General features: G+C 71.2%; 177 protein-coding genes, 3 tRNA genes and 2 pseudogenes. 92 read left to right on the forward strand and 90 right to left on the reverse strand.

Going from position 1 to position 209,916, the window contains the following annotated elements; genetic code table 11:
* Positions 1–413: VOC family protein (locus AB0B50_RS32165; protein WP_362339328.1), on the reverse strand; the 413-nt coding region annotated here is incomplete at its 3' end.
* A gap of 156 nt (positions 414–569) precedes the next feature.
* Here AB0B50_RS32165 and AB0B50_RS32170 point away from each other — a divergent pair.
* Entirely contained in the window at positions 570–1,427 is an 858-nt protein-coding gene (locus tag AB0B50_RS32170) for a hypothetical protein (RefSeq protein WP_362339329.1), read from the forward strand.
* Positions 1,428–1,480: 53 nt separating this feature from the next.
* On the opposite strand, the gene AB0B50_RS32175 is transcribed toward AB0B50_RS32170, so the two are convergent.
* The 3 genes from AB0B50_RS32175 to AB0B50_RS32185 form a co-directional block, all read right to left on the reverse strand.
* On the reverse strand, positions 1,481–1,681 hold the full coding sequence (locus AB0B50_RS32175; protein WP_362339330.1) for a hypothetical protein: 201 nt from the start codon (positions 1,679–1,681) through the stop codon (positions 1,481–1,483).
* Positions 1,682–1,874: 193 nt separating this feature from the next.
* Positions 1,875–2,054, reverse strand: coding sequence for a sigma-like protein (locus AB0B50_RS32180; protein ID WP_362339331.1), 180 nt, complete (start codon positions 2,052–2,054; stop codon positions 1,875–1,877).
* A 206-nt stretch (positions 2,055–2,260) separates the two neighbouring features.
* Complete coding sequence (locus AB0B50_RS32185; RefSeq protein ID WP_362339332.1) at positions 2,261–5,239, reverse strand: BTAD domain-containing putative transcriptional regulator; 2,979 nt, start codon at positions 5,237–5,239, stop codon at positions 2,261–2,263.
* Positions 5,240–5,676: 437 nt separating this feature from the next.
* Between AB0B50_RS32185 and AB0B50_RS32190 the strand changes: the two genes are divergently transcribed.
* The 6 genes from AB0B50_RS32190 (at position 5,677) to AB0B50_RS32215 (ending at position 13,450) form a co-directional block, all read left to right on the forward strand.
* On the forward strand, positions 5,677–6,918 hold the full coding sequence (locus AB0B50_RS32190; protein WP_362339532.1) for an amidohydrolase family protein: 1,242 nt from the start codon (positions 5,677–5,679) through the stop codon (positions 6,916–6,918).
* 134 nt (positions 6,919–7,052) lie between these two features.
* Positions 7,053–8,012, forward strand: a complete 960-nt coding sequence (locus tag AB0B50_RS32195) for a TIGR03619 family F420-dependent LLM class oxidoreductase (protein WP_362339333.1) — start codon at positions 7,053–7,055, stop codon at positions 8,010–8,012.
* Between the two features lie 18 nt (positions 8,013–8,030).
* Positions 8,031–8,816, forward strand: a complete 786-nt coding sequence (locus AB0B50_RS32200; RefSeq protein ID WP_362339334.1) for a glucose 1-dehydrogenase — start codon at positions 8,031–8,033, stop codon at positions 8,814–8,816.
* 166 nt (positions 8,817–8,982) lie between these two features.
* Positions 8,983–10,110 (forward strand): LLM class flavin-dependent oxidoreductase, encoded by a 1,128-nt coding sequence (locus tag AB0B50_RS32205; RefSeq protein WP_362339335.1) that lies wholly within the window; start codon positions 8,983–8,985, stop codon positions 10,108–10,110.
* A gap of 119 nt (positions 10,111–10,229) precedes the next feature.
* Positions 10,230–11,969, forward strand: coding sequence for a D-aminoacylase (locus AB0B50_RS32210; RefSeq protein WP_362339336.1), 1,740 nt, complete (start codon positions 10,230–10,232; stop codon positions 11,967–11,969).
* Complete coding sequence (locus AB0B50_RS32215) at positions 11,966–13,450, forward strand: aldehyde dehydrogenase family protein (RefSeq protein ID WP_362339337.1); 1,485 nt, start codon at positions 11,966–11,968, stop codon at positions 13,448–13,450. Before AB0B50_RS32210 ends, AB0B50_RS32215 begins: the two co-directional genes overlap by 4 nt.
* A gap of 18 nt (positions 13,451–13,468) precedes the next feature.
* On the opposite strand, the gene AB0B50_RS32220 is transcribed toward AB0B50_RS32215, so the two are convergent.
* Positions 13,469–14,347: a helix-turn-helix transcriptional regulator gene (locus AB0B50_RS32220; protein ID WP_362339338.1), complete on the reverse strand. Its 879-nt coding sequence runs from the start codon at positions 14,345–14,347 to the stop codon at positions 13,469–13,471.
* 207 nt (positions 14,348–14,554) lie between these two features.
* Between AB0B50_RS32220 and AB0B50_RS32225 the strand changes: the two genes are divergently transcribed.
* Positions 14,555–14,965: an ATP-binding protein gene (locus tag AB0B50_RS32225; RefSeq protein ID WP_362339339.1), complete on the forward strand. Its 411-nt coding sequence runs from the start codon at positions 14,555–14,557 to the stop codon at positions 14,963–14,965.
* A 58-nt stretch (positions 14,966–15,023) separates the two neighbouring features.
* Here AB0B50_RS32225 and AB0B50_RS32230 read toward each other — a convergent pair whose 3' ends face one another.
* From AB0B50_RS32230 to AB0B50_RS32245, 4 genes are all read right to left on the reverse strand, one after another.
* Complete coding sequence (locus tag AB0B50_RS32230) at positions 15,024–16,580, reverse strand: CehA/McbA family metallohydrolase (protein ID WP_362339340.1); 1,557 nt, start codon at positions 16,578–16,580, stop codon at positions 15,024–15,026.
* A gap of 122 nt (positions 16,581–16,702) precedes the next feature.
* Complete coding sequence (locus tag AB0B50_RS32235) at positions 16,703–16,999, reverse strand: hypothetical protein (protein ID WP_362339341.1); 297 nt, start codon at positions 16,997–16,999, stop codon at positions 16,703–16,705.
* An 80-nt stretch (positions 17,000–17,079) separates the two neighbouring features.
* Complete coding sequence (locus AB0B50_RS32240; protein WP_362339342.1) at positions 17,080–17,433, reverse strand: antibiotic biosynthesis monooxygenase family protein; 354 nt, start codon at positions 17,431–17,433, stop codon at positions 17,080–17,082.
* 57 nt (positions 17,434–17,490) lie between these two features.
* Positions 17,491–17,973 (reverse strand): hypothetical protein, encoded by a 483-nt coding sequence (locus tag AB0B50_RS32245; RefSeq protein WP_362339343.1) that lies wholly within the window; start codon positions 17,971–17,973, stop codon positions 17,491–17,493.
* Positions 17,974–18,231: 258 nt separating this feature from the next.
* Here AB0B50_RS32245 and AB0B50_RS32250 point away from each other — a divergent pair, with 258 nt between their 5' ends.
* The gene (locus tag AB0B50_RS32250; RefSeq protein ID WP_362339344.1) at positions 18,232–18,876 is read left to right on the forward strand and encodes a hypothetical protein; all 645 of its coding nucleotides are present in this window, start codon (positions 18,232–18,234) and stop codon (positions 18,874–18,876) included.
* Here the strand turns inward: AB0B50_RS32250 and AB0B50_RS32255 are convergent.
* Positions 18,873–19,298 carry an ankyrin repeat domain-containing protein gene (locus tag AB0B50_RS32255; RefSeq protein ID WP_362339345.1) on the reverse strand — a complete coding sequence of 142 codons (426 nt, stop codon included), beginning with the start codon at positions 19,296–19,298 and terminating at the stop codon, positions 18,873–18,875. The two genes, AB0B50_RS32250 and AB0B50_RS32255, sit on opposite strands and share 4 nt — an antisense overlap.
* Before the next feature lie 96 nt (positions 19,299–19,394).
* Between AB0B50_RS32255 and AB0B50_RS32260 the strand changes: the two genes are divergently transcribed.
* Both AB0B50_RS32260 and AB0B50_RS32265 read left to right on the forward strand, forming a co-directional pair.
* Entirely contained in the window at positions 19,395–20,288 is an 894-nt protein-coding gene (locus tag AB0B50_RS32260) for a TIGR03619 family F420-dependent LLM class oxidoreductase (protein ID WP_362339346.1), read from the forward strand.
* Positions 20,289–20,370: 82 nt separating this feature from the next.
* Complete coding sequence (locus AB0B50_RS32265; protein WP_362339347.1) at positions 20,371–22,977, forward strand: bifunctional FO biosynthesis protein CofGH; 2,607 nt, start codon at positions 20,371–20,373, stop codon at positions 22,975–22,977.
* A 199-nt stretch (positions 22,978–23,176) separates the two neighbouring features.
* Here AB0B50_RS32265 and AB0B50_RS32270 read toward each other — a convergent pair whose 3' ends face one another.
* On the reverse strand, positions 23,177–24,586 hold the full coding sequence (locus AB0B50_RS32270; RefSeq protein ID WP_362339348.1) for an FG-GAP-like repeat-containing protein: 1,410 nt from the start codon (positions 24,584–24,586) through the stop codon (positions 23,177–23,179).
* A 222-nt stretch (positions 24,587–24,808) separates the two neighbouring features.
* Here AB0B50_RS32270 and AB0B50_RS32275 point away from each other — a divergent pair, with 222 nt between their 5' ends.
* The 4 genes from AB0B50_RS32275 to AB0B50_RS32290 all read left to right on the forward strand — a co-directional run bounded on the left by AB0B50_RS32275 (position 24,809) and on the right by AB0B50_RS32290 (position 32,346).
* Entirely contained in the window at positions 24,809–27,178 is a 2,370-nt protein-coding gene (locus AB0B50_RS32275) for a tetratricopeptide repeat protein (RefSeq protein WP_362339349.1), read from the forward strand.
* 95 nt (positions 27,179–27,273) lie between these two features.
* Positions 27,274–30,612 (forward strand): tetratricopeptide repeat protein, encoded by a 3,339-nt coding sequence (locus tag AB0B50_RS32280; RefSeq protein WP_362339350.1) that lies wholly within the window; start codon positions 27,274–27,276, stop codon positions 30,610–30,612.
* A 168-nt stretch (positions 30,613–30,780) separates the two neighbouring features.
* The gene (locus AB0B50_RS32285) at positions 30,781–31,899 is read left to right on the forward strand and encodes an ADP-ribosylglycohydrolase family protein (protein WP_362339351.1); all 1,119 of its coding nucleotides are present in this window, start codon (positions 30,781–30,783) and stop codon (positions 31,897–31,899) included.
* Positions 31,900–32,022: 123 nt separating this feature from the next.
* The gene (locus AB0B50_RS32290) at positions 32,023–32,346 is read left to right on the forward strand and encodes a hypothetical protein (RefSeq protein WP_362339352.1); all 324 of its coding nucleotides are present in this window, start codon (positions 32,023–32,025) and stop codon (positions 32,344–32,346) included.
* A gap of 36 nt (positions 32,347–32,382) precedes the next feature.
* Here the strand turns inward: AB0B50_RS32290 and AB0B50_RS32295 are convergent, their stop codons facing one another.
* Positions 32,383–33,957 (reverse strand): sodium:solute symporter family protein, encoded by a 1,575-nt coding sequence (locus tag AB0B50_RS32295; RefSeq protein WP_362339353.1) that lies wholly within the window; start codon positions 33,955–33,957, stop codon positions 32,383–32,385.
* Between the two features lie 287 nt (positions 33,958–34,244).
* Positions 34,245–35,039 (reverse strand): SDR family oxidoreductase, encoded by a 795-nt coding sequence (locus tag AB0B50_RS32300; protein ID WP_362339354.1) that lies wholly within the window; start codon positions 35,037–35,039, stop codon positions 34,245–34,247.
* Between the two features lie 90 nt (positions 35,040–35,129).
* Between AB0B50_RS32300 and AB0B50_RS32305 the strand changes: the two genes are divergently transcribed.
* Positions 35,130–35,969, forward strand: a complete 840-nt coding sequence (locus AB0B50_RS32305; protein WP_362339355.1) for a hypothetical protein — start codon at positions 35,130–35,132, stop codon at positions 35,967–35,969.
* A gap of 185 nt (positions 35,970–36,154) precedes the next feature.
* On the opposite strand, the gene AB0B50_RS32310 is transcribed toward AB0B50_RS32305, so the two are convergent.
* The 3 genes from AB0B50_RS32310 to AB0B50_RS32320 form a co-directional block, all read right to left on the reverse strand.
* Entirely contained in the window at positions 36,155–36,364 is a 210-nt protein-coding gene (locus AB0B50_RS32310) for a DUF397 domain-containing protein (RefSeq protein WP_362339356.1), read from the reverse strand.
* Between the two features lie 223 nt (positions 36,365–36,587).
* On the reverse strand, positions 36,588–37,445 hold the full coding sequence (locus AB0B50_RS32315) for a helix-turn-helix transcriptional regulator (protein ID WP_362339357.1): 858 nt from the start codon (positions 37,443–37,445) through the stop codon (positions 36,588–36,590).
* A 506-nt stretch (positions 37,446–37,951) separates the two neighbouring features.
* Positions 37,952–38,713: a GPP34 family phosphoprotein gene (locus tag AB0B50_RS32320; RefSeq protein WP_055696788.1), complete on the reverse strand. Its 762-nt coding sequence runs from the start codon at positions 38,711–38,713 to the stop codon at positions 37,952–37,954.
* Positions 38,714–39,062: 349 nt separating this feature from the next.
* Here AB0B50_RS32320 and AB0B50_RS32325 point away from each other — a divergent pair, with 349 nt between their 5' ends.
* Positions 39,063–41,678: a D-alanyl-D-alanine carboxypeptidase gene (locus AB0B50_RS32325; RefSeq protein ID WP_362339358.1), complete on the forward strand. Its 2,616-nt coding sequence runs from the start codon at positions 39,063–39,065 to the stop codon at positions 41,676–41,678.
* A 101-nt stretch (positions 41,679–41,779) separates the two neighbouring features.
* Here AB0B50_RS32325 and AB0B50_RS32330 read toward each other — a convergent pair whose 3' ends face one another.
* Genes AB0B50_RS32330 through AB0B50_RS32340 form a run of 3 tightly spaced genes read right to left on the reverse strand, consistent with a single transcriptional unit; the run spans position 41,780 to position 45,008 of the window.
* Positions 41,780–43,021, reverse strand: a complete 1,242-nt coding sequence (locus AB0B50_RS32330; protein WP_362339359.1) for an ABC transporter permease — start codon at positions 43,019–43,021, stop codon at positions 41,780–41,782.
* Positions 43,012–43,740, reverse strand: coding sequence for an ABC transporter ATP-binding protein (locus tag AB0B50_RS32335; protein WP_362339533.1), 729 nt, complete (start codon positions 43,738–43,740; stop codon positions 43,012–43,014). The genes AB0B50_RS32330 and AB0B50_RS32335 overlap by 10 nt, the downstream gene beginning before the upstream one ends.
* Before the next feature lie 44 nt (positions 43,741–43,784).
* Positions 43,785–45,008 (reverse strand): efflux RND transporter periplasmic adaptor subunit, encoded by a 1,224-nt coding sequence (locus AB0B50_RS32340; RefSeq protein WP_362339360.1) that lies wholly within the window; start codon positions 45,006–45,008, stop codon positions 43,785–43,787.
* A 222-nt stretch (positions 45,009–45,230) separates the two neighbouring features.
* Between AB0B50_RS32340 and AB0B50_RS32345 the strand changes: the two genes are divergently transcribed.
* Complete coding sequence (locus AB0B50_RS32345; RefSeq protein ID WP_362339361.1) at positions 45,231–45,668, forward strand: hypothetical protein; 438 nt, start codon at positions 45,231–45,233, stop codon at positions 45,666–45,668.
* A 100-nt stretch (positions 45,669–45,768) separates the two neighbouring features.
* Positions 45,769–46,677 carry a hypothetical protein gene (locus AB0B50_RS32350; RefSeq protein ID WP_362339362.1) on the forward strand — a complete coding sequence of 303 codons (909 nt, stop codon included), beginning with the start codon at positions 45,769–45,771 and terminating at the stop codon, positions 46,675–46,677.
* Here the strand turns inward: AB0B50_RS32350 and AB0B50_RS32355 are convergent.
* The 4 genes from AB0B50_RS32355 to AB0B50_RS32370 all read right to left on the reverse strand — a co-directional run bounded on the left by AB0B50_RS32355 (position 46,583) and on the right by AB0B50_RS32370 (position 50,359).
* Positions 46,583–46,933, reverse strand: a complete 351-nt coding sequence (locus AB0B50_RS32355) for a LuxR C-terminal-related transcriptional regulator (protein ID WP_362339363.1) — start codon at positions 46,931–46,933, stop codon at positions 46,583–46,585. The genes AB0B50_RS32350 and AB0B50_RS32355 overlap by 95 nt on opposite strands.
* 99 nt (positions 46,934–47,032) lie before the next feature.
* Positions 47,033–47,740, reverse strand: coding sequence for a twin-arginine translocation signal domain-containing protein (locus AB0B50_RS32360; RefSeq protein WP_362339534.1), 708 nt, complete (start codon positions 47,738–47,740; stop codon positions 47,033–47,035).
* 61 nt (positions 47,741–47,801) lie between these two features.
* On the reverse strand, positions 47,802–48,122 hold the full coding sequence (locus AB0B50_RS32365; protein ID WP_362339364.1) for a hypothetical protein: 321 nt from the start codon (positions 48,120–48,122) through the stop codon (positions 47,802–47,804).
* 29 nt (positions 48,123–48,151) lie between these two features.
* A complete protein-coding gene (locus tag AB0B50_RS32370; protein ID WP_362339365.1) occupies positions 48,152–50,359 on the reverse strand; it encodes a glycoside hydrolase domain-containing protein in 2,208 nt (735 codons plus the stop codon).
* A 534-nt stretch (positions 50,360–50,893) separates the two neighbouring features.
* On the opposite strand from AB0B50_RS32370, the gene AB0B50_RS32375 reads away from it, so the two are divergent.
* Positions 50,894–52,753: an MFS transporter gene (locus AB0B50_RS32375; RefSeq protein ID WP_362339366.1), complete on the forward strand. Its 1,860-nt coding sequence runs from the start codon at positions 50,894–50,896 to the stop codon at positions 52,751–52,753.
* A 37-nt stretch (positions 52,754–52,790) separates the two neighbouring features.
* Here the strand turns inward: AB0B50_RS32375 and AB0B50_RS32380 are convergent, their stop codons facing one another.
* The 9 genes from AB0B50_RS32380 to AB0B50_RS32420 all read right to left on the reverse strand — a co-directional run bounded on the left by AB0B50_RS32380 (position 52,791) and on the right by AB0B50_RS32420 (position 66,329).
* Entirely contained in the window at positions 52,791–54,104 is a 1,314-nt protein-coding gene (locus AB0B50_RS32380) for an extracellular solute-binding protein (protein WP_362339367.1), read from the reverse strand.
* Positions 54,105–54,158: 54 nt separating this feature from the next.
* Complete coding sequence (locus AB0B50_RS32385; RefSeq protein WP_362339368.1) at positions 54,159–55,331, reverse strand: hypothetical protein; 1,173 nt, start codon at positions 55,329–55,331, stop codon at positions 54,159–54,161.
* Between the two features lie 160 nt (positions 55,332–55,491).
* Positions 55,492–57,021, reverse strand: coding sequence for a vWA domain-containing protein (locus AB0B50_RS32390; RefSeq protein WP_362339369.1), 1,530 nt, complete (start codon positions 57,019–57,021; stop codon positions 55,492–55,494).
* Positions 56,970–59,360, reverse strand: coding sequence for a tetratricopeptide repeat protein (locus AB0B50_RS32395; RefSeq protein ID WP_362339370.1), 2,391 nt, complete (start codon positions 59,358–59,360; stop codon positions 56,970–56,972). The genes AB0B50_RS32390 and AB0B50_RS32395 overlap by 52 nt, the downstream gene beginning before the upstream one ends.
* Positions 59,357–61,105: a trypsin-like peptidase domain-containing protein gene (locus AB0B50_RS32400; RefSeq protein WP_362339371.1), complete on the reverse strand. Its 1,749-nt coding sequence runs from the start codon at positions 61,103–61,105 to the stop codon at positions 59,357–59,359. The genes AB0B50_RS32395 and AB0B50_RS32400 overlap by 4 nt, the downstream gene beginning before the upstream one ends.
* Before the next feature lie 151 nt (positions 61,106–61,256).
* A complete protein-coding gene (locus tag AB0B50_RS32405; RefSeq protein ID WP_362339372.1) occupies positions 61,257–62,123 on the reverse strand; it encodes a MerR family transcriptional regulator in 867 nt (288 codons plus the stop codon).
* Between the two features lie 119 nt (positions 62,124–62,242).
* A complete protein-coding gene (locus AB0B50_RS32410) occupies positions 62,243–64,195 on the reverse strand; it encodes a transglycosylase domain-containing protein (RefSeq protein ID WP_362339373.1) in 1,953 nt (650 codons plus the stop codon).
* 86 nt (positions 64,196–64,281) lie between these two features.
* On the reverse strand, positions 64,282–64,968 hold the full coding sequence (gene snpA / locus AB0B50_RS32415) for a snapalysin (protein WP_362339374.1): 687 nt from the start codon (positions 64,966–64,968) through the stop codon (positions 64,282–64,284).
* Between the two features lie 134 nt (positions 64,969–65,102).
* Positions 65,103–66,329: an MFS transporter gene (locus tag AB0B50_RS32420; protein WP_362339375.1), complete on the reverse strand. Its 1,227-nt coding sequence runs from the start codon at positions 66,327–66,329 to the stop codon at positions 65,103–65,105.
* A gap of 295 nt (positions 66,330–66,624) precedes the next feature.
* Between AB0B50_RS32420 and AB0B50_RS32425 the strand changes: the two genes are divergently transcribed.
* From AB0B50_RS32425 to AB0B50_RS32435, 3 genes are all read left to right on the forward strand, one after another.
* Complete coding sequence (locus tag AB0B50_RS32425; RefSeq protein ID WP_362339376.1) at positions 66,625–67,311, forward strand: helix-turn-helix domain-containing protein; 687 nt, start codon at positions 66,625–66,627, stop codon at positions 67,309–67,311.
* 295 nt (positions 67,312–67,606) lie between these two features.
* Complete coding sequence (locus AB0B50_RS32430) at positions 67,607–68,050, forward strand: PPOX class F420-dependent oxidoreductase (RefSeq protein ID WP_362339377.1); 444 nt, start codon at positions 67,607–67,609, stop codon at positions 68,048–68,050.
* Positions 68,051–69,397, forward strand: a complete 1,347-nt coding sequence (locus AB0B50_RS32435) for a DUF2716 domain-containing protein (RefSeq protein WP_362339378.1) — start codon at positions 68,051–68,053, stop codon at positions 69,395–69,397.
* A gap of 24 nt (positions 69,398–69,421) precedes the next feature.
* On the opposite strand, the gene AB0B50_RS32440 is transcribed toward AB0B50_RS32435, so the two are convergent.
* Together AB0B50_RS32440 and AB0B50_RS32445 are read right to left on the reverse strand one after the other, a co-directional pair.
* Positions 69,422–70,729 (reverse strand): cytochrome P450, encoded by a 1,308-nt coding sequence (locus AB0B50_RS32440; RefSeq protein WP_362339379.1) that lies wholly within the window; start codon positions 70,727–70,729, stop codon positions 69,422–69,424.
* Between the two features lie 266 nt (positions 70,730–70,995).
* Complete coding sequence (locus AB0B50_RS32445) at positions 70,996–71,472, reverse strand: hypothetical protein (protein WP_362339380.1); 477 nt, start codon at positions 71,470–71,472, stop codon at positions 70,996–70,998.
* Between the two features lie 408 nt (positions 71,473–71,880).
* Here AB0B50_RS32445 and AB0B50_RS32450 point away from each other — a divergent pair, with 408 nt between their 5' ends.
* Both AB0B50_RS32450 and AB0B50_RS32455 read left to right on the forward strand, forming a co-directional pair.
* Positions 71,881–72,261 (forward strand): STAS domain-containing protein, encoded by a 381-nt coding sequence (locus AB0B50_RS32450; RefSeq protein ID WP_362339381.1) that lies wholly within the window; start codon positions 71,881–71,883, stop codon positions 72,259–72,261.
* Between the two features lie 41 nt (positions 72,262–72,302).
* Positions 72,303–73,064, forward strand: a complete 762-nt coding sequence (locus tag AB0B50_RS32455; protein ID WP_362339382.1) for a GAF and ANTAR domain-containing protein — start codon at positions 72,303–72,305, stop codon at positions 73,062–73,064.
* A gap of 316 nt (positions 73,065–73,380) precedes the next feature.
* On the opposite strand, the gene AB0B50_RS32460 is transcribed toward AB0B50_RS32455, so the two are convergent.
* The 3 genes from AB0B50_RS32460 to AB0B50_RS32470 all read right to left on the reverse strand — a co-directional run bounded on the left by AB0B50_RS32460 (position 73,381) and on the right by AB0B50_RS32470 (position 77,210).
* Positions 73,381–73,725 carry a hypothetical protein gene (locus tag AB0B50_RS32460; protein ID WP_362339383.1) on the reverse strand — a complete coding sequence of 115 codons (345 nt, stop codon included), beginning with the start codon at positions 73,723–73,725 and terminating at the stop codon, positions 73,381–73,383.
* A gap of 987 nt (positions 73,726–74,712) precedes the next feature.
* Positions 74,713–75,837: a serine hydrolase domain-containing protein gene (locus tag AB0B50_RS32465; protein WP_362339384.1), complete on the reverse strand. Its 1,125-nt coding sequence runs from the start codon at positions 75,835–75,837 to the stop codon at positions 74,713–74,715.
* A 182-nt stretch (positions 75,838–76,019) separates the two neighbouring features.
* Positions 76,020–77,210, reverse strand: coding sequence for a serine hydrolase domain-containing protein (locus AB0B50_RS32470; RefSeq protein ID WP_362339385.1), 1,191 nt, complete (start codon positions 77,208–77,210; stop codon positions 76,020–76,022).
* Positions 77,211–77,603: 393 nt separating this feature from the next.
* Here AB0B50_RS32470 and AB0B50_RS32475 point away from each other — a divergent pair, with 393 nt between their 5' ends.
* Entirely contained in the window at positions 77,604–78,698 is a 1,095-nt protein-coding gene (locus AB0B50_RS32475; RefSeq protein WP_362339386.1) for a serine hydrolase domain-containing protein, read from the forward strand.
* A 39-nt stretch (positions 78,699–78,737) separates the two neighbouring features.
* Here AB0B50_RS32475 and AB0B50_RS32480 read toward each other — a convergent pair whose 3' ends face one another.
* The 4 genes from AB0B50_RS32480 to AB0B50_RS32495 form a co-directional block, all read right to left on the reverse strand.
* Complete coding sequence (locus AB0B50_RS32480) at positions 78,738–79,433, reverse strand: response regulator transcription factor (protein ID WP_362339387.1); 696 nt, start codon at positions 79,431–79,433, stop codon at positions 78,738–78,740.
* On the reverse strand, positions 79,430–80,650 hold the full coding sequence (locus AB0B50_RS32485; protein WP_362339388.1) for a histidine kinase: 1,221 nt from the start codon (positions 80,648–80,650) through the stop codon (positions 79,430–79,432). Before AB0B50_RS32485 ends, AB0B50_RS32480 begins: the two co-directional genes overlap by 4 nt.
* Before the next feature lie 750 nt (positions 80,651–81,400).
* Positions 81,401–81,473 (reverse strand) — tRNA-Arg (locus AB0B50_RS32490).
* 88 nt (positions 81,474–81,561) lie between these two features.
* Complete coding sequence (locus AB0B50_RS32495; protein WP_362339389.1) at positions 81,562–81,978, reverse strand: organic hydroperoxide resistance protein; 417 nt, start codon at positions 81,976–81,978, stop codon at positions 81,562–81,564.
* A 97-nt stretch (positions 81,979–82,075) separates the two neighbouring features.
* Here AB0B50_RS32495 and AB0B50_RS32500 point away from each other — a divergent pair, with 97 nt between their 5' ends.
* Entirely contained in the window at positions 82,076–82,582 is a 507-nt protein-coding gene (locus AB0B50_RS32500; RefSeq protein WP_362339390.1) for a MarR family transcriptional regulator, read from the forward strand.
* Between the two features lie 37 nt (positions 82,583–82,619).
* On the opposite strand, the gene AB0B50_RS32505 is transcribed toward AB0B50_RS32500, so the two are convergent.
* The 4 genes from AB0B50_RS32505 to AB0B50_RS32520 form a co-directional block, all read right to left on the reverse strand.
* On the reverse strand, positions 82,620–83,255 hold the full coding sequence (locus AB0B50_RS32505; RefSeq protein WP_362339391.1) for an isochorismatase family protein: 636 nt from the start codon (positions 83,253–83,255) through the stop codon (positions 82,620–82,622).
* A gap of 43 nt (positions 83,256–83,298) precedes the next feature.
* Positions 83,299–84,933 carry a (2,3-dihydroxybenzoyl)adenylate synthase gene (locus AB0B50_RS32510; RefSeq protein WP_362339535.1) on the reverse strand — a complete coding sequence of 545 codons (1,635 nt, stop codon included), beginning with the start codon at positions 84,931–84,933 and terminating at the stop codon, positions 83,299–83,301.
* A gap of 8 nt (positions 84,934–84,941) precedes the next feature.
* A complete protein-coding gene (dhbC, locus tag AB0B50_RS32515; protein WP_362339392.1) occupies positions 84,942–86,147 on the reverse strand; it encodes an isochorismate synthase DhbC in 1,206 nt (401 codons plus the stop codon).
* A gap of 298 nt (positions 86,148–86,445) precedes the next feature.
* A complete protein-coding gene (locus AB0B50_RS32520) occupies positions 86,446–87,261 on the reverse strand; it encodes a 2,3-dihydro-2,3-dihydroxybenzoate dehydrogenase (protein ID WP_362339393.1) in 816 nt (271 codons plus the stop codon).
* 467 nt (positions 87,262–87,728) lie between these two features.
* On the opposite strand from AB0B50_RS32520, the gene rho reads away from it, so the two are divergent.
* Complete coding sequence (gene rho, locus AB0B50_RS32525) at positions 87,729–88,943, forward strand: transcription termination factor Rho (protein ID WP_362339394.1); 1,215 nt, start codon at positions 87,729–87,731, stop codon at positions 88,941–88,943.
* On the opposite strand, the gene AB0B50_RS32530 is transcribed toward rho, so the two are convergent.
* Positions 88,930–90,213 (reverse strand): M6 family metalloprotease domain-containing protein, encoded by a 1,284-nt coding sequence (locus AB0B50_RS32530; RefSeq protein ID WP_362339395.1) that lies wholly within the window; start codon positions 90,211–90,213, stop codon positions 88,930–88,932. The genes rho and AB0B50_RS32530 overlap by 14 nt on opposite strands.
* 301 nt (positions 90,214–90,514) lie before the next feature.
* Between AB0B50_RS32530 and AB0B50_RS32535 the strand changes: the two genes are divergently transcribed.
* Both AB0B50_RS32535 and AB0B50_RS32540 read left to right on the forward strand, forming a co-directional pair.
* Positions 90,515–91,168 carry a helix-turn-helix domain-containing protein gene (locus AB0B50_RS32535; protein WP_362339396.1) on the forward strand — a complete coding sequence of 218 codons (654 nt, stop codon included), beginning with the start codon at positions 90,515–90,517 and terminating at the stop codon, positions 91,166–91,168.
* Positions 91,169–91,233: 65 nt separating this feature from the next.
* Positions 91,234–92,760: an MFS transporter gene (locus tag AB0B50_RS32540; protein ID WP_362339397.1), complete on the forward strand. Its 1,527-nt coding sequence runs from the start codon at positions 91,234–91,236 to the stop codon at positions 92,758–92,760.
* Positions 92,761–92,775: 15 nt separating this feature from the next.
* Here the strand turns inward: AB0B50_RS32540 and AB0B50_RS32545 are convergent, their stop codons facing one another.
* On the reverse strand, positions 92,776–93,291 hold the full coding sequence (locus AB0B50_RS32545) for a MarR family transcriptional regulator (protein ID WP_362339398.1): 516 nt from the start codon (positions 93,289–93,291) through the stop codon (positions 92,776–92,778).
* Positions 93,292–93,443: 152 nt separating this feature from the next.
* Here AB0B50_RS32545 and AB0B50_RS32550 point away from each other — a divergent pair, with 152 nt between their 5' ends.
* On the forward strand, positions 93,444–94,211 hold the full coding sequence (locus AB0B50_RS32550; RefSeq protein ID WP_362339536.1) for a class III extradiol ring-cleavage dioxygenase: 768 nt from the start codon (positions 93,444–93,446) through the stop codon (positions 94,209–94,211).
* A gap of 65 nt (positions 94,212–94,276) precedes the next feature.
* Here the strand turns inward: AB0B50_RS32550 and AB0B50_RS32555 are convergent, their stop codons facing one another.
* A complete protein-coding gene (locus tag AB0B50_RS32555; protein WP_362339399.1) occupies positions 94,277–95,308 on the reverse strand; it encodes a questin oxidase family protein in 1,032 nt (343 codons plus the stop codon).
* A 48-nt stretch (positions 95,309–95,356) separates the two neighbouring features.
* Positions 95,357–95,896 carry an N-acetyltransferase family protein gene (locus AB0B50_RS32560; RefSeq protein ID WP_362339400.1) on the reverse strand — a complete coding sequence of 180 codons (540 nt, stop codon included), beginning with the start codon at positions 95,894–95,896 and terminating at the stop codon, positions 95,357–95,359.
* 221 nt (positions 95,897–96,117) lie between these two features.
* Here AB0B50_RS32560 and AB0B50_RS32565 point away from each other — a divergent pair, with 221 nt between their 5' ends.
* On the forward strand, positions 96,118–97,116 hold the full coding sequence (locus AB0B50_RS32565; RefSeq protein WP_362339401.1) for a sigma-70 family RNA polymerase sigma factor: 999 nt from the start codon (positions 96,118–96,120) through the stop codon (positions 97,114–97,116).
* A 108-nt stretch (positions 97,117–97,224) separates the two neighbouring features.
* Here the strand turns inward: AB0B50_RS32565 and AB0B50_RS32570 are convergent, their stop codons facing one another.
* Positions 97,225–98,199: a YafY family protein gene (locus AB0B50_RS32570; RefSeq protein WP_362339537.1), complete on the reverse strand. Its 975-nt coding sequence runs from the start codon at positions 98,197–98,199 to the stop codon at positions 97,225–97,227.
* A 112-nt stretch (positions 98,200–98,311) separates the two neighbouring features.
* Here AB0B50_RS32570 and AB0B50_RS32575 point away from each other — a divergent pair, with 112 nt between their 5' ends.
* Entirely contained in the window at positions 98,312–99,850 is a 1,539-nt protein-coding gene (locus AB0B50_RS32575; protein ID WP_362339402.1) for an MFS transporter, read from the forward strand.
* A 102-nt stretch (positions 99,851–99,952) separates the two neighbouring features.
* Here AB0B50_RS32575 and AB0B50_RS32580 read toward each other — a convergent pair whose 3' ends face one another.
* Complete coding sequence (locus AB0B50_RS32580) at positions 99,953–101,206, reverse strand: extracellular solute-binding protein (RefSeq protein WP_362339403.1); 1,254 nt, start codon at positions 101,204–101,206, stop codon at positions 99,953–99,955.
* A gap of 133 nt (positions 101,207–101,339) precedes the next feature.
* On the opposite strand from AB0B50_RS32580, the gene AB0B50_RS32585 reads away from it, so the two are divergent.
* The 6 genes from AB0B50_RS32585 (at position 101,340) to AB0B50_RS32610 (ending at position 106,541) form a co-directional block, all read left to right on the forward strand.
* Complete coding sequence (locus AB0B50_RS32585; RefSeq protein WP_362339404.1) at positions 101,340–101,990, forward strand: TetR family transcriptional regulator; 651 nt, start codon at positions 101,340–101,342, stop codon at positions 101,988–101,990.
* Positions 101,991–102,170: 180 nt separating this feature from the next.
* Positions 102,171–102,932 (forward strand): DeoR/GlpR family DNA-binding transcription regulator, encoded by a 762-nt coding sequence (locus tag AB0B50_RS32590; RefSeq protein WP_362339405.1) that lies wholly within the window; start codon positions 102,171–102,173, stop codon positions 102,930–102,932.
* 19 nt (positions 102,933–102,951) lie between these two features.
* Complete coding sequence (locus AB0B50_RS32595; protein WP_362339406.1) at positions 102,952–103,059, forward strand: hypothetical protein; 108 nt, start codon at positions 102,952–102,954, stop codon at positions 103,057–103,059.
* On the forward strand, positions 103,056–104,033 hold the full coding sequence (gene pfkB, locus AB0B50_RS32600) for a 1-phosphofructokinase (protein ID WP_362339407.1): 978 nt from the start codon (positions 103,056–103,058) through the stop codon (positions 104,031–104,033). The genes AB0B50_RS32595 and pfkB overlap by 4 nt, the downstream gene beginning before the upstream one ends.
* A gap of 67 nt (positions 104,034–104,100) precedes the next feature.
* Positions 104,101–106,185, forward strand: coding sequence for a fructose-specific PTS transporter subunit EIIC (locus AB0B50_RS32605; protein WP_362339408.1), 2,085 nt, complete (start codon positions 104,101–104,103; stop codon positions 106,183–106,185).
* 101 nt (positions 106,186–106,286) lie between these two features.
* Positions 106,287–106,541, forward strand: coding sequence for a hypothetical protein (locus AB0B50_RS32610; RefSeq protein WP_362339409.1), 255 nt, complete (start codon positions 106,287–106,289; stop codon positions 106,539–106,541).
* 32 nt (positions 106,542–106,573) lie between these two features.
* Here the strand turns inward: AB0B50_RS32610 and AB0B50_RS32615 are convergent, their stop codons facing one another.
* The 5 genes from AB0B50_RS32615 to AB0B50_RS32635 form a co-directional block, all read right to left on the reverse strand.
* The gene (locus tag AB0B50_RS32615; protein WP_362339410.1) at positions 106,574–107,344 is read right to left on the reverse strand and encodes a DUF6227 family protein; all 771 of its coding nucleotides are present in this window, start codon (positions 107,342–107,344) and stop codon (positions 106,574–106,576) included.
* Positions 107,345–107,523: 179 nt separating this feature from the next.
* On the reverse strand, positions 107,524–108,735 hold the full coding sequence (locus AB0B50_RS32620; RefSeq protein ID WP_362339411.1) for an Ig-like domain-containing protein: 1,212 nt from the start codon (positions 108,733–108,735) through the stop codon (positions 107,524–107,526).
* Between the two features lie 210 nt (positions 108,736–108,945).
* Positions 108,946–109,998 (reverse strand): P1 family peptidase, encoded by a 1,053-nt coding sequence (locus AB0B50_RS32625; RefSeq protein ID WP_362339412.1) that lies wholly within the window; start codon positions 109,996–109,998, stop codon positions 108,946–108,948.
* An 82-nt stretch (positions 109,999–110,080) separates the two neighbouring features.
* Positions 110,081–111,370: a low temperature requirement protein A gene (locus AB0B50_RS32630; protein ID WP_362339413.1), complete on the reverse strand. Its 1,290-nt coding sequence runs from the start codon at positions 111,368–111,370 to the stop codon at positions 110,081–110,083.
* 32 nt (positions 111,371–111,402) lie between these two features.
* Positions 111,403–112,275 (reverse strand): CbiX/SirB N-terminal domain-containing protein, encoded by an 873-nt coding sequence (locus tag AB0B50_RS32635; RefSeq protein WP_362339414.1) that lies wholly within the window; start codon positions 112,273–112,275, stop codon positions 111,403–111,405.
* A 308-nt stretch (positions 112,276–112,583) separates the two neighbouring features.
* On the opposite strand from AB0B50_RS32635, the gene nirB reads away from it, so the two are divergent.
* The 6 genes from nirB to AB0B50_RS32665 all read left to right on the forward strand — a co-directional run bounded on the left by nirB (position 112,584) and on the right by AB0B50_RS32665 (position 121,146).
* Positions 112,584–115,400 carry a nitrite reductase large subunit NirB gene (gene nirB / locus AB0B50_RS32640; RefSeq protein ID WP_362339415.1) on the forward strand — a complete coding sequence of 939 codons (2,817 nt, stop codon included), beginning with the start codon at positions 112,584–112,586 and terminating at the stop codon, positions 115,398–115,400.
* Between the two features lie 135 nt (positions 115,401–115,535).
* Positions 115,536–116,969: a NarK family nitrate/nitrite MFS transporter gene (locus AB0B50_RS32645; protein ID WP_362339416.1), complete on the forward strand. Its 1,434-nt coding sequence runs from the start codon at positions 115,536–115,538 to the stop codon at positions 116,967–116,969.
* 252 nt (positions 116,970–117,221) lie between these two features.
* Positions 117,222–119,492, forward strand: a complete 2,271-nt coding sequence (pflB, locus tag AB0B50_RS32650; protein ID WP_362339417.1) for a formate C-acetyltransferase — start codon at positions 117,222–117,224, stop codon at positions 119,490–119,492.
* Positions 119,493–119,606: 114 nt separating this feature from the next.
* Positions 119,607–120,428, forward strand: a complete 822-nt coding sequence (gene pflA, locus AB0B50_RS32655) for a pyruvate formate-lyase-activating protein (RefSeq protein ID WP_362339418.1) — start codon at positions 119,607–119,609, stop codon at positions 120,426–120,428.
* Between the two features lie 84 nt (positions 120,429–120,512).
* Positions 120,513–120,914 carry a hypothetical protein gene (locus AB0B50_RS32660; protein WP_362339419.1) on the forward strand — a complete coding sequence of 134 codons (402 nt, stop codon included), beginning with the start codon at positions 120,513–120,515 and terminating at the stop codon, positions 120,912–120,914.
* Positions 120,915–120,936: 22 nt separating this feature from the next.
* Positions 120,937–121,146, forward strand: a complete 210-nt coding sequence (locus tag AB0B50_RS32665; RefSeq protein ID WP_362339420.1) for a hypothetical protein — start codon at positions 120,937–120,939, stop codon at positions 121,144–121,146.
* Positions 121,147–121,153: 7 nt separating this feature from the next.
* Here the strand turns inward: AB0B50_RS32665 and mscL are convergent, their stop codons facing one another.
* The 6 genes from mscL to AB0B50_RS32695 form a co-directional block, all read right to left on the reverse strand.
* Entirely contained in the window at positions 121,154–121,630 is a 477-nt protein-coding gene (mscL, locus tag AB0B50_RS32670) for a large conductance mechanosensitive channel protein MscL (protein WP_362339421.1), read from the reverse strand.
* 138 nt (positions 121,631–121,768) lie between these two features.
* Positions 121,769–122,221, reverse strand: coding sequence for an RcpC/CpaB family pilus assembly protein (locus AB0B50_RS32675; protein WP_362339422.1), 453 nt, complete (start codon positions 122,219–122,221; stop codon positions 121,769–121,771).
* Positions 122,222–122,522: 301 nt separating this feature from the next.
* Positions 122,523–123,377, reverse strand: a complete 855-nt coding sequence (locus tag AB0B50_RS32680; protein WP_362339423.1) for an S-methyl-5'-thioadenosine phosphorylase — start codon at positions 123,375–123,377, stop codon at positions 122,523–122,525.
* 75 nt (positions 123,378–123,452) lie between these two features.
* Complete coding sequence (locus AB0B50_RS32685; protein WP_362339424.1) at positions 123,453–123,794, reverse strand: FmdB family zinc ribbon protein; 342 nt, start codon at positions 123,792–123,794, stop codon at positions 123,453–123,455.
* A 67-nt stretch (positions 123,795–123,861) separates the two neighbouring features.
* Entirely contained in the window at positions 123,862–125,133 is a 1,272-nt protein-coding gene (locus AB0B50_RS32690; protein WP_362339425.1) for an MFS transporter, read from the reverse strand.
* A 245-nt stretch (positions 125,134–125,378) separates the two neighbouring features.
* Complete coding sequence (locus tag AB0B50_RS32695) at positions 125,379–126,878, reverse strand: potassium/proton antiporter (RefSeq protein ID WP_362339538.1); 1,500 nt, start codon at positions 126,876–126,878, stop codon at positions 125,379–125,381.
* Positions 126,879–127,117: 239 nt separating this feature from the next.
* Between AB0B50_RS32695 and AB0B50_RS32700 the strand changes: the two genes are divergently transcribed.
* A complete protein-coding gene (locus tag AB0B50_RS32700) occupies positions 127,118–129,880 on the forward strand; it encodes a penicillin acylase family protein (RefSeq protein ID WP_362339426.1) in 2,763 nt (920 codons plus the stop codon).
* Between the two features lie 82 nt (positions 129,881–129,962).
* On the opposite strand, the gene AB0B50_RS32705 is transcribed toward AB0B50_RS32700, so the two are convergent.
* Complete coding sequence (locus AB0B50_RS32705) at positions 129,963–130,577, reverse strand: 5-formyltetrahydrofolate cyclo-ligase (RefSeq protein ID WP_362339427.1); 615 nt, start codon at positions 130,575–130,577, stop codon at positions 129,963–129,965.
* Positions 130,578–130,671: 94 nt separating this feature from the next.
* Here AB0B50_RS32705 and galU point away from each other — a divergent pair, with 94 nt between their 5' ends.
* The 9 genes from galU (at position 130,672) to AB0B50_RS32750 (ending at position 138,188) form a co-directional block, all read left to right on the forward strand.
* Entirely contained in the window at positions 130,672–131,583 is a 912-nt protein-coding gene (galU, locus tag AB0B50_RS32710; RefSeq protein ID WP_362339428.1) for a UTP--glucose-1-phosphate uridylyltransferase GalU, read from the forward strand.
* A gap of 4 nt (positions 131,584–131,587) precedes the next feature.
* Entirely contained in the window at positions 131,588–132,934 is a 1,347-nt protein-coding gene (gene glp, locus AB0B50_RS32715) for a gephyrin-like molybdotransferase Glp (protein WP_362339429.1), read from the forward strand.
* Positions 132,935–133,021: 87 nt separating this feature from the next.
* A complete protein-coding gene (gene moaC, locus AB0B50_RS32720) occupies positions 133,022–133,564 on the forward strand; it encodes a cyclic pyranopterin monophosphate synthase MoaC (protein WP_362339430.1) in 543 nt (180 codons plus the stop codon).
* Positions 133,561–134,163: a MogA/MoaB family molybdenum cofactor biosynthesis protein gene (locus tag AB0B50_RS32725; protein WP_362339431.1), complete on the forward strand. Its 603-nt coding sequence runs from the start codon at positions 133,561–133,563 to the stop codon at positions 134,161–134,163. The genes moaC and AB0B50_RS32725 overlap by 4 nt, the downstream gene beginning before the upstream one ends.
* Positions 134,160–134,783 (forward strand): GNAT family protein, encoded by a 624-nt coding sequence (locus tag AB0B50_RS32730; RefSeq protein ID WP_362339539.1) that lies wholly within the window; start codon positions 134,160–134,162, stop codon positions 134,781–134,783. Before AB0B50_RS32725 ends, AB0B50_RS32730 begins: the two co-directional genes overlap by 4 nt.
* Before the next feature lie 218 nt (positions 134,784–135,001).
* Positions 135,002–136,228 (forward strand): gephyrin-like molybdotransferase receptor GlpR, encoded by a 1,227-nt coding sequence (gene glpR / locus AB0B50_RS32735; RefSeq protein WP_362339432.1) that lies wholly within the window; start codon positions 135,002–135,004, stop codon positions 136,226–136,228.
* A gap of 85 nt (positions 136,229–136,313) precedes the next feature.
* Positions 136,314–136,387, forward strand: a tRNA-Ala gene (locus AB0B50_RS32740).
* Between the two features lie 109 nt (positions 136,388–136,496).
* A complete protein-coding gene (locus AB0B50_RS32745; protein WP_362339433.1) occupies positions 136,497–136,964 on the forward strand; it encodes a hypothetical protein in 468 nt (155 codons plus the stop codon).
* A gap of 15 nt (positions 136,965–136,979) precedes the next feature.
* The gene (locus tag AB0B50_RS32750; protein ID WP_362339434.1) at positions 136,980–138,188 is read left to right on the forward strand and encodes a HAMP domain-containing sensor histidine kinase; all 1,209 of its coding nucleotides are present in this window, start codon (positions 136,980–136,982) and stop codon (positions 138,186–138,188) included.
* A gap of 149 nt (positions 138,189–138,337) precedes the next feature.
* Here AB0B50_RS32750 and AB0B50_RS32755 read toward each other — a convergent pair whose 3' ends face one another.
* Positions 138,338–138,862 (reverse strand): GNAT family N-acetyltransferase, encoded by a 525-nt coding sequence (locus AB0B50_RS32755; RefSeq protein ID WP_362339435.1) that lies wholly within the window; start codon positions 138,860–138,862, stop codon positions 138,338–138,340.
* A 69-nt stretch (positions 138,863–138,931) separates the two neighbouring features.
* On the opposite strand from AB0B50_RS32755, the gene AB0B50_RS32760 reads away from it, so the two are divergent.
* Complete coding sequence (locus tag AB0B50_RS32760; protein WP_362339436.1) at positions 138,932–139,723, forward strand: exodeoxyribonuclease III; 792 nt, start codon at positions 138,932–138,934, stop codon at positions 139,721–139,723.
* Positions 139,724–139,855: 132 nt separating this feature from the next.
* Complete coding sequence (locus tag AB0B50_RS32765) at positions 139,856–140,887, forward strand: DUF6528 family protein (protein WP_362339437.1); 1,032 nt, start codon at positions 139,856–139,858, stop codon at positions 140,885–140,887.
* Here the strand turns inward: AB0B50_RS32765 and AB0B50_RS32770 are convergent.
* Positions 140,862–141,548: a MerR family transcriptional regulator gene (locus AB0B50_RS32770; protein WP_362339540.1), complete on the reverse strand. Its 687-nt coding sequence runs from the start codon at positions 141,546–141,548 to the stop codon at positions 140,862–140,864. The two genes, AB0B50_RS32765 and AB0B50_RS32770, sit on opposite strands and share 26 nt — an antisense overlap.
* Before the next feature lie 184 nt (positions 141,549–141,732).
* Between AB0B50_RS32770 and AB0B50_RS32775 the strand changes: the two genes are divergently transcribed.
* The 3 genes from AB0B50_RS32775 to AB0B50_RS32785 are packed head-to-tail and all read left to right on the forward strand — an operon-like array spanning position 141,733 to position 145,150.
* The gene (locus tag AB0B50_RS32775; protein ID WP_362339438.1) at positions 141,733–143,325 is read left to right on the forward strand and encodes an NAD(P)/FAD-dependent oxidoreductase; all 1,593 of its coding nucleotides are present in this window, start codon (positions 141,733–141,735) and stop codon (positions 143,323–143,325) included.
* A complete protein-coding gene (locus AB0B50_RS32780; protein ID WP_362339439.1) occupies positions 143,322–144,275 on the forward strand; it encodes an alpha/beta hydrolase in 954 nt (317 codons plus the stop codon). The genes AB0B50_RS32775 and AB0B50_RS32780 overlap by 4 nt, the downstream gene beginning before the upstream one ends.
* Positions 144,272–145,150, forward strand: coding sequence for an SDR family oxidoreductase (locus tag AB0B50_RS32785; RefSeq protein WP_362339440.1), 879 nt, complete (start codon positions 144,272–144,274; stop codon positions 145,148–145,150). The genes AB0B50_RS32780 and AB0B50_RS32785 overlap by 4 nt, the downstream gene beginning before the upstream one ends.
* 120 nt (positions 145,151–145,270) lie before the next feature.
* On the opposite strand, the gene AB0B50_RS32790 is transcribed toward AB0B50_RS32785, so the two are convergent.
* Together AB0B50_RS32790 and AB0B50_RS32795 are read right to left on the reverse strand one after the other, a co-directional pair.
* A complete protein-coding gene (locus tag AB0B50_RS32790; protein ID WP_362339441.1) occupies positions 145,271–145,477 on the reverse strand; it encodes a hypothetical protein in 207 nt (68 codons plus the stop codon).
* 102 nt (positions 145,478–145,579) lie between these two features.
* A complete protein-coding gene (locus AB0B50_RS32795) occupies positions 145,580–148,918 on the reverse strand; it encodes a S41 family peptidase (protein WP_362339442.1) in 3,339 nt (1,112 codons plus the stop codon).
* A gap of 150 nt (positions 148,919–149,068) precedes the next feature.
* On the opposite strand from AB0B50_RS32795, the gene AB0B50_RS32800 reads away from it, so the two are divergent.
* From AB0B50_RS32800 to AB0B50_RS32810, 3 genes and pseudogenes are all read left to right on the forward strand, one after another.
* Complete coding sequence (locus tag AB0B50_RS32800; RefSeq protein ID WP_362339443.1) at positions 149,069–149,659, forward strand: TetR/AcrR family transcriptional regulator; 591 nt, start codon at positions 149,069–149,071, stop codon at positions 149,657–149,659.
* 157 nt (positions 149,660–149,816) lie between these two features.
* Positions 149,817–152,066 carry an MMPL family transporter gene (locus tag AB0B50_RS32805; RefSeq protein WP_362339444.1) on the forward strand — a complete coding sequence of 750 codons (2,250 nt, stop codon included), beginning with the start codon at positions 149,817–149,819 and terminating at the stop codon, positions 152,064–152,066.
* A gap of 116 nt (positions 152,067–152,182) precedes the next feature.
* Positions 152,183–152,560, forward strand: a pseudogene (locus AB0B50_RS32810) (hypothetical protein); the annotation flags it as partial.
* A gap of 15 nt (positions 152,561–152,575) precedes the next feature.
* On the opposite strand, the gene AB0B50_RS32815 reads toward AB0B50_RS32810, so the two are convergent.
* The gene (locus tag AB0B50_RS32815) at positions 152,576–152,920 is read right to left on the reverse strand and encodes an SsgA family sporulation/cell division regulator (protein ID WP_362339445.1); all 345 of its coding nucleotides are present in this window, start codon (positions 152,918–152,920) and stop codon (positions 152,576–152,578) included.
* 200 nt (positions 152,921–153,120) lie between these two features.
* Here AB0B50_RS32815 and AB0B50_RS32820 point away from each other — a divergent pair, with 200 nt between their 5' ends.
* From AB0B50_RS32820 to AB0B50_RS32840, 5 genes are all read left to right on the forward strand, one after another.
* Positions 153,121–154,212, forward strand: coding sequence for an energy-coupling factor ABC transporter permease (locus AB0B50_RS32820; RefSeq protein ID WP_362339446.1), 1,092 nt, complete (start codon positions 153,121–153,123; stop codon positions 154,210–154,212).
* Position 154,213: 1 nt separating this feature from the next.
* Positions 154,214–154,975, forward strand: a complete 762-nt coding sequence (gene cbiQ, locus AB0B50_RS32825) for a cobalt ECF transporter T component CbiQ (protein WP_362339447.1) — start codon at positions 154,214–154,216, stop codon at positions 154,973–154,975.
* Complete coding sequence (locus AB0B50_RS32830; RefSeq protein ID WP_362339448.1) at positions 154,963–155,748, forward strand: ABC transporter ATP-binding protein; 786 nt, start codon at positions 154,963–154,965, stop codon at positions 155,746–155,748. The genes cbiQ and AB0B50_RS32830 overlap by 13 nt, the downstream gene beginning before the upstream one ends.
* An 83-nt stretch (positions 155,749–155,831) precedes the next feature.
* Positions 155,832–157,052, forward strand: coding sequence for a serine hydrolase domain-containing protein (locus tag AB0B50_RS32835; protein WP_362339449.1), 1,221 nt, complete (start codon positions 155,832–155,834; stop codon positions 157,050–157,052).
* Positions 157,053–157,594: 542 nt separating this feature from the next.
* Positions 157,595–157,912 carry a hypothetical protein gene (locus AB0B50_RS32840; protein ID WP_362339450.1) on the forward strand — a complete coding sequence of 106 codons (318 nt, stop codon included), beginning with the start codon at positions 157,595–157,597 and terminating at the stop codon, positions 157,910–157,912.
* A 292-nt stretch (positions 157,913–158,204) separates the two neighbouring features.
* Here the strand turns inward: AB0B50_RS32840 and AB0B50_RS32845 are convergent, their stop codons facing one another.
* The 3 genes from AB0B50_RS32845 to AB0B50_RS32855 all read right to left on the reverse strand — a co-directional run bounded on the left by AB0B50_RS32845 (position 158,205) and on the right by AB0B50_RS32855 (position 160,103).
* The gene (locus AB0B50_RS32845; protein WP_362339451.1) at positions 158,205–158,942 is read right to left on the reverse strand and encodes a hypothetical protein; all 738 of its coding nucleotides are present in this window, start codon (positions 158,940–158,942) and stop codon (positions 158,205–158,207) included.
* Between the two features lie 166 nt (positions 158,943–159,108).
* Positions 159,109–159,444 carry a hypothetical protein gene (locus AB0B50_RS32850; RefSeq protein WP_362339452.1) on the reverse strand — a complete coding sequence of 112 codons (336 nt, stop codon included), beginning with the start codon at positions 159,442–159,444 and terminating at the stop codon, positions 159,109–159,111.
* Positions 159,441–160,103 carry a hypothetical protein gene (locus AB0B50_RS32855; RefSeq protein ID WP_362339453.1) on the reverse strand — a complete coding sequence of 221 codons (663 nt, stop codon included), beginning with the start codon at positions 160,101–160,103 and terminating at the stop codon, positions 159,441–159,443. The genes AB0B50_RS32850 and AB0B50_RS32855 overlap by 4 nt, the downstream gene beginning before the upstream one ends.
* Positions 160,104–160,203: 100 nt before the next feature.
* On the opposite strand from AB0B50_RS32855, the gene AB0B50_RS32860 reads away from it, so the two are divergent.
* Both AB0B50_RS32860 and AB0B50_RS32865 read left to right on the forward strand, forming a co-directional pair.
* Positions 160,204–160,548 carry a PadR family transcriptional regulator gene (locus AB0B50_RS32860; protein WP_362339454.1) on the forward strand — a complete coding sequence of 115 codons (345 nt, stop codon included), beginning with the start codon at positions 160,204–160,206 and terminating at the stop codon, positions 160,546–160,548.
* Positions 160,545–161,225, forward strand: a complete 681-nt coding sequence (locus AB0B50_RS32865) for a permease prefix domain 1-containing protein (RefSeq protein WP_362339455.1) — start codon at positions 160,545–160,547, stop codon at positions 161,223–161,225. Before AB0B50_RS32860 ends, AB0B50_RS32865 begins: the two co-directional genes overlap by 4 nt.
* A gap of 23 nt (positions 161,226–161,248) precedes the next feature.
* Here the strand turns inward: AB0B50_RS32865 and AB0B50_RS32870 are convergent, their stop codons facing one another.
* From AB0B50_RS32870 to AB0B50_RS32890, 5 genes are all read right to left on the reverse strand, one after another.
* Positions 161,249–162,100, reverse strand: a complete 852-nt coding sequence (locus AB0B50_RS32870) for a DMT family transporter (protein WP_362339456.1) — start codon at positions 162,098–162,100, stop codon at positions 161,249–161,251.
* The gene (locus tag AB0B50_RS32875; RefSeq protein ID WP_362339457.1) at positions 162,097–162,597 is read right to left on the reverse strand and encodes a YbaK/EbsC family protein; all 501 of its coding nucleotides are present in this window, start codon (positions 162,595–162,597) and stop codon (positions 162,097–162,099) included. Before AB0B50_RS32875 ends, AB0B50_RS32870 begins: the two co-directional genes overlap by 4 nt.
* 118 nt (positions 162,598–162,715) lie before the next feature.
* Positions 162,716–164,437: a penicillin-binding transpeptidase domain-containing protein gene (locus AB0B50_RS32880; protein WP_362339458.1), complete on the reverse strand. Its 1,722-nt coding sequence runs from the start codon at positions 164,435–164,437 to the stop codon at positions 162,716–162,718.
* Positions 164,438–164,554: 117 nt separating this feature from the next.
* On the reverse strand, positions 164,555–166,195 hold the full coding sequence (locus AB0B50_RS32885; protein ID WP_362339459.1) for a penicillin-binding transpeptidase domain-containing protein: 1,641 nt from the start codon (positions 166,193–166,195) through the stop codon (positions 164,555–164,557).
* Positions 166,196–166,328: 133 nt separating this feature from the next.
* Positions 166,329–168,068 (reverse strand): phospholipid carrier-dependent glycosyltransferase, encoded by a 1,740-nt coding sequence (locus tag AB0B50_RS32890; RefSeq protein ID WP_362339460.1) that lies wholly within the window; start codon positions 168,066–168,068, stop codon positions 166,329–166,331.
* Positions 168,069–168,130: 62 nt separating this feature from the next.
* Here AB0B50_RS32890 and rsmI point away from each other — a divergent pair, with 62 nt between their 5' ends.
* The 11 genes from rsmI to AB0B50_RS32945 all read left to right on the forward strand — a co-directional run bounded on the left by rsmI (position 168,131) and on the right by AB0B50_RS32945 (position 182,464).
* A complete protein-coding gene (gene rsmI, locus AB0B50_RS32895; RefSeq protein ID WP_362339461.1) occupies positions 168,131–169,027 on the forward strand; it encodes a 16S rRNA (cytidine(1402)-2'-O)-methyltransferase in 897 nt (298 codons plus the stop codon).
* A gap of 199 nt (positions 169,028–169,226) precedes the next feature.
* A complete protein-coding gene (locus tag AB0B50_RS32900) occupies positions 169,227–169,652 on the forward strand; it encodes a hypothetical protein (RefSeq protein WP_362339462.1) in 426 nt (141 codons plus the stop codon).
* A gap of 33 nt (positions 169,653–169,685) precedes the next feature.
* Positions 169,686–170,555 carry a TatD family hydrolase gene (locus AB0B50_RS32905; RefSeq protein WP_362339463.1) on the forward strand — a complete coding sequence of 290 codons (870 nt, stop codon included), beginning with the start codon at positions 169,686–169,688 and terminating at the stop codon, positions 170,553–170,555.
* A gap of 135 nt (positions 170,556–170,690) precedes the next feature.
* Positions 170,691–172,220: a ubiquitin-like domain-containing protein gene (locus tag AB0B50_RS32910; protein ID WP_362339464.1), complete on the forward strand. Its 1,530-nt coding sequence runs from the start codon at positions 170,691–170,693 to the stop codon at positions 172,218–172,220.
* Positions 172,221–172,565: 345 nt separating this feature from the next.
* On the forward strand, positions 172,566–173,432 hold the full coding sequence (gene rsmA / locus AB0B50_RS32915; protein WP_362339465.1) for a 16S rRNA (adenine(1518)-N(6)/adenine(1519)-N(6))-dimethyltransferase RsmA: 867 nt from the start codon (positions 172,566–172,568) through the stop codon (positions 173,430–173,432).
* Positions 173,429–174,322: a 4-(cytidine 5'-diphospho)-2-C-methyl-D-erythritol kinase gene (locus AB0B50_RS32920; RefSeq protein WP_362339466.1), complete on the forward strand. Its 894-nt coding sequence runs from the start codon at positions 173,429–173,431 to the stop codon at positions 174,320–174,322. Before rsmA ends, AB0B50_RS32920 begins: the two co-directional genes overlap by 4 nt.
* 68 nt (positions 174,323–174,390) lie before the next feature.
* Entirely contained in the window at positions 174,391–175,767 is a 1,377-nt protein-coding gene (locus AB0B50_RS32925) for an acyltransferase (protein WP_362339467.1), read from the forward strand.
* A gap of 31 nt (positions 175,768–175,798) precedes the next feature.
* Positions 175,799–177,616 carry an ABC-F family ATP-binding cassette domain-containing protein gene (locus AB0B50_RS32930; RefSeq protein ID WP_362339468.1) on the forward strand — a complete coding sequence of 606 codons (1,818 nt, stop codon included), beginning with the start codon at positions 175,799–175,801 and terminating at the stop codon, positions 177,614–177,616.
* A gap of 158 nt (positions 177,617–177,774) precedes the next feature.
* On the forward strand, positions 177,775–179,556 hold the full coding sequence (locus AB0B50_RS32935; protein WP_362339469.1) for a PQQ-binding-like beta-propeller repeat protein: 1,782 nt from the start codon (positions 177,775–177,777) through the stop codon (positions 179,554–179,556).
* Positions 179,557–179,618: 62 nt separating this feature from the next.
* Positions 179,619–181,517 carry a PQQ-binding-like beta-propeller repeat protein gene (locus AB0B50_RS32940; protein WP_362339470.1) on the forward strand — a complete coding sequence of 633 codons (1,899 nt, stop codon included), beginning with the start codon at positions 179,619–179,621 and terminating at the stop codon, positions 181,515–181,517.
* A 221-nt stretch (positions 181,518–181,738) separates the two neighbouring features.
* A complete protein-coding gene (locus tag AB0B50_RS32945) occupies positions 181,739–182,464 on the forward strand; it encodes a LuxR C-terminal-related transcriptional regulator (protein WP_362339471.1) in 726 nt (241 codons plus the stop codon).
* Between the two features lie 37 nt (positions 182,465–182,501).
* Here the strand turns inward: AB0B50_RS32945 and AB0B50_RS32950 are convergent, their stop codons facing one another.
* Both AB0B50_RS32950 and AB0B50_RS32955 read right to left on the reverse strand, forming a co-directional pair.
* On the reverse strand, positions 182,502–182,783 hold the full coding sequence (locus tag AB0B50_RS32950; RefSeq protein WP_362339472.1) for a hypothetical protein: 282 nt from the start codon (positions 182,781–182,783) through the stop codon (positions 182,502–182,504).
* A 22-nt stretch (positions 182,784–182,805) separates the two neighbouring features.
* Positions 182,806–184,500, reverse strand: a complete 1,695-nt coding sequence (locus tag AB0B50_RS32955; protein ID WP_362339473.1) for a sodium:solute symporter family protein — start codon at positions 184,498–184,500, stop codon at positions 182,806–182,808.
* Positions 184,501–184,725: 225 nt separating this feature from the next.
* Here AB0B50_RS32955 and galT point away from each other — a divergent pair, with 225 nt between their 5' ends.
* Genes galT through galK form a run of 3 tightly spaced genes read left to right on the forward strand, consistent with a single transcriptional unit; the run spans position 184,726 to position 187,979 of the window.
* Positions 184,726–185,808, forward strand: a complete 1,083-nt coding sequence (gene galT / locus AB0B50_RS32960) for a galactose-1-phosphate uridylyltransferase (RefSeq protein ID WP_362339474.1) — start codon at positions 184,726–184,728, stop codon at positions 185,806–185,808.
* Positions 185,805–186,764 (forward strand): UDP-glucose 4-epimerase GalE, encoded by a 960-nt coding sequence (gene galE / locus AB0B50_RS32965; RefSeq protein WP_362339475.1) that lies wholly within the window; start codon positions 185,805–185,807, stop codon positions 186,762–186,764. The genes galT and galE overlap by 4 nt, the downstream gene beginning before the upstream one ends.
* Before the next feature lie 60 nt (positions 186,765–186,824).
* Complete coding sequence (gene galK, locus AB0B50_RS32970) at positions 186,825–187,979, forward strand: galactokinase (protein ID WP_362339541.1); 1,155 nt, start codon at positions 186,825–186,827, stop codon at positions 187,977–187,979.
* A gap of 68 nt (positions 187,980–188,047) precedes the next feature.
* Here galK and AB0B50_RS32975 read toward each other — a convergent pair whose 3' ends face one another.
* On the reverse strand, positions 188,048–188,503 hold the full coding sequence (locus tag AB0B50_RS32975; protein WP_362339476.1) for a GNAT family N-acetyltransferase: 456 nt from the start codon (positions 188,501–188,503) through the stop codon (positions 188,048–188,050).
* A 273-nt stretch (positions 188,504–188,776) separates the two neighbouring features.
* On the opposite strand from AB0B50_RS32975, the gene AB0B50_RS32980 reads away from it, so the two are divergent.
* Positions 188,777–189,553 (forward strand): response regulator transcription factor, encoded by a 777-nt coding sequence (locus AB0B50_RS32980; RefSeq protein WP_362339477.1) that lies wholly within the window; start codon positions 188,777–188,779, stop codon positions 189,551–189,553.
* Here the strand turns inward: AB0B50_RS32980 and tamR are convergent.
* Positions 189,512–190,009: a MarR family transcriptional regulator TamR gene (tamR, locus tag AB0B50_RS32985; RefSeq protein ID WP_362339478.1), complete on the reverse strand. Its 498-nt coding sequence runs from the start codon at positions 190,007–190,009 to the stop codon at positions 189,512–189,514. The two genes, AB0B50_RS32980 and tamR, sit on opposite strands and share 42 nt — an antisense overlap.
* Positions 190,010–190,110: 101 nt before the next feature.
* On the opposite strand from tamR, the gene AB0B50_RS32990 reads away from it, so the two are divergent.
* Positions 190,111–190,938, forward strand: a complete 828-nt coding sequence (locus AB0B50_RS32990; RefSeq protein WP_362339479.1) for a trans-aconitate 2-methyltransferase — start codon at positions 190,111–190,113, stop codon at positions 190,936–190,938.
* Positions 190,938–191,306 carry a VOC family protein gene (locus tag AB0B50_RS32995; RefSeq protein WP_362339480.1) on the forward strand — a complete coding sequence of 123 codons (369 nt, stop codon included), beginning with the start codon at positions 190,938–190,940 and terminating at the stop codon, positions 191,304–191,306. The genes AB0B50_RS32990 and AB0B50_RS32995 overlap by 1 nt, the downstream gene beginning before the upstream one ends.
* 15 nt (positions 191,307–191,321) lie before the next feature.
* On the opposite strand, the gene AB0B50_RS33000 is transcribed toward AB0B50_RS32995, so the two are convergent.
* Both AB0B50_RS33000 and AB0B50_RS33005 read right to left on the reverse strand, forming a co-directional pair.
* Entirely contained in the window at positions 191,322–192,005 is a 684-nt protein-coding gene (locus tag AB0B50_RS33000; protein WP_362339481.1) for a TetR/AcrR family transcriptional regulator, read from the reverse strand.
* On the reverse strand, positions 192,002–193,042 hold the full coding sequence (locus tag AB0B50_RS33005) for a fatty acid desaturase (RefSeq protein ID WP_362339482.1): 1,041 nt from the start codon (positions 193,040–193,042) through the stop codon (positions 192,002–192,004). Before AB0B50_RS33005 ends, AB0B50_RS33000 begins: the two co-directional genes overlap by 4 nt.
* Positions 193,043–193,305: 263 nt before the next feature.
* Here AB0B50_RS33005 and ppc point away from each other — a divergent pair, with 263 nt between their 5' ends.
* Positions 193,306–196,050, forward strand: coding sequence for a phosphoenolpyruvate carboxylase (ppc, locus tag AB0B50_RS33010; protein WP_362339483.1), 2,745 nt, complete (start codon positions 193,306–193,308; stop codon positions 196,048–196,050).
* A 174-nt stretch (positions 196,051–196,224) separates the two neighbouring features.
* Positions 196,225–199,149: a hypothetical protein gene (locus AB0B50_RS33015; RefSeq protein WP_362339484.1), complete on the forward strand. Its 2,925-nt coding sequence runs from the start codon at positions 196,225–196,227 to the stop codon at positions 199,147–199,149.
* Between the two features lie 129 nt (positions 199,150–199,278).
* Here AB0B50_RS33015 and AB0B50_RS33020 read toward each other — a convergent pair whose 3' ends face one another.
* The 6 genes from AB0B50_RS33020 to AB0B50_RS33045 form a co-directional block, all read right to left on the reverse strand.
* On the reverse strand, positions 199,279–199,740 hold the full coding sequence (locus AB0B50_RS33020; protein ID WP_362339485.1) for a hypothetical protein: 462 nt from the start codon (positions 199,738–199,740) through the stop codon (positions 199,279–199,281).
* A gap of 41 nt (positions 199,741–199,781) precedes the next feature.
* Positions 199,782–200,384, reverse strand: a complete 603-nt coding sequence (gene pth / locus AB0B50_RS33025; protein WP_362339486.1) for an aminoacyl-tRNA hydrolase — start codon at positions 200,382–200,384, stop codon at positions 199,782–199,784.
* A 72-nt stretch (positions 200,385–200,456) separates the two neighbouring features.
* Positions 200,457–201,050, reverse strand: coding sequence for a 50S ribosomal protein L25/general stress protein Ctc (locus tag AB0B50_RS33030; RefSeq protein ID WP_362339487.1), 594 nt, complete (start codon positions 201,048–201,050; stop codon positions 200,457–200,459).
* A gap of 173 nt (positions 201,051–201,223) precedes the next feature.
* On the reverse strand, positions 201,224–202,198 hold the full coding sequence (locus AB0B50_RS33035) for a ribose-phosphate diphosphokinase (protein WP_362339488.1): 975 nt from the start codon (positions 202,196–202,198) through the stop codon (positions 201,224–201,226).
* Positions 202,199–202,313: 115 nt separating this feature from the next.
* Complete coding sequence (glmU, locus tag AB0B50_RS33040) at positions 202,314–203,762, reverse strand: bifunctional UDP-N-acetylglucosamine diphosphorylase/glucosamine-1-phosphate N-acetyltransferase GlmU (RefSeq protein ID WP_362339489.1); 1,449 nt, start codon at positions 203,760–203,762, stop codon at positions 202,314–202,316.
* A gap of 117 nt (positions 203,763–203,879) precedes the next feature.
* Positions 203,880–203,951: transfer RNA gene (locus tag AB0B50_RS33045), tRNA-Gln, on the reverse strand.
* A 313-nt stretch (positions 203,952–204,264) separates the two neighbouring features.
* Between AB0B50_RS33045 and AB0B50_RS33050 the strand changes: the two genes are divergently transcribed.
* Positions 204,265–205,578, forward strand: a complete 1,314-nt coding sequence (locus AB0B50_RS33050; RefSeq protein WP_362339490.1) for a histidine kinase — start codon at positions 204,265–204,267, stop codon at positions 205,576–205,578.
* A 97-nt stretch (positions 205,579–205,675) separates the two neighbouring features.
* On the opposite strand, the gene AB0B50_RS33055 is transcribed toward AB0B50_RS33050, so the two are convergent.
* Together AB0B50_RS33055 and AB0B50_RS33060 are read right to left on the reverse strand one after the other, a co-directional pair.
* A complete protein-coding gene (locus AB0B50_RS33055; RefSeq protein WP_362339491.1) occupies positions 205,676–206,197 on the reverse strand; it encodes an SUKH-3 domain-containing protein in 522 nt (173 codons plus the stop codon).
* 89 nt (positions 206,198–206,286) lie between these two features.
* A complete protein-coding gene (locus AB0B50_RS33060) occupies positions 206,287–206,868 on the reverse strand; it encodes a YwqJ-related putative deaminase (protein ID WP_362339492.1) in 582 nt (193 codons plus the stop codon).
* A gap of 263 nt (positions 206,869–207,131) precedes the next feature.
* Between AB0B50_RS33060 and AB0B50_RS33065 the strand changes: the two genes are divergently transcribed.
* Positions 207,132–208,127, forward strand: coding sequence for an SMI1/KNR4 family protein (locus tag AB0B50_RS33065; protein WP_362339493.1), 996 nt, complete (start codon positions 207,132–207,134; stop codon positions 208,125–208,127).
* Between the two features lie 7 nt (positions 208,128–208,134).
* Positions 208,135–209,916, forward strand: a pseudogene (locus tag AB0B50_RS33070) (hypothetical protein); the annotation flags it as partial.

Here is a 209,916-nt window from a genome sequence, read left to right on the forward strand (position 1 = left end):
AAAGAAGCCCCGTCCGCGAGTTGGACGGGGCTTTCTGCTGTTCCGGGGACTGGTGGGGCGGTACCGTAGAACTGGTAGTCAGGAGTGTTGGGGTCGGTGAGGGTGACCCAGCCGCGGCCGTTCGGCCTGCGGTGGTCCTCGAACAGGGTCGCGCCGAGCGCGAGGATCCGCTCGACCTCCTCGTCGCGGGTGCGGTCCTGCGGCTGGAGGTCGACGTGCACGCGGTTCTTGACGGTCTTGGCGTCCGGCACGGTCACGAAGAGCAGCGTGATGCCGTCGGCCTCCACCAGGGCCTCGGGGTCGCCGGGGAAGTCGTCGTCGGCGAGTTTCCCGCCGAGTACCTCGGCCCAGAACGTGCCCTGGCGGTAGGCGTCGTGGCAGTCGAACGTGAGGTGGCGCACGAGAGAAGTCATGGGCGGCACTATGAACGTTCGGGCGGTGGGCTGTCGACGGGATTTCGCCCCGGGCCGCTGGGGCGCCGGGCAACTGGGCCGCCGGGCCGTTGGGCCCCGGGCTTCGACGTGGGGGCGAGCCGGGGGTGGGCGTCCGGTGGCTGACACGATGGGGCGATGAACACCGCACCACCGCACCGGCCCCGCATCCTCTTCGTCACGGACCTCGCCTACCAGGCCAAAGGCCGCCGCTACTGCGACGAGGACATCCACCTCACCGCACGCCTCCGCGAGGATTTCGACGTCGCCCTGTGCCACCCGCTGGACGCCGCGCCCCTGATGGAGACCGGTGCCTTCGACACGGTCGTGGTCCGCAACAGCGGCCCGGTCATCGGCTACCAGGAGCAGTGGGACGACTTCACGCGACGCGCGGCGGCGTGCGGGGCGCGGGTCTACAACCAGCTGACCGGCCGTGCGGACCAGGTCGGCAAGCGGTATCTGCTCGATCTGACGGCCGCGGGGTATCCGGTGATCCCGACCGTGGACGACCCGCGTGACGTGGATCGTCTTCCGGAGACGGAGACGTACGTGGTCAAGCCGCAGCTGGGCGCGGACTCGATAGGCCTGGAGTTCGTGGACGCCGAGGGTCTGTCGGCGCTGACCCCTGACGCCGACTCGTCCGGGATCCTGATCCAGCCGTGCGTCGACTTCACGTACGAGGTGTCGTTCTATTTCGTGGACCGCAGCTTCCAGTACGCCCTGCACGCCCCGGACCCCGCCGAGCGGTGGCGCCTGGAGCGGTACGTCCCCACGGCCGCCGACCTGTCCTTCGCCCAGCGCTTCGTCGACTGGAACACGATCGAGCACGGAATCCAGCGGGTCGACGCGTGTCGGACGCGGGGTGGTGAGCTGCTCCTTGTGGAACTGGAGGATCTGAACCCGTATCTGTCCCTGGACCTGCTGGACGAGGAGACGCGGGAATCGTTCGTGACGGCGATGAAGACTTCGCTGCGGCGCCGGCTCGCGGGACGCTGACGGAACAGGCGGGGCCGAGCGGTGAGCTCGGCCCCGTTCGGTTCGGGTGCGGGTCAGCCCTGCGGGGGAGCGGGGATGTGGCTGTCGCCCTGCGGTGCCACGGGGATGTGGCTGTCGCCCAGCGGCGCGACCGGCGTCTGTCCGTCTCGCGGCGGGGTCGGGATGTGGCTGTCGGCGAATGCCGGGGACGCCGCTATGCCGGTGGCGGCGGCAGCGATGGCGAAAGAGACGAGCATCTTCTTCGTGCGGATCATTCCAACTCCTACAAAGCGGGGGGAACTTCCTACGCCCTGTGACCCTAGTTAAATCCGGGAATATGTTCGAGCATTTCCTGAAAAGTGACTACAGAGCGGCAGGTTGGCCCCAGCGTCCCGGACATGCGTCGGCCGCGGCGGCTCCCCCTCCGCGCCGCCGCGGCCGAACGGTCCCCCGTCGGGAATGCAGTCTTTAGGCGTCCTTAGCCGGCGGGGCGGGCATGTGGCTGTCGCCCTGAGTGCTCACGCCGTCCTTCGGCGGAGCCGGCATGTGGCTGTCGCCCTTGGTGCTCACCTTGCCGTCCTTCGGCGGGGCGGGCATGTGGCTGTCACCCATGGTCGTGATGTCTTCGTTCCTCTTTGCGTCGCTCATGGTCAAGAACTCCCTTGGGTTCGACGGTTCGCTGGGGCAGAACGCCCGCTCGGCAACTCCCCCGAGGGTCGCCGAACGGGCGTTCCAGGGCCGCTCACCCTATCTGTGGGGCCCAAGGCGACCCGTCTGCCCCCCGACGCGACGGATCGATACGTAGAGAGTGGCAGTCACTCATAAACGTTCGATGAACGTGCTCAGCGGCTCCGTCAGGCCGCCGCGATCGGGTAGAGGAGTTCGCGTACTTCGCCGGTTTCGGGCGCACCCGCCCTTTCGTGAATGGACAGGGCTTCGCGCCAGCAGGCTCGCGCACGATCGAGCTGACTCAGGGCGTCGAGGGACTTCCCCAGCAGTGTCAGCACATTGGCCCGCATCCAGTCACCGCCGATGAATCCGGTGGTGAGCGCCTGCTCCGCGTGCTGCGCGGCCTGGGCGGGGCGGCCGGCCTTCAGGTGAACCTGCGCGATGCGGTAGTGAGTTGTGCCCTCCCACAACCGCTGACGATTCTCCACGAACACGTGCAAGGCCTCGGCCAGCTGGTCCAGGGCCTCGGAATGGCGGCCCGTGTGGCTGAGGACGATTCCGAGTGCGTACCTGGCGTTGGCCATACGGAAGGTGAGGCCGAGGTCGTCGTACAGGGCGATCCCTTGTCGTACGAGATCGATCGCCGTAGAAGTGCGCCCGAGGGTGACCAGGACACGGGACAGATTGCAAAGGGCGCTGGCTTCGCCCGGGCGGTTGTCGTCCGCGCGGAACGCGTCGATCGCCTGGAGCAGGTAGACCTCGCTCGCGGCGGGCCTGTTCAGGCAGTTGGCGACGATTCCCAGCTCATTGGGCGCGTTGCTGCTGGTCCAGGGATCGCTGAGAGTCTGCTCGAGAGCCGTGGCCTGCTCGGCCTCGCGCTTGGCCTCCTCGAAACGCCCCGCGTTGTTGTGGACCTGGGCCAGCGTGACCCTCGCCCTCCCCTCCGCATGAGCATCCCCCAGCGCCGCCGCCGCGTCCCGCGCGGCCGACGTCGCCAGTTCGTACCGGAGCGAACTCGCCCCCGACTCCGCCAAGTCCTTCGACGCAAGCAGCAGATCCACCGCTCGCCGCAGCGTCCGCGGGCCCAGGGACTGCTGGACGCACGCCAAGATGCAGGCCGCCTCCGAGTGGAGCCAGTCCAAGGCCTTCGTGTCGTCGCTGAAGTCCTGGCCCATGTGGGCGGTGACCTCCAGGTGGTCCACCGTCCGGTCACCGGGCCGCTCGATCGCATACACCCGCGCCGCCGACGCCAAGTAGAAGTCCAGGAGGCGCGACATCGCCGCCTCCCGTTCGCTCGGCGGCTGTTCGTCGCGTTCGGCGCATGCACGCGCGTAGAGACGTACGAGGTCGTGGTAGCGGTAGCGGCCGGGGGCCGCGGACTCCACCAGGGACGTGTCCACCAGGGATTCCAGGATGTCCTCGGTCTCCTCCAACGGGAGGTCCAGGACCGCGGCCGCCGCCGCGAGGGACAGGTCCGGGCCGTCCGCCAGGCCCAGCAGGCGGAAGGCGCGGGCCTGGGCCGGCTCCAGCTGGCCGTAGCCCAGTTCGAAGGTGGCCTTGACCGCGAGGTCGCCCGCCTGGAGTTCGTCAAGGCGCCGCCGCTCGTCCGCCAGCTTCGCCGCGAGGGTGGAGACCGTCCAGGTGCGGCGGGCCGCCAGGCGGGACGCCGCGATGCGGATCGCCAGGGGCAGGAAGCCGCACGCCGCCACCACGTCCAGCGCCGCCTCCCGTTCGGAGGTGACCCGTTCCTCGCCGACGATGCGCGTGAACAGGAGCAGCGCCTCCTCCGGAGACATCACGTCCAGGTCCACCAGGTGCGCGCCCGCCAGGTCCACCATCCGCACCCGCGAGGTGACCAGCGCCGCGCAGCCTTCCATGCCGGGCAGCAGCGGACGGACCTGTGCCGCGTCCCGCGCGTTGTCCAGGAGGACCAGGACCCGCCTGCCGTCCAGGACCGAGCGGTAGAGGGCCGCCCGCTCCTCCAGGGAGTCCGGGATCGCCGAGTCCGCCGTGCCGAGGGCTCGCAGGAACGCGCCCAGGACGGTTTCCGGTTCCGCCGCCCTCGCTCCGGCGCCCTGCAGGTCCACGTACAGCTGGCCGTCGGGGAAGTGGGTGCGGGCCACGTGCGCCACGTGGACCGCGAGCGTCGTCTTGCCCACGCCGCCGATGCCCGCGAGCGCCGAGACCGCCATCACCCGGCCCTCGGCGGTGGAGAGGATCTCGCTCAGTTCGTCCACGAACGAGGCGCGGCCCGTGAAGTCGGGGACCGTCGCGGGGAGCTGTGCCGGGCGGACCACCGTCGTCGCCGGTTCCGGGGCCGCCGCCGAGGGTTCCGCGAGCGCCGGGTCCGCCTGGAGGATGCGCTGCTGGAGTTCCTTGAGGCCGGGGCGCGGGTCGACGCCCAGTTCGTCGGCGAGCAGGCGGCGCGTGTCCGCGTAGACCGCGAGGGCCTCGGCCTGGCGGCCCGAGCGGTACAGCGCCAGCATCAGGAGTTCCCTCAACCGCTCCCGCAGGGGGTGCGCGGCCGTCAGGGCGGTCAGTTCCGAGACCGCCTCCGCGTGGCAGCCCTGCTCCAGGTCCATGTCCAGGCGGGACTCGATGAGCTGGAGGCGCCATTCGTCGAGGCGGGTGCGCTGCGTCTCGGCGTAGGGTCCGGGGACGCCGGCGAGCGGCTCGCCGTCCCACAGGCCCAGGGACTTGTTGACCAGCGTGCGCGCCTGGCACAGGTCGCCGATGCTCCGGGCCTTCTCGGCCGCCGACCAGAGGTCTTCGGCCACCGCGAGGTCCAGCCCGCCGTCCGCGACCTGGACGGAGTAGCCACCGGACTCGCTGACGAGGACTCCGGGAGGCAGCACCTTGCGCAGCCGGGACGCGTACGTACGTACCGCAGCCAGTGCCTGCGACGGCGGTTCCTCGCCCCAGAGGGCGTCGATCAGCTCCGCGGCCGTGGCCGTGCGCCCGTCCCGCAGCAGGAGGGCCGCGAGGAGGGCCCGCTGTTGTGGAGAGCCGGTGTTGAGCTGTTCCGTGCCGTGCCATGCGCGCACCGGTCCGAGCACGCTGAAGCGCGACGCCTGGACCTCGGGGGGATGCCCCTCGGTCCGCTCCTCGGGGGTGTTCCCCGAGGCCGGACGCCGCTGCTCCGGTACTCGCGGTACATCGACCATCGCTCCCCCTGCCGCCCTGCCGTTCCCAGTCATGCCGGCCGCGGAACTGCACTTCCCGCGGTCTTGCCGTAGTCGGTCGTGCCCGGGGCGCGGGGTCTTGGCCCCTGTCCCGGTCGTGCCGGAACCGGGTCCCGCACGGGCTTCGGTCACCGCCCGGTCGAGCCCTGGTTCTTGCACCCCGCCAGTTTGCCTTGTTCATGGCGGATGCGTCAGCCGTGCGAGACGGCTCTCACAGGGTCCTCGCACGAGGTTCCACTTGGCTTCTCTGCCCCCAGGTGCCCCAGGAGATGCCCTGCGGCTGTCCCGGGAGATGCCCTCCGTCGTCCCGGGAGGTGCCCTCCGGCCGCCCCAGGAGATGCCCCTGGCCGCCACAGGAGTCCGCGTACGAGTAGCTGACGGGTCGTCAGATCGGCGCTACCGTGGGCCGTATGGAGACCATGGAGAGCCCGGAGACCTTCCCGAAGATCATCTCGGTGGACGACCACACGGTCGAGCCTCCCCACGTCTGGCGGGACCGGCTCCCGTCGAAGTACCAGGACAGCGGCCCTCGGATCGTGCGCGCCCCCCTGAAGGAAATGTCCTTTCTGGGCGGCAAGTTCGCCCCCGTGATGGGGCGGAAAGGGGATGAAGGGCCCATCGGGGACTGGTGGATCTACGAGGACCTGCACCGCCCGCTCACCCGCCTCGACACCGCCGTCGGGTACGACAGGGACGAGATCAAGCTCGAAGTCATCACGTACGAGCAGATGAGGCCCGGCTCGTTCAGCGTGCCGGACCGGCTCGCCGACATGGACGTCAACCACGTCCAGTCCGCCCTCTGCTTCCCCACCTTTCCGCGTTTTTGCGGTCAGACGTTCACCGAGGCCAAGGACCGGGAGCTGGGGCTCCTCGGGGTCCGCGCGTACAACGACTGGATGGTGGAGGAGTGGTGCGGGCCCGAGGCCCACGGGCGCCTCATACCGCTCACCCTCATCCCGCTGTGGGACCCGGAGCTGGCCGCCGCCGAGGTGCGGCGCAACGCGGCGCGCGGGGTGCGGGCGGTCGCCTTCTCCGAGATTCCGCCGCATCTGGGGCTGCCGTCCATCCACACGGACGCGTGGGACCCCTTCCTCGCGGCGTGCGACGAGACGGGGACGGTCGTGGCCATGCACATCGGGTCGAGCAGCAGGATGCCGTCGACGTCCGCAGACGCGCCGCCCGCCGTCGGCTCCACCATCACCTTCGCCAACTGCTGCTTCTCGATGGTCGACTGGCTGATGAGCGGCAAGTTCGAGCGCTTCCCGAACCTGAAGGTCATGTACGCGGAGGGGCAGATCGGCTGGATCCCGTACATCCTGGAGCGCGCCGACGTGGTCTGGGAGGAGAACCGCGGGTGGGGCGGCGTCGCCGACAAGGTCACGCGGCCGCCGTCGGAGCTCTTCACCGACCACGTGTACGGCTGCTTCTTCGACGACGCCTTCGGCCTGAAGAACCTCGACTCCATCGGGATCGGGAACGTCCTGTACGAAACCGACTACCCCCACTCCGACTCCACTTGGCCCAAGTCGCGCGAGGTCGGCGAGGCGCAGATGGGGCACCTCGACCCGGATGTCGTGGACCGGATCGTGCGGCGCAACGCCATCGACCTCCTGGGGCTCACGGACGACGGGTTGTGGCCCGGTCCCGGCAGTCGGGCCTGACGCGGCATTCCCCGTCCCGCCTTGTCCGACGCGGGCGTCCCCCACCCCTTGTCTGATGGACCGTCAGCTACCACGATGTGTGCCGTCGACGTATATGACATACCGTCAGATCGAGCTGAGGGGTGGGGTTTCCCATGAGCGGTGCCGAGGGCTGGTCCTTTCCTGCGGGGCGCCTCGTCCATGGAATGCAGCTCCCGATCCAGTCCCAGAGCTCGCTCTACGCGGAGCCGTGGGAGGCGGCAGCGGGCGTCGAGGACCTCGCCGAGATCGCCCGCACCGCCGACCGCACCGGCTTCGCGTACCTGGCGAGCTGCGACCACGTCGCCATCCCGCGCCGTCTCGCCGAGGCGATGAGCACCGTCTGGTACGACCCCGTGGCGACCCTCTCCTTCCTCGCCGCCGTCACCGAGAACGTCCGCCTGATGAGCCACGTCGCGATCGTGGGCCTGCGCCATCCGCTGGTCTCCGCCAAGCAGTACGCGACCTTGGACCGGCTCAGCGGCGGCCGGCTGATCCTCGGGGTCGGCGCCGGGCACGTACGGGAGGAGTTCGACGCGATCGGCGCCGACTTCGAGGGGCGTGGGCCCGTGCTGAACGAGGCCATCGATGCCCTGAAGGCGGCCCTCGGGCCCGAGGAGTACCCCGAACACCACGGCGAGCGCTTCGAGTTCAGCGGGCTCGGCCAGCAGCCGCGCCCCGCGCAGACGCGGGTGCCGATCTGGGTCGGCGGCTCCTCGCCCGCCGCCGTGCGCAGGGCCGCGACGAGGGCCGACGGCTGGCTTCCGCAGGGCGACCCGCGCGACAAACTGCCCGCGCAGATCGCCCGGCTCAAGCGGCTGCGGGAGGAGGCGGGCGTCGCGGAGTCGATCACGGTCGGCGCCATCACCGAGGCGCTGTACGTCGGCGAGCCCGGCTGGTCCGTGGGCCGCCGCACGCTCACCGGGAAGCCGGAAGCCCTCGCCGAGTCCCTGCGGGCGTACGGGGCGATGGGCGTCGACCAGATCCAGGTGCGGTTCCGCAGCCGGAGCCGTGCCGAACTCACCGATCAGATGGCGGCGTTCGCCGCCGACGTTGCTCCGCACCTCAATGACTAGCGATCAGGGAGTGACCTCATGGGCAAGCTGGACGGCCGCGTCGTCATCGTGACCGGCGCGGCACGCGGACAGGGCGAGCAGGAGGCGCGTCTCTTCGCCGAGGAGGGCGCCAGGGTCGTCATCGCCGACGTCCTGGACGAGCAGGGCAAGGCGCTCGCGGAGGAGTTGGGGGAGAAGTCCGCCCTCTACGTCCACCTGGACGTCGGTGCGGAGTCCGAGTGGCAGGCCGCCGTGGCAGCCGCCAAGGACGCCTTCGGGAAGGTCGACGGCCTGGTGAACAACGCCGGCATCCTGCGCTTCAACGAGCTGGTCAGCACCCCGCTGGAGGAGTTCCAGCAGGTCATCCAGGTCAACCAGATCGGCTGCTTCCTGGGGATGCGCACCGTGGCCCCCGAGATCGGGGACGCGGGCGGCGGCACGATCGTCAACACCGCCTCCTACACCGGCCTGACGGGCATGGCGTACGTCGGCGCGTACGCCGCGACCAAGCACGCGGTGCTCGGGCTGACCCGGGTCGCCGCCCTGGAGCTCGCGCCGCGGAACATCCGGGTGAACGCCGTGTGCCCGGGGGCGGTCGACACCCCCATGACCAACCCCGCGCAGCTGGACCCGGAGGCGGACCCCGTGGCCGCGGGCGAGGCGGTCGCGGAGCTGTACAAGAAGCTCGTGCCGCTCGGGCGGATCGGCAGGCCCCAGGAGGTGGCCGCGCTCGCGCTCTTCCTGACCGGGGACGACTCGGCGTACATCACAGGGCAGCCGTTCGTCATCGACGGCGGCTGGCTGGCGGGCGTCAGCGTCATCTGAGCCCTCCGAGCCCTCCGAGCCCGGAGACGCGCACGAGGTCCCCATCGGCCACTGGCTGACGATGCGTCAGCTATTGACGCTCCGGCGGGCCGGTGAAACAGTCGACGCATCACGATCTGACGGGTCGTCAGAAACCGTCAGAACCTCACGAGGACGGTGAACCTCCTTGGAATTCGGTCTCTTTGTACAGGGATACGTGCCCGCCGAGCGGGCCAAGGTCGACCCCGAAGCGGAGCACAAGGCGCTCATCGAGGAGACCGAGTACGTCATCCAGGCGGACAAGTCGGGGTTCAAGTACGCCTGGGCCTCCGAGCACCACTTCCTGGAGGAGTACTCGCACCTCTCCGCCAACGACGTCTACCTCGGTTACCTCGCGCACGCGACCGACCGCATCCACCTGGGCTCGGGCATCTTCAACCCGCTGGCGCCGGTCAACCATCCGGTGAAGGTCGCCGAGAAGGTCGCCATGCTCGACCATCTCTCCGAAGGGCGCTTCGAGTTCGGCTCGGGGCGCGGAGCCGGTTCGCACGAGATCCTCGGCTTCATGCCGGGCATCACCGACATGAACCACACCAAGGAGATATGGGAAGAGACCATCTCCGAGTTCCCCAAGATGTGGCTCCAGGACGAGTACGTCGGCTTCCAGGGCAAACACTGGTCGCTGCCGCCGCGCAAGGTCCTGCCCAAGCCGTACGGGAAGTCGCACCCCGCGATGTGGTACGCCGCCGGGTCCCCCTCCTCGTACGCGATGGCGGGGAAGAAGGGCCTCGGGGTCCTCGGTTTCAGCGTGCAGAAGGTCTCCGACATGGAGTGGGTCGTCGACTCCTACAAGTCGGCGGTCAAGGAGGCAGAGGCGATCGGCGACTTCGTCAACGACAACGTCATGGTGACGTCGACCGCGATCTGCGCCGAGACGCACAAGAAGGCCGTGGAGATCGCTGTCGGCGGCGGCCTCAACTACCTCCAGTCGCTGCTCTTCCGCTACCACGACACCTTCCCGCGGCCCGAGGGCATCCCCGAGTGGCCCGAGCTGCTCCCCGAGTACAGCGAGGAGATCATCGAGCTGCTCATCGCCGAGGAGCTGATGATCTGCGGCGACCCGGACGAGGTCTTCCAGCAGTGCAAGCGGTGGGAGCAGGCGGGTGCCGACCAGCTCAGCTTCGGCCTTCCGATCGGGATCTCGCCCGAGGACACGATGAACACGATCAAGCTGATCGGTGAGCACGTGATCCCGAAGATCGACACGGATCCGGTGCACCGCACCACGCGCTTCCGGCAGGCCGCGGGTTCCTGACCCCTTGAGCCACCCCGGCTTCCCCTCCCGGACGGAAGCCGGGGTTCCGGCACGCCCGCACCCGCACCCGCACCCGCACCCCGGCAACACAGAGCAGCAGTACAGGGAGGGACAACGTCATGCTCGACCACCTCATCAAGGGCGCGACCGTCGTCGACGGGACCGGCGCCCCCGCGCGCGTCGCCGACGTCGGCATACGGGACGGGCGGATCGCGATCGTCGCCGAACCCGGGGCCGTCGCCGAGGAGGCCAGGACCAGTGAGGACGCCCGGGGGCGGGTGCTCGCGCCCGGGTTCGTCGATCCGCACACCCACTACGACGCGCAGCTGTTCTGGGATCCGTACGCGACTCCCTCGCTCAACCACGGCGTGACGACCGTCGCGGGCGGCAACTGCGGCTTCACGCTCGCCCCGTTGAACCCCGCGCGGCCCGAGGACGCCGACTACACGCGGCGGATGATGTCCAAGGTCGAGGGCATGTCGCTGGTCGCGCTCGAAGAGGGCGCGCCCTGGTCGTGGAGTTCGTTCGGGGAGTACCTGGACGCACTGGACGGCCGCATCGCCGTCAACGCCGGTTTCATGGTGGGACATTGCGCGCTGCGGCGGTACGTGATGGGCGCCGACGCGGTCGGCGGGCAGCCCTCGCCCGAGCAGCTGGAGGAGATGCTGAGCCTCTTCCACGAGGCGATGGAAGCCGGCGCCTGGGGCCTTTCCACCACCCAGTCCTCCACGCACTCCGACGGCGACGGAGAGCCGGTCGCCTCGCGGCACGCCACGCCCGAAGAGCTGCTCGCGCTCTCCCGCGCCGTCGCCGAGCACGAGGGCACCCAGCTCGAGGCCATCGTCGCGGGCTGTCTCGACCAGTTCAGCGACGACGAGATCGACCTCTTCGTGGAGATGAGCGCGGCGGCCGGACGGCCCCTGAACTGGAACGTCCTCACCATCGACTCCGCCGTCCCCGAACGCGTGCCGCGCCAGCTCGTCCCGAGCGAGCGCGCCCGCAAGGCCGGCGGCCGCATCGTCGCCCTCACCATGCCGATCCTCACGCCCATGAACATGTCGCTCGGCACCTTCTGCGCCCTCAACCTGATCCCCGGCTGGGGCGAGATCCTCGGCCTGCCCGTCCCGGAGCGCATCGCGAAGCTGCGGGAGCCCGACGTGCGCGCCGAGATGCTGCGCCGCGCGGCGAGCAAGGAAGCGGGCGTCTTCCGGCGCCTCACGGACTTCGGGCGGTACGTCATCGGAGACACGTACTCGGCGGCGAACAAGGGCCTGACCGGGCGCGTGGTGCGCGACATCGCCGTCGAGCGCGGCCAGGAGCCCTTCGAGTGCCTCGTCGAGATCTGCGCCAACGACGAGATGCGTACGGTGCTCTGGCCGATGCCGACCGACAACGACCCGGAGTCCTGGGCGCTGCGGCAGGAGGCCTGGCAGCACGAGGACGTCATGCTGGGCGGCTCCGACGCGGGCGCGCATCTGGACCGCATGTGCGGAGCCCCGTACACGACCCGCTTCATCGGGGACTGTCTGCGCGGCCGCAAGCTGGTGAGCCTCGAACAGGCCGTGAAAATGCTCACCGACGACCCCGCGCAACTCTTCGGGCTGCGCGAGCGCGGCAGGATCGCCGAGGGCTACCACGCCGACCTCGTCCTCTTCGACCCGGAGCGCATCGACGCGGGCAAGGCCACCCTCGTCCACGACCTGCCGGGCGACAGCCCTCGCCTGGACTCCAAGGCGATCGGCGTCAACGCGGTCTGGGTCAACGGCGTCGAGGCGATCCGCGAGGACGTGGTGACGGGAGCGGTGCCGGGGAAGGTGCTGCGGTCCGGGCGCGACACCAGGACGGTGAGCACCAAGTGAGCGAGCGACAGCGGCTGTTCATCGGCGGCGAGTGGACCGAGCCGGACGCCGGGCACTACGAGGTGGTGAACCCCGCGACCGAGGAGGTCGTCGGCCTCGCGCCCGAGGCGAGCAGGGCGCAGGTGCACGCGGCGGCCTCGGCGGCGCGGGAGGCCTTCGGGAGCTGGTCACGGACGGAGCCGGAGGAGCGGGCGGCGATCCTGGACCGCGCGGCGGCCGTGCTGCGCAGGGACTTCGAGCAGCACGCCGACCTGGCCTGTGCCGAGAGTGGGGCCACGGCGGGGACGGCGCGGGGCATGCAGGTGGCGGTGGCGGTGGCCCGCTTCCACCGGTATGCGAAGGGGGCCCTGGAACCGGTCGAGGCGGGGCTGCCGCCGCAGATCAACGAGGCCGGGCCGATGGGGAGGGCGGGCGTCGTGGGGGCGCTCGCGCTGCGCCGTCCTGTCGGTGTCGTCACCTGCATCACCTCGTACAACAACCCGTGGGCGAACCCCGCGGGCAAGGTCGCCCCCGCGCTGGCCATGGGCAACACCGTCGTGGTGAAGCCCGCGCCGCAGGATCCGCTGTCGGTGTACGGGATGGCCGCCGCGCTGGAGGAGGCGGGGGTGCCGCCGGGCGTGGTCAACGTCGTCTCGGGGCGGGACGTGGCCGTGGGCGAGGCGGCGGTCGAATCGCCGGACGTCGACATGGTGAGTTTCACCGGGTCGACGGCGGTGGGGCAGCGGATCGGCGAGGTCTGCGGGCGCGGGATGAAGCGGCAGCTGATGGAGCTGGGCGGCAAGGGAGCGGCGATCGTCTTCGACGACGCGGATCTGGACGCGGCGGTGGCGGGGATCGGCACGACCTTCTCCTTCTACAGCGGGCAGATCTGTACGGCGCCGACGCGCGTGATCGTCCAACGTGGCGTGTACGAGCGGTTGTTGGAGAAGCTGACGGCGTACATCGGCTACCTGAAGATCGGTGACCCGAGGGAGAAGGGCACGATCGTCGGCCCTGTCATCTCGGCGGCGCACCGGGACCGGATCGAGTCGTACGTGGAGCTGGGCCGCAAGGAGGGGGCGCGAGTGGTCGCGGGCGGCGAACGCCCGACGGGGCCCGGTCTGGACAAGGGCTTCTACGTCGCGCCGACGCTCCTTGCCGACTGCACGAACGACATGCGGGTGGTGCGGGAGGAGATCTTCGGGCCGGTGGTGGTCGTCGTCCCCTTCGACGCGGCGAGCCCCGAGGAGGCGGAGGAGAAGGCGCTGGCCCTCGCGGACGACAGCGACTTCGGCCTCATCGACTACGTCTGGTCGGGGGACGTGGCCCGCGGGTTCCGTGTGGCGCGGCGCTTGCGGGCGGGGGGCGTGGGCGTCAACACGATCGCCCGCAACATGGAGGCGCCGTTCGGCGGCTTCAAGAAGAGCGGGGTGGGCCGCGACGTCGGCTCCTACGCCTTGCACGCGTACAGCGAACTGCAGTCGATCGTGTGGCCGGGCTGAGGGGGTTTTTGGGGGCCCTCACTCCGCTTCTCTCTCCGCCTGCGTGATGTCCCGCAGCGTCCGGTGCAAGAAGGCCAGCGTCTGGTCCGGGGTGAGGGCGGCGAACCTGAGCGCCTCGAAGATCTGAGTGTGCTCGGCCATGTCCTCCGGGTCATCGAGGAGGACCGTGCTCGTCGTGGTGTCGAAGGCGACGATCCCGGGCGTCGGCTCCGGGCCGAACGTGAACTGGACGAAGTGCGACGCCATGTGTGCGCCCCGCCATTCGGTGGCCGGGAGGACCTGGACGCTGACGTTCTCGCGTTGGGCCACGTCCAGGATGTGGAGAAGTTGCTCGTGGTGCACTGTGCGGGAAGGCATCGGGGAGGTGAGGGCGGGCTCCCAGATCACCGCCGCGAACCGGGCGCCGTTCTCTTCGATGACGTGCCTGCGCTTCCGCCGGATGGCCGTCATCTCGTCCATCGCCTCGATCGAGTGGACGGTGAGGCCGGATTCCATCAGCGTGCGCACATAGCCGTCGGTCTGCAGCAGGGCGGGGACGAAGAGCGGTTGCCAGGTGCGGATGCATGTGGCGTCCGCTTCGAGGGCGATGATGTCCGCGTACTCGGGTTCGGCGGCCAAGGGGTAGTCCATCCACCATCCGCGCCGGCTGGAGTCCCTGGCCAGCTGCTCTAACCGGGCATGCACGTCCCGGTCCTTGACCCCGTACAGCTCCAGCATGAGCCGCACGTCTCCGGGGCGCGCGGACACCAGCCCGGCTTCGATGCGGCTGACCTTGGTCTTGGAGCCCACGATGTGGTCCGCCGCGTGCTGCTGATCGAGCTTCGCGGCCTCCCGGTACTTCCTGAGGGCGGCTCCGAGACGCCGACCGCGGACCGTCGGCCGTCCACCTGCTGGCATGAAACCTCCTCCACTGCGTGTAGCCAGTCTGCTGCCAACTGAAGCTATCTGCCAGACAGTTGGGACGCGGCGCTACTCGCAACTTTGCGTTCTAAGTTCGATTGCGCGCCGGTTGAGTCGCCCTCTACCGTGAGGTGCGTCACCTGGCGTGATGCCTGATCGGCGCATGGTGATCACGACCCCGCCTGCCTGTCCCCTGGAGGACGCATGTCCGGACGTACGCGTACCCAGAGGTTCCGCCTCCGCAGGGACTCCGTCGCCGCCGCTCGGCGGTACGTCGAGGTGACGCTCGGGGAGTGGATGTTGAGGGGGCTCGTCGAGACCGTCGCACTCGTCGTGAGCGAGCTGGCGACCAACGCCGTCGTCCACGCCAAGGGCATCGGGGAGTTCTTCGAACTGACCCTGCGCCGCAGGGACGCCGTGCTCGTGGTCGAGGTCTCGGACTCCTGCCGGTGGCGGATGCCGGAGTTGGTGAAGCCGGAGCCGGACGACGCGGCGGGGCGTGGTCTGCTGGTCGTCGACGCCGTCGCGCAGACCTGGGGCGTGCGCCCGCGCGCCGAGGGCAAGACGGTCTGGGCGCACCTGTCCCTTCGGGGGGACGGCGGTGGGTCCGTGTGAGGGCGCCGGCGGCGGGCCCGTGCGAGGGCGCCGGCGGTGACCCGGCGCCCTCAGGAGGTCACCGCCCCAGGAAGATCGGGTTCGTGAACGCGGCCAGCGGACCCGGCAGGCCCGTCACGACCGGCGCGTGCCGTACCTCCGCCCGTACGTACGCCGCGTACGAAGCCGTCGTACGCCACTCCACCGTCCCCGTGCCGGACTCCGGCAGCGCGGCGCTCGTGAACAGGACGCCCTGGTCGGTGACGAAGCGGACCGTGCGGCCCGGGGCGCCCTTCACCTCCAGGCGGACCGTGACCGGGGCGTCGCGGTCGACGGCGAGGCGCTCGCCGATGCCCGCGTGGGCGCCGTTGCCGCCCGCGGCCGTGAAGGTCAGCGCCACGTCCTTCGACTCGGCGATGTAGGAGCGGCCCGAGCGGATGCCCGCCTGGATGGCCTCGCGGGTCAGGTCGTCGGCGAGCACCACCGTCTGCGGGCCGCCGATGCGGTCCGGGTCGCGGTGCGCGTCGCTGTTGCCCATCGCCGGGATCCACGGCTTCCCGCCCCGCACCGAAGCGACCAGCATGCTGTCCCAGTCGGCGAGCGACACCTCGTCGTCCGGGGTGTAGGGGCCGTTCCAGACCTCGACCGCGTCGGCCTCGCCGAAGCCGAACTTCCAGTTGCAGCCGACGCAGGTGGCGTGCGGATGGGCGGGGACGACCAGGCCGCCCGCCTCGCGGATCCTCCGCGCGTACTTGCCGAAGCGGTTGTCGCGCGCGCGGTAGCGCCAGTCGATGAACGTGCCGGGGTCCATGCCGAGGGCGACCACGTGGCCGTTGCGGGTCGTGACCTCCTCGCCGAGCATGATCAGCAGGTCGTCGCCCGCGAGGCCGGCCCAATGGGCGTGCGCGGAGTGGGTGTTGTGCTCCGAGCTGTTGATGAAGTCGAGGCCCGCCGCACGCGCGAGCGCCGCGATCTCGGCGAGGGTGCGCCTGCCGTCCGAGTACACCGAGTGCAGATGGCAGTCGCCCCGGTACCAGGCGCGCCCGCGGCCCTTCGCGCGCTCGGGCGGATAGGACGGCTTCGGCACCTTGCCGGGCTCTCCGTAGGTGAGCGTGATCGTCACCTCGTACGGAAGGCCATCGGGGGCGACGGTGTAGGGGCCGAGGACGATGTTCCACTCGCCGGATCTCACCGGGCCCGGGATGTAGCCGGGCGTGGCCTCGTCCGCGCGGATGAAGAACTCGGTGCGCGCGCCGCCGGACCAGCCGCGGAAGCCCTTGCCGCCGAGCTCCGTGCCGCGCTCGTCGAAGATGCCGATGTCCAGGGCGTTGCCCGCGGTGCCTGCCGGGACGGTCGGCTTCTCGTAGGTGTACGCGACGTGTATCTCCCGTACGCCGCGCGGCACTTCGACCGGCAGGTACACGTAGTCCGGCGACCCGGTGGGCAGGGTGCCGCGGACCGTCCTCTTCTCCTTGGTCCCCGGGGAGGGGGCGTCGCGCCGCTCGGCGCCGCTGGCGAAGCTCACGCTGTTCAACGTAAGCGCGGCGGCGGCTCCCGTCACGAACAGTCCGCGCCGGTTCATTCCCTTGCGCACGGGGCGTACGGGGTCTTGGGCGTGTACGGCGTCCTCACACATGCTGCGGCTCCCCAGGGTGTCGTCGGTGACGTGGGTGGTGCGGGGCAACCCTGGTATTGAGCCGTGAACTGTGCGTCAAGGGAAGGTGATTGACGGACCTACGTCCGGCGGCGGCGCATCGCCTAGCTCTTGCGGCGGCGCTTCGCGAGCAGGGCGATGAGGAGGAGCAGCACGAGCACGACGACGATGATCCCGATGATCAGCCCGAAGGACGTGCCCTTCTTCTTCTTTTTCTTGCTCGGCTTCGGCTTCTGCTTGCCGGTCTGTGCGGCGGCCGCGGTGGTGTCCGACGCGGCGTGCGCGCTGTACGTCGCCGGGGCGGCGTACGACGTGGTGGGTGCCGCGTACGCCGTGACGGGCGCGGCGCCGCCGAGCAGCACGCCGGTCAGCAGCAGAGCGGTGGTGAAGCGCAGTCGCATGACGGAACCCCGACTTCCTTGGCGTACCCCCGACGTGGCGCATGCTAGGGCAGCCGGGGCGCTCCGTCACCGGCGTACGACTAGGGCGCGGTGACCGCCACGGCGACGTCGTACAGCGCCGGGTTCGGGGCGACCGTCCCCTTGGCGTCGTCGCGCGCGGCCTGCGTACGGGAGGAGAAGGCGGGGTCGGCGGTGGCGGCCTGGTACGCCTCCTCGCTCTCCCAGTGGGAGACGTTGACGAGCTGGAAGCGGGAGTCCGCCGAGCGGGCCCTGTGGAGCCGGGAGTCGATGAATCCCGGCTTTCCCGCCATGAGTTGGACCCGCTTCTCCCATCCGGTGATGAACCCGTCGATCTCGGATTCGTCGATCTCGAAGACGTTGATGAAGGTGACGGGCGGGCCCGAAGCGGTGGTCGCTTGGCTGTCATTTGTCATGTAGGCAGCCTACTGGTCGCTTCCCAACAGGCGGTCGGCCGGGGGAGGTTGACTGGATCAGTCGCCGTCGCGTTCAAAGGTGTGGAAGTCGCAGACGTCCGGGTCGCCGACGATGTCGTAGATCCGCGGGTCGTCCTTCGAGCCCGCGATGTCGTACGACGGGCTGTTGTACCCCGAATGGCTGTCTCCGTCGTCGAAGGTGAACGTGATGTCGCGCTCGACGTCGTCGCGCTTCGGTGCGAGCCGCCAAGTGCCCTTCCTCGAGAGCAGCTTGATTTCCGGGTCCGGCCAGTCGGCGAGCCTGTTCCGGGACGCGAAGTCCGGCCAGTCGGTGACGGTGAAGGTGCCGTCGCCCTTGAGGGTCAGGGAGCCCATGGGGTGGCCGCGGTAGGTGCCGGTGAGGTCCTCGGCGGTGAGGCCGGCGGGGCGGTCGCCCTCGGGGCCGCACGGCATGTACCGCGCGAAGCATCCGGTCGTCGTCACCGTGCTCGCCATGACCAGCGCCAGAGCTCCGGCCCACGTCGCGGTCCGTATCCGCATAGTGCCTCCCCACCCCAAAGGCGACGTAATGTAGCGCATATGAACGAAGTATCCCAAGAGGCCTTCGAGGGTGCCTCGGCAGGGTCCGTCGGAGCGGGGGTCGTGCGCCGCGCGGGGTAGGGCGCCTCCGCCACGCGGCGGAGGCGCCGTGGCCCGGCGGCGGACGTGCGTGGAGGGGGTGGCGGGCCAGGATCGGTGGTGCGGGGCAGGGAATGGCCAGGCCCGCCTCAACTGCCGCTACAAACCCAGGAGTTCACCGTGCCCGGAGTTGCGAAGTCCACCCGCACCGTCACCCTCCTCGCCGCTGCCGCCGCGCTGGCGACCACCGCGGGGGTCGCCTCCGCGTCGACGGCGCCCGCGTCGGGCGACACCGGAAAGAGCGCGAGCGCGTCGGCCCCGACGGAGCCAGGACCCGCCACCTCCCGGCTCAAGGGGTGGGCCCGCGTGGACTACCCGGCGCCCGGCGACAAGGTCCAGGTCTCCGTCGACGCCCGCGCCACCTTCAAGAGTGCGCACTGGTCCACGCCCGTGAAGTCATCGGGCACCTTCCGGATCTACCACAGCTCGCCGAACCCGAAGGGCGGCCCCGACTTCGTCAACTGGGGCGACTTCAAGGTCGACTGCCTGACCACGGGCGGTCCGACCGCGACCGTGACCGGGCGTCTCGTGCGCACCGGGGGCAACGTCGACGCCTGGGACGACTACCTGAAGCGGCACGTCCGCATGGGGCTCAGCTTCTACGAGGGCGACAAGAAGAGCGGCGCCCCCGCCCGCGCTGGGATCGCCGGAGGCACCGAGAAGGGCAAGCCGCTGCTGAGCAAGTGCATGGCACCGGCCGCCGACACAAAGGTGATCAAGGGAGGCTTCACGGTCGAGGACAAGGTCCCGGCCCGCGCACGCTAGGCCGTGGCCCCCGCCGCCAGCAGCGCCGCCTCGGTCTCCGTGTGCGGGCCGAGGCCCCCCTGTCGCGCCCAGCGCAGCGGGGAGCCGCCCGAGCCGCCGTCCTCGCGGAGGTTCGGGTCGGCGCCGTGCGCGAGCAGTTCCCGCACCGTGTCGAGATGGCCCCAGGCGGCGGCCCCGCACAGCGGAGTCCCGCCCGTCGGGCCGCGGCTCTCGGTGTCCGGCAGGGCGCCCGCCCGCAGCAGGACCCGCACCGTGTCGGCGGCGCCGTGCACCGAGGCGGCGTACAGGGCGGTCGTGCCGTCGGCGTCCGGCAGCTCCGGGTCGAGCCCGGACCGCAGCAGGGACCTGACGTCGGCCGTCCTGCCGAGCGACGCCGCGAACACCAGGCGCGCGGTCAGTTTCTTCTGCCGTCGTCTGTTCATCGGCGTCACGTTAATCAGCGCACGGCCATGGACCAACCGACTTTCCGGGGATAGGAAGAGTGCCCCGTACCGAACACGCTCGGAGGGACGGAACCCGTGCGCATCTCCGCGACGCTCTACATGACCGACAGGACGATCACCCCGGTACGCCTGGCCCAGGAACTGGAGCGGCGAGGCTACGCCGGGCTCTACCTCCCCGAGCACACCCACATCCCTGTCGCCCGCGAGACCCCCTACCCGGGCGGTGAACTGCCGCCCGAGTGCGCCCGCATGCTCAGCCCCTTCGTCGCGCTCGCCCAGGCCGCCGCCGTCACCGAACGGATCGCCCTCGGCACGAACATCGCCCTGGTCGCCCAGCACGACCCCATCGACCTCGCCAAGCAGATCGCCACCCTCGACCACCTCTCCGGCGGCCGCGTCACCCTCGGCATCGGCTACGGCTGGAACCGCGAGGAGGCCGAGGACCACGGCGTGGCCTGGCCGAGGCGGCGGGTGGTGGTGCGGGACCGGATGGCGGTCATGCGGGCCCTGTGGGCGGACCGCCCGAAGGCGTACGAGGGCGAGTTCGGCGGCGTCCGCGCGAGCGAGGCCCACCCCAAGCCGGTGCGGGCGCCCCGCGAACGGCTCGCGAAGGACCCGCTGTTCGGGCCGCGCACGCTGATCGGCGGCGCCGCGGGCCCCGGTCTCTTCGCGCACATCGCGGAGTACGCCGACGGCTGGATGCCGATCGGCGGCAGCGGCCTGAGCGAGGCGCTGCCCGCGCTGCGCAAGGCGTGGGAGGACGCGGGACGCACGGCCGACGACCTGTACGTGGCGGTGACGGCCGTGGAGCCGGGGCCCGGCAAGCTCGCGCACTACGCGGGCCTCGGGATCGACGAGGCGATCGTGCAGCTGCCCGCGGCGGGGGAGGCCGAGGTGTGCGCGGCGCTGGACGGCCTCGGGCAGTTCGTGGACCCGCACCTGCGGACACCCCCGAGAACACCCCTGTGAACAGCGGACCGGCACCGGTGAACAGCCGAAGCGGCGGAAGTATCTGTACTGGTCATTTGTTCTCGCTCGTATGCTCGGAGACATGACCAACAGCGCGCAGCCCCCCGAGGCCGGACGACCCACCGCGAACGCCATGCGGCGTGCGCTCAGGCGGGCCAGGGACGGCGTCGCGCTCGACGTGACGGAGGCCGCCGTCCTGCTGCAGGCGCGCGGCGAGGACCTCGACGACCTCACGGCGTCCGCGGCCCGGGTGCGCGACGCGGGCCTGGAGGCGGCGGGCCGCCCCGGCGTCATCACGTACTCGAAGAGCGTGTTCATCCCGCTCACCCGGCTCTGCCGCGACAAGTGCCATTACTGCACCTTCGCGACCGTGCCCGGCAAGCTGCGCCGCGCCGGCCACGGCATGTTCATGTCCCCGGACGAGGTCCTGGACATCGCGCGCCGCGGCGCCGAGCTGGGCTGCAAGGAAGCCCTGATCACCCTCGGCGACAAGCCGGAGGAGCGCTGGCCCGAGGCCCGCGAGTGGCTGGAGGCGGAGGGGTACGACGACACCATCGCGTACGTCCGTGCCATCTCGATCCGGATCCTGGAGGAGACGGGTCTGCTGCCGCACCTCAACCCCGGCGTCATGACGTGGACGGACTTCCAGCGGCTCAAGCCGGTCGCGCCCAGCATGGGCATGATGCTGGAGACCACGTCGGAGCGGCTGTGGTCGGAGCCGGGCATGCCGCACTACGGCTCGCCCGACAAGGAACCCGCCGTGCGCCTGCGGGTGTTGGAGGACGCGGGCCGCTCCTCCGTCCCGTTCACCAGCGGGCTGCTCATCGGGATCGGCGAGACGTACGAGGAGCGCGCGGAGTCGCTGTTCGCGCTGCGCCGCGTCGCGCGCTCGTACCACGGCATCCAGGAACTGATCATCCAGAACTTCCGCGCCAAGCCCGACACGGCGATGCGCGGCATGCCCGACGCCGAGATCGACGACCTGGTCGCGACCATCGCCGTCGCCCGGCACATCATGGGCCCGGCGGGCAACATCCAGGCTCCGCCGAACCTGATCGCCGGTGAGTACGAGCGGCTCATCGGCGCGGGCATCGACGACTGGGGCGGCGTCTCGCCCGTCACGATCGACCACGTCAACCCCGAGAAGCCGTGGCCGCAGCTCGACGAGCTCGCCGAGCGGTCCGCCGCCGCGGGCTTCCGCCTCGCCGAACGCCTGTGCACATACCCGGAGTTCGTGCGGCGCGGCGAGCCGTGGCTCGACCCGCGCCTGCTGCCGCACGTACGGGCGCTGGCCGATCCGGAGACGGGCCTCGCGAACCCGGACGCGGTGGTCGAGGGCCACCCCTGGCAGGAGCCCGACGAGGGATACGTGGCGACGAAGTCGTCGGGCCGCACCGACCTGCACCACACCATCGACACCACAGGCCGCACCTCCGACCGGCGAGACGACTTCGACGAGGTGTACGGCGACTGGGAGGCCCTGCGCGAGCAGGCCGCGCCCGGCATGGTGCCCTCCCGCATCGACGGCGACGTACGCGCCGCCCTGAAGCAGGCGGCCGACGACCCGACGAAGCTGACGGACGACGAGGCGCTGGCACTGCTGCACGCCGACGGCCCCGCGCTCGACGCGCTGTGCGGCATCGCGGACGACATCCGCAAGACGGTCAACGGCGACGACGTCACGTACATCGTCACCCGCAACATCAACTTCACCAACGTCTGTTACACCGGCTGCCGGTTCTGCGCCTTCGCGCAGCGGCGGACGGACGCCGACGCCTACACCCTCTCCCTGGACCAGGTCGCCGACCGGGCCGCGCAGGCCTGGGGCGTCGGCGCCGTCGAGGTCTGCATGCAGGGCGGCATCCACCCCGACCTGCCGGGCACCGCGTACTTCGACATCGCGCGCGCGGTGAAGGAGCGCGTGCCGGGCATGCACGTGCACGCCTTCTCGCCGATGGAGGTCGTCAACGGCGCGTCCAGGACCGGGCTTTCGATACGTGAATGGCTCACCGCCGCCAAGGAGGCGGGGCTCGACTCGATCCCGGGGACGGCCGCGGAGATCCTCGACGACGAGGTGCGCTGGGTCCTCACCAAGGGCAAGCTGCCGACGGCCACCTGGATCGAGGTCATCAAGACCGCGCACGAGCTGGGCATTCGGTCCTCGTCCACGATGATGTACGGGCACGTGGACCAGCCCCGCCACTGGCTCGGCCACTTCCGCACGCTGGCGTCCATCCAGCAGGAGACGGGTGGCTTCACGGAGTTCGTGACGCTGCCCTTCATCCACACGAACGCGCCGGTCTATCTGGCGGGGATCGCCAGGCCGGGCCCGACCACCCGCGACAACCGCGCGGTGACGGCCATGGCGCGCGTCCTGCTGCACCCGCACATCCCCAACATCCAGACCAGCTGGGTGAAGCTGGGCCAGGAGGGCGCGGCCGAGATGCTCAGGTCCGGCGCGAACGACCTGGGCGGGACGCTGATGGAGGAGACCATCTCCCGCATGGCGGGCTCCAGTTACGGCTCCTACCGCTCCATCGAGGACCTCATCGCGATCGCGGACGCGGCGGGCCGCCCGGCGAAGCCGAGGACGACGCTGTACGGGGACGTGCCCGAGGAGCGCCGACGGGCGGCGCTGGCTTCGGACGGCCACCTGCCGGAGCTGCTGCCGGTGGTGGAGAGCCCCTGAAGGGGGCGCGGGGAACTGCGCGAGCCACCCGAGGCGGCCCGCAGGCGAACAACCGACCGGGAAACGCCTGCCCGAAGCGCGTCCCCGCCCAGTTGATCTCCTCGCCGTCAGCTCCCCGCGCGGGAGCGCCGAGCGCCGCTGGTCCGAAGGACACGACGCGGCGCAAGGCGGGTCCCCGGAGCTCAGCGAGCCCGGCGGCTCACTGTGCCAGGTACTGCCCGAACTGAACTCCCTTTTCCGGGGCGCCGACGGCCGCCGGGCCGAAGGACTTGATGCCCGTGACGGTCAGGCCGCCCGCGGCGCCCCGCAGGTGCCAGACGGCGCCCGAGTCGGCGTACGTGCCGTCCTCCAGGGGAGCGGACACCGTCAGGTCGGCCTTGCCGTCCTTGTCGGTGTCGGACAGCAGGACCTGGCTGCCGAACTTGTCGCCCTTCTCGGAGGCGCCGGGCACGCCTTCCGTGGACTGCTGGAAGGCCTGCGAGCCGGTGCCGGTCAGGCCGGAGCGCGAGCCCTTGAGCAGCACGGTGCTGCCGGCGTCCGCGACCGACTCGATGTCCTCGCCAGGGATGCCGACGGCGACGTCCGCGTAGCCGTCGCCGTTCACGTCGCCCGCGCTGATGGAGGAGCCGAACTCGTCGCCCTCCTCACCGACCCCGGGGACGCCCGCGGTGTCCTGGGTGATCTTGGCGGTGCGCGAGGAGGGGCCGTCCGCGGAGCCGTAGCGGACGAGGATCGTGCCCTTCTGGTACGGCATGTCCTCGAAGTTGTCGCCGATGTCGCGGACGATCAGGTCGCCGTAGCCGTCCCCGTCGACATCCCCGACCGCTCCGCCGAGGGAGGGCGCGAGCTTCTGCGAGGTGGTGCTCACCCCGTCCTTGCCGCCCTTCCAGAACTGGCTCTTGTGCGCCATCTCCTCGAAGCCGTGGCTGGTGACGATGTCGTCGGCGCCGTCACCCGTGAGGTCGCCGACGACGAAGTCGCCGGGGCCGAAGGTCTGGCTCGTGACGACCTGCTGGGTGCTCGCGGCCTTTCCGTCGCGTTTGAACGGGCCGTACGAGATGGTCATGCCCCGGTCGTCGTTGTCCATCGGGTCCTCGGGCTCCGGGTACTCGGCCGTGACCAGGTCCCGCTTGCCGTCGCCGTTGAAGTCGCCCGCGGTGACGCGCGCGTGGTTCGAGGCCAGCTCGGTGCTGCCCTCACCGGTGAGGCCCTGGGCGGAGCCCCACAGGACGACGGCCTTCTCGCCGCCGTTGACGACGAGGTCGGTGTAGCCGTCGCCGTCGAGGTCGGCGGCGGCCGTGTGGTGGCCGAACTGCCCGCCGGCCTCCGGGGAGCCGGGCACGCCGGGCGTGGCGCGGCTGATGGTGGTGGCGTGTGCCTGGTCGGGGCCCGACGCCGAGCCGTAGACGATCGAGACGCTGCCGGGGGCGTCGCCGTCGTAGCTGCCCGGGGCCGATATGGCGAGGTCGGCGTAGCCGTCCTTGTTGAAGTCGGTGATCGGGGTGCGGGGCGGCGTGGGCGCGGCCGACGCGGACCCTGCGGTGGCGGCCAGCACGAGCGGTGTGGCCAGAGAGGTGACTGCGAGTGCGGTGATGAGCTTGCGGCGCACTGTTCCTCCTGTGGGGAATGTCTGTGGCATGGGTGAAGACGAAGAGCCGGAGGTGAAGGTTGTATACCCCAGGGACTTCTGTGGGCCGTGTCCTGGTTCCACGGATGCCAACTTCCATTCATCACAAGGCGTTCACGTGTGCGGGAGACTGGGGCGACGGCCGGGACACGGGTGTGACGCGGGTGCGACGCGGAGGGGCGGATGGCGCGGGCGAGGGTGTCGATGCAGGAGCTCATCCGGCGCAGACGGCGTGCCGGGTTCGTGGGGCGGAGGGAAGAACTCCGTTTGTTCCGCGAGAATTTGGAGCTGCCGCCGGACGACGACCGTCACCGCTTCCTCTTCCACGTGCACGGCCACGCGGGCGTCGGCAAGACGTCCCTCGTGCGGGAGCTCGGCCAGGTGGCCAGGGACCGCGGGGCCCTCGTCGCGCACGTCGACGAGGGCGCGGGCGGCATCCCCGAGGTGCTCGCCGAGATCTCCTCCCAATTCGCCCAGCAGGGGCGCGTGTTGAAGGCTCTGGAGCGGTCCCTCGCCACCTACCGGCAGCGCAGCCACGAGGCGGTCGCGGCCGCCGTGCGCGAGCCGGATCCTGACGCGCCCTCGACGGGCAGTGTCCTCGCGGCCCGCGCGGGGGTCGTCGGGCTCGGCATGGTGCCGGTGGTGGGCGCGCTCGCCGGCATGGTCGACGCGGAGCGCCTCGCCACGGGCGCGGACCGGCTGCGGGCCCGCTTCCGCAACCAGGAGGACGCCCGCCTCGTCCTGGAGCCGGAGCGGGTCCTGACGCCCGTGCTGCTCGACGAGCTCGCCGCGGCGGCCGACGTCGCGCCGTGGCTCGTGCTGTTCTTCGACACGTACGAGAGGACGGCGCCGTATCTGGACCACTGGCTGCACGACGTGATGACCACGGACCGGTACGGCGAACTCCCCTCCAACGTCGTGGTGGTGACGTCCGGTCAGCTCGCCCTCGACCCGGAGCGCTGGGAGGGCGCCCTGGACTTCGCGGCGGAGATGGCGCTGCGGCCCTTCACGGAGACCGAGGCGCGCGGCCTGCTCGCCGCCAAGGGCGTCACCGACGAACCGGTGGTCGCGGAGGTCCTTCGCCTCTCGGGCCATCTGCCCGTCCTCGTCTCCACCCTCGCCGAGTCGGGCCCGGCGGGCCCGGACGACGTGGGCGACCCCAGCGTCACGGCCGTGGAGCGCTTCCTGAAGTGGGAGCGCGACCCGGTGCGGCGCACGGCCGCCGTGGACTGCGCGCTGCCCAGGCGCCTCGACGAGGACGTGGTGCGCGCGGCGCTGGGCGGCGAGGGCGACCCGGCCGAGCTGCACGCCTGGCTGTGCGCCATGCCGTTCGTGCGGACCGACCGCAGGGGCGTGGCCCGCTACCACGGTGTCGTCCGCGCCCCGATGCTGCGCCTGCGCCGCAACTCCGCGCCCAGCTCGTGGAGTTCGGGCCACGAGCGGCTCGCCGCGCTGTACGAGGTGCGGCGCGTGGCGCTCGCGGAGGCGGCGCGGGGCGAGCCGGGACGGCCCTGGATGCGCCCGGACTGGCGGGAGGCCCGCGTCGAGGAGCTGTACCACGGCCTGTGCGCCCGGCCGCGGACCGCGCTGCCCGCGGTGCTGCGCGAGGGCGTCGACGCGTGCCGCGTGGACACGGCGGTGGCCCGGGAGTGGGCGCGGGCGGTCGCGGACGCCGCCGAGGACACGGAGGCCGAGCAGCTGCGGGCCCTTTCCGCCGAGTGCCAGAGCGCGCTCCTGGACGAACGCCTTGGCGCACTGCGGGTGTTGGAGCTTCTCCTGACCCGTCCCGAGCTTGACGACGAGGGCAGGGTGGCCGCGTACAACGCGCACGGCCTGCAGCTCTTCCACCTGGGTCGGCTGCGCGAGGCCCTGGTCGACCACGAGCGTGCCATCGCGCTCGTCCCCGCCGACCCGTGGGGCCACCACGACCTGGCCATCACCTACCGTGCCCTCGGCGAGCACGAGACGGCACTGCGGCACCTGGACCGCGCCGACGAGCTGGCGCCGGGCGTGGAGTGGCTGGCGCGGGCGCGCGGCGAGACCTACCGGCGCATGGGCCGACCCGAGGAGGCGCTGCCCTGGCTGGACCGCGCGCACGAACTGGACCCCAAGGAGCCGCTGACCCTGGGCAGTCGGGGCCAGACCAAGTTCGTGCTCGGCCGCCCCCGCGAGGCCCTGGACGACCTGGACCGCGCCATCGCCCTGTGGCCCGACTACCCCTGGGCGCTGGCCCGCAGGGCCCACATCAGACAGAGCCTCGGCGATGTCGAGGGCGCCCTCGCCGACCTGGACCGCGCCCAGGAACTGGAGCCGGGGGCGGCCGGCACCCGGGGCGAGCGGGGCGACGTCCTGCGCTTCGCGGGCCGCCACGAGGAGGCCGTCGTCGAGTACGACGCGGCGCTCGCCCTCGACCCCGCGTACGCCTGGGCGCACGGCAGCAAGGCCCTCGCCCTGGAGGCCCTCGGCCGCACGGAGGAGGCCATCGCCTGCCTGGAGCGGGCGCTCGAGCTCGATCCGGAGTACGGCTGGGCGCGGGCGCAGAAGGAGCGGATTCTGCGGGCGCGCACGGACTGATCGGGGGAGACTGGAGGCGGGCAGCGGGCAGCGGGGTATGGGACTGCGGGGAACGGGGGAGTGCGATGGCGTCGGCCGATGCGGAAGAGCCGTCCATGCAGGAGCTGATCCGCCGCAGGGGGCGGGCCGGTTTCGTCGGGCGGCGCGGTGAACTGGCCGCGTTCCGCGAGAACTTCGACGTGCCGCCCGCCGATCTGAGGCATCGCTTCCTGTTCCACGTCCACGGCAACGCGGGCGTGGGCAAGACGTCCCTCGTCCGGGAGCTGGAGCAGCTCGCCCGCGAGCGCGGCGCCCTGACCGCGTACGTCGACGAGACGGTCGGCAGCGTGCCCGAGGCGATGGCGGCGATCTGCGCCGAACTCGCCAGGCAGGGCAGGCGGTTGAAGGACCTGGACCAGCTGCTGGCCGCCCACCGCGAGCGCAGCCACGAGGCGGAGTCAGTCTCGGCCGCCGCGGTGTCCCAGGGCCTCCCGGAGCAGGAGCCCGGCGTCCCGCCCGCTCCCTCCACGGGAAGCATGACGGCCGCCCGCGCCAGCCTGGTGGGGCTCGGCCTCGTGCCCGGCGTCGGGGCCTTCGCCGGAGCGGTCGACCCGGCCCAACTCGCCCAGGGCGTCGACCGGTTGCGGGCGGGGCTCAGCGCGCGCTTTCGCAGCCAGGAGGACGTCCAGCTGGTCCTGTCCCCGGAGCGGGTTCTCACTCCGGTCCTGCTGAAGGAGCTGGCGCAGGCGGCCAGGTCGGCGCCGTGGATCGTGCTGTTCTTCGACACGTACGAGCGGACGGCACCGTTCCTCGACGGCTGGCTGCACGAGGTGATGACGACGGAGCGGCACGGCGCGCTCCCCGCGAAGGTCGTGGTGGTCACGGCGGGTCAGCAGCCCTTCGACACCGCCCGCTGGGGCGGATACGCGGACTTCGTGACGGACGTGCCGCTCGACCCCTTCACCGAGCAGGAGTCCCGCGGGCTGCTCGCGGGCAAGGGCGTCGTCGCCGAACCGGTCGTCGAGGAGGTCCTGCGGCTCTCGGGCGGACTGCCGGTCCTGGTCTCGATGCTCGCGGAGAACCGCCCCGCCGACCCGGACGACGTGGGTGACCCCAGCGTGACGGCCGTGGAGCGCTTCCTGAAGTGGGAGCAGGACCCGGTGCGCAGGGCCTCCGCGCTGGCGTGCGCGCTGCCGAGGCGGCTCGACGCGGATGTGGTGCGGGCGGCGGCCGAAGGGGTGTGTGCCGACAGCGAGGTGCCGGGGGTCTTCGCCTGGCTGCGTGGCCTGCCGTTCGTGAAGGACCGCGGCGACCGCCTCCAGTACCACGACGTCGTACGGGACCCCATGCTGCGCCTGCAGCGGCACCGGTCGCCGCGCGGCTGGACCCAGGCGCAGCGGAGGCTGGCCGAGGCGTTCGGCGGGTGGCGTGCGGAGGCCGAAGTCAGCCTGGATCAGGAGGACTTCTGGTTGGACGAGCGGTGGCGGGAGCTGCGCCACGCGGAGTCCTACCACCTGCTGTGCGCGGCACCGCGCACCGCGCTGCCCGCCGCCCTCCGGGACGTCGTCGAGGCCTGCGACGTGGGCGGGACGGCGGCCCGCCGCTGGGCGCAACTGCTCGTGGACGCCGGTCAGGACGCGGAGTCCGAAGCGGTCGGGACATGGGGCAGGGACCTGCTGCGGGCCCTGGAGGAGGGCGAGGGAGCGGCCGCCCTGAAAGTGCTGATCGACCGGGCGGGCTTCGACGCGCGCGGGCGGGCCCTGGCCCGGCTGGTCCGGGCGCGGGACCTGCGGGAGGGCGGCGCCCCTGCGGAGGCGCTCGCCGAGTACGACCGGGCCCTCGCCTTCGATCCCGACCTGCAGCGGGCCCACTACGGCAAGGCCGCCACGTACTGGAACATGGACGCCGAGGAATCCGCCCCCGCGGCCCTCGCCGCCCTGGACCGTGCCGTGGAGATCGGGCCCGACCGGTCCCACATCTACTCGCTGCGGGGCGAGGTCCACCGCTACCTGGGCCACTACGAGCAGGCGATCAAGGACCTGGACCGCGCCCTCGCGCTCGACCCGACGGACGAGGTGGCGCTGGCGAGCCGGGGCAGTGCCCACCAGTCACTGGGGCACGGCGACGCGGCCCTCGCCGATCTGGAACGCGCCCTTGAACTGGCCCCCGACTACGTGTGGGCGCTGGTGCACAGGGGCAAGGTGCGGTCCGACCGCCAGGAGCACGAGCAAGCCGTCACGGACCTGAACCGCGCGGCCGAGCTGTCCCCGGACTCGGCCTGGATACTCCGCCTGAGGGGCGACGCCCTGCGGATCGCGGACCGCGAGGAGGAGTCCCTCGCCGACTACACCCGGGCCATCGAGCTCGACGCCGAGAGCTTGACGGCGTACGCGGGAAGGGGCGTCTCCCTGCACAACCTCGACCGGCACCCCGAGGCGCTCGCCGACCTGGACCGCGCCTTGGAACTCGCGCCGGACTACGCGTGGGCGCTGGCCCGCCGCGCCATGCTGCTGCACGACATGGGCGAGGACGAACGGGCCCTGGCGGACGCCGACCGGGCCAAGGAGCTGTCGCCCGACACCGACTGGATCCTGTACCACCGCGCCGACGTGCTCTACAGCCTGGACCGGTACGAGGAGGCCCGCGCCGACCTGGACCGGGCGCTCGAACTGGACCCCGAGTACGTGGCGGCGCTCTGCCGCCGAGGCGCCGTCCTGCATCGACTGTCCCGCTATGCCGAGGCCTTCGCCGACTTGGACCGGGTCATCGGAGAACTCGCCCCCCGCTCCGGCTGGGCCCTCGTGCTGCGGGCCAGGCTCGCGCTGGCCACCGGCAGGGTCGACCGCGCCCTCGCCGACCTCGCCGCCTACGCCGAGTGCGGCATCGACCCGGACTGGGCGCGCCGCAAGACCGCCGAGCTGTGCCTGTGGCTGGGCAGGATCGAGCCCGCGTACGCCGCCCTGGAACCCGACATGGCAGGCGAAGGGCCCGGCGGCGCCGAGGAGTTGGTGCGGCTGTACTGCGCGACGGAGCAGTGGGCACCGGCCCGCGCGGCGGCGGAGCGGCTGTACGCGGACAGCGAGGCGAGCGCCACGCTGTTCCTCGCCGTGGTGACGACGTGCACCTCGGGCCCGGCGGCCGCCGCCCCGCTGTGGCGGCGGCTCCCCGGGCTGCCGGAGGCGGAGAACGCGGATTTCACCGAAGTCTGGCGGGACTACCTGCACGCCATGCTCGCCGTCGTCCACGGCGACTGGGTCAGGTGCGACGCCGCGCTCGCCCGGATCCTCGGACCGGGCCTCGAAGAACTGGAGTGGGACGACCTGGCGGAGATGGCCTCCTTCCCGTCCGACTTCCTCGTCGCCCCCGGCATCGACCGCGCCCGCCTGCTGCCCCGCCTCGCCCGCCTCGTGGAGGCCAGGGACGCCTTCCAGGCGCGCCACGCGGCGACGTCCTGAGGAGCACCTGCGAAGCTCCCGTGAACGTCGTTCAAAAGCGACCTCAAGGGCGACTCCTCGCATACCACTTGACGCCTGAACCGATCGTTCCCGGTCGATTACAGTGCTGCGCAGTCGCAACCGGACGAGACACGACAGGGCACGTCCAGGCACGGAGGGGAGGTCCGCGTGGGCACTGCAGCAGCCACCGGCGTCTGGGGCCGCGCCGAGCAGCAGGACTTCCGCAGCCGGGTGCGCGGCACGCTCCTCGGAGGCGCCGCGGGGGACGCCTTCGGGGCGCCCGTCGACCGCCTCGCCCTGGACGCCATCCGCGAGGAGCACGGCACCGACGGACTCACCGAGCCCGCCCCCGCGCACGGCAGACGCGGCGCCGTCACCGCCGCCACCCAGCTCACCCTCTTCACCGTCGACGGACTCATACGCGCCCAGGTGCGCCGCGACACCGGCGCCTGGCACCCGCCGACCGACCTGCATCGCGCCTACCGCCGCTGGGCCGCGACCCAGAGCGACTGGGGCCCCGACGAGCGGCGCAAGGAGGACGGCTGGCTGGCCCGCGAGGAGTGGCTGTACTCGCGGCGCGACCCGTCCCGCGCCTGCCTCGTCGGCCTCGGCGACGACGTCATGGGCACCCTCGAAGCCCCGAAGAACCCCGACGAACGCGGCGCCGACGCCGCCGTCAGGTCCGCGCCCTTCGGCCTCCTCGTCGGCTGGGAGCCCCAGCTCGTGCTGCAGCTCGCCGTCGAGTGCGCCGTCCAGACGCACGGCCACCCCACCGCCTACCTCGCCGCGGGCGCACACACCGTCATCGTGCACGGCCTCGCCCGCGGGGAGTCCCTCGACGGCGCGATCCAGCGGACCCTCGCCCTGCTCGCCACCCGCCCCGGACACAACGCCGTCACGGACGCGCTCCGGCACGCGCTGGGCGCCGTACGGCAGGGCATGCCCACGCCCGCGCGCGTCGAGGAGCTCGTGGCCGACGGCACCGCCGATGGCGCGCTCGCCGCCGCCGTGTACTGCGCCCTTGTCGGCGAGGACGTCCGGCACGGCCTGCGGCTCGCCGTCAACCACGGCGGTCCGTCGGCCGCGGCGGGCGCGCTGTGCGGGGCACTTCTCGGCGCGCTGCACGGAGAGACCGCGCTCCCTCCCGGGTGGCTCACGGAGCTGGAGGGACGGGCCACGATCCTGGAGCTCGCGGACGACTTCGCCATGGAGATGACGCAGGGCCCCGCCCTGCACGGCCCCGCGGTCTCGTCACCGGGGTGGCTCACACGCTATCCACGGGCGTGAGCCGGGGGATCCGCTGTCCGTGGGCGTGAGCCGGGGGACCCGCTGTTCGGGTGCCGCGCCATCCGGGTGCCACGCCGCGTGTCTGCCGGGCGCGTCCCCTCACGTACCAGCAAGGTCGTTCCCATGAACGCACAGCGACTGCTTGCCGTCCCCCTGCTCGCCCTCGCCCTCCTGGGCGCCGGCGCCGCCTCCGCCTCCGCCGCCCCCGCGGCCGAGCCCTTCCCGCAGGGCGGCTCCACCGCGTCGGCCGTCCCCTTCGGGGACCCGTTCGCCTCGGACCCGTTCTACGCCGACTTCTTCGACCGGGCCCAGGCCCACCAGGAGGGGGCGAACCCCCACCTGGTCGCGACCCGCGCCCCGCACTGCCCGCCCCCGGCCGGCGGCAACGGCAGCGGCGGTGACAGCCTCCTGGAGTCCGACATCACGTCGAGCACGTCGATCCTCTAGGCACCGCACCCCGGCCCCGGGGGCACACCCCCGGGGTCACATCGAACCCGGCGCCTTCACCGCGCCGTCCCGCGGCTCCGCGGGAGCGGGCACGGCCGCCGCTCCCGCGGAGCCGTCGTCGTCCGTGTTGACCTTCTCGATGAGCGCGTCCCGCTCGGGGGTGTCCTCCGGCTTCACATAGCCGATGACGATGTAGAGGACGAGGGAGACGGCCAGCGGGATCGACACCTGGTACTGGAGAGCGACGCCGCCCTCGATCGCCTCGTCGATGGGGTAGTTGACCAGATAGAAGGCGAACAGCCCGGCCGCCCAGCTGGTCAGCGCCGCGGTGGGACCGGACTTCCTGAACGTGCGCAGCAGGCCCAGCATCATCGGGATCGCGATCGGGCCCATCAGGCCGGCGACCCACTTGATGACGACCGTGATGATGTCCTTGAACGTCGGCGAGTTCACCTGCGTCGCCACCGCCATGGACAGACCGAGGAAGACCACCGTCGTGAGCCGCGCGGCGACCAGGCCCTTGCGCTCGCTCCAGCCCCGCGCCTTCGCGGACAGGGCGGGCGCCACGTCCCGCGTGAAGACCGCGGCGATCGCGTTGGCGTCGGAGGAGCACATGGCCATGGTGTGCGAGAAGAAGCCGACGACGACGAGCCCCAACAGGCCGTGCGGCAGCAGCTGTTCGGTCATCAGGGCGTACGAGTCCGAGCCGTCGGACTTCTGGGCGTCGACCAGGAGCGGCGACATCCACATGGGGAAGAACAGCACGAGCGGCCAGACCAGCCACAGGATCGCGGAGAGCTTCGCGGAGCGCGCGGCCTCCTTGGCGTTGGCGGTCGCCATGTAGCGCTGCGCCTGGTTGAGCATGCCGCCGTTGTACTCGAAGAGCTTGATGAAGAGGAACGCGAGCAGGAACACCGTGCCGTACGGACCGACCAGCGGCTTCCCGTGGCCCGCGAGCTCCGGCTGGTCCCAGACGCCGAAGAACCCCCCGTACGGGCCGAGCTCGGCGACGACGGCCACGAACATCGCGATACCGGCGAGGAGTTGGATGATGAACTGCCCGAGTTCGGTGAGCGCGTCGGCCCACAGGCCGCCGATGGTGCAGTAGATCGCCGTGATGGCGCCGGTGACGAGGATGCCCTGGTTGAGGGAGACGCCGGTGAAGACGGACAACAGGGTGGCGATCGCCGCCCACTTGGCGCCCACGTCCACGATCTTCAGCAGCATGCCGGACCAGGCCAGCGCCTGCTGGGTACCGAGGTTGTAGCGGTTCTTGAGGTACTCCAGCGGCGATGCCACGTGCAGGCGTGAGCGCAGACGGTTGATGCGGGGAGCGAAGAGCCGTGCGCCGATCGCGATGCCGAGGGCGATGGGGAAGGACCAGGTGACGAAGGACGTCACTCCGTACGTGTACGCGATGCCCGCGTACCCGGTGAACATCACCGCGCTGTAGCCGGACATGTGGTGCGAGATGCCCGACAGCCACCAGGGCATCTTGCCGCCGGCGGTGAAGAAGTCGCTGACGTTGTCGACCCGCTTGTGGGACCACACGCCGATCGCGACCATCACGCCGAAGTAGCCGATGAGCACGGCCCAGTCGAGACTGTTCATATGGCCCTCCAGGGGTCCGCCTGGTGAACTGCGCATAACTGGCTCGCACTTCGCCAGTACCGGCCGCCGGAGACATGAACGACCCGGAAGTGCCCGCTCATCGTGGGTTCGGGCGCGGGGCGTCGACAACCGCCCGTGAGGTCAAGGCCAAGTAAAATCGTTCGGTTTGCTGATTCATGTTCACATATCTGACCAGTGCAGGCATGGCCGAGGGGCAAGAAGAAGCGCCCCCGTCAGGGGGCGCGGGGAACCGCGAGAGCAACCACGAAGGATCCGCGGCGAACGAACTACCGCATCAACTCTCCCGCGTTGACCAGGAGGGACTGCCCGGTGATGGAGCGAGCCCGGTCCGACGCGAGGAACACGACCGCATCGGCGACATCCCCGTCCGTCGCCAGATCGGGAAGGGCCATGCGCGCCGCGAGGCGTTCGCGGACCTCCGCCTCCGCCACGCCTTCCGTGTGCGCGGTGAACTGGACGTACGCCTCGACGGGAGGGCCCCACATCCATCCCGGCAGAACCGTGTTGACCCGGATCCGATCGGGTCCGACCTCATGCGCGAGCGAGTACATTGCCGAGGTCAACGCCCCCTTCGACGCCGCATACGCGGCCTGCCGCACCTGCGAGGGCGAGGCGACGGCCGACTGCGTGCCGATGAAGACCACCGAACCGCCCCGCCGCTCCCTGAGCGAGGGCAGGCACGCGCGCGTCATGCGCAGGGTGCCGAGCAGATTGACGTCGACGACCTGCCGCCAGGTGTCGAAGTCCGCGTCCTCCAGGCCGCCGAAATAGCTGTCCCAGGCGGCGACATGGACCACCGCGTCGATGCCGCCGAAGCGTTCGCGGGCCAGTTCCGCGAGGGCCTCGCACTGCCGCTCGTCGGTGATGTCGGTGGCGCGGTAGGCGGTACGGGTGCCCTCGGGGTCGATCTCGGCGGCCGACTTGGCGAGGTTCGCCTCCGTACGCGCCCCGAGCACGGCGTTGCCGCCGTCGCGCACGACGGCGGCCGCGACCTGGTGGCCGAGCCCGGCGCCGACGCCCGAGACGACGACGGTCTTCGACTTCAGGAGCGACGACGACATGGGGCGCCTCCCGGCTCTGGCAGTTTTGCTGACGGGGCGTCAGAGTATGGGCGTCCAGCCGAGGAAGGAAGAGGGAGGCAGGGGAGACGCATGAGCGAGGACACCCGCAGCGACGTCTACGCCGAGCTGGCCGCCGTCGGGCCCTACGGGGTGCACCCGGGGCACGCCCTGATCACCATGGTCGAGCCGCACCCGGGGCACGAGTACGCGTACAACCGCTGGTACGAGGACGACCACTACTACGCGGGCGCGATGGCCATGCCGTGGATGTACGCGGGGCGCCGCTGGGTGGCGACGCGGGAGCTCCAACTCCTGCGCTACCCCGACAAGTCCGCGATAGCCGAGCCGGTCACCGCGGGGTGCTATCTCTCCACGTACTGGGTCACGGACGGCCGCTACGACGACCACATGAAGTGGACCGTGGGCATCAACAAGCGGCTCAACCGGGACGGGCGCGTCTATCAGGACCGCACGCACGTGTTCACCGCCTTCCAGGACCACGAGGCGACCGTCTACCGGGACGGCGCGGCGGGCCCGCGCGACTTCCACGCGCTCGACCACCCGTACAAGGGCCTCGTCCTGGAGGTCGTCGACGCGGAAGGGCCGGAGCGGCGCCCCGAGTTGCTGGAGTGGCTGCGGGCCAGGCACCTGCCGCGGGTGCTGGCGGGGTCACCCGCCGCGATGGTCACGCTGTTCCGGCCGACGCCGCTGCCGGGGGACCGGATGACGTACGTGAAGCAGGTCGAGGGCGTGGACACCCGGCTGACTCTGCTCTGGTTCCTCCAGGAGGATCCGCGGGAGTGCTGGGAGGCGCACTTCGCGGGGCGGGAGAGCGCCGTCGCGGAGTCGGGGCTCGGGCGCGTGGAGCTGGTGGCGCCGTTCATCCCGACGGTGCCGGGGACGGACATGTACGTCGACCGGCTGCGCTGAGGCGCGCGCCTCAGCGCACTGCACGCACTGCACGCACCGCACGCGTCGCATGCACCGCTGTGCGCCGGCGCAAGGCCGAGCCCCCTCGGCCGGGACGGCGGGCCAGTCGAGAGGGCTCATTCGGTGGGGCATATGTGATTGTTCTTCGTGTTCTTCGCGTTTTTCTGTCGATGAGCCCTGCTGTCTCACGCGAGGTCGGCAGCCCCCCGGCTCACCTCGGTGACGAACGCGTTCCACGACTCGGCCGGGAAGGCGAGGACCGGGCCCTCGACCACCTTCGAGTCGCGTACGGAAATGCCCGTCCGCACCGGGGATTTGACCTCGACACACGCGCCGTTGCCCGTGGAGTACGAAGACTTGACCCACTCATACGAAGTGCCCTGCTGGATTGCCATGTCTGCTCCGTTTTGCGCAGTTGATGAGTTGCTGTCGCCGCAAAGTGCGGTGTTGCGCCACCGTTCCTGCTCGATGGCGTGAATGACGCTACTCGCCAACATCGGCGCGTGAAGGGATCGTTCACTCAACCGGATGGCATATTCCAGGGGGGTCTTCCGCCCCGACGCGGCAAGGGTGTACCGTGCGGCGCCTTCCCGCGAGGGGGTGGTTCATACCGGGGTATCAGCGGGCGTACTCCTTCGCGATGTCCGCGATGAGCTGCCGGGATTGTTCGACATTCAATGCCTGTGCCCGCAAATGCTCGTACATGACGCTGTATTGCTGGACGTCGTTTGCTTTCTCCAGATACAGGTCGCTCGTGACACCCTCGATGTAGACCACGCTGGAATCGGCCGCGTCGGGGAACTCGAGAATCGCGTACTGGCCATTGAGTCCGGGATGTGCGCCCATCTCGAAAGGGATCACCTGGACCGTCACGTGCGGCAGTTGGGACTGCTCGACGAGATGCTCCAGCTGGTCGCGCATCAGATGGCGGGAGCCCACGACGCGGCGCAGTGCCGATTCGTCGAGAACGGTCCACAGGCGCAGCGGAACGTCCGGCGCCGAGATGCGGTCCTGACGGCGCATGCGCACCTGGACGCGCTTCTCGATGTCGGTGGGAGTGGTCTCCGGGAGTGCGCCGGTGATGAGCGCCTCGGCGTACGCGCGGGTCTGCAGCAGGCCGGGGACGACCTGCGGGTCGTACACGCGCAGGGACGCCGCGTCGGTCTCCAGACCGATGTACACGCTGTACGGGATGTCGCCGAAGGAGTGCCACCAGCCCTGCTGGCGGGAGTCCTTGGCCATCTGCATCAGCGAATCGACGATGCGGTGGTCCTCGACCTCGTAGACACCGCACAGGTCGCGGACGTCGCGCTGGCTGATCGAGCGGCGGCCGTTCTCGAGGCGGCTGATCTTCGACTGCGAGACGAGCAGGCGCTCGGCGACTTCCTCGGCCGTCATGCCCTTGAGCTCACGGAGCCGACGGAGCTCCTGGCCCAACCGGCGTCGCCTGACGGTGGGATTGACATTGGACGCCACGGGACGTGCACCTCCGGCTTGCATGCCTCTACTTTGCGTATCTACTGCTCAGCAGAGTGCCACCAACAAGTGCGGCACCGCTGGGAAACAGCGGATGTGCGGATGTGAGGACGGGTGCAGAGGTGGTGCGGTCCTGCCCTGCGGCGCCAAAGGGTGTGCGGTCGCGCGGGGCGGTGGTACCGGGGTGTCGTCGTCCGGACGGTCCGGCACCACGCCCCGCGCGGCCCAGCGGCTCCCGAACCGGGTCTGGGGGACTACGGCGCGGCGCTGGTGCTGTGGTGCTGAGCGGTTACGTGCTGGTGGTGCGATACCTGAGTGGTGCTTTGCCTGAATGGAGCGTCACGTGACGGTGATGCGTACCTGAGTGATGCGTCACGTGAGGATGGTGCGTGACGTGATGGTGGTGCGTGACGTGATGGTGGTGCTGAGCGGTGCGTGCTGAGCGGTGCGTGATGCGCGGTGCTCTGCGTGATGCGCGGTGCTCCGCGTGGTGCTGTGAGCGGTGCTCAGTGAGCCACGGCGCGTGCCATGGATCCGCGGCGCGGCTGCAGTGGAACCCCACCGGGGTCCGCTGCCGACCTGGCCGGCTGGCGTCCGCCCGGTCCCGCGGGACCGGCTGGTGCGGCGCTGCGGCGCGGCTGAGCGGCCACGCCGTTCTGGACGTCCATCACGGCGTGTGCCACGAGGCCGCCCATGGGGTCGTGCCTGATGAGATCCCGGAGGCGCGAGCGCGATGAACGCCCTTCGTTTCCGGGGTACAGATGCTTGCCGAGACCGACCGCGTGGGCCAGCGCGGCGAGCGCCGCGGTCCGCGGGTCCGGCGGTACACCGGTGCGGATCGCCGAATCGAGCCGAGACCTGATTTCCCGGCTGATGGCCGTGTCCGTCGCTTGGTAGCGAGTCGTCGGCAGTACCCCGCACATCTGACCGGCGACGGCATGCACCATGCCGCACCGCTCTAGATGCGAGAGATACGTCTGGCGGAGCCCAAGCCTGGGCCCGCCGATCCAGTGGACGGCCCGAACCGGGCTGCCGCGCCTGCGCAGCAGTTCCAGTGCGGAGTCCAGTGTCGGATCTCCGGTCGGCCGTGGCATCACCACGGCGATACGATCCCCGTCTGGGGCTATCCGTCCGGCCAGCGCCAGCTCTACTAGCTGTGCTCCGGCCAGACCGAGGTCGAGCGACTGCGGCTGCGCTGTGGTGCCCGTGGCCGGGTCCAAAGCGAGCAGCAGAAGCTCCTCCGGAATTGTTCTGCGGCTCCTGCCCATCCATGCCTCCCCGCGTGGATGAATGACAGGGTGACCCAACTCACTTTGGTCTGTCGAGAGCGCGTGGGCGGGATGTACGGGAACCAGTAGGTATGTCGTTCTCGTCTACCACGGGGGTTAAGCCCTCACACAGGACACTGGTACACGGTTCGGACAGTGGGGTCCGGCCGGGTTCTGGCGGATGTCCAGCACACGGCAAGCATCATCATCGGCATACGGCATGGCGTACGAGGAGGCATCGGTGGCGGGCGAGACCCCCGACAGGTCGAAGCAGCGGAAGTCGTCGGGGAACCCGACTGCGGCGGAGTCGTCTGTGCCTGCGCCGGAGGAACGGGACCCGCGTCTTGCGATGACCCGCGAGACGCCTCAGGTGCGCGAGGATCACGCGACCGCGGTCTTCTCCACGAAGGACGTCGCCGGGGCGGCGACCGGTTCCGACACCCCCGAGCCGGGCTCGGACCCCGAGTCGGCCTCCGGCCCCGAGGCCAAGCCGGAGGCGAACGGCGACGCGCGCCTGCGGGCGGCTGTGGCGGCGTGGGTGGCGGGCACGGATGACGAGCCTTCGGCCGCGGAGGACGGCGACGGCACGGCGAAGCCTGCCGCCTCACCGGCCAGCAGTGACGCTCCTGCGGGGAGCGGTGCCGGGGAGGACGACGACTCGGCGGAGGGTGGTGCTTCGGCGGAGGCCGGGGGTGCGTCCGAGGCGGAGGACTCGGCGGAGGGTGGTGCTTCGGCGAAGGCCGAGGGTTCGTCCGAGGCGGGCGAATCGGAGGCGGTCGACGGCCCGGCGGAGGCCGACGCTTCGGCTGCGGGTGGTTCGGCGCGGGGTGAGGGTTCGGCCGAGGCCGAGGGCTCCGCGCAGGCCGATGCCGCGGCGAAGTCCGGCGGTTCGGTGCCGTCAAGCGGCTCCGCCGAAGCGGATGCTCCGGTGGGCGGCGGTGACTCGGCGAAGGCTGAGGGCACGTCCACGGGCGATGCCTCGGCGAGTGGTGATGCTCCGGCGAAGCCCGATGTCCCCGCCAAGCCCGAAGCCGCGTCCCACGCCGACACCTCGGACGACGGCGGCTCCGTGAAGTCCGAAGGTGCCGCCACGGCCGACGCTTCGGCGAAGTCCGGAAGCGGCTCCGAGGCCGATGCTCCGGCCAAGGCCGGTGACTCCCCGAAGAGCTCCCGCAAGGACTCCCCGAAGTGGGCCAAGACCGGCGAGCCCGAGCCCGAGGCCTCGGCCAAGGACACCCCCGCCAAGGGCTCCGCCAAGGACGCCCCCGCCAAGGCCGAGGACGCATCCGCCGCGGACGCCCCCGCCCCGTCCACCGGCATCGATCAAGCCACCGCCGTGTTCAAGGCCGTGGCGCCCAAGGCTGTCGATCAGCCCACCACCATGCTCAAGTTGGGTGATCACACGCCCAAGGGCGCGGCGGGTGCAAAGGGAGATGCAAAGGCTGAGGGAGATGCAAAGGCCGAGGGGGATGCCGAGCGGACCAGCAAGTTCGTCGCGCTGAAGCCGCTCGACGAGCCCGCCGCCAAGCCGAAGCCGAAGCCGGAGGCGAAGTCGGAGGGCAAGCCCGAAGCCGCTGCCAAGGCGTCCGAAGCCTCCGCTGCCGCCCAGGCCCCCGCGGCCCCCGGCGTCGTCGGGCCCGAGCGCACCACCCAGCAGCCCCTGCCGCCCAAGCCGCCGCTCGACCTCCTCGCCGAGCTGACCAACACCCCGCCGCCCGCCGAGACCCCGGTCCGCACCGCCGTGCGCCGGGTCAAGATCTGGACGCCGCTGGTCCTGCTCCTGGTGGTCGTCTTTGCAGTCGTACAGGCTGTGCGCCCGCTGCCGACCCCCACCCTGAAGCTCACCGCGCAGGAGTCCGTGACCTTCGACGGCGGCAAGCCGTCCATGCCGTGGCCCGGCGAGGGCCAGGCCGCGATGGACGTCAACGGCATCGGCACCTTCGGTACCTACGGCGACCAGAAGCCCGTGCCGATCGCGAGCATCGCGAAGGTCATGACGGTCTATCTGATCCTCCGCGACCACCCGCTGGAGAAGGGCGACAAGGGCCCGGAGATCCCCGTCGACGCCGCCGCCCAGAAGCACTACGAGACCGGCAAGCCGGCCAACGAGTCGGTCGTCAAGGTCACCGAGGGCCAGAAGATCCGCGAGTACGAGGCCCTCCAGGCGGTCATGCTCCCGTCGGCGAACAACGTCGCCAAGCTCCTGGCCCGCTGGGACACCAAGAGCAACTCCGAGGACGAGTTCGTCGCGAAGATGAACAAGACGGCCAAGGAGCTGGGCATGAAGAACACCCACTACACGGACCCCAGCGGCCTGGACAAGACGACCGTCTCGACCGCCGAGGACCTCGTGAAGCTCGGCCGCGCCGCGATGGAGAACCCCGTCTTCAACGAGATCTCCCAGCAGCGCAGCTACGTGGACCTCAACGGAGACAAGCAGAACAACTTCTTCGGCCTCGTTCCGAGCATCGCCGTCGGCATCAAGACCGGCACCACCACCGCGGCCGGCGGCAACATCCTCTTCGCCGCGGAGAAGGTGATCGACGGCAAGAAGCAGACGATCATCGGCGCTGCCCTCGGTCAGTACGGAGACAACGGCGTCGCCAACATCGACGAGGTCACCAGGGTCACCAAGGAGCTCATCGAGGCCGGACAGGGCGCGCTCAAGTCCAAGACCATCGTGAAGAAGGGCGACGTGGTCGGCCAGGTGGACGACGGCCTGGGCGGTTCGACGCCCGTGGTCGCCACCAAGGACGTCCCCGCCGTCGGCTGGGCCGGTCTGACCGTGAAGCTGGAGCTGAACGCCCAGAAGGGCAAGACCCTGCCGCACTCGGCGAAGGCGGGCACCAAGGTCGGCGTGCTGAGCGTCGGCGACGGCAAGGGCGGCGCCGTGGAGGTACCGGTCGCCCTGCAGAAGGACCTCTCCGAACCGGGCTTCGGCGCCAAGCTGACGCGGGTGAGCTGACGTGGGTGAGCTGACACACGTGGTCTGACGCCACGGGCTGTCGAGGCCCGAACCTTGAGTCTGTGCCCCCTCAGGGGGGCACAGACTTTTTTCGGTGCCTCTTACCGACGCAGTGCCTCCGCGGGCGGCACGCGGCTGGCCCGCCACGCCGGATAGAGGCCGGCGAGCAGCCCGGTCACCAGGCCGGTCACCGGGGCTGCGACCAACACCGCGGGGTGAATGACGGGGGTCCACTCGCGGACGTATGCGACCGCGACCACCGCGACGGTGCCAGCAGCGGTTCCCGCGACGCCGCCGAGCGCGCCCAGGAAGCCGGATTCCGTGAGGAACTGGAGGGTGATGTGGTGGCGCCGGGCGCCCAGCGCGCGGCGGAGCCCGATCTCCCCGGTCCGTTCCATGACGGCGACGAGCGTGGTGTTGGCGATGCCGACCGCGCCGATGACCAGGCACACCCCCGCGAGCAGCAGAAAGAGCTGCTCCAGGTCGCCGGTCACCGTGGTGCGCAGCGTTCGCGGATCGGGCGGCGGCACGGCCGTGAAGCGCTCGGGATGAGCGGGGTCGAGCGCCGTCGCGGCCTGTGTGGCCAGTTGCTGTGCCGCGCCGAGCCGGGTGGAGATGAGCATCCGGGCACGTTCGCCCGGTTCGGGCTCGCCCCAGATCGCCTCCGCCGTGCTCCGGGGCACCACGACGGACATCAGCAGGTCGGGCTTGCGATCCACGTCCTCGACGATGCCGATGACGGTGAACGGGGCGTCGTCGATGAAGACCGCCGGGTTGCCGCGCAGGGTGGTGATGCCGAGGCGGGAGGCGAGGGCGCTGCCGATGACAGCGACGCGCTCGTGGCGTCGCTCGTGGAAGCGGTCGAGGACGCGCCCGTGGCGCATCTGCGCCCCGGCCGCCCGCAGGACACCGGGGGAGGCGGCCACGGTCGTGGCCCGCTCCCGTTCGGCGCCGGGGTCGGGCGATGCGCCGACCAGGTTGTTCCTGCCGAGTCCCACGGTCCAGTAGACGCCCGCGTGGCGACTGCCGTTGAGCCGTTCGATCCGGGAGTCGGCATCGGCGGGAAAGGCGTTGGCGACGGTGTCGGAGTCCGTGCCGCCGGTGTCCTTGACCGTCACTTCGGTCGCGGTGAGCCGGTTGAAGCGGGCGTCGATCTGCGACGAGGCCGTGGCCGTCAGCCCGAGCACCGTGACCAGGGTGCCCACGCCGAGCACCGTGCCCAGCGCGGTGAGCGTGGAGCGTCCCGGCCGCTGCACCACGCCGGCCAGGGCTTCTGCCGACAGGTCCCGAGGGCCGAGGTGGGTGCGGGTGCGGTGGGCCCGCGCCCGGCGGATCAGGCGCACGGTGTCGCTCCCTTCGGTTCCGCTGCCCCAGAGACCGCTCGGATGCCGTTCGGACTCCGGCGCTGTACGTCGGTGACCTCGCCGTCCTTGATGTGCAGCCTGCGGTCGCCACGGTCGGCGACCGCGCGGTCGTGGGTGATGACGACGAGTGTCATGCCGTCTTGGTGCAGGGAGTCGAGGAGGTCGAGGACAGCGGCCGCGGTCGCCGTGTCGAGGTTTCCCGTGGGCTCGTCGCACAGCAGGAGCGAGGGAGCGGCGGCCAATGCCCGGGCGATGGCGACACGCTGGCGCTCCCCGCCCGAGAGCCGAGTGGGGACCGCGTCGAGGCGGTGGCCGAGGCCTACGCGCACCAGGGCGTCGCGGGCCAGCGAGGTGCGCTCGTGCCGGGCCACGGCGGGGTTGTAGAGCATTCCCAGCATCACGTTCTCCACAGCGCTGCGGTGCGGGACGAGATGGAAGGACTGGAAGACGAAACCGATACGGCCGCCGCGCAGAGCGGTGCGATCTCGTTCGGAAAGGGTCGTGGTGTCGGTGCCGTCGAGCAGGCAGGTGCCCTGGGTGGGTGTGTCAAGGAGCCCGGCGATGTTGAGGAAGGTGGACTTGCCGGACCCGGAGGGGCCCGTGACGGTGACGTACTCGCCGGGGTGGACGCGGATGTGGCAGGGCTTCAGCGCCCGCACGGGAGGCGGGCCGGGGTAGGTGAGCGCGGCCCCGCGCATTTCCAGTACGGGGGCAGTGGTGCTGGGAGCGGGCACGTGAGGGGTCACCGGGCACGCCCGGTACGGGCAGCGGACTCGACACCGACGGAGACGGCGTCGCCCTGCCTCAGCTTCCCGCTTCCGGTCGGTGCGACTTCGACGTAGCCGTCACCGGATATGCCGGTGCGCACTGGTACGCGTCGCTGCCCGCCGTCCGAAGTGCACACCGTGACGACCGACTTGGCGTCGGCACCGGAGGTGACCGCCGAGAGGGGCACCACCAGCACCTTTCCGTCGGACGCCGCCGCTTCCACGGTCAGGCGCACGTCCTGCCCCGCCAGCTCGGGGTGGAGCGGCTTGTCGGGGGTGACGGTGACCGCGTACCCGGCGCGGGAGTCGGGCGCGTCCTGTCCGCCGTTCTGCGCGCCTTCGGACAGTTCGCGGGCGACCGACTTGACCGTGCCGCTCGCCGTCGTGCCGGTGGTCTCGGAGGAGATCTCGACCTGTTGGCCCGCGCGCACCAGGTTCTTCTCGTCGGGCCTGAGGGTGCCGCGTACCGTCAGGTCGCCGGTGCTGAGTGTCACCAGCTTCTCTCCCGGTTCCTGCCCCGCCCGTGCGGTCACGGTCTCGACGCGGGCGGGGAAGGAAGGTACGTAGACCAGTTCGGAGACCGGGACGACAGGGCTCACGGACGATCCGCCGGCGGTGCCTTCAGCCTTCTCCCCGCCTTGTGACGGGTCGTAGCCGAGCGACGCGTAGAGGCGTTCGACGGCCCGCGCGGTACCGGATCCGAACCGGCCCGGGGCGTCGCCTCCGGTACCGAAACCCGTGTCGGCCAGGGCCTTCTGCAGTTGCGCGACATCGTCGCCATGCATGCCCGGCCGCAGGTCACGGTAGGCGGGGAGGCTGCCGCGGAGCACGAAGACGGGGCGCCCGGAGACCTCGACGAGGACGTGGCCCGGCGCCACCTTGTCGTCCTGCTTGACCTTCACGCGGGTGACGATGGACCGGGAGGCTTCGCCTCCGCCCGTGCCGGACGTGCTGATGTCGAGGGTCTGCTGGGCCCGGACGAGACCGCGGGTCACCACGGTGTCCTTCAGGACGCGCCGCTCCACGGGTGCGGTCAGCACGTCAGGTTCGGGAGGACCGGCCTCGGCGGCGGCCTGCTGCGGTGACTTGATGAGCCGGCCCGCCGCCGCTCCCGTGCCGGTCAGGATGACCGCTCCGGCGACCAGGATCACCACCGTACGGCGCCGCCTGCCCAGGGCCGTCGCCCGCTCGGTCGTCATGCTTCTTTCCTTCCGGCTTGCCGTGCGGCCCAGGGCCAATTCCGGCTCAAGCTATCCGGAGCGCCTCGCCTCGCGAGCGAACATTTCAGGCATAGCGCACAACTCGCGGGCGCTGTTGTCGTAAATGCGTCATGAGGGCTGTTTGAGGTTGTGATGGCGACTTGGGAGCCGGTAGATCAATTTGGTCTTGAATCAGCCGTTTCGGACCTAAGGAAGAAGAAGATGATGAAGCTTCGCGGAGCTGCGGTGGCGCTCTCCGGCGCCTGCCTCGTGGTCGCCGTCGGTACACCGGCATCAGCGACGGACAAGAACGTGGGCGCGAAGGCATGCAACGCCGGGTGGGACTTCGCCCTGCGCTACAACTCGAATCAGACCGGTGCTTACCGGTACTTCGGTTACTCCGAGGGCAACTTCGACCGGGGCGCCGACTACCTCGGCCCGTGGCGCTACTGCGACGACACGCGTGCCCCGTACAAGAGTGGTTCGGGGAAGCCGGTGAAGAACAACGCGGCCTCTGCCCAGAACAAGAGCGGTACTTACAAGGCCACGGTCTATTTCAACAGCTGGTGGAAGGGCGCTTCCGACACCCTCCGCCCGAACACGAAGAAGAACTTGAAGAACACCTACAACCAGAACGCTTCCTTCAAGTGGCATAGCTGATCCGGCCGGCGCAGCCCGGTGAGGCGGTGGGGCGGCGCAGGGCCGCCGCCCCACCGTGTTCTGAGTCAGAGCGAGAACGGCGAAGCAGAGGTTTGAGGGCATGACTGGCGGCAAGAACGGCAGGCCGCGTGGCCTTGCGGTGCGGTGGGCGGCCTGTGCGCTGTCGGTGGCCGTGGTGTCCGGCTGCGCGGGCGGCGGCACATCAGGTGAATCGGCGGGCGACGGGGCCGCCGACGGGGCGTGGGCACTTCCCGTGGAGGCGTATCTGCCGACCAGGAAAGAGGAGCAGGCGATCACCCAGGCGCGTGCCGCGCTGCTGAAGGACTGCATGGGAAAGCAGGGGTTCTCGTACGACCAGTCGCCCGAACTCCCCGAGATCGGCGGCCAGTCGTTGACCGACGGACGGTATGGGATCTGGGAACGCGACGATGTCGAGCGGTGGGGATACCACCCTGACCCGGAACTGCTCGAGGCGCACGAGAAGGCCACGGCCCAGGCCACGGACCTCAAGAGGGAACTCTCGCAGGCCGAGCGCACGGCGCTGTACGGAAAGAGCGAAGCGTCGGTCGAAGGCCATGGGCCCGGCGGCTGCGCGCGGGAGGTCTCGGTGAAGCTGGGCGAGGGCGCCACCGACACGAGCTTCACCGAGCCGGCCGAGGCGATGGCCAACGACGCGTACGGCAGGGCTCAGCGGGAGCCCGACGTACGAAAGGCATTCCAGTCGTGGTCGGCCTGCATGAAGAAGCAGGGCTATGACTACCGAACGCCTATGTACGCCAATGACGACGCGGCCTTCGCCGGGCGGGACATCAGCGACAAGGAACTCGCGGTGGCCCGCACAGACCTCGACTGCCGCGAGAAGTACCAGGTCAACAGGGTCTGGTACGAGCAGGAGGCGCGTTGGCAGAAGCTGCTCATCGAGGAGAAGGCGGACCCGCTGAACGAGGTGCGGCTGCAGAGCGCTGATGTGGTGCGCAAGGCGCAGCAGGTGCTCGAAGCGTCCCGTTAGGCCGCGGCCGCGCCCGAGGCGGCTCCAGCCAGCCGAGCTGCTGGGCCCTGGCGCCCAGAGCGACTCGTCCAGGGACTTCCAGACGGAGCATCAGCGTATGGACGCGTCGCTGCACCGTGCGATGGCTCATCCCCAGCCGTCGGCCGATGGCCGCGTCGTCCAGCCCGCTGTAGAGCAGCTGCACGATCAACAGCTCCTGTCCGTTGCAGCTCTCCGTCGCCGCACGTGCGGGACGTGAGCTTTCGGGTGGGGTCATGCGATTGCCTCTGCGGTGATGTCGTTCCGGCTGCCGTGGACCGCACGGCCACCGCGTCCTGTTGGTGGTCGCGGTGGCCGTCGCCTCCGGTCGTGCGGTTCAGCGATTGCGGTGCTGTCGGGCCAGCTGGTCCGCCTGCTCGCGTCGCGACGTGGCCATCACGTCCACCTCCGCGCCGGCCCCCTCGCCCGGGGTCGCCTCTCCGATGCGCAACTTGTCGGCGACCTGGCGCACCAGTTCGTCGTCCGGGCCGCGGTCGAGGTAGAAGAGCGACTCGTCGACCGGGCTGTCGTCGCCACCCCAGCGGACCACGCCCCGGCAGTCGGCGAGAATGTCGCGCACCACCAGTTCCTGGAGCGGGAAGAGCCCGCCCTTCGCGGCGGCGCCCGGGCGGATGCGCACCGCGGTGCCGGAGGCGAGGTTCGACTCGGGCAGGTCCTTGTTCAGGTCGCCGATCGGGCGCCAGCCGGTCAGGTCGACCCGGGGGAGCTGTTCGACCTCGTAATGGAAGCGCCGGATGACGTGGAGCAGGATCAGCTCCGCGTCACCGATCCTGACGTCGACGTCGAGGCCGGTGCCGGGGACAGGGCGGGTCCACACCGTGGAGATGTGGTTCGCCTCCTCCTCCAGGGGCCAGCCGTTCGCGGACGTGGGCGCTTCGGGAGGCGCTGCCTTCCGGTTCTGCGCGGGGGACTTCCGCGCGGGCGACGCCGTGGCCACGCCCGGTGCGAAAGACCCCACGGCGACGGCGGCCGTGATGACGCCGGCGCGCTTCACCACGTTCCGTCGTGAGATGCCGTCCCGCATGTCGTGCTGCACGTCTTCTGTTCCTTTCTCGGAGAGTCTCGGAGAGTTTCAGTCGGAGAGTTCAGAGGGTGATGATGAGGACGAGCGTCGGCAGGAGTGTGGCCAGGACGCTGAGCGGCCAGTACAGGCGCGGAGCGAGCGTGGTCCTGCGCCGGAGGGGCCTGTTGGCCAGCCACCAGAGCAGGCCGTACAGCCCGACGACGGGGATGATGATCAGCAGCCAGCCCAGCATGCCGTCGTTCTCCGTCGGTTCCCGTGCGGTCAGGCCGAGTTCGGCCAGCGGCCAGTTCGACGCGAAGTACCACAGCAGCCAGATCGGTACGACTCCGGGGACACCGAGCAGTACGTTCACCAGGAGCGGCGCCGACCAGTGCCTTGTCATCCGTTCCCACTCTCCGTTCGTGACGGTTGTTACTTGCCGCGCGACAGGGCGTTGTAGTTCTCCAACACCTTGTACAGGCCCATCAGTTCACGGCCGTACTGCTTGGCGTCGGCACCGGTCCCGTTGTAGCGGGCCAGCAGGGCCTGAGTGTCGGCCGGGCTGGTGGTCAGGCTCGGGCGGGCGATGCCGAGCTGGTGGGCGTTGTAGATCGTCAGGTAGGCGACCGAGCGGATGTTGTACGTCTCGTCCTCGTTGAGCTTCTTCCACACCGCTCGGGTGTCGGCGCTGGTGAGCGGCGCGCCATTGATGATCTTCTGCTGCATGCAGTAGTTGCGGGCCGCGATCGTCACCCAGGCGAAGATCTGCCCCCAGCCGGTGCTGGAGTCGTCCTTCACGCCCTTCTTGACCAGCTCGTCGGCGGCGGCGTCCCCCGGGTTCAGCTTCCGCAGCTCCCACAGCACCGGCGCCTGGATGAGGGCCTTGCGGAGCTTGAGCTGTCGCGCCAGCGAGGTGAACAGCCAGTCCGCGCTGAGCACCATGTCGAACGCCTTGGTGGTGGAGACGCCGCCCAGGGTGGCCCAGTCCTTGTCGTTCCACTCGTCGCCGCCGGTCTCGGGGACACCGATCGACGTCAGGTAGTTCTGGACGTCCTTCAGCATCGCGTCCCGGTAGGCCTTCTTGTCCAGGTCCCTGTCCGCGCCGCTGAGCGAGGTGCCGGCGTCGAAGTCGCCCTGACCCGTGTCACGGCCGGACGCGATGTTGTTGTCGATCTCGATCTTGCCGTCGCCCGAGCCGACGCTGATGGTGGCGATCTGGTCGAAGGCCCAGTTGGTCGGCAGCGGGTAGCCGAGGTTGCCGGAGAATCCGCTGGACATGTCGGAGACGAAACTCGTCGCGGAGTATCCGGCGTCCGCGACGCGCTGGCACACGTTGCGCGGACCGTAGACGCCCACGCCGTACCCGGAGTTCTCGCCGATCGTCCGCATCACCCCGCGGAAGTGCGGAATGACGTACTCGGTGACCTCGCCGTCCATGGCGTCGTAGTCGACCGCGAAGTAGATGATGGTGCCCGGCTTGAACCCGTGGACCCGGGCCCACTCGATCGCGCGGAACGCGTCCCCGGTGCCCTGGTTGTAGCTGAAGTAGTCCGCCGACCGGCTCCACGTCTGGAAGATCGGGAAGCAGCGCAGCCCGGCCTTCTTGATGGTGGCCAGCTCGCCGGGCTGGATCTGCTTCTCCTTCAGGTCTCCGCTCGGATTGGGATCCGGGTTGTACAGGTACCGGCCGACGTACTTGTACCCGGCGCTCTTCAGCGCCGCCGCGCGCGCCGGAGTGATCATGGTGACGCCGTCGCAGGCCGTGCCCTTGCGGGACTGATCGCCGTACGAGACGAGCAGCGAGGCCCAGGTCTGGAAGTCGCCGAGGCCGGTGACCTTGAGCTTGCTGAAGGACTGGAACTTCTCCACGCCGGTCTTCACCTCGGGAGTGAAGTTCCCGAAGGAGACCTTGCGCTTGTTGAGGATCATCGCCCCGGTGAACAGCTTCGCCCAGACGCCGGTGGAGCCGACCGAGAGCGTGTGGGACTTGAGGCCGGACCGGGTGCCGGGGCCGAAGGCGCCGTTGGCGACGCCGTCGGCCATGCCCAGCTCGTACTGGATCGCGAGCAGCATCGACTTGGCGACGTCTCGGGAATGGTGGCCGTCGCAGGGGATGGCGTAGTAGTCCTTGCGCAGGATGTACTTGCCGTTCAGCCACTGCTGGATGGTCCGGATGGTGTCCGAGCCGCCGCTGATGGTGACATAGGCGTCCATGTTGAACAGACCCTTGACCACCTTCGGCCACAGGGAGCTGCCCGGATACGTGCCGTCCACGCCCATGTTCTTGTGCAGCTTGGCGACGGACGCCTTGACCCGGTCGTTGTACTTGCCGTCGATGTCGCCGCCGTCGTAGCCCTTGCAGTACAGGGCGGCCTGGATGATGCGGCAGAAATTGGCGGACGGGATGGTCTTCTCGTCCAGCTTGCCGTACTTCTCGGCGATCGTGGCCAGTGTGGTCGGCCCGAAGGCGTTCGACAGGGCCTTGATGCCCATCTCGTACTGGAGCGCCCTGGTCAGGGCGTACATCGTGGGCCAGCCGGTCTTCCCGTTCTCCGCCAGTTTGGATATGCCGAGCGTCGCGCCGTTGTTGTAGGTCGTGTTCACGAACCTCTGGGCACGCTTCACCATCTCGTCGGCCATGGGTCTCCTCCTGCCCTCCGGGGCGAGGCGGGGCAGGCTCCTGCCGCCCGGGCTGCCCCGTGGAAGGCGTATGTGGTGGCGTTGGGGGCAGCCGTGGCTGCGCTTGCTGTTGATGAGGTGTGTGTCGCGCGTCGAAGCGGACCACGAACCGCCAACCGGCATGCCATCCGCGGCAGTTGAAGAGTCCCCCTCTGACTGCCGCCAGTCGGAGCGATGGCGCGGCCCGGCGAATGATCATCATCTTCAAGGCTTGATTCATATCCAGTCAAGCTAGATATGAGGTGAAGTATCCTGATTTGCGGACTATGAAGAGGCTTCGGTGTGCAGTCGTGATCAATGCGGTACGGAAATCGTGGGCAACCTTGTGATCACTTCAAACGTCGTGGGGACGGCTGCCCCCGGGGCGCCCCTCCGCTCGTGCGTGCTAGCGTCACAAGCTCGGGGGCAGTACGCCGGGGCCGAGGACGGGGTGTTCCGGGACGAACCCCCCGACGGCTCGACCCCGGGGACAGGACGACACGGGGAGAGCCACCAGTGGCCACAGCGGAGCCGACGCGCGCCGACGACGCCGAGCCCGACACGCGTACGGGCGGCGGTGACAACAGCGGTACCGGTGCGCGAATAAAGCTGCCGGCACAGCGCCGCACACCCGAGCCCACCGAGCCCACCGACCCCTGGACGAGGCGCTTCCTGCGCCATCCGGTGACGATCACCACCGCGGTCGCCGCGGTGCTGCACGTCATCTGGTTCTTCACGTTCGCCAACAGCGGCGGCGACCTCGCGGCGCAGGACGCCTGGGCCGAGTTCGTCGGCCGCCACCCCGACTCGGCGTACAACCTCGCCTGGTACGGCGGCATGCACCCGGTGTCGTACAGCATCGTCTCGCCGTATCTGATGTCGGTGCTCGGCGTGCGGACGACGATGATGATCGCCGGCACGGTCTCGGCCGGGCTGATCACGCTGATCCTGATGCGCAGCCGTGCCGTGAAGGGGCTGCTGTGGCCCGTCGCCGCGGGCGTCTTCGCGCTGGTGTGCAACGCCATATCGGGCCGCGTGACCTATGGCCTCGGCCAGATGTTCGCGCTCGCGGCGGTCGCCGCCGTCTTCTGCTGGCCTTACCGCTGGCGCTACAAGCGGTGGGCGAAGGCCCTGGTCGCCGCGCCGTTCGCGGCGCTCGCGACGATGGGCAGCCCGGTGGCGGGGCTCTTCGTCGGGCTCGTCGCCGTCGCGCTGTTCCTGAGCAAGCGCTACCCGGGCGCGTACGCGCTGGGCATCGCGCCGTCCATCGTCGTGGGGCTCTCCGCCTGGCTCTTCCCGTTCTCCGGCACGCAGCCGATGTCCTTCGGCTCGGCGTCGCTGCCGCTGCTGTTCGCCGTCCTCGTCTACTTCCTCGTACCCAAGGAATGGAAGACGGTCCGGATCACCAGCGCCGTGTACGGGGCGTTCGTCCTCGGCGTGTGGATCGTCAACTCGCAGATCGGCTCCAACATCACGCGCCTCGCGATGTCCTTCGCGGCCGTCGTGCTGCTCGCCGCGCTGCCGTACGCCGTGCCGAAGTCCCGCAAGTGGTACGCGATCGTCCTCGGCATCGCCACCTTCGTCGGCTGGGTCGGCTTCAAGACCGGCGACGACATCGTGCACACCACGCCCCAGGCCTCCTGGACGCGTGAGCTGGCCCCGCTGGTCAACGAACTGCAGGAGGTCGGCGCCGAGAAGGGCCGCGTCGAGGTCGTCCCCGCCCGCAGCCACCGCGAGGCGTCCGCCCTCGCCCCGTACGTCCAGCTGGCCCGCGGCTGGAACCGGCAGGCGGACATGGAGCGCAACCCGCTCTTCTACGACGACACCCTGAACTCCGCGAACTACCACGAGTGGCTGCAGCGCTGGTCCGTGCATTACGTCGTGCTGCCCAAGGGCGAGCCCGACGGCGACGGCGGCAAGCGCGAGGCGCAGCTCGTCGAGGACGGCCTGCCGTATCTGAAGCAGGTGTGGGTCGACTCGAACTGGCAGCTGTACGAGGTCACCGACCCCAAGCCGCTCGCCGAGCCGAACGCCGTGGTGGAGCGCGCCGAGCAGGGCGAGATGACGATCCGCGTGACGAAGCCGGGCCGCATCCTGATCCGCATCCCGTACTCGCCGTGGCTGAGCATCGTCGACGCGAACGGCAAGGGTGTGGAGCGGCCCAAGGAGACCGAGGCGTCCAAGCGGCAGCGGGAGCTGAACGAGAAGCGCCCCAAGAAGTTCGCCAACGTCAACGGCTGTCTGGTGGAGGCCCGCGAGGACCGGGCCGGCGACAAGTGGACCGAGCTGCACGCCCCGAAGGCAGGCACCTACCGGCTCGGCGCGCCCTACCAGCTGCCGCGCGGCACGGCCTGCCCGGAGGAGCTGGTCCGCTGAGGCCGGTCCCCGCCGGATGGCTCAGCCGCCGGATGGCTCAGCCGCCCGGCGGCGCGCAGATCCCGGAGCGGGGCAGCCGCTCGGACGCGTCCGCCGTGGCGTGGTCGCGCACGGTGTCCAGCTGCTCCAGGAGCGTGTCGAGCCGCTTGCCCGTCGGGTCCTTGAAGTACTGCAGGACGGCGCGGTGGAACGCGTCGCGCAGGCCGGGCGGCATCACGTCCGAGGCGTCGAAGCAGAGCGTGTGCGCCTTCTCGGTGAGGATCTTTGCGATGCGCCGCCCCGTCGGGTCGGTCGGCTGGGGGTCGGCCCTGTCGGGGAAGAAGGGCCGCAGCTCCTCCTTCGCCTCGGCCCGCCACAGCGCGCGGGCCGTCCTGCCCGACAGCCGCTCGACCAGGGTGCGTGCCGCCGGGTCCTCGCTGAAAGCGGCGGCCATGTCGCCCGCCACCTCGTAGGCGCCGTCGTGCGCGGGGCTGCCGCCGAGGAAGCCCGCCGACGGGTCGACGCGGACCCGCTGGCCCGCGTACACGTAGCGGATGAAGGCGCTCTGGTGCTCGTGCGTGCAGCGGGGCTTCACGGAGCCGAGCAGTCCGCGCGGGGTGCCGCCGGGCTTCGCCGGGTCGGGTGTGCCCACGTACGACATGGTCAGGGACTGGTCGACGGACGCCTTGGAGCGCTCGCCCAGGAGGTCGGCCCAGGTCGTCCACGCCTTGCGGACCCGCGGGTCCTGCCAGCTGAGCCACCCGGTGGCCCACTCCGTGTAGGTCTCGGGGCCCGCCTGGTGGAGGAGGATGTCCTCGATCCAGTCGGTGCCCGGCCAGCCGGACGTGGCCTGCGAGGCGAGCCCCACGCACCACTCGGGGGCGGCGGCCGACTTCCCCTCCCTGCTCCACACCAGGCTCTTGAGGTCGACCTTCAGCGGCACCCAGTACGTGCGGCGCAGGCCGTCGATCTTGAGGGAGAGGGCCCAGGGCGGGTAGGCGCGGGCGGCGGCGGTCTCGCCCAGGGGCTTGAGGAGGCCCGCGCGGGCGTACTCGGTGAGTTCGCCGACGCTGTTGAGGATCGCCACGTCCGGCGGGTCGCCCGCCTCCACCTGGGCGACGAGCGTCTCGCGCAGGGAGCGGGTGCCCTGGTAGGAGTACGTCCTGCCGGTGCCGTCGTCGAGCTCGCGCAGCATCGACTCGAACGCCGCGCCCTCGGGTCCTGTCCAGGGGCCGAGGACGACGAGCGTGTCGGGCCGCTCGCCCGCGCAGGCGCCCGCGGTGACGGCGGTGACGGCGAGCAGGCAGGCGGCGAGGAAGGCGCGCAGAGCGGCGGTGCGGCCCTTGATGCGGTGGCCCCTGCGGCAGCTCATACGCAGCTCATACGCAGCTCGTGCGGCGGCTCATACGGCAGCTCGTGCGGCGGCTCATACGGCGGCTCCGGAACGGGAGATGAGGACGTACTCGCGGCGGTAGCCGTGGAGCGTGGCGCCCATCAGGGCCGCGGCGAGCACGCCCACCGGCGCGACCCAGGGCGTGACCCCGTCGAGCGAGGAGAGGCGGCCCGCGTCCAGGTCGGTGGTGATGTCCTCCTCCAGGGCGCTGATCAGCAGGGGGTTCCGAGGGCCGAAGGGCTCCTCGTCGACGGTCGACTCGATGCCCGGCGACGTCCTGCCGGTCAGGTCGCCCGCCGTCGTCACCACCCGCTGCTGCGCACGGTGGGCGAGCACGGCGTCGGCCGTCAGGAACGGCACGGCGAGCAGCGGCAGCGCGGCGATCAGCAGCGGGACGCTGACGCGCAGATGCAGACGGTGGTGCACGAAGAACTGGGTGCGCCAGAGGCCGGACACGAGGAGCGCGAGGGCGACCGCGGCGACGGCGGACGCGGCGATCACACCGCCGCCGAGCGCCGCCCGGTCCGCGAGCCTGCCGCGCAGTCTGCTCTCCAGCGTCGAGATGCGGTCCACGACGGCGGTCGCGTCGGAGGCGGAGCCTGCGGCGGCCTCGCAGGGCGGATAGCCGTCCTTGTCGTCCTTCTTCGCGGGGCCCGGGGTCGAGCAGAGCATGCTGCGGGCGTACGAGAGTCCGGCGTTCCGCAGGGCCGTGTCGCCGACGTTGTTCTGGGCGAAGGAGATCCAGGTGCCGTAGTCGGCGACGAGGCCGGAGACCACGTCGAGCTCCTGGCGCTCCGCGGTGGTCAGGGCGCCGCTGCGGGCCACCTGGTTGAGGCTCTGCGTGGCCCGCGTGGTGCGTGTGCGGTAGCGCTTGCTGAGGCCGCTGAGCTGGACGGCCTCCCCGGCGCGAAGGCTCTCCTCGGCCTCGCGGTCGGCGATGCGCAGCGACATCTCGGCGTCGGCGAGGTCCCCGAGCGCGGGCCCGAAGCTGTCCCGCAGCGCCGCCGAGTCCCCGCGCACCTGCGCGTACGCCCACCCGAACGAAGCGGCGGCGACGACGGCGAGCAACGGCAGCGCGATCATCCGCTCCCGCAAGTAGCGGCGGTTGCGCGGCCGTTCGGAGAGCGGGGCGGGCCAGAGGTGAGACCACAGCGCACGCAGCGCGTCGGCGACGACCGTCCGGAAGGCACTCCGCAGGGTGGTCATCGCGCACCGCCGCAGGGGCGGGCGCGGGCCGGGGTGAGCGAGGGAGCGTACAAGTGGCCTGAGTCCAACGGGTGTTCGGTACGCGATGCCGGCCAGGCGCGGTGACGCGGTCCGTGCGGCATGCCGACGGTGTCCGGACGTGCGTCCGGCCGCACGGCGCTCATCGGCGGCCGCCCCCGGGGCGGCGCGGGGTGTGGCGGGCCCCGCCCGGCAGGACCGTCGTGCTCGACTGGATGCGGGCCGCCTCCAGGTCGAACTTCGCGATGTGGGGCAGGAGTTCGACCTCTGCCTGCTCACCCTGTGCGCCGCCCTGGACGCGGACGAGGCGGCGCAGATGGTCCTGCATCGCGGTGTCGCCCGCCTCGGCGGCCAGGCGCCAGGCCGTGCCGAGCAGGGCCTCGGCCGGGGCGCGCCGCCCGCTCTTCAGCTCCGCGCAGGCCTCCTCGAAGGTGCGGTGCAGCTCCTCCTCGTGCCGGTAGTGGGCGACCTGCGGGTCGAGGCGGCTGTAGAGGTCGACGTCGTCCGTCCAGCGCATCAACACCGGCTGGGCGGCGGGGAGTCGCAGGGTGCCGGCCGTGCCGTCCGTGTCCACCTCGACCTCCGTGAGCAGCAGCTCCTTGCCCAGCTGGGACGGGTCGTAGGGTGCCCCGACGCAGAGCAGATAGGCGCGGGTCTCCTCGCCGCACGGCCCGATGTCGTACTCCTGGACCGGGCCGCCCGCGCCCGTCTCGACGCCGGACAGGTCGACGTGGACCGGGGCGAGCGCGGCCCGCGTCGGGTGGACCTGCTCGAAGGAGTGCGGGCGCACCCCGGCCCGGTGGTAGAGGCGCAGCCGCAGCCCGGTGACGTCCCGCTCGGCGGCCCGCCCGGTGAGCGCGGCCAGCTCGTCCGGCAGCCGCGTCAGATCCTCCACGGCGCGGGTCCTGCCGCCCAACGTGCCCGCGATCAGCAGCAGTTCCTCGGTCTCCCAGGCGTCGCCGATGCCCACGACGTCGCACTCGAAGGCCCGCGCGCACCGCTCGATGCGGTCGTGCAGCTCGGCGCGCGTCTCGTACCCCGGCTCGTTCTTGCCGTCGGTGAGCAGCAGGGCGTGGCGTACGTAGCCGGAGTCGGCGGGCGGCAGTTCGCGGAAGAGGTGCCTGGCCCGCTCCAGCCAGGTGCCCATCGCGGTGCCGCCGCCCGGGGTGCAGTCGTACAGGGCGGCTTCGGCGGCGGCCCGCGACTCGGCGTGCGCGACGGCGAGCCCGGCCCGCCGCGGGTAGATCATGGCGGTCCTGTCGCCCCCGGCGACCAGCGCGAACAGCGCACCGTCCGGGATGCGGGCGAGCGCGCTGACGGCGGCGGCGCGCGCGGCGGCGAGACGGCTCGGCGGCATCACCATCGAGGACGAGTGGTCGATGAGCAGCACCTCGGCGAGCCGGGGCCGGGCCGCGCCGGGCGCAGGGTCCCGCTCGGTGGCGGCGGGCGCGGCGGGCGTGGCGGTGGCGGCGGGCGTGGCGCGCCCGATGGGCGAGGCGGGCCCTGCGGGTGGGCCCTGCGCATCGCCCCGCCTGTGGACCGTCACCGTGATGACGGCGTACATCCGCATGAGGTCCTCGGCGCCCGGTGTGCGGGGCCGCGGCAGCTCGACGACCTGGCTCACCTCGAGCCCGACCGAGGCGGCCAGTTCCGGATCTTCTTGCCCAGCCATGGGATGTCCTTGCCCAGTCGGGAGTGCCGCAACGCGAAGGGACGTACCGCGTAGGCGCGGTCCAGGAGCAGTTCGGCGAGCGGTGGTGTGCCGGTGTCGTCGTCGGACGGCGCGTCACGGGCCGCCTGGTGCGCCAGGCCCCGGAAGAAGCGGGACAGGTCGGTGCGCAACGTCCGTTCGTCGTCGGGGAATTCGAGCAGCGGGTCGGCCTGCGCGGCGACGGCGCGCAGCTCGGCGGAGGACAGGCCGGCGCGGTGGGCCGCGCCCCACACCTCCGCCTTCATCCGCACGCGGGACTGCTCGTCGGTCAGGCCGTGCGCGGAGAAGAGACCGGCGAGGGCCCGCACGGCGGTGGCGAGGTCGTCCGCGTCGCGCGCGTGGTCGACGCGGATGCGCACGGCCGCGGTACGGGCGGCGGTGCGGTGCCGGGAGTGCTGCGGCACCGCGTCGAGCGCGGCGATGGCGTCCGCGAGGGCATCGGGCCCGCCGAGTGCGAGCCGCGCCCGGACGGCGCCGAACGCCGCGCTGCCCAGCGAGGGGTTGCGCAGCCGCACCGCCTCGTAGAACGTCAGGGCCTCGTGTCGGCGCTCCAGGCGCTCCGCGCAGTAGCCGAGGGCCAGCTTGGGCGCGTACTCGCCGGGGATCGCGGCGTAGACCCGGTCGAAGTGGCCGCGGGCCTCGGTGACGTGGGCGCGGGCCAGCGCGAGCAGGCCCCGGTGCCAGTCGAGCCGCCAGTCGTACGGTGCGTGCGCGGGGCCTATGGCGTCCTCGGCGAGGGCCAGCGCGGTCTCGGCGCCGGTGAGCGGTCCGCCGTCCGCGCGCAGCGCCACCCGCAGCCGCAGCCTGCACCGCAGCAGGTGCACCTCGGGGGAGTCCCGCCAGTCGCCGGTGTGCTGGAGGAGCGCCTCGGGGTCGTCGTCGCTGAGCCTGCTGAGCTCGCCGTGGTGGTCGTCGTCCGGGTCGGGGCGCGGCACCGGGAGGCGCCCTGCCACCTCTGCCGGGTCGGGCGCGGGGTAGTGGGGCGCCGATGCCGGGGCCGCCCAGCGCGACACCTCGGGGGCGGCGCCGAGCCCGCCGTCCAGGGCGTGCGCGGACTGCAGGAAGAGCGGCGAGGGCTCGAAGGTCTCCTCGCCCGTGCGCAGGGACCGCAACTCGCGGAATACGCCCCGCAGTTGGTCCTCCATCTCCCTGGCCGTGGCGAAGCGTTCGGCGCGATGGGTGCGGGTGGCGCGGCGCAGCGCCCTGGCGAGGGAGACCGGGCCGAGGCCGCGGTGGCCGCCCGCGGCGTCGTTCAGCGGGCCGAGCGCCGCCAGGTCCGCGAGGTCGTGCCGGTCGGCGCCGATGCCGCTGAGGGTGCGCAGCGTCTCGCCGAGGCTGAACAGGTCGTCCTGCGGCTCGGATTCGCCGTGGGGACCGACGCTGGGCGCGCGGTACAGGGCGGTGGTCAGGCCGGGCGCGCCCGCGCGGCGCACGCTGCCGACGTCGATGAGCTTGGTGGTGGAGCCGTCGTGCATGACGTTCGGCGGCTTCAGGTCGCCGTACACCTTGCCGCGCTCGGGGGCGTGCAGATAGGCGAGCGCGCCGAGGATCCGTACCCCGTAGGCGAGGACGAACTCCAGGAGGCGCTCGTGGCCGAACTCCTCGGGGCACTCGCGGGCGCGGGCCCGCACCTCCTCGAGGTTGAGCCCGTCGACGTACTGGAGGACCAGGAAGTCGCCGACGCCCGCGTGGTGCCCGTAGTTGAACACCCGGATGAAACCGTCGTGGTTGAGCTCGACCAGCTCCTTGCGCTCGCCCCTGAGCAGGCTGTACGAGTCCGTGGCGAGGTCCGCGTGCAGCATCTTCACGGCGACCGCGCGGTCGTCGACCTTGGTGTCGTGGGCGAGACAGACCTCGCCCATGCCGCCGTAGCCGAGCGGGCGCACCAGGCGGTACTGCCCGGCCAGCAACGTGCCGTGCGGCAGGGGGAGTTCGCCCGGCACCTCCGGTTCGTCTGCCCTGCTGTCGGCCCGGTCCAGGAGCGTGATGCCGGGCAGGACCGTGGGGTCGGGGTGCTCCGGGGGAAGGGTGACGCGGGCGGGGCGCGGCGGGGGAGCGGCGGCGACGCCCGGGTCGACGATCCAGTGCTGCGAGGAGGACTCGGCGGCATTGCGGGCGAAGGGCACGGCCACCTCCTCCTGCGCGGGCGTCCCCTCCGGTACGGCTGCCCCCTCCCGCACGGCCACCGCGGAGTGCCGCCCCGTGCCGGGGTCGACCCGCTCCCCGCTGGCCAGGCAGTACCCGGTGGGGGTGACGGTGCCCGCGCAGCCGGGGTGCGGGCAGGGCGTGGCGGGCGTCATGCGTCACCGTCCGCCCCGGCCAGGCGCCGCACCGCGCGCGCGAAGGCCTCCACCGCCCGCTCGGCGTCGGCCAGCGGACAGGGGCCCGCCATCAGGAGCCGCTGCGCCTCGCGGTAGGGGCCGACCGCATCGGGGTGCTCGTCGAGGCCGCGCCGGGCGAGGTGGGCCAGGTGGTCGCGGAGCAGCCCGCGCAGCCTAAGGTGTGCGTCGAGCACCCCGCGCAGCTCGCTCTCGGCCCGCTCGGCCCGCAACAGATAGGTCTCCACGGCCTGTTCGGCGTACGAGAGCTTCTCCAGGAAGCGCGGTCCGCTCCGCCCGCTCAGAGGCCGCAGTTCGTTGCTGAGCTGCACCGTCCACAGCGCGGCCCGCGCCGCGTACCCGGTCGCGACCGGCGGGTCCACGACGTGCGGCTCCACCCGGTGGAACAGGCGCCGCGCGCGCCGCTCGGCCTCGGCGAGCGCGTCCACGCGGTTGCCGAGGCGCTGCAGCCACTGCGCGGCCCGGTCGGCGGGCAGCAGCCGCTCGGCCACGGCGTAGCTGAAGCCGTGCGTGCTGTCGCGCACCACGATCAGCAACCGCGCCCCGGACGCGGCCAGTTCGCCGAGGATTCGCGCGGCAGCGGCCGGTTCGGTGGCGGACCGGTCGGCGTAGAGCACGGCGACGGCGGGGCGCCTCGGCGGGGCCGTGTGGCGCCGCGCGGCGTGCCGCAGTTCGTGCCGCAGCACGGCGAGCGCCTCGCGCAGTTCCGGCTGCGCGGGGTCGTCGAGCGCCGCGTCCTCCAGGTCGAGGACGAGGCCGATGCTGCCGACGCGCGGCGCGATCCCGGCGCGCGACAGGAGCGAGTCCCCTTGGTCCGCCAACTCGACCGGCTGCACGGCGAGTTGGGGCGACTGTTCACGGTCGGCCATGTTCAGGACGACGTACAGCGCCTGCCGGGTCCGCTCGTCGTCCTCGGAGAGGAAGAGGACCTCGGTGTCCCAGGCCTCCGCGTCGCCGTTCAGCCAGCGGGTGACGGTGCGCTGCAGGCCGTGCGGGCGGGCCGTGCGGGCGGCGTCCGCCGAGACGACGCGGTGGCCGGGGATGGCGTGCGGCCCGGTGACGTGCCGCTCGGCGAAGCGGCGGAAGTACTTGGCGACGGTCGCCGCCGGGATCATGTACCCGCGCTCGCCCCGCTCGTCGGCCTGCGCCAGGATGCCGAGCAGTCGGTCGGTGCCCTCCTCGCGCACGCCCGCCCCGCTGAACCCGCCGCGCAGCCGCTGCCCGGGGCCCGCGTGCGCGTCCGCACCCGCTCCCGTGAGGTCGATCTGCACCCGCTCGTCGCCCTCGCCGCCGGGTCCCATGCAGGCGCCGGTGAGCCACTGACCGCCCGACTGGTACTCGGGGAAGCCGTCGATGAGGACCGGGGCGCCCCGGTAGTCGAGCGTGCGGTGCAGGGCGACGGCCGAGGGGACGGGTGCGGGCTCGTCCAGGACGAGGACCGCGAGGTCGCCCTGCGCCTTGCCGAAGGGCGGCACCCAGTGCCCCGCCGCCACGGTCGCGGTGCGGCGCGGGGTACGGGTCAACCCCTGGAGCAGCGGGAACTCGACCTGGACGCGGTCGGGGCGGCGGCCCGTCGCGGGGTCGCGGATCACATGGGCGCAGGTGAGCACGTGGTCGGTGCCGAACAGCACCCCGGCACCGAGGACGTCCCCGCTCCCCGAAGCCGCCCACCTGCGCAGCCGCACCCGCCAACTCGAATGATCCATCGCAGAGTCGACGCCCCCGTCCGCCGCTTCAGGATCCCGCTGGGTCCTTCCTCAGGATAGGTGCGGGAAAGGGCGATGACGCCTGGGTTGCATGGGGAGGTAGTGGGGGGACGCCGTGTCGCCGCGGCATCCCCCGGGAAGGCCTACCGGCTCACGGCCCGGAGACCGGGAACGCCACGTCGCACACCTGGTCCTGCGGCCCGGCCGAGGCCCAGTCCGCGAAGTACACCTCGCGGCAGGGGCCCGTGACGGTCAGGCCCCGCTCGGCGATCCAGGCCTCCACGGCGTCGAACGCCGCGACGATCTGCGGATACGAGACCTGCGCCTTGGTGATCCTGGTGTAGGCGAGCCGGTGCGCGGGCTCCAGCCGGACCTTGACGTCCGAGCCCCGCCCCTGCCGCTGCGCCCAGGCACGGGCGGCCTCCGCGTCCCCGACCGGCACACAGGACTCGGCGGGCCCGTCGCTCTCCTCGGTGACCTCCGCGTGGTAGAGGACGGAGGGCGCCGCGGGGATGCCCCCGCACTGCTCCGCCGCCTCCTCCAGGCGCTCCAGGGACGTGCCGATCCAAGAGGGCAGCTCGGCGGCGCGCACATGCCTGGTCTCACTGATGACGTACCGCTCCGGCACGTCCACGGTCTTCACTTCGAACGTCGCGTACAACTCGGTGTTCCTTCCCGAAAGGCGGCCACGGAGGTAGCGCGCGAGCGTCCGCTGCTCCGCGAAGCGTTCCTCGGCCCCGGCCCAGTAGCCGTCGAGCGAGCGCGCCGCCCGCTCCCCGTCCAGGGCGACGATCTCGGCGACGCCCGCGAGGGGCATGTCGAGCCGGCGGAGCAGCGCCACGGTGCGGGCGCGCTCCACCTGGTCGGAGCGGTAGTAGCGGTAGCCGCTGACCTCGTCGACGTGGGCGGGCTGCAGCAGTCCGAGACGGTCGTACAGCCGCAGCGCCTTCGGCGAGAGCCGCGCGCGGGCGGCGAACTCTCCGATGGACAGCAGCCTGCCGTGTTCCTGGGCGTTCACGAGGTCATCACGAGGTCATCCTCCGTCACCGGGCCGGTCGGCCCGGTGACGCAGACCATGGAGTCTGCCCCAGGGGCAAGGTCAACGCCGGATTCCGACTGCTCGACGCCGGGCGCCGGCTACCTCCGGTACTCCTGCCAGATCCGCGGCGGCAGGACGTTCCCGCGCTGCGACTTCTTTCCGCCGACCCCCGACATCGGCAGGAGCTGCGGCTTGTCGGGTGCCACCCGGAACATGGTCACCGCCGTCGACATGTCCTTGGTGAAGGCCGTGAACCAGGCCGACTTGAGGCGGTCCTGGTCGCCGGTGCGGCCCACCGCGACATCCGCGCCGACGCGCTTGCCGCCCGCGCGCAGGGCGTTCGTGACCTCCTGCGCCACCTGCGGGTCCATCGCGCGCCGTGACGTGGGCGGGGCGAGGCCGGGCAGGGTCTCGCCGTCCTTGACGACCTTCGTCACCGAGTAGGGGTCGTGCCGCACGCCGTCGTTCGCGAAGGTGCCGTACGCGGTGGCCATCCGGATCGCGCTGGGCGTCGAGGTGCCGATGGAGAACGTCGGCTCCAGGCGGGCCATGCTTCCCGGCAGCAGCCCCGCGGCCACGGCCGTCCTGCGGACCTTGTCACGGCCGATGTCCTTGCCCAGGCGTACGTAGGTCGCGTTGCCGCCGGACACCAGGGCCTCGGCGAGTGTGGGGTGGTCGGGGTCGGGGGTGCCGTCGGACAGCCGCAGGGTGCCGTCGGCCGCGTAGGCGCTGTCGGCGAGGACGCTCTGGCGCAGCCTTGGCGCGCGGTCCTTGAAGCGGGCCTCGGCGAAGGCCGGTTGCCGCACGGAGACGCCGTGCTCCAGCGCGGCGGCCAGCACGAACGGCTTGAACGCCGACCCGACGGGGACCCCTGAGGTGTCGGCGTTGTTGGTGAAGTGCTCGGTGGCGTCGGGCCCGCCGTACAGCGCCACGACCGCCCCGTCGGAGGGCCGCACGGAGGCGGCGCCGACCTGCACGTGCCGGTCGGCGGCCCGCCGCTTCGGATCGAGATCGCGGTCGACGACGCGCCGCACGGCACGCTCCAGGCGGCGCACCTGCCCGCGGTCGAAGGTGGTGTGGATCTGGTAGCCGCCGCGCGCCAACTCCTCGTCGGTGAGGCCGGTGTGCAGTTTCACGTACCGGTTGGCGACGTCGACGAGGTAGCCGGTCTGGCCGCCGAGGCTGGTGGAGCGCGACTGCTTGCGCGGCTCGGGGAAGACGCGGTACTTCGCCCGCTCCTTCTTCGACATCAGGCCGACGTCGACCTGCCGGTCCAGGATCCACGCCCAGCGCCCGCGCGCCCGCTCGTGGTTGGCGGCGCTGATCGAAGGGTCGTACTGCTCGGATCCCTTCAACACCGCGGCGAGCAGGGCGCCCTGGCTGGGGTTCAGCTTCTTGGCGGGGATGCCGTAGTAGGCGTGGGCGGCCGCCTCGATGCCGTTCGCGCCGCGCCCGAACCAGCTGGTGTTGAGGTACCCCTTCAGGATCTCGTCCTTGCTCTTCAGGCGGTCCACCTTCAGCGCGATGACGAACTCCTTCACCTTGCGCGTGACGGTCTGGTCCTGCGAGAGGTAGGTGTTCTTCACGTACTGCTGGGTGATGGTGGAGCCGCCCTGTGTCTCCTGGCCGCGGGCCATGTTCACCGCGGCGCGGGCCAGGCCCTTGGGGGAGACCCCGGAGTCCTCGTAGAACGTCTCGTTCTCGGCGGCGATCACCGCGTGCACGGCGGACGGCGCGATCTGGTCGAGCTCCACGTTCTGCCGGTTGACCTCGCCGGTGCTCACCATCTGGGTGCCGTCAGACCAGTAGTAGACGTTGGCCTCGCGGCGTGCCGACGCGTTCTCGTCGGGGATGTCCACGCTGACGTACACACAGATGAAGAGCACCGCGACGGCGGTGACGAACAGACCGGCCGAGGCCAGGAGTTGGCGCCACGAAGGGAGCCAGCGGCGGACGCCCTTGCGGCCGGAGCGCGGATAGTCGACGAACCGGCGCCGGCCGCGGCGGCGTGACCTCTTCCCCTGACGGGTCCGAACAGCATGTGTCCCCATGCCCGGGGAGAGGATGCCGCGCGCGGCCGGGTTGGTCCGAAGGCTGTTTGCGGTACGTAACAGTCCGCTCGGCCGGTGCCCGGTGGCTAACGGACCTTCGTCAGCTCGCCCTTGTCCTGGAGGACGGCGATTCCGCGGGCCCAGAGGCTGTTGACCCGCTGGCGCTCCTGGGCGTTCGGGTAGGCGTTGGTGCAGGACGGGCCGGGGCCGCCGCCCGACATCAGCTCGCTGCACGGACCCGAGTAGTGGTCGGGCAGGCCGAGCACGTGACCGGTCTCGTGGGCCGTCACGCGCGTGGAGTTGTACTGCTGGTTCTGCCGGTAGTCCAGGAAGATGTAGCCGTGACCGCGCCCGTCGGTGGAGGCGTACGAGCCGCGGGAGTCATTGCCCTCGCGGTACTGGAAGTTTCCGGCCGAACTGGTCTCCTGCAGCTTCACGTTGCTGACCGAGGAGTTCCATATCTGCGTGCTCTGGGCTATCTGGCTGCGGAAGCTGGGCGCCCGGCTGGTGTTGTAGGTGACGGTGACGACCTGGATGCCCGGCTTCTCCGCCTGCTTCTTCAGCGCCGACTTCATGACGGCCTCGAAGAACTGCCGGTTGGCGGCCTGGTCCTCGGCGGAACCCGTGTACGACGAGGTGGCGTACGTGGACGCGGGCTTGGCCGAGTCGAGTGCCGGGGCGGGGGCCGCGAGCGCCGTGGGGGCGGCGGCGAGCGAGGCCACGAGAGCGGCCGCGCCGAGAGCGGCGGCGAGGCTGGTTCTGGATCTCTTCATGGGGGTGTGTCCCTTCCGGGATGGAGGCCTGCGGGTGCGGCCTCCGGTCGGGACGAGTATCGGGAGAACGGGGCGCGTTCGAGCCGATGCCATTCGGTGATAGCGCGACGGAATCGAACTTCGCAAAGGCCTTCCTACGTACGCCGGTTGATGCGATGGATGTCGCGTACGCAGAAGTTGAGCGCGGTGGCGGCCACGATGATCCCCGTGCAGACCAGGAGCACCGACCGGTCGCCGAACGCGGGTGAGACGAGCGCGACGACGAGATAGCCGAGCGGGATCGCGAGCCGCTCGCCGACCTGGTTGAAGGAGCTCATGCGCCCCAACTCGCCCTCCGGTATGTGCTGTTGGAACGCAGTGACCCACGTGACGCCCGCGATGTCCAGCGTGATGCCCGCAGCCACGGCGCAGAGCAGCAGCCAGGGAAGCGGCAGTCCGAACGCGAGACCGGCCGTCGGCAGGGCGAGCCCCGTGCTGGCGACCACGGCCACGGCGAGCAGGCGGCGGGGCTTCCACCGCAGGCACACCAGGGCGCCCGCGAGCAGCCCCAGCGAGAACGCGCCCTGGACGAAACCCCAGGTGCGTGCCCCCTCGTACTGCTTCTCCGTGACGACGGGGCCGAGGAGTTGATAGCCCGCGAGGAAGGCGGCGACGAGCACCGTGCCCGAGGCCGTGTACGTCCACAGCCAGGTCCGCGACCAGAACCCCGTCCAGCCCGCCCGCAGATCGGCGAGTGCGCTGCTCGTGGTGACCGGGGCGCCGAGCCGCAGGCCGAGCAGCAGCAGGGCGGCGGCGACGAAGGTGAGCGCGTCGAGGCCGAGCGCCCACGCGGGGCCGCTGAACGCGACGATCAGGCCGCCGGCCACGGGGCCGACCACCTTGACCGCGTTGGTGGGGAGCCGCAGCAGCGCGTTGGCCTGCTGCAGCTGGGCCGGTGCGACGAGTTGGGCGACCACGCCCTGGGCGGCGGGCGTGGTGAAGGCCACCGCGACGCCGGAGACGAAGCCGCAGGAGGCGATCGAGGCGGTGTTCGCGTGTCCGGTGGCCACCACCAGGGCGAGGGCGCCCTGCGCTGCCGCGGCGAGCAGATTGCCGGAGAACAGCAGGCGGCTGCGGGAGATCCGGTCGGCGAGGACACCGCCGGCGAGCAGGAAGACCACGGTCGGCACGGTGTTGGTGGCGAGCACGACACCGAGCGCCCCGGCTCCGCCGCCGGCGCCGATCACCGCGTACGCGAGGGCGAGCGGGGCCATCGCGGAGCCGGTGGCGGAGATGAGCTGGGCGAGGACGAAGCGGCGGAAGGCGGGGATGCGGAGGGGGGAGGGGGTGGCGGTGTGCGTGGTGGTGTCGGTGGTGGTCATGCTCCCCCTGGTGCTCTCGTGGCTCGGCCCGGCGGAAGCATAGGGGGCTTCGGAGAGAGGGCGGACGGGGTGGGCCCGCTGATGGCTGGGTAGTGATAGGGCGGCATGGGCAAGGGCGATCGGCACATGCCAACAGCACACTCAAAACTGCCACGGTAGTCGCTACCAGCCCTGACAGGACCTTTTCCGGCAAATCGCCTCATGTCCTGGCCACGCCCTCACACAATTCTTGGAATGCACCATTCCGCGTCGGGCGCACAGCGCGCCAACCGGCGCGCCCACCGGGAGTTGAGACATGACCGACAGCACTGCCGCGACACGGGGACGGGGCCAGGACCAGGATCAGGACCAGGACCAGGGCCAGGACCAGGGCCAGGGCCAGGACCAGGACCAGGGCCAGGATCAGACCCCCACCCTCATCGGCTCGGTCCGGCGCGCGATGCGCCTGCTGGAGGCGGTGTCGGAGCACGACAACGGCGCGACGGCGAAGCGCCTGGCCAGAGCCGCGGGGCTGCCGCTTGCGACGACGTACCACCTGCTGCGTACGCTCGTGCACGACGGCTATCTGACCCGTGACAGCGGTGTGTACGCGATCGGGGAGTCGACCAGGCGCCTGACCGAACCGTCCACCGAGCAGAGGGCACGGGGCGAACTGGCCGACTGGCTCGGCAGACTCCGCGACGAACTGGGCGCCGCGGTCTACTACGCGCTCTACGAGGACGGCGAGGTCAACGTCGTCCTGTCCGCCGCGGGCCCGCGAACCCCCGCGGTCGAGGAGTGGGCCGAGTTCCGCCGCACGGCGCACGCGCACGCGATCGGCCAGTGCCTGCTGGCCCAGCTCGACGACAAGGGGCGCCGCGACCACGTGTCGCGCCACGCGGTGGAACCGCTCACCCCCTACACCGTCCAGGACGAGAGGGCCCTGCTGCGCAAGCTCGCCCACCTGGACCGAGGCCGCCCGGTCCACGAGCAGCGCCAGTAGGCCCCGGACACGGTCTGCGCGGCGGTCCCCATCACGGCGGGCACGGTGCCGTCGGCCCTGGCGATCTCTCTCCCTGCGGAACGGGCGGACGAGCTACGGCCGTTGGCGGGCGCGTTGCAGCGCAAGGTGGAGGGGGCGCTGACGTCGCTGGCGTTCAGTGTGCGGAGGTGAAGGAGTCCGGTGCGCGGAAGCGGAGGAGTCCAGTGTGCGGAGGTGAAGGAATGCCGGACGGAACGACGCTGTTTGAGAGGCCGTCAGTCACTGCCTGTTCCCCGCACCCTCTGGAGGCCCGCCCATGAGTGCCCCTGCCACCCCGCCGTCCTTCGACCCGCGCACGCTTCTCGCGGAGAGCCGGCTCGGCGTCCTCGCCACGATCAAGGCGGACGGCCGCCCCCAGCTCTCGCCCGTCATGCCGTACTACGACCACGAGGCGGGAGTCCTCTACGTATCGATGACCGAGGGCCGCGCCAAGACGGCGAACCTGCGTCGCGACCCGCGGGCCACGCTGGAGGTCACCTCCCCTGACGGCCGCTCCTGGGCCACGGCCGAGGGCACGGCGACGCTCACGGGCCCGGGTACCGACCCGCAAGGACCCGAGGTGGAGGCCCTGGTGACGTACTACCGCACCGCGGCGGGCGAGCACCCGGACTGGGACGAGTACCGTGCGGTGATGGTGGCGGACCGCAGGGTGCTCATGGCGATGACGGTGGACCACGTGTACGGCGAGAAGATCGGCTGATTGTTTCTGTTGCTCGATGTGGTGGAGCTGCTGTCGGCGCACGACGAGCAGGTGAGGGGGAGGGTGCCGGAGCGGCCGCCGATGGGCGCCGTGACGGAGCGGGACGGACCGCTGGTGCGGACGCACTACGGCACGCACGGGACGGTGGATCACCGGCCGCTGCCGTGGACGTCGGGCGATGACCTGGCCGACATGATCCGACGCCAACAGGCGCGGTTCGGGGCACGGTCGGAGCCGGTGGAGTGGAAGGCGTACGCGCACGATGGTGCTGTGGGCGCTCTCGCCGCGGGCCTGACGGCGGCCGGCTTCACACCCGGCTGGGAGCGTGCCGTGCTGGTGGCGGAGCTGGACCGGATGCCCCGCCCGCCGCGCGGGGCGCCCGGAACGGACCCGCGGACCCTGGAGTCCGGGGACGACCACCTCTGGCAGGACGTGTACCGCAGGGCGGCGGCGTCAGGCCCGCACCGTGCGCCGCTGTCGGAACTGGAGGCGGACGGACGGGCGCCGCACTGGGAGTTGAACGTCGACGTCCTCAGGCGGAACGGGGTGGTGCGCGGGGCCGGCTGGGCACATCTGATCGAGGACACGGAGTTCGTGGGGGTCGGTGGCATGACGGGCCCGCACATGGAGCTGATACCGAGGTGGGCGGCCTGGGCCAAGAACCGCTCGGACGGCATCGGCGGCGGAGGATCTCCGCGCAAGCGCTTCATGGTCGCCGAGGCGGACGGTGCCCTGCGTGAGGCGTTCCTTGCGGCGGGCTTCCGGCAGATCACGACGGTGCGGTCCTTCCACTGGGCCCCGCAGGGAAGCCCCGCGGCCACGCGCCCGGTGCGGATGCTGCTGCGGAGCGAGGAGTACGACGACGTACGCGAACGCTTCGACGGCCGCTTCCACTTCGTGCCGAGCATGACGCACTACCCGGGCATCGCCGAGCCGGAGGCGTCGGTGACGTGGCACGTGGGCGAGGTGGCCGGCACCTCGGCGACCCGACACGGCGGCGAACTGGACCGGATCGTCCGCCTCGGTCTGCGGGCCTGCGCACGCCCCGGCGAACAGCTCTACTACGCCGACCCGTACCACCAGGGCTACCGCTTCGACCCGCACCGCGTGGAAGGCCCTGGCCTCCCGCCCTGGCCCCGCGCCGTCTACCGGGAGGGCGACTACGCCCTCCACCTCACCCACGACCTGCGCCTGGGCACGTTCGCGCACCCCTGGGAGGAGTCCCTCTGCGTCTTCGGCGCGGAGCTCCTGGCGGAGGTGGCGGAGGAGCTGGACGAGGTGCTGGGCAGGGTGATGCGGAGAGGGGGCAGGAACGAGGGAAACGTCTGGACGTTCGGCGCACCTTGACCCGAGGATCTGTGTGGGGGGGAGTTACTGGTGCCCCCGGAGGCTGAGGTTCATGAGGATGTCCTCCTCGGCCCAGAGGACGAAGCGTTCGACGGGTACGACGTCATGCTCCGGGACGGGCCGGAACCGGAACCGCTTGAGCAGGACGGCGAGCACGAGCATCGCCTCGACCGTGGCGAGCGATGCGCCTTCGCAGCTGCGCGGCCCGAACCCGAAGGGAACGTGGGCGAGCCGATGTCGCTCGGCGACCTCCTCGGGCGAGAACCGCTCGGGGTCGAACTTCGATGGCTCGGGCCAGTGTTCAGGATTCATGTGCACGGCCCAGAAGGGACAGAAGACGGTCACCCCCGCCGGAACCTCGTACTCACCGAGAACGACGACCTCGGTGGTCTCACGAGCTCCGTAGGGCCCGGGTGGATAGAGGCGCATGGACTCCTTCAAGACCATGTCCAGATAGGTGAGTTGACGCAGATCGCGATACTCGGGCAGCTCACGCCCGCCCAGCGCGCGATCCAGCTCGTCGCCGACCCGCTCGGCGACGTCGGGATGCCGCCCCAGCAGATACAGGGCCCAGGAGACGGCCACGCCGGTCGTGTGATGGGCGGCGAGCATCGTCACCATGACGGTGTCCCGAATCCGAGCGGGCCGCTCCCCGGCCTCGACGAGGGCCCCGATCAGATCGCTCTTGTCGCTACGGGCTCCGTTCTGACGCGAGGCGATGACGCGGTCGACGGTGGCGCGCAGATAGCGGAGGGCGTCCTCGGCGCGCTCGGTGGCCCCTTGCGGTCCCCGCCCCAGATGCTCGCCGAGCACGACCTCGAAGGCATCGACGACGCGCTCGGCATCAACGAGCCCGCTGTTCGCCCCTCCCAAGGCAAACGCACAAATCATCCGCAAGGAAAGGGAAGCGAGCCCCTTCTGCAAGGCGACGGGCCCGGAGCCGAGCTCCCGCTCCCACTGATCGGCAAGCTCACCGGCAAGCGCGACGAACTCACCGAAGTGCCGTTCGTGGGAAGGCCGTCCGGCAAGAACGTCCAACAACAGCCGCCGCCAGCGCGTGTGTTCACCTGTCTCCAGGACCTGCAGATTCCGGTCCTCGCACAACGGCGCAAGAAACGCGAAGAGCTCCTCGGGCCGCTTGTCGATGGAGGCAACGCCTTCCAGCAGAACAGGATCGGCGACGGAGACAGCGAGGCCCGCCCCCGGAAGCTCGAACTGCACGACAGGCCCGTACTGTTCATGCAGCCGCAGCTGATAGAGATGCAACCCCCCGGCCTCGGAAACGGCGCTCACGCCACCGTCCCCCCGAGCCTCGGGCCCAGGAATCCGCATGCCCCACCCTCCTCACAGCCGACGCCTTGCCGCGCTCCCACCCTCTCGCGCGACCCGCGCCCAAGCCGAGCCCGCGGCCTGCTTCCGGCCAGTAAGCCGCGCGCGGGGTCGGCGTCGGACTCGCACTGGCGGGCAGTGCCCTGATCCTGAAACAGAACTACGGCACGCTGGTGAACGGCCCGGTGGCACTGGCCCTGCTCAGTGGGAACTCCACCGCATGCGCACGCGCTACGGGGTTCGCGTCCGCCCCTGAAGCGGGGCGGGCTTCACTCGGACCACGGGCTGCGGTACGCGAGGCGGAGGTGACCGTCCGGAGTGCGGTGCAGGTCCAGGCCGAGGTTGCCTCTGTCAGGGAACGGGTCCGTTGCCGCGGGGGCGGGTTCGAGGCGTCCCGTGCGGGAGACGGGCAGCCAGGCGGGCGCTTCGGCCGACAAGGGGTCGGTGTAGTCGGTGACGGAGAGGGTGACCCCGTCCGGGTCGGTGGTGACGTGCAGCCCGTAGCGGGGCAGGGCGCTGTGACCGAGCAGGTAGTGAGCGGCCACGGTGGCCGCGTCCCCCATGCGGCGCGCCAACGCGGGCGGGGCGCCGATCGCGGTGAGCAAGCTGTGGGCGGCCTCTCCGATGAGGGTGTGGGTGTGCTGGGCGCGACTGGTCTCCACGGAGAAGGACATATGCAGCAACGTCTGCTGTGGCGTGCCCACGGCACGGGGCGAGGCGGCGTTGCGGTAGACGGCGGTGGACATGGCGGGCTCCTGCAGCCGGTGGATGTGGCGGCCGCACAGGAGGGGGCGGGTTCAGTGCCTGCCACGGCCGTGTGTCTACAGCAATGGCCGGGGTCTGGGACCAGACGGGGAACCTAAGCCGCGCGTCAGCCCGTGACTAGGCGTGTACTCGGCCATCCGGAGCCGAGCTGGGCCAACACGCGCTGTTCTACGGAGAATTGATGACCCTGAGAGTCAAGGAATCTGGTTGGATTTCGCCCTCGGGGGGGAATGTCCTCTCTTACGAACCATTTTTTCGTCGCACATGCCTGGCGCGGTCGGTCTAGATTGGCCGCGTGCTGCCACCCCGGACCCGGTGGACGTCCCAACCGTCGTGCCACCTGCTCCTGGGCAAAGGATGGGTGGCCTGCCGTTTCAGGCGGTACCGCCATGCACGAGAGTGTCATCTCCACCTACGGGTACGTCCGTTCCCACCATGTCGGCGGCTGCACCGTGCTCGCGTTCCACGGCGAGATCGACATCGCCGCAGCCCTTGAGATCCAGCCGCGGCTGGATGCCGCGACCTCTCTGCCGCGCTGCCGGGTCGTCATCGATCTGAGCGGGGTGGACTTCCTCGACGCCTCCGGGCTGAGACTGCTGTGCCGGGCCCGCCTCCGGGTCACCGAGGGCGCGGGGCTCCTCGTACTGGCGGCGCCCCCGCCCCGCGTCGTGTGGCTGCTGCGGCTCACGCGTCTGGACGGCTGCTTCACGGTGCTGCCGACGCTGGACGAGGCCCTCCGTCGAGCCGCCGGGCCCGTCACGACCCCGTAGTCCATCCGAATCGCTCCCCGGCCGAGGCGAGGTGACACCTGATGCCTGAGCAGTGCCGTGAGGAACGGCTGGCTGCCGCGTTCGTCGAACTGGCCGACACCCTGGTCGGCGACTTCGACGTGATCCACTTCCTCTACACGCTCACCGAGCACTGTGTCACCTTGTTCGACATCGCCGCCGCCGGCGTCGTGCTGGCCACCCCACGCGGCGAGTTGCTGGATGCCACAGCGTCCGACGAGCGCACCCGTGCCATGGAACTGGCCAGCATCGAGTGGGACGAGGGCCCCTGCCACGACTGCTACCGCACCGGACGTGCCCTCTACGACATCCCGCTGGACCACCCGCGCGCCCGCGCCCAATGGCCCCGCGTCTCGCGGCGCGCCCGTGAGCTCGGCTTCACCTCGGTCTCGTGTGCGCCCTTGCGGCTGCGTGACGAGGTCATCGGCGCCCTCAACCTGTTCCGGGACCGGCCCGGGTCACTGGCCCCCGGCGATCTGCGGCTCGCGCAGGCCCTGGCCGATACCGCCGCCATCGGCATCCTCCAGCAGCGCGCCGTGCACGAGAGGGGCACCGTCGCCGCTCAGCTGCAGATCGCCCTCAACTCCCGCATCATCATCGAACAGGCCAAAGGCGCCCTGGCCGACCGCCGCGGGATCAGCGTGGACGAGGCGTTCGACCAACTGCGCCGCTCCGCCCGCCACCACGGGAGACTGCTGGCCGACGTGGCCCGCGAGGTCATGGCCACCGGCACCGACCCCACACCGATCGATCCCTTGCCTCCACGCGGCGCGCGCCCCGTGTGAACGAAGCGCAGCCACGTGCCGTCTGCACACACTGCCGGTGGCCGGCATTCCGTTGTGGGATGGCAGGAGCCCCACCACCTCGGCGCGGCGCCCGGACCTCCGCCCGCGCCGAGGCCGCCGTCTGCCCATCCAGCCTCCCGGATCCGGGCAGCGGCCGTCTGGTCCTGCGGCGGAGACGTCTGCCGCGGGGCCAGGGGAGGCGATTGCCCGGTACCCCCAGCCCTCAGCCCTCAGCCTCCCGCCCCCAGCCCTTCCGCCTTCCACCTTCTGCCTTCTGCCTTCGGGCAGGAGGGGGGGCTTCTCTGTATTCGGGGACTCAGTCGGTGCCGATGGTGCAGGTCATCATCACGTAACCGTGCATGCCGCGATACCGCATCTCGGTCCAGTAGGTGTCAGTCTTGCCGCAGGCGGTGTACTTCCCACCGTCCTCGTTGGCGATGAAGCAGGCACTCGCCCCCTTGGGGAAGAGACCGATGGAGGCGGCGGAGCGCTTGGGCTTGGTGCGGATCTTCACGCTCTCCTTCGCCTTGAACTTGAACCCCCAGCTCTCGCGGCACCCGTCGCGCTTGACCTGCACGCCGTCACTCTTGGCTGGAGCCGCGACGGCCGGTACGGCGGTGGCGCCGGTCAGAGCGACCCCCATCAGTACCGCTGCGGTCACGCCACGTCCCGCCAACTTCCGCAATTTCATTCGTCGTTCCCCGTGGTGGTCGAAAATGATCTGTACATGATCACTCTCGCACACCCCCTTCCGCCTTGGGCGGGAGGGGCCTTTCGCTATGCCTGATTGCGCGCAATCGAGGCGGGGGGGTGGGGGGGGAGGCATCTCGTCCACAACGACCCGCGGCACGGGCCGGGGGCCGTAGGCGAACCGGTGCCGGGTGAGAGGGCGGCAGCCTGTATGCCGCGCAGGACGGCCACTCGCGATCGGCGCTTCACACCCGTGTGACCGGAATGCATTCATGTGCCCTGTACGCACACTCCCGCCGCGCCGTCTTCCGGTGTGAGATGGCGACGGCGCGTTGACCAGACCCCACCGCGCCGAAACCGCTGCCCTTCCTCGGATTTCCCCACCCGGGCGGCGGGCCGGGCCGTCTCACGGGCGCCTCCTCTGTGACGGCCCGGCACCCCTTACGTGGCCGATCGGTGATCAGTCCAGGAAGGGCGAGCAGCGCCAGGGCGCCTTCCGAGGCCAGTGGGTCATCGGGACTGCTCGAAGTCGTGCATGGGGCCGTAGGACAGGACGCCTGGTTCACCCCCGGCAGGATTCGAACCTGGGACACCCGCTTTAGGAGCGGGACGGAATCCATGATCGGTGGTGTTTGCCCCTGCCGCGTGGTGCTGTTCCTCCTGGCCGGCGCCGCGCGGCAGGGTCGTCGATCCCGCCGCGGACGAACCGTGTTGCGTCGTCCGCTCACGCGTCGCTCACGCAATGCGAGAGTCGGTGGGGTGCACGGGGTGGCTTTGCGGGATCCCAGGAGAGCTTTGACGGTTCGTCGTCAGGACGCGCTTGACGTGTCGGCGTAAGTCTCAGGGGGATGCTTGTCGGCCTCTGGGGTCTTCGCGCTCGGTGCGGCCGGTCGTGGAGCCGCGCTCGAAGGGGCAGGCCATGAGCGAGCGAACGTGCCTGTCGGCCAGGCTGCGTGGTTCAGCGTTGGCACAGACCCGCCGCCACGGTCTCCTCAAGGTGCTTCACGGCTTCGCCGGTCTTCGGTTCAAGGTTCATCGTGACGCTGGCGGCACGGCCGTCGTCGGTGGCCCCGGCCCAGGTCCCGAAGCCGGGGATGCCGCCGCTGTGGCCCCAGAAGGCGCACTTGTCCGACTGCTGAACACGCATGATCCCCAGTCCCATGGTGTAGCGGGAGTTCCCCTTCTGCATGGGGATGGTGGTGCGCAGCTGCTTGCGCTGGGCCTTCTTGAGGAGAGGGTTGCCGTCGTCCTTGAGCAGCGCGGAGAAGAAGCGGTTGAGGTCGGAGTTGGTGGAGACGATCGCGCCTGCCGCCCAGGCCGCGGAGGGGTCGATCTCGGTGACGTTGCGCGCGGGTGCGCCCGTGGGCTCCGGGCGGTAGCCCTGGGGGTGGCGTTCCCGGATGGCCGTCTCGCCGGGGGCAGGGAAGTAGGTGTGGCGCAGCCCCAGCTTCTGGATGACGCGCTTGTCGATCTGTTGGGCGAGGGGCCGTCCGGTGACCCGCTCCACGATCAGGCCGGCCACCAGGTAGTTGGTGTTGCTGTACGACCACTTCTTGCCGGGTTTGAAGACGGCCTTGTGCTTGAGGGCGATGTCGAGGGCGTCGCGGGGGGAGAGGTAGCGGCGCTCCAGGATGTCGCTGGTGACGTCGTCCTCGAAGTCGGGAAGTCCGCTGGTGTGGTTGAGGAGCCGGCGCACCGTGATGAGGTTCCCGTCGATCCCCTTCCCCCGGACGAGTCCCGGCAGGTACGCGTCGACCGGCTCGTCGAGGCTGATCCTGCCCTCACCGACCAGTTGCAGCACGACCGCCGCGGTGAACGTCTTGGTGACGCTGCCGATCCGCACCTGGGCGTTGCGGGGCATCTTCGTGTGCGTGTCCCGGTCTCCCACCCCCGCGGTGTAGGTGTGGAACCTCCCCTTGCCGTCCAGCACACTCGCCAGCGCGCCGGGTGCGTGATCCGAGTGCACCAGCGTCTCAAGACCCTGGCGCACGGGGTCCGGCCGGGCGGCGCTCGCGGGGGATGCCACACCGGCGGTGACGGCGGTGGCCAGGGCAAGGGTGGTCAGGGCGAGACGTTTACGCATCGGGGTTCCTCCAGAGCGGGGGTGACGGGCCTTAGCGGCGAGATCAACTCTGCTGGAGGCACCCACCGTCACCCATCAGGGATGACCCTGACCAGCCCCTCGGCCTTCCCGGGAGTCCGCTCCCAGAGTCTCCCTGGGAGCGGACTCCCGGTCCGCCTCACCTCACTCGTCCTGGCGGCACTTCACAGCCGTGGCGCCGGACGCTCTCCCTGCTTGCCCTTGCCGGCCGCTCCGCAGAACTCCGTGTCGACCACGTCGCCCCTCGCGCTCCAGTCGCCGTTGGCGTTGTACGTGAGGGTGTGACGGCCGTCCGGAGTGGTCACGGTCTCCGTGATGGAGCCGGGGGTTCCACCGCTGTGGCTCCACAGCTTCGCGTGGCAGCTCGTCCTGACGCTGTACAGCCCGAGGCCGTAGCCGGAGTAGGCGGGGTCGTCGGGCGTGGGCACCGTCGTCTGCATGTCGGCGAGTTGCTTCTCGGGCAGCAGCTTGCCGCGCATCAGGGCGCTGAAGAACCGGTTGAGGTCGCCGGTCGTGGAGATGCCTTCGCCTGCCGCCCAGGCCCAGGACACGTTGTTCTCGGTGACGTCGTGGATCCTCGTCGCGGCGGGGTCCTTGCTCAGCTTCGAGTACGCCCGGCTGCTCGGCTTCGGCAGGAAGGGATCGACGCCCGGGATGCGGGTGGCCCGCAGGCCGAGCGGGTTGATGACGCGCTTACGGATCTCGTGCCGGTAGCTGTTGCCGCTGACCTTCTCGATGATCAACCCGGCCAGGATGTAACCGGTGTTGGAGTACGAGTGCCTGGTGCCGGGCGCGAAGTCCGGCTTGTGCGACAGTGCCACCCGTATCAGTTCCCGCGGCGTGTGGGTGTCGTAGCGGTGTGTGGGGAAGCCCTCCAGCAGAACGTCGTGCGCGAACTTCGGGTCGCTGGTGTAGTTGAAGAGCCCGCCGGTGTGGTTGAGGAGTTGGCGCACGGTGATCTTGCGGCCGTCGTTGCCGTTGCCTCGTACGAGGCCGGGGAGCCAGCGCTCCACGGTGTCGTCGAGGTCGAGTCTGCCCTCGGCCTCCATCTGCAGCAGCACGGTCGCCACGAACGTCTTGGTGATGCTGCCGATCCGGAACCGGTCGTCGGCGCCGCGCGGCGTGCCCGTCTTCAGGTTGCCGACACCCGAAGTCCCCTGCCAAACCGCGCCCTTGTCCACTGCCGCGGCCGCGATCCCGGGGACCCCGTCGGCCACCATGGCGTCCATCGCACGCTGGGTCGCCGCGTGCCCCTTCCCGGGCTCGGCGTGGGCGGGGAACGTGAACGCGGTAGCGGCCACCGCCGCTGCGGCGAGCCCCACCACCCCGGTGCGCACTCGTCGACGTACTGCCATGACTTGCTCCTTTGCGATTGAGCGTGCCGTGCCGCGGTCGCGGCACTCGCCCGGCCCGTGCGCCCCTCGTGAAGCTCGTGGTGACGCGGTGATCCGTGGTTGCAGGGAGGGACCACGCCCAGACGCACGGGAGTTGACGCGACGGGCGAATTTGTTCGGGAAATGGCCCTCAGTCAGGAGCACGGTCCTGGCTGAGGGCCATCTCCAGGAGCCCACTCCTGGGGGCGGGCTCGTCCTGGGAGCGGATGAACTCCCGGGCCCCTGAGTGGTCCTCTGGATGACAGCCGGTGATCCCCGGCCGTCATCCAGCAGAGGGGTCCTTTCGTGCACGAATACGCACCGCACAGTCGCTTCTCACACTCCCGCCGCGGTCGGCGCTGGGTGGTGGCGCTCATGGCGGCCGGGGTCGTGGCGGCCGGAGGGCTGGCACCGACCGTGGCGTTCGCGGACGGCAGCCCGGACAGCGTCCAGTCGAGCCTGAACGCGCTGGTGAATGACGACGGTCTGCCTGCCGCGCTGGCCAGCGTCAAGGGCCGCGACGGCCGCACCCGCACCTACACCGCCGGTGTCGGTGACCTCGCCACCGGAGCCAAGGTCCCCGTCGACGGCCAAGTACGCGCCGGCAGTAACACCAAGACGTTCACCGCCGTCGTCGTCCTGCAACTCGTCGGCGAAGGCAAGGTCCGCCTCGACGCATCCGTCGAGACCTACCTGCCGGACCTGGTGCGCGGCGACGGCATCGACGGACGCGAGATCACCGTCCGCCAACTGCTCCAGCACACCAGCGGCCTGCCCGAATACCTGGACACGAAGGCCGTCCTCGCTGATCCGACGCGGTACTACGAACCACGCGAACTCCTCGACGCGGCCCTGGCGCAGAAGGCCCACTTCACCCCGGGCACAAGCTGGGAGTACAACAACACCAACTACCTGCTGGCCGGCCTGATCATCCAGAAGGTCACCAAGCGGCCCCTCGCCGAGGAGATCACCAAGCGCGTCATCAACCGCGTCGGCCTGCGCCACACCTACTTCCCCGCCCCTGGGGACATGACCATCCGCGAGGCCCACCCCAAGGGCTACGACCGGGGCGCCGACCAGTCGCTCCGCGACTACACCGAGGTGGACCCCTCCTGGGGCTGGGCGGCGGGCGCGATGGTCTCCACCAACTCCGACCTCAACCGCTTCTTCTCCGCGCTGCTCAAGGACGACGGCAACCCTCTCCTGAAGAAGGCCCAGCGCAAGCAGCTACGCACCACCGTCGCCGCCGACGAGATAAGCCCCGGCGCCCGTTACGGTCTTGGCCTGGTGAGCCGACCGCTGTCGTGCGGCGGCCGGTACTGGGGGCACGGCGGGACCCTTCCCGGCTACTACACCGCCGGGGGAAGCACCAAGGACGGGCGGGCCGCCAACATCGCGGTGACCATGATCCCGAGTGACGCGGCCGGGCAGCACGTGGAAGCCGCGGTGGACGGGGCCCTGTGCCGCTGATCCGCGCCTCGATCCGACGACAGGGCGTCCCCCCCGGGTTCAGCCCACCGAGTTCGCCGACCCGACCTCGACCAGGCCCGACTCGTAGGCAGCTATCACCGCCTGGGCGCGGTCGCGGACGTCCAGCTTGGCGAAGACGCTGGTGATGTGGTTCTTGACCGTGGAGGCGCTGATGCCCATCGCCGACGCGATCTCGGCGTTGTCGAGGCCGGTGGCCAGCAGGTGCCACACCTCGACCTCGCGCGGCGTCAGTTCGCCCACGCCGGGTGCCAGTGACGGCGGCTGCGGACGGCGGGGCGCGGTGACGTAGGCGGAGATCAGCCGGGTGAGCAGGCGGGGGGCCACGGCCGCCTCCCCGGTGCGCACAGTGCGTACGGCCGCCAGCAGCTCCTCCGGCGAGACGTCCTTGGGCAGGAATCCGCAGGCGCCGGCGCGCAGGGCGGCGACCACGTACTCGTCCATGTCGAAGGTGCTCAGCGCCAGGACCCGGCATGCGGGCAGCTCCCGCGCGAGCCGCTCCGTTGCCTGGACCCCGTCGAGAACCGGCATCCGGATGTCCATCACCACGACGTGGGGCCGGTGTTGGTGCGCCAGCTCGACCGCCCGCTGCCCGTCGTCCGCCTCGGCCACCACGTCGAGCGCCGGGTCGGGGGTCAGGATCAGGGCCAGCCCCCGTCGCACGAGCGGCTGGTCGTCCGCGATCAGAACCCTGATCCGTTCCGGGGATGCCGTCATCCGAGCCGCTCCTCTTCGTCGACCGGCGCCGCCGGCAGGGTGGCCGCCACCCGGAAGCCACCGCCGTCGAGACCGCCGGCCACGATGCTGCCGCCGTGCAGCGCGACGCGCTCGCGCATGCCGATCAGACCGTACCCGGTGCGGCCCACCCTCGGTCCGGCCGCACCGGCCGCCCCCGCCAGGGCGCCCGCCAAGGAATCGGCCGACGCGGCAGTGCCGTTGTCGGACACCTCGACGGTGATCCGATCCGGGTGGTACGTCAGCCGCACCCGCGCCTGGGCCCGGCCGGCGTGCTTGCGGGTGTTGGTGAGGGACTCCTGGACGATCCGGAACACCGCCAGGCCGGTGCTCGGTGGCAGCGGGCGCTCCGCCCCGAGGACAGCGAAGTCGACGGGGAGACCGGCCCTCCGGGACTCGTCGACGAGCGGTCCGAGGCTCCCGACACCGGGTTGCGGCGCGGACGGCGCCTCCTCCGGCTCGTCGCCGGCCCGCAGCACCTCGAGCAGGTGGCGCATCTCCCGCAGCGCTATGCGCCCGGAGCCCTCCAGAGAGACCAGAGCGTCGCGCACCACCTCGGTGTCACCCCCGAGGTTGCTCCTGGCACCGCCGGCCATCAGCTGCATGGTGGTGATGTGGTGGGCGACGATGTCGTGCAACTCCCGTGCGATGCGGCGCCGTTCCTGGACCACCGCACGGTCGGCCAGCAGCCTGCGCCGGACCTCCCCCGCGTGCTGCCAGCGCTTCAGAGCCTCGGCCGCGGCGACGACCAGCGCCGCGGCGAGCACGTTGCTCGCCGCGTCCGCGACCGGCGGGGGCAGCGGATACCCCCGGCCCAGCAGCGTCACGCCGGCCGCCACGAGCGCGGTCGGCGCCGCCACCGTGAGGCTGCAGGACCGGGCCACGGCGAACAGCGCCACGGCGAGTGTGCCGTTGAAGTGGTGCGGCATCGGCCCGCTCAGGTTCAGTGCCAGGCCGAGGACCAGCACACCCGCCAGTGACGCCAGCGGGTGGCGGCGCCGGGTGAGCAGCGGCACGGCCGCCAGTACGAGCAGGACCAGCGCGGTCAGGGAGACCGGCCGGCCGTCGCCCGGCCCGCCGACCGTGTAGCCGAGGAGATCGACGACGGCCGCCCCGACAGCCACCAGCCAGTCGCTGACGGTCCAGGGCTCGCCGCCGGCTCCGGATGACAGCGGCAGGCACCGGTGGCGCGTCGACATGCTGATGGTGGTCCCTTCCTCGGCCGGTCGATCCCGGCTTTCGCCGGTCTACTCGCGACCGCCGTCCGGGAGCCGTCCCCCGCGGCGGCCCGCATTCCCGGGAGGAAGCCAGTGCCCGTGGACATTCTCGCAGTGGCGCCCGGCCCCGGACAGGTACCCGGGACCGATCCCTGACCAGGACCCTGGTCCTGGTCAGGGCCATGCGTCGGCCCCAGGTCCTGAAGGCGTTCTCATCCCCGCTGGGACGACAACACCCGGTGTGTCGGCATGCATGACTCACCGCACAGGACGAGCCTGCTCTTTGCGGCGGTTCGTCGAGCCGTACGAGGAGATCGACCTCCCGCCGGTCGGGCTCCACGGCCTCCGCCATGGTGCCGCGACCCTCGCCCACGCGGCCGGGGCCACCCTGAAGGACATCCAGGAGATGCTCGGCCACTCCTCGATCACCATCACAGCCGACACCTGCACGAGTCTGCTGCCCGAGGCGGATCTGGCGATTGCCGAGGCCGCGGCCGGCTCGTACCGCGCGCCCGCACCACCTCCGAGAACACGGCTCCCAAGGCGGAGTCCGAGGCCGACGACGCGGAGAAGCCCGGCCCGGAGGCCGTGCCGAACGATGCTGATCCGTCGGGAGAAATTCGGGAGATCAACTCCCCGTCCGCTCACGCAAACGGCCCCGGACGAGGAGTCCGAGGCCGAGTAGGAGCCCTCCCCGGGGGATAGACCCCAGGCCAGGCAGGTAATGCGTTGTGCCCCCGGCAGGATTCGAACCTGCGACACCCGCTTTAGGAGAGCGGTGCTCTATCCCCTGAGCTACGAAGGCGTGGTGGCGCGGACGGCGTGTACTGCGTCACCGCGGCCAGTGTAGCGGGTGGTCAATTCGGGGTTGGGGGTTGTTCCCCCGTCACTCGTTACTCGACGACCAGGTCCACCTGGATGTTGCCGCGGGTCGCCTTGGAGTAGGGGCAGTACGCGTGGGTCTTCTCCAGGAGGGCCTCGCCCGTGGGGCCCTCCAGGTGGGGCGGGAGTTCCACGCGCATGACCACCGCGAGGCCGAAGCCGCCGTCCGTGTCGTCCTTTCCGATGCTCACCTCCGCCGTCACCGAGACGTCCGAGACGTCCAGCTTCTCCTGGCGCGCGATGTTGCCCATCGCGCTGGCGAAGCACGCCGCGTACCCCGCGGCGAAGAGCTGCTCGGGGTTGGTGCCCTCGCCGTTGCCGCCCAGGGCCGCGGGGAAGGCGAGCGGCAGGTCGATCCGGCCGTCCGAGCTGACGGCGCGGCCCTCGCGGCCGTTCGCGGTGGCTACTGCGGTGTACAGCGCGTCCATGGGGTCCTCGTTTCGGGTTGCCTGCGGTGTCTCCTAGAAGTAGAGCACGCAATTCAATTGTGCACAACTTAGTTGGGTGCCGTTGTAGCCTGAGGGGATGGACGACGAGGACTTCTTGCGGCTCGATCACCAGATCTGCTTCTCGCTGCACGCCGCCACGCGCGCCTTCAACGGCGTCTACCGCACCGCGCTGAAGGACCTGGGACTGACCTATCCCCAGTACCTGGTGATGCTCGTGCTCTGGGAGCACGGCGAGCTCCCCGTCAAGAAGATCGGGGAGCGGCTGCGGCTGGATTCCGGCACCTTGTCGCCGCTGCTCAAGCGGCTGGAGGCGGCCGGTCACGTCGAGCGGCGGCGCAGTGCCGAGGACGAGCGGTCCGTTGCGGTGACGCTCACCGAGAAGGGGCTCGCCCTGCGGGAGCAGGCGCGGGCCGTGCCCCGTGCCATCGCCGAGTCCACCGGTCTTTCCCTGGACGAGGTCCGGGATCTGCGGGCCCGGCTCAATGCCCTGACGGCCGCCTTGGACGGAGCCGAAACGCGGCAAGGGGCCGACGTGCGGCAAGGGGGCGACGTGCGGCAAGGGGCCGGAGGGTGCGTCGGCTGACGCATCCTCCGGCCCCTGTTCTCGGTCGGCTCGACAGTTACGGCTGCTCGCCGAACACCGTCCCCGTCGTCGTGACCACCGCACACTTCCCCGCCGCCCACCGCAGCGCCATCGCGTGGTCGTCGGCCGAGAAGTCCGCCACCGCGTCCGCCACCACGAACGCCTGGATGTCCTGCATCCACGCGTCGCAGGCCGTCATCAGGACGCCGATGTGGGCGTAGACGCCGGTGATGACCAGCTGGTCGCGGCCCTGTTCGCGCAGGCGCTCCAGGAGGTCCGTGCGGACGAAGCCGCTGTACTTCCACTTGGTGAGGACCGTCTCGGCGGGCGCGGGGCCGATCTCGGACGCGATCGCCGCCGCGTCGGCGTCGTCCGGCAGCCCCGGGCCCCAGAAGTCCTGCTGCAGGCCCCGCTCGGCCGGCGTCTGGCCGCCGGGCTGCGCGGTGTGCACGACCGGGACACCGAGGCGGTCGGCCGTCTGCTTCAACTGCTTCACGTGGGCGAGCAGTTCGGGCACGGGGGAGACCGTGCGGTCGTACGCGTTCAGGAAGTAGTTCTGCAGGTCGTGCACGAGGAGCACGGCGCGGGACGGGTCGACCTTCCAGTCGACGCGGTTCGCCGGCAGCGCGTCGGCCGACGGCATGGGGTACGGGGTGATGGCGGGGAGGGCCATGGTCGTGAGCCGTTCCGTTCAGGATTGCGGGAAGGAGAGCGAATTACGGGGCGGGGGAGGGCGCGGGAGTCGATGCCGCCGCCCTCAGGTCCTTCTTGGAGATCTTGCCCACCCCCGTCTGCGGGAAGGCCGCCACGAACTCCACGCGGTCCGGCACCTTGTAGGCGGCGAGACCCCTTTCGCGTACGAACTTCTTGATGGCGACCGGCTTCAGCGGCTCGGCGCCCTCGCGCAGGATGACGTACGCGCACGTCCGCTCGCCCAGATACGGATCGGGCTCGGCGACGACGTTCGCGTCGTGCACGGACGGGTGGGCGAGGAGGTGGTTCTCGACCTCCTCGGCGGCGATCTTCTCGCCGCCCCGGTTGATCTGGTCCTTGGCGCGGCCCTCGACGATCAGATGGCCGGTCTCGGTGAGGCGGACCACGTCACCCGTGCGGTAGAAGCCGTCCGCCGTGAAGGAACGGGCGTTGTGCTCGGGCGCCTTCCAGTAGCCGCGGATCGTGTACGGGCCGCGGGTCAGGAGGTGGCCGGTCTCGCCGACGGGCAGGTCGTTGTCCTCGTCGTCGACGACCCGGATCTCGTCGTCCGGCGAGATCGGACGGCCCTGGGTCGTGACGATCGTCTCCGGATCGTCGTCCAGGCGCGTGTAGTTGACCAGGCCCTCCGCCATGCCGAAGACCTGCTGCAGCGTGCAGCCCAGGGCGGGCTTCACGCGGCGTGCCGCCTCCTCGCTGAACTTCGCGCCGCCGACCAGGAGGACGTCCAGGCTGCTCAGGTCGTACGGCGTCGAGGTCGCGGCATCCGTCCAGAGGAGGGCGAGTGGGGGGACCAGGCCCGTGATGGTGACGCCCTCGGACTCGATGATCGGGAAGGCGGCCTCGGGGCCCGGCCGCGGGCAGAGCACCACGCGGGCGCCCGCGTACAGCGCGCCGAGCGAACCGGGCGAGGAGAGCGGGAAGTTGTGGGCCGCGGGGAGGGCGACCAGGTAGACCGACTTCTCGTCCACGCCGCAGAGCTCGTTCGAGCCGCGCAGGGAGTAGATGTAGTCGTCGTGGGTGCGCGGGATCAGCTTCGGTACGCCCGTGCTGCCGCCGGAGAGCTGGAGGAAGGCGAGGTCACAGGGGGCGGGCGGGTCCGGGATCGACACGGGTTCCGTGGGGACGTCGGACAGTGCCTCGAAGGCGCCCCCGTCGCCGTCGGCCACGAACACGTGCCGCAGCGTGGGGACTTCGGCGACGACCTTGGCCGCGAGGTCGCGGTAGCCGAAGCCGGCGTGCTCGGCGGGGATGACGTACGCGGCGGCCTCGGTGAACTCGCAGAAGTAGCGGATCTCCGTCTCGCGGTGCGCGGGCAGCGCGAAGACCGGGAGCGCGCCGATGCGGAACAGCGCGAAGATCGTCTCGAAGAACTCGGCGATGTTGGGGAGCTGGACGACCACCTTGTCGCCCTTGCCGATGCCGCGGGCGAGGAAGCCGGCGGCCATGCGGTCGGCGCGGAGGTCTAGCTGGCCGTAGGTCAAGCGGAGGTCCCGCGCCGGGTCGACCACCGCGATCCGGTCCGGGTGCTCGGCCGCGCGGTCGCGCAGCATCTGCCCGAAGGTCTCGCCCCGCCACCAGCCCGCCTTGCGATAGCGCTCCGCGAACTCCTCGGGCCACAGGGGCGCGTCCACGTCCACCGTGCTGCTCACAGCTCTGCTCCCACCGCGTTGAGAAACGTACGGAACTTCGCGCCGGTCTCCGCGGTCTCCGCCTCGGGGTCCGAGGCGGAGACGACGCCCGCGCCCGCGAACAGCCGCAGGGACCGCTCCTCGGCCTCCGCGCAGCGGATCGTCACGACCCACTCGCCGTCGCCGCTCGCGTCGCCCCAGCCGATCATGCCGGTGAAGAAGCCGCGGTCGAAGGGCTCCGTCTCGCGGATCACCTCGCGCGCGGTGGCGGTCGGGGTGCCGCAGACCGCGGGGGTCGGGTGCAGGGCGGTGGCCAGTTCGAGGGCGGAGGTGTCAGGGGAGGCGAGGGTGCCGGTGACCGTGGTGGACAGGTGCCACATGGTCGCGGTGCGGATGAGGGTGGGGCGGGCCGGGACGGTCAGGTCCGTGCAGAAACCGGCGAGCGCCTGGTGCACGGCGTCCACCACGACGGCGTGCTCGTGCAGGTCCTTGGCGGACTCCAGGAGCGCGGCGGCGCGGCGCACGTCCTCGGCGAGGTCGTCGCTGCGCGGCGTCGAGCCCGCCAGGGGGTTGGCGACGACCTGGTGGCCGTGGCGCGAGACGAGCAGTTCGGGGCTGGCGCCGATGAGGGTGCGGCCGGGGCCCGTCGGCAGCGCGAAGGTGTAGCCGGAGGGGTCGCGGCGGGCCAGGCGCTGGAGCATCGCGGGGACGTCCAGCGGGGCGGGCGCGGTGAGTTCGAGGGTGCGGGCGAGGACGACCTTGCTGAAGTCGCCGCGCCACATGCGGTCCACGGCCGCGGCCACGCCCGCGCCGTACTCCTCGGGGGCGGGCACCGGGCGGATACGCCAGTCGGTGGCGTCCGGGGTGTCGGCGGGCAGCGCGATGAGCGGGTCCGCGGTCAGTGGGGGAGCCGAGGTCAGGGTCTCGGGGACGGCAAGGGCGGCCGGTGCGGTGTGGTCGAAGGGGACCGCGCCGACCACGCACGGGGCGGCGACGCCCGAGCGGCGCGCGGCGGCCAGGGTGGCCGCGACGCGTTGCGGCAGGGGCCGTTCGTCGTGCGGGACCTCGGAGTGGACGCCCTCGGCCAGCAGGGTGCGGGTCGGCGTCGCGAGGAAGCGTTCGCCTGGGGTGTAGGCGCCGAGCAGCGCGGTGGCTGCCCCTACGGCGGGGTGGGCCTGCTCGGCCGTCGTGACGTGTGTGGCGACCTCGGGTGCCGTCGACACGGGGGGCTCCAATTCTCGCGGCGGGGTGCGGGGGCGGTGCGGGGGCGGGTGGGGGTGCGTCGTGGTGCGGGTGCGTGTGTTGGGTGCGGGTTCGTCGGGGTTTTTTGCGCAGTTCCCCGCGCCCCTTTGGGTGGTTGCTGTGCGTGTGTTGGTGCGGGGGCGTTGTGGTTTTTTGCGCAGTTCCCCGCGCCCCTTTCGGGGTGGTTGCTGTGCGTGTGTTGGGTGCGGGGGCGTCGTGGTTGCTCGCGCAGTTCCCCGCGCCCCTTGCGGGCACAGATCCGCGCACCTGTCGGCGCGGTCAGCGCAAGGTCGCTCCGCCGTCCACGTACAGCTCCTGCAGGGTGATGTGCCGGGCGCGGTCCGAGGCCAGGAAGAGCACCGCGTCGGCGATGTCCTGCGGGCTCGCGATGCGGCCGAGGGGGATGCCCGTGCGGTACGTCTCCAGGTCGCCGGCGATGACGCTGTGCGGCACCTCCGTCCGCCCCTCGGGCCACAGGGCCCGCTGCATGGCGGTGTCGGTGGAGCCGGGTGCCACGACGTTGCAGCGCACACCGCTGCGGGCGATCTCCAGGCCGAGGCACTTGGTGAACATCGTGGCCGCGGCCTTCGAAGCGGCGTACGCGGCCATGCCGGTCCGCGGGATGCCCGCGGCGTTGGAGGCGACGGTGACGATGCAGCCGGAGCCGCGCGCGGTCATGTGGGAGGCGGCGGCGCGGGAGGCGTGGAAGACGCCGGTGGTGTTCACGGCGAAGGTGTCGGCCCAGTCGGCGTCGGTCAGTTCGGCCACGGGGGCGGAGCGGAGGATTCCCGCGACGTTCACGAGGATGTCGAGGGAGCCGTGGGCCTGGACGACGTCGTCGATCACGGCGGTGACCGCCGCGGAGTCCGTCACGTCCATGACGCGCGCCTTGATCGTGCCGGCCGTGCCGTGCGCGGCGGCGGCCACTTCGTCGATGCCGTGCGCATCGCGGTCGGTGGCGACCACGTGGGCGCCGAGGGCGGCGAGCGCGGTGGCGACCGCTGCTCCGATGCCCTGGCCCGCGCCGGTCACCAGAGCCGTACGCCCGGCGAACTCGCCCGGGGCGTGCGACTCGTTCGGTATGTGCTCTGGCATGGTGTGAGCGACCTCCCCCAACTTTTTAGGTAAGCCTAACCTAACGTATAACCGCTCCCCAGGGGCCGTCTGCCCCTGGGAATGGTTAGGCTAGCCTCACCTTACGCACATGCCGAGGGTGGCGATCATCACCTTCGCCCCCGAACGGGGGGACTCGGCGGGGGAGTTGTCCGGCCGGGCCCGGTCCCTCCCTGCTCTGGACGCCGTGGGCGGGGTGTGTGTTACCTTGCGAGCAGTACGTGTGTACGTCCTGTCGGGACGCCCGTGCTGCGTTTGCCTCCCGATCTCTCCGGTGTTCCCGGTGTCTCCGGGAGCTGCTTCTCCCGGCCTCGCCGGGATCCGTTCAGGCCCTTCGGCCTTCTTCTCGCTGCTCTCTCGGCAGCTTCTTCTCAGCCCGTCGTACGGGGCGTGGTCATCGCCGCTCCGCCGGGCCCGTCGTTCGCATGTCCGCGAAAGGACCCACTCCCATGACTGCCATCGCAACAGAATCAGCCACTCGTACGGAGCCCGGCGCCCGTACCGAATCGACCACCTCGATCACCGCAACCCCAACCGCATCCCCAACCACCGCCCTCTGCGCCGGAGTTCTCGACATCGCCCGCGACGGGCGCGGGTTCCTCCGGAGCGCCGCATGCCTGCCGGGCTCCGGTGACGCGCAGGTCCCCGCGCCGCTCATCCGTCAACTCGGCCTGCGGACCGGCGACTTCGTCGAAGGGGAGACCGCGGGGCGGGGTCGTGCCCTGTCCGCCGTCCACCGCGTCGGCGGGCGTGCGCCCGAAGCGCTGCGCGGGCGGCCGCGGTTCGGGGACCTCACCCCGCTGTACCCCGGGGAGAGGCTGCGCCTCGAAACCCCCGGCGGGCCCGCGGCCACGCGGCTCGTGGACCTCGTCACCCCCGTCGGCAAGGGGCAGCGCGGGCTCCTCGTCGCGCCGCCGAAGACCGGCAAGACCGTGCTGCTCCAGCAGATCGCCGCGGCCGTTGCCCAGAACCACCCCGAGTGCCATCTCATGGTGGTCCTCCTCGACGAACGGCCCGAGGAGGTCACCGACATGCGGCGCTCGGTCCGCGGCGAGGTGCTCTCCTCGACCTTCGACCGGCCCGCCAAGCAGCACATCGCCCTCGCCGAACTCGCCGTCGAGCGCGCCAAGCGCCTGGTCGAGCAGGGGCGCGACGTCGTCATGCTCTTCGACTCGCTGACTCGGCTGTGCCGCGCGTACAACAACGCGGCCTCCGGCAGCGGCCGCACGCTCAGCGGCGGCGTCGACGCGGCCTCGATCCAGGGCCCCAAGAAGCTCTTCGGCGCCGCGCGCCGCGCCGAGGAGGGTGGCTCCCTGACGATGCTCGCGACCGTGCTCGTGGAGACCGGATCGCGCGCCGACGACTACTACTTCGAGGAGCTCAAGAGCACCGGCAACATGGAGCTCAGGCTCGACGGAGGCCTCGCGGCCCGGCGCGTCTTCCCAGCCGTCGACATCACCCCGTCCGGCACGCGCCGCGAGGAACTCCTCGTACCCGCCGACGAGTTGAGCGCCATGCGCGGGCTGCGGCGCGCCCTGCAGGGCAGGGACGCGCAGAGCTCCCTGGAGACGCTGCTGGAACGGATCGGGAAGACCCCGGCCAACGCGGCGTTCCTGCGGCAGGTGCGCCAGACCGTGCCGGGGGCGGTCGCTACGGACGCGTGATGTGCACGCGGTAGTCGCCCTCGCCGGTCACACCGGCCACCGTCACGCGCACGCCCGTCTCGCGGTCGGTGAAGGTCTCGCCGATGCCGTAGGGCGCGTCGGAGAGCTCGGCGTGGACGTTGGCGCGGCGGGTGCAGCCACCGCTGTCGGGCGCGGCGTCGGAGACCGTGACCGGGCCGTGGCCCGTGTCGACGTCGGCGTCCACGCGGTAGACCAGGACGCCGGGCTTGCAGACCGCCTCGTCGTTGCCGCCACGGGTGCGGACCTCGACCGCGTACCCCGTCTTCTCGTCGAGCGGGGCGAAGGCCAGCTTCGTGCCGCCGGGGCCGGGCAGCGGGGAGAGCACGTGCTCGGTCGTGCCGGGGTTCGCGGCGCAGCTGATCTGGTCGTCGTCGAGCCAGCCCAGCTTCCACTTGTGCCAGGCGAGCAGGTCGTTGTTGGCGCCCCAGTCCTCGCTCATGATGTCCCAGTGGCCGACCGCGCCGCCGCCCTCCTGCGTGTAGAGGTCGGGCAGGCCGAAGACGTGGCCGTTCTCGTGGGGGAGCACGCGGTATCCGGTCTCGCGGTAGCTGCCCGAGCCGTCGTCCTGGCGGCTGTAGACGAACGACGCGTTGGAGACGGGGACGCCGTCGGCGACCGGCGCCTCGTGGTTGCCCGCGAAGGTCACCGACAGGACGGTGTCGAGCGCGGAGGGGCCCGCGTTCGGGGTGATCAGGACGTTCACGAGGTCGTACGCGCGAAAGTCCACGTCCGGGTCGGCGGCCGCCACGATGTCCTCGACCAGCTCCCGGTAGCCCGGGTCGAAGGGGGCGCCGCGCTCTATGCCGTACTGCGCGAACGGCTTGGGCATCCGCAGCCAGGTGGGGATCGGGGCTTCGGGGCGGTAGTCGAGGCGTCCGTAGGAACTGGTGCGGAACCAGTCCGAGGTCTGCGGGAAGAACTCCGCGAGGCGGTCCGTCGCGCTGCCCTGACCCGGGGCGTCGGAGAAGTCGACCATGAGGTTCAGGGCCCGGACGGTGCCGGTGGAGCGGGAGTAGCCGGGCGGTGTGGGCACGCCCTCCGACATCTGCACGCCCATCGCTCCGCTGATCATGCAGGGGCCGAGCGCGGTGCTGCGGGCGAGGGACACGGGGCCCGCCGTGCTCGGCGAGTCCTCCATCAGACGTCCGGTGCTCGCCGACGTGGTGACCGCGAGGGCGAGCGCGGTCACGGAGGCGAGGGCCACGCCGCGGCGGGAGGGGCGTATCCGTCGCCAGGTCGGCTGCTGCATGCGTGGGCCTTCCACTCCGCGGCAGCCGCCGGTCCTGGCTGCACCCTGTTCGATCACCCTGTGCCGGAGGGTGCGCGGGCGCTCGCTGGGTGCGACTGATCGAGGGTTTCTCCTCCATTCGTCTGTGACTCAGGTCACAGGAATTGACGCGGTGGCGGGAAATATCCGGGGACTGTCTCCCCGTTTAGACCTGTGTTCGCAAAAAACGGGGAGACAGTCCCCGCATCGCGGAGAGAGACTCTCCGCGTCGCCGAACACCAGAGCCAGTGACCCGAGAAAGACAGTGACCCTAGGAGTAGCCGTGGATGCCGCCACCGCCCCGCAGCGCCGAGTCCCCCGCCCGCGGGCCGACGCCCTGCGCAACCGGGAGCGGATCGTCGTCGCCGCACGCGAGATGTTCGTCGAGTACGGGGCCGACGTACCCCTCGACGAGATCGCGCGCCGCGCGGGCGTCGGCAACGCCACGGTCTACCGGCACTTTGCCGACCGCGAGGAGCTGGCGCGCCAGGTCGTCCTGTCGGTGACGGACCGCCTCGTGGCCCACGTCGATCAGGCCCACGCCGCGGTCGACGCCGGTGAGGACGCGTTCGGGGCGCTGCGCACCTTCGTGCACGCCGCGGCCGACGAGCGGATCGGCGCCCTGTGCCCGGTGCTCTCCGCCGGCTTCGACCCGCACCACCCCGATCTGCTCGACGCCCGCGAGCGCCTGGAGGGGTCCGTCGAGGACCTCATGGAGCGCGTCCGCGAGGCCGGGCAGCTGCGCACCGACATCGCCGTCGGTGACCTGATGGTGGCCATCTCCCAGCTGGGCCGGCCGCTGCCGGGCACGGCCTGCCCGGACATGGACCGCTTCGTCCACCGTCATCTGCAGCTGTTCCTGGACGGCCTGATGGCACCCGCCCGCTCGGAGCTTCCGGGGGCGGCGGCGACCTTGGAGGCGCTCCGGCAGCACTGAGCCCTCCGTAGACCCAGCTTTTTCGCACCATTTTTCGCACTCTGTACCGCTAGGTGGCTACCCCCATGTCTGAAACAGCCCTCAAGCCCGACTCAGGGCCCGACTCCAACCGCTGGAAAGCGCTCGTCTTCATCGCGCTCGCGCAGCTGATGGTCGTCCTCGACGCGACCATCGTGAACATCGCGCTGCCCTCCGCCCAGCAGGACCTCGGCATATCCGACGGCAACCGCCAGTGGGTCATCACGGCCTACGCGCTCGCCTTCGGTGGCCTGCTGCTCTTCGGTGGCCGCATCGCCGACCTGTGGGGTCGCAAGCGCACCTTCGTGACCGGCCTGATCGGCTTCGCCGCGGCCTCCGCGCTCGGTGGCGCCGCGACCGGCGAGGCCATGATGCTGGGCGCCCGCGCCCTGCAGGGTGTGTTCGGCGCGCTGCTCGCGCCCGCCGCCCTCTCGCTGCTCGCGGTGATGTTCACCGACGCCAAGGAGCGCGCCAAGGCCTTCGGCATCTACGGCGCGATCGCCGGTGGCGGTGGCGCCGTCGGCCTGATCCTCGGCGGCTTCCTCACCGAGTACCTGAACTGGCGCTGGACCTTCTTCGTGAACATCCCGTTCGCGGCGGTCGCCGCCCTGGGCGCGTACTTCGTCATCCGTGAGCCGGCCGGCGGCCGCAACCGCTCGCCGCTCGACATCCCCGGCGTGGTCCTCTCCACCCTCGGTCTGGTCGCGCTGGTCTACGGCTTCACGCGCGCCGAGTCGGCGGGCTGGTCGGACAGCGTGACGATCACGATGTTCGTCGCGTCCGTCGTGCTGCTCGCCGCGTTCGTCCTCACCGAGGCCAAGGTCAAGTCGCCGCTGCTCCCGCTGCGCGTCCTGACCGAGCGCAACCGCGGCGGCGTCTACCTGTCGCTCGGCCTCGCGGTCATCGCGATGTTCGGCCTGTTCCTGTTCCTCACGTACTACCTGCAGATCGTGAAGGGCTACTCGCCGGTCAAGACCGGCTTCGCGTTCCTGCCGATGATCGTCGGCATGATCACGGGCTCCACGCAGATCGGCGCCCGCCTGATGACCCGCGTCCCGCCGCGCCTGCTGATGGCCCCCGGCTTCCTGCTCGCCGCCCTCGGCATGCTGCTCCTGACGCAGCTGGAGATCGGCACCTCGTACGCCGGACTGATCCTGCCCGCGCAGTTGATGCTGGGTCTGGGCATGGGCACGGCGTTCATGCCCGCCATGTCCCTCGCCACGCACGGCGTCGAGGCCCGTGACGCGGGTGTCGCCTCCGCGATGGTCAACACCTCGCAGCAGGTCGGCGGCGCCATCGGCACCGCCCTCCTGAACACGATCGCGGCCTCGGCGACCACCGCGTACCTCACCGACCACGCGTCGCTGGGCGCCACCGACCCGAAGCTCCTCCAGGCGCAGGCCATGGTCGAGGGCTACACCAGTGCCATCTGGTGGGCGGTCGGCATCCTGGTGGTCTCCGCGCTGATCGCGGCGACGTTCGTCACCACCGGCGCCCAGGGCGGCACGTCCGCCTCCGCCGGGTCGGCGGACGGCGCCGAGGACGAGGTCAAGGTCCCGGTGATGGCCCACTGACCCCCTAGGGGGTACCTAGCGGAGCCAGGGGAGGTCCGCCCCGGCCTCCTTGGGCTGAAGTCCCTCGGCGACGATCGTCATGATCTCGCCGAGGGACTTCTGCTGTTCCGGGGTGAGCCGGTCGAACAGGGCCTGGCGTACGGCGGTGACGTGGCCGGGCGCGGTCCTGCTCAGCACCTCGAACCCCTCGTCCGTGAGGATCGCCAGCTGCCCGCGCTTGTCGGACGGACAGTCCTCGCGCCGCACCCAGCCGTTCTTCTCCAGGCGCGCGATCGCATGCGAGAGACGGGACCGAGTGATCTTCATCTTCTTGGCCAGTTCGGTCATCCGCAGCCGCCGGCGGGGGGCGTCGGACAACTGGACCAATAGGCCGTAGTACATGTGCGGCATGCCCGCGTCGCGCTGCAGCTGGCGGTCGAGGAAGTCGTCGAGGAGCGTGGTCGCCTGGAGGTAGGCGCGCCAAACGCGCTGCTCCTCGCCGTCCAGCCAGCGCGGCTCCGTGGCCGGGGGAGGGGTCGGTGCCATATCCATGTACTCCACTGTACGAGGCCCTTCCTTGAACTTTGAACAAACCACGCGTACGGTCGGACCGTAGAGCTTGAGACTTCAAGTATCCAGTGCTTCGTAGGGCGAACTTCACCTACGAGATGTCGGACGTCCCCCGGAGGTGCGCCGTGACCCGCATGCCCGCCCTGTATCTCAGCCACGGCGCCCCGCCGCTCGCCGACGACCCGCTCTGGCCCGGCGAGCTCGCCGCCTGGTCCGCGGAGCTGCCCCGCCCCAGGGCGATCCTCATGGTCTCCGCCCACTGGGAGGAGGCCCCGCTCGCGCTCGGCGCCACCGAGACGCTGCCGCTCGTGTACGACTTCTGGGGCTTCCCCGAGCGCTACTACCAGGTGACGTACGCCGCGCCGGGCGCACCCGAACTCGCCGCGTCCGTGCGCAAGTTGCTGCAGGCCCCCGGCACGCCCGTGCAGGACGTGCCGGACCGCGGGCTCGACCACGGCGCGTACGTCCCGCTGGTGGAGATGTATCCCGACGCGGACGTCCCCGTCCTCCAGATCTCCCTGCCGACCCTCGACCCGCGCCGCCTCATGGACATCGGCCGCAAGCTGGCGCCGCTGCGCGACGAGGGCGTGCTGATCGTCGGCAGCGGCTTCTTCACGCACAACCTGGCCGCGCTGCGGCAGAGCGGCATCCCTTCCTGGTCCGCGGAGTTCGACGCGTGGGGTCACGAGGCGCTGGAGCGGGGCGACGTGGACGCGTTGCTGGACTTCACGCACAAGTCCCCGGCGGGCCACCTGGCCCATCCGCGCACGGAGCACTTCGCCCCGCTGTTCGTGACGCTGGGCGCGGCGGACGCGACGGGGGACCTGGCCGGTCAGAGGAGCGTGATCGAGGGCTTCTGGATGGGGCTGGCGAAGAGGTCGGTGCAGTTCGGAGCCCCGTAAGGGGCGCGGGGAACTGCGCGACCAGCCGCATCGGACCCGCAGACGAGAACCCGGCAGCGAGGGGCTCAGCTCAACGGCTCGCTGAGCTCAATGCCACGCAGGGCCGCAGCCAGGGCCTTCTCGTCGCCGACGTCCAGCGCGGTATCCGCCAGTTTGATCACATGCTCGTCACCATGCGCGAGCGCCCGCTCGAAGACCTCCTCCGCGCTGAACGTGCCCGGCGCTTCATATGCGACGGGCTCGTCCGGCGCGTACATCGCGGTGACGGCGGCGGACGCCGTCCAGGCCGCCCGCAGACTCGGCACCCACAAGGCACGCGGCAGCGCGGGCAACGTGCGCAGCACGGCGTTGGGCGCGGTCGCCGCGTGCACCAGCATCGTCTCGTCGCCGTGGCCATGGGTGACGTACCGATGGGTGGCCGCCCGCACCAGCTCGGTCAGTCTGCGCCGGGCCTCCTCCGGGGCGCCCACCGAGGCGGCCCACACCGGCAGTTCACCGACGCGGCCCAGGCGGGCGGGGAAGTTGCCGTCCGCCCGGTCCGCGATGGGCGGCACGGCGTCCAGCGCGTCGGCCGCGGCATCGGCGCCCGGCACCGGGGCGATGCCGGTGACGGTGTGGTGGCGCGCGGCCCAGTAGCCGAGGCCGTGCGCGAGCTCGGCGAGGCGGGGCTCCGTCGCGCCACCCTCCTCCAGGGTGCGCACGGCGTGGCCCACGCGGATCACCGGGTGCGTCGAGCCGCCGTACATCCCGGGCAGCAGCCGCGGCCACCACTCGGCGAGCACGTCGCGCCAGGGGTGCGTCCCGTCGGCGGACTCGGCGACGCGGCGTACGAAGTAGTCGATCCAGTCCGCGGCCCGGCGCGGGTCGCCCAGCGCGTCACGCCGGTCGGCATCGCCGATCGGGGCGACCCTGGCGGGGAACTCCTCCAGCTTGGGGGCGTAAAGATCGAGCCACCGGTGGACGGCCCCTGCCTGCCCGTGCGCGGCGAGCGCCTCGACGGCCATCGGGGCGTGGTTGGTCAGCCGCCCGAGCCGCTCGGGCCCGCAGGAGTGCAACCGCTGCAGGGCTTCGTCGAGGGTGCCTGTGGTGTCGGTCATGCGGGGACGGTAGGCGGCGGGTGTGCCCGTCCGTAACGGGCTGGGGCCCTAGGTCCGAGGCCCCAGCGGCAGCTCGTACCAGGCGACGTCCCAGTACCGCCCGAACTTCCTGCCCACTTCCGCGTACGTCCCCGCGTGCCGGAACCCGAAGCGCTCGTGGAGGCGGACCGAGGCCTCGTTGGGCTGGGTGACGCCCGCGTACGCGCGGTGCAGGTCCTCGTCCCGCAGGGCCTCGAAGAGCGCCTTGTAGAGCAGTGTGCCGATGCCGCGCCCCGCGGCGTCCGGCGCGCAGTAGACGCTGACCTCCACCGAGGTGGAGTAGGCGGGCTTGATGCGGAAAGGGCTACTGGTGGCGTACCCGAGGAGGCGACCGGAATCCCGCTCCTTGCACTCCTGAGCAACCAACAGGCGGTGCGGGCCGTCTTTGGGGTGGGAGAGCAGCCAAGGGCGGCGCTCTTCCGGCAGGAGGACGGCGGTGTCGAAGGTGACGGCCGTCTCACGTACGTAGTGGTTGTAGATGGCCGTGAGGGCGTCGAGATCGGCCTCGACTCCCGGTCTGACCTGCACCTCTGTCGGTTCCGACGACATCCGGCCTCCCCATGTGGCGGCACAGGGTACTGCACCGCCAGAAAAAAAGATGGGCGGCTTGGGAATTCTGTCCGGATTCCAGTCGTTGTTTCCATCGGATGCAGGGCACCCGAGGGTGTGCCATCCACCACAGAGGTCCCAGTAGCGGACCGACCAGGACCTTCCCCGAGGGCGGCGAACAAGCCGTCCCAGGGGAGACCCCAAACCGCAAGGGAGCACGCATGGCAACCCGTGCCGTCGCCCGTCGTAAGTCCGCCTCCGGCGAGACCGACGCGGCACGCAGTGTTCGCGCCGTAGGCGGGGAGATCGCCGACCGCGACCTGGTCGGCATGTACCTCGACGAGATCGCGCGTACGCCGCTGCTCGACGCCGCCAAGGAAGTGGAGCTGTCCCAGATCATCGAGGCGGGCGTGTATGCCCAGAAGATCCTCGACGGCGAGGTCGAGGACAGCAAGGTCACCGCGGACCGCGAGGAGCTCGAAGCCCTCGTCGCCGACGGCGAGCGGGCCAAGGACGTCTTCATCCGCTCGAACCTCCGCCTCGTCGTCGCGGTCGCCCGCCGCTATCCGCGCAGCGGTCTGCCCCTGCTCGACCTGATCCAGGAGGGCAACGCCGGCCTGGTCCGCGCGGTCGAGAAGTTCGACTACGCCAAGGGCTTCAAGTTCTCCACGTACGCCACGTGGTGGATCCGCCAGGCCATCACCCGCTCCATAGCCGACCAGTCCCGCACCATCCGTCTGCCCGTCCACCTGGTGGAGGAGCTGGGCCGGATCCGCCGCGTGCAGCGCGAGTTCAACCGCGAGCACGGCCGCGATCCCGAGCCCGCGGAGATCGCCGCGGAGCTGGCGTCGACGCCCGAGCGTGTCACGGACGTCCTGGACTGGGCGCGCGACCCGGTCTCGCTGAACATGGGCGTGGACGACGACGGCGACACGCAGTTCGGTGACCTCCTGGAGGACACCTCCGCGGTCTCGCCCGAGCAGTCCGTCCTTTCGCTGCTGCGCAGCGAGGAGCTGGACGGCCTGATCGGCCGCCTCGACCAGCGCACGGCGTCCATCATCAAGATGCGGTACGGCATCGAGGACGGCCGCGAGCGGACGCTGACGGAGGTCGGCAAGGAGCATGGTCTGACGCGTGAGCGAATCCGGCAGATCGAGAAGCATGCGCTTCTGGAGCTGAAGAAGCTGGCGCGGGACACGGGCTTCGACGCGGCGGCCTAGGCGGCCCGCCTCGAGCGGTTTCCCTTAGCTGGACCCCGGTGCCATCCCCCCCGGCACCGGGGTCCTTTTTCGCGCTTCGCGCGTGGGTTCGTCAGGCGGCCGCCTGCGTCAGCCTGCCGCCCGCGTCAGGCGGCCGCCCATCTCCCTGAGGCACGCCACCAGTTCCTGGGGCGCGTGGGCCGTGAAGTCGCAGTCCGTCACCGCCAGGCGGACCGCCAGCCATTCGACGGAGTCCGACACCGTGCCCCGCAGGCGGCAGGTGCGGTCGTCCAGGGGTTCCACCGTGCCGAGCCCCGAAGGCAGCCGTGCGGTGACGAACTCCGCGGGGGCGGCGAAGGTGACGTCCAGGTCGTACGACGGCTGGCGTCCCCGCCACATCGACGCGCGGATGAACTCCGCCGCGTCCCCCGTCGGCAGCTCCCGCGGCACGAAGCGCGCGCCCGTCGCGAACGGCTCGGCCACCCGGTCGACCCGGAAGGTCCGCCAGTCCTCGCGGTCGATGTCGTACGCCACGAGGTACCAGCGCCGCCCCGTCGAGACAAGGCGGTACGGCTCGGTCAGGCGGCGCGACTCCGTGCCGTCGCCCGCGCGGTAGGCGAAGCGGAGGCGTTCGTGGCCCGCCGCGGCCGAGGCCATCACCGTCAGCGTCTCCGGGGCGATGCTGGCCCCGTCCCCGCTGGTCAGCGGCGTCGTCGCGATCTGCAGGGCGGAGACACGGTGGCGAAGCCGCGCGGGCAGCACCTGCTCCAGCTTGGCGAGCGCCCGCACCGAGGCCTCCTCGACGCCCTCCACCGCGTGCCCCGCGCCCGCCCGCAGGCCGACCGCGATGGCCACCGCCTCCTCGTCGTCAAGGACCAGCGGCGGCATGGCCTTGCCCGCGACGAGCCGGTAGCCGCCGGCCGCGCCCTGGCTGGCCCGCACGGGATAGCCGAGGTCCCGCAGCCGGTCGATGTCGCGCCGCACGGTCCGCCTGCTCACCCCGAGCCGCTCGGCGAGCTCGCCGCCGGGCCACTCGCGGGGCGTCTGAAGCAGCGAGAGCAACTGAAAGAGCCGCGCCGGAGTGTCGCTCCCGCCCCCCGCCATCCGATCCACGGTCACCCTCTCCACGTCGTCCTCCTTGTGTCGTCCGCCACTGTCTTCAGGGTGCCGGACAACTAGGTCATGATCTGACCTATATGGTTCCTAGCCTTGGGGCATGACTTCACCGAGCACCACTCCTCCGTCAGCAGGGCCGGAGGCCGCCCGTACCGATCGGCGACGCTGGTTCGCCCTGGCCATCGTGATGACCGCCGCCTTCATGGACCTGGTCGACGTCACGATCGTCAATATCGCCATCCCGTCCATCCAGCGGGACGCAGGCGCCACGTTCAGCCAGATCCAGTGGATCACCGCGGGCTACACCCTCGCCTTCGCCGCGGGCCTCATCACCGGCGGGCGGCTCGGTGACATCCACGGCCGCAAGAAGATCTTCCTCATAGGGATCACCGGCTTCACCGTCGCCTCGGCGCTCTGCGGCTTCGCGGCGAACCCGGAGATGCTGGTCGCCTCGCGCATCCTGCAGGGCGGCATGGCCGCGCTGATGGTGCCGCAGGTCCTCTCGATCGTGCACGCGACCTTCCCCGCCCACGAGCGCGGCAAGGTCTTCGGGCTCTTCGGCATGGTCGTCGGCCTCGGCGCGGTCTCCGGACCGCTCCTCGGCGCGCTGCTCACCCAGTGGAACCTCTTCGGCCTGGAGTGGCGCCCGATCTTCCTCATCAACCTGCCGGTCGGCATCGCGGGCCTGCTCCTCGGCCGGAAGTTCATCACCGAGTCCAAGGCCCCGCAGGCCCTCAAGCTCGACCTCGTCGGCGTCGTGCTCGTCACGCTGGGTCTGCTCATGCTGCTCTACCCGCTCACCCGCGGACGGGAGCTGGGCTGGCCCGTGTGGGGGTACGTCATGATGGCCGGCGCCCTCGTCGTCTTCGGTGCCCTCATCGCGTACGAGAAGTGGAAGGCCGCGAAGGACGGTTCGCCGCTCGTGGAGCTGTCGCTGTTCAAGGTGAAGAGCTTCGCGGCGGGCATCGCGGTGCAGACCGTGTTCGGCGTCACGATGGGCATCTTCTTCCTGGTCTGGACGCTCTACATGCAGGAGGGCCTCGGCTGGAGCGCGCTGCGCGCCGGTCTCACCGGCGTGCCGTTCTCGATCGCCGTCTCGGCGGCGGCCGGCATCTCCGTGCAGCAGCTCGTGCCCCGCTTCGGCCGCAAGGTACTGCAGACCGGCGCCCTGATGATGGCCACGGGCGTCCTGATCTACCTCTGGGAAGCCGGCCGTTACGGCGCGGACATCGTCTCCTGGCAGATGGCGCTCCCGCTGGTCGTGATGGGCCTCGGCATGGGCCTGATCGTGGCCCCGCTGACCGACGCGGTCCTCTCCGGCGTCCCGCAGGAGCACGCGGGTTCGGCCTCCGGCCTCATCAACACCGTTCAGCAGATGGGCACCGCGCTCGGCCTCGGCCTGGTGTCGGTGGTCTTCTTCGGGGTGATGGACGAGCGGGTCACGCCGGACCGCATCCCCGCGGAGTTCGTGCACGGCTTCCAGAACTCGCTGTGGTGCGTGGCGGGCGTGCTCGCGTTCATCTTCCTGGTGATGTTCGCGCTTCCGGCGAAGCCGAGGCAGCACATCGAGGGCGGAGCGGGCGAGGAAGCCGCTCCGGCAGATGAACTGCCGGAGCGGGAACCCGCGTTGACTGGCTGAGCAGCCGTGAGCAAGGCAGTTCCCCGCGCCCTATGAGGGGCGCGGGGAACCGCGCGACCAGCCACCACGAACCCGCAGCCGAACATCCGCCCCGGTGGAGCGCTAAAGCTCGGCCTGCGCCGCTGCCGAGTCCAAGGACTCCAGCACCGCCTTCGGGCTGCCCCCCTTGGCCACCGCCTCGCCGATCCGGCCCCGCACCGCCGCCCTGACCTCGGGCCACGAGCCGAGGTTCGTCGGCTGGAACTGGGCCAGCGGCATCTGGTCGATGAAGTCCCACATCGGCCGCTGCTTCGGGTCCTTGCGCAAGGCGTCGGACGCCGAGCTCGTCACCGGCAGCGCCGACTGACTGCCGCCGTACGCGAGGGCGGACCTACGCCCGTACACGTAGCTCAAGAACGTCCCGCACTGCTCGCGCCGACCGTTCTGCTTGAACGCCATCAGCCAGTCGTTGAGACCCACCGGGGGCGCCGCGCCGCCGAGCTTCTTGGGGAACGGGGCGTGCGCGTAAGGGAACTTGGCCTTGTCCGCGGCGCCCATCAGGACCGGATGCGCGATCATCATGCCGATCCTGCCGCGCAGGAACTGGGCGTACGCGTCCGTCCTCGTCAGCGACCTGGGGTCCGCGCCCGCGAGCCCGGGCTTCACCAGGTTGTCCCGCAGCCAGGTCAGGGTGTCGATGTTGCTGGGGTTCGCGAAGTCGTAGCCGGTGAGCCCCGCGTAGCCGCCGCCGTCCGCGAGCAGCCAGGCCAGCGCCTCGTCCTCGGCGGCCTCCGGGCCGAGCTGCAGGCCGTAGGGCGTGGGCACGCCGATCGCCTTCAACGCCTCGGCCGCGTCACGCAGTTCGGCCCAGGAGCGGGGCGGCTTGATGCGGGCCTGCTTGAAGAGCGCCTTGTTGTAGAAGAGCCGCGGGGTGCTGGCCAGGAAGGGCAGGCCGTACTGGACGCGGTTGACCATGCCCGCCTCCGCGTACGAGCGGATGAAGTCGCCCTCGGTGCGGACGTCGAAGAGGTCGGACGCGCCGTAGAGCTTGCCGTCCTCGGCGTAGGGGGCGAAGAAGTTGGACTGGGCGATGTCGGGGGCGTCGCCGTCCTTCACGCGCTGGGCGAGGGTCTGGTCGAGCTTGGCGAACGGGATGCGTTCGAGGGCGACCTCGATGCCCGGGTGGGCCTTCTCGAAGGTGGAGATGAGGCTGCCCCACTGGTCGCCGATCGAGGAGCCCACGCTCTCGTCGTAGCTGGCGACGACGAGTCTGAGCGGGGTGTCGGTCTCCGCCGAGCAGGCGCTGAGGCCCGCGGTGCCGAGGGCGGTGGCGCCGGCGAGGCCGGTGGTGTGGAGAAGGAACTGCCGACGACGCACTGCTGTCTGCCACCTCTTGCTCGCGTGCACCTCTACGTACGTACCGGGCTGCGGTTACGTACCGATCTGCGGTGGCAGATTCTGCCATAGAGGCAGTACGTGCCTTCGAGGGGGCTGGCATAACCTGCCTGCCATGCCCGCAAGTTCGCAGCCGTCACTCACCGAGCGCCGCAAGGCCGAGACCCGCCTCCACATCGCCCGCACGGCGGCGTCGCTCTTCGCCGCGGACGGGCTGCGGGCCACCCGCGCCGAGGACATCGCCAGGGCCGCGGGCGTCGCGCCGCGCACCTTTTACCGCTACTTCGCGACCAAGGAGGAGGCGGTGGCCCCGCTCTTCGCCGCGGGCGCGCAGCAGTGGGCGGAGGCGGTGCGCGCCGCACCGAAGGGGCTTGCGGTGCCGGACGCGCTGCGGTACGCGGTGACGCGCGCCCTCGCCGCCGAGGGCGCGGAGGGCGCGGAGAGTGCGGAGGTGGTGGAGTCCCTGGAGTCCCTGGAGTGGGTGCGCTCGCTGCTGCGGCTGTCGGGGGGGAGCCCGGCGCTGCGCGCGGTGTGGGCGGCCACGTGTCACGCCTCGGAGGAGACGCTCCTCGCGGTGCTCGTGGAGCGGACGTCCGCCGCGGATCCCTCGCCGGAGCTGCGCCTTGCCGCGGGGGTGGCCAGTGCGGCGGTGCGGGTGGCCGTCGAGTCGTGGGCGGCGGGCGACGCCCCAGCCGCGGGCGCCGGGGGTCCGGCCGCGCTCGCCGCGCGCTGCCTCGGGGCGCTGGACGAGTTTCCCTGGCCGTAGGCCTGCGCGCCTCCAGGATCAGCCGCAGGCCCTCGCGCCCGCGGGACCAAGGGGGGCACCCCCCAGGGACTGAAGTCCGTTTGTGTCCGGTCCGCGCCCGAACCTGTTTACTTTGCGGAAATCCAACCGTACTCTCCGAGTGAAACCACAAGCTCGGACATCCGGCGGAGGCGAACGGACATGTACGCACCGGAGCGGCAGCAGGAGATCCTGCGTCTCGCACGCGACGGCGGACGGGTCGACGTGTTGTCGCTCGCCGAGGAGTTCCAGGTCACCGCCGAGACCATCCGCCGCGACCTGAAGGCGCTCGACCGCGCGGGCCTCGTACGCCGCGTGCACGGCGGTGCCATACCGGCGGGGCGCCTCGACTTCGAGCCGGACCTCGCGGAGCGCGAGGGCACCGCCGCCGACGAGAAGGACCGCATCGCCCGCGCCGCCCTCGCCGAACTGCCCGCCGAGGGCAGCGTCATCCTGGACGCGGGGTCGACCGTCGCGCGGCTCGCCGTGGCGCTTCCGCTGGAGTCGGCGCTCACCGTCGTCACGCACGGCCTGCCCACCGCCGCCCGCCTCGCCGACCATCCCGGCATCCAGCTCCACCTCATCGGCGGCCGCGTCCGGCAGCGCACGCGCGCGGCCGTCGACGCCTGGGCCCTGCGGGCGTACGGAGAGATCCGCGCCGACGTCCTCTTCCTCGCCGCCAACGGCTTCTCCGCCGAGGCCGGGCTGACCACCCCCGACCTCGCCGAGGCCGCCGTGAAGCGCGCGGCCGTCGCCGCCGCCCGCCGCGTCGTCCTGCTCGCGGACTCCGCCAAGCACGGTCAGGAGCACTTCGCCCGCTTCGGCGACCTCGCCGACGTGGACCTGCTGATCACCGACACCGGCCTCGACCCCGACGACGCCGCGGCCATCGAGGCCGCCGGCACGGAAGTAGTCCGCGTATGAGCAAGGAAGCGGTACGCGCATGACCAGGGCCCGCATGGGCAAGGCCCGCATGACCAGGGCCCGCATGAGCAAGGCCCGCATGACCAGGGCCCGCATGAGCAAGGAAGCAGTCGGAGTACGCGCATGATCCTCACCGTCACCCCGAACCCCTCCCTCGACCGCACCTACGAGGTCCCCTCGCTCGACCGAGGCGAGGTCGTCCGCGCCACCGGCGACCGCATGGACCCGGGCGGCAAGGGCGTCAACGTCTCGCGGGCCGTCGCGGCGGCGGGCGTGCGGACGGTCGCCGTGCTGCCGCTCGGCGGGGCGCCCGGCGCGCTGGTCGCCCAACTCCTCGACGAGCAGGGCATCGAGGTGGCCCCGGTGCCGGTGGCCGGGCAGACCCGTTCCAACATCGCGGTCGCGGAGCCGGACGGCACGCTCACGAAGATCAACGCCGCCGGTCCCGAACTGACGCAGGCGGAACAGGAGTTGCTTCTGTCCACCGTCGGCGAGCGCTCCGCGGGGGCCGACTGGATCGCCTGCTGCGGCAGCCTCCCGCGCGGCCTGAAGCCCTCCTGGTACGCCGAGTTGGTGGCCCGCGCCCACGCCGCGGGTGCCCGGATCGCGCTCGACACCTCCGGGCCCGCGCTGCTCGCCGCGCTCGCCGAACGTCCTGACGTCGTCAAGCCGAACGCCGAGGAGCTCGCCGAAGCCGTCGGCCGTCCCCTCACCACGGTCGGCGACGCGGTCGAGGCGGCGGAGGAGCTGCGGGAGTCCGGCGCCCGCGCCGTGCTCGCGAGCCTCGGCGCGGACGGTCAGCTCCTGGTCGACGCCTCGGGCGCGCACTTCGCGAGCGCCCCCGTCGATGTCGTACGCAGCAACGTCGGCGCCGGCGACTCCTCCCTGGCCGGTTTCCTGATCGCGGGCGGCGCGGGGCCGCGCGCGCTGGCCTCGGCCGTGGCGCACGGCGCGGCCGCCGTCCAACTGCCGGGCAGCGTCATGCCGTCGCCCGCCGACCTCGCGCCCGACGCGGTCACCGTGACGGCCGAGGTCCCGCTGGACCGCGTACTCCTGGACCGCGTACTCCTGGACCGCGTCCCCACGGAGCCCGCCGCATGAAGCCTCCTGCCACCGTCCCCACCCCACCTCTCGCCCGCCGGGCGATACGCGTGCGAAGGAGCCCGCGATGACCGACATGATCACCGCGGACCTGGTCGACCTCGAACTCGACCTGTCCGCCGAAACCAAGGAAGCCGCGGCCCGCGCGCTCGCCGAGCGGATGGTGGCCCTCGGGCGCGTGACCGATCTGGAGGGGTTCCTCGCCGACGTCGCGGCCCGCGAGGCGCAGATGCCGACGGGCCTGGACGGCGGCATCGGCATCCCCCACTGCCGCAGCGCGCACGTCACCGAGCCCACCCTGGCCTTCGGCCGCTCGGCGCGGGGCATCGACTTCGGGGCGCCGGACGGCCCGGCGGACCTGATCTTCCTGATCGCGGCGCCCGCGGGTGCGGACGACGCCCACCTGACGATCCTTTCGTCGCTGGCACGGCAGTTGATGGATGAGGGGTTCACGGGGGCGCTGCGGGGTGCCGCTGACGCGGAGACGGCGGCGTCCTTGATCCGGGGGAACGGGCGGCCGGGTGGGAAAGAATCCGGGCGGAGCGCGGCAGAACAGCCCACGGACCCGCAGCCGGAGAACGGCCCGGCCCCGGAGAACGGCCCGGCCTCGGAGAACGGCCCGGCCTCGGAGAACGGCCCGGCCTCGGAGAACGGCCCGGCCCCGGCGGAGCCGTTCCGCATCGTGGCCGTCACTTCCTGCCCCACCGGCATCGCCCACACCTACATGGCCGCCGAGTCCCTGGAAAATGCCGCCCGCGAGGCAGACGTAGAGCTCGTGGTCGAAACGCAGGGCTCCGCCGGTTTCACCCGCCTCGACCCCGCGGTCATCACGTCCGCGGACGCGGTGATCTTCGCCCATGACGTCCCCGTAAGAGACAAGAACCGCTTCGCGGGCAAGCCCACCGTCGACGTAGGGGTGAAGACCGGCATCAACCGCCCCGCCGAACTCATCGCGGAGGCGAAGGAGAAGGCGGCCCGTGGCGAGACCACCGCCCCTTCCACCGGCCCCACGCCGGTGGAAGGCACCGGCGACGAGGGCGACGGCTACGCCACGAGGCTCCGCAAGTGGCTGATGTCCGGCGTCAGTTACATGGTCCCCTTCGTCGCCGCGGGCGGCCTGCTCATCGCCCTCGGCTTCGCCATCGGTGGCTGGAAGATCGACAAGGCGCCGTCCGTCGCCGAGCACTTCATCTGGACGGACCACACCAGCTGGGCCGCGCTCCTCTTCCAGATCGGCGGGCTCGCCTTCGCCTTCCTGGTTCCGGTCCTCGCGGGCTACATCGCGTACGGAATGGCCGACAGGCCGGGCCTCGTACCGGGATTCGTCGGCGGTTCGGTCGCCGTCACCATCAACGCGGGCTTCCTCGGCGGCCTCGCCGCCGGTCTGATCGCGGGCGCCGTGGTCATGGGCATCCAGCGGGTCCGCATCCCGGCCGTGCTGCGCGGCATCATGCCGGTCGTGGTGATCCCGCTGATCTCGTCGGCGGTGGTCGGCTTCCTGATGTTCCTGGTGGTCGGCAAGCCGATCGCCTCGCTGCAGAGCGCGCTGACCGACTGGCTGGAGGGCCTCTCCGGGGCCAACGCGATCATCCTCGGCGTGATCCTCGGCCTGATGATGTGCTTCGACCTCGGCGGCCCGCTGAACAAGGTCGCGTACGCCTTCGCGGTCGGCGGTCTCGCCCACCCGACGGACGGCAGCCTCAAGGTCATGGCCGCGGTGATGGCGGCAGGCATGGTCCCGCCGCTGGCCATGGCGCTCGCCACGACCGTCCGGGGCCGTCTCTTCACCAGGACCGAGCGTGAGAACGGCAAGGCGGCCTGGTTCCTCGGCGCCTCCTTCATCACTGAGGGCGCGATCCCGTTCGCCGCGGCCGACCCGCTGCGTGTGATCCCCGCCTCGATGGCGGGCGGCGCGGTCACCGGTGCCCTCTCGATGGCCTTCGGCTGCACCCTGCGCGCTCCGCACGGCGGTGTCTTCGTGGTCCCGCTGATCGGCCGGCCGCTGCTCTACCTGGTCGCCGTCGCCGCCGGTGTCTGTGTCTCGACGGTCGTGGTCGTCCTGCTCAAGAGCGCGCGGAAGCAGGTGCCCTCGGGGGCGCACGACGCCGAGGCCGCGACGGCGGAGGGCGAGCATGTCCCGGTGACCGTCTGAGACCACTGCCCTGCCGGGGGTGTGCGACTTGCGTCACTTCGGGACCTAAGTCCCATAACCCCCCTGTCGGAAGTCCCGCCCGCTGTTGTCTACTGGGCCGCATGCTCCAGGATGTCTCGATCGTTCAGCAGATAGGCGTAGCCGTGCTCGCCGTGGCGACCGTCGTCTGGGCCGTCGGCCTGGTGCGGGTGATGCGCAAGGACCGCTACGACGTGGAGGTGTGGCGCCGCTCCCAGGCGCTCCGGTCCCTGCCGAGCCAGCAGGGCCCGCCGCGCGCGGAGACCGTGGAGCTGACGGCGGACGAGCGCGCGGCCTTCGCCGGTCTGGTACGGCAGTTCGGCGAAGGCCGCTCCTAGCAGCCGCTCCCGGCCGCCCCCTTGGGTCGCTCTCAGGCTTGGGCTTCGCGCCCCGCCGTCCTGGCCCTGCGCTGCATCGCGGCGCGGGCCTCGTCCTCGGTGGCGTACACCTCGCACATGTGACGCCCGTCGGGCGTGAGGGTGTGCTCGACCTCCCACAGGCTGATCTCGCCGCCGTCGAAGAGCAGGAACGCGTGCTCGTAGAGCGAGAAGCACAGGCGCACTTCGCCGGTCAGCAGGGAACGGCCGAAGGCCTGCGTGATCTGGTGCGCGAACGCCGAGCGCAGCAGGCGCGTGACGTCCTCGCCGGGGTGGTCGCCGTCGGGGTTCTCCGCGCGGCGCAGCAGGCGGCGCGCGTGGTCCGCGGAGTCGTCGGGGACGTACGCATGGCGGGGTTCGGCGTCGGGCGGCAGCTGGAGCGCGACGTGCCGGCCGCACAGCGGTGGATCGGGCGGCAGCGGCAGGCGCGAGGTGGCGACGCCCGCCTCCTCCTCGTCGGCGTAGACCTCGTACGTCGGGGAGCTGCCCGGCGCGGTGTTGTGGACGAGCTCCCAGAGCGTGAGCACCGTGGCGTCGGCGAGCAGCCAGGTGTGTCTGTACGTCTCGCGGTGCAGGCCCGAGCTGTGGTGCGCGGAGTGCAGGGAACTGTCGTGGGCCAGGGCGGAGTCGAGGCGGGCCAGGACCTCGTCCGGCAGGTCGAAGGAGTTCAGGGCGCGGCCCAGAAGTCGCTCGAGATGCTCCTCCGGAGAGTGTGGCTCGGGCGACTCGGGTGGCTCGTACGCCGTTTCGTACGGAACGCTCAAGGCTTCTCCCGGCGTTGCTGCATGTCACCTGGTGAGTGCATACCGTAGCCCCTGGGTCGGACATCATGCCCGGGAACGGGAAAACGCGCGAGCCACGTGGGAAGTTCCCACGTGGCTCGCTCAGTTGGGGCTGCCGATCGGCCCGGTGAGGGGGCGCGTGAGCTCGGCGAGGGGGCGCGTCAGCTCGCGCTGCCCGCCGTCCACTCGCTCCAGGACATGTTCCAGCCGTTGAGGCCGTTGTCCGGGGCGATGGTCTTGTCGGGGGAGCCCTTGACCGTCACGATGTCGCCGATCAGGGAGTTGCTGAAGAACCACGCGCCCGGCGTGTTCGGGTCGCCCGCGCCCTGCGCGTCCTGCAGGCCGACGCAGCCGTGGCTGGTGTTGCCGCTGCCGAACGGCGCGCCCCAGTAGTTGCCGTGGATGAACGTGCCGGAGGTGGACAGGCGCATCGCGTGCGGGACGTCCTTGATGTCGTACTCGCCGCCGAAGCCGACCGTCGAGCCGTTCATGCGCGTCTGCGTGAACTTCTCGGAGATCACCATCTTGCCGTTGTACGTCGGGTTCGACGGGCTGCCCGCCGAGATCGGGATGGTCTTGATGACCTTGCCGTCGCGCTCGACCGTCATCTGGTGGGACTTGGCGTCGACGGTGGAGACCTGGGCGCGGCCGATGGTGAAGGTGACCGTCTTGTTCTGCACGCCGGTGGCGCCGTTCGCGCCCTTCACTCCGTCCAGGGCGATCTTCATCGTGACCTTGGAACCGGCCTTCCAGTACTCCTCGGGCCGGAAGTCCAGGCGCTGGTTGCCGAACCAGTGGCCGACGACCTTCTGGCCGCTGCTGGACGTGACCGTGATGGCCGACTGGACGTCCTTCTTCTCCGTGATCGCCTTGTCGAAGTTGAAGGAGACGGGCATGCCGACGCCGACCGTGGTGCCGTCGTCGGGGGTGTAGGTGCCGATGAAGCTGTTGGCGGAGGAGACCGTGGTGAACGTCGCGTTCTCGGTCGCCGCGTTGCCCTCGCCGTCCTTGGCGTTGGCGGTCACCTTGTACTTGGTGCCGCGCTCCAGCTGGCCCTTGGGCTTCCAGGAGGCGCCGTCGCCGGAGATGGTGCCCTCGACCGCGGCGCCGGACGTCACGGACGTCATCTTCACGCTCGTCAGCTTGCCGCCCTTGACCTTGACGCCGGTGGCGTTGATCGAGGCGTCGGTGGCGCCGTCCTTGGAGGAGATGGTGATGTCGGCGCCCTTGGCCGCCGAGTTGCCGCCCTTCTTGTCGTCCTTGGCGTCCGCGTCTCCGCCGCAGGCCGAGAGGGTCAGCGCACCCACGGCGGCGAGCGCGGTGGCGGCCAGCAGGGCACGGCGCCGGGGGTTGACTATGACCGACCTTGTCACGGGCTGCTCCAAGTACGTGTTCTGATCCAGTACGGGTAAAGAGCGCCGTGCGGGGCGGAGAGGTTCCCTCCGGTTGGTGTGAGTACGGGCACATTGCGGAGGCGCGCGAGTACCCAACGCGTCGGGCATGGAAGGTATTTGCCCCATTTATCGCTGTTTACGCTGGTGCTGGTGCTGGTGCTGGTGCTGGTGCTGGTGCTGGTGCTGGTGCTACTTCACGTGGAGATCGGGGTTCCCGTAGAGATCGAGGTACGAGGGGAAGGTCCCACCCGGCGTCTCCACGGAGTCCGCCGCGAGCAGTGCCCGCACGATCGCCTCCGTCACCAGGTCCGCGCCCGCCGCGAGGATCTCGTTCAGGGCAAGGGGGTTGGCGGCGTCCAGGGCGTGCTCGCCGGTGGCCAGGGCGAAGACGGCGTCCCCGTCGTTGAGGAGGTGGACGGGCCGCACGGCGCGCGCCATGCCGTCGTGCGACGTGCCGGCCAGCTTCTGCGCCTGGGCCTTGGTGAGCTCGGCATCGGTGGCGACCACGGCGAGCGTGGTGTTCAGCGGCGGCGCGTTCCGCCCGTTCTTGGCGGCGGCCTCCGCGAGGCGCCGCTTCGCCTCCTCGTGGGCCTCGGGCGAGGGGTAATCGGCCTTCCGCCCCTCGTAGTACCGCCCGTAGAGCGCGCCCGTCTGCGGATCGAACCCCGAGCCCGCGGCGTTCGCCACGACGAGGGCGGCGACCGTGATCCCCGATGCGAGGCGGACGCTCGCGCTGCCGACGCCGCCCTTGACCCCGCCGACCACCGCGCCCGCGCCCGCGCCGACGTTGCCCTCCACGACGGGGGCGAACGGCTCGGTGCGCGCGGCGTCCTCGACGGCGGCGCGGCCGGTCGCCGCGTCGGGCCTCGCCTTGAAGTCGCCGCCCCGTCCCAGGTCGAAGACGCAGGCGGCCGGGACGACCGGGACGACGTGCGAGGGGTCGGGGCCGACGGGCACGCCCCGCCCCTGCTCCTCCAGCCACGCCACCACCCCGGACGCGGAGTCCAGGCCGTACGCGCTGCCGCCGGTGAGGACGACGGCCTCGACGCGCTGCACCAGGTTGCGCGGATCGAGCGCGTCCGTCTCGCGGGTGCCGGGGCCGCCGCCGCGCACGTCCACGGCGGCGACGGCCCCGCCCTCGGGCGCCAACACGACCGTGGTCCCGGTGAGTTGTCCGTCGCCGATCCTGGTGGAGTGCCCGACACGCAGACCCGCGACGTCGGTCAGGGAGTCAGTAGTCATACGTGGGGTCATACGTGGAGTCATACGTCGATGCGTACCACGCACGCCTGTTCCGGACGCCGGTCCCCGCGCGTGGCGCGCGTCACCCCGCAGGGGCACCCGCTCCGTCGTCCCGCCGTGCCATGCGCGCCGTGAGCGTCACCCCCGTGGCGACCGTCGCCGTCGTCACCAGGCCCGCCACGAGCACCGCCCAGCGCCCCGCGAACGTACTCGCGAGCACCGCCAACGCGCTGACCGGCAGCACCAGTTGCTGCGCGAGCCCCACCTTGTAGTAGCGGGAGTGCAGCGCCCACACCGTGATCAGATAGAGCGCGGTCGGCACGGTCACCGCGGCGGACGCGGCCCACGTCGAGATGTGCGCCTTGCCGACGGCCTGCTCGACCGCCACCTCGATCCCGGCGCCGATCGCCGCGGCGGAGCCGAGGATCACGTAGTGGCCGTAACCCCACAGGAACGCCTGCCGGTTGCTCCTCAGCCGTCCGTGGATCGGCACGACGAAGTAGATCCACCACGCGGCGAAGACGATGAGCAGGCCGCCCGCGGCGATCGGCAGCAGTTCGTCCAGCGCGTCGTTCTCCTCGATGCCCGACTTCACCGCGACGGTCGCCGCGGCGATGGTCTCGCCGAGCACGATGATCGTGAACAGGCCGTACCGCTCGGAGATGTGGTGCGGGTGCCAGGCCGTGGTGTACGCCCGCTCCGCGATCACCGGCACGCTCATCTCGGCGACGGCCATGACGAGGAACAGCCAGGACCGCGCGCCCTCCGGCAGGAACAGCAGGCCCGACCAGCCGATCTGGCAGATGACCACGCCGATCGCGTACCGCAGGGCCGTCGCGCGCTCGGCGCCCGTCGCCGCTCTGGCGACGCGCAGCCATTGGGAGGAGAGCGCGATGCGCATGATCAGGTAGCCGAGCCAGATGAGGAGGAAGTCGTGGTCCTCGAAGGCCTTGGAGACTCCGGCGGCGAAGACGAGGACGCCGGCGATCTGGATCAGCGTGACCACGCGGTACAGCGCGTCGTCGTTGTCGTACGCCGAGGAGAACCAGGAGAAGTTGACCCAGGCCCAGAACAGCGCGAAGAAGAGCATCGCGTAGTTGAGGATGCCCTCGGCCGTGTGGCCCTCGGCGACGGCGTGCACCAGCTCGGCACCGGCCTGGGCGACCGCCACGACGAAGCAGAGGTCGAAGAAGAGCTCGAGCGGTGTCGCCGCGCGGTGCCCCTCGTCCCGGTCCCTGGCCAGGAGCGGTCGGAGGGGTTGGGCGAAGAGTGGGGGCGATGTGGCAGGTGTGGCGGATGCGGCTGGTGTGCCTTGTGCGCCTGGTGGTGTTGATGGGCTCCCAGGTGTGGGGGAGGCGGGAGAGGTCGTCATGCCTCCCAGAACAGCAGAAGGAGTACGCCGAATCAGGCTGCGGCGCCGAGCGGTGGCGCAGGGACACCCGGGCGACGCAAGGCGGGGGCGTCCTGAGCCGCGGCGGGCTCGCGGCGGCGCAAGGCCAGGGCGTCCTGAGCCGCGGCGGACTCATAGCGCCGCAGGACCAGGGAGGCCACGGCCGGGTGATCGGCGATCGGCTCGGCCACCGCGTCGGCCCCGGCCTCGGCGAGCGCGACGGTGAACCGCCCCGGGGCGAGCAGGTGCGCGGCCACGACCACCCTCCGGTGCCCGGCGCCCCGCAGGCGCGCCACGGCTTCGGGGACGGGGGGCTCGGCGGCCGAGCAGTACGCGGTACGGACCGGGACTCCCGGCAGCAGCGCCCGCAACTGCCGGGCGGCGACCAGGGCCCCGTCGTTGCCCCCGGGCCGCGATGATCCGGCGGCGGCAAGGACCACGGCATCGGCCCGCACCCCCGCGCGCCGCTCGGCTTCGCACAGCCGGTCCCGCAGCGCGAGGGCGATGCCGGGGTCCCCGCGAAGGCCTTCGGCGAGCACGCAGCCGCGGCCCTGCCCGCTGCTTGCCTCGACGACGGCGGGGATGTCGACGGTGCGGTGATACCCGTCCCCCAGAAGAAGGGGCACGACGACGGAAGCCTCCACCTCTCGCCCGCTCTCTTCCAGGGCTTCGGCGAGGGAGGGCGACCGGCGGTCGAGCACGGCTTCGGCGAGGGAGAGGGACCGTCGGTCGAGCAGCGCTTCGGCGAGGGAGGGCGACTGGTGGTCGAGGTGGCCGATGACGGGCCGCACCCCGCCGAGCCGCTCGACCCGGTCGCACAGCCGCCGGAGGGTGAGACCGGCACCGGGCGGCGCACTGCCGTGCACGGCGAGAACGAGAGGTCGCACTGTCCATCACCATCCCACCCGAAGCCGGAGAGCTCTGGATCTCTGCGAGCGGGCCCGGGGCGGGACAGTGGTGTCGTCGCACTCCCGCCCCGGAAACCGCATCGCCACGGGCCGCGCTCTTGGTCGGGGAGCAGCCCGTCGTCCACGACGCTACGCCCGCCCGCGCCCGCGAACCCCCGCCAAAAGCCCTGATCCCACGGGCCGTTGGGCCCCCGCGGAAGGGCCCTTCTCGGCCTGCCCCCGGGCCCCGCCCGACCTACCGTCAAGAGGAACGCACCCAGCCACCTCAGACGACGGAGTGTGCCCCCATGACCCAGAACCTGGTCCTCATAGGCCACGGAATGGTGGGCCACCGCCTCCTGGAATCCCTGGTGGAACGGGGCGCGATCGCCGCCCCGAGCGACGCCGCCACCCCGCAGGGCGCCACGGCCGCCGGGGAGAGCCCCATCCCCGGCTGGCACGTGACCGTCCTCGCAGAGGAGGACCGGCCCGCCTACGACCGCGTTCACCTCTCCTCCGCCTTCACCGGGGCCACCGACGCCGAACTCGCCCTCTGCGACGCCGACTTCATCGACCGGCACGGCATCGATCTGCGGCTCGGTGATCCGGTCGAGCACATCGACACCGCGGGGCGCACCGTCACCAACACCTCCGGAGCCACCGTCCCCTACGACGCCCTGGTCATCGCCACCGGCTCCTACTCCTTCGTGCCGCCCGTCGAAGGCGCCGACGCCCCCGGCTGCTTCACCTACCGCACGCTGTACGACGTCGAGACCCTCACCGCGTACGCCTCCGAAGAGGACCGCACCACCGGCGTCGTCATCGGCGGCGGACTCCTCGGCCTGGAGGCCGCCGGAGCCCTGCGCACCCTCGGCCTTCGCACCCACGTCGTCGAGTTCGCGCCCCGCCTGATGCCGCTCCAGGTCGACGACGGAGGCGCCGCCGCCCTGCGCGCCACCATCGAGTCGATGGGCGTGGCCGTGCACACGGGCGTCGGGGCGAGCCAGGTCGAGACCGACACCGACGGGTCCGTGCGCGGGCTGCGCCTGAGCGACGGCCGCGTCATCGACGCCGACGTCGTGGTCTTCTCCGCGGGCGTACGTCCCCGGGACCGCCTCGCCCGCGAGGCCGGCCTCGCCGTGGGCGACCGGGGCGGCGTCGTCGTGGACGAGCACTGCCGCACCACCGACCCCTACGTCTACGCCGTCGGCGAGTGCGCGCAGACCGCCGACGGCCGCGTCTACGGCCTGGTCGCCCCCGGCTACCAGATGGCCGAGACCGTCGCCGACGCCCTCGCGGGCGAGGGGACCTCGGTCTTCACCGGCGCCGACACCTCCACCAAGCTGAAGCTGATGGGCGCCGACGTCGCCTCCTTCGGCGACCCCTTCGTACCCGAGGGCGAGGACGGCGGCGCCGTCTCCGTCGTCTTCTCCGACACCCGCGAGGGCGTCTACAAGAAGCTGCTGCTCGGCCCCGAAGGACAACTGCTCGGCGGCATCCTGGTCGGCGACGCCGACGCCTACGGCACCCTGAAGCCGCACGCGGGCCGCCCCCTGCCCGCACCCCCTCAGGCCTACGTCCTGCCCGCGTCCGGCGTCGAACTCCCGGGCGCCGACGCTCTCCCCGACGACGCCGTCGTCTGCAGCTGCCACAACGTCACCAAGGCCGCCGTCCGTACCGCCGTCACCGAGAACTCCCTCACCGACCTCGGCGGCATCAAGCGCTGCACCAAGGCGGGCACCGGCTGTGGAGGCTGCCTGACCACCCTCCAGTCCGTGCTCGACGCGGAGCTCGCCGCCGCCGGCATCGAGAAGCCCAAGGGCCTGTGCGAACACTTCGCGCTGAGCCGCGCCGAGATCTACGAGACCGTACGCACCGAAGGCATCCGCTCCTTCGGCGAGCTGATGGAGAAGCACGGCCTGGGCGGCGAGGGCTGCGCGGTCTGCAAGCCCGTCGTCGGCAACGTCCTCGGCACCCTCGCCCCCGAACTCGGCCTGCGCCACGTCCTGGACGGCGAGCAGGCCGCCCTCCAGGACTCCAACGACCTCTTCCTCGCCAACCTCCAGAAGGACGGCACCTACTCCGTCGTCCCGCGCGTCCCCGGCGGCGAGATCACCCCCGCCCAGCTCATCGCCATCGGCGAGGTCGCCCGCGACTTCGACCTCTACACCAAGATCACCGGCGGTCAGCGCATCGACCTCTTCGGCGCCCGAGCCGACCAACTCCCCGCGATCTGGCGCCGCCTGGTCGACGCGGGACTGGAGTCCGGCCACGCCTACGGCAAGTCCCTGCGCACCGTGAAGTCCTGCGTCGGCGCCAGGTTCTGCCGGTTCGGGCAGGGCGACTCCGTCCAGCTCGCCATCGACCTGGAGCTGCGCTACCGCGGCCTGCGCACCCCGCACAAGATCAAGGGCGGCGTCTCCGGCTGTCTGCGCGAGTGCGCCGAGGCCCGCGGCAAGGACATCGGCGTCATCGCCACCGCGGGCGGCTGGAACCTCTACGTCGGCGGCAACGGCGGCACCACCCCGCGCCACGCCGACCTCCTCGCCGCCGACCTGACCCCCGCCGAACTCCTCCGCCTCGTCGACCGCTTTCTCATGTACTACCTGCGCACCGGCGAGCGCCTGGAGCGCACCGCCCCGTGGTGCGAGCGCATCGGCGGCCTCGACCACCTGAAGTCCGTCCTGATCGACGACTCCCTGGGCATCTGCGCCGAGTTGGAGGCCCAGATGGACCGCCACGCGGCGGCCTACCAGGACGAGTGGCAGGCGGTCCTCGACGACCCGCAGGCGCTCGCCCGCTTCGAGCGGCACCTGCCGCGGCCGTCGCCCGAGTTCCTCGAGCCGGGCCGCGGCCGGGCGGCCGTCCTGCCCGACGGCTCCGAGGCCGCCCTCTTCAAGGACCGCGGCGGCACGGTCTACGCGGTCGGCAACCGCGACCCGTTCTCCGGCACCGACGTGATCGCCCACGGCATCCTGGGCACGCGCGACGGCCGCCCCGTCGTGGCATCCCCGATGCACAAGCAGGAGTTCGACCTGCGCACCGGCGCGTGCCTGGACGACCCCTCGGTCGCGCTGCCGGTGCACGAGGTGCCGACGTCCGAGGCCTCGGCGCACGAGGTCTGAAGTCCCCTCACACTTGCGGTCTTTGGCCTGGTCGGCAGGTGCCCAACGCCTCTGCTGCCCGGTCCTCGCGCGAAGGAACCTGGATACGTCAGGCCCCGTAGCAAGGTCGGGACCCTGAGCGAACTGGGAACCAACATGAGATCGCCTGCCGCCCAAGAAGCGCAGACCGCGCCCGCGGGAACGTCGTACGACCCCGCGCAGTACCGCCCCGGCCGCACCATCACCGACTGGGAGCCGGAGAACGAGCTCTTCTGGAAGTCCACCGGCAAGAAGGTCGCCACCCGCAACCTGTGGATCGCGGTCCCCGCGCTCCTGGTCGCCTTCGTGGTCTGGCAGGTGTGGTCGGTCACCGCGACCAACCTCAAGGACGTCGGCTTCGGCTTCTCCACCTCGCAGCTGTTCTGGCTGACGGCGGTCCCGGGCCTGACGGGCGGCACGGCCCGGATCTTCTACACCTTCCTCGGCCCGATGATCGGCCAGCGCCGCTTCACCGCGCTCTCCACGATCGTCCTGGTCGTCCCCCTGATCTGGCTCGGCATCGCCGTCCAGAACCCCGACACCTCGTACGGCGTGATGATCGCCATCGCCGCCCTCTGCGGCGTCGGCGGCGCCAACTTCGCCTCCTCGCTCGCCAACATCGGCTTCTTCTTCCCCAAGAAGGACAAGGGCAACGCGACCGGCATCAACGGCGGCCTCGGCAACCTCGGCGTCTCCGTCGTCCAGCTGCTCACCCCGATCGTCATCACCAGCTCGGTCATCGCGGTCGGCTCGGCCCAGCACAAGGCCGACGGCACGCCGGTCTGGCTGCAGAACGCCGCCTTCCTGTGGGTGCCGGTCCTGGTGATCCTGGCCGTCGTCGCATGGTTCGGCCAGAACGACCTCAAGGTCGCGGCGACTCCCTTCAGCCAGCAGAAGATCATCTTCAAGCGCAAGCACAACTGGCTGATGACCTGGCTCTACGTCGGCACGTTCGGTTCCTTCATCGGCTTCGCGGCGGCCCTGCCGATGCTCATCAAGACCACGTTCACCCCGATCGACGCGGCCTACTCCGCGGCCACCTACGCCTGGATGGGCCCGGCCGTGGGCGCGCTCGCCCGCTGGGCCGGCGGCTGGATCGCGGACAAGATCGGCGGCGCGAGGGTCACCATCCTCTCGTTCGTGGGCATGGCGCTCTCCATCATCGGCGTCATCAACTTCCTTCCCTCCGGCGGCGACAACGGCAACTTCTGGGGCTTCTTCGCCTGTTTCCTGTGCGCGTTCTTCTTCTCGGGCATCGGCAACGGCTCGACGTTCCGCCAGATCCCGGTGATCTTCCGCAACCAGCACCTGAAGGGCCTGGCCGAGGGCACGCCCGAGTACGCGAAGGCGCTGAAGCAGGCCGAGATGGAGGCGGGCGCCGTCACCGGTTTCACCTCCGCCATCGCGGCGTACGGCTTCTTCTTCATCCCGGCGATGTTCGCCAACTTCGCGGTCACCAGCGCGATGTGGGGCTTCGTGGCCTTCTACGTCAGCTGTATCGCGGTCGCCTGGTGGTTCTACGCCCGCAAGGGCGCGGAGTCGCCGAGCTGACGCCTCGGACCGTCCGCAATTCCCGGTCGTCCCGTACCACGGGATGGCCGGGAATTTCTTGTGAATGCATTCACAAGCGAACTTAGGTCCAAAGTCCTCGGTAAATCCCCAGGTCAGGGCGGCAGGAAGAGTTCCGGGCCAAGGGAAATGAGGACCATCGGTCCCCAAGCGAGGACCATTGCGGGCTCCCTGATCGATCAAACAGGAGTGGAATGGAGACGTAGCGAAGAAGCGATACGGAAGGTGCGCGTCATGACTGCCACTCCTGCGGAAACGACAGTGAACGGCGAGGCCTGGGACGGCTTCAAGGGCGGCCTGTGGCGGGACGCCATCGACGTCCGCGACTTCGTGCAGCAGAACTACACCCCGTACGAAGGCGACGCCTCCTTCCTCGCGGGCCCGACCGAACGCACCACCCAGGTCTGGCAGAAGCTCCTCTCGATGTTCCCCACGGAGATCGAGCGCGGCATCTACGACGTGGACGTGAAGACCCCCTCGCGGATCGACGCCTTCAAGCCCGGCTACATCGACGGCGCCGCCGCCGACCACAAGGACCTGATCGTCGGCCTGCAGACCGACGCCCCGCTCAAGCGCGCCATCATGCCCAACGGCGGCTGGCGGATGGTCGAAGGCGCCCTCAACGCCTACGGCTACGAGGCCGACCCCGAGGTCAGGGACATCTACACCCACCTGCGCAAGACCCACAACGAAGGTGTCTTCGACGCCTACACGCCCGAGATCCGCGCCTGCCGCTCCTCCGGCATCATCACGGGCCTGCCCGACGCCTACGGCCGAGGCCGCATCATCGGCGACTACCGCCGCGTCGCCCTCTACGGCGTCGACCGTCTGATCGCCGCGAAGGAGGCCGACAAGGCCGCCCTCGGCGAGGAATGGGCGACCGAGGACGTCATCCGCGGCCGCGAGGAGATCTCCGAGCAGATCAAGGCCCTCAAGGAACTGAAGGCCATGGCGATGTCGTACGGCTACGACATCGCGCAGCCCGCCACCACGGGCCGTGAGGCCGTCCAGTGGCTGTACTTCGCCTACCTGGCCGCCGTGAAGGAGCAGAACGGCGCGGCCATGTCGATCGGCCGCATCGACAACTTCCTCGACATCTACCTCCAGCGCGACATCGAGGCAGGCCGCATCACCGAGGCCGAGGCCCAGGAGTTCATCGACGACTTCGTCATCAAGCTCCGCATCGTCCGCTTCCTGCGCACCCCCGAGTACAACGAGCTCTACTCGGGCGACCCGACCTGGGTCACCTGGTCGATGGCCGGCATCGGCGAGGACGGCCGCCCGCTGGTCTCGCGCACCACCTTCCGCGCCCTGCAGACCCTCTACAACCTCGGCCCGGCCCCCGAGCCGAACCTCACGGTGTTCTGGTCGCGGCAACTGCCCAAGGGTTTCAAGGAGTTCGCCTCCAAGGTCGCCATCGACACCTCGGCCATCCAGTTCGAGTCGGACGAGCTGATGCGCCCCAAGTACGGCGACGACACCGCGATCGCCTGCTGCGTCTCCGCGATGGCCGTAGGCAAGCAGATGCAGTTCTTCGGCGCCCGCGTGAACGTCGCCAAGGCGCTCCTCTACGCGATCAACGGCGGCCGCGACGAGAAGTCCGGCAAGACCGTCGTGCAGGGCTTCACGCCCATCGAGGGCGAGTACCTCGACTACCCGACCGTCGTGAAGCAGTACGACGCGATGCTCGACTGGCTGGCCAAGACGTACGTCCACGCGCTCAACGTCATCCACTACATGCACGACAAGTACGCCTACGAGCGCATCGAGATGGCGCTGCACGACCAGGAGATCCTGCGCACCATGGCGTGCGGCATCGCGGGCCTCTCGGTCGCCGCCGACTCGCTCTCGGCGATCAAGCACGCCAGGGTCAAGGTGATCCGCGACGAGACGGGCCTCGCCGTCGACTACGAGATCGAGGGCGACTACCCCGCCTACGGCAACAACGACGACCGCGCCGACGACATCGCGAAGCGCATCGTGCACGACTTCATGGAGAAGGTCCGCAAGCACCCCACCTACCGGAACGCGGTGCACACCCAGTCGGTGCTGACCATCACCTCGAACGTCGTCTACGGCAAGAAGACCGGCAACACCCCCGACGGCCGCCGCGCCGGTACGCCCTTCGCCCCGGGTGCCAACCCGATGAACGGCCGTGACGAGCACGGCTACATCGCCTCGGCGATGTCGGTCGCCAAGCTGCCCTACGACGACGCCGAGGACGGCATCTCGCTGACCAACACCATCACCCCGGACGCGCTCGGCCGCACCCCCGAGGAGCGGGTGGAGAACCTCTCCGGCGTCCTGGACGGCTTCATGGCCAGCGACGGCTTCCACATGAACGTCAACGTGCTCAACAAGGCGACCCTTCAGGACGCCATGGAGCACCCGGAGAACTACCCGCAGCTGACGATCCGGGTCTCCGGATACGCGGTCAACTTCATCCGGCTGACCCGCGACCAGCAGCTCGACGTCATCAACCGCACCTTCCACGGCTCCCTCTGAGCCACCGGCTCCCTCACCGGAGCCGCCCCCGATCCGCGGCCCCGGGGCCGGGCCCTCACCCCGGCCCCGGGAGTCGCGAACACCATGTCCTGCCAGTAGTCCGGGAGTTACGCCATGGCTGTCCTGCTCGGTACCGACATCCCCGTACGCCCCCGTGTGGTCGATGAGGACGCGGCCACCCCGGCGGCGGCCGCCACCCACCGCCCCGTCACCGGCTCGGTCCACTCCTGGGACCTGTCCACCGGCGTCGACGGACCCGGCACACGCTTCGTCACGTTCCTCTCCGGGTGTCCGCTGACCTGCCTGTACTGCCACAACCCCGACACCTGGCGGATGCGCGACGGCAAGCGGACCACGGCCGACGACGTCATCGCGGAAGCCGCCAAGTACACCAAGTTCATCTCCGCCGCCGGGGGAGGAGCCACCGTCAGCGGCGGCGAGCCCCTCCTGCAGCCCGTCTTCACCGGCGAACTCCTGCATCGCCTCAAGCACGAACTGGGCCTGCACACCGCCCTGGACACCTCCGGCTTCCTCGGCGCACGCGCCACCGACGCCCTGCTGCGCGACGTCGACCTGGTCCTGCTCGACATCAAGTCCTGGGACCCGGAGACGTACAAGAAGGTCACGGAGCGCCCGCTGCGGCCCACCCTCGACTTCGCCCACCGCCTCGCCGAGCTCGGCAAGAACGTCTGGGTGCGCTTCGTCCTCGTCCCCGGCCTGACCGACGACCCGGCGAACATCGAGGGCGTCGCCCGCTTCGCCGCCTCGCTCGGCAATGTCTCGCGCGTCGACGTACTGCCCTTCCACAAGCTGGGCGAGGCGAAGTGGGACGCGCTCGGCAAGGACTTCACGCTGCGCGACACCCCCTCGCCCACCCCGCAGCAGGTGGCCGCGGCCAAGGAGATCTTCGCGGCTCAGGGCCTCAAGGCCGTCTGAAGAGGACGGTCGAGGGGCGGCCGGAAGCCACCCGAACGGCCCAGCGGGCGGGCGGCCGACCGTGGCCGTACCTAGCGTGGCCGCATGAGTGCTCCCACCAGCCACCGGCGGACGGGCGACACCTACCGCCCCGGATCGACGATCGGGGAGTGGCGCCCCGAGGACGACTCGTTCTGGCGCTCGGTCGGCCACAAGGTGGCCAACCGCAACCTCTGGGTCTCCATCCCGGCCCTGATGCTCGGCTTCGTCGTCTGGCAGGTCTGGTCGGTCACCGCGGTCCGCCTCAACGACGTGGGCTTCGGACTCACCACCTCGCAGCTGTTCTGGCTGACGGCCATCCCCGGCCTCACCGGCGGTACCTTCCGGGTCCTCTACACCTTCATCGGGCCGATCTTCGGCGAGCGGAAGTTCACCGCCTTCTACGCCACGTGCCTGGTCGTCTGCTGGTGGTTCTACGCCCGCAAGGGCGCGGAGGCCCCGAGCTGAACCCCCGACGTACCCTGGAGGCATGAGCACCGCCCCCGCCCCCGAACCGCGCGATCCGGAGAAGCCGCAGAGCCCGGCCAAGCCGCGGAACGCGCTGATCTTCGACGATCCGCTGTCGCAGCAGTCCTCGGACGACACGGACCGAGGGTGGGGCGAGCGGCCGGAGGCCGGCGGCGACAGCGCCGCCGACCTGGCGCGCTTCCTCGACGAGAAGCCGCCCCACCACCTCTGAGCCCGCGCTACTCCTCGCGGTGACCGGAGCCGCGCTGCGCCACCAGCGCGTCGCGGATCTCCTTGAGGACCTCCAGCTCGGAGATCTCGATGACCTCCTGGGCCCCCTCCTTGGCCGCCTTCCGAGCAGCCTGCTTCGCCAGGTACTTGGCCATGGGCAGGACCATCAGGAAGTACACGACGGCCGCGGTGATCACGAAGCTGAGAACCGCGCTGAGCACGGATCCCCACATGATCGGGATGCCGCTCTCGACCGTCCCGTCGGGCTTCATCACGCACGGTGCCTTCAGGCACGAGCTGTAGTGGTCGAGATCCTTCGTCCCGAAGGCGCCGACGAGCGGGTTGATGACACCCTTGACCACCGAGTTCACGATGTTCGTGAACGCGGCGCCGATGACCACCGCGACCGCCAGGTCGACGACATTGCCGCGCATCAAGAAGGCCTTGAAGCCCTCCCAGACGCCCGGTTCCTTCTTCTCGCTCACCACGAGGCCTTTCGTTGCATGTGCAGGTTGTGGAACAAACAACTTCGCAACCTACGTCAGGCCGGGGTTGACCTGTCCAATTCGTTCGCACGAACGGGCGACTTGACAGGCTCTCAGTGCGATCGTGAACGTTCCGGTTCACCGCAGGGTCACCGCCAGACGCGCGCTCGCCCCTGCTCCGGCGAGCCGTGCTGCCGTGTCCCGCGGCACGGAGAAGACCACCAACGCCCCGCTCTCGGCAGGCCCTTGCCCTGGTCCGGGCACCTCGGAAACCCGCGCGCCCGCCGCCACCACGCGCGGCTTCGCCCCACCCGACGGCGTCCCCTCGGCCGCGATCACGTCGACCCGGTCGCCGGGGCGCAGCAGACCCGCCGCGCCCGCGTCCGCGATCCGCACGGGTGCCGACACCCGCTCCCCGGATCGCGGTTCCTGCGCGGGCTCCGCCACGGCAGCCCGCGCCTGCGGCCGGTCGGCCTCCCGCGGGACCGAGGCCGCGAGGGCGGCCGCGGTCATCGCGAGGCCCACGGCCATGGCCCGCCGTCTGTGCCGCAGCAGTCTGCGCAGCCGCGGATTTCCTCCGCGCACCCGCACGGGGGAGAAGTGGGGGACCGGGCAACCGTCCGCCCATGAGATCTGGGTCCGGCTCTGAGAAGGGACGTGGGGCACGACAACCACCGCCTGCGGTGCGAGAACTCGGCTTCCGCTCTCACGATGCAGTCCCGCGCCGATTCCCGCTGAGCCCCGTGGACTACCCGCCGGTTGTGGACAACTCCCTCACCCGAAGGAGAAGTTCCACCATCCCGCAATCCCGCAATCCCGCAGCCGCAATCCCGCAGCCGCAGTCCCGCAGCCGCAGTCCCGCAGCCGCAGTCCCGCCCCGGCAGGCCCCGCCTCACGGCAACCGAATCCCCGGATTCAGCCCACCCAGCGCCCCGGCACACAGGCACCCCCGCTCCCCGCCACTTTCCGGCAGCCCCGCCACCGCGTCGAACAGCACGTCCCGCAGCCGGTCCACATTGGCGGCGAACACCCGCAGGACCTCGTCGTGCGAGACGCCCTCGCCGGTCTCCGCGCCCGCGTCCAGATCCGTGACCAGCGTCAACGACGTGTAGCAGAGCTCCAGTTCACGCGCGAGCACGGCCTCGGGATGCCCGGTCATGCCCACCACCGACCAGCCCTGGTCCGCGTACCAGCGCGACTCCGCCCTGGTCGAGAAGCGCGGCCCCTCGATCACGACCAGCGTCCCGCCGTCCACCGGCTCCCAGTCGCGGCCGCGCGCGGCCTTGAGCGCGGCACCGCGCCCCACGGGGCAGTACGGGTCGGCCAGCGACACATGCACGACGTTCGGCACGCTCCCGTCCGGCAGCGGAACCCCGTCGAAGTACGTCTGTGGACGCGACTGCGTGCGGTCCACCAACTGGTCGGGCACCAGCAGCGTCCCGGGCCCGTACTCGGACCGCAGCCCGCCGACCGCGCACGGCCCGAGCACCTGCCGCACACCGACGGAGCGCAACGCCCAGAGGTTGGCGCGGTAGTTGATGCGGTGCGGCGGCAGATGGTGGCCGCGGCCGTGCCGGGGCAGGAACGCCACCCGGCGCCCCGCGATCTCACCGAGGAAGAGGGAATCGCTCGGAGCCCCGTACGGAGTGTCGACCTGTATCTCGGTCACGCCGTCGAGGAAGGAGTAGAAGCCGGAGCCGCCGATCACGCCGATCTCGGCTCGCGAAGCGTTCGCCGTGTTCACCATGGGCCGCACAGTAGCCGGGCCGGAAAACGCCGAGGACCCCGCCGTCGTGGGACGGCGGGGTCCTCGGGAAGAGTCTCAGGCGGCCGAGCTCGACGACGTGGACGTCGACGAGGATCCGGACGACTTGGAGTCCGAGGACGAGGAGGACGAAGAAGCCTTCGCGTCCGAGGAGCTCGACGAGCCCGACGTGTCCGAGGAGGACTTCGACGACGAAGAGGCCGGCGAGCTGCTCGACGACGAGCCGCGGCTGTCGTTGCGGTAGAAGCCGGAGCCCTTGAAGACGATGCCGACGGCCGAGAACACCTTCTTGAGGCGTCCGTCGCAGCTGGGGCACACGGTCAGGGCGTCATCGGTGAACTTCTGCACCGCCTCGAGGCCCTCGCCGCACTCGGTGCACTGGTACTGGTACGTCGGCACTTGCTTCCTCCTGGCACTCTCACTCGATGAGTGCTAACGACGGTCCATAGTGACGTATTCCGCGAGATCAGTCCACCGTGACCGGAACTCGGTGACCGACGCCACGCGCCACCGTGAGGGACGGCGCCTGGGGAACGAGCCGCGAGCGCAGCGTCACGAGCACCGCGAGGGCCAGTGCCGTGCCGCCCAGCGGGACCAGGAATCCGGCACCGTCCCAGAAGCGGTCCTCCAGCTGTCCGGCGACCGTGACGGCCGCCGCCTGCCCGAGCGCGACCGCGCCGGTGAGCCAGGTGAAGGCCTCCGTGCGGCCGGTCGGCGCGACCAGCTTGTCGACCAGGGTGTAGCCGGTGATCAGCGCGGGCGCGATGCAGACGCCGACCAGGAGGCCGAGCCCGGCGAGCAGGACCACGGAGTGCGCCGCCCACAGGCCGGATGCCATCAGGGTCAGTGCCGTGTACCCGACGAGGAGCCGGCGCTGCGGGGAGACCTTCCAGGCGATGGCGCCGCAGGCGATGCCGGAGAGCATGTTGCCCGCGGCGAACGTGCCGTACAGGACGCCGTTGAGGCCCGGTTCGCCGATCGACTCGGTGAAGGCGGCCAGCGAGACCTGCATGCCGCCGAAGACGGCGCCGATCCCGAGGAACGTCACGATCAGGACGCGCACTCCGGGGACCCGCAGCGCGGAGACGTGCTCCACGCGCGCGTGCTCGGCGTGGTGCGCGGACGGCTTGGGCTGGGTGCTCTTCTGCGCGGCGAACAGCAGGCCGCCCACCAGCGTGAGCCCGGCCTCGGTGAGCAGTCCGGCGGAGGGGTCGACGGTGGTGCACAGCGCGGTCGCGACGAGCGGGCCGAGGACGAAGGTCAGCTCGTCGGTGACCGACTCGAAGGCGGCCGCGGTGGTGGCCAGAGGGGTGTCCTGCAGCTTGGCGCCCCAGCGGGCCCGCACCATGGGGCCGATCTGCGGCGTCGACGCACCCGCGGGTACGGCGGCCGCGAAGAGCGCCCACAGGGGGGCGTCGGAGAGCGCGAGGACCGTCAGCGTGACGACGGACGCGGAGTGCACGAGGACGCCGGGCACCAGCACCGCGCGCTGTCCGAACCGGTCGGCGAGCTTGCCGCTGAAGGGGGCGAAGAGCGCCATGGAGACGCCGGTGACGGCCGAGACGGCGCCCGCGGCACCGTACGAGCCGGTGGTGTGCTGCACCAGCAGCACGATGGAGATGGTCAGCATCGCGAACGGCTGGCGCGCCGCGAAGCCGGGCAGCAGGAATGTCCAGGCGCGCGGGGTGCGCAGCAGTTGTCCGTAGCCCGGGCGGGATTCGGTGACCGTGGATGCCACGGCCCGTGCCTTTCTGCCGCCTGGTAGCGCGCCCGTGCGGGGGCGCCGAGAGCTGTCCTCTTGCGCGGAACTGCGGTAGATGCCGGGCCCCACTGCGAGGGGTACCGCGGCCGCCATACGGTCGCGCCAGCTCTGCTTCAGGCAGAGTTGGTTCGATCAGGTGTCTTCATGGTACAGGCGGAAGTCCCATCCGCCCCTGTGATTACAGCCGATGAGACCCCCGACACCTACGATGCCGCCGATGTTTAGTGTTTTTCTCCGTCGGTTCCCAGCCATCCGGCGAGCTTTCCGCCGTGGCCGACCGCGCGCAGCCGCCGCTCGGCGGCGTCCCGCACCGGGTCCGTGGCCACCACGAGGAGCTCGTCGCCGCGCCGCAGTACCGTCGTCGGCAGCGGAACGAACGATTCTCCGTCGCGGACGACCAGCGTGACCGCCGCGCCCTGAGGCAGCCGCAGCTCGGCGACCTCGACGCCGTGCATGCGTGAGCCCTTGGGGATGGCCACCGACAGGAGATGCCCGCGCAGCCGCTCCAGGGGCGCCGATTCGACGCCGAGGTCGGCGGCCTCCGCGGAGTCGCCGAGCCGCAGCTTCCGGGCCAGCCAGGGCAGCGTGGGGCCCTGGATGAGGGTGTAGACGACGACGAGGACGAAGACGATGTTGAAGATCCGCTGACTGTCCTCGACGCCGCTCACCATCGGGATGGTGGCCAGGATGATGGGCACGGCGCCGCGCAGGCCGGCCCAGGACAGCAGGGCCTTCTCCTGCCAGGGCATCCGGAACGGCAGCAGGCTGATCACGACCTCCAGGGGCCGTGCCACCACCGTCAGGACGAGGCCGATGACGATGGCGGGCCAGGTGTCGTCCAGCAGGTCGTGCGGTGTGACCAGCAGGCCGAGCAGCACGAACATGCCGATCTGGGCGAGCCAGCCGAGCCCTTCGGCGAAGCCGCGGGTGGCGGGCCAGTGCGGCAGCTTGGCGTTGCCGAGGACCATCGAGGCGAGGTAGACGGCGAGGAAGCCGCTGCCGTGCGCCATGGCTCCCGCGGCGTACGCGGTGACGGCGATCGCCATGACGGCGATGGGGTAGAGGCCGGAGGCGGGCAGGGCCACGTGGCGCAGGCCGTAGGCGCCGAGCCAGCCCACCGCGAGGCCGATCGCGGCGCCGATCGCCAGCTCCAGGGCGATCTTGCCGATCAGTACGTACCAGTCGTCCACCGGTCCTGCCGTGGAGAACGCCACGACGAGGATCACCACAGGGGCGTCGTTGAACCCCGACTCCGCTTCGAGCACGCCCGTGACGCGTGAGGGGAGCGGCACCTTCCGCAGCACCGAGAAGACCGCCGCCGCGTCCGTGGAGGAGACCACCGCGCCGATGATCAGTGCCTGCCGCCACTCGAGCCCCACGAGGTAGTGCGCTCCCGCGGCCGTGACGCCGACGCTCACCGCGACACCGGCGAGCGACAGCGCGGCCGCGGCGGGCAGCGCGGGCCTGATCTCTTTCCACTTCGTCCCGAGGCCGCCCTCGGCGAGGATCACGACCAGTGCCGCATAGCCGATGACCTGCGTCAGCTCGGCGTTGTTGAACTGGACGTCGCCGATGCCGTCCTGGCCCATGGCGACGCCGATGCCGAGGTACAGCAGCAGGCTGGGGAGCCCACTGCGCGACGAGATGCGGACCGCCGCCACCGCGACGAGCAGAACGAGCGAGCAGACGAGCAGGAGCTGGTTGAGGTGGTGGACAGTCAGGGGCCGTTCCTTCCGCCGTGCAGCCGAGTACTTCGTAGCCGAGTACTTCGTTACCTTACCTAATTGTTAACGCTTTCTTGACGTCATCGAACCTCTTTTCGATCTCCAGGGAGGCGGGTTCCTGACTCCGCGTCCGGAGCCGCAACGTCCTGCGCCTATGGTTGCTCCAGCGCTCCCAGAGCCGCCCAGTCGACAGCACAGCCCGCCCTGCCGCTCGCGTAAGGACAGCAAGGACAGCGATGCCCTCCAACACCACCGCCTCTTCCGGTCATAAGTCCGGCAAGAAGAAGGGGCGCCGAGCCCGACTCGTCGTGATCGTCCTGGTCCTGGCCATCGTCGGAGGCATCGGCTTCGGCGCGTACTGGAGCATCAGCACCGTGCGCGCCTCCTTCCCGCAGACCAAGGGAACGATCAAGCTCGACGGCCTCTCCGGACCGGTCGACGTGAAGCGCGACGGGAACGGGATCCCGCAGATCTACGCCGAGTCCGACGCCGACCTCTTCATGGCACAGGGCTACGTCCAGGCGCAGGACCGCTTCTGGGAGATGGACGTACGTCGCCATATGACCTCCGGGCGGCTCTCCGAGATGTTCGGCAAGGGCCAGGTCAAGACCGATGAGTTCCTGCGCACGCTCGGCTGGCACCGGGTGGCGAAGAAGGAGTACGACTCCAAGCTCTCGCCGCAGACCAAGAAGTACCTCCAGGCGTACGCCAAGGGAGTCAACGCCTACCTCGACGGCAAGGACGGCAAGGACATCTCCGTCGAGTACGCGGCGCTCGGCTTCGAGAACGACTACAAGATCCAGAAGTGGACCCCCGTCGACTCCGTGGCCTGGCTCAAGGCGATGGCCTGGGACCTGCGCGGCAACATGCAGGACGAGATCGACCGCTCCTTGATGACGAGCCGCCTCGGCCCCTCGCAGATCAAGGACCTGTACCCCGAGTACCCGTACAAGCGGAACAAGCCCGTCGTCCAGGAGGGCGCCTACAACAGCGCCACCAAGGAGTACGACGACAAGGGCACCGGCACCCAGACCGGGACGGCGGGGACCGGTGGCGCGGTGGGCACGGGCCTCGCGGGCGGCGCGCAGGCGCCCGACGGGCTGCAGTCGCAGCTCTCGGGTCTCTCCGACGCCCTGGACGAGGTCCCTGCGATCCTCGGCCCGAACGGCAACGGCATCGGCTCGAACTCCTGGGTCGTCTCCGGCAAGCACACGATCACCGGCGAGCCCCTGCTGGCCAACGACCCGCACCTCGCGCCGCAGCTGCCCTCCGTCTGGTACCAGATGGGCCTGCACTGCCGGTCGGTCTCCGAGAAGTGCCAGTACGACGTCTCCGGCTACACCTTCTCCGGCATGCCGGGCGTGGTCATCGGCCACAACAAGGACATCGCCTGGGGCATGACGAACCTCGGCGCCGACGTCACGGACCTGTACCTGGAGAAGTTCACCGGGGACGGCTACCTGTACGACGACAAGGTGCTGCCCTTCACCTCCCGCGAGGAGACCATCAAGGTCGCGGGAGGCAAGGAGAAGAAGATCACGGTCCGCGAGACCAACAACGGCCCGCTGATCTCGGACCGCGACGACGAGCTGGTCAAGGTCGGCAAGAAGGCCGGCGTCGACACCGCGGCCCCCGACCGGGGCGACGGCTACGGAGTGGCGCTGCGCTGGACCGCGCTGACCCCCGGCAAGTCCATGGACGCGGTCTTCGAGCTCAACAAGGCGAAGGACTTCACGGAGTTCCGCAAGGCGGCCGCTTCTTTTGAAGTGCCCTCCCAGAACCTGATCTACGCCGACACCAAGGGCAACATCGGCTACCAGGCGCCCGGCAAGATCCCGACCCGCGGCAAGGGCGACGGCTCGCTCCCGGCGCCGGGCTGGGACCCCGCCTACCGCTGGGACGGCTACATCCCGCAGCGTGCGCTGCCCTACGAGTACAACCCCAAGCGCGGCTACATCGTCACCGCCAACCAGGCCGTGATCGAGGACGGCGAGGGCAAGTACCCGTACAAGCTCACCGCCGACTGGGGCTACGGAGCGCGCAGCCAGCGGATCGACGACCTGATCCAGTCGAAGATCAAGAACGGCGGCAAGATCTCCACCGAGGACATGCGCCTCATGCAGATGGACAACAGCAGCGAGATCGCCAAGCTGCTCGTGCCCAAGCTGCTGAAGATCGACATCAAGGACAAGTACGTCCGCGAGGCGCAGAAGCTCCTCGAGGGCTGGGACTACACCCAGGACGCCGACTCGGCGGCCGCCGCGTACTTCAACTCGGTCTGGCGCAACATCCTCAAGCTCGCCTTCGGCAACAAGCTCCCCAAGGAGCTGCGCGTCAAGGGCCAGTGCCTGAACGTCGAACCGGCCGGCAACACCCGTCCCGCCGACGAGGGCGAGAAGGTCCGCGAATGCGGCGAGCGGGATGCCGACTCGGCGCAGCCGGACGGCGGCGACCGCTACTTCGAGGTCGTCCGCAAGATCCTCGACGACGAGAAGAACGACTGGTGGAAGGCGCCGGCGACCCGCACCGACGACGAGACCAAGACCCGCGACCAGCTGTTCAAGCGGGCCATGGAGGACGCGCGCTGGGACCTGACGGCCAAGCTCGGCAAGGACATCGACACCTGGTCCTGGGGTCGCCTGCACCGCCTCACGCTGAAGAACCAGACGCTGGGCACCGAAGGCCCCGGCTGGCTCCAGTTCGTGCTCAACCGCGGCCCGTGGAACCTCGGCGGCGGCGAGGCCGCGGTCAACGCCACCGGCTGGAACGCGGCGGGCGGCTACGGCGTGGTGTGGGTGCCGTCGATGCGCATGGTGGTGAACCTCAAGGACATGGACAAGTCCAAGTGGATCAACCTCACCGGCGCCTCGGGGCACGCGTACAACGACCACTACACCGACCAGACCGACAAGTGGGCCAAGGGCGAACTCCTGCCGTGGGCCTACTCGGAGAAGGCGGTCGAGGGCAGCACGAGCGACAAGCTGGTCCTGCGCCCCTGATCCCGTACGGCTGACACCGAAAGGGCCCTCCACGCGCGCGTGGAGGGCCCTTTCGGTGTCGTGGCGGCAGCTGTCGCGGGGGTCAGCGGAAGCGACGTACCCCCGACGGTGTCACGACGGCGTGCACCGGTCGGTCGTGCGCCTCTTCGGGGACGTGAGCGACCACTTCGGAGTCGTACAGGAGCACCACCAGAGCGGGATCGGCGTCCGCACGCTCCAGACGGGCGAGCACCCGGTCGTACGAGCCGCCGCCCCGCCCGAGCCGCATCCCGCGCGCGTCCACGGCGAGCCCCGGCAGCAGAACGGCGTCCGCCGCCAGGACGGCGTCCGGGCCGAGCCGCTCCCCGAAGGGCTCCAACAGCTCGATCTTTCCCTGGTGTTGTACGCGGACCAGCGAGCCCGCCCCGTCGTACACGCCCCAGTCCAGGTCGTTGTCCGCGAGCAGCACGGGCAGCAGGACCCGTGTCCCGCGCGCGTGGAGGGCGTCGAGCAGGGCGCGCGTGCCGGGCTCGCTGCCCACCGAGACGTACGCGGCGACGGTCCGCGCCCCGGCGAGCTCCGGCAGTTCCAGCGCGCGGTCGGCGAGAACCGCGGCCGCCTTGTGTGCGTCATCCTCAGTCAACCCGCTTCTCACCGCGAGGAAGTCTCGCCGCAACATGCGCTTGGTTGGCTGGCCGCCGGGTTCGGTCGTGCTCATGGCGTACTCACAAATCCTTCCTAGTGATCGCATATGCCGTCCAATTATCTGGACCCACAGATTCCGCACATACGCACCGGATATGGTTGTCGGCATGACTGAGTCTCACCCCCCCACGCCCAGGATCACCAAGGCGGTCATCCCCGCGGCGGGCCTCGGCACGCGCTTCCTGCCGGCGACCAAGGCGACTCCCAAGGAGATGCTGCCGGTCGTCGACAAGCCGGCGATCCAGTACGTGGTCGAGGAGGCCGTCTCGGCGGGCCTCGACGACGTCCTCATGATCACGGGCCGCAACAAGCGCCCGCTGGAGGACCACTTCGACCGCAACTACGAACTGGAGTCGGCCCTCCTGAAGAAGGGCGACGAAGCCCGCCTCGCCAAGGTCCAGGAGTCCAGCGACCTCGCGACGATGCACTACGTCCGCCAGGGCGACCCCAAGGGGCTCGGTCATGCCGTCCTGTGCGCCGCTCCGCACGTGGGCCACGAGCCGTTCGCCGTGCTCCTCGGTGACGACCTGATCGACCCGCGCGACCCGCTCCTCGCCCGCATGGTCGAGGTCCAGGAGCAGCACGGCGGAAGCGTCATCGCGCTCATGGAGGTCGCCCCCGAGCAGATCCACCTCTACGGCTGCGCGGCCGTCGAGGCCACCGAGGACGGCGACGTCGTCAAGGTGACCGACCTGGTGGAGAAGCCGGACACGGCGGACGCCCCCTCCAACTACGCGATCATCGGCCGCTATGTCCTGGACCCCCATGTCTTCGACATACTGCGCAAGACCGAGCCGGGCCGCGGCGGCGAGATCCAGCTCACCGACGCCCTCCAGCAGCTCGCGGCGGACGAGAAGATCGGCGGCCCGGTGCACGGCGTGGTCTTCAAGGGCCGCCGCTATGACACCGGTGACCGGGGCGACTATCTGCGTGCCATTGTCAGACTCGCGTGCGAACGTGAAGATCTGGGCCCGGACTTCCAGGCCTGGCTTCGCAGTTACGTCACCGAGGAGATGTAGCACTTTGAGCAGCAGCACGACGACATCGACCACCGGCCGGGACAACCTCTGGTCGGTGGAGGAGCATTTGGACGACATCCTCGCGACCGTCCGTCCGCTCGAGCCGATCGAGCTCCAACTCCTCGACGCCCAGGGCTGTGTCCTGGTCGAGGACATCACGGTGCCCGTCTCGCTGCCGCCCTTCGACAACAGCTCCATGGACGGGTATGCGGTGCGGGTCGCCGATGTCGCGGGCGCCGGTGAGGAGTTCCCCGCCGTCCTGACCGTCATCGGTGACGTCGCCGCGGGCGCGGGCGAGCAGCCCACCGTCGGCGCGGGCCAGGCCGCCCGCATCATGACCGGCGCACCGCTGCCGCCCGGCGCCGAGGCCGTCGTCCCCGTGGAGTGGACCGACGGAGGCCTCGGCGAGGGCCCCGTCTCCGGGATGCGCGCCCACAGCGCCGCCCCCGAGGGCGCCTCCGGAGAGGTCCGCGTGCACCGCCCCGCCGAGGCACGCGCGCATGTGCGCGCGCAGGGCAGCGACGTCCGGGCCGGTGACCGCGCCCTGACCATCGGCACGGTCCTCGGTGCCCCGCAGATCGCCCTGCTCGCCGCGATCGGCCGCGGCACGGTGAAGGTGCGCCCCCGCCCGCGCGTGGTCGTGATGTCCACCGGCAGCGAACTGGTCCAGCCCGGCGAGGAGTTGGCGAACGGCCAGATCTACGACTCCAACAGCTTCGCCCTGACGGCCGCCGCCCGCGAGGCCGGAGCCATCGCCTACCGCGTGGGCGCGGTCGCCGACGACGCGGAGACGCTGCGCTCCACCATCGAGGACCAGCTGATCCGCGCCGACCTCGTGGTTACCACGGGCGGCGTGAGCGTGGGCGCTTACGACGTCGTGAAGGAGGCCCTGACCTCCATCGGCGACCCGGACGAGGAGGACGGCATCGGGGCGGGCAGCGGCGTGGAGTTCCGTAAGCTCGCCATGCAGCCGGGCAAGCCGCAGGGCTTCGGCTCCATCGGCCCGGACCACACCCCCCTGCTCGCGCTGCCGGGCAACCCCGTCTCCTCGTACGTCTCCTTCGAGATCTTCGTACGTCCGGCGATCCGCACCCTCATGGGTCTCCCGGAGGTCCACCGGCCCACCACGCGCGCGGAGCTGGTGTCCGACAAGGCGCTGAATTCGCCCGCGGGCCGCCGCCAGTTCCTCCGGGGGAGGTATGACGCCGAGGCGGGCAGTGTGACGCCCGTCGGCGGCTCCGGCTCGCATCTGATCGCCGCCCTCGCGCACGCGGACGCGCTGATCGTCGTCCCCGAGGACACCACGTCGGTGGAGCCCGGCACGGACGTCGAGGTGGTCCTGCTCGGCTGAGAAGGCCGCCCGCGCGGTACCGTGTCGCGCACAACAGGCCCGCGCGCGCCGCACCGCGCGGGGCCCGGACCGGGAGCGCCACAGCACATGACCGCGATTTCCCGGGGGGAGACCCCCGGCCCTGAGCAGCAGCACCTGACCCACATCGACGAGGCGGGCGCGGCCCGCATGGTCGACGTGTCCGCGAAGGACGTGACCGCGCGCACCGCCCGTGCCAGCGGCCGCGTGCTGGTCTCGCCGCGCGTGATCGAGCTGCTGCGCGGGGAATCACCAGAAGAGGCTCTCCCCAAGGGCGACGCCCTGGCCACCGCGCGGATCGCCGGGATCATGGGCGCCAAGCGCACCCCGGACCTGATCCCGCTCTGCCACCCGCTGGCCGTCTCCGGAGTCAAGCTCGACCTCTCCGTGGCGGACGACGCCGTCGAGATCCTCGCGACGGTGAAGACGACGGACCGCACGGGCGTCGAGATGGAGGCCCTCACCGCGGTGAGCGTCGCGGCCCTCACGGTTGTCGACATGGTCAAGGCGGTCGACAAGGGCGCCGTCATCACGGACGTACGCGTCGAGGAGAAGACCGGCGGCAAGTCGGGCCACTGGACGCGCGAGGGAGCCGAGGGAGCAGGCGCATGAGCGGCCACAGCGCGTCCGAAGGCGAACGGCAGGAGACGGCCGCGGCGTCCGGACCGGTGCCGCCGGCGGCTCTGGACACGCAGGCCGGCGGCGCCCTGCTCGCGCCGTACAGCGCTCTCGTGGTCACGGCCTCCAACCGAGCCGCCGCCGGCGTCTACGCCGACAAGGGCGGTCCGATCCTCGCCGAAGGCCTGACCGCGCTCGGCTTCGCCGTCGAAGGACCGCAGGTCGTCCCCGACGGCGACCCGGTCGAGCAGGCTCTGCGCGCGGGCGCCGCGGCCGGTTACGACGTCATCCTCACCACCGGCGGCACCGGCATCTCGCCCACCGACCGCACCCCCGAGGCCACCCGCCGCGTCATCGACCACGAAGTCCCCGGCATCCCGGAGTCGATCCGCGCGTACGGCAGGGACAAGGTCCCCACGGCCGCGCTCTCCCGAGGGCTCGCCGGAGTCGCGGGCAGGACGCTCATCGTGAACCTGCCGGGCTCCACGGGCGGTGTACGCGACGGACTCGCCGTCCTGGAGCCGCTGTTGAGGCACGCCGTCGACCAGCTGCGCGGCGGCGACCATCCCGGTCCCGCGGGGGGTGCGAGCTGAACAGCCCTTCCTGGCCCGTCGAGCTGACGGACGGCGACATCGTCCTCCGTCCCATAAAGATGCGCGACCAGCGGGCCTGGCGCGAGGTCAACCGGCGCAACCGCGACTGGCTGCGCCCCTGGGAGGCCACGATCCCGCCGCCCACGGCCAGCGGCCCGATCGTGCACCGCCCCACCTACCGCCAGATGGTCCGCCATCTGCGCGCGGAGGCGGGCGCGGGCCGGATGCTGCCCTTCGTCATCGAGTACCAGGGCCGTCTCGTCGGGCAGTTGACGGTCGCCGGGATCACCTGGGGTTCGATGTGCTCGGGCCATGTCGGCTACTGGGTCGACGAGTCCGTCGCGGGCCGCGGGGTGATGCCGACCGCCGTCGCGCTCGCCGTCGACCACTGCTTCCGCGCGGTCGGGCTGCACCGTATCGAGGTCTGTATTCGCCCCGAGAACGCGCCGAGCCGACGGGTCGTGGAGAAACTCGGATTCCGCGAGGAGGGGCTTCGTCCACGGTATCTCCACATCGACGGAGCCTGGCGGGATCACCTCGTCTTCGCGCTCACCGTCGAAGAGGTACCGGAAGGGTTGTTGCGCCGCTGGCACCAGGCGCGACCTCGGAACACTGCCTAGTCCGGGTCCCGACCCCGGTAAATGAAATATGTGTTCGAAATTGATCGGGGAACGACCGTCTGAGGCTCGTATGAGCCTTGTCTCAGGCATTAATTTCACGCTGTCGGCGGCCTGTTGATCGCATCAGTCACAAAAAAAGTTCGAGATATCAGCCAGATCGTGCGACACACCGGCCCAATTGGCAGATGGCCCAGGCGGAACCCCTCTACCGTGTGAGCGTGAGCAGCAGCGGCCTCATCTACGCAGTCATCGTCGGGGCCTGGGCCGCCTACTTGGTGCCGATGTGGCTCCGTAGGCAGGACGAGCTGAACGAAGCCCGTCCGACGGAACGCTTCAGCACCGCCATCCGGCTGCTGTCCGGACGGGCGGGGATGGAGCGCCGATACGCCAAGGACCTGCAAGCGCGCTCGCCGGAGGAAGGGGAGTCGCGCGACGACCCGGACGGGATCACCGACTCGGTGGACGTCCGGGCCTTTGTCGCGCCCCCGGCCGGTGCGGCCGAACCCCAGGCGGACCGGGCGGAGCCTCCGGTCCGTCAGAAGGCGCGCCCCGAACCCGAACCCGAACGCGCGCCGGAGCCCGCCCCCCGGGCCAAGGCTCCGGCCAAGGCGCAGGGGACGGCGCAGGGCAAGGCGGACCCCGCGCGGCGCGCCGCTTCGGCGGAGGCCGCCGCGCGCGCCCGGCGCTCCAAGGTGCTCGCCCGGCGCCGCCGCACGACGGTGCTGCTCTTCCTCGCCTTCACGGTCGGCGCGGTCGTCGCCGCGGTCGGCGGGCTCGCCTTCCTGTGGGCGCCCGCCGCGCCCGCGGTGCTGTTGAGCGCGTACATCGTCTATCTGCGCGGCCAGGAACGGCGGCGCTTCACTTACACGATGGACCGGCGCAGGGCCGAGGTCGCTGCGCAGCGGCTGCGCGAGCGACAGCCTCGGCGCAGGCTCGCGAGCGCGGAGCCCGTCGTCGACGAGGCGGAGGAGCCCGCGCCCGAGACGGAGACGGGCCTGTCCTCGCTCGCCGCCGACCGCCGTGCCCTGGTCGAGCAGACCGACCACGCCGAGTGGGTCGACCAGCAGCGCGAGCGGCAGCGGGGTCCCGGGCGCGGCGACAGCTGGGACCCGGTCCCGGTGCCCCTGCCCACGTACGTGACCGCGCCGGTCGCCCCGCGTGCCACCGGCAGCGTCGACCTGGGCGCCCCCGACACCTGGAGCTCGGCCCGGTCGAGCACGGCGGACACAGGGACCTCGGGCAGTGCCGCTGCCGCCGAGAAGAAGCGTGACGCCTCCGACGCGAGCGGCGCCGGGGACATCGACGCGGCCGAGGGCGCGGACGCCTCCGGCGGGCGCAGCGACAAGCGCAGGGCGGCCTCCGCGCGGCGTGCCCGCGGGCGCGGTCGCACCCCGCTCTTCGACCAGTACGAGGATGGCGACCGGCGGCGCGCGGCGAACGAGTGAGGGGCCGTGAGGTCCCCCGGGCTGACCAGCCAGGACCGGATTTCCAAGCACCCCGATCGGGATGCTAGAGTTTCACTCGTTGCAAGGGCCTGTGGCGCAGTCTGGTAGCGCACCTCGTTCGCATCGAGGGGGTCTGGGGTTCAAATCCCCACAGGTCCACTGCACATGAAGATCCCGTCCAGTTCATCGAACTGGGCGGGATCTTTGCGTTGTGCCCAGGAGGTTGCGCTCCACGTGTGGTTTGTTCGGCTATGGATACATTTGATCCATGTCGTGCCCTTTGCGTACGAGGACCGTCGGCGCCTTCTGGGGTGCCGGTCTTGTCGCCGTTCTGGTCGGCGGGTGCTCCGAGCCCCGCGGGCTGCACGTGGAAGGGCCGGCCCTGGAGCCGTCGAAGGTGACCGGGCCCGTCTATCTGGCCGACGCGTTGGGGGAGCCGCTGCAGCGGCCGACGAAGGTGGGGCTCACCGAGTTCGTCACGCTCACGGACCTGAAGTGGAAGGACTGGGGCGGGCCGACCGCGCGGGCCACGGGGAAGGTCGGCGGCGAGTGGTGTCTGCCCGGGTGCGCCGACAAGCCGTACGACGCGACGCTGACGCTCAGCGGACTGGAGCGGCAGGAGCGGGTGGCGTACTACCGGCGGGCGACCGTCGAGCCGAAGAAGCCGGAGGAGTTGCCCGCGGCGGCGGTGAACGTGCAGTTCCAGGGGATCCGGCTGTCGGTTCCGGAGTTCTGAGAGGGCTGGGACGGGATGGGACTGCGCTCCAAGATCGGTATCGCCATCGCGGCGACCGCGGCCGTGGTCGCCGTCGTGATGGGGCTCCTCGTCCACCACCGCACCGTCGAGGCGCAGTACGCGGGCGCGCGCAGTCAGATCGGGGACCGGTTGCAGACCGCCGTGCAGGACCATGCGGCGGGCATCGACGGGGACCGTACCCTCATCAACCCCGCCGATCTTCCGGGGCCGCTCGCCGGGGCCGTGCGGAACGGGCACTGGGGCGTCTATCTGGACCGCAGAGGGCAGGTGCCGCAGCTGTGGGCGGCGAGCAAGTACGGCAAGGAGGTCGTCGCGCTGAAGCGGCCCTACGACAGGGAAGCGGCGACCGTGCGGGATCTGGACCGGGTGCTGTGGATCTCCGGGGGCATCGGGACGGCGCTCGCGTGTGTGGCGGGGCTGCTGGTGGCCACGCGGCTCGGGCGGCGGCTCAGGGCGAAGGCCGGGGCGGCGCAGCGCATCGCCGAGGGGGATCTGACGGCGCGGCTTCCGTTGCACGGCAAGGACGAGATCACGCAGCTCGCGTCCGCGGTGAACACCATGGCCGACGCGCTCGCGGCGCGGTTGCAGGCCGAGCGGGAGGTGACGGCGAACATCGCGCACGAGCTGCGGACGCCGGTGGCGGGGATGGTGACGGCGGCCGGGCTGCTGCCGCCGGGGCGGCCTTCCGAGCTGGTGCGGGGGGCGGCGCAGCGGTTGCGGGAGCTGGTCGACGACGTCATCGAGGTGGCGCGGCTCGACGGGGCGGGGGAGCGGGTGGCTGCCGAGGTGTGCGGGTTGGGGGAGCTGGTGCGGAGGTCCGCCGCGGCGGGGGCCGCGGGGGCGGAGGGGGTGAGGGTGGAGGTTCTGCGGGATGTGGAGGTGGAGACGGATCCGCGGCGGGTGGAGCGGGTGGTGGCCAATCTCGTCAGCAATGGGTTGCGGCACGGGGCGGTGCCGGTTGTCGTCGAGGTCGACGGTGGGGTGGTGACCGTGCGGGATTCCGGGGGTGGGTTTCCGGAGGCGCTGCTTTCCGGGGGGCCGCAGAGGTTTCGCAGTGGGGGTGGGGAGAAGGGGGTGGGGCTTGGCCTGGGGCTGACGATTGCGCAGGGGCAGGCGGGAGTGTTGGGGGCGGGGTTGAGGTTCCGTAATGGGGTGAGCGGTGGGGCGGTGGCTGAGCTGGACCTGCGGTCGGCCGTGAAGTAGACGCTGCGTTTGCCGGTGCTCGGCGGCTTCGGGTTGTGCCCACCCGTTCCGCCGTGCGGAACGCCTGCCCACAACGGGGGCGGTGGGGGTGGGTTGGTGTTGTGCGGGGTGCCTGGCCGCAACGGGGCGGGCGGGAAAAGGGGCAGGTGTTACAAGGGCTTGGCGTAGCAGAGGCTCAGGTCGTCGAAGCGGTAGTGGCCGAACTTTTCCGGGGCCGGGGTGTAGCCCGTGGAGGTGTAGAGGGCTATCGCTTCCGGCTGCTTCGTGCCCGTTTCCAGGACCATGCGGATGCGGCCCGCCGCCTTCGCGTCGGTCTCCAGGGCCGCGAGGATGCGGCGGGCGAGGCCGAGGCCGCGGGCCTCCGGGGTGACGTACATCCGCTTCAGTTCGGCGTCGCCGTCCTCGTAGTTCTCGTCGTTCTTGTCCATGGCGCGCCAGCCGCCCGTGGCCAGCGCGGTGCCGTACTCGTCGTACGCGATGAGGTACAGGCCGCGCGGGGGCTCGAACATGGACGGGTCGAGCGGGGTGACGTCGCCCTCGTCGCCGTAGCGCTCCGCGTACTCGAGTTGGACGCGGTCGTTGAGCCTGATCGCGTCCGGGTGCGCGAACGTGACCGTGCGCAGGTGGACCGGAGAGTTCGAGGGGGAGTTCGAGGGGCGGGTCTGGATAGACATACGTTCCATCGTACTTCTATGCGTGGCGGGTGGCGGTTGTGTCGTCCAGTGTGCCGGTATCGTGCCGGGATGCTCACTGTGACCAGCGTGAATGTGAACGGGCTGCGCGCCGCCGCCAAGAAGGGCTTCGTGGAGTGGCTCGCCGAGACCTCGGCCGATGTGCTGTGCCTGCAGGAGGTGCGCGCCGAGGCGAAGCAGCTGCCCGACGAGGTCCGGGACCCCGAGGGGTGGTTCGTGGTGCACGCACCCGCCGCCGCGAAGGGGCGCGCCGGAGTCTCGCTGTACACGCGCCGTGAGCCGGACCGGGTGCAGGTCGGTTTCGGGTCCGAGGAGTTCGACGGCAGTGGACGGTATGTGGAGGTGGATCTCCCGGGTGTCACCGTCGCCAGTCTGTATCTGCCCTCCGGCGAAGTCGGCACCGAGCGGCAGGACGAGAAGATCCGGTTCATGGGGGAGTTCCTCGTGTACCTGAAGGGGCTGAAGGAACGGGCCGCCGCCGAGGGGCGTCATGTCGTCGTCTGCGGTGACTGGAACATCGCCCACCAGGAGGCCGACCTCAAGAACTGGAAGGGCAACAAGAAGAACTCCGGCTTCCTGCCCGAGGAGCGCGCCTGGCTGAGTGAGGTCTTCGAGGAGTACGAGGACGTGGTGCGGGCGCTGCACCCCGGCGTCGAAGGGCCCTACTCCTGGTGGTCCTACCGCGGGCGCGCCTTCGACAACGACACGGGCTGGCGCATCGACTACCACGTCGCGACGGCGGGCCTTGCCGAGCGCGCGGTGAAGGCGTACGTGGAGCGGGCCGCGAGCCACGCGGAGCGGTGGAGCGACCATGCGCCCGTGACGGTGGTCTACGACCTGTAGGAGTCCGCGGGCGCCGGTCACAAAGTCCGGCAGAAGGCTGTCCCGGGCCCGCCCGGCATGGCAGATTGCGGTCGCGTACATGACGAGTCGCGCGACCAACTGCCAAGGGTCCGGGGGGACTTCATGTCAGTCATGCCTTCGAGACGTGCCGTGGTGCTGGGCGCCGCGGGCGCCGGGATCGCGGCGGCGCTGCCCGCCACGGGAGCGCACGCGACGGGCGGCGACGGCGGGATTCCCGCCGGTACGCCGCCCGTTCTGCTGACCGAGCAGGCGAGCAGGCGGATCCTCGTGCTCGATCCGCGGCGGCGCGTCTGGGACCCGGCCGCCGACCCGTCCGTGGTGCGGTGGCAGTTCTCGCCGCTCGGCGATCCGCGCTACAAGGACCTTCGCCCCGACGTGAGTTGGGTCTATCCGTGCGAGGCGAAGGCGCGGGTGCACCGGCGGCGTACGTACGTCCTGACGACCGCGTCGTTCGGGTTCGTGGCGGTCGTCGAGCATCCGACGGGGCGGCGGTACTGGGGCACGGCGATCGGCCCCGGCGACGATCTGTTCAATCCGCACAGCGCGGAGATCCTGCCCGACGGCAATGTGGCCGTCGCGTGCAGCACGGGCGCGCTGGTGCGGCTGTACGCGGCCTCGCAGGGCCCGCGGGCCACGCGGTACGCCCAGGCGGAGCTCAAGGGTGCGCACGGGCTGCACTGGGACGGTGCGCGCAAGGTGCTGTGGGCCCTCGGCGACGACGAGTTGGTGACGTACGCGATCGGCGGGAGTGCCGCGCGGCCCACGCTGCGGAGGACCTCCGCGATCGGGCTGCCGGTCGGCACGCCGGGCAGGACGCCCGGCGGGCACGATCTCTTCCCGGTGATCGGGCGGCCGGGGCGGCTGTGGGTGACGACCAACGCGGCCGTCTTCCAGTACGAGAAGGGCGGTCGCGCCTTCGTGCAGGACTTCGCCGGGGCCGCGGAGATCTCCCGCAAGTCGGTGAAGGCCGTCGGCAACGATCCGCGCACCGGGCAGGTCGTCTCCACCGTGCCGGAGGGCGGCCTGGGGGAGACGTGGTGGACGACGACGGTGAGCGTTCATCGGCCCGCCAGTGCCTACAAGCTGGTCAACGGCGGTATCTACAAAGCCCGTTGGTTCATTCCGCTGGGTCACGACCACTGAGGTCGCGGTCCTGGGGGTCGCCGATGCGGCGGTCCTTCGGGTCACTGAGCCGGCGGTCCAGTGCCATCGAAAGCTCCGCCTCCACCACGCTCTTGGCGACCGGGCGGAGCTGTTCGATGTCCACCTCCGCGCTGTCGGGGACGTGGGTGCGCATGACCGTGATGAACAACTCGGCCAGGGCGTCGGCGTGTTCGCGTACGCGCTGACCGGCCTCCAGGACGGCCGCCAGCGGAACTCCCTTGCGTACGAGGGTGGATGAGGCGTCCAGGAGGCGGCGGCTGATGTGTACGAGCTCGTCGCCGTCGGTGCCGAGGTAGCCGAGGTCGAGGGCGGCGACGAGGTTCTCCGGGGTGACCTCGCCCGCGAAGTGGTCGGCGAGTTCCTCGGGGGTGAGGCGGACCGGCTGTTCCTCGGTCGGTGCGCCCAGGCCGAGCAGTTCGCCGACGTCGCGGCCCTTGTCGAAGGCGTCGGAGAGCTCGGCGATGCCGCTGAGGGTGTGGCCGCGCTCCAGGAGGGCGGCGATGGTGCGCAGTCTGGCCAGGTGGTGCTCGTCGTACCAGGCGATGCGGCCCTCGCGGCGCGGTGGCGGGATCAGCCCGCGCTCGCGGTAGAAGCGCACCGTGCGCACGGTGATGCCCGCCTTCTGGGCCAGCTCCTCCATGCGGTACTCGCGGGCGCCGTCGTCCCGGTCCCCGCCTTCTCGTTCGTCTGCCACGTGGGAAGCCTATGTTGTACCGCCGGTAACTTTCCCCCGCTCGGCCCCTACCCATGAGTACGCAGGTGTTCTACTCTCCGGATTGCGCCAGTGTTTACTGGCAGAGTCGGGTACTTCGGGAGGCGGCGGCATGGCCGAGCGCGAGCGTGGCCCTGAGCAGGGGCGCGAGCAGGAGCACGTACGGGTGGCGGTGATCGGCTCCGGCTTCGGGGGCCTCGGGGCCGCCGTGCGGCTGCGCCGCGAGGGCATCACTGACTTCGTCGTCCTGGAGCGGGCCGGCGCGGTGGGCGGCACCTGGCGGGACAACAGCTACCCGGGCTGCGCCTGCGACGTGCCCTCGCACCTCTACTCGTTCTCCTTCGCGCCCAACCCGGACTGGCCGCGCACCTTCTCCGGCCAGGAACACATCTGGGACTACCTGGAGGGCGTCGCCGACACCTTCCGGCTGCGCCCGCACATCCGCCTCAACACCGAGGTGACGATGATGCGTTGGGACGCCGACGAGCTGCGCTGGGAGATCGAGACCAGCAACGGCGGCCTCACCGCCGACGTCGTCGTCTCCGCCACCGGGCCGCTCTCCGACCCGAAGACGCCGGACATCCCCGGCATCGGCACCTTCCCCGGCAAGGTCTTCCACTCCGCGCGCTGGGACCACGACTTCGACCTGCGGGGCAAGCGCGTCGCCATGGTCGGCACCGGGGCCTCCGCCATCCAGATCGTGCCGGAGATCCAGAAGCAGGTCGGCAGGCTCACCCTCTTCCAGCGCACGCCCCCGTGGGTCCTGCCGCGCGCCGACCGCGCGATCACCGGCGTCGAGCGCTGGCTGCACAAGCAACTGCCGTTCACCACGCAGGCCCGGCGCGGGCTGCTCTGGGGCATCAGGGAGCTGCAGGTCCAGGCCTTCACCAAGCGGCCCGACGAGCTCGGCGTCGTCGAGCAGCTCGCCAAGCGGAACATGTACCGGGCCATCAAGGACCCGGTGATGCGGGACAAGCTGACGCCGACGTACCGCATCGGCTGCAAGCGGATCCTGCTGTCCAACACCTACTACCCGGCGCTCTCCAGGCCCAATGTCGACGTCGTCGCCAGCGGCCTGAGCGAGGTGCGCGGCAGCACCGTCGTCGCCGCCGACGGCACCGAGGCCGAGGTCGACGCGATCGTCTTCGGCACCGGGTTCCATGTGACGGACATGCCGATCGCCGACCGTGTGATCGGCGATGAGGGTCTCACGCTCATGGAGACCTGGAAGGACGGCATGAACGCGCTGCGCGGCGCGACCGCGGCCGGCTTCCCCAACTGGATGACGATCATCGGTCCCAACACCGGGCTCGGGAACTCCTCGATGATCCTGATGATCGAGGCCCAGCTGAACTACATGGCCGACTACCTGCGGCAGTTGGACGTCCTCGGCGGTCGCGCCGCGCTCGCCGCCCGGCCCCGCGCCGTGCGTGCCTGGAACGAGCGGGTGCAGCAGCGGATGAAGCGCACCGTGTGGAACACCGGCGGCTGCAACAGCTGGTACCTCGACGAGAACGGCGTCAACACGACCGTGTGGCCCGGCACGACCACCGAGTTCAAGGCGGCGACGCGCCGGGTCGACCTCTCCGAGTACGAGGTGCTGCGGGCGCCGAAGACGTCCCGGCCCCTGGAGGCGGTGCGGGACGCCGAGCCCCGTACCGGAAAGGCCAAGGGCGCGGGCAAGAAGGTGGAGGCCGGAGCGTGAGCCGACTGACCCATGTCACCAGTGGCCCCTACGCGCCGCCGGTCGCCGCGCGTGAACTGACCGTCGTCTCCGCCGACGGCGCCCCTCTCCATGTCGAGGTGCACGGCCCCGAGGGGGCGCCCGCCGTGGTGCTCGCGCACGGGTGGACCTGCTCGACGGCCTTCTGGGCCGCGCAGGTGCGCGCCCTCGGCGCCGACCACCGGGTGATCGTGTACGACCAGCGGGGGCACGGGCGCAGCGCCGCCCCCGCGGACCCCGGCGGCTACAGCACGCGGGCGCTCGCCGACGACCTCGAAGCGGTCCTCGCGCAGACGCTCGCGCCGGGCGAGAAGGCCGTGCTCGTGGGGCACTCCATGGGCGGCATGACGCTCATGGCCGCGGGCGGCAGAGAGGCTTTCCGTGAGCACGCGGCCGCCGTTCTGCTGTGCAGTACGGGCAGTTCGGACCTGGTCCCCGAGTCCACCGTGGTCCCGCTGCTGCGGGCCGGGCGGCTGCGGACCCGGATCACGCGCTCGGTGCTCGGCTCGCGCGCGCCGCTCGGGCCCGTGACGCCGGTGGCCAGGCGCGTGCTCAAGTACGCCACGATGGGCCCCGGTTCGGCGCCGGAGAAGGTCGAGGCGTGCGCGCGGATCGTGCACGCCTGCCCGACCCGGGTGCGCCACGGCTGGTCGCATGTGCTGGACGCGCTCCAACTGAACGCCGAAGTGGGCGAGTTGAGGGTGCCCGCCGCCGTCATCGCCGGCGAGGTCGACCGGCTCACGCCCGTGGTGCACGCGCGGCGGCTCGCGGCCATGCTGCCCGAGTGCCTGGGGCTCACCGAGCTGACCGGGATCGGGCACATGACGCCGATCGAGGCGCCGGAGGCCGTCACGGAGCGGATCAGGGAACTCGTCGGGACGTACGTACGGGTCGATGCAGAGGCGAACGCACAGGCCAAGGAGGGCGCATGAGCAGGGTCAGCCTGGAGGGGCAGGTCGCGGTCGTCACCGGCGCGGCGCGCGGGGTCGGCGAGCTGCTCGCCCGCAAGCTGTCGGCGCGCGGCGCGAAGGTCGCGCTCGTCGGCCTGGAGCCGGACGAGCTGAAGCAGGTCTCGGAGCGGCTGCACGCCGAGTCCGACCACTGGCACGCGGACGTCACCGACCACGTGGCGATGGCGCGCGTCGCACAGGAGGTCAAGGAGCGCTTCGGGAAGGTCGACATCGTCGTCGCCAACGCGGGCGTCGCCAACGGCGGTCCCTTCCTGGAGTCCGACCCGGACGCGTGGCGCCGCGTCATCGAGGTCAACCTCATAGGCAGCGCGGTGACCGGCCGTGCCTTCCTGCCCGTCCTGATGGAGAGCCGCGGCTACCTGCTGCAGATCGCCTCGCTCGCCGCGATCACGCCGGCGCCGATGATGACGGCGTACTGCGCGTCGAAGTCGGGTGTCGAGGCGTACGCGCACTCCCTGCGGGCCGAGGTCGGCTACAAGGGGGTCAAGGTCGGCGTCGGCTATCTCTCCTGGACGGACACCGACATGGTGCGGGGCGCCGATCAGGACGACGTGATGCGGGAGTTGCGGCAGCGGCTGCCGTGGCCGTCCAACAAGACGTATCCGCTGGGTCCCGCGGTCGACCGCATCGTCGCGGGTATCGAGCGGCGGTCCAGCCATGTGTACGCGCAGTGGTGGCTGCGGGGCATGCAGGGCATCCGCGGTTATCTGCCGGGGGTCATCGGGTCGGTGGGGCAGCGGGAGATGCGGCGGTTCGAGCCGCGGCTCGGCTCGGTCTCCACGGGGCTTGTCGGGGCGGGTGGGTCTGCGGACGAGGCGGTCCGCGGCCGGAGTTGAGCCTGTGCCCCGGAAGGGGCGCGGGGAACTGCGCGACCAGCCACGTCCGGCGCGCGGACGACATACGGGAGGAGGCCCCCGGCGTCCCGGGGGCCTCCTCCGTGCAAGCACAGCGCAGCGTCAGGCGTCGTAGTCCCGGTCGAACTTGTCCTGCTGCTCCTGCGCCGCTTCCCGGGCCTGGTCCTGGCCCTGCGAGGCACGCTCGCTCGCCTGGTCCTGGGCCTGCGAGGCGCGCTCGCCGGCCTCGTCCTGGGCGCCGCCCATGGCTTCCTTGGCCTTGTTGGCGAGGTCCTGGGCCTTGTCCTGGAACTGGTCCTTGATGCCCATGCGATTCACTCCCGTTGTGGGTGAGGGGATTGGGCCTCGACCAGACTTACATGGGCGGACACACCTCGCATTTCGATCAATGACGGGCAGTGACGAAGGCGGTCAGGAGCGCGGCGGAAGCGGGGGCCTGCGGCGGTCCGGGACGTCCGCGTAGCCGGGCGGTGTCGAGGCCGGGTGCTGTTCCAGGAGGTCCAGCGCCATCCTTACCGCGTCGTCGAGTTGGGCGTGCCGCCCCTCCGCCCAGTCGAGCGGCGTGCGCAGGACCTCCAGGTCGGGGGTCACGCCGTGGTTCTCCACCGCCCAGCCGTACGCGTCGAACCAGCCCGCGTTCATCGGCACCGTGATCACCGTGCCGTCGCCGAGCGTGTGCCGTCCCGTCATGCCGACCACGCCGCCCCAGGTGCGCTGGCCGACGACCGGGCCGAGCCCGAGCAGTTTGAACGCCGCCGTGATCATGTCGCCGTCGGAGGACGTCGCTTCGTCGGCGAGGGCGACCACGGGGCCGCGGGGCGCGTTCGAGGCGTACGACACCGGCTGGGCGTTCCGGGTCAGGTCCCAGCCGATGATCTTGCGGGTCAGCTTCTCGACGACCAGCTCGCTGATGTGGCCGCCCGCGTTGCCGCGCACGTCCACGATCAGGGCGGGCCTCGACACCTCCAGGCGCAGGTCGCGATTGAACTGGGCCCAGCCGGAGCCGCCCATGTCGGGGATGTGGAGGTAGCCGCACTTGCCGCCGCTCAACTCCCGTACAACCTCGCGGCGTTTGGCCACCCAGTCCTGGTAGCGCAGGGGTCTTTCGTTGATCAGCGGGACGATCGCGACCCTGCGGGCCCGCCCCTCGCCCTCCGCGGGCTGGAAGGTGAGCTCGACCGTCGTGCCGCCCGCCGCCGAGAGCAGCGGGTAGGGGCCGGTCACCGGGTCGACCGCGCGGCCGTCGACATGGGTGAGGATCGCGCCCTCGCGGATGCCCGCGCCGGCCAGCGGCGAGCGGGCCTTGGAGTCGGAGGAGTCGCCGGGCAGGATCCGCTTGACCATCCAGCCGTCGTCCCTGCGTACGAGATTGGCGCCGAGCAGGCCCATGGCGCGCTGGTAGTGGGGCGGGCCTTCGTTGCGGCGCGAGGCGGACACGTACGCGTGCGACGTACCCAGCTCGCCGAGGACCTCGCGCAGCAGGTCCGCGAACTCGTCGGGGGACGCGACGCGTTCGACGAGGGGGCGGTACTGCGCGAGCACCGCGTCCCAGTCGATGCCGCACATCTGCGGCTCCCAGAAGTAGGCGCGGATGATCCGGCCCGCCTCGTCGTAGGCCTGGCGCCATTCGGCTGCCGGGTCGACCTCGTGCAGGATGCGGCGCAGGTCGATCCAGACGGTCGTGTCGCCGTCGCCCTGCTCGGTGGAGGGCACGGCGCTCAGGTCGCCCTCGTCGACGACCACGAGGCGGGTGCCGTCGCCGCTGAGCGCGAACCAGTCGAGGTGGTCCATGAGTTGGGACTTCTTGGCCTTGGTGATGTTGAAGTATTCGAGGGTGGGGCGGCCCGAGGTGTCGGCGGGGTTGGCGAAGGTCTCGCCGAGCGCGCCCGAGATCGGCCAGCGCAGCCAGACCAGGCCGCCGCCGCTGACGGGGTACAGGGCCGAGTACTTGGAGGCGGCGACGGGGAACGGCGTGACCCGTGACTCCAGGCCCTCGATCTCGACGGTGGTCGTGCCGTCGCCCGAGTCGTTGTCGGCCGGGTCGAGGCCGCCCGCCGCGGGGCGCCCGTCAGGAAGCAGCGCGAAGGGGGAGGGCGTCGCGGACGACAGGGGTACGAGGTAGGGGCGGCAGCCCAGCGGGAAGGACAGGTCGCCGGTGTGCACGTCGTAGACGGGGTCGAAGCCGCGCCAGGAGAGAAAGGCGAGGTAGCGGCCGTCGCGGGTGAAGACGGGATTCTCGTCCTCGAAGCGGCCGTTGGTGACGTCGACGATGGCCCGGTCCTTGATGCGGGCCATCTTGATCTGCCGGAGGGAACGGCCGATGCCCGGGTGCGACCAGGTCAGCCAGGCTCCGTCGGGGGAGAAGGCGAGGTCGCGGACCGGGCCGTTGATGGAGCGGATCAGCTCCGTCACCTCGCCGTTGGAGTCCTCCGTGGCGTCGATCAGCAGCAGGCGGCCGTCGTTCGAGGCGATGGCGAGGCGCTCGCCGTCCGGGTCGGAGACGAGCTCCTGGACGTGGCCGAGCTCCCCGCTCGCGAGCCTGCGCGGCTCGCGGTCGCCGCTGGCGCGCGGCAGATAGGCGATCTCGACGGCGTCCTCGCCCTCGGCGTCGGTGATGTAGGCGACCTGGCCGCCGGTGCCGAGCATCTCGGGCAGGCGCACGCGCACGCCGGGGGTGTCGGTGATGGTGCGGGCCGGGCCGTCCCGGTGGGTGAGCCAGTACAGGGAGCCGCGCACGACCACGGCGCTGGCCCGCCCCGTGGTGTCCACGGAGAGCGCGTCGACGTGCTGCGCGGTCGGCACCTGGTAGACGCGCCGTCCGGTGCGCGGGCCGCCGAGCCGCACGTCGAGCCTGCGCGGCGCGGAGCCGGCGGTGAGGTCGTCGACCAGCCAGATCTCGCCCGCGCACTGATAGACGACGCGCGTGCCGTCGCCGGCGGCGTGCCGGGCGTAGAAGGCGTCGTGGTCGGTGTGGCGGCGCAGGTCGGAGCCGTCGGGCAGGCAGGAGTAGAGGTTGCCGACGCCCTCGTGGTCGGAGAGGAAGGCGATGCGTCCGGAGACGAACATGGGCGAGTCCAGATGCCCGTCGAGGTCGCCGAGGATCTGCTCGCCGTGCACCCACAGGCGGCCCGTGGCGCCGCCCCGGTAGCGCTTCCAGGCGGCGGGCTCGTGCGGCGGCTTGCCGGTCAGGAGCAGGGTCTTGCGCTCGGCGTTGCCGTTGCCGTTGCCGTCGTCCTCGTCCTCGCTCTCGCTCTCGCCCTCGCCGAGCGAGTCGGTGACCGCGATGTCCCAGACCGGGCCCCAGGGCAGCTTGCCGCCGGGCGAGCCGTCGACGGGCACGCTGTAGGCCCAGCAGAAGTACGAGAAGGGCTGGCCGTGCGAGGAGACGGCGAGGATGTCGCCGTCGGGGGACCAGCCGCAGACCCGGGTGTCGGTGGAGCCCCAGTAGGTCAGGCGGCGAGAGGGGCCGCCTGCCACCGGGGCGAGGTGGATCTCCGGGGCGAGGCTGCGCCAGGTCGTGTACGCGATGTGGCGGCCGTCGGGCGAGAAGCGGGGGTGGCTGACCTTGGTCCGGTCGACGGTGAGCCGCCAGGCCCGGTCGGCCGGGGCGCCCTCGGCGGTGAGGGGGGCCAACCACAGGTCGTCCTCGGCGGCGAAGCAGAGGCGGTCGCCGCTGAGGTGAGGAAAACGCAGATAGGCGTGGTCGTCCGGGGCAGGAGCGTCCTGGGCTTCGTCGCGCGCGTCGGTCACCTCACCATGCTTTTCCGCGGGGCGGGCACCGGCAACTTGTGGCGCAGCACACGTACGAAACCGTTTCGTTTCGTTAAGAGGAGGGGATACAGTCGTCGCGTACGAAACCGTTTCGTTCCGGAGCGGTATGGCGAGCAGGAGGTGCGGATCATGGCTGAGTCGGCGGCGACGCGGCGCAGCAGGATCACGCCCGAGCGCGAGGCCGAGCTGTACGAGGCCGTGCTCGACCTGCTCCGCGAGGTCGGTTACGACGCCCTGACCATGGACGCCGTCGCCACCCGCACGCGGTCCAGCAAGGCCACCCTCTACCGCCAGTGGGGGAGCAAGCCGGAGCTGATCGCCAGGGCGTTGCGGCACAACAAGCCGGCCTCCCTGGCGGACATCGACACCGGGTCGCTGCGCGGCGACCTGTACGAGATGGTGGCCCGCTCGGACGACTGCCAGATGGAGAAGGACGCCGCGCTGATGCGGGGTCTGTTCCATGCGATCCACGACAACCCCGAACTCCACCAGGCGCTGCGGAACCTGCTCATCGAGCCGGAGCTCACCGGTCTGAACGATCTGATGCGCAGGGCGGTGGAGCGCGGCGAAGTGGCCGCGGACAACCCGGCGTTGCGGTACGTCGTCCACATGATGGTCGGCGGTTTCGCCGCCCGGGACCTCATCGAGGACCGCCCGGTCGACCGCGAGTTCCTCGCCTCGTACATCGATGCCGTGATCCTCCCCGCCCTCGGCGTCTGAATCCCCGTAATCGCCGTAGTCCCCGTACCCCTCACAACCCCCGTACCCCTCACAACCCCCGTACCTGACGCGACCGCTCACGTCGTCGGGCTGACAACCCCTGCCCTGCAGACACCCCGTGCTGCAGTCACCACGACCTGACCGGGAGTACGCCTCCGTGGCCACTTTCCTCTACAAACTCGGCAAACTCGCCTTCCGGCGACGGCACTTCGTCGCCCTGATCTGGGTGGCGCTCCTGACGCTCGCCGGGGTCGGCGCGGCGTCGGCGCCCACCGCCGCGTCCAGTTCCTTCTCGATTCCCGGCACGGAGGCGCAGAAGGCCTTCGACCTCCTTGAGAAGCGGGCCCCCGAGGCCAGCGCCGACGGGGCCAGCGCCCGCGTCGTCTTCAAGGCCCCCGACGGGGAGAAGGTGACGGACCCGGCCAACAAGGCGAAGATCGACAAGACCGTCGCCGCCCTCAAGTCCGGCTCGGAGCACGTGGCCCGTGCGGACAGCCCGTTCCAGGCCAAGACGGTCAGCAAGGACGGATCCACGGCGTACGCCGCGGTGTCGTACAAGGTCACCGCGATGGAGCTGACCGACGACGACCGCGATGCGCTGGAGAAGACCACCGACAAGGCGCGGGAGTCCGGGCTCACGGTCGAGGTCGGCGGCGACGCGCTGACGGCCATGCCGGAGACCGGGGCCACCGAGATCATCGGCATCGCGGTCGCCGCGGTCGTCCTCGTCATCACCTTCGGCTCGCTGGTCGCGGCGGGTCTGCCGCTGATCACCGCGCTGATCGGCGTCGGCATCGGCGTCTCGTCCATCACCGCGCTGGCCGACGCGCTGGACCTCGGCACCACCACGTCGACGCTGGCCATGATGATCGGCCTCGCGGTCGGCATCGATTACGCGCTCTTCATCGTCTCGCGCTACCGCGGTGAACTCGCCGAGGGGCGGGACCGCGAGGAGGCGGCGGGCCGGGCCGTCGGCACCGCGGGTTCGGCGGTCGTCTTCGCCGGACTCACCGTGGTCATCGCGCTGGTCGGCCTCGCCGTGGTCAACATCCCGATGCTCACCAAGATGGGCTTCGCGGCGGCCGGTACGGTCGTCATCGCCGTCCTGATCGCGCTCACGCTCATCCCGGCGCTGCTGGGGTACGCGGGCAAGCGGGTGCTGCCCATGGGCGAGAAGAGCAGGCTGTTCGGCGGGGGCAGGAAGAAGGCGGGTGCCGCTGACGCCGCCGGCGCCGAGAAGCAGAACATGGGTACGCGTTGGGCCCGCTTCGTGGTCCGGCGTCCGGTCGCCGTGCTGCTCGTCGGCATCGTGGGGCTCGGCGCGGCGGCGCTCCCGGTCTCCAAGCTGGAGCTCGGCCTGCCGGACGACGGCGCGCAGCCGACGTCCACGACGCAGCGCAAGGCGTACGACCTGGTCTCGGAGGGCTTCGGGCCCGGGTTCAACGGTCCGCTGATGGTGGTCGGTGACCTGGAGGGCGCCGATGACCCGAAGGCCGCGGCGCAGAAGATCACCAAGACGATCTCGGGCCTGGACGACGTCCTGACGGTCGCCCCGCCGATGCTCAACAAGGCGGGCGACACCGCGATCATCAGCGTCGTGCCGTCCTCGAAGCCGAGCGGCATCGAGACGGAGGACCTGGTCCACTCGATCCGTGACGCGGGTGGGCGGATCACGTCGGACTCCGGCGCGGAGATCATGGTCACCGGCACCACGGCCATGAACATCGACGTCTCGCAGAAGCTGAACGACGCCCTGCTGCCCTATCTGGCGCTGGTCGTGGGCCTGGCCTTCCTGCTCCTGATCGTCGTCTTCCGCTCGATCCTGGTTCCGCTCAAGGCGGCGCTCGGCTTCCTGCTCTCGGTCCTCGCGGCCCTCGGCGCGGTCGTCGCGGTCTTCCAGTGGGGCTGGCTCGGCTCGCTCTTCGGCGTCGAGCAGACCGGCCCGATCATGTCGATGATGCCGATCTTCATGGTGGGTGTGGTCTTCGGCCTCGCGATGGATTACGAGGTCTTCCTGGTGACGCGCATGCGTGAGGCGTACGTCCACGGGGAGCGGCCCGGCCAGGCGGTCGTGACCGGCTTCCGGCACGGGGCCCGGGTGGTCTCGGCGGCGGCGGTCATCATGATCGCGGTCTTCGCGGGCTTCATCGGCTCGTCGGAGCAGATGGTGAAGATGATCGGCTTCGGGCTCGCGATCGCGGTGTTCTTCGACGCGTTCGTGGTGCGCATGGCGCTGGTGCCCGCGGTGCTCGCGCTGTTGGGCAGGAAGGCGTGGTGGCTGCCGAGGTGGCTGGACCGTGCGCTGCCGAACGTGGATGTGGAGGGCGAGGGTCTGCGCTCCGCGGAGGAGAAGGCGGCGGACCGGGATCAGGATCCTGATGGGGATCGGGAGCTGGCGCGGGTCTGAGTGAGCCGGTTGCCCCAGGGCGGGGGCGGCGAGGAGGAGCGCAGCAGCGCACACCTCTTCGCCGCCCCCGTCGGCTTGGCGGCCGCGTTTTGGCAGTGACCGGTTTCTGATTGGCAGTGACCGGTTTCCGAAGCGGGGCCGGGGTGGTCTCGGCGGCGGCGGTCATCATGATCGCGGTCTTCGCGGTGGGGGTCCGGGGGCTTCCCCCGGGAAGACACAGCATCGGCTCGTCGGAGCAGATGGTGAAGATGATCGGCTTCGGGCTCGCGATCGCGGTGTTCTTCGACGCGTTCGTGGTGCGCATGGCGCTGGTGCCCGCGGTGCTCGCGCTGTTGGGCAGGAAGGCGTGGTGGCTGCCGAGGTGGCTGGACCGTGCGCTGCCGAACGTGGATGTGGAGGGCGAGGGTCTGCGCTCCGCGGAGGAGAAGGCGGCGGACCGCGACCAGGGCCAGGGCCAGGATCCTGATGGGGATCGGGAGCCGGCGCGGGTGTGACCCGGCCCGTGGCCGTCAGTGAGTGATCGGGGTGACGGTGGCGTAGGTGCGGCGCAGGAAGCGGATCAAAGCTGACGCGTCGAACTGGACCACCGTCACCCCGTCCTGTTCGTGGAACTCCACCACCGTCTGGACCCGGCCGCACGGCCAGACGTGTACGTCGCCCGCGGCCGCGGGGGCCCTCATTCCCTTTTCCAGGAGCTGGCGGGCGAACACCCGGTCGTGGGAACCAGGGAGGCCGATCCGCACCGCGTGCGGGTCGGCCTCCGGGTCGTAGTGCAGGACGACGGGGACGGCGCGATGGCCCTCGGAGGAGTCCGTGACGAGGTGGGCGCGTGCGTACTGCTCGACTGCGGACATCGCTGAACTCCTCATCCGTGCGGGCACTCCACTCCCCAATGTCCCATATGTCATGGAATTCGCCCCGAGTGGGCTTTGCTTTATCGGAACCGAAGCGCTCTTGCAAGTGATTTGCAACAAGCCACATCATTGAACCGTTCACATCGAACGGTTCACGAGCGATCTGCCCTGCCCAGGGGCGCCTGCCCAGGAGTGCGCGCATGCATGTCCCCGACGGATTCATCAACGCACCCGTCTCCGCCGCCGCCGGGCTCGTCGCGGCGGGCGCCGTCGCCGTCAGCCTCAGGGGCGCACGGCGTGAACAGGGGGGCACCTCGCGCTCGAGCGCGGCCGAGATCGGGGGAGAGCGCACCGCCCCGCTCGCCGGCCTCGTCGCGGCCTTCATCTTCGCCGTGCAGATGCTGAACTTCCCCGTCGCGGCGGGAACCAGCGGGCATCTCCTGGGCGGCGCGCTCGCCGCGATACTCGTCGGCCCCTGCACCGGCGTCCTCTGTGTCTCCGTCGTCCTGCTCATGCAGGGCGTCCTCTTCGCGGACGGCGGCCTGACCGCGCTGGGCGTGAACATCTCCGACATGGCGATCGTCACGACCGTCGTCGCGTACCTCGTCTTCCGAGGCCTGGTGAAGGTGCTCCCCAAGAAGCGCCGCTCCATCACCGTCGCCTCCTTCGTCGCGGCTCTGCTCTCCGTGCCCGCCGCCGCGGTCGCCTTCACGCTCATCTACGCCATCGGTGGCACGACCGACGTATCCATCGGCAAGGTCGCCACCGCCATGGTCGGCGTCCACGTCCTCATCGGCATCGGCGAGGCCGTCATCACCGCGCTCACCGTGGGTGCCGTCATCGCCGTACGGCCCGATCTCGTGTACGGAGCGCGCGGACTGACCCGGCCGCTGAAGCTCCGCGTCGGCGGAGAGCTGGTGGACGCGCCCGCCGCCGAGCCGGTGGCCGTCGCCGCACGGTCCACGCGCAAGGTGTGGATCGCCGGCATCGTCACCTCCCTCGTCCTCGCCGGATTCGTCTCCTTCTACGCCTCCGCGAACCCCGACGGCCTGGAGAAGGTCGCCCGCGACAAGGGCATCGACAAGAAGGAGGAAGAGCACGCCAACGCGGACTCCCCGCTCGCCGACTACGGCGTCAAGGACATCACCGACGCACGCCTGTCCGGCGGCCTCGCGGGCGTGATCGGCGTGGGCGTCACGGTCGTCGCGGGCAGCGCCGTCTTCTGGGCGCTGCGGCGTCGGCGTACGAACGACGCGTCCCCCGCTGCCGTACCGGAAACCGAGAAGGCCTGACGTGGGCGCGGGCCACGCCCACCGGCTCTACCGGCACGGCCGCTCGCCGGTGCACGTCCTGCCGCCGCACACCAAGCTCGCCGCCGTCTTCTGCTTCGTCGTCGTGGTCGTCTCCACGCCGCGCGAGGCGATGTGGGCCTTCGGGCTCTACGCCGTGCTGCTGGCCGCGGTCGCGTACGCCGCCCGCGTCCCCGCGGGCTTCCTGCTGAAGCGGCTCCTCATCGAGATCCCGTTCGTGGCGTTCGCCGTGCTGATGCCGTTCGTCGCCGAGGGCGAGCGCATCGACGTACTCAGCATGTCCCTGAGCGTGAACGGGCTCTGGGCTGCCTGGAACGTCCTGGCCAAGGGCACGCTCGGCGTCGCGGCATCCGTGCTGCTGGCCTCCACCACGGAGCTGCGCGAACTGCTCCTGGGACTCCAGCGGTTGAAGCTGCCGCCGCTGCTCGTCCAGATCGCCTCGTTCATGATCCGCTACGGCGACGTCATCACGGACGAGATGCGCCGCATGAAGATCGCCAGGGAGTCGCGCGGCTTCGAGGCACGGGGTGTGCGGCAGTGGGGCGTCCTCGCCAAGTCCGCGGGCGCGCTCTTCATCCGCTCGTACGAAAGGGGGGAGCGGGTGCATCTGGCCATGGTCAGCCGTGGCTACGCCGGGTCGATGCCGGTCATCGACGAGGTGACGGCCTCGCGGGCCCAGTGGACGTACGCGCTCGCCCTGCCGATGACCGCGCTGGTCGTATGCCTGTTGGGATGGACCCTGTGACTACCGCTTCCCCTGACGCTGTGAACACCGCTTCCCTTGAGGTCTCGGGTCTCGCCTTCGCCTACCCCGACGGCCACCAGGCCCTGTTCGGCGTCGACTTCCGCATCGGGCGCGGCGAGCGCGTGGCGCTGCTCGGACCGAACGGCGCGGGCAAGACGACCCTCGTCCTGCATCTGAACGGCATCCTGACCGGCGGCGCGGGCAGCGTGAGCGTGGCCGGGCTTCCCGTCGGCAAGAAGCACATGGCGGAGATCAGGCGCCGGGTCGGCATCGTCTTCCAGGACCCCGACGACCAGCTGTTCATGCCGACGGTGCGCGAGGACGTGGCCTTCGGGCCCGCGGCGGCCGGGATGCGGGGGCCGGAGCTGGAGACCCGCGTGACGAAGGCGCTGGGGCAGGTCGGCATGGCCGAGTTCGCGGACCGGCCGCCGCACCACCTCTCCTTCGGGCAGCGGCGCAGGGTCGCGGTCGCGACGGTGCTCGCGATGGAGCCGGAGATCCTGGTCCTCGACGAGCCGTCCTCCAACCTCGACCCGGCGTCGCGGCGCGAACTGGCCGACATCCTGCGGTCGTTGGACGTGACGGTCCTCATGGTCACGCACGACCTGCCGTACGCGATGGAGCTCTGCCCGCGGGCCTTGATCCTCAGCGAGGGCGTCATCGTGGCGGACGGGGCGACGGGGGAGCTGCTCGCCGACGAGCAGCTGATGGGCGCGCACCGTCTGGAGCTGCCCTTCGGCTTCGATCCGAAGACGGTGAAGGCAGGAGGCTAGGGAATCGTCGGCGCGGGGTCGCTGTTGCCCTTGTCATGGACGAGGTCATAGGTGGCACGGCTGGCAGGGCTGGTAGGACTGGCATGGGTGTCACGGGTGTCACGGGTGTCATAGGTGGCACGGCTGGCACGGGTGAGGTGCACGGCACGGTGGCCGTCGGCTACGAGCCGGTGCGGGACGCCTTCGTACGCAATTTCAGTGAGCGCGGGGAGCGGGGCGCGGCGGTGGCCGTGTACCGCGACGGGCACAAGGTCGTGGACCTGTGGGGCGGCACGAAGGACGTCGACGGGGACCTCGCCGGGGGTGACGCCCCCTGGATGCCCGGCACCGCGCAGATCGTCCGCTCGGCGACCAAGGGTGTGGCGGCGGCCGCGCTGCTCCTGCTCCACCAGCGCGGGGAGCTCGACCTGGACGCGCCGGTCGGTTCGTACTGGCCGGAGTTCAAGGCGCGGGGCAAGGAGGGGGTCCTGGTGCGGGACGTGCTCGCGCACCGGGCGGGTGTCCCCGCCCTTGACCGTCCGCTGACGCCCGCGGAGGCGCTGGACCCGGGCCTCGGTGCGGCGGTGGTCGCGGCGCAGGGGCCGTTCTGGGAGCCGGGCCAGGAACACGGCTACCACGCGCAGACGTACAGCTGGCTCACCGGTGAGCTGGTGCGGCGCGTGACGGGCAGGGCCGTGGGGGAGTGGATCGCACAGGAGATCGCGGAGCCGCTGGGGCTCGACCTGTGGGTCGGGGTGCCGGAGGCGGATGCGGCGCGGGCCGGACGGGTGGGCCGCATCGAGCCGCCGGCCGCGGCGGGCGGCCTGAGGCTGCGGCCGAAGCGGAACGTGGCCGAGGCCTACGCCGACCCCGACTCCCTGACCCGCCGGGCCTTCGGGGCGATCGACCCTCTGCCCGACGAGAACGACCCGGCGTACCGGGCGGCCGCGCTGCCCGCGTCCAACGGCATCGCCACGGCGGACGGTCTGGCCCGTTTCTACGCCGCGCTGATCGGCGAAGTGGACGGCGGGCGGCGGCTGCTCACCCCGGAGACCGTGGAGCTGGCCCGGGGCGAGGCGTCGGCGGGCCCCGACCGTGTCCTGATCGTGAACACCCGCTTCGGCCTCGGCTACATGCTGCACGGCCCGGCCTCGCCGCTCCTGGCCCCGGGTTCCTTCGGCCACCCGGGCCGCGGCGGCGCCCTGGGCTTCGCGGACCCGGAGTCGTCCCTGTCCTTCGGCTACGTCACGAACGGCATGAACAAGGGGGTCACGGCGGACCCACGGGCGCAGGCGTTGGTGGGGGCGGTGAGGGAGACGTTGTAGGGGGACGGGCCCGTTGGGGGTGCCGTCGGGAGCATGACTTCGCCTCGGCTTCGCCCGTCCTCACCGCACCCCCACGCACCTGGCCCCGCCTCGTCCCCGCCCACCCTGGGGTGGAGGGCACGACCGGCCGATGCCGCTAGGCCGACGCGTCCGCCCGCTCCGCGAGCCCCCGCGGCTCCGGCGACGCGGAACGCCCTGCTATCAGAACGAGTTCGCGGATGACAGCCCGCGCCGCCATGTGGCCGCGCACCACGTCAGGAGCGATCTCTTCCGCACACAGCAAACATTCGAGCGCATCGCCGAACTGCCGCCTCTGGGCATGCGCGCGACCCGTGTCCATGAGCAGAACCCGTGTCCATGAGCAGACGGGCCTGCCTCTCGACGGACAGCCCACGGGCATCCAACCCGCTCGCGATGCCGCTCCCTCCCGGTGAGCGGCCGCACCGGAAGCAACAACGCATTCGCCGCCGAGTGCTGCGGCTCGCGACGTATGCGATCGACACCGGGCCTCGCCTCATCCGCGGAGTGGAGGTGGGTGCGCGATGACCGCAGAGGGAGGCCTTCTTCGGGTCGCCCGGCTCCTCCCGTGGGTCGGCCCCGACGGCAAGCCCTGCTACCTCATCACGGACACCGAGGGCGGATATCTCTTCCGCCTCGCGGACAATGTCGAGTCCATCCAGCGCGGCATGGCCGAACAACTACTCGGCCATCCCGAGGAATTGCTCGACGACCCCAGAGCGGAAGTTCAGGAGCTCCGCTATCTGACGACCTGCCTGTCCGTGGCTCTCCGTGACGTCCACCGCGTCGCGGAGAGCCGAGGCACGCGGCTGCCGCCGAGTCCAGACGGGCAACTGGGCTGACCCGCACTTCTCCAGCGTCCTCGCGCCTCGGCCATCGCCGGAGCGTGAGGGCGCCGCATGATGCCGGGCCGCGCACGGGTGGTGGGGGTGGTGGGTGGGGCAGGGCGTACGCATGTCGGCCCCGGGGTCGGCGCGCGGCTGTGGGGTGAGTCGGGAGCTGGGCGTTGGTGAAGCCGGGGCGGGGGTTGGCGGGTGGGGACGAGGCGTGGAGTCGTACGCGTGGGGACGAGTCGGGGCCGGGCGAAGTCGATGCGGGGCTGAAGTGGCCCGGCGCTCGGCACGGTTCCTTGCCTCATGTCGTCCTGACCCGGCCGTGGTACGCCTCCGCCTGCCACGTCGCGTAGGACTGGGGCCTGCCACGCGCCAGCGTTCTCGTGGCCGCGGCGACCGTGATGTTGCGGTCGGCCGAGAGGGCGTAGAGGAACAGGATCCGGGAGTGGGCCACGTCGAGTTGCTCGTGGTAGTACCAGTCGGCCACCACGCGGTGGTCGTTGGCGAGGAACGGGTTCTGGAGGTATCTCTGCACCTCCGGCGGGAAGTTGCCCAGGATTCCCTGCGCCTCGTCCGGGAGGTTCAAGGGGGTCGGGACGAGTCCCGTTCCGGGGGCGGGGATGGGGGTGGTCGGGGTCGTGGTTGCGGCCGGGGGCGTGGTGTTCCGGCCTCGGCGGCCGAACACGCGCGCCACCGCCGAGCCGCCGCCCCGCTCCGCCGGGCCATCTCCCCGCTCCGCCGCGCGCGGTGCCTCGAAGCGGCGGTGTCTCAGGCTGCCGGGCTCCAAGGGGAGGCGGTCGATGCGGTAGACCCTTGTGCCGTCCTCGACCAGGGGCGTTGCCGTGCACAGGCCCAGTTCGCCGAAGACGATGACCTTGGGTCTGGTGTCGCCCTCCAGCCGCGCCCACCACTGAAGGACACGGCCCGCCTTCGCCGCGAGGCGTGAGCGCACGTTCTCGCCGAGCATGTCCCAGCACTGCTGCCGGTCGGGCGCGGCCGGATCGACGGGGAAGCCGCCGGGCTCCTGCAGCTGCGCCACGGGGTCACCGGTGATGTTCCTCGGGCGGTGTTCCCCGCCCGGAACTCGTTTCCCGTCCGGCGCATCCGGAAGTCGTTCCCCAGTCACGACAACCGCCCCCTCAGCCGATCCAACTGCCCCGAGCAAGAACTGGGCGATCCATGGAATCACCGGTCGCCCGCGCGTGTCAGGGGTTCGGCCGCGCGGACGCCTTCTCGACCCGGCGCAGGACGAGCAGGCCGCCGATGCCCGGGACCAGGGCGCGCCACCTCGTGCCCGTCGAAGGCGTCGAAGCCGTCGAGGCCGTCGAGGCCGTCGAGGCCGTCGAAGTCGTCGAAGTCGTCGAAGCCGTCGCCGGGAGCATCCACGTGGCCGCGATGACGACGAGGTACGCGGTGCCGTGCAAGGGGCCGAGCAGGGACGAGAGCGGCTTCGCGTGGACGGTGAGGAGGTTGAGCAGGAGGAGGACCAGGGAGGCGGCTTCCACTCCCGCTCCGATGCGGAGCACGCGCACGGCGCTCACGCTCCCGTCGTGGAGCCGGGGCGGACGATCATGAGGACCGTCACCGTCGCCCACAGGACGTTGAAGATGCCGGTCAGCATGTGCAGACGGGCCACAGCGGGGCGCGCCGCCTCGGCGGCGGACTTCCCGCCGTCCACCGGGGTCCCGCCGGTCCCGTCCACCGGGGTCCCGCCGGTCCCGTCCACCGGGGTCCCGCCGGTCCCGTCCACCGGGGTCCCGCCGGTCCCGTCCACCGGGGTCCCGCCGGTCCCGTCCACCCGGGTCCCGCCGGTCCCGTCCGCCAGCTCCAGCAACCCCCGCTGACCCGGCAGGATGGCCGCCGCGAGGAGCACCGCCGCGATCGTCGTCAGGAGCAGCGAGGCGACCAGCCAGGCGTCGGTGAGGACGCCGAGCTGCGCGCCCGTGGCGATGCCGAACACCGGCACCGCGAGCCCGGCGAGGGCGTAGCCGCGGCAGATCCGGTGCAGGAGCGCGGCGATGTCGGCGGCCCGGCCACCCCGCGGCTCCGCGTCACCGGCCTGTGCCTTCTCGCCCTCCACGGACCCCTCACCCCCCAACGCCCGCTGCGCATACCGCGGAAACATCGACGCGGCCACGGTGATCGACCCCACGGCCAGGATCGCCACGAGGACATGTACGGACAGCAGCAGCTTGGTCACTGCAAGGCCTCCAGAACGTGCTTGCGTTGGCAGCCAACGTAAATAAGTTGGCTGCCAATACATACACTGCCTACGCCTCCTTTGGGTAGGCTGCCTATCCATGAAGGTGGATGCGGTGCGAGGGCACCTGGACGGATTGCTGCTGGCCGTGCTGGAGCAGGGGCCGCTGCACGGGTACGCGATCATCGTCGCGGTGCAGCGCCGCAGCGGAGGCGCGCTCGAACTGCGGACGGGCACGATCTATCCCGCCCTGAACCGGCTCGAACGTCTTGGCCTGCTGAGCAGCAGCTGGCAGGAGGCCGCAGGCGAACGCCGCCGCCGCTGCTACGAACTCACGGACGCGGGCCGCGCCACCCTCGCCGGGGAGCGGGCGGCCTGGAGCGAGTTCACCGCGGCGATCGGCTCGGTCCTGAACCCCGGCGCGCAGCCCGGACTCGCCACGTGAACGGCACCGCCGGTCGCCTCGTCGAGGAGCACGTGGACGCCCTGGCCGGCGCCCTGCACGGCCCGGCCCGCGCCAAGGCCCGGCTGATCGAGGAGATGCGGGACGGCCTCGCGGACATGGCCGACGCCCACGCCGACGAGGGCATGACCCGGGAGGACGCCGCCCGTAGGGCCGTACGGGAGTTCGGGACCGTCGACGAGATCGCCCCCGGCTGTCAGCGCGAGCTGACCGTCGCGCAGGCCCGGCACACCGCACGGACCGTCGCGCTCACCGCGCCCTTCCTGGTCGCCTGCTGGTATCTGGCCCGCACGGGAGGTGACGGCCAGGGGCGGCAACTGCCGGACACCGCGCAGCTGTTGGCAGTCCACCTGGCCTTCGTCGCGACCGTCGCCGCGCTGCTCGCCGCGGCGACCCTCGCCGTCACCGGCACCCTCGCGCGGTGGCTGCCGATGCCGCGCAGGCTGCCGCTCGTGGTCGCCTGGTCCGGCACCACCGCGAGCGTGGCCATGGCCGTCGCGACGCTCGCGCTCGCCACCGCCGCGGGCCTGGCCACGAACTGGCCCCTGCTCGCCTGCGCCGGAGTGCTGGCCGCCGCCTCGCACGCCGTGGTGGCGGCCTCGGCCCGCGCATGCCGCCGCTGCGCCCGACTGCCGCTCGGGCAACCGGCCGTGACCTGAGTGGAGTTACCCGGAGAGCACAGTCACCCCGCGTGCAGCATCAACCCGATCCCCGCCACCATCAACCCCGCGGCGACAAGCCGCGGCGCCCCGAACCGCTCCTTGAAGAAGACCGCCCCGATCGCCGCGCCGACGATGATCGAGGACTCCCGCAGCGCGGAGATCGGCGCCAGGTCCGCCTTCGTCTGGGCCCACAGGACCAGGCCGTACGCCGAGACGGAGAGCGCCGCGCCGAACAGGCCCACGACCGCGAACGGCCTCAGCTTCGGGACCAGTTCGCCCCGCCAGCGGTAGGCCGCGTACACCGGGACGGCGACGCCCTCCAGGATCATCAGCCACGCGATGTACCCCATCGAGGAACCGGAGGCCCGCACCCCGAGGCCGTCCACCACCGTGTACGCCGCGATGGAGACGCCCGTCGCGAGCGCCGCGCCGATCGCCGCCCAGTCGGGGCGGCGCCCCGATCCTCGTATGCCCCACAGGGCGAGCCCGGTCAGGCCCGCGCACGACACCGCGACGCCCGCCGCCTGCCAGCCGTCGGGGATCTCGCCGGCGAAGACGGCGGCGAGGACGGTGACCACCAGGGGCGCGGTGCCGCGCGCGATGGGGTACGCCTGGCCGAAGTCACCCAGCTTGAACGACCGCATCAGCAGGGCGTAGTAGGCGACGTGCAGGAGCGCGGAGAGGATCAGGTAGGGCCAGGCACCGGCCGCCGGGACCGCGACGAAGGGGGCGAGGAGCAGGCCGATCAGCGTGCCGCCGCCGGAGATGAGCGTGAAGCCGACCAGCTTGTCCGTGATGTGGTGGGCTATCGCGTTCCAACTGGCGTGTGTGACGGCGGCGAGCAGCACCGCCGCCGCGACCAGCGGGGTCACTCGGCGGTCTCACGCACGTCCACCAGCGCGCCGCCCGCGTGGGCGATCAGCGTCTTGGGTGCCATCGGGAAGACCGAGTACGGCGTGCCGGCCGCCGCCCACACCACGTCGTGGTCGAGCAGGGAGCGGTCGGCCAGGACGCGGGTCCTGGTGGCGTGACCGAAGGGCGGTACGCCGCCGATCGCGTACCCGGTGGTCTCCCGGACGATGTCCGCCTTGGCCCGGGTCACCTTCTCCGCGCCCAACTCCCGCCGCACGAGCTCCAGATCGACCCGCGAGGCCCCGTCCATGAGGACCAGAACCGGGACTCCGTCCGCGGCGAAGATCAGCGACTTGCAGATCTGACTGAGCTCACAGCCGATCGCCGCGGCGGCCTCCTGGGCGGTGCGGGTCTGGTCCGGGAAGCGACGGACCCGGGAGACAAGTTCGCCGAGACCCAGTTCCTGCAGGGCCTCGGCGAAGCGGGGGTGGACGGCTGACGATTCGGTAGCGCTCATGCCCGGCACGCTAGCGGTCCGTGTACGAGGCACGCGACCAGGTATCCGCATAGCGGACAGCCGTGCCCGACAGCCGTGTGCGACCGGCGTCTCAGCCCCCGGCCAGCAGACCGGCGTCTCAGCCCCCGGCCAGCAGCATCGCCCGCACCACGGGACCCGCCGAGTCGCCGCCGTGGCCGCCCGCCTGGACGACCCCCGCCGCGGCCAGGTCGCCCCGGTACGCGGTGAACCAGCCGTTCGGCTTCTTCTGGCCGTCGACCTCCGCGGAGCCGGTCTTCGCGCCCATGTCGGAGCCGAGGCCCGACATCGGCTTGACCGCCGTACCCGCGACCGCGGTGTAGTGCATCAGGTCACGCAGCGCCGCCGCCGTCGCGCCGGACATCTTGCGCGACGCCGTCGCAAGCGTGCGGTCGTCGACGTCGGGCGAGACCAGGTAGGGCTGCTTGAACGTGCCCGACTTCACCGTCGCCGAGACCGACGCCATGTTCAGCGGGTTCATCCGCACCCCGCCCTGCCCGATCAGCGAGGCCGCCATCTGCGCGTCGCTCTGCACCGGGATCGCGCCGTCGAAGGACGGCACGCCGATCGACCAGTTGTCGCGGCCGAGCCCGAAGACCTCCTGGGCCTGCTTGGTCAGGGAGTCGTTCTCCAGCTTCGTCGCCTGGCTGATGAAGGCCGTGTTGCAGGAGCGCGCGAAGCTCGCCCGGAACGTGCCGCCCTTGATCTCGAACTTGTCGTCGTTCTGGAACTTCCAGCCGCCGTACGTCTCGTACTTGGGGCAGGGGTGCTTCTTGTCGACCCCGGCGAGCTTCTTCTCCAGGAGCATCGACGACGACACGACCTTCATCGTGGAGCCGGGCGCGAGCGAACCCTGGAAGGCCGTGTTGAAACCGGTGGGGTTGGAGTTGGCCGCGGCCAGGATCTCGCCGGTGCTCGGTTTGATCACGACGACGGACGCCCGCTGCCGCTTGGCCGTCTCGCGCTCGGCCGCCGACTGCAGCTTCCCGCTGAAGGTGGTCCTCAACGTCCCCGGGGTGCCGGGGGAGAGGGTCACCAGCGTCTTGTCGGGCGTCGACTTCGCGTCGTCCTTCTTCTTCGCGGCCGCCCCCGAAGCGGACTTCTTCTCGTTGTCCGCCCGCACCACGCGCAGCTCGACGCCCGCCTTGCCGCCCGCCTTCTTGCCGTACTTCTCGCGCAGCCCGTCCAACACCGTGCCCAGCGAGGGGTACTTCGCCGCGGTCAGCGCGGCGCCGTCCCGGTCCACCGCCTTGATCGGCGGGTCGCCCGCCTCGCCGGTGACCAGGCGGTCGCCTTCCTTCAGCTCCGGATGCAGGACCGAGGGCCGCCAGCCGACCAGCGTCTTTCCGTCGCTCTTCCTGCGCACGACGGTGAGTTCGGACTCGTACGAGAAGGGCTTGCTCTTTCCCTCGTACGAGACCGTGGTCATCGCCTTGAACGGAACCTTGGCGCCCGACCGCTTGCCCGGCATCAGCTCGACCTTCGTGAGCCGCCCGTCCTTGCGGTACGACGTCAGGGCCTTCTTCGCCGCCGCACCGTCGTCGGTGAGCTCGGCCGCCTTGGCCGCGTCGCCCTGCGCCCACGCGTCGAGGAACGCCCGTGAGGTGGCCCGGACTTCGGCGGCCTTCGGCGGGCCCGTGGCCACCTGCTTCTCGTCGACGGTCGCGCCGTCCTCACCGGAACCGGAGCCGGAGAGGGCGAACGCGGCAGCTCCCACACCGCACACGACGACGGCCGCCGCCCCGCCGAGCGCGTACGGATGCACGCGTCCGTTCTTGAAGCCGAGTCTCTTGCGCTCCGTGACGCGCCTTCGCTTGCCCACAAACCCTCCGCAGTTCCCCAGAGCCCCGGGGCTCCTCACCGGAAGGCCACCTTAGAGGCGTAGGGAGAAGCCCTTGACCACTTCGTCGCCCGGCCGGGCGAGCCTTCTGACAGGCCGTTACCCTGCCCGCAGCACCTCGGCCACGATCGGCCCCGCCGCGTCGCCGCCGTGCCCGCCCTGCTGCGACATCGCGGCGGCCGCGACATCGCCCCGGTAGCCGGTGAACCAGCTGTCCGACTTCTCCTGCCCGTCGACCTCGGCCGAACCGGTCTTCGCGCCGATGTCCGCGCCGAGCCCCGCCATGGTGCGCGCCCCGGTGCCGCTGACCGCCGTGCGGTTCATCATCTGGCGCAGCTGCTGGACGGTGGACGCGGACAGGCCGCGCGCGGTGGCCAGTTCGCGGTCGTCCAGGGACTTCGGCACGATCACCGGCTGCCGGAAGGTGCCGGTCATCGCGGTCGCCGTGACCGAGGCCATGCTCAGCGGGCTCATCTGGACCTGGCCCTGGCCGATCGCGTTGGCCGCGCGGTCGGGTCCCGGCGAGGCGGGTACGGAGCCTTCGAAGGAGGGCACGCCGACCTTCCAGTTGCCCTGGCCGAGGCCGAAGTTGTGCTGTGCCTCCTCGGTGAGGGACTCGTCCGTGACGCCGTCCTCGTCGATGAGCTTCACGAACGTCGTGTTGCAGGAGCGCGCGAAGCTCTCCGAGAACGTCGCGGACTCGTTCGGCGTCATGCCCGTCAGGTTCTTGAACGTCTGGCTCTGCCAGGTCGCGGATGCCGGGCACGGCGCGACGGCGCCCGCCTTGGTGACGCCCTTGTCGATGAGCATCGCCGCCGAGAGGATCTTCATCGTCGAGCCGGGGGCCACCTTGCCGAGGAACGCCGCGTTGAACGCGTCCTCACGGTTGTTGGCGACCGCGAGGATCTCGCCGGTGCTCGGCTTCACCGCCACCACGGACGAGTCGTCGTTGCGCAGGACGGCCCGCTCGGCGGCCTTCTGCACGCCCGCGCTGAGCGTCGTGCGCAGCTTGCCGGGCTTGCCCTTGGCGAGGGTGAGCAGCGTGCGGGTGCCCGCGGCCGTGTCCTCGGAGTTCTCGTGCCGGACATACAGCTCCACGCCCGGCGTCCCGCCCGCAGTGTCGCCGTACTTCGCCCGCAGCTGGTCCAGGATCGGGCCGAGCGAGGGGTAGTCCTTCTTGGTCAGGACCGTGCCCGCGCGGTCGACGGCCTGGATGGGCGGCGCCGCGGCCTCGCCCGTCACCAGGGTGTCGCCCTTCTCCAGGGAGGGGTGCACGACGGTGGGGCGCCAGTCGACGAGCGCGCGGCCGGTCGTCCTGCCCCGCACGACGGTGAGTTCGGAGTCGTATGCGAGGGGCTTGCTCCTGCCCTTGTACGACACCGTCGCCGACACGGAGAACGGCACACGGGCGCCGGACGCCTTCTTCGGCGTGAGCTTCACCTTCGTCAGGTGCGCTTCCTCGCGGTAGCCGGCCAGGGCGAGCGAGGCCGCCTCCGCGTTGTCCGTGTACGCGGCGGCCTGCCGGGCGTCGCCGTCGGCCCATGCCGCGAGGAACTTCCGCGCGGTCTCCTCGACCTCGCCGCTCGTGGGCGGTCCCGTCTTCACGGCCGTGGGCCCGTCGCCCGCCGAACCGCCGCCTCCGGTGACGCCGTTCACCAGGTTGTACGCGCCGTATCCGGCGCCCCCCACCATGACGGTGAAGACCCCGCCGACCAATGCGGCCTTTACTCCTTTGCGCATGACGCGCTCCCCTCCCCAGGAGCCTTCCCGAATGCATTCGGGAAGGTTGTTCGCCCAGAACCCTAAGGGGGTGGAGTGACGCGTGGGCCTGCCGTTATCCGAAGGTGTCCGTGGGATGTATTACATCCACGAATCACACCCACGTATCCAGCCACATTCGCGACCGCCAGGAATCGATCGGGATCGCGGTGCCCGTGTGGATCGGCCAGAAGTAGATGAAATTCCAGACGATGAGGAGAACGAGTACGCCCGAACCCGCGGCGCCCACGACACGGCGCCGCTCGCTCGATCCCGGCGGCCCCAGGATCGCGCCGATCATCATCGCGAGGGCGAGACACAGGAACGGGACGAAGACGACCGCGTAGAAGTAGAAGATCGTCCGCTCCTGGTAGAAGAACCAGGGCAGATAGCCCGCCACGACCCCGCACACGACAGCGCCCGCCCGCCAGTCGCGCCGGAACACCCACCGCCACAGGACGTACAGGAGCGCGAAGGCCGCCGCCCACCACAGCATCGGGGTGCCGAGCGCGAGGACCTCGCGGGCGCACTTCTCCGTGGTGCCGGCCGGGCAGCCGTCCTTGCCGGGCAGCGGCGACTCGTAGAAGTACGAGACGGGGCGGCCGTCGACGATCCAGCTCCACGGGTTGGACTGGTAGGTGTGCGGCGATGACAGGCCGACGTGGAACTCGTAGACCGCGTGCTCGTAGTGCCACAGGCTGCGCACCCAGTCCGGCAGCCAGGTCCAGTTGCCGCCCTGCCCGTCGGTCGCCGCCCAGTTGCGGTAGTAGCCGCCGGTGCCGTCCGTCGGCGAGAGGATCCAGCCGAGCCAGGACACCACGTACACGGTGACGGCCACCGGCACCGTCGACACGAACGCCGGGAGCACGTCCCGCTTCAGGACCGCGCGGTAGGGCCGCACCGCCCCGGCCACCCGGCGCGCGCCGACGTCCCAGAAGACGGTCATCAAGCAGAAGAAGACCATGACGTACAGGCCGTTCCACTTGGTCCCGAAGGCGAGGCCCAGGCAGAGACCGGCCGCCCACCGCCACGGCCGCCACCCCAGGCGCACCGTCTCGGCGACGTACGCGTCCGGGCGTACGCGCCCGTCCTCGTCGGTGGGCAGGGCGGCCGCGAGCCGCGCGCGCGCCTTGTCCCGGTCGATCAGGAAGCACCCGAAGGCGGCGAGCACGAAGAACATCAGGACCTGGTCGAGCAGCGCGGTCCTGCTCATCACGAAGTGCAGGCCGTCCACCGTGAGCAGCGCGCCCGCGAGGCACCCCAGGAACGTGGAGCGGAAGAGCCGCCGCCCGATCCGGCACAGCATCAGGACCGACAGCGTGCCGAGCACCGCCGTCATGAACCGCCAGCCGAACGGGTCGAAGCCGAACAGCCACTCGCCGATCCCGATCACGTACTTGCCGATCGGCGGGTGCACCACGTACGCCGCGTCGTGCGGGATCGCGATGTCGCTGCCCTGGCGCAGGACGTCGTCGTTGATCTTCTCCGGCCAGTTGACCTCGAAGCCGCGGTGGATGAGGGCCCAGGCGTCCTTCGCGTAGTACGTCTCGTCGAATATCACGGCCTTGGGACTGCCGAGATTCCAGAACCGGGTGAGACCGGCGACCAGCGCGATCAGCAGTGGACCGACCCAGCCGGACCAGCGCACCACCTGGTCGGCGGCGGGCTTGGACAGACCGAGCGTCATCCACAGACGGGGGCTCGGCTCCGTGTACGGAGGGACGAGGCGTGCCGTGACGTCCTCTCTGGGCCGCGCCACGTAGCCGAATCGGCGCAGCCGCCCCTGCCAGGAGGGCTGCTGCTCCTCGGCCGGCGGGCCCTGGCGGGTGTCCGGGGAAGACGCGGTACTGGTCACCGCGCCATCGTAGGGAACCAGACTGTGCGAGTCCCGCCCGTGGGCCCTGCGAGGATGGATCCGTGACAGGAAGCGCTGATTCCCCCGGAACCCTGGTCCTCGCGGGCACCCCCATCGGTGATGTCGCCGACGCACCGCCGCGGCTCGCCGCCGAGCTGGCGTCGGCCGACGTCGTCGCCGCCGAGGACACCCGGCGCCTTCGCAGGCTCACCCAGGCCCTCGGCGTGCAGGTGGGCGGCCGGGTCGTCTCGTACTTCGAGGGCAACGAATCGGCGCGCACGCCCGAGCTCGTCGAGGCCCTGGTCGGCGGCGCGCGCGTGCTGCTCGTGACCGACGCGGGCATGCCGTCGGTGTCCGACCCCGGCTACCGCCTGGTCGCGGCCGCCGTGGAGCGCGACGTGCGCGTCACCGCGGTGCCGGGCCCCTCCGCGGTGCTCACCGCCCTCGCCCTTTCGGGGCTGCCCGTCGACCGCTTCTGCTTCGAGGGGTTCCTGCCGCGCAAGGCGGGCGAGCGGCTCTCGCGCCTGAAGGAGGTCGCGGAGGACCGCAGGACGCTCGTCTACTTCGAGGCCCCGCACCGCATCGACGACACGCTCGCCGCGATGGCCGAGGCGTTCGGCGAGGAGCGCAGGGCCGCGGTCTGCCGCGAGCTCACCAAGACGTACGAGGAGGTCAAGCGCGGTTCGCTGAAGGAGCTCGCCGAGTGGGCGGCCGACGGCGTGCGCGGCGAGATCACCGTCGTCGTCGAGGGCGCCCCCGAGAAGAGCGCCGCGGAACTGGGCCCCGACGAGCTGGTGCGCAGGGTGCGGGTGCGCGAGGAGGCGGGCGAGCGGCGCAAGGAGGCCATTGCCGCGGTCGCGGCGGAGGCGGGCCTTCCCAAACGCGAGGTCTTCGATGCCGTCGTGGCGGCAAAGAATGCGGATCGGGGCAGCCCATCGGAGGGCAAAGGACTATCGTGAAAGGCAAAGCGCGGGCCGCGCACCAGGCCTCTTTCCTAAGGAAAGGCCAAATCGGCTCCAATGCTCGACAGGACTGATGCGCTCGCTCCGGGAAAGGCGTCCACTGGTTGAAGGGACGCACCCGTCCCCACGCTTCCGGTCCGGGACGAACCCCCGAACCCCGGTAGTGCTTGTCCCTCGGGCAAGAGGAGCAGCTGGCATGAGTGAGATCGCAGACACCGGCCACACCACGACGGCGATCAGCGTCGTTCACGAGTCGTACGCCTTCGCCTGCATGCGGTGCGGGCACGGCTGGGAGCAGTCGTACGAGATCGAGCACCACGTGGACGCGTCGGGTCAGGAATTCGTGATGTACCTGGCGGACGGCCGGCACGTGCCGTCACCGCTGACCCGCCCCACGTGCCTGAACTGCGGTGGCCATGTCGTGCGGATCATGCGGGCAGGGCAGGTGTCGTCGGTGCTCGACATGATGCGTCGGCAGCACGAGCGGGTGCCGTCCTCGCGGGGCGGGACCAAGCCGGCACAGGACGAGGGAGAGCCGGGCGGCACGGCGGCCAAGGAGGAGCACCCCCACCACTGGCACCTCTCGGACCTGCTGCACGTCTTCCACCGCAAGGCGGGGTGAGACGCCCCGCGGGGGTCTTCGTAGGATCGCGGCATGGCTGACAAAGACGCTGCGCCGCCGCTCCCCGAACCTCTGCGGGTACCGGTCGCCGACTCGCACACCCACCTCGACATGCAGTCGGGCACCGTGGAGGAGGGCCTCGCCAAGGCCGCGTCCGTCGGTGTGACGACCGTCGTGCAGGTGGGCTGCGACGTGCGCGGCTCGCAGTGGGCCGCGCAGACGGCCGCGTCGTACGAGAGCGTCCACGCCGCGGTCGCGCTTCACCCCAACGAGGCGCCGCGGATCGTGCACGGCGATCCCGATGGCTGGTCGCGGCAGGGCGCGCGCGAGGCGGGCGGTGACGCCGCGCTCGACGAGGCGCTCGCCGAGATCGACCATCTCGCCGCGTTGCCGCACGTCAGGGGCGTGGGCGAGACGGGCCTCGACTACTTCCGCACCGGGCCCGACGGCATGGCCGCCCAGGAGCGGTCCTTCCGCGCCCACATCGAGATCGCCAAGCGGCACGGCAAGGCCCTGGTCATCCACGATCGTGAGGCGCACGAGGACGTGCTGCGGGTCCTGAAGGAGGAGGGCGCCCCCGAGCGCACCGTCTTCCACTGCTACTCCGGTGACGCGGCGATGGCGGAAGTATGCGCGGAGCACGGGTACTTCATGTCCTTCGCCGGCAACGTCACCTTCAAGAACGCGCAGGGGCTGCGGGACGCGCTGGCCGTCGCGCCCCTCGAACTCGTCCTGGTGGAGACGGACGCGCCGTTCCTCACCCCCGCGCCCTACCGCGGACGGCCCAACGCGCCGTATCTCATTCCGGTCACGGTGCGGGCCATGGCCGAGGTCCGTGGCATCGGCGAGGACGCCATGGCGGAGGCGGTCTCCGTCAACACGGCGCGCGCCTTTGATTACTGACGGATAACGACACCGGTCCAGTTCAGGGGCACAGTCCAGGGCAACGCAGCGACACAGCGTAGCCATGCCGCTTTGGAGAGTGACGAGAGCTCCGCTAGGTTCTGTCCGCCCGGACCGGAACCCTGGAGCGTCGTCGTGAGCAATTCGCAGTACGAGACGTACGAGACGTCTTATGGGGCGTACGAGACGCCCTATGAGGGGTGGCCGGGTGCGTCGTCGTACCAGGGCGGGGCCGGTGGGTACGGGGGGTCGTCGTACGGGGCCTCGGCGTCGTACGAGGGTTCGTCGGCGTACGGAGGCGGGTCCTCGTACGAGGCTGCGTACGAGGACACGTATCGGCCCGCGTACGAGGCGGTCGCGGAGGCCGCCTCGGGAGCCACCCCGGGAGCCGCGTCGGAAGCCGTTTCGGGCGCCGCGTCGGAAGCCGCCGAAGCGCGGTTTCCCCGGCAGTCGCCCGCCTCCGCGTCCGCCGCGTCCGCCGGGCCGCGTTCCGGTGGACGGGCCGAGGCGCGGCGGGCCGCGCGGCGCAGGAAGACCTCGTCCCGGGTGGACGGGGCGGCGGGTGCCGAGCGGCCCGACGCGATGCGGCGGCTGCTGCCGCAGGCCCTCGTCGTCGCCTTCCTCGCGGGCGGCACCTCCGCGTTCGTCGCCAACGACAAGGCCGTGCAGCTCATCGTCGACGGCAAGCCGCGCACGCTGCACACCTTCGCCGACGACGTGGGCGAGCTCCTCGCCGACGAGGGCGTGGACGTCGGCACCCACGACATCGTGGCGCCCGCGGCCGGGACCGTCCTGGCCAGCGGCGACGAGATCGCCGTCCGCTACGGCAGGCCCGTCCACCTCACCCTCGACGGGGAGCGGCGCAAGGTGTGGACCACCGCCCGCACCGTGGACGGGGCGCTGCGGCAGCTCGGGGTGCGGGCGGAGGGCGCCCATCTGTCGGCCTCGCGCAGCCGGCGGATCGACCGGGACGGGCTCGATCTGAACGTCCGTACGGAGCGGACCGTCAGGATCATGGCGGACGGCAGGGAGCGGACCATCCGCACGAACGCGGCGACCGTGCGGGAGGCCGTCGCGGAGTCCGGGGTGACGCTGCGGGGGCAGGACACGACCTCGGTCGCCCTCGGCAGCTTTCCGCGCGACGGACAGACCGTCACCGTCATGCGGGTCACCGGGACGAAGGAGGTGCGGGAGGAGCCGATCGCCTTCGACGTGGAGAAGACCGAGGACGCGTCGCTGTTCCGCGGCACGGAGGTCGTGGTGCAGGCGGGGCAGCAAGGTGTGCGGCGCGTCACGTACGCGCTGCGGACCGTCAACGGCGTGAAGCAGAAGCCGCGGCGGATCAGGTCCGAGGTGGTGCGGGAGCCGCGGAAGCAGGTCGTGAGGGTCGGCACGAAGCAGATGCCCACGTCGGTGGCGGGGGCGGACGGGCTCGACTGGGGTTCGCTGGCGCACTGCGAGTCGGGCGGGCGGCCGAACGCGGTGGACGGCTCGGGGACGTACGGCGGCCTGTACCAGTTCGACACCCGGACGTGGCAGGGCCTGGGCGGCTCGGGCCGCCCGCAGGACGCCCCGGCGGCGGAGCAGACCTTCCGCGCGAAGAAGCTGTACGTCCAGCGAGGCGCGAGCCCGTGGCCGCACTGCGGCCGGCGTTTGCACGGGTAGGAGCTGAGACCGAACCCATCACTTCTCCCGCCCGCCCGCTGCCCGCGCGAGCCTGCTGTCCCCCCTGCCCGCTGCCCGCGCGGGCCCGCTGTCCCCCCCCCCGCCCGCTGCCCGCGCGAGCCTGCTGTCCCCCCCCTGCCCGCTGCCCGCAGGAGTCTGCTGTCCCCCCGCCCGCTGCCCGCGCGGGCCTGCTCTCCCGCCCGCCCGCTGCTCCTACTCGCACTAGTCTGCTGCCGGGTGAACGGGCGGGTGGGTGGGAGACGGCCGCCGCGCAGCGGCGGAACAGGGGATACCGCCGAGCACCGAGTAACCAGGGGTCCACTCCAGGCCCCGTAACCTGGTGCGGTGAGCACTGAGCACGGCGCCCTCCTCGGCCCCGCCGACATCCGCGAGCTGGCCGCTGCCCTGGGCGTACGCCCGACCAAGCAGCGCGGTCAGAACTTCGTCATCGACGCCAACACCGTACGGCGCATCGTCCGCACCGCCGAGGTCCGCCCGGACGACGTCGTCGTCGAGGTGGGGCCTGGCCTCGGGTCCCTGACCCTGGCCCTGCTGGAGACCGCGTCGCACGTCACCGCGGTCGAGATCGACGACGTCCTCGCCGCGGCTCTGCCCGCGACCGTCGAGGCCCGCCTGCCGGGGAAGGCCGGCTCCTTCGGACTCGTGCACAGCGACGCCATGCTCGTGAGCGAGCTCCCCGGGCCCGCGCCCACCGCCCTCGTCGCGAATCTTCCGTACAACGTGGCGGTTCCCGTCCTGCTGCACATGCTCGACACCTTCCCGACCATCGAGCGCACCCTCGTGATGGTGCAGGCCGAGGTCGCCGACCGGCTCGCCGCCGGACCCGGCTCCCGGGTGTACGGGGTGCCGTCCGTGAAGGCCGCCTGGTACGCGGATGTGAAGCGCGCGGGATCCATCGGGCGGAACGTCTTCTGGCCCGCGCCGAACGTCGACTCGGGGCTCGTCTCGCTGGTGCGGCGCGAGGAACCGGTCAAGACCAGTGCCTCGAAGAAGGAAGTCTTCGCCGTCGTCGACGCCGCCTTCGCGCAGCGCAGGAAGACCCTGCGGGCCGCGCTGTCGGGGTGGGCCGGGTCCGCCGCCGCGGCCGAGGCCGCCCTGGTCGCCGCCGGGGTCTCGCCCCAGGCGCGCGGCGAGGCCCTGACCGTGGAGGAGTTCGCCCGCATCGCCGAGCACAAGGAGGCCGGCGCGTGAGCGCGAGCGTGACGGTGCGGGTTCCCGCGAAGGTCAATGTGCGGTTGGCGGTGGGCGCCGCCCGCGCCGACGGGTTCCACGACCTCGCCAACGTCTTCCTCGCCGTCGGGCTCTACGACGAGGTCACGGTCACCGCCGCCGACGAGCTGACGGTGACGTGCGAGGGGCCGGGTGCCGACCAGGTGCCTCTCGACCGTACGAACCTCGCCGCTCGGGCCGCCGAGCTGCTCGGCGCGCGGTACGGCATCGCTCCCGACGTGCACCTCCACATCGCCAAGGACATTCCCGTCGCGGGCGGCATGGCGGGCGGCAGTGCCGACGGCGCCGGCGCGCTCGTGGCGTGCGACGCGCTGTGGGGGACCGGGGCCTCGCATGGCGAACTGCTCGACATCTGCGCCGAGTTGGGCAGCGACGTGCCGTTCAGCCTGGTCGGCGGCGCCGCGCTCGGCACCGGGCGGGGCGAGAAGCTGGAGCCGCTGGACGTCGGGGGCGCCTTCCACTGGGTGTTCGCCGTCGCCGACGGAGGGCTCTCCACGCCCGCCGTGTACCGCGAGTTCGACCGGCTCACGCCCGTCGCGCCCGCCCCCGAGGCGTCCCCCGCCCTGCTCGCCGCCCTGCGCGACGGCGACGTCGAGGCGCTTGCCGCCACGGTCTCCAACGACCTGCAGCCCGCCGCCCTCTCGCTCTTTCCCTCGCTGCGCGACACCCTCGCCACCGGAACCGAAGCGGGCGCGCTCGCCTCGCTGGTCTCCGGGTCCGGGCCGACGACCGCGTTCCTCACGGCGGACGCCGCCTCCGCGCGGCGCGTGGCGGACGCGCTCCTCGCGTCCGGCACCTGCCGAGCGGCACGCGTCGCGGAATCTCCCGCTCCGGGCGCCATGCTGCTCTAGGTACTCAGCCGCGGATCTGAGTACGCGGGCGCTGACGCCGCGGCGGGGCGGCGCGCGACCGTACGTACATGGGATCAAGCGTTCGCGAACTGGCCGAGCAGACGCCCTCCGGGCGTGACCGGTACATCGACCTGCTGCGGGTCGCCTCGCTCGGCACGGTCGTGCTCGGGCACTGGCTGATGGCCGCCGTGACCGTCGGCGACGACGGCGGTGCGGAGGTCGGCAACCTCCTCGCCGTTGTCCCCGAGCTCCAACTCCTCACGTGGGCGCTGCAGATCATGCCCGTCTTCTTCTTCGTCGGCGGCTTCTCGCACGCGCTCTCCTACCGCTCCCTCAGCCGCAGGTCCGAGGGGCGCCCCGTGTACTCGGCCTTCCTGCGGGCGCGGCTCCAGCGGCTGCTGCGGCCCACCATGGTGTTCATAGGGGTGTGGGGTGCGGGTGCCTTGATCCTCCAACTCGGCGGGCAGGGCGGCGGGTTGCTCGATGTCGCGCTGCGGCTCGTCGCCCAGCCGCTCTGGTTCATCGGCATCTATCTGGCGATGGTCGCCTTCACACCGCCGCTGCTGCGGCTGCACGAGCGCTGGGGGTGGGGCGCGTTCGGCGCGCTCGTGGCGGCCGCGGGCGCCGTGGACCTGGCGCGCTTCGCGTTCGGCGTGCCGTACGTGGAGTTCCTGAACTTCGCCTTCGTGTGGCTCGCGGTGCACCAGCTGGGCTTCCTGCGCGCGGACGGGCGGCTGCGGGTGCGGATGCCGTACGTCCTGGCGGGCGCGGGGCTCGCGGGGGTCTCGCTGCTCGTGGCTCTCGGCCCGTACCCCCTCTCCATGGTCGGGATGCCCGGCGAGCGCGTCTCGAACATGGCGCCGCCCACCTTCGCCCTGCTCTGCCACGGCCTGTGGCTGGTCGGCGCGGTCGAGCTGCTGCGCGCCCCCGCGACGCGGTGGCTTGCCCGGCCGCGGGTGTGGCGTGGCGTGGTGGCGGCCAACGGCATCTCCATGACGGCGTTCCTGTGGCACCTCACCGCGATGCTCGGGGTGTACGGGATGCTGCTCGCCCTCGACGTCCCGCTGCCGGAGCCCGCGTCGGCGGCCTGGTGGGCGCAGGTGCCGCCGCGGATGGCGGCGGCCGCCGCGCTCACCGCCATGCTCGTCGCGGCCTTCCGCCGCTTCGAACGGCCGGGGGCGGCGCGGGAGACCGGGCAGGGCGGCGGCTCGGTGTCGGGCCCGGCGGCCGCGGTCGGCGTCACGCTCTGCCTCTTCGGCGTGCTCGGCCTGTCGATGGTCGGCTTCGGCGGGCTCCTGGAGGGACGTACCGCCCTGCTGATCGCGGTGCACGTGACGGCGCCGGTCGCGGTGGGGATGGCGTTGGCGGGATGGCTGCTCGTGGAGCGCGCGGGCCGCGGGCGCACCCACCGCCGAGGGGTCACCCGCGCAGGCGACTACGCTTGAGGGTCGATCCATCCCCCCTGTCAGGAGTGAAATGGCCGTCAATCTGGTCAATGTCGAGGCAGTCAGCAAGGTGTACGGCACCCGTGCCCTGCTCGACGGCGTCTCACTCGGCGTGTCCGAGGGGGATCGGATCGGCGTCGTGGGGCGCAACGGCGACGGGAAGACCACCCTGATCCGGATGCTCGCCAAGCTGGAGGAGGCCGACACCGGGCGGGTCACGCACAACGGCGGGCTGCGGCTCGGCGTGCTGACCCAGCACGACTCCCTGGACCCCGAGGCCACCGTCCGGCACGAGGTCATCGGCGATCTCGCCGACCACGAGTGGGCGGGCAGCGCCAAGATCAGGGACGTCCTCACCGGGCTGTTCGGCGGGCTCGACCTGCCCGGCTTCCCGCAGGGCCTCGACACCGTCATCGGCCCGCTCTCCGGTGGTGAGCGGCGCCGCATCGCGCTGGCCAAGCTGCTCATCGCCGAGCAGGACCTGATCGTGCTCGACGAGCCGACCAACCACCTGGACGTCGAGGGCATCTCGTGGCTGGCCGGCCACCTGCGGGCGCGGCGCTCCGCGCTCGTCTGCGTGACGCACGACCGCTGGTTCCTGGACCAGGTGTGCACCCGCATGTGGGACGTACAGCGAGGGTCCGTCTTCGAGTACGAGGGCGGGTACTCGGACTACGTCTTCGCGCGTGCCGAGCGCGAGCGCATCGCGGCCACCGAGGAGACCAAGCGGCAGAACCTCATGCGCAAGGAGCTGGCCTGGCTGCGGCGCGGCGCCCCCGCCCGCACCAGCAAGCCGAAGTTCCGCATCGAGGCCGCCAACGAACTGATCGCCGACGTGCCGCCGCCGCGGGACACCAGCGAGCTGATGAAGTTCGCGACGACCCGGCTCGGCAAGACGGTCTTCGACCTGGAGGACGTGTCCGTCCAGGCCGGGCCCAAGATGCTGCTCAAGCACCTGACCTGGCAGCTCGGCCCCGGCGACCGCATCGGCCTGGTCGGCGTGAACGGCGCGGGCAAGACCTCGCTCCTGCGTGCCATGGCCGAGGCGGCGCGCAGCGAGGGCGACGTGCAGCCCGCGGCCGGGAAGATCGTCGTCGGCAAGACCGTGAAGCTGGCCTACCTCTCGCAGGAGGTCGCCGAGCTGAAGCCGACGCTGCGGGTCCTGGAGGCCGTGCAGCAGGTCCGCGAGCGCGTCGACCTCGGCAAGGGCCGGGAGATGACCGCGGGGCAGCTCTGCGAGACGTTCGGGTTCAACAAGGAGAAGCAGTGGACGCCGGTCGGCGACCTGTCCGGTGGTGAGCGGCGCAGGCTGCAGCTGCTGCGCCTGTTGATGGACGAGCCGAACGTCCTCTTCCTCGACGAGCCGACCAACGACCTCGACATCGAGACGCTGACCCAGCTGGAGGACGTGCTCGACGGGTGGCCCGGCTCGATGGTCGTGATCTCCCACGACCGGTTCTTCGTGGAGCGGACGACGGACAAGGTGTTCGCGCTTCTGGGTGACGCCACGATGCGGATGCTGCCGCGCGGCATCGACGAGTACCTGGAGCGGCGGCAGCGGATGGCCGAGGCCGCCACCACCGCGTCGGTGCCCGCGGCCGCGCCCGTGCAGGACGCCGCGGCGAAGACCGTCTCCGCCGCCGACGCGCGCGCCGCCAAGAAGGAACTGCAGAAGATCGAGCGGCAGCTGGACAAGGTCTCCGACAAGGAGGCCAAGCTCCACGCCCAAATCGCCGATAACGCCACGGACTTCGAAAAGGTGGCCAAACTGGACGCCGAACTCCGTGAACTGATCGGGGAGCGCGAGGAGTTGGAAATGCGCTGGCTGGAGCTGGCGGAGGACGCGTAGAGCTCCCGTGGAGCTCGCGTAACGGACGCATCACGGGCCGGTCCTCCCTTGGGAACAGGGGAAGGACCGGCCCCGTGTGGTACGGGGTCAGGGTGATAGAAAGGCTGACCTGAGAGCACCACTTGGCGTGCCGAAAATCAGTGAAGGGGGAAGCGCTGATGACTCAGCCGCCCAACCAGCCGCCGCACGGCGGCCACGGAGCTCCGCAGGATCCACGGAACGCGGGAGCGCCGCAGCCACCGGGTCAGCCACCGCAGCAGCCGGGTCAGCCGCCGCAGGCCCCGCCGCCCGCCGCCCCGCAGCCGGGGCAGCCCCAGCCCGGTTACGGCTACCCGCAGACCCCGCCGCCCGCGTCCGACAACCCGTACGCGCAGCCGACCCAGCCGCAGCAGCCGGGCCCCTACGCCCAGCCGCAGCAGCCCGGCCCCTACGGCGGCCAGCCGCAGTACGGCTACCAGCAGCAGCCGCCCACGCAGCCGCAGTTCCCCGCGGGCCCCGGCGCGAGCGGAGGCGGCAGCGGCAAGCGCAACAAGATGCTGGTGATCGGCGCCGCGGCCGTGGCCGCGCTGCTCGTCGCGGGCGGTGTCACCTGGGCCGTCGTCGGCGGCGGTGACGACGAGGGCAAGAAGAAGTCCGAGGCGAAGAACAAGGACCCCAAGCCCAGCGCCTCCGCCCCGGTCAACCCGGGCGACGGCAGCGGCGACGGCTACGACGGCAAGGAAGACCTCAACGAGGGCCGCCAGGCCGGCGAGGCCAAGGTGCTCTGGTACAAGGAGGCGCCGAAGGTCCCCGGCTCCGGCGGCGACGCCCCGGGCATGTGGGTCAAGGACGACATCGTGGTCAAGGCCGCGTACAAGCAGCTCCTGGCCTACAACGTCACGACCGGCAAGACCGCGTGGAAGGCCATCACCTTCCCGCAGAAGATCTGTGCCGCCACCAAGACGGCCACCGACGACGGCAAGATCGTCGTGGCGTACAAGGAAGGCACCAAGTCCAACGCCAAGTGCAACCAGCTCCAGGTCGTCGACCTGGCGACGGGTGACAGGGGCTGGGGCAAGCCGGTCAAGGAGGAGGGTCTCTTCGACTTCGCGCTGCAGACCCACCTCGTCCTCGTCGGCGACATCCTGATGGTCGGCCGCGACCAGTCGGGCACGGCGCTGCGGATGAGCGACGGCAAGAAGCTCTACGTCGCGGACAAGAAGGAAGAGGGCACCTGCTTCCCCAACGGCTTCGCCGGCGGCGAGAAGCTGATCATGGCCCTGTCCTGCGGCGCGAGCACGGACAACGAACACGACGAGCTGCAGCAGCTCGACCCGAAGACCGGCCGCGCCCTGTGGACCAAGAAGTTCCCCAAGGGCTGGCGCATCGGCAAGGTCTACGGCGTCAGCCCGACGATCGTGTACCTCAGCAACCCGGAAAAGAAGCAGTGGAACATCACGGTGCTGAAGGAGGACAGCGACAAGACGCGCTCCGAGGTCAGCATCGACGACAACTTCGCGCCGCAGTGCGACACTTCGGTGCTCAGTCGTGAGCTGGGCGGCTGCCTGGGCGTGACGTCCGACGACAAGAACCTCTATCTGCCGACCGACGAGAAGAGCGGCGCCAACGAGGTCGTCGCGATCAGCCTCGACACCGGCAAGGAGGCCTGGCGCACCAAGTCGCCGATGGAGGAAACGATGCTGCCGCTGAAGATGGAGGGCGGCTCGATCATCGCGTACGTCACTCCGTCGTACGACTCCGGCGGCCGCGTCGTCTCCATCCCGACGTCGGGCTCGCACAAGCCCAAGACCCTCCTGCAGCACCCGAAGGGCACCTCGCAGATCGAGAGCGGCTTCTACTCGAAGGACGTCGACTACGTGGATGGGCGCTTCTACATCTCGACCACCAGCATCATGAGCTCGTCCGGCCAGTCGAAGCTGATGCTCGCCTACGGCAAGTGACCTGCCCCGCCGCTTAGTACGACCCTCTCGACCGCTCTCGTCCCCAAGGAATAGACGACGTCATGACCCAGCCGCCCCAGCCACCGCAGCAGCCCCCGAACGAGCCCCCGCAGGGCGGCTTCGGCGCGCCCCAGGAGCCCCCGGCCGGCGGCTTCGGCGCCCCGCAGTCCCCGCCGCCCGGCGGCTTCGGCAAGGCCCCGGAGCCGTCGTACGGCTACCCGCAGCAGCCGCCTGCCCCGGGCCAGCAGCCCCCGGCCCCGCAGACGCCGCCGCCCGCGCAGCCTCCGGCCCCGCCCGGCCAGCCGCCGCAGACGCCGCCTCCCGCGGCCCCGCCCGCACCCCCGGCGGGCCAGCCCAACTACGGCTACCCGCAGGCACCGCAGGCCCCCCAGGGCTACGGCTACCCGACGCAGCCCGCGCAGCCGCAGTACCAGCAGGGGTACCAGCAGCCGCCCACCATGCCGATGCAGCCGCAGCCCGCGGCCGGTGCCGGGGGCGGCAAGAAGATCAGCAGCCAGATGACGATCATCATCGCGGCGGTCGCCGCGATCGCGCTGATCGTCGGCGGCGGTGTCTTCTACGCCTCGACGAAGGACGACGACTCCAAGACCACCTCGCAGGGCTCCGGCGAGAAGGACGGAAAGGGCGGCAAGGGCGGCGAAGAGGGCGGCAAGGGCGGCGAATCGCTGCCCGAGCAGGGCCCGGCCAAGGAGAAGGCCCCGTCGAACACGACGGCCAAGGTCCTCATGCAGCTGCCCCAGCCGGAGATCCCCAAGGACCAGATCTGGACCGCCACGGGCTCCGTGCTGACCGATGACGTCTACGCCAAGGCGGGCATCAACGAGCTGAACGGCTACGACCCGGACACCGGCAAGAAGAAGTGGACGGTCCCGCTCTCCGGCATGACCTGCGCCATGTCGCGCGAGGTCACCGAGGACGGCATCGCCGCGGTCGTCACCGAAGAGGCCAAGCGGAACAAGAAGGGTGACTACCAGCAGTGCACCAACGTCTCCGCGATTGACCTCAAGTCCGGCAAGAAGCTCTGGACCGAGAGCGCCGAGGCCAACGGCGTGAAGGCGACGTTCAAGGAAGTCACCATCTCGGGCACCACGATCGCCGCGGGCGCGGGCACCTCCAGCGGCGGCGCCGCCTGGGACGTCACCGGCAAGTCCCTGTGGTCGCCGAAGGTCGGCAAGTGCGAGGACGTCGGCTACGCGGGCGGGGACCAGCTGGTCGCGGTCCGCAAGTGCGGTTCGTACGGCGACTACCAGTACAAGGTCCAGCTCCTGGACCCGAAGACCGGCGACGACAAGTGGACGTACCCGCTCGCCGACGGCATCGACAACGCCAAGATCATCTCGACGAACCCGGTCGTCTTCGGCCAGGACACCACCGAGATCACCGCGTCCGGCGTCACGGACGTCTTCGCCATCGGCAGCAACGGCAAGCTGCGCTCCAAGATCTCCCTGGAGGACGGCAAGTACGACCACGACTGCGGCGTCAACATGGTCAACGACTGCAGGGCCATCGTCGTCGGCAACGACCGGCTCTACGTCCCGACCCGCCAGCACGACGGCAGCGGCGAGAGCTACAACCGCACCAACGAGATCGTGTCCTTCTCGCTGGCCACGGGCAAGCCGACCAGCGACCGCGCGGTCGCCGGTGACAACGGCGAGATCTTCCCGGTCCGCATGGACGGCGGCAACGTCATCGCGTACAAGGCGCACGGCTACCAGAAGGGCGCCCAGATCGTCTCGCTCGACGGCAAGACGATGAAGGAGACCAAGCTCCTGGAGACCCCGAGCTCCGAGGCGGTCACCGACGCGATCAGCGGCATGGTCCCGAAGTCGAACGAACTCCTCTACGGGAACGGGCACTTGTTCCTCGGCAAGAAGCTGCTGAGCAAGCCCTACTCGAAGGACGAGAAGGAGTACGTGGCGATCGGCTTCGTCGCGAAGTAGGCACCGTATCCGCAGGTCCACGCATGGCGGCCGTCCCCTCGGAGCTCGAGGGGGCGGCCGTCGTCGTATCTGTACCACCTGCTGCTCCCCATCACCCCTGAATAGACGGGATTTCGGCATTCCGAGCCGCTTCTGGCCGGTAGGGGGCGCGCAACGTCGAACAAGCGTGTAGCTTCCGGGAGATGGAGGGCCGGGGGGCCTGGGGGAACTGGGGGGTTGCTATGGGTGTGCGGCTCATGGTGGTCGACGACCACCGACTGCTCGCCGAGGCGCTCGCCTCGGCGCTGAAGCTGCGCGGGCACCGGGTGCTCGCCGCGGCGGCGCCCGCCGCGGGCGCGGCGGAACTGGTCATCAGCAGAGCGCCCGAGGTCTGTCTCCTCGGCACGGCCACACCGGCCGAGCCGGGCATGTTCGACCCGGTCGTGAAGATCAAGCGGGAGCGCCCGCAGGTGGCGGTCGTGGTGCTCGGCCCGGTGCCGAACCCGCGCGGGATCGCCGCGGCCTTCGCCTCCGGCGCGTCCGGATACGTACGCCATGACGAGCGCATCGAAGGAGTGGAGCGCGCCATCATGAAGGCGCGCGCCGGGGAGGCCGCCGTCGCGCCCCAGTTGCTGCAGGGCGCCTTCAGCGAGCTGCTCAACCCGGCCGCGCAGCCCGACGACGAGGGCCAGCGTCTCCTGCAGATGCTCACGCCGCGCGAGGTCGAGGTCCTGGTGCGGGTCGCGGACGGCGAGGACACCCGGCTGATCGCCGCCGGGATGGGGATAGCCCCGAGCACGGCGCGCACGCATGTGCAGCGGGTCCTGATGAAGCTGGGCGTCGGCTCACGCCTGGAGGCCGCCGCCCTCGCCGCGCGCACGGGCCTCCTGGAGCGCGCCGAGCGTCCGACGTCGTCCTACGCGAACAACAACACGGACATGACGTCGGGGCCTGAGCCACCGCAGTGAACTCGGGCCCCGTACGGGCGAATTGGCCACTCGTGGGTCAGTCGTCCTCTGCCTCATCGGCGGGCGCGGCCGATGGGCGCAGCCAGAGCCAGCCCAGGAAGAACAGGCCGAGGGCCAGCATGCCGAGGCCGGTCCAGAGGTTGATGTTGATGTCCTCGGCCTTCCTCAGGTCGGCGTCGGACGCGGTGATGCCGGCGATCGTCACGATGATGCCGTAGACGACGAACAGGCCGCCGATGATCCGCCGGATGTCGAAGAGGCGGGCGGCTGTCGCGGACTTGCGCTCCAGCTCGGAGACTTCGTTGTGCAGCTCGGACATGGTGTCGGTCCTCCGATCGGGGCTAGAGCGAGTAGGGCAGGTAGCAGGCGGCGGCGAGTACGATGGCGCCCCAGCCGAGCAGGGCGGGCCTGCGGTACCACGCGTCGTCGCCCTCCGCCGCGTCCTTGTCGTCCTCGCCCTCCAGACCCGGCGAAGCCGTTCCGTAGACCAGACCGGCCAGTTCGGCCTCCGGCTTGGGGGCGGTGAAGAGCGTGACGACGACCATCACCACGGCACCGGCGACGAAGCCGACGATCGCCGAGACGAAGTTGGCGCCCTGGTCGGTCGGGATGTCGATGACGCCCTGCTTGTAGATCCAGAAGTAGTTCACCATCGCGGCGGTCGTGCCCGCGAGCAGGCCCCACACACCGGACTTCATCGAGGCCCGCTTCCAGAACATGCCGATGATGAAGACCACGAACATCGGGACGTTGAAGAAGGAGAACAGGGTCTGCAGGTACCCCATGATGTTCGAGAAGCTCGACGCGATGAACGCCGTGCCGATCGAGGCGAGCACGCCGATCGCCGTGATGAGCCGCCCGAACCGCAGGTAATAGACGTCCTCGCGGTCCTTGATCACGTACTTGGCCCAGATGTCGTACGTGAAGACGGTGTTGAAGGACGAGACGTTCGCCGCCATGCCCGCCATGAACGCGGCGAGCAGACCGGTGACCGCGATGCCGAGGACGCCGTTGGGCAGCAACTCCTGCATCAGATAAGGGATCGCGTCGTTGTACGTCAGGCCCGACCCCGCCGTGCCGATCTTCGGGACGAGGACGGCGGCGACCAGGCCCGGGATCATCACCAGGAAGACGATGAAGATCTTCGGGAAGGCGGCGATCAGCGGGGTGCGCTGGGCGGCGCTCAGGTTCTTCGCGGAGAGCGCGCGCTGCACCTCGGCGAAGTTGGTCGTCCAGTAGCCGAAGGAGAGCACGAAGCCGAGGCCGAGGATGATGGTCAGCCAGTTGGCGCCCAGCGGGTTGGCGTCACCGATGCCGGTGCCGCCCCAGGCGGTCATGAAGTTCTCGCCGTGCTGCTTCTCGATGGAGCCGGTGAGTCCGTCCCAGCCACCGACCTTCTTCAGGCCGATGACGCAGATCGGGATGAGCGCGGCGAGGATCACGAAGAACTGCAGGACCTCGTTGTAGATCGCCGAGGAGAGGCCGCCGATCGTGATGTACGCGAGCACGAACAGGCCCGCGACGACGATCGCCACCCACTGCGGCCAGCCGAGCAGCGCCTCGACGACGATCGAGAGGGCGTAGAGGTTCACGCCCGCGATGAGGATCGCCGCGAAGGCGAAGAGCGCCGAGCTGAGCAGATGCGCGGACTTGTCGAACCGCTGGAGCAGGAACTCCGGGACGGAGCGGACCTTGCTGCGGTAGTAGAACGGCATCATCACGAGGCCGAGGAAGACCATCGCCGGGATGGCGCCGATCCAGTACCAGTGGACGACCGCGACGCCGTACTGCGCGCCGGTGGCGGCCATGCCCAGGATCTCGGTGGCGCCCAGGTTCGCGGCGACGAAGGCGAGACCGGTGACCCAGGCGGGCAGTGAGCGGCCTGAGAGGAAGAAGTCGAGGCTCGTCCTCACGGAGCGTCGGGCGGCGAATCCGATGCCGAGGACCACCGCGAAGTAGATCGCGAGGATCGCGTAGTCGAGGCCGTTGGTGGGCAGCCGAAGCCCCTCGGCCAGGGTTTGAGTGGGGGACTGCATGGAGGAACTCGCTTCGTTGCGCGAACGGATCAGACCGGAACCTACGCCCCCTGCTTCAATAACTGAACAGTTCTGTTGGTGTTCTTTGTTTGATTGTGATCGAGCCTTCCGGGGGCCCGGGTGGAGTGCGGGAGCAGTGCGGTGGGATCGCGGGCATTGACTGTGCTGTTGGCTTGTGATTTGTTATGTGCGGTTCTGTTGGGTGGGTGATGAGGAGCCCCGGACGTGAAGAAGACCTCGACCCGTCTCGCCGACGGTCGTGAGCTCATCTACTACGACGTGCGCGACGACGCCGTCCGCGAGGCCGCCGACCGGCGTCCGCTCGGGCCCGTCTCGACCACCTCGGAGATCCGCAGGGACCCCCTCCTCGGCGACTCCGTGGCCATCGCCTCGCACCGCCAGGGCCGCACCTACCACCCGCCGGCCGACGAGTGCCCCCTGTGCCCCTCCGTCGGGGACCGGCTGAGCGAGATCCCCGACTCCTCGTACGACGTCGTGGTCTTCGAGAACCGCTTCCCCTCGCTCGCCGGTGACGCCGGCCGCTGCGAGGTGGTCTGCTTCACCTCCGACCACGCGGCGTCCTTCGCGGACCTCACCCCCGAGCAGGCGGGCCTCGTCCTTGAGGCCTGGACCGACCGCACCGCCGAGCTCTCCCATCTGCCCTCGGTGGAGCAGGTCTTCTGCTTCGAGAACCGCGGCGCCGAGATCGGCGTGAGCCTCGGCCATCCGCACGGGCAGATCTACGCCTATCCGTTCGTCACCCCGCGCACGGCCCTGATGCTCCGCTCGCTCGCCGCGTTCAAGGAGTCCTCCGGCGGCCTCAACCTCTTCGACGACATCGTCGCGAAGGAGGGCGCCGGTGAGCGGGTCGTCCTGGAGGGCGAGCACTGGGTGGCCTTCGTGCCGTACGCGGCGCACTGGCCCTACGAGGTGCACCTCTACCCCAAGCGCCGAGTGCCCGACCTGCTCGCGCTGGACGAGGCGGCGCGCACGGAGTTCCCACAGGTCTATCTGGAACTCTTGAGGCGCTTCGACCGGATCTTCGGCTCAGGGGAAGGCGAGGCCGAGAGCCCCACTCCCTACATCGCCGCCTGGCATCAGGCGCCCTTCGGAGCGTTGGAGGGGCTGGAGGGATATGAGGGGATCAATCGTGATGATTTCGCCCTCCACCTTGAACTTTTCACGATTCGCCGCACTTCGGGCAAGCTGAAGTTCCTCGCGGGTTCCGAATCCGGCATGAGCGTGTTCATCAACGACGTGCCGCCGGAAGCCGCGGCCCAGCGACTGCGAGAGGTAGCGAGTTCATGAGCGGTAAGTACCTGGTCACCGGTGGAGCGGGCTATGTCGGAAGCGTGGTGGCCCAGCATCTGATCGAGGCCGGGCACGAGGTGACGGTCCTCGACAACCTCTCGACCGGCTTCCGCGAGGGCGTCCCGGCCGGCGCCGCGTTCATCGAGGGCGACATCCGCGACGCCGCCAAGTGGCTGGACTCCTCCTACGACGCGGTCCTGCACTTCGCCGCCTTCTCGCAGGTCGGCGAGTCCGTCGTGAAGCCCGAGAAGTACTGGGACAACAACGTCGGCGGCACCATGGCGCTGCTCGCCGCGATGCGCGAGGCGGGCGTGCGCAGGCTCGTCTTCTCCTCGACCGCCGCGACGTACGGCGAGCCCGTGAACACCCCCATCACGGAGACCGACCCGACCGCCCCCACCTCGCCGTACGGCGCCTCCAAGCTCGCCGTCGACCACATGATCACCGGCGAGGCCGCCGCCCACGGCCTGGCCGCCGTCTCGCTGCGCTACTTCAACGTCGCGGGCGCGTACGGGGAGTTCGGCGAGCGCCACGACCCCGAGTCGCACCTGATCCCGCTGGTCCTCCAGGTCGCGCAGGGCCGCCGCGAGGCGATCAACGTCTTCGGCGACGACTACCCGACCCCGGACGGCACCTGCGTACGCGACTACATCCACGTCGCCGACCTCGCCGAGGCCCACCTCCTCGCGGTCGCGGCCGCCACCCCCGGCGAGCACCTGATCTGCAACCTCGGCAACGGCAACGGCTTCTCCGTGCGCGAGGTCATCGAGACCGTGCGCGAGGTCACCGGACACCCCATCCCCGAGGTGACGGCCCCGCGCCGCGGCGGCGACCCGGCGGTCCTGGTCGCGTCCGCCGCCACCGCGCACGACAGGCTCGGCTGGCGCCCGTCCCGCGCGGACCTCGCGGGCATCGTCGCCGACGCCTGGGCGTTCGCCCGGCGCACGGCCTAGGTCACAGGTCAACGGCCCAGGTCACAGGTCAAGGGACAACACATGGAGGGCAAGGGGCTCATGGGGTCGGTCGCCGAAGTCGCCGCACAGTTCGAGGAGTTGTACGGGTATGCGCCGGACGGGGTCTGGTCGGCGCCCGGACGGGTCAACCTCATCGGCGAGTACACGGACTTCAACGAAGGCTTCGTGATGCCCCTCGCTCTCCCGCACACCGCGGTCGCCGCCGTCGCCCGGCGCTCGGACGGCGTCCTGCGGCTGCACTCCGCCGACATCGACGCCCCGCTCGTCGAGCTGCACGTGGACGAGCTCGCGCCGCTGTCCGACGGAGGCTGGGCCGCGTACCCGGCCGGGGTCGTCTGGGCGCTGCGGGAGGCCGGGCACGCGATCGGCGGCGCCGATCTGCACCTGGCGTCGACGGTCCCGACCGGCGCGGGCCTCTCGTCCTCCGCGGCCCTGGAGGTCGTCACCGCCCTCGCCCTCGACGACCTGTACGAACTCGGGCTCACCCGGCCCCGGTTGGCTGTCCTCGCCCAGCGCGCCGAGAACGGCTTCGTGGGCGTCCCCTGCGGTGTGATGGACCAGACGGCGTCGGCGTGCTGCACCGAGGGCCACGCCCTGCACCTGGACTGCCGCGACCTGTCGATACGTCAGGTGCCCTTCGACCTGGCGGCGCAGGGGCTGCGGCTCCTGGTCGTCGACACCCGCGTGAAGCACGCGCTCGGCGACGGCGCCTACGCCGAGCGCCGCGCCGGGTGCGAGGCGGGTGCGCAGGCGCTCGGGGTCTCGCATCTGCGTGACATCGGGTACGCCGAACTCCCCGCCGCCCTGCAGAAGTTGACGGACGAAAAGATCCGCAGGTACGTGCGTCACGTGGTGTCGGACGACCACCGGGTCGAGCGGGTCATCGGGCTCCTGGACGCCGGTGACGCCCGCGCCATCGGCCCCGTCCTCACCGAGGGCCACGCCTCGCTCCGCGACGACCTGCGCATCTCCTGCCCGGAGCTGGACCTGGTGGTGAGCTCCGCGAACGAGGCCGGCGCGCTCGGCGCCCGGATGACCGGCGGCGGCTTCGGCGGCTCCGCGGTCGTCCTGGTGGAGGAGGCGGACGCGGACGCGGTGACGAAGTCCGTCCTGGACGCCTTCGCGGCGGCGGGCTTCACGGCGCCGCGCGTGTTCCCGGCGGTGGCCTCGGCGGGCGCGCGCCGCGAGCGCTGAGGCCTTCGGGGCGCGGAGTCCTTCGGGGGTGCCGAGTCCTCCGGGTGCCGAGCCCTCCGGGAGCGCGCCTAGGTCAGGCGCTTGGTCAGGGTGAACTCCTTGACGCCCTCGGGGTAGTCGGGGATCACACACACCAGCTCGTACCCCTGGCCGCGGTAGAAGCCGGGGGCCTGGAAGTCCCAGGTCTCCACACGGGAGTTGAGGCAGCCGCGCTCCTCGCGGGCCATGCGCTCCGCCTCGGCGAGGAGGCGCGAGCCGAGGCCCGCGCCGCGGTGGCGGCCGTCGACCCAGAGGTGGTTCACGTGCAGCCAGTGGGCCCAGGTGTGCGCGGCGAGCCCCGCCGCGAGGCCGCCCGCCCCGTCCAACGCCCAGAGCGCCAGCGGGACTTCCTGGTCGTCGACCGTCCCGCGCAGGGCGCGGAGCTCGGGAGATGCCGCTGTATTCGACGCGCTCAGCCGCGAACGAAGCAGACCAAGCCGCTCCTTGTCGACTCCTGTCTCAATACGAAACATACGGCTCACCATAAACGCGCCGGCCAATCAGTTCTGCAAATCAGCTTCCGCTCCCGGCGTCCGGCCCTACTCTGAAGGACAGTGCCGGTGGGGGCCGGCGCTGATCAGGGGGCGAGACAGTCGGGTACGACGCCCGGCGTGGGGGTGGCAAGCAGAGCACGGCGGCGGCCGTGCCCCTGCGGCGACCCCCGTTCCGGGCGCCGTACCTGCGCCAATCGTTCTCCGGCGATCTTCCGACGGGGACATCCCCTGCTCCTAGGAGGGAGCGCGGGGAAGGGGGTTTCTGTGGTCCGCATTCGAGTCCTGGTCGTCGACGACCATCGCATCTTCGCCGAGTCGCTGGCCGCCGCGCTGGCGGCCGAGCCCGACGTGGACGTGTCCGCGGCCGGCAGCGGCCCCGCCGCGCTGCGCTGCCTGGAGCGGGCGGTCGGCGAGGGGCGCAGATTCGACGTGCTGCTCGTCGACGCCGACCTCGGCAGCACCGCGAGCGCCCTGCAGGGCACCCGCCCCGCCGTCCCGGTCCAGGAGGGCAACGCCGACGGTCTCGTCGACGGTATCTCCCTGGTGGCGGGCGTCCGCTCGGGCCAGCCCGCCGTGCGCACCGTGGTGCTCGCCGAGAAGGACGACCCGCGCCGCGCGGCCCTCGCACTGCAGGCGGGTGCCTCGGGCTGGGTCGCCAAGGACTGCTCGCTCTCCCGCCTCCTGACGGTCATACGAGGAGTGCTCCGGGACGAGACCCACCTGCCGCCCGCCCTGCTCACGGGCGTCCTGCGCGAGCTGACCGCGGCCCGCAAGCACCGCACGGAGTCCGAGCGCCTCGTGGAGTCCCTGACCCCGCGCGAGCGCGAGGTCCTGCGCTGCATGGTGGCGGGCCTGGGCCGCAAGGCGGTCGCCGAGCGCCTCTTCCTCTCCCCGCACACGGTGCGTACGCACATGCAGAACGTGCTGGGAAAGCTGGGCGTGCACTCCACACTGGCGGCGGTCGCGCTCGCCAGGCGCGCGGGCGTCGGCCCGGTCGACCTAGCCGGGGATGTTGTCGAACGGGGCGGTCAACTGGCGTAGCAGCCCGGCCAGTTCGCCCCGCTGGGCCCGGGAGAGCTCCGCGAGGATCGCCCGCTCCTGCTCAAGGAGTCCCGCGAGGGCCTGGTCCGCGCGGTCCTGCCCTTCGGCGGTGAGGCGCACGAGCACGCCGCGGCGGTCGCTGGGGTCGGGCAGCCGCTCGACGAGGCCCTTCTTCGCGAGGCGGTCGATGCGGTTCGTCATCGTGCCGGACGTCACGAGCGTCTGGGTCAGGAGCTGACCGGGGGAGAGCTGATAGGGGGCGCCCGCGCGCCGCAGCGACGTCAGGACGTCGAACTCCCAGGGCTCCAGATTGTGCTCGGAGAACGCGAGCCTGCGGGCCCGGTCCAGGTGCCGCGCGAGCCTGCTCACACGGCTGAGCACCTCGAGTGGTTCCACGTCGAGGTCCGGGCGCTCCCGGCGCCACGCAGCGACCAGCCGATCGACCTCGTCCTCCATGACGATCAGTGTAGGGGGTCTGTCGACATGAAGTCTCTTGACGTCAAGATATCTTGCGGTCGAGGATGGGGTGGCGCCCACATTTCCACGAGGAGGCCACCGTGTCCGCTGCCGTCTGGGATCCGCGTCAGTATCTGCGCCATGAGGGCCACCGTGCCCGGCCCTTCCTGGATCTACTCGCCCGTGTCCCCGAACTGCCCGCCGGGGAGGGGCGCCCGCCCCGCGTCGCAGACCTCGGCTGCGGGCCCGGCAATGTCACGCGCCTCCTCGCCGAGCGCTGGCCCACCGCGCACATCACCGGGTTCGACAACTCCCCGCAGATGCTGGCCAGGGCGGAAGAGGTGGCCGGGCCCACCGCGGGCGGCGGCCGCCTGGACTTCGCGGAGGCGGACGCGGCGACCTGGGCGCCGGCCCCTTCGACGTACGACCTGATCCTCTCCAACGCGACCCTGCAGTGGGTGCCGGGCCACCCCGACTCCTTCCCCGCGTGGATCTCCGCCCTCGTGCCGGGCGGTGCGTTCGCCTTCCAGGTGCCGGGCAACTTCGACGCCCCGAGCCACGTCCTGATGCGGGAACTGTCCGAGTCCGACCGCTGGCGCGACCGCCTGGGCGGCCTCCTGCGCCACGCGGACGCGGTGCTCTCACCGGGCGCCTATCTGGAGCGCCTCGCGGACCTCGGCTGCGAGGTGGACGCGTGGGAGACGACGTACCAGCACCTCCTGACGGGCCGGGACCCCGTCCTGGACTGGGTCAAGGGCACGGGTCTGCGCCCGGTCCTCACCGCGCTCGCGGACGACGCGGCGGCGAAGGAGACGTTCCTGACGGAGTACGCGGACCTGCTCCGCAAGGCCTACCCGCCGACGCCCCACGGCACGGTCTTCCCGTTCCGCCGGGTGTTCGCGGTGGCCCGCAAGGGGGAGAACGCCTGATGCTCGCGGCTGTCGATCACGTACAACTGGCCGCCCCGCCCGGCAGCGAGCCCGCCCTGCGCGCGTACTACGTCGAGGTGCTCGGCATGACGGAGGCGCCGAAGCCGCCCGTGCTCGCGGCGCGCGGGGGCTGCTGGTTCGAGGCTGGGGCCGTCCGGCTGCACCTGGGCGTGGAAGAAGACTTCCGGCCCGCGAGGAAGGCCCACCCCGGGCTGCTCGTTCGGGACATCGAGGCGTACGCGGACCGCCTTGCCGCGCACGGTGCCGAGGTCACCTGGGACGAGAACCTGCCGGGGCACCGGCGCTTCTACTCGCAGGACCCGGTCGGCAACCGCCTGGAGTTCCTGGAGCCGAGCCCCGGCGACTGAGGCGCCGCCGGGCGGTCAACTCTTCCTGTGCCCTATCAGCCGCGGCTTCGGTTCCAGGCCGTCCAGGCCGTGCCAGGCCAGGTTGACCAGGTGCGCGGCGACCTCCGCCTTCTTCGGCTTGCGGACGTCCAGCCACCACTGGCCCGTCAGCGCGACCATGCCGACCAGGGCCTGGGCGTAGAGGGGGGCGAGCTTCTGGTCGAAGCCGCGGGTCTTGAACTCCTGGCCCAGGATGTCCTCGACCTGCGTCGCGATGTCGGAGATGAGCGAGGCGAAGGTGCCCGTGGACTGGGCCACCGGGGAGTCGCGGACCAGGATGCGGAAGCCGTCCGTGTACGTCTCGATGTAGTCGAGGAGGGCGAAGGCGGCCTGCTCCAGGAGCTCCCGCGGGTGCCCCGCGGTCAGCGCCCCCGTCACCATGTCGAGCAGCGCCCGCATCTCGCGGTCGACCACCACCGCGTACAGCCCTTCCTTGCCGCCGAAGTGCTCGTACACGACAGGCTTGGACACCCCGGCCTTCGCCGCGATCTCCTCCACCGACGTGCCCTCGAACCCCTTGGCCGCGAACAGCGTGCGGCCGATGTCGAGGAGCTGCTCCCGGCGCTCGGCACCCGTCATCCGGGTCCGGCGGGTGCGCCGGGGCTTCTCTTTGCTGGAGGGGCTGGAGTTGCTGGAGTCGGTCGCCACGTCGTCAATCATGCCGCGTCGGCGGCGCGGGGGACGCGGCGGGACTCGATGCGCGACTTCGACGGCCACCGCACGTCGTACGCCCAGCCGAGCCGCTCGCACCAGCGGATGATCCGGGCGGAGGAGTCGACCTGGCCCTTCATCACGCCGTGCCGCGCGGACGTCGGGTCGGCGTGGTGGAGGTTGTGCCAGGACTCGCCGCAGGACAGGACCGCGAGCCACCACACGTTGCCCGAGCGGTCACGGGACTTGAAGGGGCGCTTGCCGACCGCGTGGCAGATCGAGTTGATCGACCACGTGACGTGGTGCAGCAGGGCGACGCGGACCAGGGAACCCCAGAAGAAGCCGGTGAAGGCCCCCCACCACGACATCGTCGCCAGACCGCCGACCACCGGCGGGACGGCCAGCGAAACGATCGTCCAGAGCAGGAACTGCCGGGAGATCCGGCGGATCGCCGGGTCCTTGACCAGGTCCGGTGCGTACTTCTCCTGAGGCGTCTGCTCCTCGTCGAACATCCAGCCGATGTGCGCCCACCACAGGCCCTTCATCAGGGCGGGGACGGTTTCGCCGAAGCGCCACGGCGAGTGCGGGTCACCCTCGGCGTCCGAGAACTTGTGGTGCTTGCGGTGGTCGGCCACCCAGCGGACCAAGGGGCCCTCGACCGCCATCGAACCGGCGATCGCGAGCGCGATCCGCAGCGGCCGCTTCGCCTTGAAGGAGCCGTGCGTGAAGTAGCGGTGGAAGCCGATGGTGATGCCGTGGCAGCCCAGGAAGTACATGAAGACGAGCAGGCCGAGGTCCAGCCAGCTCACCCCCCAGCCCCAGGCCAGCGGCACCGCGGCCACCAGGGCGAGGAAGGGGACGGTGATGAACAGGAGCAGCGCGATCTGCTCCAGCGACCGCTTCTGCTCGCCGCCCAGGGTCGCGGACGGCACCGGGGCGGGGCCGACGGTGGTGGTGGCGGTGGTGGCGGCGGCGGTGGTCGCCGCCGCCCGTGGAGCGTCTTCGATCACATCGGTGTCTGAGTACGCATCGGAAGTTGTCGTCATGGGCACGTCCCCTGTGGGGTCGAAGAGTGAGGGTTTTCTGCGGGCGCGCGCGAGCGGACCGTGTGTTTCCTACGGTTCCGTAACCTACGGCGACGTAAGTATGGCAGCGAGGAGGCCGGCAGCAAGAGGCCGCGAGCTCCGTGCCCTGAGTGACACCTATCCTTGGAGACGGTCGGACAGCGCGGTCCGCTCTGTATCTCCCCCCGGATCCTTCCCCGGGACCCCTCCCAGACGTGCTTCAAACACTGCAAGGAGCCGCACCTGTGAGCAGTGCCGACGACCAGGGCCGCCAGGCCACCAGCACCGCCAGCACCGAGCTGCGCGCCGACATCCGCCGCCTCGGCGATCTGCTCGGCGAGACCCTCGTACGCCAAGAGGGCCCCGAGCTCCTCGAACTGGTCGAGAAGGTCCGCCGTCTGACGCGCGAGGACGGTGAGGCCGCCGCCAAGCTGCTCGGCGGCACGGAACTGGAGACCGCGGCCAAGCTGGTCCGCGCCTTCTCCACGTACTTCCATCTGGCGAACGTCACCGAGCAGGTCCACCGCGGCCGCGAGCTGCGCGCCAAGCGCGCCGCCGAGGGCGGCCTCCTCGCCCGCACCGCGGACCGCCTCAAGGACGCCGACCCCGAGCACCTGCGCCAGACCGTGCAGCACCTGAACGTGCGGCCCGTCTTCACCGCGCACCCCACGGAGGCCGCGCGCCGCTCCGTGCTCAACAAGCTCCGCCGGGTCGCCGAGCTCCTGGAGACCCCGGTCATCGAGTCCGACCGGCGCCGCCACGACGTCCGTCTGGCCGAGAACATCGACCTGGTGTGGCAGACCGACGAGCTCCGCGTCGTGCGCCCGGAGCCCGCGGACGAGGCCCGCAACGCCATCTACTACCTGGACGAGCTGCACGCCGGCGCCGTCGGCGACGTCCTGGAGGACCTCACCGCCGAGCTGGAGCGCGTCGGCGTCGAGCTGCCCGAGGGCACACGGCCCCTCAGCTTCGGCACCTGGATCGGCGGCGACCGCGACGGCAACCCGAACGTGACCCCGCAGGTCACCTGGGACGTCCTGATCCTCCAGCACGAGCACGGCATCAACGACGCGCTCGACATGATCGACGAGCTGCGCGGCTTCCTCTCCAACTCCATCCGCTACACCGGCGCGACGGAGGAGCTGAAGGCCTCCCTCCAGTGCGACCTGGAGCGGCTGCCGGAGATCAGCCCGCGCTACAAGCGCCTCAACGCCGAGGAGCCGTACCGCCTCAAGGCCACCTGCGTCCGGCAGAAGCTGGAGAACACCAAGGAGCGCCTGGCCAAGGGCACCGCGCACGAGGAGGGCCGCGACTACCTCGGCACCGCCGAGCTCCTGCACGACCTCACGCTCATCCAGACCTCGCTGCGCGAGCACAAGGGCGGCCTCTTCGCCGAGGGCCGGATGAACCGCACCATCCGTACGCTCGCGGCGTTCGGCCTCCAGCTGGCGACGATGGACGTACGCGAGCACGCGGACGCCCACCACCACGCCCTCGGCCAGCTCTTCGACCGCCTCGGCGAGGAGTCCTGGCGGTACGCCGACATGCCGCGCGAGTACCGGCAGAAGCTGCTCGCCAAGGAGCTGCGTTCGCGGCGTCCGCTCGGTCCTTCCCCGGCGCCGGTGGACGCCGCGGGCGAGAAGACCCTCGGTGTCTTCCTCACCGTGAAGAAGGCCCTGGAGGTCTTCGGGCCCGAGGTCGTCGAGTCGTACATCATCTCGATGTGCCAGGGCGCGGACGACGTGTTCGCCGCGGCCGTCCTCGCGCGCGAGGCGGGCCTGATCGATCTGCACGCGGGCTGGGCGAAGATCGGCATCGTGCCGCTCCTGGAGACCACCGACGAGCTGCGCGCCGCCGACGTCATCCTCGACGAGATGCTGGCCGACCCGTCCTACCGCCGTCTCGTCGCCCTGCGCGGCGACGTCCAGGAGGTCATGCTCGGGTACTCCGACTCCTCCAAGTTCGGCGGCATCACGACGAGTCAGTGGGAGATCCACCGCGCCCAGCGCAGGCTGCGTGACGTCGCGCACCGCTACGGCGTGCGGCTCCGCCTCTTCCACGGCCGCGGCGGCACCGTCGGCCGCGGCGGCGGCCCCTCGCACGACGCGATCCTCGCCCAGCCCTGGGGCACCCTGGAGGGCGAGATCAAGGTGACCGAGCAGGGCGAGGTCATCTCCGACAAGTACCTGGTGCCTTCGCTGGCCAGGGAGAACCTCGAACTGACCGTCGCGGCGACGCTGCAGGCCTCCGCCCTGCACACGGCCCCGCGCCAGTCGGACGAGGCGCTGGCCCGCTGGGACGCCGCCATGGAGGTGGTGAGCGACGCGGCCCACGCCGCCTACCGCAAGCTCGTCGAGGACCCGGACCTGCCCTCCTACTTCCTCGCCTCGACTCCGGTGGATCAGCTCGCCGACCTGCACCTGGGCTCGCGGCCCTCCCGGCGCCCCGGCTCGGGCGTCTCGCTGGACGGCCTGCGCGCCATCCCGTGGGTCTTCGGCTGGACCCAGTCGCGGCAGATCGTGCCCGGCTGGTTCGGCGTCGGCTCCGGTCTGAAGGCGCTGCGCGAGGCCGGCCTGGACACCGTGCTCGACGAGATGCACGAGCACTGGCACTTCTTCCGCAACTTCATCTCCAACGTCGAGATGACGCTCGCCAAGACCGACCTGCGCATCGCCCGCCATTACGTCGACACGCTCGTGCCCGACGAGCTCAAGCACGTCTTCGCCGACATCGAGGCCGAGCACGCGCTCACCGTCGCCGAGGTCCTGCGCGTCACCGGGGAGTCCGAACTCCTCGGTGCGCAGCCCGTGCTGAAGCAGACGTTCGGCATCCGCGACGCCTACCTGGACCCGATCTCCTACCTCCAGGTCGCCCTCCTCAAGCGCCAGCGCGACGCGGCGGTCGCGGGCGAGGAGCCGGACCCGCTGCTCGCCCGCGCCCTGCTGCTCACCGTGAACGGTGTCGCGGCGGGCCTGCGCAACACCGGCTGACGTTCCGGACCAGGGCCCCGCACCTCCTCGGGAGGCGCGGGGCCCTCGTCGTGCGCCGATCGGCACCTAATCAGGTGAAACGGCGGTCGTACCGACTCGTCATGGGGCCGTTCGCGCCGCCTCGGGGAGCACAGTTGACGGGCCATCAAGTACCCCCCGGCGGTCGGGAGCACTGTGATCCCCGTTCCTCATCGGTCTCGCCGCAGGCTCGCCGCGGCGACGGCCGTCCTGTTCGCGCTCCTCGCGGCGCTCGCCTTCGTGCCGTACGGGGTCGCTCACGCGGACGCCCGGATGAGCGTCCGTCTGGACCCGGCGACCTCGCCCGTGCCCTCCGGTGACCACGTCACGTACAACGCGAGCATCCAGTGCTCGATCCCGGGCGACTGCCAGTCGGTGACGGTCACCTTCACGCCGCCGCCGGGTGCCTCCGGGCCCGGACAGGTGTCGCAGCCCTACCCGCCCGGCGTCACGGCCGTGACGCCGGGCGCCGACGGCAGCGTCACCGTCACCTACGACAAGATCCCCAGCGGCCAGAGCTCACAGCTCACCGTCAGCTGGCCCACCGAGGACTACTGGACGCCGCCCGGCTCGCAGACCGCGGGCATGTCCGCCACCGCGGCGAACGGCGACGGCACCCCCAGCACCGACGACGCCTCCGTCACGGTCACCGCCACGCCCAACCCGGCGATCAGGAAAGAGGGCCCGAAGGCGGCACGGCCCGGCGACACCGTGGCGTACAAGGTCACGGCGACCAACGACCCGCGCGACTCGAACCGGCCGCGCGGCAACCTCGCCCTGGAGAACACCGTCCTGACCGACGTGCTCCCCGAGGGCGTGGACCTCGTCGACGCCACCCCCGCCGGCTACACCTACGACCCGGCGACCCGCACCATCAGCTGGCCCGTGGACACCGAACCCGGCCGCCCCGGCGACCAGTTGGCGCAGGTCAAGGACTATCCGTACGGCGTCGTCCACGAGATCAGGGTCAAGGTGCGCGACGACGTCGCCGACGGCACCGTGCTCACCGACACCGCCACCATCACCGGTGACCCCCTCGGCCCCGACACCGGCAAGATCTCCAAGGACGCGACCGCCGACACCACCGTCGGCACCGGTTCCGGCGAGGTCTCCGGCACCCTCGACAAGTCCGTCGACACCCCGCTCGCGGGCGACGGCCAGCGCCTCTCGTACGTCCTGCGGTTCGGCAACACCGGCACCGAGGCCGCCGACGTCCGTCTCACCGACGCGCTTCCCAACGGCTTCGACGCGCAGACGCTGCGCCTGTCCACTCCGGCCGGCGGCACGTACGGGGGCAGCTGGACGGTGGTCGTCACGCGGCGGGACGGCAGCACCGAGACGCTGACGCCCACCGACCAGCAGGTGGACCTCGGCGACGAACCGGTGTCCGTGCGCATCGACATTCCTGGACTCGCCGCCGGGGCCAACCTCGTCGCCCAGTACACCGGCCGGGCCGACGCCTCCGAAGTCCCCGGCGGCAGCGGCGACGTACGCAACTGCGCCCAACTGGAGCTGACCGGCGCCGGCGGCGGCACCGCGCAGGAGGAGTCCTGCGCGAACTTCCGCATCGAGCCCGAGGTCGCCCAGCCCGAACTCACCAAGTCCACCGACCCGGCCCCCGTCGGCCCCGGCGGCACCCACACCTGGCGCATCACCATGCGCAACGACCGCTACCGCACCGACTCCTCGCCGCTGCGGCCGCACTTCGTCGACCTGGTGCCGCGCCAGCTCTCGTACGAGGAAGGGTCCTGGGCCCTCGCGGACGGACAGCCCGCGTACTGCCCGGCCGCCGACCGCTTCACGGAGAAGGTCGGCGCGGGCCCCGACGGACGCACTCGCGTCGAGCTGACCGCCGAGCGCGGCGCCGAGATCCCGGCGAACGACTCCACCTGCGTCTACACCTTCCGTACGACGGTCAAGCCCGGTGTCGCCAGCGGTACGTACGGCGGGACGCCGAACGACGCCGACTACGCGGGCAACCGCGCCGGGCTCTACGACGCGCAGCGCCCCATCAACACCCGGCAGACCGACACCCACGACATCAACGGCAACGGCAACACGAGTGAGAACGTCGCCGAGGCCACCGACGACTTCGCCATCGCCCAGTCCGCGTCGCTCTTCGTCACCAAGGAGGTCAAGGGCGACAAGGACAGCGACTTCAAGGGCTCGGCCGAGGTGCCGGGCAAGGAGGACCAGGTCGGGCAGTCGACGGCGGGCGGCACGGTCGAGTACCGCACGGTCCTCGGTAACATGGGCAACACCGACCTCACCAATGTCGTCGCGTACGACCTGCTGCCGGAGCCCGGCACCAAGGGCGTCACCAGCGGGCGCTACGGCGACGACGTGACCAGCGAGTGGCGTCCGGTCCTGACCGGGCCGATCGACGCGGGGACGGCGCCGGTGACCATCACGTACTCGGAGAAGGCCGATCCGTGCCGGCCCGAGATGGACAACACCCCTGACAACAGCGCGCCGTTCCAGTGCGACGGGAAGCCGGACCCGAGCTTCAAGCCGGCCTCGGCGGTGACGGACTGGAGCAAGATCCGTTCGGTGCGGTTCGACTTCGACGGGCATGTGTTCACGGCCGGTGAGCGGTACACGCTGCGGTGGCGGATGAAGGTGCCGGAGCGGGCGGCGGGCGACGTGCCGTTCGACGGCGGGGAGCGGACCTGGAACAAGATCGCGATCGCCGGTGACCGCCGGGAGCCGGACGGGACGCTTCGTCCGCTCCTTGCGACGGAGGCGCCGTGGGTTGTGGCGGAGGTCGGCAAGTCGCCGTCGCCGACGCCTACGCCGACCCCTCCGACCCCCACGCCTCCGACGCCGACGCCGACCCCTCCGACGCCCACGCCGCCGGACCCGACGCCCCCGACGCCGACGCCCCCGACTCCTACGCCGCCGGACCCGACGACGCCGGATCCGACCACGCCCGAGCCGTCACCGACCCACAGTGAGCCTCCGGTGCTTCCGGACACGGGGTCCTCGATCGCTCCGCTGGTGGCTGCGTTGGCCGCGGTGCTGCTGGTAGCGGGCGGGGTCTTCTTCGCCGCTACGCGGCAGAGGTGGGGGCGGCACTCGTAGTTCTCCGGGCGCGGGTGGGCTGTGGCTGGTCGCGCAGTTCCCCGCGCCCCTGACGGGGCTCACGCCCCTTTGGGGGCGCGGGGAACTGCGCACTCAGTCACGACGGAGCCGCAGAAAGGAACCGGCCCCTCAGAACGTCAGCGTCACGAAGGATGCCGTCAGCAAAGAACCGCCCGCCAAGGCCATGCCCCACGCCGTGCGCGGCAGGCGCAGGCCGCCCGCCACCACCACCGAGGCCAGCAGCAGCGCACCGCCCAGCGGCAGCCAGGCGTGGAGGAAGCCGGGCCCGCCCGTGCGGACGGCGTCACGCGTCCCGGGCTTGAGCGCCACAGGGATCCGCGCACCCTTCCTCTCCGCGATGGAACGCTCGATCTCCACTCGCTGACGGGAGTCCGCACCACGCGAAGAGGAGGCGAACCACCCCACGCATTCGTCGGACCCGCACCGTGTCACCGTCAGTACGCCGCGTTCCCGCCCCTGCGTGAGCATGACGTGCTGCGCGGTGTCCCAGGACGCCCACACGCCCGCGGCGAGCAGCAGCGCGGCGAGCGCGCCCATGGCCGTGCGGCGTCCCAGAAGCAGCAGATTCATGGCCGGGATCCTTGGCCACGTGATGCCGCTCCGTCAACCACTCAGGAGTTGTACGTGCTCTGAGCGCGCTCCAGACCCTCGATGACCAGCGCCTCGACCGCGTCGGCCGCCCGGTCCACGAAGTAGTCGAGCTCCTTGCGCTCGGTCGAGGAGAAGTCCTTGAGGACGAAGTCGGCGACCTGCATCCGGCCCGGCGGGCGCCCGATGCCGAAGCGCACCCGGTGGTAGTCGGAGCCCATCGCCTTCGTCATCGACTTCAGGCCGTTGTGGCCGTTGTCGCCGCCGCCCAGCTTCAGGCGCAGCGTGCCGTAGTCGATGTCGAGCTCGTCGTGGACCGCGACGATGTGCTCGGTCGGCACCTTGTAGAAGTCGCGCAGCGCCGTCACGGGGCCGCCCGAGACGTTCATGTACGACATGGGCTTCACGAGGATCACCCGGCGGCTGGAGAGGCCGGGCGGGCCGATGCGGCCCTCGACCACCTGCGCCTGAGCCTTCGCGGCCCGCTTGAACTTGCCGCCCATGCGGTGCGCGAGCAGGTCGGCCACCATGAAGCCCACGTTGTGCCGGTTCATGGCGTACTCGGGGCCCGGATTGCCGAGTCCTGCGATCAGCCAGGGGGCGTTGGCGTCGGTCGTCACGTGCATGTCTCCTTCATACGCGGCAGCCGCCGCCCCCCGAGGGAGCGGCGGCTGCCGTGCCGATGTGCGTCGCGAGGATCAGGCCTCGGCGGCCGCGTCGCCCTCGGCGTCGCCCTCGGCCGGGGCCTCCTCGGCCTGCGCGGCCAGGACCTGCAGGACGACGGCGTCGTCCTCGACGGCCAGCGAGACGCCGGACGGCAGGGTGATGTCCTTGGCGAGGACGGACGCGCCGGCGTCCAGGCCCGCGATGGAGACGGTGACCGACTCCGGGATGTGGGTGGCCTCGGCCTCGACCGGCAGCGCGTTCAGGACGTGCTCGAGCAGGTTGCCGCCCGGGGCCAGCTCGCCCTCGGTGTGGACCGGGATCTCGACGTTGACCTTCTCGCCGCGCTTCACGAGGAGCAGGTCGACGTGCTCGAGGAAGCCCTTGATGGCGTCGCGCTGGACGGCCTTCGGGATGACGAGCTCGGGCTTGCCGGCGACGTCGATGGCGATGAGCACGTTGGACTGGCGCAGGGCCAGGTTCAGCTCGTGGCCGGGAAGGGTGATGTGGGCCGGCTCGTTGCCGTGGCCGTAGACGACCGCGGGGACCTTGTTCTCGCGGCGGATGCGGCGGGCGGCACCCTTGCCGAACTCGGTGCGGGCCTCGGCGGCGAGCTTGATCTCAGCCATGTCTACTCCTCGTAGGTCAGACGAATCGAATGGGGTCGGTCACCCGGCCATACGACTACTGGCCTGCTACGAAGAGCGCGTCGATAACGGACCGCCACACCAAAAGGTGCGACCTCCCTCGCCGAGCAACTTCAGAAGTCTACTCGGCCGGGAGGCCGCACCCAAAAGGATCTTTACTGCTCTTCGAAGAGGCTGGTCACGGAGCCGTCCTCGAAGACCTCGCGCACCGCGTTGGCGATGGTCGGGGCGATCGACAGGACCGTGATCTTGTCGAGCTCCAGCTCGCTCGGCGTGGGCAGGGTGTCCGTGAAGACGAACTCGCTGACCTTGGAGTTCTTCAGACGGTCGGCGGCCGGGCCGGAGAGCACGCCGTGCGTGGCCGTGACGATGACGTCCTCGGCGCCGTGCGCGAAGAGGGCGTCGGCGGCGGCGCAGATCGTGCCACCGGTGTCGATCATGTCGTCGACCAGGACGCAGACGCGGCCCTTCACGTCACCGACGACCTCGTGGACGGTGACCTGGTTGGCGACGTCCTTGTCGCGGCGCTTGTGGACGATCGCCAGCGGGGCGCCGAGGCGGTCGCACCAGCGGTCGGCGACGCGCACGCGGCCGGCGTCGGGGGAGACGACGGTCAGCTTGTCGCGGTCCACCTTCGCGCCCACGTAGTCCGCGAGGATCGGCAGCGCGAAGAGGTGGTCGACCGGGCCGTCGAAGAAGCCCTGGATCTGGTCCGTGTGCAGGTCGACGGTGAGGATGCGGTCCGCACCGGCGGTCTTCATCAGGTCCGCGACCAGACGCGCCGAGATCGGCTCGCGGCCGCGGTGCTTCTTGTCCTGACGGGCGTAGCCGTAGAACGGCACGATGACGGTGATGGAGCGGGCCGACGCGCGCTTGAGCGCGTCGATCATGATCAGCTGCTCCATGATCCACTTGTTGATCGGAGCGGTGTGGCTCTGGATCAGGAAGCAGTCGGCGCCGCGCGCCGACTCCTGGTAGCGGACGTAGATCTCGCCGTTGGCGAAATCGAAGGCCTTCGTCGGCACGATGCCGACACCCAGCTTGTGTGCGACCTCCTCGGCCAACTCGGGGTGGGCGCGGCCGGAGAAGAGCATCAACTTCTTCTCGCCGGTCGTCTTGATCCCGGTCACAGCACTGTCTCCTCAGAGAGTTCGTCCCGCTGCCGTACTCACGCGTCCCGGTGCGTCGAGTCGGCCGATGTGTGCATCTATCACGGTACGCCGTGTTCGACGCACCTGTTTCCGGTCAGCTTCCGCTGTCCGCTTCCCGGGACGCCGCCTCCGCCGCCTTCGCGGCCGCGCTCCCCGGACGCTTACGGGCCACCCAGCCCTCGATATTCCGCTGCTGGCCCCGGGCGACGGCCAGCGAACCGGCCGGCACGTCCTTCGTGATCACGGACCCGGCGGCGGTGTAGGCACCGTCCCCGACCGTGACAGGAGCCACAAACATGTTGTCCGAGCCGGTGCGGCAGTGGGACCCCACCGTGGTGTGGTGCTTGGCCTGGCCGTCGTAGTTCACGAAGACGCTCGCGGCACCGATGTTGGAGTGCTCGCCGATGGTCGCGTCGCCCACGTACGACAGGTGGGGCACCTTGGAGCCGTCGCCGATCGTCGCGTTCTTCATCTCCACGTACGTACCCGCCTTGGCCTTCACCCCGAGCCGGGTGCCCGGCCGCAGATACGCGAACGGGCCGACGCTCGCCCCCGCCCCGATCTCGGAGCCGTTCGCGACGGTGTTGTCGACGCGGGCGCCCTCGCCCACCGCGGTGTCCGTCAGGCGGGTGTTGGGGCCGACCTCGGCGCCCTTGGCCAGGCGGGTGGTGCCCTGCAGCTGGGTGCCGGGGTGCACGATCGCGTCGCGGTCGAAGGTGACCGTGGCGTCGATCCAGGTGGAGGCCGGGTCGACGACGGTGACGCCGGCGAGCATGGCCTCGGTCAGGAGGCGGTCGTTCAACGTCCGGCGCGCCTGGGCCAGTTGGACGCGGTTGTTGATGCCCGCGATCTCCTCGTGGTCGCCCGCGACGGCGGCACCGACGCGGTGCCCGGCCTCGCGCAGGATTCCGAGGACGTCGGTGAGGTACTCCTCGCCCTGGCTGTTGTCGGTGCGCACCTTGCCGAGGGCGTCCGCGAGGAGGCGGCCGTCGAAGGCGAAGACCCCGGAGTTGATCTCGCGGATCGCGCGCTGCGACTCGGTGGCGTCCTTGTGCTCGACGATCGCGGTGACGGCGCCGTTCGCACTGTCGCGCACGATGCGGCCGTAGCCGGTCGCGTCCGGCACCTCGGCGGTCAGCACGGTCACGGCGTTGCCGTCGCCGCTGTGCGTGGCGGCGAGCTGCTGGAGGGTGGCACCGGTGAGCAGCGGGGTGTCGCCGCAGACGACCACGACGGTGCCCTCGACGGCGCCGCCGAGCTCTTCGAGGCCGATGCGGACGGCGTGCCCGGTGCCGTTCTGCTGGGCCTGGTAGGCGGTGCGGACCTGCGGGGCGATGGTGCGCAGGTGGTCCTTGACCTGGTCGCTCTGGTAGCCGACGACGGTGACGAGCTGCTCGGGCGAGAGCGCCGAGGCTGCGTGCAGCACGTGCCCGATGAGGGAACGGCCACAGATCTCGTGCAGGACCTTGGGAAGGTCCGACTTCATACGGGTGCCCTCACCCGCTGCGAGGACGACGACGGCTGCCGGGCAGTTGGCGCTCACGGGGATGCCCTTCGGCTTCGAATGCTTGGGGTGTGGACATCCGCAGGATACCGGGGCGTAGGGGGGCGGAAATGGGGGCGGGTCCCGACCTGTTGGATCGGGACCCGAGAAGTTGAGCTCCCCCGCCAGGACTCGAACCCGGACAAATGGCACCAAAAGCCACGGTGCTGCCAATTACACCACGGGGGATGGATACGGCTTGAGCCGGACATTGCGTCAGGCTGTGGGCCGGGCCCCCCACACTATGCCGCACCGGGTGCCTTCCTCGCGACGGTCTCCGATCGGAGCTTTGCTCCGGCGTGACCCTCCGTGATCTCCGTCATGCGGTGAACGTGTGGTGGCCGGTGTCCGGAATGGGGGGTTCCGCCCCGGGAGCGCGGTCGTCTCAACAGTTCGAGGGATAACGGCGGGTTTCGCTTCTCCTCGAACAGGGGGGCGCGAGGGATCACCGAGCCGGAAACTCACCGGAAAACCGGGGCGGAACGCCCGTACGCTGGAAGACATGACCACGACGGGGGACGACCGCACCACGGCCATGACCGGCCCGTGGTGGTGGGAGCGGTGGCGCGGGGCCGCGCTGGACGCGGGGCTCGCCGCGCTGTCCGCGCTGGAGTGCGGGGCGGAGGGAGTCGCCTTCGCGCGGGACGCGGGGCTGCCCACGCCGGTGGGGGTCGCCTTCGGGGCGCTCGCGGGGTCCGCGCTGCTGATCCGGCGGCGCTGGCCGATCGCCGTCGTCCTCATATCGATCGCCATCACGCCCGCCCAGATGGGCGTCCTGCTGACCGTCGTCGGCCTCTACACCCTGGCCGCGTCCGAGCTGCCGCGCCGCATCATCGGCGCCCTCGCCGGCATGTCGATGGCCGGGACCCTGATCGTCGCCATGGTGCGTGCCAACCAGGACGTGGCGGAGAGCGGCACCCCGCCGCCCGTCGGCAGCGAGTTCATCCCCTTCTTCGCCGTCGCCGCCGCGATCGGCGTGACCGCGCCGCCGGTCCTCCTCGGGCTCTACGTGGGCGCGCGGCGCCGCCTGATGGAGGGCATGCGGGAGCGCGCGGACAGCCTGGAGCGGGAGCTCCAGCTGCTCGCCGAGCGCGCCGAGGAGCGGGCCGAGTGGGCGAGGAACGAGGAGCGGACCCGCATCGCCCGCGAGATGCACGACGTGGTCGCGCACCGCGTGAGCCTGATGGTCGTCCACGCGGCTGCCCTGCAGGCCGTCGCGCGCAAGGACCCGGAGAAGGCCGTCAAGAACGCCGCGCTCGTCGGCGACATGGGCCGCCAGGCGCTGACCGAGCTGCGCGAGATGCTCGGCGTCCTGCGCACGGGCGACGGCACCAAGGCCGCGAAGCCCGCCGAGCCGGTGCCGCTGGCCGCCGTGGGGTACGCGGCCGCCGCCGCGGCGTCCCGCGCGGTCGACGAGGAAGGACCGTGCCTGGCCGAGCTGGACGAGCTGGTGGGCCAGTCCCGCGCCGCGGGCATGGCGGTCGACCTGTCGGTGGAGGGCGAACCGCGTGACTACGCCGCCGATGTCGAGCAGACCGCCTACCGCGTGGTCCAGGAGGCGCTGACCAACGTCCACAAGCACGCGGCGGGCGCGAAGACGTACGTGCGGCTCGCGCACCGCTCGGCCGAGATCGCGATGCAGGTGGAGAACGAACCGCCGCCGGGTGAGGCAGCCGATGTCCGGCTGCCCAGCGGGGGCAACGGCTTGGTGGGCATGAAGGAGCGGGTCGTGGCGCTGGGCGGGGTGTTCGTGTCGGGGCCGACGGACGGGGGCGGGTTCCGGGTGTCGGCGGTGCTTCCGGCTGCCGCCGGCTGAGCGGAGGTGCGGGGGGCCGGACTGGATCTGCGGGTTTGCTGTGGTTGCCCGCGCAGTTCCCCGCGCCCCTGACGGGGCGCGGCCGAAGGGACGCCGTTCAGCTCGCCGTCAGGCGGATCGGCTGGGCACCCGTGACGAGCGTGGCGAGGGCCTGGTCGATGTGGGCGCCGATGAACCAGTCGCCGCTGTGGTCGAGGCTGTAGACCCGGCCCTCGGTGTCTATCGCGAGGAGCGCCTGCGTCTCCGTCTCCTCGCCGATCGGGCACACCTCGGACTCCAGGGCGCGGCCCAGGTCGCCGAGGGTGCGGGCCAGGTGCAGGCCGTACATGGGGTCGAGGTGCACGGTGGCCGGGGCTATCTGGCGGCCGGGGCCCTGCGGGGTGATGTGCAGACCGCCGAACTCCGCCCAGGCCTCGACGGCCGCGGGGAAGACCGAGTGCCGGTGCCCGGCGGGCGAGGTGTGGCGGCGCAGGGCGTCGGCCCAGATCTCGGCCTGCTTGATGTCCCAGTGCCCCGGACGCCAGCCGGCCGCGCGCAGGGCGGCGTCGACGGGGACGGGGAAGCGGGTGGTGCCGCCCGCGCCCGGCGCGGCGGTCGTGGCGGTGTGGTCGGCGTGCATGGGGTGGCCCTCGTTCGGTCGGTCGGACGGTCGTGGGGGACGGGCGGATGGACGGTGGGGCGTCGGTCCGGCTGGTGTCCGGGCGACGGTCAGCCGTCGGCGGCCGCCGGGTCCACGACCCGTACGCCGAAGTGCGCCGTGAGCGCGGTGCAGGAGCGGCAGGGCTGCGCGAAGCCGCCGTGCAGGGGGTCGCCGTCCTCGCGGATCCGGCGGGTGGTGAGCTTCGCGTGCTTGAGGGACTTGCGGGCCTCGCCGTTGGTCATCGGCTTGCGCGAGGCCCGCTTGGAGCGGCTCGCGTCGGCCGCCGTGAGATGGCGTGAGATGAGGATGGCCTCGGCGCACCGCCCGGTGAAGCGCTCGCGCTGGCCGCTGGTGAGGGTGTCGAGGAAGTCCTGGACGAGCGGGTGGAGCGCGGGCGGATCCTCGCCGCGCCCCGCGGTACAGGTGAGCGTCGTCTGGCCGCGTACGGAGAGGGCCGCGGCCACGGTCGGCAGGATGCCGTCGCGGCGCTGGCGCAGGACCGGTGCCTGGGCCGCGGTGGCGCTCCACCCGACGCGGGGATCACCCGCGGCCGCGCCGGGAATCACTCCCGGGCCACTCGTGCCGCCCGTGGTCGCGGGTGCCGTCGTGGACAACGTATGGCCGGACATGCCGCTCTGTGCCGTCTGCATCGTGCGTCTTCCCTCCCCCTGCTCGCGGTCGTCACCGCGTCTGCCACGCCCCCGCGTCGCGGGGGACAGCCTGCCAAATGGGGCGGGTGGTGCGGAAGCTGGGGCACTGCGACACGCCTGGCTTTCCGTCGGGTTTCGCCGCACGGTGACCGGCCGGTGGCTGCTGGTCATGGAACCGGAGGCCCGGTGACCGGTGTCGTCCTTGCGCATAGGCTGTGTCGCCAGAACCAGAACCTTCCACAGTGCCGCAGGGGGCAACCGCCATGACGACAGGTCGGCTGGGGCAGCAGTCCGCGCCGCCGAACGCGGCCTACGCCGGGCAGGTCGTGCACTTCCCGGACCCGGTCCGCGCCGCCCGCCACCCCAGAGGGGTGCGCGTGGACGAGCACGGTTTCCCGGACTTCTCCCTCTACGCGAGAGCGGCCGCGGAGATCGCCGAGCCCCCGGAGGGCTTCGGCGTCGACGAGCTGCGCCTGACGGACTACGTCTCGGCGAACGCGGCGATGGCGGCGTCGGGGCACGACCTGTGGGACACGATTCCCGCGGTGGCGACCCCGCACGGCTGGACCTGGCACCACGTGCCGAACAGCCGCCGTCTCGAACTGGTTCCGGTCGAGGTGAAGGCGCTGCTCCGGCACCACGGCGGCATCGCGACGACGCCCGTGGACCAGAACAAGAGGGGCACGCGCCCGCTGCAGGAGACCCGCCCCGCGCACTTCGGTCTGCCCAAGGCGGCGGTCGCGGTGACCGAGCAGCAGGTCCAGGGCGTGGAGGAGGACCTGGGCTACCGGCTGCCCGGCGCCTACCGCACCTTTCTGAAGGCGGCGGGCGGCTGCGCGCCGGTCGGCGCCGCGCTCGACGCGGAGCTGGGGCTCCTCGTTGACCAGCCGTTCTTCACGGTGCGGGACGAGGCCGCGGTCAACGACCTCGTGTACGTCAACAAGTGTCTGCGCGACCACCTCACCAAGGACTACCTGGGCGTCGGCTTCGTGCAGGGCGGTCTGCTCGCCGTGAAGGTCAAGGGCGACCGGATCGGCTCGGTGTGGTTCTGCGCGTACGACGACGCGCGAGACGTCTCGGAAGCGGCCGCGTGGCCGCCCGCCGAGCGCGTGCGGCAGCTGCTGCTGCCGTGCGGCGACGACTTCGACGCGTTCCTGTCCCGGCTCGCGGGCAACCCGCCGGAGCTGGAGACCGTGGCGAACCTGATGGTGGACGGCGGCTTCGCGCACGCCGTCCCCGTGTCCTCGGGTGGGGAGTGACGTGACGATGGTGACTTTCGCGCAGGCGCAGGAGCGCGCCGAGGAGTGGATCAACGGCGATGTGCCGGGCTATCAGCACCGTGAGGTGCGGGTCCGGGAGTTCGACCTGGGGTTCGTCGTCTGGGCCGAGGACCGCGAGAACGGTCCCGTCTCCGACGGCGGCAGCCAGCGGCTCGTCATCGCGCGGGACAGCGGCGAGGCCACGCTGTGGCCGGGCCTGCCCGTCGGTGAGGTCATTCGCCGGTACGAGGAGGAGTACGGCCTGGCGGACACGGGACCGCAGGACGCGGCACCCGCGCCGCCGGAGCGGGTGGATCTGAACCAGACGTCGTTCCTGCTGAGCCCTCCGGAGTGGCTCCAGGAGGCGGCGGACAAGATGGGGATCCCTGACCGCCGTGCGGGGGGCTCCGCCGGGGGCTCCACGAGCGACTCCGTGGATGACGCCGTGAACGACTCGGTGAACGACTCCGTGAACGACTCCGTGAACGACTCCGTGGGGGTCCCGGGCGATTCGGATGTCTCGGACGTCTCGGATGCGGAGCCGGTGGCTCCGGCCGCTGCTTCCTTCAACGGGGCCGGTGGCGCCGGGAGTTCGGACTCCGCGGCGCCCGCGGCCCCGGGTGGCGGCACGCCGTGGCCCGCAGCCGGCGCTCCGGGCGAGGACGGCGCGCCCGCCCGTGACGACAGCCTGCCCGCGACGTCGCCCGGCGTCCCCGCGGGGGCGACCCCCTGGGCCGGTACGGACACCAACGCCGATGCGGGCGAGGACCATTCGGTGCCGCTGCCCGCCACGGTGTTCGCGCCGCCGCTGGCCGGTCTCGACGAGGACGACACCCCGCCGCCGGGTGTGGCGCCCGATGCCAAGACGGCCCTGATGCACGGCGGCAGCCAGCTCCCGAGGACGGCCATCGCCCCGGCCCTGGACGGCCCCGAGGCGCCGGGCGCTCCCGCAGCCGCCGGGGGCCCTGTGGCTCCGGGCGGTCCTGCGGCTCCCGGTGGCCCCGCGGCTCCTGCCGCACCGCCGGTGGGCCCGCCGCAGCCGCCGGCCAACACGCCTCCGCCGCCTGCCGGTTCGCCGGTGCCGCTGCCGCCGCCGGGGGCATCCGCGGGTGCCGGTGCGCCTACGTACGGGTATCCGCAGGGGCCCGGTGCCGCTTCGGGTGCCGGTGGGGTCAACTCGCCGCAGCCGCCTGCGGGTTCGCCCATGCCGCCTCCGCCGTCGGGGGCGTCCGCGGGTGCCGGTGCGCCTACGTACGGGTATCCGCACGGGCCCGGTGCTTCGAGCGGCGGTGGGGTCAACTCGCCGCAGCCGCCCGCGGGTTCGCCGACGCCGCCGCCTTCCGGGCCTCCTGGCGCGCCCGCCGGGAGTACGCCGCCGCCTTCCGGGCCCGGTGCTCCCGGCACTCCCGCCGGTGGTTACGTCCCGACGCAGCTCGTCTCCTCGCTCGGGCCGGACGGGCCGAAGCCGCCGGGTGCGCCTGCCGCGCCGGAGGCTCCGGGTGTGCCTGGTGCTTCGGGTGCGTCCGGTGGGCCTGGGGCTCCGCAGCCTCCTGGGCCGCCCGGTGCTCCGGGTGCGCCTCCGGGTGGGGTGCACCATGCCGCGACGATGCTGGCCGACCCGAGCCTCGGCGGGCCCGGTGGGATCAAGCCGCCGGGTGCCCCTGGTGCTCCGGGGGCGCCGAAGCCGCCCGGCCCTCCGGGTGTGCCTGGTGCTTCGGGTGCGTCCGGTGGGCCTGGGGCTCCGCAGCCTCCTGGGCCGCCCGGTGCTCCGGGTGCGCCTCCGGGTGGG

Source organism: Streptomyces sp. NPDC041068, from assembly GCF_040647455.1.
GTDB lineage: Bacteria > Actinomycetota > Actinomycetes > Streptomycetales > Streptomycetaceae > Streptomyces.

Coding starts and splice junctions, on each gene's coding strand:
- AB0B50_RS32170 (WP_362339329.1), top strand. CDS start 570: ATGAACACCGCACCACCGCACCGGCCCCGCATCCTCTTCGTCACGGAC.
- AB0B50_RS32175 (WP_362339330.1), bottom strand. CDS start 1,681: ATGATCCGCACGAAGAAGATGCTCGTCTCTTTCGCCATCGCTGCCGCC.
- AB0B50_RS32180 (WP_362339331.1), bottom strand. CDS start 2,054: ATGAGCGACGCAAAGAGGAACGAAGACATCACGACCATGGGTGACAGC.
- AB0B50_RS32185 (WP_362339332.1), bottom strand. CDS start 5,239: ATGGTCGATGTACCGCGAGTACCGGAGCAGCGGCGTCCGGCCTCGGGG.
- AB0B50_RS32190 (WP_362339532.1), top strand. CDS start 5,677: ATGGAGAGCCCGGAGACCTTCCCGAAGATCATCTCGGTGGACGACCAC.
- AB0B50_RS32195 (WP_362339333.1), top strand. CDS start 7,053: ATGAGCGGTGCCGAGGGCTGGTCCTTTCCTGCGGGGCGCCTCGTCCAT.
- AB0B50_RS32200 (WP_362339334.1), top strand. CDS start 8,031: ATGGGCAAGCTGGACGGCCGCGTCGTCATCGTGACCGGCGCGGCACGC.
- AB0B50_RS32210 (WP_362339336.1), top strand. CDS start 10,230: ATGCTCGACCACCTCATCAAGGGCGCGACCGTCGTCGACGGGACCGGC.
- AB0B50_RS32220 (WP_362339338.1), bottom strand. CDS start 14,347: ATGCCAGCAGGTGGACGGCCGACGGTCCGCGGTCGGCGTCTCGGAGCC.
- AB0B50_RS32225 (WP_362339339.1), top strand. CDS start 14,555: ATGTCCGGACGTACGCGTACCCAGAGGTTCCGCCTCCGCAGGGACTCC.
- AB0B50_RS32230 (WP_362339340.1), bottom strand. CDS start 16,580: ATGTGTGAGGACGCCGTACACGCCCAAGACCCCGTACGCCCCGTGCGC.
- AB0B50_RS32235 (WP_362339341.1), bottom strand. CDS start 16,999: ATGCGACTGCGCTTCACCACCGCTCTGCTGCTGACCGGCGTGCTGCTC.
- AB0B50_RS32240 (WP_362339342.1), bottom strand. CDS start 17,433: ATGACAAATGACAGCCAAGCGACCACCGCTTCGGGCCCGCCCGTCACC.
- AB0B50_RS32245 (WP_362339343.1), bottom strand. CDS start 17,973: ATGCGGATACGGACCGCGACGTGGGCCGGAGCTCTGGCGCTGGTCATG.
- AB0B50_RS32255 (WP_362339345.1), bottom strand. CDS start 19,298: ATGAACAGACGACGGCAGAAGAAACTGACCGCGCGCCTGGTGTTCGCG.
- AB0B50_RS32265 (WP_362339347.1), top strand. CDS start 20,371: ATGACCAACAGCGCGCAGCCCCCCGAGGCCGGACGACCCACCGCGAAC.
- AB0B50_RS32275 (WP_362339349.1), top strand. CDS start 24,809: ATGCAGGAGCTCATCCGGCGCAGACGGCGTGCCGGGTTCGTGGGGCGG.
- AB0B50_RS32280 (WP_362339350.1), top strand. CDS start 27,274: ATGCAGGAGCTGATCCGCCGCAGGGGGCGGGCCGGTTTCGTCGGGCGG.
- AB0B50_RS32290 (WP_362339352.1), top strand. CDS start 32,023: ATGAACGCACAGCGACTGCTTGCCGTCCCCCTGCTCGCCCTCGCCCTC.
- AB0B50_RS32295 (WP_362339353.1), bottom strand. CDS start 33,957: ATGAACAGTCTCGACTGGGCCGTGCTCATCGGCTACTTCGGCGTGATG.
- AB0B50_RS32300 (WP_362339354.1), bottom strand. CDS start 35,039: ATGTCGTCGTCGCTCCTGAAGTCGAAGACCGTCGTCGTCTCGGGCGTC.
- AB0B50_RS32305 (WP_362339355.1), top strand. CDS start 35,130: ATGAGCGAGGACACCCGCAGCGACGTCTACGCCGAGCTGGCCGCCGTC.
- AB0B50_RS32310 (WP_362339356.1), bottom strand. CDS start 36,364: ATGGCAATCCAGCAGGGCACTTCGTATGAGTGGGTCAAGTCTTCGTAC.
- AB0B50_RS32320 (WP_055696788.1), bottom strand. CDS start 38,713: ATGGGCAGGAGCCGCAGAACAATTCCGGAGGAGCTTCTGCTGCTCGCT.
- AB0B50_RS32325 (WP_362339358.1), top strand. CDS start 39,063: ATGACCCGCGAGACGCCTCAGGTGCGCGAGGATCACGCGACCGCGGTC.
- AB0B50_RS32335 (WP_362339533.1), bottom strand. CDS start 43,740: ATGCGCGGGGCCGCGCTCACCTACCCCGGCCCGCCTCCCGTGCGGGCG.
- AB0B50_RS32340 (WP_362339360.1), bottom strand. CDS start 45,008: ATGACGACCGAGCGGGCGACGGCCCTGGGCAGGCGGCGCCGTACGGTG.
- AB0B50_RS32345 (WP_362339361.1), top strand. CDS start 45,231: ATGATGAAGCTTCGCGGAGCTGCGGTGGCGCTCTCCGGCGCCTGCCTC.
- AB0B50_RS32350 (WP_362339362.1), top strand. CDS start 45,769: ATGACTGGCGGCAAGAACGGCAGGCCGCGTGGCCTTGCGGTGCGGTGG.
- AB0B50_RS32355 (WP_362339363.1), bottom strand. CDS start 46,933: ATGACCCCACCCGAAAGCTCACGTCCCGCACGTGCGGCGACGGAGAGC.
- AB0B50_RS32360 (WP_362339534.1), bottom strand. CDS start 47,740: ATGCGGGACGGCATCTCACGACGGAACGTGGTGAAGCGCGCCGGCGTC.
- AB0B50_RS32365 (WP_362339364.1), bottom strand. CDS start 48,122: ATGACAAGGCACTGGTCGGCGCCGCTCCTGGTGAACGTACTGCTCGGT.
- AB0B50_RS32370 (WP_362339365.1), bottom strand. CDS start 50,359: ATGGCCGACGAGATGGTGAAGCGTGCCCAGAGGTTCGTGAACACGACC.
- AB0B50_RS32380 (WP_362339367.1), bottom strand. CDS start 54,104: ATGAGCTGCCGCAGGGGCCACCGCATCAAGGGCCGCACCGCCGCTCTG.
- AB0B50_RS32385 (WP_362339368.1), bottom strand. CDS start 55,331: ATGACCACCCTGCGGAGTGCCTTCCGGACGGTCGTCGCCGACGCGCTG.
- AB0B50_RS32390 (WP_362339369.1), bottom strand. CDS start 57,021: ATGGCTGGGCAAGAAGATCCGGAACTGGCCGCCTCGGTCGGGCTCGAG.
- AB0B50_RS32395 (WP_362339370.1), bottom strand. CDS start 59,360: ATGACGCCCGCCACGCCCTGCCCGCACCCCGGCTGCGCGGGCACCGTC.
- AB0B50_RS32400 (WP_362339371.1), bottom strand. CDS start 61,105: ATGGATCATTCGAGTTGGCGGGTGCGGCTGCGCAGGTGGGCGGCTTCG.
- AB0B50_RS32410 (WP_362339373.1), bottom strand. CDS start 64,195: ATGGGGACACATGCTGTTCGGACCCGTCAGGGGAAGAGGTCACGCCGC.
- snpA (WP_362339374.1), bottom strand. CDS start 64,968: ATGAAGAGATCCAGAACCAGCCTCGCCGCCGCTCTCGGCGCGGCCGCT.
- AB0B50_RS32420 (WP_362339375.1), bottom strand. CDS start 66,329: ATGACCACCACCGACACCACCACGCACACCGCCACCCCCTCCCCCCTC.
- AB0B50_RS32425 (WP_362339376.1), top strand. CDS start 66,625: ATGACCGACAGCACTGCCGCGACACGGGGACGGGGCCAGGACCAGGAT.
- AB0B50_RS32430 (WP_362339377.1), top strand. CDS start 67,607: ATGAGTGCCCCTGCCACCCCGCCGTCCTTCGACCCGCGCACGCTTCTC.
- AB0B50_RS32440 (WP_362339379.1), bottom strand. CDS start 70,729: ATGCGGATTCCTGGGCCCGAGGCTCGGGGGGACGGTGGCGTGAGCGCC.
- AB0B50_RS32445 (WP_362339380.1), bottom strand. CDS start 71,472: ATGTCCACCGCCGTCTACCGCAACGCCGCCTCGCCCCGTGCCGTGGGC.
- AB0B50_RS32450 (WP_362339381.1), top strand. CDS start 71,881: ATGCACGAGAGTGTCATCTCCACCTACGGGTACGTCCGTTCCCACCAT.
- AB0B50_RS32455 (WP_362339382.1), top strand. CDS start 72,303: ATGCCTGAGCAGTGCCGTGAGGAACGGCTGGCTGCCGCGTTCGTCGAA.
- AB0B50_RS32465 (WP_362339384.1), bottom strand. CDS start 75,837: ATGCGTAAACGTCTCGCCCTGACCACCCTTGCCCTGGCCACCGCCGTC.
- AB0B50_RS32470 (WP_362339385.1), bottom strand. CDS start 77,210: ATGGCAGTACGTCGACGAGTGCGCACCGGGGTGGTGGGGCTCGCCGCA.
- AB0B50_RS32475 (WP_362339386.1), top strand. CDS start 77,604: ATGGCGGCCGGGGTCGTGGCGGCCGGAGGGCTGGCACCGACCGTGGCG.
- AB0B50_RS32480 (WP_362339387.1), bottom strand. CDS start 79,433: ATGACGGCATCCCCGGAACGGATCAGGGTTCTGATCGCGGACGACCAG.
- AB0B50_RS32485 (WP_362339388.1), bottom strand. CDS start 80,650: ATGTCGACGCGCCACCGGTGCCTGCCGCTGTCATCCGGAGCCGGCGGC.
- AB0B50_RS32495 (WP_362339389.1), bottom strand. CDS start 81,978: ATGGACGCGCTGTACACCGCAGTAGCCACCGCGAACGGCCGCGAGGGC.
- AB0B50_RS32500 (WP_362339390.1), top strand. CDS start 82,076: ATGGACGACGAGGACTTCTTGCGGCTCGATCACCAGATCTGCTTCTCG.
- AB0B50_RS32505 (WP_362339391.1), bottom strand. CDS start 83,255: ATGGCCCTCCCCGCCATCACCCCGTACCCCATGCCGTCGGCCGACGCG.
- AB0B50_RS32520 (WP_362339393.1), bottom strand. CDS start 87,261: ATGCCAGAGCACATACCGAACGAGTCGCACGCCCCGGGCGAGTTCGCC.
- rho (WP_362339394.1), top strand. CDS start 87,729: ATGACTGCCATCGCAACAGAATCAGCCACTCGTACGGAGCCCGGCGCC.
- AB0B50_RS32530 (WP_362339395.1), bottom strand. CDS start 90,213: ATGCAGCAGCCGACCTGGCGACGGATACGCCCCTCCCGCCGCGGCGTG.
- AB0B50_RS32540 (WP_362339397.1), top strand. CDS start 91,234: ATGTCTGAAACAGCCCTCAAGCCCGACTCAGGGCCCGACTCCAACCGC.
- AB0B50_RS32545 (WP_362339398.1), bottom strand. CDS start 93,291: ATGGATATGGCACCGACCCCTCCCCCGGCCACGGAGCCGCGCTGGCTG.
- AB0B50_RS32550 (WP_362339536.1), top strand. CDS start 93,444: ATGCCCGCCCTGTATCTCAGCCACGGCGCCCCGCCGCTCGCCGACGAC.
- AB0B50_RS32555 (WP_362339399.1), bottom strand. CDS start 95,308: ATGACCGACACCACAGGCACCCTCGACGAAGCCCTGCAGCGGTTGCAC.
- AB0B50_RS32560 (WP_362339400.1), bottom strand. CDS start 95,896: ATGTCGTCGGAACCGACAGAGGTGCAGGTCAGACCGGGAGTCGAGGCC.
- AB0B50_RS32565 (WP_362339401.1), top strand. CDS start 96,118: ATGGCAACCCGTGCCGTCGCCCGTCGTAAGTCCGCCTCCGGCGAGACC.
- AB0B50_RS32570 (WP_362339537.1), bottom strand. CDS start 98,199: ATGGCGGGGGGCGGGAGCGACACTCCGGCGCGGCTCTTTCAGTTGCTC.
- AB0B50_RS32575 (WP_362339402.1), top strand. CDS start 98,312: ATGACTTCACCGAGCACCACTCCTCCGTCAGCAGGGCCGGAGGCCGCC.
- AB0B50_RS32585 (WP_362339404.1), top strand. CDS start 101,340: ATGCCCGCAAGTTCGCAGCCGTCACTCACCGAGCGCCGCAAGGCCGAG.
- AB0B50_RS32590 (WP_362339405.1), top strand. CDS start 102,171: ATGTACGCACCGGAGCGGCAGCAGGAGATCCTGCGTCTCGCACGCGAC.
- AB0B50_RS32595 (WP_362339406.1), top strand. CDS start 102,952: ATGACCAGGGCCCGCATGGGCAAGGCCCGCATGACCAGGGCCCGCATG.
- pfkB (WP_362339407.1), top strand. CDS start 103,056: ATGATCCTCACCGTCACCCCGAACCCCTCCCTCGACCGCACCTACGAG.
- AB0B50_RS32605 (WP_362339408.1), top strand. CDS start 104,101: ATGACCGACATGATCACCGCGGACCTGGTCGACCTCGAACTCGACCTG.
- AB0B50_RS32610 (WP_362339409.1), top strand. CDS start 106,287: ATGCTCCAGGATGTCTCGATCGTTCAGCAGATAGGCGTAGCCGTGCTC.
- AB0B50_RS32625 (WP_362339412.1), bottom strand. CDS start 109,998: ATGACTACTGACTCCCTGACCGACGTCGCGGGTCTGCGTGTCGGGCAC.
- AB0B50_RS32630 (WP_362339413.1), bottom strand. CDS start 111,370: ATGACGACCTCTCCCGCCTCCCCCACACCTGGGAGCCCATCAACACCA.
- nirB (WP_362339415.1), top strand. CDS start 112,584: ATGACCCAGAACCTGGTCCTCATAGGCCACGGAATGGTGGGCCACCGC.
- AB0B50_RS32645 (WP_362339416.1), top strand. CDS start 115,536: ATGAGATCGCCTGCCGCCCAAGAAGCGCAGACCGCGCCCGCGGGAACG.
- pflB (WP_362339417.1), top strand. CDS start 117,222: ATGACTGCCACTCCTGCGGAAACGACAGTGAACGGCGAGGCCTGGGAC.
- pflA (WP_362339418.1), top strand. CDS start 119,607: ATGGCTGTCCTGCTCGGTACCGACATCCCCGTACGCCCCCGTGTGGTC.
- AB0B50_RS32660 (WP_362339419.1), top strand. CDS start 120,513: ATGAGTGCTCCCACCAGCCACCGGCGGACGGGCGACACCTACCGCCCC.
- AB0B50_RS32665 (WP_362339420.1), top strand. CDS start 120,937: ATGAGCACCGCCCCCGCCCCCGAACCGCGCGATCCGGAGAAGCCGCAG.
- AB0B50_RS32680 (WP_362339423.1), bottom strand. CDS start 123,377: ATGGTGAACACGGCGAACGCTTCGCGAGCCGAGATCGGCGTGATCGGC.
- AB0B50_RS32700 (WP_362339426.1), top strand. CDS start 127,118: ATGCCCTCCAACACCACCGCCTCTTCCGGTCATAAGTCCGGCAAGAAG.
- AB0B50_RS32705 (WP_362339427.1), bottom strand. CDS start 130,577: ATGAGCACGACCGAACCCGGCGGCCAGCCAACCAAGCGCATGTTGCGG.
- galU (WP_362339428.1), top strand. CDS start 130,672: ATGACTGAGTCTCACCCCCCCACGCCCAGGATCACCAAGGCGGTCATC.
- moaC (WP_362339430.1), top strand. CDS start 133,022: ATGACCGCGATTTCCCGGGGGGAGACCCCCGGCCCTGAGCAGCAGCAC.
- AB0B50_RS32725 (WP_362339431.1), top strand. CDS start 133,561: ATGAGCGGCCACAGCGCGTCCGAAGGCGAACGGCAGGAGACGGCCGCG.
- AB0B50_RS32745 (WP_362339433.1), top strand. CDS start 136,497: ATGTCGTGCCCTTTGCGTACGAGGACCGTCGGCGCCTTCTGGGGTGCC.
- AB0B50_RS32750 (WP_362339434.1), top strand. CDS start 136,980: ATGGGACTGCGCTCCAAGATCGGTATCGCCATCGCGGCGACCGCGGCC.
- AB0B50_RS32755 (WP_362339435.1), bottom strand. CDS start 138,862: ATGTCTATCCAGACCCGCCCCTCGAACTCCCCCTCGAACTCTCCGGTC.
- AB0B50_RS32760 (WP_362339436.1), top strand. CDS start 138,932: ATGCTCACTGTGACCAGCGTGAATGTGAACGGGCTGCGCGCCGCCGCC.
- AB0B50_RS32765 (WP_362339437.1), top strand. CDS start 139,856: ATGCCTTCGAGACGTGCCGTGGTGCTGGGCGCCGCGGGCGCCGGGATC.
- AB0B50_RS32770 (WP_362339540.1), bottom strand. CDS start 141,548: ATGGAGGAGCTGGCCCAGAAGGCGGGCATCACCGTGCGCACGGTGCGC.
- AB0B50_RS32775 (WP_362339438.1), top strand. CDS start 141,733: ATGGCCGAGCGCGAGCGTGGCCCTGAGCAGGGGCGCGAGCAGGAGCAC.
- AB0B50_RS32785 (WP_362339440.1), top strand. CDS start 144,272: ATGAGCAGGGTCAGCCTGGAGGGGCAGGTCGCGGTCGTCACCGGCGCG.
- AB0B50_RS32790 (WP_362339441.1), bottom strand. CDS start 145,477: ATGGGCATCAAGGACCAGTTCCAGGACAAGGCCCAGGACCTCGCCAAC.
- AB0B50_RS32800 (WP_362339443.1), top strand. CDS start 149,069: ATGGCTGAGTCGGCGGCGACGCGGCGCAGCAGGATCACGCCCGAGCGC.
- AB0B50_RS32815 (WP_362339445.1), bottom strand. CDS start 152,920: ATGTCCGCAGTCGAGCAGTACGCACGCGCCCACCTCGTCACGGACTCC.
- AB0B50_RS32820 (WP_362339446.1), top strand. CDS start 153,121: ATGCATGTCCCCGACGGATTCATCAACGCACCCGTCTCCGCCGCCGCC.
- AB0B50_RS32830 (WP_362339448.1), top strand. CDS start 154,963: ATGGACCCTGTGACTACCGCTTCCCCTGACGCTGTGAACACCGCTTCC.
- AB0B50_RS32835 (WP_362339449.1), top strand. CDS start 155,832: ATGGGTGTCACGGGTGTCACGGGTGTCATAGGTGGCACGGCTGGCACG.
- AB0B50_RS32840 (WP_362339450.1), top strand. CDS start 157,595: ATGACCGCAGAGGGAGGCCTTCTTCGGGTCGCCCGGCTCCTCCCGTGG.
- AB0B50_RS32860 (WP_362339454.1), top strand. CDS start 160,204: ATGAAGGTGGATGCGGTGCGAGGGCACCTGGACGGATTGCTGCTGGCC.
- AB0B50_RS32875 (WP_362339457.1), bottom strand. CDS start 162,597: ATGAGCGCTACCGAATCGTCAGCCGTCCACCCCCGCTTCGCCGAGGCC.
- AB0B50_RS32885 (WP_362339459.1), bottom strand. CDS start 166,195: ATGCGCAAAGGAGTAAAGGCCGCATTGGTCGGCGGGGTCTTCACCGTC.
- AB0B50_RS32900 (WP_362339462.1), top strand. CDS start 169,227: ATGAGTGAGATCGCAGACACCGGCCACACCACGACGGCGATCAGCGTC.
- AB0B50_RS32905 (WP_362339463.1), top strand. CDS start 169,686: ATGGCTGACAAAGACGCTGCGCCGCCGCTCCCCGAACCTCTGCGGGTA.
- AB0B50_RS32925 (WP_362339467.1), top strand. CDS start 174,391: ATGGGATCAAGCGTTCGCGAACTGGCCGAGCAGACGCCCTCCGGGCGT.
- AB0B50_RS32930 (WP_362339468.1), top strand. CDS start 175,799: ATGGCCGTCAATCTGGTCAATGTCGAGGCAGTCAGCAAGGTGTACGGC.
- AB0B50_RS32935 (WP_362339469.1), top strand. CDS start 177,775: ATGACTCAGCCGCCCAACCAGCCGCCGCACGGCGGCCACGGAGCTCCG.
- AB0B50_RS32940 (WP_362339470.1), top strand. CDS start 179,619: ATGACCCAGCCGCCCCAGCCACCGCAGCAGCCCCCGAACGAGCCCCCG.
- AB0B50_RS32945 (WP_362339471.1), top strand. CDS start 181,739: ATGGGTGTGCGGCTCATGGTGGTCGACGACCACCGACTGCTCGCCGAG.
- AB0B50_RS32950 (WP_362339472.1), bottom strand. CDS start 182,783: ATGTCCGAGCTGCACAACGAAGTCTCCGAGCTGGAGCGCAAGTCCGCG.
- AB0B50_RS32955 (WP_362339473.1), bottom strand. CDS start 184,500: ATGCAGTCCCCCACTCAAACCCTGGCCGAGGGGCTTCGGCTGCCCACC.
- galE (WP_362339475.1), top strand. CDS start 185,805: ATGAGCGGTAAGTACCTGGTCACCGGTGGAGCGGGCTATGTCGGAAGC.
- galK (WP_362339541.1), top strand. CDS start 186,825: ATGGGGTCGGTCGCCGAAGTCGCCGCACAGTTCGAGGAGTTGTACGGG.
- AB0B50_RS32975 (WP_362339476.1), bottom strand. CDS start 188,503: ATGGTGAGCCGTATGTTTCGTATTGAGACAGGAGTCGACAAGGAGCGG.
- tamR (WP_362339478.1), bottom strand. CDS start 190,009: ATGGAGGACGAGGTCGATCGGCTGGTCGCTGCGTGGCGCCGGGAGCGC.
- AB0B50_RS32995 (WP_362339480.1), top strand. CDS start 190,938: ATGCTCGCGGCTGTCGATCACGTACAACTGGCCGCCCCGCCCGGCAGC.
- AB0B50_RS33000 (WP_362339481.1), bottom strand. CDS start 192,005: ATGATTGACGACGTGGCGACCGACTCCAGCAACTCCAGCCCCTCCAGC.
- AB0B50_RS33005 (WP_362339482.1), bottom strand. CDS start 193,042: ATGACGACAACTTCCGATGCGTACTCAGACACCGATGTGATCGAAGAC.
- AB0B50_RS33020 (WP_362339485.1), bottom strand. CDS start 199,740: ATGAATCTGCTGCTTCTGGGACGCCGCACGGCCATGGGCGCGCTCGCC.
- pth (WP_362339486.1), bottom strand. CDS start 200,384: ATGCACGTGACGACCGACGCCAACGCCCCCTGGCTGATCGCAGGACTC.
- AB0B50_RS33030 (WP_362339487.1), bottom strand. CDS start 201,050: ATGGCTGAGATCAAGCTCGCCGCCGAGGCCCGCACCGAGTTCGGCAAG.
- AB0B50_RS33050 (WP_362339490.1), top strand. CDS start 204,265: ATGACCACGACGGGGGACGACCGCACCACGGCCATGACCGGCCCGTGG.
- AB0B50_RS33055 (WP_362339491.1), bottom strand. CDS start 206,197: ATGCACGCCGACCACACCGCCACGACCGCCGCGCCGGGCGCGGGCGGC.
- AB0B50_RS33060 (WP_362339492.1), bottom strand. CDS start 206,868: ATGCAGACGGCACAGAGCGGCATGTCCGGCCATACGTTGTCCACGACG.
- AB0B50_RS33065 (WP_362339493.1), top strand. CDS start 207,132: ATGACGACAGGTCGGCTGGGGCAGCAGTCCGCGCCGCCGAACGCGGCC.